The 230,686-nt window shown below is 72.8% G+C and carries 176 protein-coding genes, 7 pseudogenes and 2 riboswitches (1 of these 185 cut by a window edge); of the genes and pseudogenes, 108 read left to right on the forward strand and 75 right to left on the reverse strand.

Annotated elements, in window-relative coordinates; genetic code table 11:
• The 10 genes and pseudogenes from IO20_RS36475 to IO20_RS0113365 all read right to left on the reverse strand — a co-directional run.
• Positions 1-8,661, reverse strand: an 8,661-nt coding sequence (locus IO20_RS36475) for a non-ribosomal peptide synthetase (RefSeq protein ID WP_037635379.1), incomplete at its 3' end; no start/stop codon positions are given.
• Entirely contained in the window at positions 8,661-15,059 is a 6,399-nt protein-coding gene (locus IO20_RS36480) for a non-ribosomal peptide synthetase (RefSeq protein ID WP_051874969.1), read from the reverse strand. The genes IO20_RS36480 and IO20_RS36475, both read right to left, overlap by 1 nt.
• Positions 15,056-33,916 carry a non-ribosomal peptide synthetase gene (locus IO20_RS0113330; protein WP_078946255.1) on the reverse strand — a complete coding sequence of 6,287 codons (18,861 nt, stop codon included), beginning with the start codon at positions 33,914-33,916 and terminating at the stop codon, positions 15,056-15,058. Before IO20_RS0113330 ends, IO20_RS36480 begins: the two co-directional genes overlap by 4 nt.
• 115 nt (positions 33,917-34,031) lie before the next feature.
• The gene (locus IO20_RS36485) at positions 34,032-34,322 is read right to left on the reverse strand and encodes an acyl carrier protein (RefSeq protein ID WP_037635382.1); all 291 of its coding nucleotides are present in this window, start codon (positions 34,320-34,322) and stop codon (positions 34,032-34,034) included.
• 193 nt (positions 34,323-34,515) lie between these two features.
• Complete coding sequence (locus IO20_RS0113340) at positions 34,516-36,312, reverse strand: fatty acyl-AMP ligase (RefSeq protein ID WP_051874571.1); 1,797 nt, start codon at positions 36,310-36,312, stop codon at positions 34,516-34,518.
• Positions 36,313-37,765: 1,453 nt separating this feature from the next.
• Positions 37,766-38,109: pseudogene (locus IO20_RS41345) on the reverse strand (hypothetical protein); the annotation flags it as partial.
• Positions 38,110-38,447: 338 nt separating this feature from the next.
• Positions 38,448-38,795 (reverse strand): sensor domain-containing protein, encoded by a 348-nt coding sequence (locus IO20_RS40280; RefSeq protein WP_030552437.1) that lies wholly within the window; start codon positions 38,793-38,795, stop codon positions 38,448-38,450.
• Positions 38,796-38,880: 85 nt separating this feature from the next.
• Complete coding sequence (gene ppnP, locus IO20_RS0113355; protein ID WP_030552435.1) at positions 38,881-39,165, reverse strand: pyrimidine/purine nucleoside phosphorylase; 285 nt, start codon at positions 39,163-39,165, stop codon at positions 38,881-38,883.
• Positions 39,166-39,240: 75 nt separating this feature from the next.
• The gene (locus IO20_RS40285; protein WP_157850767.1) at positions 39,241-39,645 is read right to left on the reverse strand and encodes a hypothetical protein; all 405 of its coding nucleotides are present in this window, start codon (positions 39,643-39,645) and stop codon (positions 39,241-39,243) included.
• Between the two features lie 236 nt (positions 39,646-39,881).
• Entirely contained in the window at positions 39,882-40,571 is a 690-nt protein-coding gene (locus IO20_RS0113365; protein WP_030552433.1) for a DUF6882 domain-containing protein, read from the reverse strand.
• Positions 40,572-40,734: 163 nt separating this feature from the next.
• Between IO20_RS0113365 and IO20_RS41355 the strand changes: the two are divergent.
• A pseudogene (locus IO20_RS41355) lies at positions 40,735-40,998 on the forward strand (IS110 family transposase); the annotation flags it as partial.
• 94 nt (positions 40,999-41,092) lie between these two features.
• On the opposite strand, the gene IO20_RS0113370 reads toward IO20_RS41355, so the two are convergent.
• Positions 41,093-41,998, reverse strand: a complete 906-nt coding sequence (locus IO20_RS0113370; RefSeq protein ID WP_030552431.1) for a S41 family peptidase — start codon at positions 41,996-41,998, stop codon at positions 41,093-41,095.
• 57 nt (positions 41,999-42,055) lie between these two features.
• On the opposite strand from IO20_RS0113370, the gene IO20_RS0113375 reads away from it, so the two are divergent.
• From IO20_RS0113375 to IO20_RS0113405, 6 genes are all read left to right on the forward strand, one after another.
• On the forward strand, positions 42,056-42,598 hold the full coding sequence (locus IO20_RS0113375; RefSeq protein ID WP_030552429.1) for an ArsR/SmtB family transcription factor: 543 nt from the start codon (positions 42,056-42,058) through the stop codon (positions 42,596-42,598).
• Between the two features lie 1,431 nt (positions 42,599-44,029).
• Complete coding sequence (locus IO20_RS41360) at positions 44,030-44,602, forward strand: hypothetical protein (protein WP_063761415.1); 573 nt, start codon at positions 44,030-44,032, stop codon at positions 44,600-44,602.
• A 1,426-nt stretch (positions 44,603-46,028) separates the two neighbouring features.
• A complete protein-coding gene (locus tag IO20_RS0113390) occupies positions 46,029-46,511 on the forward strand; it encodes a DedA family protein (RefSeq protein WP_030552423.1) in 483 nt (160 codons plus the stop codon).
• Positions 46,486-46,782: a hypothetical protein gene (locus IO20_RS0113395; RefSeq protein WP_030552421.1), complete on the forward strand. Its 297-nt coding sequence runs from the start codon at positions 46,486-46,488 to the stop codon at positions 46,780-46,782. Before IO20_RS0113390 ends, IO20_RS0113395 begins: the two co-directional genes overlap by 26 nt.
• Before the next feature lie 97 nt (positions 46,783-46,879).
• On the forward strand, positions 46,880-47,347 hold the full coding sequence (locus tag IO20_RS0113400; protein WP_245684937.1) for a DUF5959 family protein: 468 nt from the start codon (positions 46,880-46,882) through the stop codon (positions 47,345-47,347).
• 631 nt (positions 47,348-47,978) lie between these two features.
• Positions 47,979-48,365 carry a nuclear transport factor 2 family protein gene (locus IO20_RS0113405; protein ID WP_030552413.1) on the forward strand — a complete coding sequence of 129 codons (387 nt, stop codon included), beginning with the start codon at positions 47,979-47,981 and terminating at the stop codon, positions 48,363-48,365.
• A 152-nt stretch (positions 48,366-48,517) separates the two neighbouring features.
• On the opposite strand, the pseudogene IO20_RS38035 reads toward IO20_RS0113405, so the two are convergent.
• A pseudogene (locus IO20_RS38035) lies at positions 48,518-49,224 on the reverse strand (transposase); the annotation flags it as partial.
• Positions 49,225-49,341: 117 nt separating this feature from the next.
• Here IO20_RS38035 and IO20_RS0113415 point away from each other — a divergent pair.
• The 7 genes from IO20_RS0113415 (at position 49,342) to IO20_RS0113445 (ending at position 57,772) form a co-directional block, all read left to right on the forward strand.
• On the forward strand, positions 49,342-50,379 hold the full coding sequence (locus IO20_RS0113415; RefSeq protein ID WP_030552411.1) for a hypothetical protein: 1,038 nt from the start codon (positions 49,342-49,344) through the stop codon (positions 50,377-50,379).
• A 158-nt stretch (positions 50,380-50,537) separates the two neighbouring features.
• Positions 50,538-51,941 (forward strand): S1 RNA-binding domain-containing protein, encoded by a 1,404-nt coding sequence (locus IO20_RS0113420; protein WP_030552409.1) that lies wholly within the window; start codon positions 50,538-50,540, stop codon positions 51,939-51,941.
• 195 nt (positions 51,942-52,136) lie between these two features.
• Positions 52,137-52,871 carry a DUF4839 domain-containing protein gene (locus tag IO20_RS0113425; RefSeq protein ID WP_030552407.1) on the forward strand — a complete coding sequence of 245 codons (735 nt, stop codon included), beginning with the start codon at positions 52,137-52,139 and terminating at the stop codon, positions 52,869-52,871.
• Between the two features lie 161 nt (positions 52,872-53,032).
• Positions 53,033-54,550 (forward strand): hypothetical protein, encoded by a 1,518-nt coding sequence (locus IO20_RS0113430; RefSeq protein ID WP_030552404.1) that lies wholly within the window; start codon positions 53,033-53,035, stop codon positions 54,548-54,550.
• Between the two features lie 420 nt (positions 54,551-54,970).
• The gene (locus IO20_RS0113435; protein WP_030552400.1) at positions 54,971-55,252 is read left to right on the forward strand and encodes a DUF427 domain-containing protein; all 282 of its coding nucleotides are present in this window, start codon (positions 54,971-54,973) and stop codon (positions 55,250-55,252) included.
• 537 nt (positions 55,253-55,789) lie between these two features.
• Entirely contained in the window at positions 55,790-56,992 is a 1,203-nt protein-coding gene (locus IO20_RS0113440) for a cytochrome P450 (protein ID WP_030552398.1), read from the forward strand.
• A 174-nt stretch (positions 56,993-57,166) separates the two neighbouring features.
• Positions 57,167-57,772 carry a GOLPH3/VPS74 family protein gene (locus tag IO20_RS0113445; protein ID WP_030552395.1) on the forward strand — a complete coding sequence of 202 codons (606 nt, stop codon included), beginning with the start codon at positions 57,167-57,169 and terminating at the stop codon, positions 57,770-57,772.
• 165 nt (positions 57,773-57,937) lie between these two features.
• Here IO20_RS0113445 and IO20_RS0113450 read toward each other — a convergent pair whose 3' ends face one another.
• A complete protein-coding gene (locus tag IO20_RS0113450) occupies positions 57,938-58,933 on the reverse strand; it encodes a hypothetical protein (protein ID WP_030552393.1) in 996 nt (331 codons plus the stop codon).
• A 135-nt stretch (positions 58,934-59,068) separates the two neighbouring features.
• Positions 59,069-61,168: an NAD-dependent DNA ligase LigA gene (ligA, locus tag IO20_RS0113460; RefSeq protein WP_211270367.1), complete on the reverse strand. Its 2,100-nt coding sequence runs from the start codon at positions 61,166-61,168 to the stop codon at positions 59,069-59,071.
• A 366-nt stretch (positions 61,169-61,534) separates the two neighbouring features.
• Between ligA and IO20_RS0113465 the strand changes: the two genes are divergently transcribed.
• From IO20_RS0113465 to IO20_RS0113475, 3 genes are read left to right on the forward strand one after another with little or no spacing between them, the layout of a single operon-like run.
• Positions 61,535-62,185 carry a helix-turn-helix transcriptional regulator gene (locus IO20_RS0113465; protein WP_030552391.1) on the forward strand — a complete coding sequence of 217 codons (651 nt, stop codon included), beginning with the start codon at positions 61,535-61,537 and terminating at the stop codon, positions 62,183-62,185.
• Positions 62,185-62,844 (forward strand): Pvc16 family protein, encoded by a 660-nt coding sequence (locus IO20_RS0113470; protein ID WP_037635395.1) that lies wholly within the window; start codon positions 62,185-62,187, stop codon positions 62,842-62,844. The genes IO20_RS0113465 and IO20_RS0113470 overlap by 1 nt, the downstream gene beginning before the upstream one ends.
• Entirely contained in the window at positions 62,841-64,835 is a 1,995-nt protein-coding gene (locus tag IO20_RS0113475) for an ATP-binding protein (RefSeq protein WP_030552389.1), read from the forward strand. Before IO20_RS0113470 ends, IO20_RS0113475 begins: the two co-directional genes overlap by 4 nt.
• A gap of 111 nt (positions 64,836-64,946) precedes the next feature.
• On the opposite strand, the gene IO20_RS0113480 is transcribed toward IO20_RS0113475, so the two are convergent.
• Positions 64,947-66,572 (reverse strand): peptidoglycan-binding domain-containing protein, encoded by a 1,626-nt coding sequence (locus IO20_RS0113480; RefSeq protein WP_030552388.1) that lies wholly within the window; start codon positions 66,570-66,572, stop codon positions 64,947-64,949.
• Positions 66,573-67,205: 633 nt separating this feature from the next.
• Here IO20_RS0113480 and IO20_RS0113490 point away from each other — a divergent pair.
• The 4 genes from IO20_RS0113490 to IO20_RS40715 all read left to right on the forward strand — a co-directional run bounded on the left by IO20_RS0113490 (position 67,206) and on the right by IO20_RS40715 (position 69,890).
• The gene (locus tag IO20_RS0113490) at positions 67,206-68,792 is read left to right on the forward strand and encodes a phage tail sheath family protein (protein ID WP_030552387.1); all 1,587 of its coding nucleotides are present in this window, start codon (positions 67,206-67,208) and stop codon (positions 68,790-68,792) included.
• Between the two features lie 83 nt (positions 68,793-68,875).
• The gene (locus tag IO20_RS0113495) at positions 68,876-69,319 is read left to right on the forward strand and encodes a phage tail protein (RefSeq protein ID WP_030212267.1); all 444 of its coding nucleotides are present in this window, start codon (positions 68,876-68,878) and stop codon (positions 69,317-69,319) included.
• On the forward strand, positions 69,319-69,741 hold the full coding sequence (locus IO20_RS0113500; RefSeq protein ID WP_051874569.1) for a hypothetical protein: 423 nt from the start codon (positions 69,319-69,321) through the stop codon (positions 69,739-69,741). The genes IO20_RS0113495 and IO20_RS0113500 overlap by 1 nt, the downstream gene beginning before the upstream one ends.
• The gene (locus IO20_RS40715) at positions 69,738-69,890 is read left to right on the forward strand and encodes a DUF6760 family protein (RefSeq protein WP_169749528.1); all 153 of its coding nucleotides are present in this window, start codon (positions 69,738-69,740) and stop codon (positions 69,888-69,890) included. Before IO20_RS0113500 ends, IO20_RS40715 begins: the two co-directional genes overlap by 4 nt.
• Positions 69,891-71,128: 1,238 nt before the next feature.
• Here the strand turns inward: IO20_RS40715 and IO20_RS40295 are convergent.
• Positions 71,129-72,007 carry a hypothetical protein gene (locus tag IO20_RS40295; RefSeq protein ID WP_157850769.1) on the reverse strand — a complete coding sequence of 293 codons (879 nt, stop codon included), beginning with the start codon at positions 72,005-72,007 and terminating at the stop codon, positions 71,129-71,131.
• Positions 72,008-72,161: 154 nt separating this feature from the next.
• Between IO20_RS40295 and IO20_RS39670 the strand changes: the two genes are divergently transcribed.
• Genes IO20_RS39670 through IO20_RS0113550 form a run of 8 tightly spaced genes read left to right on the forward strand, consistent with a single transcriptional unit; the run spans position 72,162 to position 80,119 of the window.
• Positions 72,162-72,848 (forward strand): hypothetical protein, encoded by a 687-nt coding sequence (locus IO20_RS39670; protein WP_106978623.1) that lies wholly within the window; start codon positions 72,162-72,164, stop codon positions 72,846-72,848.
• A gap of 39 nt (positions 72,849-72,887) precedes the next feature.
• Positions 72,888-73,325 (forward strand): phage tail protein, encoded by a 438-nt coding sequence (locus tag IO20_RS0113520; protein ID WP_030212278.1) that lies wholly within the window; start codon positions 72,888-72,890, stop codon positions 73,323-73,325.
• A gap of 1 nt (position 73,326) precedes the next feature.
• The gene (locus tag IO20_RS0113525) at positions 73,327-74,067 is read left to right on the forward strand and encodes a CIS tube protein (RefSeq protein ID WP_030552384.1); all 741 of its coding nucleotides are present in this window, start codon (positions 73,327-73,329) and stop codon (positions 74,065-74,067) included.
• A complete protein-coding gene (locus IO20_RS0113530; RefSeq protein ID WP_030552383.1) occupies positions 74,064-75,878 on the forward strand; it encodes a VgrG-related protein in 1,815 nt (604 codons plus the stop codon). The genes IO20_RS0113525 and IO20_RS0113530 overlap by 4 nt, the downstream gene beginning before the upstream one ends.
• Before the next feature lie 39 nt (positions 75,879-75,917).
• Positions 75,918-76,316, forward strand: a complete 399-nt coding sequence (locus tag IO20_RS0113535) for a GPW/gp25 family protein (RefSeq protein WP_030552382.1) — start codon at positions 75,918-75,920, stop codon at positions 76,314-76,316.
• Between the two features lie 10 nt (positions 76,317-76,326).
• Complete coding sequence (locus IO20_RS0113540; RefSeq protein ID WP_030552380.1) at positions 76,327-78,315, forward strand: putative baseplate assembly protein; 1,989 nt, start codon at positions 76,327-76,329, stop codon at positions 78,313-78,315.
• On the forward strand, positions 78,312-78,905 hold the full coding sequence (locus tag IO20_RS0113545; protein WP_030552378.1) for a phage tail protein: 594 nt from the start codon (positions 78,312-78,314) through the stop codon (positions 78,903-78,905). The genes IO20_RS0113540 and IO20_RS0113545 overlap by 4 nt, the downstream gene beginning before the upstream one ends.
• A gap of 5 nt (positions 78,906-78,910) precedes the next feature.
• A complete protein-coding gene (locus IO20_RS0113550; protein WP_051874567.1) occupies positions 78,911-80,119 on the forward strand; it encodes an NADase-type glycan-binding domain-containing protein in 1,209 nt (402 codons plus the stop codon).
• Between the two features lie 11 nt (positions 80,120-80,130).
• Here IO20_RS0113550 and IO20_RS39675 read toward each other — a convergent pair whose 3' ends face one another.
• Positions 80,131-80,307: a DUF3459 domain-containing protein gene (locus tag IO20_RS39675; protein WP_106978622.1), complete on the reverse strand. Its 177-nt coding sequence runs from the start codon at positions 80,305-80,307 to the stop codon at positions 80,131-80,133.
• A gap of 217 nt (positions 80,308-80,524) precedes the next feature.
• Between IO20_RS39675 and IO20_RS0113560 the strand changes: the two genes are divergently transcribed.
• The 4 genes from IO20_RS0113560 to IO20_RS37595 all read left to right on the forward strand — a co-directional run bounded on the left by IO20_RS0113560 (position 80,525) and on the right by IO20_RS37595 (position 86,600).
• Positions 80,525-82,426 carry a lectin gene (locus IO20_RS0113560; RefSeq protein WP_051874566.1) on the forward strand — a complete coding sequence of 634 codons (1,902 nt, stop codon included), beginning with the start codon at positions 80,525-80,527 and terminating at the stop codon, positions 82,424-82,426.
• Between the two features lie 68 nt (positions 82,427-82,494).
• Positions 82,495-85,569, forward strand: coding sequence for a glycoside hydrolase family 3 protein (locus IO20_RS0113565; protein ID WP_030552372.1), 3,075 nt, complete (start codon positions 82,495-82,497; stop codon positions 85,567-85,569).
• Between the two features lie 105 nt (positions 85,570-85,674).
• Positions 85,675-86,046 carry a PadR family transcriptional regulator gene (locus tag IO20_RS0113570; RefSeq protein WP_030552370.1) on the forward strand — a complete coding sequence of 124 codons (372 nt, stop codon included), beginning with the start codon at positions 85,675-85,677 and terminating at the stop codon, positions 86,044-86,046.
• Entirely contained in the window at positions 86,043-86,600 is a 558-nt protein-coding gene (locus tag IO20_RS37595; protein WP_051874565.1) for an HAAS signaling domain-containing protein, read from the forward strand. The genes IO20_RS0113570 and IO20_RS37595 overlap by 4 nt, the downstream gene beginning before the upstream one ends.
• A 73-nt stretch (positions 86,601-86,673) precedes the next feature.
• Here the strand turns inward: IO20_RS37595 and IO20_RS0113580 are convergent, their stop codons facing one another.
• From IO20_RS0113580 to IO20_RS0113590, 3 genes are all read right to left on the reverse strand, one after another.
• Positions 86,674-87,549, reverse strand: coding sequence for a poly(ethylene terephthalate) hydrolase family protein (locus tag IO20_RS0113580; RefSeq protein ID WP_030552364.1), 876 nt, complete (start codon positions 87,547-87,549; stop codon positions 86,674-86,676).
• 232 nt (positions 87,550-87,781) lie between these two features.
• Positions 87,782-88,777 (reverse strand): type I glyceraldehyde-3-phosphate dehydrogenase, encoded by a 996-nt coding sequence (gene gap / locus IO20_RS0113585; protein WP_030212318.1) that lies wholly within the window; start codon positions 88,775-88,777, stop codon positions 87,782-87,784.
• A 121-nt stretch (positions 88,778-88,898) separates the two neighbouring features.
• Positions 88,899-89,858, reverse strand: coding sequence for a GlxA family transcriptional regulator (locus IO20_RS0113590; protein WP_030212321.1), 960 nt, complete (start codon positions 89,856-89,858; stop codon positions 88,899-88,901).
• Positions 89,859-90,122: 264 nt separating this feature from the next.
• On the opposite strand from IO20_RS0113590, the gene tpx reads away from it, so the two are divergent.
• Positions 90,123-90,623 (forward strand): thiol peroxidase, encoded by a 501-nt coding sequence (gene tpx / locus IO20_RS0113595; protein WP_030552361.1) that lies wholly within the window; start codon positions 90,123-90,125, stop codon positions 90,621-90,623.
• 187 nt (positions 90,624-90,810) lie between these two features.
• Here the strand turns inward: tpx and IO20_RS0113600 are convergent, their stop codons facing one another.
• Entirely contained in the window at positions 90,811-91,221 is a 411-nt protein-coding gene (locus IO20_RS0113600) for a Fur family transcriptional regulator (protein WP_030212330.1), read from the reverse strand.
• A gap of 168 nt (positions 91,222-91,389) precedes the next feature.
• On the opposite strand from IO20_RS0113600, the gene katG reads away from it, so the two are divergent.
• Both katG and IO20_RS0113610 read left to right on the forward strand, forming a co-directional pair.
• Entirely contained in the window at positions 91,390-93,609 is a 2,220-nt protein-coding gene (katG, locus tag IO20_RS0113605) for a catalase/peroxidase HPI (protein ID WP_030552359.1), read from the forward strand.
• A gap of 276 nt (positions 93,610-93,885) precedes the next feature.
• A complete protein-coding gene (locus tag IO20_RS0113610; RefSeq protein ID WP_030552356.1) occupies positions 93,886-95,169 on the forward strand; it encodes a serine hydrolase domain-containing protein in 1,284 nt (427 codons plus the stop codon).
• A gap of 30 nt (positions 95,170-95,199) precedes the next feature.
• Here IO20_RS0113610 and IO20_RS0113615 read toward each other — a convergent pair whose 3' ends face one another.
• A complete protein-coding gene (locus IO20_RS0113615) occupies positions 95,200-95,733 on the reverse strand; it encodes a GNAT family N-acetyltransferase (protein WP_030212337.1) in 534 nt (177 codons plus the stop codon).
• Between the two features lie 76 nt (positions 95,734-95,809).
• The gene (locus tag IO20_RS0113620; RefSeq protein ID WP_030552354.1) at positions 95,810-96,595 is read right to left on the reverse strand and encodes an alpha/beta fold hydrolase; all 786 of its coding nucleotides are present in this window, start codon (positions 96,593-96,595) and stop codon (positions 95,810-95,812) included.
• A gap of 161 nt (positions 96,596-96,756) precedes the next feature.
• On the opposite strand from IO20_RS0113620, the gene IO20_RS0113625 reads away from it, so the two are divergent.
• On the forward strand, positions 96,757-97,194 hold the full coding sequence (locus tag IO20_RS0113625) for a nitroreductase family deazaflavin-dependent oxidoreductase (RefSeq protein WP_030552352.1): 438 nt from the start codon (positions 96,757-96,759) through the stop codon (positions 97,192-97,194).
• On the opposite strand, the gene IO20_RS0113630 is transcribed toward IO20_RS0113625, so the two are convergent.
• Complete coding sequence (locus IO20_RS0113630; protein WP_031127254.1) at positions 97,137-98,087, reverse strand: DMT family transporter; 951 nt, start codon at positions 98,085-98,087, stop codon at positions 97,137-97,139. The two genes, IO20_RS0113625 and IO20_RS0113630, sit on opposite strands and share 58 nt — an antisense overlap.
• A gap of 72 nt (positions 98,088-98,159) precedes the next feature.
• On the opposite strand from IO20_RS0113630, the gene IO20_RS0113635 reads away from it, so the two are divergent.
• Together IO20_RS0113635 and IO20_RS0113640 are read left to right on the forward strand one after the other, a co-directional pair.
• Entirely contained in the window at positions 98,160-99,038 is an 879-nt protein-coding gene (locus tag IO20_RS0113635) for a LysR family transcriptional regulator (protein WP_030552349.1), read from the forward strand.
• Between the two features lie 184 nt (positions 99,039-99,222).
• Positions 99,223-101,247, forward strand: coding sequence for a phosphocholine-specific phospholipase C (locus tag IO20_RS0113640; RefSeq protein ID WP_030552348.1), 2,025 nt, complete (start codon positions 99,223-99,225; stop codon positions 101,245-101,247).
• Positions 101,248-101,306: 59 nt separating this feature from the next.
• On the opposite strand, the gene IO20_RS0113645 is transcribed toward IO20_RS0113640, so the two are convergent.
• Positions 101,307-101,930 (reverse strand): DUF6197 family protein, encoded by a 624-nt coding sequence (locus IO20_RS0113645; protein WP_030552346.1) that lies wholly within the window; start codon positions 101,928-101,930, stop codon positions 101,307-101,309.
• Between the two features lie 340 nt (positions 101,931-102,270).
• A riboswitch (cyclic di-AMP (ydaO/yuaA leader) is annotated at positions 102,271-102,456 on the forward strand.
• 5 nt (positions 102,457-102,461) lie between these two features.
• Between IO20_RS0113645 and IO20_RS0113650 the strand changes: the two genes are divergently transcribed.
• The gene (locus IO20_RS0113650) at positions 102,462-103,328 is read left to right on the forward strand and encodes a LysM peptidoglycan-binding domain-containing protein (RefSeq protein ID WP_030552344.1); all 867 of its coding nucleotides are present in this window, start codon (positions 102,462-102,464) and stop codon (positions 103,326-103,328) included.
• Here IO20_RS0113650 and IO20_RS0113655 read toward each other — a convergent pair.
• Positions 103,322-104,608 carry a phosphoribosyltransferase family protein gene (locus tag IO20_RS0113655; RefSeq protein WP_030552342.1) on the reverse strand — a complete coding sequence of 429 codons (1,287 nt, stop codon included), beginning with the start codon at positions 104,606-104,608 and terminating at the stop codon, positions 103,322-103,324. The two genes, IO20_RS0113650 and IO20_RS0113655, sit on opposite strands and share 7 nt — an antisense overlap.
• 111 nt (positions 104,609-104,719) lie before the next feature.
• Positions 104,720-105,484, reverse strand: a complete 765-nt coding sequence (locus IO20_RS0113660; protein WP_030552340.1) for an alpha/beta fold hydrolase — start codon at positions 105,482-105,484, stop codon at positions 104,720-104,722.
• 161 nt (positions 105,485-105,645) lie between these two features.
• Between IO20_RS0113660 and IO20_RS0113665 the strand changes: the two genes are divergently transcribed.
• From IO20_RS0113665 to IO20_RS0113675, 3 genes are all read left to right on the forward strand, one after another.
• Positions 105,646-108,264, forward strand: a complete 2,619-nt coding sequence (locus IO20_RS0113665; RefSeq protein ID WP_030552338.1) for a SpoIIE family protein phosphatase — start codon at positions 105,646-105,648, stop codon at positions 108,262-108,264.
• A 319-nt stretch (positions 108,265-108,583) separates the two neighbouring features.
• Positions 108,584-108,832, forward strand: a complete 249-nt coding sequence (locus IO20_RS0113670; protein ID WP_030212369.1) for a type B 50S ribosomal protein L31 — start codon at positions 108,584-108,586, stop codon at positions 108,830-108,832.
• A gap of 135 nt (positions 108,833-108,967) precedes the next feature.
• Positions 108,968-109,804, forward strand: a complete 837-nt coding sequence (locus IO20_RS0113675) for an SDR family oxidoreductase (protein ID WP_030552336.1) — start codon at positions 108,968-108,970, stop codon at positions 109,802-109,804.
• A gap of 143 nt (positions 109,805-109,947) precedes the next feature.
• Here IO20_RS0113675 and IO20_RS0113680 read toward each other — a convergent pair whose 3' ends face one another.
• The 3 genes from IO20_RS0113680 to IO20_RS0113690 form a co-directional block, all read right to left on the reverse strand.
• Positions 109,948-110,445, reverse strand: a complete 498-nt coding sequence (locus IO20_RS0113680) for a peptidylprolyl isomerase (RefSeq protein WP_030552335.1) — start codon at positions 110,443-110,445, stop codon at positions 109,948-109,950.
• A gap of 127 nt (positions 110,446-110,572) precedes the next feature.
• A complete protein-coding gene (locus tag IO20_RS0113685; RefSeq protein ID WP_245684939.1) occupies positions 110,573-110,791 on the reverse strand; it encodes a hypothetical protein in 219 nt (72 codons plus the stop codon).
• A gap of 7 nt (positions 110,792-110,798) precedes the next feature.
• Positions 110,799-111,434, reverse strand: a complete 636-nt coding sequence (locus IO20_RS0113690) for a DUF6629 family protein (protein WP_031127256.1) — start codon at positions 111,432-111,434, stop codon at positions 110,799-110,801.
• 99 nt (positions 111,435-111,533) lie between these two features.
• On the opposite strand from IO20_RS0113690, the gene IO20_RS0113695 reads away from it, so the two are divergent.
• A complete protein-coding gene (locus IO20_RS0113695) occupies positions 111,534-112,055 on the forward strand; it encodes an AMIN-like domain-containing (lipo)protein (RefSeq protein ID WP_030552329.1) in 522 nt (173 codons plus the stop codon).
• A 72-nt stretch (positions 112,056-112,127) separates the two neighbouring features.
• Here IO20_RS0113695 and IO20_RS0113700 read toward each other — a convergent pair whose 3' ends face one another.
• The 3 genes from IO20_RS0113700 to IO20_RS0113710 all read right to left on the reverse strand — a co-directional run bounded on the left by IO20_RS0113700 (position 112,128) and on the right by IO20_RS0113710 (position 114,656).
• Entirely contained in the window at positions 112,128-112,622 is a 495-nt protein-coding gene (locus IO20_RS0113700) for an NUDIX domain-containing protein (RefSeq protein ID WP_030552327.1), read from the reverse strand.
• A gap of 112 nt (positions 112,623-112,734) precedes the next feature.
• On the reverse strand, positions 112,735-113,418 hold the full coding sequence (locus IO20_RS0113705) for a response regulator (protein WP_030552325.1): 684 nt from the start codon (positions 113,416-113,418) through the stop codon (positions 112,735-112,737).
• Positions 113,415-114,656 carry a sensor histidine kinase gene (locus tag IO20_RS0113710; protein ID WP_037635406.1) on the reverse strand — a complete coding sequence of 414 codons (1,242 nt, stop codon included), beginning with the start codon at positions 114,654-114,656 and terminating at the stop codon, positions 113,415-113,417. Before IO20_RS0113710 ends, IO20_RS0113705 begins: the two co-directional genes overlap by 4 nt.
• Before the next feature lie 134 nt (positions 114,657-114,790).
• Between IO20_RS0113710 and IO20_RS0113715 the strand changes: the two genes are divergently transcribed.
• Together IO20_RS0113715 and IO20_RS0113720 are read left to right on the forward strand one after the other, a co-directional pair.
• The gene (locus IO20_RS0113715) at positions 114,791-115,699 is read left to right on the forward strand and encodes an ATP-binding cassette domain-containing protein (protein ID WP_030552321.1); all 909 of its coding nucleotides are present in this window, start codon (positions 114,791-114,793) and stop codon (positions 115,697-115,699) included.
• Entirely contained in the window at positions 115,696-116,520 is an 825-nt protein-coding gene (locus tag IO20_RS0113720) for an ABC transporter permease (RefSeq protein WP_030552319.1), read from the forward strand. Before IO20_RS0113715 ends, IO20_RS0113720 begins: the two co-directional genes overlap by 4 nt.
• Positions 116,521-116,522: 2 nt before the next feature.
• Here IO20_RS0113720 and IO20_RS0113725 read toward each other — a convergent pair whose 3' ends face one another.
• The gene (locus IO20_RS0113725; protein WP_030552317.1) at positions 116,523-117,395 is read right to left on the reverse strand and encodes a YhjD/YihY/BrkB family envelope integrity protein; all 873 of its coding nucleotides are present in this window, start codon (positions 117,393-117,395) and stop codon (positions 116,523-116,525) included.
• A gap of 88 nt (positions 117,396-117,483) precedes the next feature.
• Positions 117,484-117,951, reverse strand: coding sequence for a winged helix-turn-helix transcriptional regulator (locus IO20_RS0113730; RefSeq protein ID WP_030552315.1), 468 nt, complete (start codon positions 117,949-117,951; stop codon positions 117,484-117,486).
• A gap of 112 nt (positions 117,952-118,063) precedes the next feature.
• On the opposite strand from IO20_RS0113730, the gene IO20_RS0113735 reads away from it, so the two are divergent.
• Positions 118,064-118,579, forward strand: a complete 516-nt coding sequence (locus IO20_RS0113735; RefSeq protein WP_030552312.1) for a PaaI family thioesterase — start codon at positions 118,064-118,066, stop codon at positions 118,577-118,579.
• Positions 118,580-118,696: 117 nt separating this feature from the next.
• On the opposite strand, the gene IO20_RS0113740 is transcribed toward IO20_RS0113735, so the two are convergent.
• The gene (locus IO20_RS0113740; protein ID WP_030212422.1) at positions 118,697-119,062 is read right to left on the reverse strand and encodes a luciferase domain-containing protein; all 366 of its coding nucleotides are present in this window, start codon (positions 119,060-119,062) and stop codon (positions 118,697-118,699) included.
• Between the two features lie 136 nt (positions 119,063-119,198).
• Complete coding sequence (locus tag IO20_RS0113745) at positions 119,199-120,377, reverse strand: PP2C family protein-serine/threonine phosphatase (protein WP_245684940.1); 1,179 nt, start codon at positions 120,375-120,377, stop codon at positions 119,199-119,201.
• Between the two features lie 179 nt (positions 120,378-120,556).
• On the opposite strand from IO20_RS0113745, the gene IO20_RS0113750 reads away from it, so the two are divergent.
• Genes IO20_RS0113750 through IO20_RS0113760 form a run of 4 tightly spaced genes read left to right on the forward strand, consistent with a single transcriptional unit; the run spans position 120,557 to position 123,647 of the window.
• Positions 120,557-121,426 (forward strand): AAA family ATPase, encoded by an 870-nt coding sequence (locus IO20_RS0113750; RefSeq protein WP_030552308.1) that lies wholly within the window; start codon positions 120,557-120,559, stop codon positions 121,424-121,426.
• Positions 121,423-122,811 (forward strand): VWA domain-containing protein, encoded by a 1,389-nt coding sequence (locus tag IO20_RS0113755; RefSeq protein WP_030552307.1) that lies wholly within the window; start codon positions 121,423-121,425, stop codon positions 122,809-122,811. The genes IO20_RS0113750 and IO20_RS0113755 overlap by 4 nt, the downstream gene beginning before the upstream one ends.
• Before the next feature lie 40 nt (positions 122,812-122,851).
• A complete protein-coding gene (locus IO20_RS38520) occupies positions 122,852-123,052 on the forward strand; it encodes a hypothetical protein (RefSeq protein WP_078946072.1) in 201 nt (66 codons plus the stop codon).
• A 10-nt stretch (positions 123,053-123,062) separates the two neighbouring features.
• Positions 123,063-123,647, forward strand: coding sequence for a nucleosidase (locus tag IO20_RS0113760; RefSeq protein WP_245684941.1), 585 nt, complete (start codon positions 123,063-123,065; stop codon positions 123,645-123,647).
• A gap of 16 nt (positions 123,648-123,663) precedes the next feature.
• Here the strand turns inward: IO20_RS0113760 and IO20_RS0113765 are convergent, their stop codons facing one another.
• The 5 genes from IO20_RS0113765 to IO20_RS0113785 form a co-directional block, all read right to left on the reverse strand.
• Entirely contained in the window at positions 123,664-124,836 is a 1,173-nt protein-coding gene (locus IO20_RS0113765) for an alpha/beta hydrolase family protein (protein ID WP_030552303.1), read from the reverse strand.
• Between the two features lie 166 nt (positions 124,837-125,002).
• Positions 125,003-126,976 (reverse strand): CocE/NonD family hydrolase, encoded by a 1,974-nt coding sequence (locus tag IO20_RS0113770; RefSeq protein WP_245684942.1) that lies wholly within the window; start codon positions 126,974-126,976, stop codon positions 125,003-125,005.
• A 109-nt stretch (positions 126,977-127,085) separates the two neighbouring features.
• Complete coding sequence (locus IO20_RS0113775; RefSeq protein WP_030552299.1) at positions 127,086-128,195, reverse strand: PP2C family protein-serine/threonine phosphatase; 1,110 nt, start codon at positions 128,193-128,195, stop codon at positions 127,086-127,088.
• A gap of 1 nt (position 128,196) precedes the next feature.
• Complete coding sequence (locus IO20_RS0113780; RefSeq protein WP_030552297.1) at positions 128,197-129,708, reverse strand: MFS transporter; 1,512 nt, start codon at positions 129,706-129,708, stop codon at positions 128,197-128,199.
• A complete protein-coding gene (locus tag IO20_RS0113785) occupies positions 129,705-130,340 on the reverse strand; it encodes a TetR/AcrR family transcriptional regulator (protein ID WP_030552295.1) in 636 nt (211 codons plus the stop codon). Before IO20_RS0113785 ends, IO20_RS0113780 begins: the two co-directional genes overlap by 4 nt.
• A 298-nt stretch (positions 130,341-130,638) precedes the next feature.
• Here IO20_RS0113785 and IO20_RS0113790 point away from each other — a divergent pair, with 298 nt between their 5' ends.
• From IO20_RS0113790 to IO20_RS0113815, 6 genes are all read left to right on the forward strand, one after another.
• Entirely contained in the window at positions 130,639-131,223 is a 585-nt protein-coding gene (locus tag IO20_RS0113790) for a TMEM165/GDT1 family protein (RefSeq protein ID WP_030552293.1), read from the forward strand.
• A 114-nt stretch (positions 131,224-131,337) separates the two neighbouring features.
• Positions 131,338-131,955 carry a TetR/AcrR family transcriptional regulator gene (locus tag IO20_RS0113795; protein ID WP_030552291.1) on the forward strand — a complete coding sequence of 206 codons (618 nt, stop codon included), beginning with the start codon at positions 131,338-131,340 and terminating at the stop codon, positions 131,953-131,955.
• Complete coding sequence (locus IO20_RS0113800; protein WP_030552289.1) at positions 131,939-133,588, forward strand: acyl-CoA dehydrogenase family protein; 1,650 nt, start codon at positions 131,939-131,941, stop codon at positions 133,586-133,588. Before IO20_RS0113795 ends, IO20_RS0113800 begins: the two co-directional genes overlap by 17 nt.
• A gap of 85 nt (positions 133,589-133,673) precedes the next feature.
• Positions 133,674-135,005: a M20 metallopeptidase family protein gene (locus tag IO20_RS0113805; protein WP_245684943.1), complete on the forward strand. Its 1,332-nt coding sequence runs from the start codon at positions 133,674-133,676 to the stop codon at positions 135,003-135,005.
• Positions 135,006-135,079: 74 nt separating this feature from the next.
• Positions 135,080-135,400 carry a cupin domain-containing protein gene (locus IO20_RS0113810; protein ID WP_030552287.1) on the forward strand — a complete coding sequence of 107 codons (321 nt, stop codon included), beginning with the start codon at positions 135,080-135,082 and terminating at the stop codon, positions 135,398-135,400.
• Between the two features lie 170 nt (positions 135,401-135,570).
• On the forward strand, positions 135,571-137,214 hold the full coding sequence (locus tag IO20_RS0113815; protein ID WP_030552286.1) for an extracellular catalytic domain type 2 short-chain-length polyhydroxyalkanoate depolymerase: 1,644 nt from the start codon (positions 135,571-135,573) through the stop codon (positions 137,212-137,214).
• Between the two features lie 45 nt (positions 137,215-137,259).
• Here the strand turns inward: IO20_RS0113815 and IO20_RS41365 are convergent, their stop codons facing one another.
• On the reverse strand, positions 137,260-137,760 hold the full coding sequence (locus IO20_RS41365) for a cache domain-containing protein (RefSeq protein ID WP_245684944.1): 501 nt from the start codon (positions 137,758-137,760) through the stop codon (positions 137,260-137,262).
• Positions 137,761-137,911: 151 nt separating this feature from the next.
• On the opposite strand from IO20_RS41365, the gene IO20_RS0113825 reads away from it, so the two are divergent.
• The gene (locus IO20_RS0113825; protein WP_245684945.1) at positions 137,912-138,805 is read left to right on the forward strand and encodes an ABC transporter permease; all 894 of its coding nucleotides are present in this window, start codon (positions 137,912-137,914) and stop codon (positions 138,803-138,805) included.
• A 15-nt stretch (positions 138,806-138,820) separates the two neighbouring features.
• Here IO20_RS0113825 and IO20_RS37600 read toward each other — a convergent pair whose 3' ends face one another.
• The 3 genes from IO20_RS37600 to IO20_RS0113840 all read right to left on the reverse strand — a co-directional run bounded on the left by IO20_RS37600 (position 138,821) and on the right by IO20_RS0113840 (position 141,274).
• Positions 138,821-139,156, reverse strand: a complete 336-nt coding sequence (locus IO20_RS37600; RefSeq protein WP_051874563.1) for a CU044_2847 family protein — start codon at positions 139,154-139,156, stop codon at positions 138,821-138,823.
• 122 nt (positions 139,157-139,278) lie between these two features.
• Positions 139,279-140,652, reverse strand: coding sequence for a L,D-transpeptidase (locus IO20_RS0113835; protein WP_030552283.1), 1,374 nt, complete (start codon positions 140,650-140,652; stop codon positions 139,279-139,281).
• A 136-nt stretch (positions 140,653-140,788) separates the two neighbouring features.
• Positions 140,789-141,274, reverse strand: a complete 486-nt coding sequence (locus tag IO20_RS0113840) for an SRPBCC family protein (RefSeq protein ID WP_030552281.1) — start codon at positions 141,272-141,274, stop codon at positions 140,789-140,791.
• Between the two features lie 118 nt (positions 141,275-141,392).
• Between IO20_RS0113840 and IO20_RS0113845 the strand changes: the two genes are divergently transcribed.
• From IO20_RS0113845 to IO20_RS0113870, 6 genes are all read left to right on the forward strand, one after another.
• Complete coding sequence (locus IO20_RS0113845) at positions 141,393-141,983, forward strand: PadR family transcriptional regulator (RefSeq protein ID WP_030552279.1); 591 nt, start codon at positions 141,393-141,395, stop codon at positions 141,981-141,983.
• A gap of 202 nt (positions 141,984-142,185) precedes the next feature.
• Positions 142,186-142,635: a peroxiredoxin gene (locus IO20_RS0113850; protein ID WP_030552277.1), complete on the forward strand. Its 450-nt coding sequence runs from the start codon at positions 142,186-142,188 to the stop codon at positions 142,633-142,635.
• A gap of 143 nt (positions 142,636-142,778) precedes the next feature.
• Positions 142,779-143,180, forward strand: a complete 402-nt coding sequence (locus IO20_RS0113855; protein WP_030552275.1) for an SHOCT domain-containing protein — start codon at positions 142,779-142,781, stop codon at positions 143,178-143,180.
• A gap of 37 nt (positions 143,181-143,217) precedes the next feature.
• On the forward strand, positions 143,218-144,162 hold the full coding sequence (locus tag IO20_RS36525; RefSeq protein ID WP_051874562.1) for a hypothetical protein: 945 nt from the start codon (positions 143,218-143,220) through the stop codon (positions 144,160-144,162).
• Between the two features lie 23 nt (positions 144,163-144,185).
• Positions 144,186-144,629 (forward strand): RrF2 family transcriptional regulator, encoded by a 444-nt coding sequence (locus IO20_RS0113865; RefSeq protein WP_030552272.1) that lies wholly within the window; start codon positions 144,186-144,188, stop codon positions 144,627-144,629.
• 70 nt (positions 144,630-144,699) lie between these two features.
• Positions 144,700-145,887 carry a globin domain-containing protein gene (locus IO20_RS0113870; RefSeq protein ID WP_030552270.1) on the forward strand — a complete coding sequence of 396 codons (1,188 nt, stop codon included), beginning with the start codon at positions 144,700-144,702 and terminating at the stop codon, positions 145,885-145,887.
• Between the two features lie 65 nt (positions 145,888-145,952).
• On the opposite strand, the gene IO20_RS0113875 is transcribed toward IO20_RS0113870, so the two are convergent.
• The 7 genes from IO20_RS0113875 to IO20_RS0113905 form a co-directional block, all read right to left on the reverse strand.
• On the reverse strand, positions 145,953-146,324 hold the full coding sequence (locus IO20_RS0113875) for a peptidase inhibitor family I36 protein (protein WP_030552268.1): 372 nt from the start codon (positions 146,322-146,324) through the stop codon (positions 145,953-145,955).
• A complete protein-coding gene (locus IO20_RS36530) occupies positions 146,321-147,034 on the reverse strand; it encodes a hypothetical protein (protein WP_063761414.1) in 714 nt (237 codons plus the stop codon). Before IO20_RS36530 ends, IO20_RS0113875 begins: the two co-directional genes overlap by 4 nt.
• Positions 147,035-147,444: 410 nt before the next feature.
• Positions 147,445-148,230: a polysaccharide deacetylase family protein gene (locus IO20_RS0113885; protein ID WP_030552265.1), complete on the reverse strand. Its 786-nt coding sequence runs from the start codon at positions 148,228-148,230 to the stop codon at positions 147,445-147,447.
• A gap of 195 nt (positions 148,231-148,425) precedes the next feature.
• Positions 148,426-148,878: a hypothetical protein gene (locus IO20_RS0113890; RefSeq protein ID WP_245684946.1), complete on the reverse strand. Its 453-nt coding sequence runs from the start codon at positions 148,876-148,878 to the stop codon at positions 148,426-148,428.
• Between the two features lie 58 nt (positions 148,879-148,936).
• Complete coding sequence (locus IO20_RS0113895; RefSeq protein WP_030552261.1) at positions 148,937-150,484, reverse strand: ATP-dependent DNA ligase; 1,548 nt, start codon at positions 150,482-150,484, stop codon at positions 148,937-148,939.
• Positions 150,485-150,589: 105 nt separating this feature from the next.
• The gene (locus tag IO20_RS0113900; protein WP_245684947.1) at positions 150,590-151,651 is read right to left on the reverse strand and encodes a DUF6397 family protein; all 1,062 of its coding nucleotides are present in this window, start codon (positions 151,649-151,651) and stop codon (positions 150,590-150,592) included.
• A gap of 210 nt (positions 151,652-151,861) precedes the next feature.
• Positions 151,862-152,275: a roadblock/LC7 domain-containing protein gene (locus IO20_RS0113905; RefSeq protein ID WP_030552257.1), complete on the reverse strand. Its 414-nt coding sequence runs from the start codon at positions 152,273-152,275 to the stop codon at positions 151,862-151,864.
• A 166-nt stretch (positions 152,276-152,441) separates the two neighbouring features.
• Between IO20_RS0113905 and IO20_RS0113910 the strand changes: the two genes are divergently transcribed.
• On the forward strand, positions 152,442-152,867 hold the full coding sequence (locus IO20_RS0113910) for a PPOX class F420-dependent oxidoreductase (protein ID WP_030552255.1): 426 nt from the start codon (positions 152,442-152,444) through the stop codon (positions 152,865-152,867).
• A gap of 97 nt (positions 152,868-152,964) precedes the next feature.
• Here IO20_RS0113910 and IO20_RS0113915 read toward each other — a convergent pair whose 3' ends face one another.
• Genes IO20_RS0113915 through IO20_RS0113935 form a run of 5 tightly spaced genes read right to left on the reverse strand, consistent with a single transcriptional unit; the run spans position 152,965 to position 158,523 of the window.
• Positions 152,965-153,582: a GTP-binding protein gene (locus IO20_RS0113915; protein ID WP_030552253.1), complete on the reverse strand. Its 618-nt coding sequence runs from the start codon at positions 153,580-153,582 to the stop codon at positions 152,965-152,967.
• Entirely contained in the window at positions 153,563-153,979 is a 417-nt protein-coding gene (locus IO20_RS0113920; RefSeq protein WP_030552251.1) for a DUF742 domain-containing protein, read from the reverse strand. The genes IO20_RS0113915 and IO20_RS0113920 overlap by 20 nt, the downstream gene beginning before the upstream one ends.
• Before the next feature lie 13 nt (positions 153,980-153,992).
• The gene (locus IO20_RS0113925; RefSeq protein ID WP_030552249.1) at positions 153,993-154,427 is read right to left on the reverse strand and encodes a roadblock/LC7 domain-containing protein; all 435 of its coding nucleotides are present in this window, start codon (positions 154,425-154,427) and stop codon (positions 153,993-153,995) included.
• On the reverse strand, positions 154,424-157,627 hold the full coding sequence (locus IO20_RS0113930; protein WP_063761413.1) for a sensor histidine kinase: 3,204 nt from the start codon (positions 157,625-157,627) through the stop codon (positions 154,424-154,426). The genes IO20_RS0113925 and IO20_RS0113930 overlap by 4 nt, the downstream gene beginning before the upstream one ends.
• A gap of 59 nt (positions 157,628-157,686) precedes the next feature.
• Positions 157,687-158,523 carry an MHYT domain-containing protein gene (locus IO20_RS0113935; protein WP_030552246.1) on the reverse strand — a complete coding sequence of 279 codons (837 nt, stop codon included), beginning with the start codon at positions 158,521-158,523 and terminating at the stop codon, positions 157,687-157,689.
• Positions 158,524-158,674: 151 nt separating this feature from the next.
• Between IO20_RS0113935 and IO20_RS0113940 the strand changes: the two genes are divergently transcribed.
• From IO20_RS0113940 to IO20_RS0113960, 5 genes and pseudogenes are all read left to right on the forward strand, one after another.
• A complete protein-coding gene (locus tag IO20_RS0113940) occupies positions 158,675-159,319 on the forward strand; it encodes a class I SAM-dependent methyltransferase (RefSeq protein WP_030552244.1) in 645 nt (214 codons plus the stop codon).
• 27 nt (positions 159,320-159,346) lie between these two features.
• Positions 159,347-159,523: pseudogene (locus tag IO20_RS40300) on the forward strand (InlB B-repeat-containing protein); the annotation flags it as partial.
• 115 nt (positions 159,524-159,638) lie between these two features.
• The gene (locus IO20_RS0113950) at positions 159,639-159,998 is read left to right on the forward strand and encodes a hypothetical protein (protein ID WP_030552242.1); all 360 of its coding nucleotides are present in this window, start codon (positions 159,639-159,641) and stop codon (positions 159,996-159,998) included.
• A gap of 176 nt (positions 159,999-160,174) precedes the next feature.
• Positions 160,175-161,038 carry a hypothetical protein gene (locus tag IO20_RS0113955; RefSeq protein WP_030552241.1) on the forward strand — a complete coding sequence of 288 codons (864 nt, stop codon included), beginning with the start codon at positions 160,175-160,177 and terminating at the stop codon, positions 161,036-161,038.
• Positions 161,039-161,181: 143 nt separating this feature from the next.
• A complete protein-coding gene (locus tag IO20_RS0113960; protein ID WP_030552239.1) occupies positions 161,182-162,558 on the forward strand; it encodes a tannase/feruloyl esterase family alpha/beta hydrolase in 1,377 nt (458 codons plus the stop codon).
• 30 nt (positions 162,559-162,588) lie between these two features.
• On the opposite strand, the gene IO20_RS0113965 is transcribed toward IO20_RS0113960, so the two are convergent.
• Positions 162,589-163,134, reverse strand: a complete 546-nt coding sequence (locus tag IO20_RS0113965) for an MOSC domain-containing protein (RefSeq protein ID WP_030552237.1) — start codon at positions 163,132-163,134, stop codon at positions 162,589-162,591.
• Between the two features lie 87 nt (positions 163,135-163,221).
• Complete coding sequence (locus tag IO20_RS0113970; RefSeq protein WP_030552235.1) at positions 163,222-164,310, reverse strand: fatty acid desaturase family protein; 1,089 nt, start codon at positions 164,308-164,310, stop codon at positions 163,222-163,224.
• A gap of 260 nt (positions 164,311-164,570) precedes the next feature.
• On the opposite strand from IO20_RS0113970, the gene IO20_RS0113975 reads away from it, so the two are divergent.
• Both IO20_RS0113975 and IO20_RS0113980 read left to right on the forward strand, forming a co-directional pair.
• Positions 164,571-167,675 (forward strand): DEAD/DEAH box helicase, encoded by a 3,105-nt coding sequence (locus tag IO20_RS0113975; RefSeq protein WP_425423719.1) that lies wholly within the window; start codon positions 164,571-164,573, stop codon positions 167,673-167,675.
• Positions 167,672-169,063 carry an SWIM zinc finger family protein gene (locus IO20_RS0113980; protein WP_051874561.1) on the forward strand — a complete coding sequence of 464 codons (1,392 nt, stop codon included), beginning with the start codon at positions 167,672-167,674 and terminating at the stop codon, positions 169,061-169,063. Before IO20_RS0113975 ends, IO20_RS0113980 begins: the two co-directional genes overlap by 4 nt.
• Here IO20_RS0113980 and IO20_RS37605 read toward each other — a convergent pair.
• On the reverse strand, positions 169,044-169,763 hold the full coding sequence (locus IO20_RS37605) for a hypothetical protein (RefSeq protein WP_051874560.1): 720 nt from the start codon (positions 169,761-169,763) through the stop codon (positions 169,044-169,046). The genes IO20_RS0113980 and IO20_RS37605 overlap by 20 nt on opposite strands.
• 443 nt (positions 169,764-170,206) lie before the next feature.
• Positions 170,207-171,061: a bifunctional 5,10-methylenetetrahydrofolate dehydrogenase/5,10-methenyltetrahydrofolate cyclohydrolase gene (locus IO20_RS0113990; protein WP_030552227.1), complete on the reverse strand. Its 855-nt coding sequence runs from the start codon at positions 171,059-171,061 to the stop codon at positions 170,207-170,209.
• A gap of 28 nt (positions 171,062-171,089) precedes the next feature.
• Positions 171,090-171,197: riboswitch (ZMP/ZTP riboswitch) on the reverse strand.
• A 91-nt stretch (positions 171,198-171,288) separates the two neighbouring features.
• On the opposite strand from IO20_RS0113990, the gene IO20_RS0113995 reads away from it, so the two are divergent.
• The 6 genes and pseudogenes from IO20_RS0113995 (at position 171,289) to IO20_RS0114020 (ending at position 178,338) form a co-directional block, all read left to right on the forward strand.
• On the forward strand, positions 171,289-172,593 hold the full coding sequence (locus tag IO20_RS0113995; RefSeq protein WP_078946070.1) for a helix-turn-helix domain-containing protein: 1,305 nt from the start codon (positions 171,289-171,291) through the stop codon (positions 172,591-172,593).
• 43 nt (positions 172,594-172,636) lie between these two features.
• Positions 172,637-174,160 (forward strand): acetaldehyde dehydrogenase ExaC, encoded by a 1,524-nt coding sequence (exaC, locus tag IO20_RS0114000; protein ID WP_030552223.1) that lies wholly within the window; start codon positions 172,637-172,639, stop codon positions 174,158-174,160.
• Between the two features lie 725 nt (positions 174,161-174,885).
• Positions 174,886-174,963: pseudogene (locus IO20_RS39680) on the forward strand (IS5/IS1182 family transposase); the annotation flags it as partial.
• 339 nt (positions 174,964-175,302) lie between these two features.
• Complete coding sequence (locus IO20_RS0114010; protein WP_030218450.1) at positions 175,303-175,527, forward strand: hypothetical protein; 225 nt, start codon at positions 175,303-175,305, stop codon at positions 175,525-175,527.
• 59 nt (positions 175,528-175,586) lie between these two features.
• Positions 175,587-177,149 (forward strand): class III lanthionine synthetase LanKC N-terminal domain-containing protein, encoded by a 1,563-nt coding sequence (locus IO20_RS0114015; protein WP_030552218.1) that lies wholly within the window; start codon positions 175,587-175,589, stop codon positions 177,147-177,149.
• 4 nt (positions 177,150-177,153) lie between these two features.
• Positions 177,154-178,338, forward strand: coding sequence for a lanthionine synthetase C family protein (locus IO20_RS0114020; RefSeq protein WP_030552217.1), 1,185 nt, complete (start codon positions 177,154-177,156; stop codon positions 178,336-178,338).
• Positions 178,339-178,845: 507 nt separating this feature from the next.
• On the opposite strand, the gene IO20_RS40970 is transcribed toward IO20_RS0114020, so the two are convergent.
• Positions 178,846-179,166 carry an ATP-binding protein gene (locus IO20_RS40970; RefSeq protein ID WP_211270368.1) on the reverse strand — a complete coding sequence of 107 codons (321 nt, stop codon included), beginning with the start codon at positions 179,164-179,166 and terminating at the stop codon, positions 178,846-178,848.
• 324 nt (positions 179,167-179,490) lie between these two features.
• Here IO20_RS40970 and IO20_RS0114035 point away from each other — a divergent pair, with 324 nt between their 5' ends.
• Positions 179,491-179,706 (forward strand): hypothetical protein, encoded by a 216-nt coding sequence (locus IO20_RS0114035; RefSeq protein WP_157850771.1) that lies wholly within the window; start codon positions 179,491-179,493, stop codon positions 179,704-179,706.
• 81 nt (positions 179,707-179,787) lie between these two features.
• A pseudogene (locus IO20_RS36540) lies at positions 179,788-181,365 on the forward strand (ABC transporter ATP-binding protein); the annotation flags it as partial.
• A 34-nt stretch (positions 181,366-181,399) separates the two neighbouring features.
• On the opposite strand, the gene IO20_RS0114045 reads toward IO20_RS36540, so the two are convergent.
• The 3 genes from IO20_RS0114045 to IO20_RS0114055 are packed head-to-tail and all read right to left on the reverse strand — an operon-like array spanning position 181,400 to position 185,068.
• Positions 181,400-182,446, reverse strand: coding sequence for an ABC transporter ATP-binding protein (locus IO20_RS0114045; protein ID WP_030552211.1), 1,047 nt, complete (start codon positions 182,444-182,446; stop codon positions 181,400-181,402).
• Between the two features lie 11 nt (positions 182,447-182,457).
• The gene (locus IO20_RS0114050; protein ID WP_030552209.1) at positions 182,458-184,047 is read right to left on the reverse strand and encodes an ABC transporter permease; all 1,590 of its coding nucleotides are present in this window, start codon (positions 184,045-184,047) and stop codon (positions 182,458-182,460) included.
• A 1-nt stretch (position 184,048) separates the two neighbouring features.
• On the reverse strand, positions 184,049-185,068 hold the full coding sequence (locus tag IO20_RS0114055) for an iron ABC transporter substrate-binding protein (RefSeq protein WP_030552207.1): 1,020 nt from the start codon (positions 185,066-185,068) through the stop codon (positions 184,049-184,051).
• Positions 185,069-185,241: 173 nt separating this feature from the next.
• Between IO20_RS0114055 and IO20_RS0114060 the strand changes: the two genes are divergently transcribed.
• A complete protein-coding gene (locus tag IO20_RS0114060; protein WP_078946068.1) occupies positions 185,242-187,953 on the forward strand; it encodes an AMP-binding protein in 2,712 nt (903 codons plus the stop codon).
• 17 nt (positions 187,954-187,970) lie between these two features.
• A complete protein-coding gene (locus tag IO20_RS38530; RefSeq protein ID WP_425423720.1) occupies positions 187,971-188,246 on the forward strand; it encodes a sigma factor in 276 nt (91 codons plus the stop codon).
• 483 nt (positions 188,247-188,729) lie between these two features.
• Here IO20_RS38530 and IO20_RS0114070 read toward each other — a convergent pair whose 3' ends face one another.
• From IO20_RS0114070 to IO20_RS42330, 4 genes are read right to left on the reverse strand one after another with little or no spacing between them, the layout of a single operon-like run.
• Complete coding sequence (locus IO20_RS0114070) at positions 188,730-188,996, reverse strand: DUF4235 domain-containing protein (protein WP_030552203.1); 267 nt, start codon at positions 188,994-188,996, stop codon at positions 188,730-188,732.
• Positions 188,993-189,454 (reverse strand): DUF3618 domain-containing protein, encoded by a 462-nt coding sequence (locus tag IO20_RS0114075; protein ID WP_030552201.1) that lies wholly within the window; start codon positions 189,452-189,454, stop codon positions 188,993-188,995. The genes IO20_RS0114070 and IO20_RS0114075 overlap by 4 nt, the downstream gene beginning before the upstream one ends.
• Positions 189,451-189,873, reverse strand: a complete 423-nt coding sequence (locus tag IO20_RS0114080) for a phage holin family protein (RefSeq protein WP_030552200.1) — start codon at positions 189,871-189,873, stop codon at positions 189,451-189,453. Before IO20_RS0114080 ends, IO20_RS0114075 begins: the two co-directional genes overlap by 4 nt.
• Positions 189,874-190,131: a YegP family protein gene (locus IO20_RS42330; RefSeq protein ID WP_078946066.1), complete on the reverse strand. Its 258-nt coding sequence runs from the start codon at positions 190,129-190,131 to the stop codon at positions 189,874-189,876.
• 309 nt (positions 190,132-190,440) lie between these two features.
• Between IO20_RS42330 and IO20_RS0114090 the strand changes: the two genes are divergently transcribed.
• The 16 genes and pseudogenes from IO20_RS0114090 (at position 190,441) to IO20_RS0114160 (ending at position 209,670) form a co-directional block, all read left to right on the forward strand.
• Complete coding sequence (locus IO20_RS0114090; RefSeq protein ID WP_030552198.1) at positions 190,441-191,259, forward strand: SDR family NAD(P)-dependent oxidoreductase; 819 nt, start codon at positions 190,441-190,443, stop codon at positions 191,257-191,259.
• A 199-nt stretch (positions 191,260-191,458) separates the two neighbouring features.
• Positions 191,459-193,147, forward strand: coding sequence for a GMC oxidoreductase (locus IO20_RS0114095; protein WP_211270370.1), 1,689 nt, complete (start codon positions 191,459-191,461; stop codon positions 193,145-193,147).
• Positions 193,144-194,691: a patatin-like phospholipase family protein gene (locus IO20_RS0114100; RefSeq protein ID WP_030552195.1), complete on the forward strand. Its 1,548-nt coding sequence runs from the start codon at positions 193,144-193,146 to the stop codon at positions 194,689-194,691. The genes IO20_RS0114095 and IO20_RS0114100 overlap by 4 nt, the downstream gene beginning before the upstream one ends.
• Positions 194,692-194,707: 16 nt before the next feature.
• Positions 194,708-196,546: a hypothetical protein gene (locus IO20_RS40305; protein WP_051874559.1), complete on the forward strand. Its 1,839-nt coding sequence runs from the start codon at positions 194,708-194,710 to the stop codon at positions 196,544-196,546.
• A 137-nt stretch (positions 196,547-196,683) separates the two neighbouring features.
• The gene (locus IO20_RS40310; protein ID WP_030552192.1) at positions 196,684-197,310 is read left to right on the forward strand and encodes a 2OG-Fe(II) oxygenase; all 627 of its coding nucleotides are present in this window, start codon (positions 196,684-196,686) and stop codon (positions 197,308-197,310) included.
• Positions 197,307-198,047, forward strand: coding sequence for a hypothetical protein (locus tag IO20_RS0114115; protein WP_030552190.1), 741 nt, complete (start codon positions 197,307-197,309; stop codon positions 198,045-198,047). Before IO20_RS40310 ends, IO20_RS0114115 begins: the two co-directional genes overlap by 4 nt.
• Positions 198,048-198,091: 44 nt before the next feature.
• On the forward strand, positions 198,092-198,964 hold the full coding sequence (locus tag IO20_RS0114120; protein WP_051874558.1) for a glycosyltransferase family 2 protein: 873 nt from the start codon (positions 198,092-198,094) through the stop codon (positions 198,962-198,964).
• Positions 198,965-199,108: 144 nt separating this feature from the next.
• A complete protein-coding gene (locus tag IO20_RS0114125; protein ID WP_030552187.1) occupies positions 199,109-199,486 on the forward strand; it encodes an FKBP-type peptidyl-prolyl cis-trans isomerase in 378 nt (125 codons plus the stop codon).
• Between the two features lie 7 nt (positions 199,487-199,493).
• Positions 199,494-199,661 (forward strand): annotated as a pseudogene (locus IO20_RS42335) (STAS domain-containing protein); the annotation flags it as partial.
• Positions 199,662-199,925: 264 nt separating this feature from the next.
• Positions 199,926-201,674, forward strand: coding sequence for an Hsp70 family protein (locus tag IO20_RS0114130; protein ID WP_031127266.1), 1,749 nt, complete (start codon positions 199,926-199,928; stop codon positions 201,672-201,674).
• A 63-nt stretch (positions 201,675-201,737) separates the two neighbouring features.
• Positions 201,738-202,691, forward strand: coding sequence for an NmrA/HSCARG family protein (locus tag IO20_RS0114135; protein WP_030552184.1), 954 nt, complete (start codon positions 201,738-201,740; stop codon positions 202,689-202,691).
• Positions 202,692-203,059: 368 nt separating this feature from the next.
• Positions 203,060-203,662 (forward strand): TetR/AcrR family transcriptional regulator, encoded by a 603-nt coding sequence (locus IO20_RS0114140; RefSeq protein WP_030552182.1) that lies wholly within the window; start codon positions 203,060-203,062, stop codon positions 203,660-203,662.
• Between the two features lie 160 nt (positions 203,663-203,822).
• Positions 203,823-204,746 carry a TauD/TfdA dioxygenase family protein gene (locus IO20_RS0114145; RefSeq protein ID WP_030552180.1) on the forward strand — a complete coding sequence of 308 codons (924 nt, stop codon included), beginning with the start codon at positions 203,823-203,825 and terminating at the stop codon, positions 204,744-204,746.
• 209 nt (positions 204,747-204,955) lie between these two features.
• Positions 204,956-206,290 (forward strand): MFS transporter, encoded by a 1,335-nt coding sequence (locus IO20_RS0114150; RefSeq protein ID WP_030552178.1) that lies wholly within the window; start codon positions 204,956-204,958, stop codon positions 206,288-206,290.
• Between the two features lie 92 nt (positions 206,291-206,382).
• Positions 206,383-208,134 carry an aldehyde dehydrogenase family protein gene (locus IO20_RS0114155; protein WP_030552176.1) on the forward strand — a complete coding sequence of 584 codons (1,752 nt, stop codon included), beginning with the start codon at positions 206,383-206,385 and terminating at the stop codon, positions 208,132-208,134.
• A 51-nt stretch (positions 208,135-208,185) separates the two neighbouring features.
• Positions 208,186-209,670 carry a long-chain-fatty-acid--CoA ligase gene (locus tag IO20_RS0114160; RefSeq protein ID WP_030552174.1) on the forward strand — a complete coding sequence of 495 codons (1,485 nt, stop codon included), beginning with the start codon at positions 208,186-208,188 and terminating at the stop codon, positions 209,668-209,670.
• A 379-nt stretch (positions 209,671-210,049) separates the two neighbouring features.
• On the opposite strand, the gene IO20_RS0114165 is transcribed toward IO20_RS0114160, so the two are convergent.
• Entirely contained in the window at positions 210,050-211,048 is a 999-nt protein-coding gene (locus IO20_RS0114165; RefSeq protein WP_030552172.1) for a TrmB family transcriptional regulator, read from the reverse strand.
• Between the two features lie 137 nt (positions 211,049-211,185).
• On the reverse strand, positions 211,186-214,920 hold the full coding sequence (locus IO20_RS0114170; RefSeq protein WP_030552170.1) for a S8 family serine peptidase: 3,735 nt from the start codon (positions 214,918-214,920) through the stop codon (positions 211,186-211,188).
• 286 nt (positions 214,921-215,206) lie between these two features.
• Here IO20_RS0114170 and IO20_RS0114175 point away from each other — a divergent pair, with 286 nt between their 5' ends.
• From IO20_RS0114175 to IO20_RS0114210, 8 genes are all read left to right on the forward strand, one after another.
• Positions 215,207-215,620 carry a DUF7144 family membrane protein gene (locus tag IO20_RS0114175; RefSeq protein WP_030552168.1) on the forward strand — a complete coding sequence of 138 codons (414 nt, stop codon included), beginning with the start codon at positions 215,207-215,209 and terminating at the stop codon, positions 215,618-215,620.
• A gap of 19 nt (positions 215,621-215,639) precedes the next feature.
• Complete coding sequence (locus IO20_RS36555; RefSeq protein ID WP_157850772.1) at positions 215,640-216,164, forward strand: aldose epimerase family protein; 525 nt, start codon at positions 215,640-215,642, stop codon at positions 216,162-216,164.
• 32 nt (positions 216,165-216,196) lie between these two features.
• A complete protein-coding gene (locus IO20_RS0114185; RefSeq protein ID WP_030552165.1) occupies positions 216,197-217,111 on the forward strand; it encodes a cyclase family protein in 915 nt (304 codons plus the stop codon).
• A gap of 128 nt (positions 217,112-217,239) precedes the next feature.
• Positions 217,240-218,844, forward strand: coding sequence for a GMC oxidoreductase (locus IO20_RS0114190; RefSeq protein WP_245684949.1), 1,605 nt, complete (start codon positions 217,240-217,242; stop codon positions 218,842-218,844).
• Positions 218,845-219,005: 161 nt separating this feature from the next.
• Positions 219,006-219,845 (forward strand): SDR family oxidoreductase, encoded by an 840-nt coding sequence (locus IO20_RS0114195; protein WP_030552163.1) that lies wholly within the window; start codon positions 219,006-219,008, stop codon positions 219,843-219,845.
• Positions 219,846-219,887: 42 nt separating this feature from the next.
• Positions 219,888-221,369: a cytochrome ubiquinol oxidase subunit I gene (locus IO20_RS0114200; protein ID WP_030552162.1), complete on the forward strand. Its 1,482-nt coding sequence runs from the start codon at positions 219,888-219,890 to the stop codon at positions 221,367-221,369.
• A complete protein-coding gene (locus tag IO20_RS0114205; RefSeq protein WP_030552161.1) occupies positions 221,366-222,427 on the forward strand; it encodes a cytochrome d ubiquinol oxidase subunit II in 1,062 nt (353 codons plus the stop codon). The genes IO20_RS0114200 and IO20_RS0114205 overlap by 4 nt, the downstream gene beginning before the upstream one ends.
• Positions 222,428-222,492: 65 nt before the next feature.
• Positions 222,493-224,268, forward strand: coding sequence for a cation:proton antiporter (locus tag IO20_RS0114210; RefSeq protein WP_030552160.1), 1,776 nt, complete (start codon positions 222,493-222,495; stop codon positions 224,266-224,268).
• Between the two features lie 45 nt (positions 224,269-224,313).
• On the opposite strand, the gene IO20_RS0114215 is transcribed toward IO20_RS0114210, so the two are convergent.
• Positions 224,314-226,167 (reverse strand): glycoside hydrolase family 15 protein, encoded by a 1,854-nt coding sequence (locus tag IO20_RS0114215; RefSeq protein ID WP_030552159.1) that lies wholly within the window; start codon positions 226,165-226,167, stop codon positions 224,314-224,316.
• A gap of 240 nt (positions 226,168-226,407) precedes the next feature.
• Here IO20_RS0114215 and IO20_RS0114220 point away from each other — a divergent pair, with 240 nt between their 5' ends.
• Both IO20_RS0114220 and IO20_RS0114225 read left to right on the forward strand, forming a co-directional pair.
• The gene (locus tag IO20_RS0114220; protein WP_030552158.1) at positions 226,408-227,694 is read left to right on the forward strand and encodes a DUF2254 domain-containing protein; all 1,287 of its coding nucleotides are present in this window, start codon (positions 226,408-226,410) and stop codon (positions 227,692-227,694) included.
• Positions 227,695-227,869: 175 nt separating this feature from the next.
• Positions 227,870-228,445, forward strand: a complete 576-nt coding sequence (locus tag IO20_RS0114225) for a potassium channel family protein (protein ID WP_031127268.1) — start codon at positions 227,870-227,872, stop codon at positions 228,443-228,445.
• A gap of 96 nt (positions 228,446-228,541) precedes the next feature.
• Here IO20_RS0114225 and IO20_RS0114230 read toward each other — a convergent pair whose 3' ends face one another.
• Both IO20_RS0114230 and IO20_RS0114235 read right to left on the reverse strand, forming a co-directional pair.
• Complete coding sequence (locus IO20_RS0114230) at positions 228,542-229,708, reverse strand: aldose epimerase family protein (RefSeq protein ID WP_030552156.1); 1,167 nt, start codon at positions 229,706-229,708, stop codon at positions 228,542-228,544.
• A gap of 240 nt (positions 229,709-229,948) precedes the next feature.
• A protein-coding gene (locus tag IO20_RS0114235) for a non-reducing end alpha-L-arabinofuranosidase family hydrolase (RefSeq protein ID WP_030552155.1) crosses the window boundary here: on the reverse strand, positions 229,949-230,686 show its final stretch. 744 nt of this gene lie beyond the right edge of the window; the window shows 738 of its 1,482 coding nt (coding positions 745-1,482); its start codon lies beyond the right edge, outside the window — the gene reads right to left on this strand; its stop codon occupies positions 229,949-229,951.

A 230,686-nucleotide genomic window follows, 5' to 3' on the forward strand; every position in this document is an offset into this window, starting at 1 on the left:
CCGCGTCAGCAACGCCGCCAACGCCGCGTGCACCACCATGAAGGGCGTCGCCCGGAACTCCCGCGCCAACTCCACCACCCGCCCGTGCACCCACGGCGGAACGGTGAAGGCGACGCGGCCGCCCCGGTGGGAGGGGGTGGCGGGGCGGGGCCGGTCGGCGGCCGGCGCCGCCTCCTGCGGCAGTCCGTCCAGGGTCCGGCGCCAGTAGCGCAGTTGCGCGGCGATCGGGCTGTCCGGGTCGTCCTCTGAGCCCAGTTCCTCGTGCTGCCACAGGGTGTAGTCGGCGTACTGCACGGGCAGTTCGGGCAGGTCCGGGGAGGTGCCGCGGCGCCGGGCCGCGTAGGCGGACGCCAGGTCGCGCACCAGGGGGCGGACCGACCAGCCGTCCATCGCGATGTGGTGGACGGCCAGCAGCAGGACGTGGGTGCGTTCGTCGAGGACGAAGAGGCGGGCGTGGAGCGGCGGCGCCTGGGCGAGGTCGAAGGGGCGGGCGGCCTCGGCCTCCAGGTCGGCCCGCAGGCGGTCCTCGGTGGTGGGGACCGCCTTCAGACCGGGCTCGGCGGCCCGGGGTGCGAGGACGATCTGGTGCGGGCCGTGCTCGTCCTCGGCGAAGACGGTGCGCAGGCTCTCGTGCCGGGCGACCACGTCCCCCAGCGCGGCCCGCAGCGCCGCCGCGTCCAGCGGACCGGTCAGCCGCAACGCCAGCGGGATGGTGTAGGTGGCGCTCGGCCCCTCGATCTGGTGGAGGAACCACAGGCGGCGCTGGGCGTACGAGAGCGGCAGCCGCTCGGGGCGCGGCACTGCGGGGCGCACCGCGCCGGGACCGCGTCCCGGGCCGTCGAGGTGGTCGGCCAACCGGGCCACCGTGGGGGCCTCGAAGAGCGCGTCGATGGCCACGTCCACGTCGAGCAGGGCCCTGATCCGGCTGATCACGACGATGGCCAGCAGGGAGTGGCCGCCCAGGGCGAAGAAGTCGTCGTCCACGCCGACCGCGGGCACGCCCAGCACGTCGGCGAAGAGCCCGCACAGGATCTCCTCGCGCGGGCTGCGCGGCAGCCGGCCCGCGGTGCGGGCCGGCTTGGCCTCCGGCGCCGGCAGCGCGCTCCGGTCGACCTTGCCGTTCACCGTCAGCGGCAGCCCGCCCTCCAGCACCACCAGTGCCGAGGGGACCATGTACTCGGGCAGCACCGCCCGCACCGCGTCCGACACCGCCTCCTCGTCGAGCGCGCCGTTTCCAGCGGCCGGTACGAGGTAGCCGACCAGGCGCTGGTCGCCCGGCTGGTCCTCGCGCAGCACCACCACCGCGCTGCCGACGGAGGGGCAGCCCTCCAGGGCGCGGGCGACCTCCGCGGTCTCGACGCGGAACCCGCGCAGTTTGACCTGGTCGTCGCTTCGGCCGACGTACTCCAGTTGGCCGTCGGACCGCCAGCGGACGAGGTCGCCGGTACGGTACATCCGCTCCCCCGGCCCCCCGAACGGGCAGGCCACGAACCGCTCGGCGGTCAGCCCCGGCCGGCCCAGATAGCCGCGGGCCACCCCCGTGCCGGAGACGTACAGTTCGCCGACCGCGCCCCCGGCGGGGACCGGGCACAGGCCGGGGCCGAGCACGTGGACCCGCACCCCGGCGAACGGGCGGCCGATGGGCACCGGTCCGTCGCCGACCGGTTCTCCCTTGGGCAGCCGGTACTCGGTGCAGTTGACCGTGAGTTCCGTCGGCCCGTAGGCGTTGACGACCTGGGCGGCGGGGTGGAGTTCGAGCCAGGGACGCAGCCGTCCACCGGTCAGCGCCTCGCCGCCGAGGATCAGGGTGCCCCCGTCCGTCAGGACTCCGGGCAGCTCGCTCAGCAGGGGCAGGTGGGAGGGCGTCGCCTTGACCAGGGTGGCCCCGGCGGCTCGGGCGGACTCGTCGAGTTCGCCCAGGCGCACGGCGCCGCCGGCGGCGAGCGGGGTGAGCAGGGTGGTGACGGTGAGGTCGAAGGCGAGCGAGGTGTGGGCCAGCGAGGTACCGGCCGCGTCAGGGTAGCGGCGGCGCGCGCCGCCGACGTACGCGCCCAGGGCGCCGTGGTCGATCACCACGCCCTTGGGGCGGCCGGTGGATCCGGAGGTGTAGAGGGCGTACGCGGCTCCGCCGGGCGCAAGGGGGCGTATCCGCTCGGCGTCGCTCAAGGCCTGGGCCCCGCGTGCGGCGAGGGCGGCCGGGTCCACGGGCAGCACCGCCGCCCCGATCTCCCGCGCGGCCCCGCTCCGGGCGCCCGTCGGGGCCACCACGAGCGCGGGACGGCAGTCCTCCAGGACCGTGCGGAGGCGTTCGGTCGGCCACTGCTCGTCCAGGGGGACGTAGGCGGTGCCCGACTTGAGGACGCCGAGCAGGACGGTGAGCACCTCGGGGCGGCGGGGGGCCAGCACGCCGACGTAGACGTCGGCGCCGCCGAGGGCTTCGGCGCCCTCGGCCAGCCACCGGGCGACGCCGTTCGCCTGCCGGTCCAGCTCGGCGTAGGTGAGGGTGCCGTCGGGCGAGATGACCGCCGGGGCGTCGGGGGTGCGGGCCGCCTGCTCCTCGAACAGCTCGACGTAGGTGCGCGGGGCGTCCTCCGGTGCGGCGCCGGTGCCCCACTCAAGGAGGCGGGCGCGCTCCTCGGCCCCGAGCAGGTCGAGCGTGCCGGCGGGGGCGAAGGGGCGGTCGACGGCCTCGGTCAGGGCGGCGATCACCCTCTCGCCCAGGGAGTGGGCCCAGTCCTCGCCGAAGAGGTCGGGGCGGTAGTCGATGCGGACGGTCAGCTCGGTCCCGCGCATGGCCCCGACCAGGGTGAGCGGGTAGTGGTTGCGGCTGTAACTGGCCGTGCCCGACGCGCGGAAGGGCGCCTGCCGGGCGGTGATCTCCGCCGGGTAGTTCTCGAACACCATGGTGGTGTCGAAGAGTTCGCTCAGCCCGCTCCAGCGGTGCAGGGTGGTGAGCGGGACGTGCTGGTGCTCCAGGAGTTCGAGCTGTTCCTTCTCCAGTCGCCGGACCAGTTCCATGAGGGGTTCGGCCGGGCGGAGGCGGACGCGCAGCGGGATCTTGTTCACCAGCATGCCGACCAGGTCCTCGGCGCCGGGAAGTTCCGCCGGGCGGCCGGAGACGGTGATGCCGAAGGTGACGTCCGAGCGGCCGGTCTCCTGGGCGAGGACGAGCGCCCAGACGGCCTGGACGACGGAGTTGAGGGTGACCCCGGCCTCGCGGGCGCGGGTCCGCAGTCGTGCGGAGACCTCCTCGGGCAGGTTCAGCCGCACCGACTCGGGGACTTCTCCGACGCGCGGCGCGCCGGGGGCGAGCAGGGTCGGCCCTTCCGTGTCCGCCAGCGCCCGCGTCCACGCCTCGCGCGCCGCCGCGAGGTCGCGTCCGGCCAGCCAGTCGGCGTGGAGGCGGTGACCGGGGGCCGGGGGCAGCGGGGCGCCTTCGTAGAGCGCGAGCAGTTCGCGCAGCAGGATGGGGATGGACCAGCCGTCCACGATCGTGTGGTGGGTGGTGATCACGAACTGGTACTGCTCGGGGGCGGTGCGGGCCAGGAGGAAGCGGACGAGCGGCGGGCGGGTGAGGTCGAACCGCTCGGTGCGTTCGGCCGCGGCCAGCTCCTCCAGCCGCCGCTGCGCGGAGCCGGCGTCCGCGGGCCCGCCGTGCGGGTCGAGCAGGTCGTGGAAGCGCCACGGCAGCTCCACCGAGCGGGCCACGGCCTGCACCCACGCGCCCGATTCCCGTTGGTGGAAGCCCGTCCGCAGGCTGGTGTGGCGGGCGAGCAGCGCGGCCGCGGCCGTCCGCAGGGCGTCCTGGTCGATCTCGCCGTCCAGGCGGAAGGCGAGCTGCCCGACGTAGACGTCCAGGGTGCGCCGGTCGTACACGCTGTGGAAGAGCAGGCCCTCCTGGAGGGGGGCGACCGGCAGGACGTCCTCGAGGGCGGTGCCGCAGCGGCGTTCGAGCTGTTCGATCTCCGCCTGGCCGAGGCCGGGGACGGCCACGTCGGAGGGGGTGAGGCCGCCCGCTCCGACGGCGGTGGCGTGGCCGACGACGGCGTGCAGCGCCAGCGACCAGGACCTCGTGAGGCGGCGCACTTCCTCCTCGGTGAGCAGGCCGGTGGCGTAGGTCCACCGGGTGATCAGCCGGGGCCCGTCCGGGCCCTCGGCCGTGACGACGTTGACCTCGATCTCGTGGTCGAGCGGGGTGTCCGGGTGGTGGCCCGCGGGGCCGCTGCCGAGCAGCGGCCAACCGTCCTCGCCCGCGCCCTGCTCGGCGGCGAATCGGCCGAGGTAGTTGAAGCCGAAGCGCGCTCGGGCGAGGCCGCGGAGGCGGGGGGCGGTGTCGGGGTTCAGGTGGCGCAGCAGGCCGTATCCCAGCCCTCCGTCGGGGACGGCGCGCAGTTGCTCCTTGATCCGCTTGATCGCGTCGCCGATGGCCGGGGCGCGCCCTGCGAGGTCGGCGGCGGTGACCTTCCCTGCGGCGAGCCGCACCGGGTGGACGGTGGTGAACCAGCCGACGGTGCGGGACAGGTCGGCCCCCGGAACGAGCTCCTCGGTCCGGCCGTGGCCCTCGAGGTCCACCAGGACCGGTTCGTTCTCCTCGCCCCGCCAGTGGGCGACGGCGAGGGCGAAGGCGGTCAGCAGCAGGTCGTTCACCCCGGCGCGGAAGGCCGCCGGGGCGGGGCCCAGCAGGGCGGTGGTGAGGGGTGCGGGCAGTTCGCCGCTGAGGACGGCGGAGGTGGCCGCGGTGTCCCGGGCCGCGTCAAGGGGGCGGCTGCCCGGTGCGGGGCCGTCGTGGGCGAGCGTGGCCGTCCAGTGGTCCAGTTGGGCGGTGACGGCCGGGTCGGTGGCCCGTTCGGTGAGCCGGGTGGCCCAGGTGCGCAGCGAGGTGCCCGTACGGGGGAGTTCGGGGCGGCGGCCGGCGCGCAGGGCCCGCCACGCCTCGCGGAGGTCGCCGAGCAGGATGCGCCAGGAGACGCCGTCGACGGCGAGGTGGTGGATCACCAGCACGAGCCGGCCCGGCTCGTCGCCCCGGTCGAACCAGACGGCGGCGACGAGGGCGCCGGCGAGGGGGTCGAGGGACGCGCGCGCGGTGACGGCCTCGGCGGCCTGGGCCGACGCCAGTTCCTCGTCGGACATCCCCGTCGCGTCGATCCGGCGCAGGCACCGCTCGGCCGCGACCGTGCCGGCCTTCTCCACCCGCAGGTCCCACAGGCGGCCGGGGTCGGCCGCCGGGGCGGCGTGGACGCGCAGCGCGTCGTGCCGGTCAAGGAGGGCCTGCAGCGCGTCGCGTACGTCGTCGGGTGCGGCGTCCGGCGGGGAGGCGAGGACGACCGACTGGTTGTATTCGTGGACCGGCCCGCCGGCCGCGAGGGTCTCGACGACCACAGGGAGCGGCGGCAGCGGTCCGACGGCGAGGGCGGGGTCCTCGTCGCGTGCGGCGTCGGTCCGGCGGGCGGCGGTGGCCAGGGCCGCGGGGGTCCGCAGCTCGAAGACCTGCCGCACGGTGAACTCCAGGCCGGCCCGGCGGGCGCTGCCGACCAGCTGGATGGAGAGGATGCTGTCGCCGCCCCGGCCGAAGAAGTCGTCGTCGATGCCGACGCTCCCGGCGCCGAGGACGTCCGCGAACAGCGCGCACAGCTCCCGTTCCAGGGCGGTGCGCGGTCGCCGGCCGGCGGGGAAGTCCGCGGGGTCGGGGGCCGGGAGCGCGGCCCGGTCCAGTTTGCCGCTGGCGTTGACGGGCAGTTCGCCGACGCGTACCAACGCGGACGGCACCAGGTGGTCGGGCAGCCGGTCGCGCAGGCGTGCCAGCGCCTCGGCGGGCCGGAGCAGGTCGTCGTCGGCGTCGGGCGCCCCGACGACGTACCCCACCAGTCTGCGGGTTCCGGGGGTGTCCTCGCGGACGGTCACGGCGGCGCTCGCGACGCCCTCCAGCTCCCGCAGGGCGGCCTCCACCTCGCCGGGCTCGATGCGGAACCCGCGGATCTTGACCTGTTCGTCGCCGCGGCCGACGCAGACCAGGTGGCCGTCGGGGAGCCACCGGGCCAGGTCGCCGGTGCGGTACATCCGCGCCCCCGGCCCGCCGAACGGGCAGGCCACGAACCGCTCGGCGGTCAGGGCGTGCTGCCCCAGATAGCCGCGGGCGACTCCGGGCCCGGCGATGTACAGCTCGCCCAGCACGCCGGGCGGGACCGGCTGCAGACCGGCGTCGAGGACGTGGGCCCGCCAGCGGGGCACGGGTCGGCCGATCGTGCCCGGCGGCAGGTCGCCCAGTGCGGTCACCACGGCGTCGACGGCGGTCTCGGTGGGGCCGTAGGTGTTCATCGCGGTCACGCGGGGGGCGGCCGCCCGCAGCCGCTCCCACAGCTCGCCGTCCATCGCCTCGCCGCCCAGGGCGATCAGCGAAGGGCAGGGGGAGCCCTCCTCCAGCAGCCCGGCGTCGAGCAGGCTGCGGAAGTAGGTGGGGGTGAGGTCGACGTAGTCGATGCGGCGTTCGCGGAAGTAGGCCACCACTCCCGGCGGGTCGAACCGCAGGTCCTCGTCGATCATGTGCAGTTCGTGGCCGGCGACCATCGCGAGCAGCGGGTCCCACGAGGCGTCGAAGGAGAAGGAGGAGACGTGGGCGGCGCGGCCGGGGCCGCCGGCGTCGGGGCGGATGCGGGAGAAGGTGACCCGGCGGTGTGCCTGAAGAAGCCTCGTCAGGGCCCGGTGGTCCACCACGACCCCCTTGGGCCTGCCGGTGGAGCCCGAGGTGTGGATGACGTATGCCGCGTGGCCGGGCAGGAGGGGCGCGGTGCGGTCGGCGTCGGTGACCGGGACCGGTTCCTGGGCGTCGATCGCGGCCCGGGTGTCCGGGTCGTCGAGGACGAGGACGGGGGCGGCGAGTTCGGCGACCGCGGCCTCGGTGGCGTGCTCTGCGAGGACGAGGAGGGGGGCGACGTCGCGTTCGACGGCGGCCAGGCGTTCGTGCGGGGAGCGCGGGTCCAGCGGTACGTAGGTCGCGCCGCTGCGCAGCACCGCCAGCACGGTCGTCGGCCACAGGGCGCCGCGGTCCAGGCAGACGGCGACGCGGACCTCGGGGCCGGCGCCTCGGGAGATCAGCAGCCGGGCCAGCCGGGAGACGCGGGCGTCGGCCTCGGCGAAGGTGAGCGCGACCGGGCCGCCGACGACGGCCAGCGCCTCGGGGGTGGCGGCCGCCTGGCGGGCGAAGGTGTCGCAGACCGGCTCCAGGCCCTCGTCGACCGCGTCGGACGGGAGTTCGGCGGCGGCGTCGGCCGGGGGCTCGACGGCCGGGGGCTCGACGGCGAACTCCTCCAGCACGCGCCGCCGTTCGTCGGCGGAGAGCAGGTCGATCGAGAGCAGCCGCGCCGCGGGGTCGGCCGTCCCGGCCTCCAGGAGGCGGACGAGGCGTTCCCCCAAACCGCGGACGGTGGCGGCGTCCAAGACGTCGGTGGAGTACTCGACGGTGCCGGCGATGCCGTCCGGGCGGCCGTCGGGGCCGCGCTTCTCCAGGAGGTCCAAGGACAGGTCGAACTTGGCCGCCCGCCACCCCGTGTCCAGGGGGGCGATCTCCAGACCGTCCAGGAGGGCCGTGTGATCGGTGGCGTGCTGGAGGCTCAGGCTCACCTGGAAGAGCGGGTGGCGGGCCAGGGAGCGCTCGGGGGCGAGCACCTCCACCAGCCGCTCGAACGGCACGTCCTGGTGGGCGTAGGCGTCCAGGGCGCATGCGCGGGCCCGTTCGACCAGTTCGTCGAAGGTCGGGTTCCCCGAGGTGTCGGTGCGCAGCACCAGGGTGTTGACGAAGAAGCCGATCAGCCCCTCCAGCGCCTCGTCGGTGCGTCCGGCCACCGGGGTGCCGAGGGGGATGTCCGTGCCCGCGCCGAGCCGGGACAGCAGGCCGGCCAGGGCCGCCTGCACCACCATGAAGGTGCTCGCGCCATGACGGGCGGCGAGCGCGGCGATCCGCTCGTGGGTCCGGGGCGGCAGGGCGAAGGGCACGGTGTCGCCGCGGTGGCCGGCGATCGGCGGGCGGGGACGGTCCAGTGGCAGCTCGATGGCGTCCGGCAGGCCCGCGAGCCGCTGCTTCCAGTACGCCGTCTGGCGGCTGAGCAGGCTCTCGGGGTCGTCCTCCGAGCCGAGGAGTTCACGCTGCCAGAGGGTGTAGTCGCCGTACTGGACGGGGAGTTCCTCCCAGCGCGGGGCGTGCCCGGCGCCGCGGGCTGCGTAGGCGGTGGCGAGGTCGCGTGCGAGCGGGGTGCGCGACCAGCCGTCGCTGGCGATGTGGTGGATCACCAGGCAGAGCACGTGCTCCCGCTCGCCGAGCACGAACAGCTTCGCCCTGATCGGGACTTCGCGGGCCAGGTCGAAGGCGTGGCCGGCCTCGTGGGCCAGGGCGGCGGGCAGCTCGTCCTCGGTGGACCGGGTGACGGCCAGCTCGACGGCGGTCTCGGCGGCGGGCAGGACGTGCTGCCGGGCGCCGTCGCCGGTGTCGGGAAAGACGGTGCGGAGCGTCTCGTGGCGCCGTACGACGTCGCGCAGGGCTTCGCGCAGCGCGGGGACGTCCAGCGCGCCGGTCATCCGCAGCGCCGTGGGGATGTTGTACGTGGAGCTGGGGCCGTCCATCGTGTGGAGGAACCACAGCCGCTGCTGGGCCAGGGAGAGGGGAAGCATCACAAGTCCTCCGACCGCGACATCCGTCGCAACGCGGGGCGGGTGTCAGGGCGGCCGGTCCGCAGCCGGGCCGCCAGCGCGGCGACCGTTCGCGCTTCGAACACGGTCCGTACGTCCAGTTCTTCGGCGAGTTCGGCCCGGATGCGGTTGACCAGCCGGGTGGCGAGCAGGGAGTGGCCGCCGAGTGCGAAGAAGTCGTCCTCGGCGCCGACCTCGGGCAGGCCCAGGACGTCGGCGTAGATCCGGCACAGGGTCCGCTCGCGCTCGTCGCGCGGCGGGCGGCCGCCCGTCGAGCGGTGGGCGGGGGCGGGGAGTGCGCGCCGGTCGAGCTTGCCGTGGGGCGTGGTGGGCAGTTCGTCGAGGACCACGACGGCGGAGGGCACCATGTAGTCGGGCAGGGTGCGGGCCACCGCGCCGCGCAGTTCGTCCTCGTGCGGGCGGGCTCCCGCCGCCGGGACCACGTAGCCGGTCAGCCGCCGGTCGCCCGGACGGTCCTCCCGGACGACGGCGACCGCGCGGGCGACCGACTCTTCGGCGGCCAGGGCGCGCGCCACCTCGGGGAGTTCTATCCGGAAGCCACGCAGCTTCACCTGCTCGTCCGTTCGGCCCACGTACTCCAGTTCGCCACCGGGCAGGCGGCGGACGAGGTCGCCTGTGCGGTACATCCGCTCCCCCGGCTCCCCGAACGGGCAGGCCACGAACCGCTCGGCGGTCAGGGCGTGCTGCCCCAGGTAGCCGCGGGCCACTCCGGGCCCGGCGACGTACAGCTCCCCGGCCACGCCCGGCGGCACGGGGGCCAGCCCCGTGTCGAGCACCATCGCGCGGACGCCGGCGAACGGGCGGCCGATCGGCACCGGCCCGTCCGGCACCGGGTCGCCGGGGGCGATGCGGTGCTCGGCGCAGTTGACCGTCAGCTCCGTGGGGCCGTAGGCGTTGACGACCTCGGCGTGCGGGTGGGCGGCCCGCCAGTCGCGCAGGGCCCGCCCGTCGAGCGCTTCACCGCCTAGTACCAGGGTGCCCTTCTCCCCCAGCAGTCCGGGACGCCGGTCCAGCAGCGGCAGGTGGGACGGCGTCGCCTTGACGAAGCCCACCGGGTGGGTGTCCGCCGCCCGGTCCACCTCCCCCAGCACGACGCAGCCGCCCGAGGCGAGAGGGGTGAACAGGGCGGTGGCGCTGAGGTCGAAGGTCAGCGGCGAGTGGAGCAGGGCCGTTGCCGCCGCGTCCGGGTAGCGGTGGACGGCCCCTTCCACGTAGTGCGCCAGTGCCCGCCGCTCCACGCCCACGCCCTTGGGGCGCCCGGTGGAGCCGGAGGTGTAGATGACGTACGCGAGCGAGCGCGGGTGGCTCCGCCCGGCCGGAAGGGCGGGGCCGCCGGTGGCGCGGAAGGCCGGGTCCGCGAGGCCGAGGACTTCGGTGTCCGGTCCGCAGGAGGGTCCGAAGGCGGTCCGGGCGGCGCCGGTGTCCCCTGCCGCCAGGAGCAGGCGCGCCCCGGCGTCGGCGGTCACCCGCCGCCGCCGTTCGAGCGGCCACGTCTCGTCGATCGGGAGGTAGGCGGCGCCGGACTTGAGCACCCCGAGGAGTGCGGCCACCACGTCGGGGTCGCGCGGGGCGACGACCGCGACCACGTCATCGGGCCCGATGGAGCGCCCGAGGAGCACACGGGCCACCGCGTCCGCCTTCCGGTCCAGCTCGGCGTAGGTCAGCCGGCCGCCGTCCCACCGCAGGGCGGGGGCGTCGGGGGCGGTCGCCGCCCACCTCTCGAAGCGGGCCAGGGGTTCGTCCGCGCCTCCCGCCGTGCCCGGTCCGCGGCTGTGCTCCAGCTCGCGCCGCGCCTCGCCGGGCAGGAGCACGTCCACCCGCCCCACGGGGGTGGCGGGGGCGGCGAGCACCTGGTCCAGCACCCGCAGCAGCCGGTCCACGAGCCGCTGCGCGGTCGCGCGGTCGAAGAGGTCGGCGCTGTAGGTGAGGACTCCGGGCATGTCGCCGCCCTCCGGTCCGCTCGGGGCAAGCACGAAGGACAGGTCGACCTTCGCGCCGTCGCGCCGGGTGCGGACCGCTTCGGCGCGCAGTCCGGGCAGTCCGTCCACCGACGCCGCCGCCTCGTCGAGGTTCTGCAGGACGAGGGAGACCTGGAAGAGGGGGTGGCGGGCCAGGGAGCGCTCGGGGGCGAGCACCTCCACCAGCCGCTCGAAGGGCACGTCCTGGTGGGCGTAGGCGTCAAGCGCGGTGGCGCGGACCCGGCCCAGGAGTTGGGCGAAGGTGGGCGAGCCGCTCAGGTCCGTGCGCAGGACCAGGGTGTTGACGAAGAGTCCGACGACCCCCTCCACCGCGCTGTCGGTGCGCCCGGCGACCGGGGTGCCGAGGGGGATGTCCGCACCCGCCCCCAGGCGGTGCAGCAGGACCGCCAGCGCGGCCTGGAGGACCATGAAGGGCGTGGCGCCGGTGGTTCCCGCCAGCTCCCTGATCCGTGCGGTCGCGGCGGCGGGGACGGTGAAGTCCACGTCCCCGCCCCGGTGGGAGGAGGCGGCCGGGCGCGGCCGGTCGGCCGGCAGGGCGATCTCCTGCGGCAGGCCGGCCAACTGCCGCTGCCAGTGGGCGAGCTGGTCGTCGAGCGGGCCGCCGTCCGCGTCGGGGCCGCCGAGCACCCGGTGCTGCCAGAGGGTGTGGTCGACGTAGTCGACGGGGATCGGGGCAGGCACGAAGTCCTCGCCGCGCACGCGGGCGGCGTAGGCGGCGGCCACGTCCCGCGCGATGATCCGCAGCGACCATCCGTCGGCCGCGATGTGGTGCACCACCAGCAGGAACAGGTGCTCTTCCGGCTCGTGGCCCGCGCGGGGGTCCGCCGGGTCCGCGGACCGGGTGAACAGCCTGCACCGCAGGGGCGGTCCGGCCGTCAGGTCGAAGGGCTCGGCCACCGCCTCCTCCGCCGCCCGCAGCGGGTCCTCGACCGGCTCCGGGGCCAGGGTGATCAGCCGGGCGGCCGTCGAGGCGTCCTGGACGACCTGGCGGGGGCCCTCGGCGTCCTCGTCGAAGACGGTGCGCAGGCTTCCGTGCCGGACGACCGCGTCGGTGATGGCGCCGCGCAGCGCGGCCGTGTCGAGGGGTCCGGTGAGGCGGAGCGCGAGCGGGACGTGGTAGGCGGCGCTGTGGCCCTGGAGGCGGTGGAGGAACCACAGCCGCCGCTGGGCGAACGAGAGGGGGATGCGGTCGGGCCGCTCGTGGACGCGGGAGACCGGCGGCCGGGCCGCCCCGGCACGGGCGATTCTGGCGTACAGGGCGGCCACCGTGGGGTGTTCGAAGAGGTCCCGCACCGCCAGTTCGGCTCCGAGGGTGGTGCGCACCCTGCTGACCAGGCGGGTGGCGAGCAGCGAGTGGCCGCCCAGTGCGAAGAAGTCGTCGTCGATGCCGGCCGGGCGTACGCCGAGCACGTCGGCGAACAGGCCGAGCAGGATCGTCTCGTGCGGGCCTCGGGGGGCGCGCGCCCGCGTGGCGTCGCTCCGGTCCGGCGGGGGCGGCAGCGCGGCGCGGTCACGTTTGCCGTTGGCGGTCAGCGGCAGCTCGTCAAGCACCACCAGCGCCGAGGGCACCATGTAGGAGGGCGCCTTGCGTCGTACGTGGTCCAGCACCGCGGCCGTGTCGGGCGTCGTTCCGCGGGGAACGACGTAGCCCACCAGGCGCGGTCCCGCGGGCCCGCCGTCGTGCACGGCGGCGGCCGCCTGTCCGACGTCCGGGTGGGAGGCCAGCACGGCCTCCACCTCCCCCAGCTCGACCCGGTGGCCGCGCACCTTCACCTGGCCGTCGGCCCGGCCGACCAGGTCGATCTCCCCGTCGGGGCGGAACCGCCCGAGGTCGCCGCTGCGGTACATGCGGGCGCCCGGTGCGCCGAAGGGGTCGGCGACGTAGCGTTCGGCGGTCGTGTCCGGGCGCTGCCAGTAGCCGCGGGTGACGTGGTCCCCGGCGATGTACAGCTCCCCCACGACTCCGTCCGGCACGGGGCGGAGCCAGGGGTCGAGGATGTGGATGCGCACGCCGGGCAGCGGGCGGCCGATGGGTGGCGCGCCGTCCTCGGTCTCGTCCAGGAACCGGGCGGTGACGAAGACGGTCGTCTCGGTCGGGCCGTAGAGGTTGGCCACGCGGGCGCGCGGGAACGCGGCGCGCAGGGCTTGGGCCAGCGAGGCGGGGAGGGGTTCGCCGGCGCAGAGGAAGGTGTCGACGGCGAGCGGCTCGCCGCGCTCAAGGAGTGCCTGCAGGGCCGAGGGGACGGCGTTCAGGAGCGAGGGTTCGCCGCCGGTCCTGTCGGCGACGGCCAGGGTGTTCTCCACGATCTCGATGCGGCCGCCGGTGAGCAGCGGGACGAGGGTGTCGAAGACCGACACGTCGAAGCTCTCCGAGGTGGCGGCCACGGTCCGGTGCAGCCGGTCGGCGCCGAGTCCGGTGGCGGCCCAGGACAGCAGGGCGCTCACCTGGGCGTGTTCGACCGCGACCCCCTTGGGCCGGCCGCTGGAGCCGGAGGTGTGGAGGATGTAGGCGAGGTGACCGGGCAGCAGCGGCCCGGCCCGTTCGGCGTCGGTCGGTGCGGCCGGGTCGTACGGGGCCAGGAGTGCTTCGGTCAGGACGACGCGCTCGACACCGCCCGGCGTGGTATCGGGTCGGTCGTGCGCCTCGGGGTCGGTGCGCCGGGTCCGGGCGGCCTCGGCGTCGGGGTCGGTGAGCAGGCAGACCGGCGCGGTCTCGCGGAGGATGTGGGCGGCGCGCTCCTGCGGCAGCGCGGCGCCCACGGGGACGTAGCAGCCGCCCGCCTTGAGGATGCCGAGGACGGCGACGGGCAGCCAGGCGTTCCGGGAGACGGTGAGGGCCACCCGGCTCTCGGGTCCGACCCCTCGCTCCAGAAGCAGGCGCGCCAGCTGGTTCGCGCGGGCGTCGAGTTCGGCGTAGGTCAGCTCCTGGCCGCCGGCGAGGACGGCGGGGGCCGCGGGAGTCGCGCGCGCCCGCGCCTGGAACGCGTCCACGATCGTGGTCGGGGGGCTCTGTGGTGCGGCGCGGTGTGCGGGCGGGCGCACCGCCCGTTCCGTCGCGGGGGTGCCGGCGAGCGCGGCGGTCGGGGTGGCGGGGGCGCTGTGGATGGCGGTCAAGGCGCGTTCCATCAGGTCCGCCGCGTGGCGTGCGGTGACGCGGTCCACGGCGTCGGGGCGGTGGTCCAGGCGCAGGCGGAGCGCCGGGCCGGGGAGCGCGTAGAGGGAGAGGGGGAAGTGTGTGGTGGTGCGGCCGGAGCCTCCCTCGACGCGCAGGCCCGCGTGGTCGGAGGAGCTGACGGCGGCGAGGTCGTCGGCGGGGTAGTTCTCGAACGCGGTGGAGGTGTCGAAGAGCACGGTCCGGTCGGACCAGCGCTGGATGTCGGAGAGCCTGACGTGCTGGTGCTCCATGAGGGCGGTCTGCTCGCGCTGGAGCCGGACGACGAGGTCGCCGACCGGCTCGCCCGGCCGCATCCGCACGCGCGTCGGCACGGTGTTGATGAAGAAGCCGACCATCTCCTCGGCGCCGGGCAGTTCCGGCGGCCGCCCCGAGACGGTCGTCCCGAAGACGACGTCGTCGCGGCCGGTGAGGCGGCCGATCACGGTCGCCCAGGCGGCCTGCACCGCCGAGTTCACCGTCACGCCGCGGGCCCGCGCCCACGCGCTGAGGGCGCGGGTGTCCCGCTCGCCGAGCCGGGTCCACACCGACCTGGGCAGCGGGCCGTTGCGGTCGGCGTCCGGGGCGATCAGGGTGGGGCCGGGCAGCCCCGCCAGCGCCTGCCGCCAGGCGCGGGCGCTCTGCTCTGGCGGGCGGCGGGCCAGCCAGTCGAGGTGGTCGCGGTGCGGTCGGACGGGCGGGAGCGCGGAGGGGTCGCCGCCGCTGCCGTACAGCGCGACCAGTTCGCGCATCAGGATGGGCATGGACCAGCCGTCGAGGATGAGGTGGTGGTAGGTCACGGCCAACTGGTGGCGGTCCTCGCCGGTCCTGGCCAGCAGGAAGCGCAGCAGGGGCGGTCGGCCGAGGTCGAACCCGGTGCGGTGGTGCTCGTCCAGAAGCGCCTCCAGGTGCTTGTCCGCCTCCGCCGGGCTCCCCACGGGCCGCAGGTCCAGCTCCTGCCAGGGCACCGCGGGACGGGTGGCGACCAGTTGGAACCACTCCCCCGAGCGCCGCTGGCGGAAGGCCGAGCGCAGCGCCGGGTGGCGTGCCACCAGCGCCTGGGCGGCCCGTCGCAGCCGGTCGGCGTCCAGCTCTCCGGAGAGGGTCAGGACCAGTCGGCTGACGTAGGCGTCGGGGACGTTCTCGTCGAAGACCGCGTGGAAGAGCAGCCCCTCCTGGAGCGGGGTGACCGCGAGGACCTCCTCGACCATGCGCTGCGGACCGCTCACTGCATCTCCTCCCAGTCCGCGCCGAGCTCGTCCTCCAGCTCGGCGAGTTCATCGACGCTGATGGGCCGCGGGGCGGTGGCGCCGGGATCCGGCAGGTCGCCGGTCGGTCCGCGCTCCGGTTCCCTGCCTTCCAGGGCCGCCGCGAGCGCGGCCGCGGTGTGGTGCTCGAAGACGTCGCGGGTGGTCAGCGCCAGCCCGTGTTCGCGGGCGCGGCTGACGAGCCGGACGGACAGGACGCTGTCGCCGCCCAGGCCGAAGAAGCTGTCCTGGACTCCGACCCGGCCCAGGCCCAGCAGGTCGGCGAAGAGCGTGCACAGCAGCTTCTCCCGGGGCGTGCGCGGCGGCCGGCTGCCGGCCGTGCCCGCCGGGTCGGGGTCGGGCAGCGCGGTCCGGTCCACCTTCCCGTTGGCGGTCAGCGGGAGGGCGTCGAGGACGACGACGGCCGAGGGGACCATGTAGTCCGGGAGCCGTTCGGCCAGGTGGGAGCGGAGTGCGGCGGCCAGTTCGCGGTGGTGGGACCCGGCGGACGGGTCGTTCGTTTCCGGCCGGTCCGCGTCCGGCTCGCCGGGCCACAGCTCGGCCGGTGGCGCCACCGGGGCCGCGCCGTTCCCGTCCGCCGGGGCCAGCACCAGGTCCACGGTGTCCGGCGGGCCCTCGGCCGACCAGGTCACCCAGGCGGTGCGTCCGGCCGCGGCCGCGGCGTCGTATAGGTCCTCCGGATCCGCTCCGTCGGCGGGGCCTTCCAGCAGCCGCCGCACGGCGGTGACCGGTCGCCCGTCCTCCAGGGCGGCGAGGGCGGCGGTCTCGCGCCGCACGCGGGCGTTGGGGATCGCGGTGACGCGCAGCGCGTCGGGGTGCGCCGCGCAGATCTCGGCCAGCCGCGTCAGGTCGCCGACCTCCGGCGCCCAGCGCAGCTCGGTGGCCGGGGGCGCGGCGGGGGGCGCGGTTCCGGCCTCCGGTTTGGCCAGCAGGACGTCGTAGCGGTAGCGCGTCAGCTCGTTGTACGGCTTTCCGCGCCGGACGCGTACGTCCAGGAGGAGCGGTTCGCCGACCTCCCGCCGCAGCCGCGCGAAGTAGTCGGGGGCGATGACGAGTTCGTTCTCCGCGGCGGTCCTGCGGCCCGTGGCGGCCAGCACCGCGGCGGGGGTTTCGGAGACGGCGGCGTTGGCGGTCTCCACCGAGGCGCGGAAGGCTCGCAGGAGCGCCAGGTTGCGGACGTCGCCGACGAAGAGCCGCCCGCCGGGGGCGAGCAGGTCGAGCGCGCCGCGCAGCACGCGGGTGAGGTAGTCGGCGTCGGGGAAGTACTGCACGACGGAGTTGAGCACGACGGTGTCGTAGAAGCCCCGGCGCAGACCGCTGAAGTCGTGTGCCGGGCGGACGTGCAGCTCGACCTTCTCCTTCAGCGCGGGTTCCGCGCCGACCTGCTCGCGCAGCGTCTCGATCGCCCGTGCGGACAGATCGGTCCCGTGGTACGCGGTGCAGTCCTCCGCCAGTTCCGACAGCAGCAGCCCGGTGCCGACCCCGATCTCCAGCAGCCGCGCGGGCCGCAGCGCCCGGATGCGGTCCACCGTGGCCGCCCGCCACTGGAGCATCTCGTCCAGGGGGATGGGCTGCCCGTCGTAGCTGCTCCGCCAGATCCCGAAGTCGTGGCCGAGGGGGGCGGGCGCCGAGCCGCCGTAGAGGGTGTCGTACGCCTCCCGCCACTCGTCGAGCCGGTTCTGCTCCCGGCTGTCGTCGGGGGCGGCGCGGTGGGGCTCGGGGACCACGTAGGCCACAAGTCGCCGCGGGGCCGGGTCGCCCGCGCGGTCGCCCGGCACGGGGGCCGCGCCGGGGGCGGCGCGGGCGACCACGACCGCCCCGGCGACGTGCGGGTGCGCACCGAGGGCCGTCTCGATCTCGCCCAGCTCGATGCGGAAGCCCCGCACCTTGACCTGGTGGTCGGTGCGTCCGAGGAATTCCAGCTCCCCGTCCGCGCGGCGGCGGACCAGGTCGCCCGTGCGGTACATCCGGCTGCCCGGCGCACCGAAGGGGTCGGCGGTGAAGCGCTCCGCGGTCAGGCCGCCGCGCCCCAGGTAGCCGCGGGCCACGCCGGCGCCGGCCAGGTACAGCTCGCCGGGTACGCCTTCGGGGCGCGGGTTCAGCCACTCGTCCAGCACGTAGGCGCGGGTGGCGCGCAGCGCCCGGCCGATGGGCGGGGCGCTCCCGGTGACCCCGTCGAGGTGGGCGGCGGTGGACCAGATGGTGGTCTCGGTGGGCCCGTAGACGTTGACGAGTTCGCCGCCCAGGTCGCGCAGTCGGGAGGCCAGGGAGGCGGGGAGGGCTTCGCCGCCCACCAGCTTGCGCAGCCCGCGCAGGGCGTCGGGGGCGGTCTCGGCCAGCAACTGCCAGGTGGTCGGGGTTGCCTGGAGGATCGTGGCACCGCTCGCGGTGAGCAGCGCGGCCAGCGCCTCGGGGTCCCGTGCGGCATCGCGGTCGGCCAGGACCAGTCCGGCGCCGCTGACCAGCGGGAGGAAGAGTTCCAGTGCGGCGATGTCGAAGCTGACCGTGGTGACCGCCACCAGCCGGTCGTCGGCGGTGGGGCGCAGCCGGTCCCGCATGTCGGCCAGGAGGTTGGCGAGGTTGCCCCGGCTGACGACGACGCCCTTGGGGCGTCCGGTGGAGCCCGAGGTGTGCAGGACGTACGCGGCCTGGTCGGGCAGCGCGGCGAAGGCCTCGGGCATGGTTCCGGCGCCGTGTGCGGCGTCGGCCGCGAGGAGGACGGCGCCGCCGGTGGCGGTCGCGGCCCCGGTGATCGCGGGGCGGCAGTCCGCCGTGGTGAGCAACGCGGCCGGGCGGGTGTCGGCCAGGATCGCGGCGATGCGCTCGTCCGGGTACTCCGGGTCCAGCGGTACGTAGGCGGCGCCGGCCCGCAGGACGCCGAGCAGGGCGACCACCAGGTCGGCGGTGCGCGGCAGGCACACCGCGACCCGGCTCTCGGGGCCGGCGCCGTGCCCGGCGAGAGCGGCCGCGACCCGGCAGGACCGCTCGTCGAGCTGGGCGTAGGTGAGGCTGTCCCCGCCGCAGCGGACCGCCACCGCGTCCGGCATCTCGGCGGCGCGGGCGCGGAAGAGACCGACCAGGTCCTCGGCCGGGCCCGCGGCGGCGGCGTCCCATTCGGCCGCGAGTCCGCCGCGTTCGGCCGCGTTGAGCACGGGCATCCGGCTGAGCCGTGTCGTGGGCTCCTCGACGGCGGCCAGAAGCAGGTCGTGGTAGCGCTCGGTCAGTCGGGCGACGGTGCGGGCGTCGAAGAGGTCGGTGGCGTACTCGACCGCGCCCTCGACGGCGGTCGCGCCGTCGTCCTCGTTCCGGGACTCGACGAGGTTGACGAAGAGGTCGTACTTGGCCGCCGCCTGGGTGGGGCGTTCGACGGTGACCTCCAAGCCGGGCATGACGGCTTCGCCGCGCTCGTTGTTCTGGAGGGCCAGCAGCACCTGGAACACGGGGTGCCGGGCGAGGGAGCGGGTGGGGTTGAGCGCCTCCACCAGTTGCTCGAACGGAATGTCCTGGTGGGCGAAGGCGGACAGGTCGGCGTCCCTGACGCGGTCGAGCAGTTCCTCGAAGGTGGGGTCGCCGCCGAGGTCGGTGCGGAGCGCCAGGGTGTTGACGAAGAAGCCGACGAGGTCGTCGGCCGCCTCGTCGCCGCGGCCGGCGACCGGGGTGCCGAGGACGATGTCCCGTCCGGCCCCCAGTGTGGCGAACAGGGCGGCGAGACCCGCCTGCAGGGCCATGAAGAGGGTCGCCTGCCGGGAGTGCGCCAGGGCGCGCAGCCGGTCGCGCAGCGGGGCGGGCAGGGTGAAGCGGTGGATCGCGCCGCGGTGGCTCTCCATCGCGGGGCGCGGCCGGTCGGTGGGCAGCTCGATCTGTTCCGGCGCGCCGTCCAGCGCGTCGCGCCAGAAGGCGAGCTGGCGGGCGAAGAGGCTGTCGGGGTCGTCCGCCGCGCCGAGCAGCTCCTGCTTCCAGAGGGTGTAGTCGGCGTACTGCACCGGCAGGGGCCGCCACTGGGGGGCGCGGCCCTCCCGCCGTGCGCTGTAGGCGGTGCTCAGGTCGCGGGCGAGCGGGGCCAGCGACCAGCCGTCGCCGGCGATGTGGTGGAGGACGAGGGAGAGTACGTGGTCGGCGGGCCCGGTGCGCAGCAGTACGGCCCGCAGCGGAAGGTCCTCGGTGAGCGTGAACGCGTGTCCGCGGGCCTCGGCGAGGGCGGCGGGCAGCTCCTCCTCGGTGACGTCCACGACGTCGAGGGCGGGCGCGGCCCGTTCGGGCGCGACCACGTGCTGGTGGGGGGCGCCGTTCTCGGCCGGGAAGACGGTCCGCAGCGCCTCGTGCCGGCCCACCACGTCGGCCAGGGCGGTGCGCAGGGCGCCGACATCGAGGGGGCCGCGCAGCCGGAGGGCGAGCGGGATGTTGTAGGTGGCGCTCGGTCCTTCCAGTTCTCCGAGGAACCACAGCCTGCGCTGGGCGGAGGAGAGCGGGAGGCGGTCCGGCCGCCGTCGCGGGAGGAGGCGTGGCCGTCCGGTCCCGGCCGTGTCCAGCCGCCGGGACAGCGCGGCGGGCGTGGGCGCCTCGAAGAGCGTGCGGATGCCGATCTCCACGCCGAGCGCCGTCCTGATCCGGCTGATGAGCCGGACCGCCGACAGGGAGTGGCCGCCCAGGGCGAAGAAGTCGGCGTCGCGGCTGACCTCCTGGACGCCGAGGACGGCGGCGAAGGCGGCGCAGAGCGCTTCCTCGCGCGGTCCGGCCGGGGCTCCGCCGGTGGCCCACGCCGCCCGGTCGGGGGCGGGCAGCGCCGCTCGGTCCAGCTTGCCGTTGGGGGTCAGCGGCAGGGCGGGCAGCAGCACCACGGCGGCGGGGACCATGTAGCCGGGCAGGGCGTCGGCCAGGTGCGCGCGCACCTCGTGCGGGTCGGGGTCGGCGTCGGCCGCCGGCACCGCGTAGCAGACCAGGTACCGGTCGTCCGGTCCTTCGCCGTGCACGGCGGCCGCCGCCTGGGCGATGCCCGGGTGACGGCGGGCGGCGGCCTCGATCTCGCCGGGCTCGATGCGGTAGCCGCGCAGTTTGACCTGGGAGTCGGACCGGCCGACGTAGTGGAGGCCGCCGTCCTGCGTGCGCCGGACGAGGTCGCCGGTCCGGTACATCCGGCCGCCGGCGTCGAACGGGTCGGCGACGAAGCGGGTGGCGCTCAGGCCGGGGCGGCGACGGTATCCGCGGGCCAGGCCGGGGCCGGCGACGTACAGCTCGCCGACGACGCCCGTCGGCACGGGGAGCAGCCCTTGGTCGAGCACATATGCGCGCAGGTCGTCGAGGGGCGTGCCGATCGGGCTGCCGCCGCGCTCCACGGCGGCGTCGTCCAGCTCCAGGTGGGTGACGTGGACGGTCGTCTCGGTGATCCCGTACATGTTGACCAGGCGGACCGGGCGGCCCCGCCAGGGGGCGAGTTGGGCGGTGTCCAGCGCTTCCCCGCCGAAGACGACGTACCGCAGCGCGGCGGTGGTCCGCGGGGGGACGTCGAGGTCGGACTCCGCCCGCAGGAGCTGGAGGAAGGCGGAGGGCGTCTGGCTGAGCACCGTGACGCGCTCGCGGCCCAGCAGCTCCAGGAGGTCGCCGGGGGATCTGGCCACGTCGTGCGGGACGACGACCAGCCGGCCGCCGTGCGCCAGGGGCCCCCACATCTCCCACACCGAGAAGTCGAAGGCGCTGGAGTGGAAGAGCGTCCAGACGTCGTCGGGCCCGAAGTCCACCGCCGCGCGGCAGGCGGCCAGCAGCCGTGAGACGTTGGCGTGGCTGACGACCACGCCCTTGGGCCGCCCGGTCGAGCCGGAGGTGTAGATGGTGTAGGCCGGGTGGTCGGGGAGCAGGGGTGCCCGTCGGTCGGCGTCGGTGACCGGCGCGGCCGAGACGTCGACCCCCGCGCCGCCGGTCGGGAACGCGTCGAGCAGCAGCCACGGGACCTCGCCGACCGCCTCGCCCACCGTGCCGTGCAGGGCCTCGCGGACAGCGGTCGTGGACAGCACGGCGACCGGCCGGCAGTCGTGGAGGATGTACGAGGTGCGCTCGGCCGGGTGGTCGGGGTCGACGGCGAGGTAGGCGGCGCCCGACTTCAGCACGGCGAGCACGGCCACCACCAGGTCCGCCGAGCGGGGCACCGCCAGGGCGACGAAGTCCTCCGGTCCCACACCGAGTCCGATCAGGGCGCGGGCCAGGCGGTTGGACCGGGCGTCGAGTTCCGCGTAGTCCAGGGTCGCCCCGCCGTCGGTGAGGGCGGGGGCGGAGGGCGCGCGACCGGCGGAGGCGGCGAACAGGGCGGGCAGGTCGGCGACAGCGGTGGCGGCCCGCGCCCGTGCGGCGGCGTCGGCCTCGGCAAGGCGTCGGCGCTCCTCGGCGGTGGTGACGTCGAGCTGTCCGAGCCGTAGGCCGGGCTCGCGCGTCACGGTGCGCAGCAGCGCCACGAACCGCTCCGCCAGGGCCCGCGCGGTCGTGCGGTCGAACAGGTCGGGGCGGTAGCGCAGGGACGCGTCGAGCCCGGTCCCTTCCGCGGCGGCCGTGCTTTCGGTGAAGGTCAGTTCGACGTCGGTGTGGGCGGTGCCCTCGGCGGTCGGCAGCAGCTCCGCGCGCACACCCGGCAGGTCCAGGAGGTGGTCGAGCGCCCCCTCGGCCGCGTTGTCGAAGGTGAGCATCGTCTGCACGAGCGGGTGCCTGCTGGGCGAGCGGGCGGGGTTGACCGCCTCCACCAGCCGCTCGAAGGGCACGTCCTGATGGGTGTAGGCCCGCAGGTCGGTCTCGCGCACCCGGTCAAGCAACTCGGCGAAGGCCGGGTCCCCGGAGGTGTCCGTGCGCAGGACCAGGGTGTTGACCAGGAAACCGACGAGGTCGGCGGTCTCGGGCCGGTCGCGGCCGGCCGACGGGGTGCCCACGGGGATGTCGGGGCCGGCGCCGAGCCGGTGCCACAGGGCGGCCAGGGCGGCGTGGAGGACCATGAACGGGGTGGCCCGGTGACGGGCCGCCAGCGCCCGCACGTCCCGGTACAGTCCGGCGTCGACGCGGAAGTCGACCCGCTCGGCGTAGGAGGGGGGCGTCGTCGGGCGCGGCCGGTCGTAGGGCAGTGCGAGTTCGTCGGGCAGTCCGCGCAGCTCCTCGGCCCAGTGGGCGACGCGGCGGTCCACCGGATCGCCCGCGTCGTCCCCGGCGTCGTGGTGCCGTCCGAGCAGGTGGGCGGCGGGGCTGGGGGCCGGGGTCGGCCAGCGGGGCGCGCGGCCGGCGGCGCGGGCGCGGTAGGCGGCGGCCAGGTCCCGTGCCAGGGGCCCCATCGACCAGCCGTCTGCGGCGATGTGGTGGATGACCAGGAGCAGGACGTGCTCGCCTTCCGGGAGCGTGAACAGGGTGTGGCGCAGCGGGGTGTCGTCGGCCAGGTCGAAGGGGCGGCGGACGGCTTCGCGCACCAGGGCGTCGAGTCGGTGGGCGGCGGCGGGGACGATGGCCGGGGCGGACGGGATCCCTGCGGCCAGGACGACCTGGTGCGGCCCCTGCTCGTCCTCGCGGAAGACGGTGCGCAGGCTCTCGTGCCGGGCGGTCAGATCGCCCAGTGCCGCGTGCAGGGCGTCGACGTCGAGGTCGCCGGTGAGCCGGAGCGCGACGCTGATGTGGTAGCCGCCGGCCTCCCTGTCGTAGCGGTTGAGGAACCACAGCCTGCGCTGGGCGGGCGAAAGCGGCAGCCGCTCGGGCCGCGCCTGCGGGTCGCGGTTTGGCGCGGGCTGCGCCGGGACTCGCGTGCCGGGGGTCTCCCCGCGGGTGAGCTGGGCGGCGATCTGCGGATCGGCGAGGAGGTCCGCGACGGTGCGGTGGTCGAAGATCGTCCGGATGTCGAGCCGCAGTCCGAGTTCGGCCCGGATGCGGCCGGCGAGCCGGACGGCGAGCAGGGAGTGGCCGCCCAAGGCGAAGAAGTCGTCGTCCAGGGTGGTCTCGGGCACGCCGAGCACTTCGGCGAACAGGGCGCACAGGGCGGTCTCGGCGGCGGTGCGCGGCGCCCGCCCCGCAGAGGCGGTGCCGTACTCGGGCGCGGGCAGCGCCCTGCGGTCGAGCTTGCCGTTCTCGGTACGCGGCAGCTCGGGCAGGACCACGATCGCGGCCGGGACCATGTACGGCGGCAGGGTCGCGGCGAGGTCGCGCAGGGCGGCCGCCGGGTCGAAGCCCGCGTCCGGTCCGCCTTCGGGGACCACGTAGCCCGTCAGTCGCCTGTCCCCCGGCTCGTCCTCGCGTACGACGACGGTGGCGCGGGCGACGTCGGCGCGGGTGGCGAGGGCGGCTTCCACCTCGCCCAGCTCCACCCGGAAGCCGCGCACCTTGACCTGGTCGTCGGTGCGGCCCAGGCACTCCATGATCCCGTCGGGCCGCCAGCGCCCCAGGTCCCCTGTGCGGTACATCCGGGCGCCCGGCGCGTCGAACGGACAGGGTAGGAAGCGCTCGGCGGTCAGGCCGGGCCGCCCGTGGTAGCCGCGGGCCACGCCGACACCGGAGACGTAGATCTCCCCGACGACGCCGACCGGCACGGGCTGGAGCAGGTGGTCGAGGACGAACATGTGGTTGCCGGGCAGCGGGCGACCGATCGGCAGCAGACCGTCCGGCACCTCGTCACCGGGTTCGAAGAGCAGGTCGGAGCAGTTGACGCTGGTCTCCGACGGCCCGTAGTCGTTGAAGACCCTGGCCCTCGGGTGGCGTGCGCGCCAGCGCTCCAGCATCTCTCCGGTGAGCGGTTCGCCGCCGAGCACGAGCGTGCCGGGGCGCTCGCCGGTGGCGTCGAGGACGCCGGGCAGCTCGTCCAGGAGGGCGACGTGGGAGGGCGTGCCCTTGACGAAGGTGACGCCGGAGCCCTGGGCGTGTTCGTCCAGCTCGGCGAGGAGGAGGGTTCCGCCGGAGATCAGCGTGGTGAACAGGGCGGTCACCGTCAGGTCGAACGCGACCGGGGAGTGCAGCAGTGACACCCCGGCCGCGTCCGGGTAGCGGTCGCGGGAGCGGACGGCGTGCGCGGCCAGCGAACCCCGGCTGACAGCCACGCCCTTGGGGCGGCCGGTGGAGCCGGAGGTGTAGAGGACGTAGGCGAGGGTGTCGGCTCCGACCGGGCGCGGCCGCTCCCGGTCGGCCACCCTCCCCTCCGCGGCGCGGGCGAGTTCGTCCGCGGGGCCGGGCAGGTCGACGCAGAGGATCTGCCGCCCCGGCGCCTCGGGCACCAGGTGGGCGTGGGCGGAGGTGGTCAGGACGAGGGCGGGGTTCCCGTCGCCGAGGAGCAGCCCGATCCGTTCGGCCGGGTAGTCCACGTCCACCGGCAGGTAGGCCGCACCGGCCTTGAGCGCCCCCCACAGTCCGGTGAGCAGGTCGGCGCCGCGCGGGAAGACCAGGCCGACCAGGTCCTCGGCCCCGAGCCCGCGGGCGATGAGGAAGCGCGCCATGCGGTTGGCGCGGGCGTCGAACTCGGCGTAGCTCAGGCCGGCTCCGCCGTCACCGCCCTCGACGAGCGCGAGGGCGTCGGGGGTGCGGTCGACCTGCTCCTCAAGGAGAGCGACGGGACATTCCCGTGCGCTCGCGGCCTCACCGCGCGCCCAGTCGCCCAGCAGCGTGTCGTGTTCGCGCGGCAGCAGGACGTCCAGTCGGCCCGCCGGGGTGTCGCCGGACGTCGCCATGGCGTCGAGCACCTGCTCGAACCGCGCCGCCAGGTCCTCCACCCACTGGGGTGTGAAGAGGTCGGGGCGGTGGATGAAGCGGAGTTGGAGGTCGGGGGCGGGGCCGACGGTGACGCTGAGGGGGTAGTGGTTGCCGTCGTGGCCGCGCGCCCCGCGCAGTCGGAGCCCGTCGCCGCCGCCGAGGCCGTCGGCGGGGTCCAGCGGGTAGTTCTCGAAGACGAGCGTGGTGTCGAAGAGGTCGCCCGCCCCGAGGCGCTGCTGCACCTGTGCCAGGGGGAGGAACTGGTGGTCCAGGAGGGCGGCCTGCTCCCGCTGCACGCGCCGGACGAGTGCTTCCAGCGGTTCTGCGGGGTCCAGGACGACGCGCACCGGCACGGTGTTCATCAGCAGGCCGACGATCTCCCCCGCGCCGGACAGGTCGGTGGGGCGGCCGGAGGCGGCGATGCCGAAACTCACGTCGTCCCGGCCGGTGAGCCGGCCCAGGAGGAGCCCCCACGCGGTCTCGATCACCGAGTTGAGCGTGACGCCCAGGCGGCGGGCCCAGGCGGTGAGGCGGGAGACGACGTCGGGGTCCATGGTGCGGTAGTGCGGGAGCGGGGCCGCGCCGTCGCGGGGGGCGTCCGGGGCGATCAGTGAGGGCTGGAGCCCGGCGAGCGTCTGTTCCCACGCGGCGAGGGCCGCGTCGGTGTCCTGCCCGGCGAGCCAGGCGAGGTAGTCGCGGTACGGCCGTGCGGCGGGCAGGGCGGCGCCGTCCGCCCCGTACAGGGCCATGAGGTCGCGCACCACCAGCGGCAACGACCAGCCGTCCAGTACCAGGTGGTGGTTGGTCAGGGCCAGCACGTGCCGGTCCGCCGCCGTCCGTACGAGCAGGAAGCGCATCAGCGGCGGCCGTGCGAGGTCGAACCGGCGGGTGCGCTGCCCGGCCAGCAGCGCGTCCAGCCGCCGCTGCCGCTCCTCCCCGGTCAGGGCGGACAGGTCGTGCTCCTCCCAGGGCACCGGCGTCCGGGCGGCGATCGCCTGGCTCCACTCGCCGGAGCGGCGCTGGAGGAAGGCCGCGCGCAGCACGTCGTGCCGGTCGAGGACGTGTTGGGCGGCCTCCCGCATACGGGCGCTCGACAGCTCGCCGTGGAACTCCAGCGCCAACTGGCCGACGTAGACGTCCTCCGCCGCGTCGTCGAACGTGCTGTGGAAGAGCAGCCCCTCCTGGGCGGGCGCGAGTGCGAGCAGGTCGGCGATCTCGAAGTCCGCCGCCGCCTCGCACTCCTCGATACCGTCCTGGTCCAGGTCGCCCGCGCCGGTCTCCGAGGGGATCAGGCCGGCGCTCCCGGCGGCGCCGGCCAGGGCGGTCAGCTCGTGCAGCGCCTTCTCCCACTCCTGGGCCAGCGCCGTCAGCCGCGCCTCGGACAGGCAGCGGCCGGCGGCGTTCCAGCGCGCCGCGAGGACCGGTCCCCGCGGGCCGTCCTCCAGGACGACGGTCAGCTCCACCTCGTGCGCGAGCGGCAGTTCGGGCGGTTGCGGGACGACGCTGTGGCCCGCGAACGCCCAGGCCCCGGCGGGCTCCGTTCCCCCGGCGGGCTCCGTGCTCCCGTCCGGCTCCGTGCTCCCGTCGGTGAGGGCTTCGGCCACGGCGACCCGGCCGAGGTAGTTGAAGCCGAACTGCGGGCGGGGCAGCTCCCGACCGCCCTCCCCCAGGGAGGACGCCGCTCCGCCGCGGCGGAGCAGGTCGTGGCCGAGACCGGCCTCCGGCACGGTGCGCAGTCGCTCCTTGGTCTCCTTCAGCAGCCGTGCGGCCCCGGCTCCGGGCCGCAGACGCACGGGGTGGACCGAGGTGAACCAGCCCACGGTGCGGGACAGGTCGATGCCGGGCAGGAGCGCGTCCTGGCGGCCGTGGCCCTCGGTCTCCACCACGAACACGGGCCGGTCGCCCAGGACCCGCGACGCGGCCAGCGCGTAGGCGGCCAGCAGCAGTTCGCCGGGGTCCGCGCGGAGCGCCGCGGGCGCGGTGCGGACGAGCGCGTCGGTCAGGTCGGGCGGCAGGCTGTGCGCGCGCTCGCGTGCCGTGCCGTGGGTGTCGGCGTCGGGGTCGAGCCGCGTCTCCAGGGCGACCACGTCGCCGTCCGGGTCGGCCAGCCCCGCCAGGGTCGCGCGCCAGTGGGGGAGCCGGCCGGTCACCGCGGTCTCGGTGGCGCGTCGGGCGATCCGGGTGGCCCACTCCCGCAGGGAGGCGCCCTCCGGCGGCAGGGGCGCCATCGCAGCGGGGGCGGCGGCCGCGGTCCAGGCCTGGCGGAGGTCGTCCGCCAGGATGCGCCAGGAGACGCCGTCCACGCTGAGGTGGTGGGCCACCAGGACCAGCAGGCCGCCCCGGTCCGTCCCCCGGTCCAGCCAGGCCGCGCGCAGCACGGTTCCGGTGCTCGGGTGGAGGGCGTCGCGTGCGTGCTCGGCCTCCCGCTCCACCGCCTCCCGCAGCGCCGCGCCTTCGAGTCCAACGGCGTCGCGGCAGCGCAGCAGGTCGGCGGCGGCGACCGTCCCCGGTTCGGCCACCACCAGGCCGTCCGGCGATCCGTCCTGGTCCGCGGCGGCCCGCAGGCGCAGCGCCCCGTGGTGGTCGATCAGTGTCTGGAGCACGCGCCGGATGTCGTCGGCTGCCGCGTTCGCGGGGGTGGTGAGGACCACCGACTGGTGGAAGCGGTCGGCGCCGCGGGCACGCATCGACCCGGTCCGGGCGACGAGCCGCGCCGCGGCCGGGACGTAGGGCAGCGGCCCGCTCGGGGCGAGCGCCTCCGGCGCGGGCCGGTCCGCGTCCTCGTCCGGTCCGGCGGACCGGGCGGCGGCGGCCAGCCCGGCGGCCGTGGGGTGCTCGAAGACGTCGCGCACGGTGAGGTGCAGTCCGGCCCTGCGGGCGCGGCCGACGAGCTGGATGCTGACGATGCTGTCGCCCCCGAGCGTGAAGAAGCCGTCGTCCGCGCCGACTTCGGGGACTCCCAGCACCTCGGCGAAGAGCGCGCAGAGCAGTTCTTCCTTCGGCCCGTTCGGGGCGCGGCGGCCCGCGTGGCGGCCGAAGTCGGGCGCGGGCAGGGCGCGGCGGTCGAGCTTGCCGTTCGGGGTGAGCGGCAGGGCGTCCAGTTCCACGAGGGCGGCGGGCACCATGTGGTCGGGCAACCGGACGCGGAGCCGCTCGAGGAGGGCGGCCGGGTCGGCGGTGGCGCCGACGACGTAGCCGATCAGGCGGGCGGGGGCGGCCGCCCGCTCGGGCGTCCCGTCCGGCCCTTCGACGAGCGTGACGGCCGCCTCCCGGACGCCGGGGAGGTCCAGCAGCGCGGCCTCCACCTCGCCGGGCTCGACCCGGAAGCCGCGCACCTTCACCTGGGCGTCGGCCCGGCCCTCGTAGACCAGGTCGCCGTCGGCGGTCCAGCGCATCAGGTCGCCGGTGCGGTACATCCGCTCTCCCGGGCGCCCTTGCGGGCAGGCGACGAACCGTTCGGCGGTGGCGGCCGGCCTGTCGCGGTATCCGCGGGCGACGCCGGGCCCGCAGACGTACAGTTCGCCCGTCACGCCCGGAGCGACCGGGCGCAGGCGGGCGTCGAGGAGCAACACCCGTACGCCCGTCACCGGTCGGCCCACGGGCACGGGTCCCGAGGGCGCGTCGGCGTCCGGGGTGATCCTGTGTTCCAGGCAGTTGACGGTGGTCTCGGTGGGCCCGTAGCTGTTGAAGACGGTGGTGGCGCCGTGGCGGGCCCGCCAGCGGTCCAGCCGTGCGCCGATGAGTTGCTCGCCCGCCAGGACGACCGTTCCGGGGGCCGTGGCGCCGCCGAACTCCTCCAGCAGCGCGAGGTGGGAGGGCGTGGCCTTGACGAAGGCCGGACGCTCCCGCTCCCACTGGGCGATCCCGGACTCGTCGAGGTCCCCGACCTGGATACGCCCGCCCGCGGCCAGCGGCCCGAAGAGGGAGACGACCGTGAGGTCGAAGGCGATCGGGGAGTGCAGCAGGACCGCGCCGCTCAGCGCGTCGCCGTAGGTGTCCAGGGCACGTTCGACGAACGCGTCCAGCGCATCCCTCGTCACGACGACGGCCTTGGGGCGGCCCGTCGAACCGGAGGTGTAGATCGTGTACGCGGCGTTGTCCCCGGCCACCGGGCGTGCGAGGCCGGCGCCGTCCTTCGGGAGGGGGGCGCGGTCCTTCGAGAGGGGGGAGCGGTCCGCCAGTTCCCTCTCGGCGTCCTCCTCGCCCAGAACCAGCGTGGCGCACCTGGCCGCTCCGGGAAGCGTACGCAGCCGCTCGGCGTCGGTCACCAGCAGAGCCGGGGCGGAGTCCGCGAGGGCCCAGCGGTTGCGGTCGGCGGGGTGTCCGGCGTCGAGCGGGAGGTAGGCGGCGCCTGCCCGCAGGATCCCCAGCAAGGTGGCGACCAGTTCCGCGCCGCGGGGCAGGAGCACGGCGACGAGGTCCTCGGCGCCGACGCCGCGTGCGGCCAGGGCCGCGGCCACCCGGTCGGCGCGGGCGTCGAGTTCCGCGTAGCTCCAGACCCGCCCGGGCTCGACCACCGCGGGCGCGTCCGGTGTGCGGGCGGCTTGGCCGGCGATCCTCGCGGCGACCGGTTCGGGGCGGCTGCCACGGGTGCGGGGCGTGCCGGTCCCCCACGCGCGCACGAGGCGGTGCTCTGCGGCGCTGAGGACGTCGAGGGTCCCGACGGGCCGGGCGGGGTCGTCGACCATCGCGGTCAGGACGTCGAGCAGGCGTTCGGTGAGCCGGTGCGCGGTGGCGGCGTCGAACAGGTCGGCGGCGTGGACGAGGGCCCCCTCCAGCGCCCGGTCCGGCCCGTCGCGGTGGGTGAAGTGCCAGGAGAGGTCGAACTTGGTCTCCCCCGACTCCACCGCCTCGACGCGGTCGACCAGTCGGGGGAACCGCACCCGGCCCCGGTCCTGCTCGGGGCCGTTGAGGATCAGCATGACCTGGAAGAGGGGGTGCCGTGCGGTGGACCGGACGGGGTTCACCGCGTCCACGACCCGGTCGAAGGGCACGTCCTGATGGGCGAAGGCCTCCAGGTCGCCGTCACGCGTCCGGGCCAGCAGTTCGGTCGTGGTCGGGTCGCCCGAGACGTCGGTGCGCAGGACGACGGTGTTGACGAAGCAGCCGACGAGTCCGTCGAGCGCCTCGTCCGGGCGGCCGGCGACCGGCGTGCCCAGCGGGATGTCCGATCCGGCCCCCATCCGGCTCAGCAGGACGGCTATCGCGGTCTGGAGCACCATGAACGGGGTGGCGCCGACGCTCCCGGCCAGCTCCGCCATCCTGGCGTACAGGGCGGGCGGCACCTCGAACCGAGCGACCCCGCCCCGGCGGACCGGGTCCTGCGAACGGGGGCGGTCGGCAGGGAGCCGGATGTGGTCCGGCAGCCCGGCCAGGGCCCGGCGCCAGTAGTCGATCCCCTCGGCCTGCGCGGCGGCGCGCTCCCGGCTCCCCCGCTCCCACAGGGCGAAGTCGGCGTACGTCACCTCGGGCGGCGGGAGGACGGGGGCGCGTCCCGCGAGCCGGGCTGTGTAGGCGGTGGCGAGGTCGCCGATCAGGGGTCCCATCGACGCGCCGTCGGCGGCGACGTGGTGGACAAGCAGCAGCAGTGCGTGCTCCTGCTCGCGGGTGCGGTAGAGCGTGGCGCGCACCGGAAGGTCCCGCGCGAGGTCGAAGACGTGGCCCGCGGCGGCGCGAAGTTCCCCGGCGAGCGCTTCGGGGGCGACATCGAGCACCGGCAGCGGGAGCCGCTGGCCGCCGGGGGGCGCGATGTGCTGCTCGGGTGCGGCCGCCGCTGCGGCGTCGTCCGCCGCGGGCCGCAGGGTGGTGCGGAGCGTCTCGTGCCGGTCCACCACGTCGCCCAGCGCGGCGTGCAGCGCGGGGACGTCCAGCGGTCCGTCCAGGCGGAGGACGGTCGGGATGTTGTAGGCGGCCGACGCGCCGTTGAGTTCGTCGAGGAACCACAGCCGGCGCTGCGCGGAGGAGAGCGGCACCCGCTCCGGGCGGGGGCGGACCGGGCGGACGCGGTCGTCCGTCACCACCCCGTCGCCCAGCTCCTCCGCGAGGCGGGCGACGGTCGGGGACCGGAAGATCTCCCGTACGGTGACCGCCTTGCCCAACCGGCCGCGGATGCGGCTCGCAAGCCGGGCGGCCAGCAGGGAATCGCCGCCTCGGGCGAAGAAGTCGTCGTCGGCGCCCACCTCTTCGACGCCCAGCACCTCGGCGTAGAGCGCGCACAGGGCCTCCTCACGGGCGTCGCGCGGCGCCCGCCCGGCGGTCGGGGGCCGGGTGACGGGGGCCGGCAGCGCCGCGCGGTCCACCTTGCCGTTCGCGGTGCGCGGGATCTCCGCCAGCTCCACGAAGGCGGAGGGGACGAGGTGGGCGGGGAGCCGTTCGGCGAGAGCCTTGCGCAGGCGCTCGACGTCCAGTCCTCCCTGGTGTGCCGGGTCGGGCGTCAGGTAGCCGACGAGCCTGCGGTCGCCCGGCCGTTCCTCGTGCACAGTCACCAGGGCCTGGGCGACGCCGTCGAGTTCGGCGAGGGCCGCCTCGACCTCGCCCGGCTCCACCCGGAAGCCCCGGATCTTCACCTGGTCGTCCGCCCGTCCGACGAACCTCAGCACGGTGCGGCCGTCGCCGGGCACCCGGCGCACCAGGTCCCCGGTCCGGTACATCCGCTCGCCCGTCCCGGTGTGCGGGTCGGCGACGAACCGGGCGGCGGTGAGGCCGGGGCGGCCCAGGTAGCCGCGAGCCAGGCCCCTGCCGCGCAGGTAGAGCTCCCCCGTCACCCCGTCGGGCACGGGCCGCAGCGCGGCGTCCAGAACGTACGCGTCCACCCCGGCCTCGGGGTTCCCGATGTCCGGCGACCGGTCGCCGCCGGCCGCGCACCGCCCCGAGGTGGCCTGGACGGTCGCCTCGGTCGGCCCGTAGACGTTGAACATCCGCCGACCGGGCGCCCAGCGGGCGATCAGCGAGGGCGGGGGCTGCTCGCCGCCGGTGACCAGGTCGGTCAGGTCGGGGAGGCCCCCGAGCGGCAGGGTGGCCAGCACGGCGGCCGGGGCGAGGGCCGTGGTGACGCGCCGGTCGCGCAGGAACGCGGCCAGCTCGTCGCCGGCGAGGCCGTGCGGCGGGATGACGAGGCAGCTCCCCGACGTCAGCGCCATCACGAGTTCGGCGACCGCGACGTCGAACCCGAGGGCCGCGAGCTGCGCCACCCTGGAGCCGGGGCCCAGTCGGTAGCGTGCGATCTGCTCGGCCGCCAGGGCGGCGATGCCCGCGTGGGTGACCACGACCCCCTTGGGCCGCCCGGTCGAGCCGGAGGTGTGGACGACGTACGCCGGGAGGTCCACCGGGAGGGTTCCGGGCGCGGGCACGTCGGCCTCGGCGCACCGCGTCCCGGCGTCGAGGAGTTCCTCGGCCGACACGCGGGGGCAGTCGGCGGAGGGGGGCTCGGTCCCGGCCCCGCCGACCAGCAGGTCGGGGCGGGCGTCGCGCAGCAGGAAACCGATGCGTTCCGCCGGGTACTCCGGGTCGATGGGAAGGTAGGCCCCTCCGGCCCGCTGGATCCCGAGGATCAGCGCCGCCTGCTCGACGCCCCGCGGCACCGCGAGGGCCACGATGCTCTCCGGCCCCACGCCCCGCGCCGCCAGGCGCCGGGCCACCCTCTCGGCGTGGGCGTCGAGTTGGGCGTACGTCCAGGTGGCACGGTCCGAGGAGACGGCCGGGGCGTCGGGGGTGCGGGAGACCTGCCGGGCGAAGAGTTCGGGCAGGGTCCGGGCGCGCAGGTCGCGTCGGGGGCTCCGCCCGGAGGCCGACGCCGCGGCCTCCTCCTCCGCGCCGAGCAGGCGGGTCCGACCTATGGGGGCGTCGGGGTCCTGCCCTATGCGCGTCAGGAACTCCGCGAGCCGCGCGGCCAGCGAGGCCACCGCGTCCGCCGAGTGGAGCAGGGGGTTGGCGGCGAGGGTGATCTCCAGCTCGCGGCCGTCCCCCGGAGTGCCGAGCAGGTTGACGACCAGGTCCTCGACCGGTCCGGCCGAGAGCTGGTGCACCGGCGCCCGGCAGTCGCCGAAGTCGAGCACCGGGGCGAACGCCATGACGTTGACGAGCGTGGTGGCCGGCGGCGCGCCGTGGAGTCCGAGCGCCCGGCCGATGTCCTCGGTGCGGTGGCGCTGGTGGCGCAGTGTGGTGCTGATCTCGGCAGCGGTCAGCTCCAGCAGCGCGTCCATCGACATGCCCTGTCGCACGGGCAGGCGCAGCGGTACGACGTTGGCGAGCATCCCCGGTGTGCGCACCGCGGCGGGGGTCATCCTGGCGGTGACGGGGAGGCCGACGACGACCTCCTCCCCCGGCGCGAGACGGCTCAGGAAGGCGGCCACCGCGGCCGTGGCGTACACGGGCCAGGGGCGTCCGCTCCGATCGGCCCTGCGGCGCAGCGCGGCGGACTCGGCGGCTGGCAGGCGCACCGTGCGGCGCAGTTCGTCGGGCGGGGCCGGCGCGGTGGCGTCCGCGAGGCTGGTGGGGCGCGGGAGGTCCGCGAAGCGGTCGCGCCAGTGGTCGGCGTCCGCGCGGTGGCGGGCGGAGCTCCGGTAGGCGTGGTCCTCCTCGACGAGACGGGCCAGCGGCGCGAACGCGCAGGGGGGCGGTTGCTGGCCGGTGCGCAGCGCGCGGTGGACCGCCGCGAGCCGGTCCAGGTAGAGCGCGGCGCCGTACCCGTCCAGAGCGAGGTGGTGGTAGCGCAGGTGAAGGAGGGCGCGGCCGCCGCCGAGCGGGATCAGGGTGTGGCGGCAGGTGTCGCCCGCGGCGAGGTCCCAGGGTTGCGCCCGCTGCCGGTCCATCCAGTCCAGGGCCGCGGAGCGGGAGGGGGCACCGCCGCTCGGGTCGGCGTGGAAGAGGCGGGTCTGGGTGCTCGGCGGCCGGGCGAGGACGTGCTGCTCCAGTGCGCCGTCCGCGTCCTCCTGGAAGGCGGTGCGCAGCGCCTCGGTGTCGTCGACGGCGCGGCGGATCGCCTCGCTCAGCACCTCCTCCACCACGTGGTCGAGTTCGAGGTAGAGGCCGCAGGCGTAGAGCCTGTCGTCCGAGCGCAGACGCTGTGCCGTCCAGATCCCGGACTGGGCCGCGGTGGCGGCCACACGGTGTGCCGGGGACTCCAACATGCTTCTCCCGCTCTCGGACTGAAGGGGTGGCGGCACGCCCGGACGCGCGGCGGCGTCCGCACGCACGAGTGCCTGGGCACGTGCGTCTGTGGTGGGGGCCGGGGACCGGCGGCCGTCAGCGCACGGTGCGCGAGGCCAGCCGGACGGTGAGCCCGTCGATCGTCGGCTCCTGCCAGAGCAGTCCCAGGTCGCATTCGACGCCCAGGTACTCCTCCACGACGCCGCACAGGGCGGTGCCGGTGACGGAGGTCATCCCGTAGTCGGTGAGGGGGACGTCGGTGGCGAGGGAGGCCGCGGGGACGCCGAGGCAGTCGGCGCACTGCTCGCGCAGCCACTGCCGCAGGGCGTCGGGGTCGCCGGGAGCGAGTGGGGAGGGAGGCGGGGAGGAGGGCGGGGACAGGGACATGCGGGTAGGACCTCTGTCTTCGGTGGGCGCGCGGTCGGTCTTCGGTGGGCGCACGGTCGGTCCTCGGGACGGCGTCCCGGCCGGCCCTCGTCCGGGCGGGCCGGGGCCTCGGGGACCGCGTTGCCACGGGGACCGCGTTGCCACGGGTCGGGGAGCGGCCCGCCGCCGGGAGGGGATCAGAGCGGGGGCACGGTCATGTCACGGGCGGGAGGACGCCGTCGCGGTCGTCCGCCTCCCGGAGCGCCGCCAGGAGGCGGTGGGCGCCGGGGTCGGCGTGGACCTGGGCGAGTTCCCCGGTGGTGAAGAGGCGGGCGGTCAGGCGGCGTTGTACCTTGCCGCTGCTGGTGCGTGGGATGCGGCCGCGTCTCACCAGCACCACTCCGGCCGGGGCGAGGCCGAATTCCCGCGCGAGCGTCGCCCGCAGGGCCGTCACCAGTTCGGGGCCCCGCTCGGGCCGGACGGACGGGCCCACCTCGTGGGTGACGACCACGGCCTCGCCCTCCTCGGTGGGGAGGGAGAAGGCGGCCCCGATCGTCCCGAGTTCGGGGTGGCGGGCGCGCAGTTCGTGCTCGATGTCGTGGGGGTAGAGGTTGCGGCCGTGCACGATGAGGAGTTCCTTGATGCGGCCGGTGACGTACAGCTCGCCGTCGTGCAGGGCGCCGAGGTCGCCGGTGCGCAGCCAGGGCCCGGAGCCGTCCGCGTCCATGACGAACGTCTCGGCGGTCGCCTCCGGTTTCTGCCAGTAGCCCCTGGCGGTGCTCGCGCCGCGCACTCTGATCTCGCCCACCCCGTCGCCGGTGACGGGCTTTCCGGTCGCGGGGTCGACGACGCGGATCTCCAGGGCCGTCGGCCTGCCGCAGGAGACGACCTCGCGAGAGGGGCGTCCCGCGGCGGCCTCGACGAAGCGGTGGTTCTCCAGTTCCGCGACGTCCACCCGCCGGGTGCGCAGCTCCCCGGCGGACAGGGACACCAGCAGGGTCGCCTCGGCCAGTCCGTAGCAGGGGGCTGTGGCGTTCGGGTGGAGTCCGGCCGGGGCGAACTCCTTGGCGAAGGCGCGCAGCGTCTCGGCCCGGACGGGCTCGGAGCCGTTGCCCGCCCAGCGCCAGCGCGACAGGTCGAGCCGATCCATCTCCTCGGGCTTCACCCGCCGTACGCAGTAGTCGTACGCGAAGTCGGGCGCCGCGGAGAAGGCGAGGTCGAAGCGGTCGATCAGCGTCAGCCACAGGGCCGGTCGGCGCAGGAAGGCGCTGCCGCTCATCAGCACGGCGGCTCCGCCGCTGAACAGTGCCGGGCTCAGCAGTCCGAACAGACCCATGTCGTGGTACATCGGCAGCCAGCCGCCCAGCCGGGAGCCGGCTCCCAGCTCGAAGCCGGTGAGCAGGCTGCGGACGTTGTCGGCGAGCGCGCCGTGGGTGACGACGACTCCCTTGGGGCTGCCGGTGGAGCCGGAGGTGTACTGGAGGACCGCCACGGTGTCGGCCCGGATCTCCGGTTCCCGCCACGTGTCGGGGTCGGCGTCGCCGGGCAGTTCGTCGACGGAGTAGAGGGGCAGTGCGCCCAGGCCGGTGCGGGCCGCCCAGTGCCGGACGTCCGCTTCCGTCTCGGAGACGGTGAGGACGGCGCCCGCCTCGGCGTCCTTCGCGATGCCGACGACGCGTGCGGCCTCCAGGGAGGTCCCGGTGGGCAGGGGTGCGGGGACGGCGACCATGCCCGCGTAGAGGCACCCGGCGTAGGCCGCAGCGAACTCCGCGGACTGCGGGAAGAGCAGCAGCACGCGTGCACCCGTACCGAGCCCGGCCGCGCGGAGGAGGACGGCGACGCGGCGGGCGGTGGCGTCGAGCCAGGCGTAGCTGCGCAGCGCCTCCTCGCCTTCGTGCTCCGGGTGCCGGACGAAGCCGACGGCCTTGCGCTCGGGGTCGGCCTCGGCCGTCGCGGAGATCGCGGCCACCAGGTGGGGGCCGGCCAGCGGGTCTACGGGAGGACTGCTCACAGCAGCGGCCCTCGTCTCCCGCCGGGGCGCGGCCTCATGCCCGCGGCCGACTGGTACGGCGTGCTCCCGTGCCCTCGGGCCGCCGGGCCGGCGGGGGCGCCGCTGCGGACGACCCGGGTCGCCGGCGGCGTGGACTGCGGTTTCCGGCACACCTGCCGGACGGCTAAGTAGTGCGGATCTTCGTGTTCGTACACCCTCTGCTGACCTCCCCCGTAAAGCGGCGGATTTTACAGGTCGTGCGCACGTGCTGATCCCGATGGAAAACCATTCGACCCGAGTCGCCCACGCGGAGAATCGGATCGCTCGACACACCATACAGGGCTGATCCTCTTTTGAGAAAGGATCGCTCTCTTTTACTCGAAGTCCTCTGTGAAACGAATGGAAAAGCCATCCCGCCATACAAAACCGCACACCACATACGTGCGATACGGCGACGGCTGCACCGTAGACAACGGTAACAGCCCCTTTGTCCGCTTTCCCTCTTCGTGTCGCCCCGGGGGACGCACCGAGAAACCGTATACATAGCTTCGATCTCGCCACAAGAGCCTGCCGGAGAAAGGCCCTCTTGACAGAAGGCCCACCCTCCTTCACCGGTACAGTGCGGCGATTTCGCTGGGCATCGGGGTATTCGGGACATGATGGAGCAAGTCTTACGGAGCGACCGCCTCGATTCTTCGCCAGGGGCCGGGAAGCGCACCCGGAGCACATTCGACGCGCGCGGGCTTCCGGATTACTTCACCGGCAGGAAATGTTCAGTTCAACCCGGACCAGCGACGGAAAAGGGATGATGCCTCCCACTGCGGACCATGCGGTGGTGAAGTCCGAAGACGGTCCGCGCCACGGCGGCTCCACGTCGGAGCTGTCGGGACGGCCGCAGGCCCGCGGGGCGACCACGGCCCGCGCGCCCGCGACGGTAATTGTGGCGCGGCGGCTGTCATAGCGGTGATTTTTCGCTCGGACCAGCAATCCGGAGCCGGGGCGGATTCCCTCACCGAAATGTTCGGCGAAGCAGAGGACGGATCGCGGCCGGCCGCTTCACGCCCGGTCCGGGGCGCGGGAAAGGGCGAGGCCGCCGGGGACCTGCTGCCAGACCGCCAACAGGACGAGACCGACGGTCCCCCGACCTGGAGCGGTTCGATCCTCTTGAGGGCCTGAGCTACACGGTCACCGGCTCCACCAGCGGCGACCTCGACGTGTTGCACGAGACGTTCCAGGAGCACTGGGTCGCCGCCACGACGCCAGCCGGCGTCGCCGCCTTCGCCTACGTCGACAAGGACGGCAAAGCGGCCAACATGTCCGTCGCCGCCGTCTCCTGGACGTCCCCGCGTTGGCCATTCGAGGCCTGCGTGGCCGTCGACTACCTGAACGGGCTCTCACCCACAGGTACGGCGAGACCTCCGTCTCGGAACACCACCTCCCCGACGCCTACGACCACGCCCTCAGGGCCCTCCGGAGCGGCCACGCCGTCCGCAGGTTCGAACACGGCGTGGACCTCCGCCTGTACGGCGGCCGCGTCCTGCTGCACGTCGACGCCGATCGGCAGCGGGCGACCGGTCGCCGAGGTGACGGGGGGAGGCGTGAGGGGCGCCGGACGCGGTCAGCAGCAGGGCCCGCGACCGCAGGTCAGCCCAGCGGCGCACCGGGAACTGCTCCGGCGTCGCGCCAGGGCAGGAGGCGGCGAGCGGGTTCGCCGCGAGCTCCGGCGCGGCGGGGGCGTGACCGCGTCCGCCCCTCTGCGCGTGTACGCCCGGCCGCCTCGTCGATCCGGGCCGTCAGCGTGTCGTGCACCGAGCCGAGTCCGCCGACTACTGGCTGATGCCGGCGCGCTGTTACCGGGCACGTGTGACGTGGTTACGGCTCACTCCCTGCGGACGGCGGCGTTCGCAGGGCGGGCGGCGCTCGCGGGCGGCGGCCTCTGCGCGCTGACGCTCACCCGAGTGTCGGCGTTGAGCACCGGCGAGGGCGAAGAGCCGCGCCGCGGACGCGACCACATCCTCGGCAGTGGGTCAACGGCGAAGGGTCGGAAAGACTGGCCGTGCGCAGGCGTGCCCACGGCGATCGTCACCGGATGGCGCGCCGCTTGTCACCAGCAGCACGCGAACGCAGGCATGGAGCAGGGCCTGACGGGCCCATGGCTACGCGGCCCGGTCGGTCAGCAGGGCGATGGCGAATCGGGTCTGCCATGCGGCCAGTCGGCGGACCACCGGGACCGCGGTGACCAGCAGGAACACCCCGATGGCGGTGTTGAAGCCGATGTCGGCGGCCTGCGAAGAGGTGTCGAATACCAGCTCGACCAGGCCCTGGTTGTCCTGCCCCCGAGGCAGGGACCACGACCACGTGGCGTAGAGCAGCTCGCCGATGCCGCCGAGGGTCCAGAGGCGAACGTGGTCCCGGGCCTCCAGCGCGCGGTCCCGGCGCTGGTCAACGGGCTGGGCATCGCGGCCGGCATGAGCGGTGCGGTGCGGGATGAATCCTACGATCACCACGCGCTCCCCCGGCCGGCGCCGGCTCGACGGGCTCGGACGCAGCCGCCCACTGACCACCCGTCACCGGCCGAGACAGGTCGGATCAGTCGCGGTACTCACAGAGGTAGGCGGTCTCCACGGCCACCTTGAGCTGGAACTTGCTGTCGGCCGGGACGTCGAACCGGCTGCCGGCGCCGAACTTCTCCCACACGTCGGAGCCAGGGAGCTTGACGGTCAGCGCGCCGGAGACCACGTGCATGATCTCCCGCTTCGCGGTACCGAACTCGTACTCACCGGCGGCCATGACTCCGACCGTAGCGGGACCCTCGCTGCCCTCGAACGCGATCGACTTGACCGTGCCGTCGAAGTACTCGTTGACCTTGAACATGCGTGTCCTCCTTGAAGCCGAGCAGAGACAGGGCCGGCGAATCGACACCGCGGACGGCGGCCCTGGAAGGCAAGGCTACGTCTCGGCCGCGCCATGTCCGCCGCCCGAAGGAGGCGAGACGGAGGCCCGGGGCGTCGACCGGGGCGCTGGTACGAGCGAGGGCGGCGAGCAGCGCGGCGCGGGCGCGCACCGGGACGGGCAGCGAGCCGACGGCGACCGCACGGGCGGGAGGCTGGCTGGCTGGTCGGTGGAGTGGCCCGACTGGTCGGCCCGGGCGCGCGCGAGCCAGGCGTCGACCACCCCGACGCGGTCGTCACCGCGGTCGGCCAGGAGCTCGCCGGCGGCTTCGGCCCCGGCCCGGCTCGCCACGCTGCGATCGAGTCGGCCAGCCCTGGCCAGCCGTGCGAGTTCATCGGGCCAGTCCATGCGGGCGTGGAGGTCGCCTTGTCCGAGCGCCTCCACGGGGTCGCCCGGCGTCATGCCGTGGACACGACGCGAACCGAGGACCGGCCGACCTGCGAGACGTCGACCGGGGCCGGACGTCCAGCCCGGGGTCTCGGGGACACGACGCGGCGCCACCCAGCGGAAGGCAACACTCGGGAACTGTATGCCAGGGCCCTGCGTGCGCGACCGCGTATCCGGCAAGGACGTCCCCGTCTCCCCGGTCGAGCACGTCCTCACCCAGGAACTCACCCCGCCCTGACGGACGGGTCAGGTCAGCCGGTGACCGTGAGCCGGATGTTGCCGATCCGCCCCATCCGGTCGAAGGAGACGACGACGGCGTTCCCGGTCGGCAGATCGGCGATCAGCCGGTCGCCTTCCACCCGCTGCGGGACCCCGTGGTGCTCGAAGTACCCCGTGACCGCCTGTCGCGGCGAACGCCCGATGAGCGAGACCCCGGCCATGAGCACGCGCGGCAGGGCGACCGGATCGAGCTGGGCGCTCGGCACCTTCGGGTCGTCCGGCAGGAAGTACACCTGGGTGCCGGGCCCAGCGGGCTGCCCGATGTACCCGGGCGCGTCGGCTACCCCCATCCCCGCGAAGGCCAGCATCTCGGCGGCCCGCCGAGGATCGTCGAACCCGGACAGATCGAGTTCCTCAGCGGTGAACTCCGGAATCTCGTGCGCCTGCCCGTACCGTGCCACGGCAGCGGACAACGCCACGACCTCACTCCCGCCGAGCCCCGGATTCGCCCAGCCCCAGAGCCAGGAACCCCCCTCCATGTCGTACGTCCCAAGGACACCGACCCGCAGCTGCACGTCCCCCTGCTGGTACGAACACGTCGGCAGGTCCGCGCTCCACGGCGCCTCGGGCAGGAACTCCATGAGCGCCTCGAGCTGAGCGGCGCCCCAGACGGAGTGCCGTTCCGCCTCGAGCAGGAACTGGTCGCTGAATCCCTTTGTCATGATCCCGAGCGTAGGGGGCAAGGCCCAACGACGGGTGGCCGGGGCGTCCTTCCCCGTCTCTGTCCTCACCGGCTCCGCGATGGGGCCTCCGGCCGTCGGGGTCGTCGCCATGACGTCCCCTCTTGTCGGTGTTGATCCGAGGAGTGACACCAGGTCCGAAGGCATCGGCGGACCGCTGACGAAGGGCCACGCCACCGCTGTCACCCCGGCCGGGAAGAAGGAGTTCGACAAGCGGCTGCCCCACACCGAGCCCAAGCCCGCAAGCGGTTCGCGAAGCTCCAGGCCGAGCACCAAACGGTGCTGGTCGTGGTCGATCAGCCGGCCTCGATCGGGGCCGGCCCTGCCGCTGGCGGTCGCCGGCGACATGGGCTGTCCGACCACCTACCCATCGGGGCTGACGACGCGGCAGATCGACCTCTATTCCGGCAGCCGAAGCCCCTGTCCGTCACCTGCTCGGAGCGATAGCACCCGCGCTCGGGCGAACCCAGCGGGTGAGCACGCTGTCGATGGGCTGGACTGGGTCAGCCTGCCAGTCGGGCGAGGGCCAGCGCGTGAGCGTGCTCGAGGGAGTCAGCGGCAGCGCAGAGAATGTCCGGCTGCACGCCGGTGCCCTCCCAGTTCGTGCCGGAGACGGGGTTGACGGCGCGGCCGACGGGGATGGTGGCTTCGAGGTGTGGGTGCACGGTCCAGCCCTGGCACGGGTGTGCGCCTCCACGGGTGGGCTCGCCGACGACCACTGCGCGACCGAGCTGCTGGAGGTCGTACGCCAGCTCCTCGGCGGCGGAGAACGTGCTGTCGCTGGACAGCACGTACAACGGTTTGCTGCCGCCGAAGCGCGCGCCTGGAACAAGCGGCAGGCTCCAGGACTGCTCGGTGCGCTCGCCGCCGCGCCAGGACATGGTGTTGAGGTGGGTGCGCTCATCCAGTAGATAGCTGCAGACAAAGGCGACCGTGTCCGGATCGCCGCCCCGGTTGGCACGGAGGTCCACGATCAGCGCCTGGGCGCGTGCGGCCAGGGTGAGCGCGGCGCCCAGCGGTTCGGCGGCCCACTCCAGTGGGAACAGCATCGGTGCCAGCTCCACCACGGCGACCCCACCGTCGAGCAACTGCACCCGGGGCGCACCACCCAGTGAGGTGTCGAAGTCCCGGCGCATGGCGTCCAGGGTGGCCGCCCCCCGCTTGGGGGACACCGGGTCGGCGTGGTGCTTCAGTCTCAGGTGTCGGTCGCCGTTGACGGACTGCAGGTCGGCGGTGACCAGACGGGCGAGTTCCTCGGCGTCGTCGACGTCGTAGGCGCCCTCGGCGAGGTGTCGTTGCAGCAGGCCTGCGAGCTGTTCGGCTATCTCGGGGAAAACGTAGTTCTCGGTCAGGAGCCGGGCTGTCTCGTCGATGACAGGGGCCGTTGGAAGCTTCGTCGGAGTCGTCATGGCAGGGAGTAGAGCACTGCCCTTGCGGAAGCGTCAAAGAGTTTAGACACTTTCGGCATGCGCGATCAGCCTTCCTACCTGCCGCCTCCTGAGGACGTCCTGGAGATCGGTGCGCCTGAGCAGTTCGCGGCGCTCGCTCATCCATTGCGTCAGCGGTTGCTCTTCTCCCTGGGCCACCGGCCCGCCACCACCAGCCAGCTCGCGGCGCAGCTCGACGCGAAGAAGGGCAACGTGGCCCACCACCTCAAAGTGCTCCGTGAAGCCGGGCTGGTCCATGTCGCCGAGACCCGCCAGGTCCGCGGCGGCACCGAGCAGTACTACCAGCGCACGGCCCGCCACATGGTCGTCGCCGAGCCTCAGGCGGCAGGCACCGCCGCGATGCTCGCCGCGATCGCCCAGGAGCTGGACCGCTCCCCCGCCGAGACCCACCTGACACTGCGCCACCTGCGTCTCAGCCCCGCGAAGGCAAGAGAACTCGGCGAGGCCCTCGGCGAACTGGTCGACGAGGCCGAGGAAGCTGCAGAGGACCAGCCCCTGCACGGCGTGCTGGTGGCGCTCTACCAGCACGCTGTGCCGACCAGCCCCACCGGCTCCGCCTAGGCGTTTCCTCCGGATCGCCTCGCGGGTCGGCCGACTTGCTCATGGCAGGATCCGATGGGCCGGGCCCGTGCCGGGGTCGCACGGTCCTCTCACTGCCCTGACCACTGAGAGGACCCGCGAAGAGCTTGACGGTAACCAGTACCGCATGGAATGAGTCCGGCCGACCGAGGACGTACGGACACGCCCTTGCCCACGCGCCGGGTGGGTCATGTCGACAGCGAGGGCCCCACAGCACTCGATAGCGCTCGATGGGGCTCGATGGCCTCCAGGTCCGCTCCACCGTCGCCGATCCGGTCGCCGTCGCCCGCCAGGCGTCCTTGACTCCGGGGATGCGAGCGAGGCGCTGGCCCGGCGTCGCGGTGGGCCTGCGTACATGAGTGAGCCGTGACATTCAGCGTCTGCGACGCTACGAGTGGACCCCTGCGGCGGGACGCCCCGAGGCCGGCGGTCGGCTGACGTTCCGCGAGGGCAGCGACGAGGAGTCCCCGGAACGGTCGACAGCCTTCCCCAGGCCACCCGTGACGGAGCCCCGCACAAAAACGCCAGGTAGCCGGCCGAAGAGGACATGACGTTCTCCCTCGACTGCCCGGGCGAGTGCTCCCAGCGGAGGCTTGCGGAGCTGCCCGACGGCACTCTCGTCGGCCTGGCCGTGCCGGCAGCGACCCCGTCCAACCGCAACGTCGGGCATCTCTGCGTCGCACCCGAGCAGCGCGGCGAGAGAATGATCCACGAGATCCTCGCCGAGACTGCTCCCACGCGACCGAACGCGGCGAACGCATCACCGCGGCCACGGACACCACGAACATCCCGACGGCCGCCGTCTTCTGGAGGCCTCTGGGCCGCATGACCCGCCGCAAGGACCGGCAGTTCGTTACCCCGGTCAGCCCGCTCCCGGTGTGACTCACCCGGGAGGCTCGATTGCGAGGCCCTGCAGACGGGTCCGACCCGCCAGCGCCGCGGGGCGCAGTGGACTGTCCTGGCCCCACCGCCGGAAAGCCCACCGCAGGTTTGGGGCGGGCAGCAGGTCCGGGTGGTGCGGTGCCTCTGGCAGCGTGAGGTGGGTGTCGAGCGCCCGCGAGCGCTCGCCGCGGCGGCGCGTAGAGTTCGCCGCGCCCGCAGAACGGGGCCTGGAAGACGGCTTGAGTCATCTGCTCATCGCGTTCGAATCGGACGCCGACGTCGACGCCATGCGCGACAGGGCGGACACTCCGCCGGGCCACCGTGGCTCCAGATCCGTCTCCGCGCCGACGGCTGTGCCGATGCTCCTGGGGCAGCACATGTGACCGGGCCCGGGCTCGGGGCGTTCTGGAGCCGTGAGTGCCTGGGTGGGGAAGGCCCGGCGGGCTGGGACGAATGGAGCGAAGTGGCAACCGGCATCCATGAACTGCTGCCACGATGGGTAGGGGCATCAGACAGTACGAGGAGGTTCCGTTGAACGAGCCGACGGAGAACAAGGGCCCGAAGGTCCCACCGAGTTATCCGCCTCGGACCCCGCCTCCGCAGAAGAAGCCGGTCGAGCTCCCCCGGCCCGAGCCGAAGAAGAAGTCCGTCCACGCGGCGCTCCCCCTCCCGGGGCCGCGCCAGGCCCGCGTCGAGACCCGGCGCCCGCGCATGGCCGTCAGGAACCGGCGAGTCAGTAACTGGGTCTTCCCCACGGACTCCTGGGCAGCCGGCAAGGCGGTCCGCAACGTGACGCAAACCGTGCGTGGCTGGAAGTACAGCCACCCCCGGGACAGCCTGCTGGAGGAGTGCGTACGGCTTCTCGTCGACACGGCCGTGAAGGACGCGGGCAAGCGTGTCAGCGTTCACCTGGCCGACCAGGACGGCATGGTCCTCGTCGTGGTCCTCAGCCATACCGAGGCTGAACCCGACCAGACCATGCTGGCCTCCCTCGCCTCCGTCGCCGGCACCGTCAGCTGTGGCACTGATGCCTCCGATGAAGGCCGCAGGATCTGGGCACTGCTTTCCACCGAACCTCCGCGGAGCCGGACGCCGGCCGCGTGACCGGTCGGCCCGTTCGGGGCACTGCCGGCTCCACCGTTCTGCGGGCTCCCCGCCGGCGACGACGGCCTGGTGCGCTCGCACAGCGAAGAAGGTGGGCGGCGGCGGCCCCGCGCCCCGTTCACCGCCTTGCACGGTCAGGCCTGCGCGGGTGTGGTGTTGAGGTCGGCCACGTCGGCATCGTGGTGTGAGCTGCCGCGGCGTGTGACAACGATGAGCGAAGGACCCCCGACGGCCGCCGACGCGCAGATCCCCCGGCGGGCCCGGGAGCGTTCCGCCCTACTGCCGTGTCACGTACTCCTCACGCAACGCGTCCAGGAAATCGGCGACCGCCTCGCCGGCACCCGAGCACGCGCCGAGTTCGCTGCAGCAAGCTGACACCGGAGCTCCTGCTGGTCCGCCGCCGCCCCGAAGGGCAGCGGACCAGCCAAGCCTCTGACCTGCTTCATTCTCCGAGTGCGAACGACGCCCTCTCTTGCCAACCGGCCGCCATCCGGCGGTGCCTCGGGCCAACGATCAGCGATCGCCTCCGTGAGCCGCCGCAACTGCGTGTCAGGCTCGGGAACGAGATACCGCACTTCAGGGAGCCGTCCACACCCCGCGCACCGCAGATCAAAGAGCGGCGTAGACGAGCGCATCTATTCGGCTCTCGCCGAGAAACGGGTGGAATCCAGGCGATGAGCCCCGTCTGGCCCGCCTGAAACGTACTGGTGCTGTCATCTGCCATGACACCGCCTGGCGTCACCTCTGCCGCAGACCGCACGGCTCCTTCCGGCGAACGATCACGACCGATCCCCGAACCGGTCGCCGGGCGGGATCACCAAGGTGCTGCCGCTCGGGGGAACGACAACGCGCACCGCGCCTTGAGACGGCACGTGGAGCAGCTACGAGGTGTCGCGGAAGGCGTCCCGTTCATCAAACCCGACGAAATGAACGAACCCTCACGCTCCAGCAGAGGGGAGTAGACGGCGTCATCCCAAGTCCTGCTGAGGACAGCCGAGCAACCCCTGTCACCTACCCTGCCCCGTCCAGCCGAACCGCACGCCTGGGACAGCGCCCCCATAGCGTGCCTCGGGCGCGCCCCTGCCTGCCGGTCATCACCGCCGCGCTCTCATGGCATGGCATTCCGGGGCCATGCCGTCCCGCTCCCACTTTTCGCCTCCAGGCCCGTACGGCTAGGCAGCGCCGCGGCGGAGGCACGCTGGTGCCGCCCTGTACCTCCGGTAACCAAATGCCCGCATCCGCCGCATGCACGTTCGGTTAGGCTGGCCTTGCCTGGAGGGTGGACCAGCCGACAGAACAGCCAGAGGCAAGGCGCAGGTGAGACACGGCGACCGGACTCGTTCGTGTCGTGCGCCCGACGGGAAGGGAACGCCCATGCGCGTGACAGGGGACTCGGGGTGTGGCCCGGCGCTCGGGACGAGGCGTCGTGGATAAGGTCGCACTCACGGCCGGAGCTTTGTATGTCATTGTCCTGCTTCGCGCCGGAGGGACGTTCGCCGTCGGGTGGCTCGCCGGCACTGGTGCCCGGCGCAGCAGGTTCGCCGGGCGGATCTCTTCGGCGAAGTTCCTGCGCGCCGAACGGGCGATCCAGCGGTGGGGCGCGCCAGTGGTGGCCGTCTCCTTCCTGACTATCGGTTTCCAGACCGCCGCCAATTTTCTGGCGGGCAGCATGCGCATGCCGTTGCCGCGCTACCTCCCTGCTCTGTTCGTGGGCGGAGCGGCTTGGGCGCTGATCTACGCGACCGTGGGGCTCGGCGCGCTCGAAGTGCTGGGAAGGCTCTTCGCCGAGCGGACGGCCCTCGGGGCGGCCGCAGTGGCCGTCCTCCTCCTCACGGTGTGCGGGGTGGTGGTGTACCGCAGAAGAAGGCCGGTCCCGTCGTCTGGTGACACCGTGGCCGACGAAGCGTGAACCCGTCCCCGCAGGCTGCACACCACCGGTCGGCGAGGACGTCGCCCCAGTCGCCGTCCTCGCCCCGGAGTCCGGGCCGGCCAACGGGGAGACGCTCCGGCTGTCGGCCGGGATGCTGACGCTTCCGACGGTCCAGGGCCAGCAGCGGCTCGGCCGCAACACCCGGCGCCGCAGGAAGATCTCCATCGACGGCGGGCACGAGCAGGCCTGGGCGACCAGGAACGGCACGCCGTACGAGCTCCGCGTCCGCGTGACGCGGCAGCCGCACTGATCGCCGTCACCACGGTGTCCAACCGGCCCCAGGCAGGCATAACCCCACTTCATCTGCCTGGCCCCATCGGGACCGGGTGACAGTGGAGTAGTTTTCCGTGGTCGTGAACCCGAGGGCGGGAGTTGGCATGGAAGCGCACGGCCCGATGGACTTGATCCACTTGGGGGGCATCGGGGGCAACAGCGTTGTTGTTCGCGTAACAGGCCGAGAAATCGGTGCACTTGACCCGCACCCTGATGTCCTGGTCGGCGAGATCAGTATCGAAACCCCCTTCGTCAGGGGAAGCATCAAGACTTGGATCTTCCCGCAGGACCTCACTGACTGGGAGACGGCACTCAACAACCTGGCCGTTGGGGAAAGCATCGCCTGGAGGGAGAACAAGAGAGCGACTGAACTGCACATTGACCTCGAAGAGGGTCTCGAACGCGCCACGGTCTCGGTTGCCGACCGCTCGATGTCCCTGGCGACGGTTCAGGTCACCATCGATTTGACCGACGGCTGGCTCGAAGATCATCTCTGCCGACTGGACGGAGTCCGGCAGGCGTGGCCCATGCGCCGCATCTGAGGAAGCCTTCTTCGCCGCTTTCCCTGCAAGCGTTCACGCCGCAGTGTCGCGCCGCCACAGGGCGAGCGAAACGTCGACTGGGCGTTTCGTTTGGATCAAGGTCGGGGTGGGCGCCGTGCGGTATGCCGGGCTCGTGGTCCGGCCACATGCAAGGGTCTCAAGAAGTTCCGGCGGGCTGTGAGAGGTCCGGTCGGTCCTACGGGGGTCGCTTGGCACCCGGTCACGGTTCCGGCCGCAGGCGGCGGTGCCTTCGAGCGGGGCGGCCAGCCTCTGGTCGGCTTCCTCCAGGACGACGTCGGCGGGGCCCCGGCAGGTTGTCGCCCGGCAGCCGCCCTGCCTGGTGCTGGAAGTCGGCGACCACGGCGCGGGCGTGGCCCGTCAGCTGGAGGGCGATCTGCTCGTAGCTGGGCTGGTGTCGGGGTACACGTGGACGCGCCGGTCGGGTACGGGAGGGGAGACCGTGCCCGGCGCCGAACCCTCAGCGGGTCCACCGGGAAGGCAGTCCCGCTTTTTCACGCCAGCAGTCTGCGTCGTGAGGATCGGATAGTGCTGTGACCGGGATGGTTCACCGTGGTCGGAGGACGGCTCACGGGACGAGCGCGTTCCGCGAGGCGACTGGTATTACTGGTGCATGCAGGAAGAGCAGGAAGAGACCGCGCGGTCCGCGATCGACACGTTCATCTCCGCGTTCAACGCCTCGGACGACAGCTATGTGACTGCGCTGCTCTCCCAGGCCCTCACCTCGGACGTGGTCTTCTGGGGACCGTTGGGCCGCAGTGAGGGGATCGAGGCGGTCGAGCGGTTCGTGCTGGACATCCGGCGGCACCCCGCGGGGACCGGCACGATGGTGCGCTGTTCGGCGGTGGACATGCCGGACGAGTGGGCCCGGTACCAGTGGGTCTTCACGACGCCGGATGGAGGCCCCCGCCTGGCGGGGACGGACGTCGTCCATCTGCGGCGGAGCCTCATCGACCAGGTCATCGTCTTCGCGGGGGAGATCGAGCCGTCCGCCTCCTGAGTCAATCTCCTCTGGCGCCGTCCTTCTCCTGAACCGGCCCCGTTCGGGCTCCGGGTCTGCCCAGCCGAGATCATCTTCACAACGCTTCGGTCGTCCGCGCTTGGCCACGAGCAGACCGATGATGCGCTGTGGCTGTGTAAGTTCGCGGTTGGTCAGGCTGCGGTGTTGAGGCGGCGTCCGCCCCAACGGATGCCCTTCTCGCTTCGGATGCGGGCGCGTTCCTTGCGTTCGGCGGCCAGGGCATCGCGGTGGCGGGCGTTGGCGTTGCGCCAGCCTAGAGGGGCGTGCAGGGTTCGTGTCTGCACGGTGTGGTTGGGGTGGTGGGAGTTGGCGATGGTGAACTGCCTCCGCGGTCCGAAGTGGGCCTCGACGCAGTTGGCCCAAGAGGCGTAGGTCGGGGTGAAGCACAGCTCGACCTTGTGCTTTGTAGCCCAGCGGCGGATGTCGGTGCCTTTGTGGGCGGGCAGGTTGTCCAGGTTCACATAGATGGGGCGCCGTCGGGCCGTGCGGCGCGGATCGACTTGAGCGCGGCCAGCGTGTTCGCGGCACCCTCCTTGCGGCGGTTGACGCCCCACAACGTGTCGTCGCCGACCGAGTGGCAGCCGTGGAAGTACCGGACTCCATGGGTGCGGTGGTAGGTGGCCGGCACGCGGTCGGAGTGTTTCCGTTCGGCCCAGCCCGAGCCTGCGCTCGGCCGGATCCCGAGTGGGCCGAACTCGTCGGACGCGAAGACCCGGTCGGGGAAACGGTCCAGGTCGTGCTCGATCCGGTCCAGCTTCGCCTCGCGGTCGGGGTCGGTGGATTCCTTCCAGGTCTTGGTGCGCTGGGCAGCTTGTCGGCGTACGCGTGAAAGCACACAGGGCGGTACGTGGCAACGTGCGCACCCGGGCTGCGCGCCACAAGGCCCCCGTGTCCGTCCGCTAGCTGAACCATCCACCTGCGGACGGCTCGTCGAAGGGCCGTAGACTCGCGCGCCATGGAAGAGATGTTCGAGCTGGGGACCGTCAGTTGCCCGTCCGGCACCCTGGTGCTCATCGACGGTGGTCACCTGGGGCTGTGGAGCGGGAACCGGTCGCCGGCGGACATCGATCCGGCTGCCTTGGGTGTAGAAGACGCTGCGATGGCTGCCGACGTCGCGGGCGCCATTGACTTCGTGGTCACCGGCCCGGACGCATCCGAAGCCGTGCTGACCTTTGACCGGCAGCCGGGCTCCAGGCTCCATGACATCCCCGCCTCGAAAACCGCCGAGTTCGAGGCGGCCTTCGCTGAGCACTGCCGATCCGTCGGCCTTGACGCCCGACTGGAGGCTTTGCCTGTTCGGGAAGCGCATGCCCTCAGGGCCATCCGGACAGGCGAAGAGGGCGGTGGCAGCTTTTCCATGTTCGGGGTTCCCGTCGTGGCAGTAGGTGGCGTACCTCGGGATCGGCCCTTGCCCGTGCTGGCTACTCGGGTCGACTACGGCGACGGTGTCGGGGAATGCTGGTCCGAGATCTCGATCCGCATGAGTGAGGGCCAGGTGGCGTCGTCAGTGTCCCTGGGTGACATAGGGGTGGACTGGGCACGTGTGCTTTTCGGCGATGTCGACGCCCTGAACCTCTGGCAGCACGATGAGCCGGTGGACGGCTTGGCCGATGTGGCGTTCTGGGGTGCTGCGGCGGACGAAGCGGCCACGACGTTCACCGCACCCGAACTGGGCGAGCCCGGCGAGGATGGTGTGCGCGGATGGACTGGCCTGCCTGTCTCGGAGGCAATGGACAGAGCACTCGCTCTGTCGAGATGGAAGGACGAGAGCGGACGGCGCATGGCCGTGGACTTCCGACCGCACTCCCACCACTGGCAGATCATGCGCGAGGTACGTGCCTCGCCGGTCGAGGCCGGATCCGTGGAGCTCGGTGATGCCCGAGTGCTGTGCGCGATGACGAGCTGGGGCGACGGGTTCTTCCCTGTGACCGCCGAACTGGACCCGTCGGGTGACCTCCTCGCCGTGCGAGTGCGCTTCGCCGACGCTCCCTGAACAGCCGCCCCGAACGCGCGTGACGGATACGTGGCGCAGCAGGTGATCCCGCTGGCCATCCTCGCAGGCGGCGATTCGCCGGCCCATCCCGCCCTACGCTCCCGATCGCAAGGCCGCCCACCGAGCAAGCGTCGTCGACAACCAGGTTTCGGAGCACCGTGCCGCGTTTCGTCTATCGGATCACCAAGTACGACCCTGCCGACCGCGACGAACCCGGCCACTACATCGGCGCTGAGGACACGACCAGCGACCACGGACCGGTAGAGGCTGCCCATCTTCAAACGATTGCCGCCTTCGCCGAGGACACCGGCATCGACCGTCTGGTCATCCGTGAGCCGGGGATCGCCGGCCTTGCCCACTTCGGCCTGGAGCCGGCGGTCGACGGCCACGGTCTTGCCGGACTCTTCCCACCCGACCTCAGCGGGTTCCACGACGGTGCAGAGGTGCCCGTCTCGCTCGGTCTGGAGCTGGTGAGGGTCATGCTCCGCGAGGGCGCTGTTGCCCGCGCCCGGGCTCTCGGTCTCTTCCCGGAGCGGCTGGAAGCCTCGCCCTACGACGCGGACTTCGACGAACCCGGCGTGCAGCGGCCCGCCGACGAGGACTTCTGGGCCCGTCTGCGCTGGTCCATCGCCATGCGGCAAGCAGCGATCTTGGAGGAGGGGTACCTCCGCAATGCCTCCCGCTGGCACCGCCTCACCGAAGACACACTCGATGCGGTGCGCGCCCGCCTCACCCCGCGTGCCCAGTTGACCGTCTGGCCTGACCTGTCCACCGATGTCGAGGCGGTCCTCGCCTCTCTTCCCGACGAAGGTCCGGTGGAGTTCGTGTGGGAGGACCAGTACGGGGCTCTCTCCAGCACGATGGCCGACGAGTCCGACTACAAGGAGCTGGCCGCCCGGGTGGCAGGCGCCCGTGCTGCCACGGTCCTGCCCCTGGCCCTCGACGAACGTCACCCGCTGTTCACCGCGGTGCTCCCCGACAGCGACGGCGTCCTGCGCGCCCGGTGGAGGACCGAGCCGACGCCGAGTGACCGGAACTGGGCCTTTCTGAAGACTCTCCACCGCAGGCAGATCTGCACCGGCACGGTCACGGAGATCGCCGGCTTCGGTGTGACCTTCGTGGACATCGGCGGCTTCACCGCGATGATCAACATTCCCGAACTGTCCTGGCGCCGTTTCGATCACCCCTCCGACGTCGTCACCGTCGGCCAGAAGATCTCGGCCGAAATCCTCGATGTCGACCTGATCCGCGAGTGTGTGCCGCTGTCCCTGAAGGCATTGCAGGAGGACCCGATGCCGCAGCTCATCGAGCAGGTCGGCCAGATCACGAACGGCCTCGTGACCAAACTCGTCCCGTTCGGCGCCTTCGTCCGTATCGAGGACAGAGAGGACGGCCTCGAAGGCCTGGTGCATCTCTCCGAGCTGGCAGAAGGACCCCTGGACCGGCCCGAGGACGTAGTACAGGTCGGAGACATCCTCACCGTGAAGATCGTGAACGTAGACCCTCCACGGCGCCGCATCACTCTCTCCCACCTACAGGCGCTCGCGCCGGGAGAGCGCTGACCGGTGCGGTCAGCGCTCTCCGGGTTGGCCTTCTCGTGAGGCGGAACGAGGTCGAGTTGCTGTCCGGAGTGCCTCACGGGCCGAATCGCGAGCCCCGGGCCGAGGGTGGCGTCGGTGGTGCTGAGTTCTTCGCTGGGTCCCCTATGCTCGCGAGCCAGTTGGTACGAACAGTTCATTCAGGGGGCGCGGAGCCACATGGCCGACGAGATCACGTACGAGTACAAGACCGTGCAGACGGTTCGCGGCACCGACGGCCTGGTGATCTCGAAGATGCAGAAGGACGGCTGGGAGCTTGTGGAACAGGCCCATGGCATGCTGCGCTCCACCCTCGGCTTCCGCCGGCCGAAGAAGCCCCTGCCGCTTCTCTTGATCGGAACCGCGGTCGGCGGCCTCGTGATCCTGGCCATCGTCATCGGCGTAGCCGCGGCCCTCGAGAACGGGGGCGAGAAGAAGGACGAGTCGAACAAGCCGACGGCGGCCCCTGCGTCGAGCGCAGAACACTCCGCTACGCCGACTCCGACCGCGGCCAGGCCGGCTGCCGCCGTGGTGATCACGCCTCAGATCAACCCGGAGTTCGCGGCGCTGCTGAAGACGCCGGACTCCTGCGACAGCGCGAACCCCGACTTCGCGACCAAGTACAAGGGCAAGACGGTCGCCTTCGACGGCTCGATCGTGCACATGGCACCCCACGGTGACGACGACACCCGCTACGACTTCCTCCTGGGCCCGGGCGACCAGGGGCCGAGGACAGAGATCGGCCCGGCCTTCACGTACAAGGACGTCAACGTCGTCGACCTGAGGCTGACCGGCCGGAACACCCCTGCCACCGTCCGTGCGGGAGACACGTTCCGCTTCGTCGCCGAGGTGGGCGAGTTCAACGCGAACCAGTGCCTCTTCTTCCTCGACCCCGTGTCGACGGAAACCCGGTAGCCAAGATGGGCAGCTGTCACACCGCGGACCCGAGCAGGCCGCCGTCGGCCTTGACCCCTGGAACCTGACAGGCCACCTCGGGCTTGACGCTGCGCCGGCTCGCTGACACCTGTGCCGAAAACCGCGAGCCGATCGGTCCCAGCCTCGGCAGGATGCCCTCTGTGAACCACGTCCTGTGCGGGCTGTCCGCCAATGCCGCTCTGCCGCCCGAGCTGATCGACCGACTGATCGCGGTCGCGGACGCTGACCTCGCCGCGGGCCTCGCCGATCGCGCGGACCTCACTCATGCGCAGGCGGTCGCGCTGGCGTCGCGCGTCAAGGAGAGCGCTACACAGCTCGCGTACGCGGGCCGGCTGACCGCCGCCGACGTCGATCCCTCCGAACAGCCGGACGCCGCCCTCGCCCTGCTCGACGAGGGTGCAGGCAGCCCGGAATGGGCGTTTCTCCTCGCGACAGATCCAGTACTCGAGCGCCGGGAGAAGCTTGCCGCCTGTCCTGATCTCCCGTCCGATGTGAGGGAGACGCTCGGCGCTGACGCGGACGTACGGGTCGTAGCGGAGCTCGCGCTGGGGGCCACGCCGACACTCGCCGCCAGACTGGCACGGCATCCGCATGCCGAAGTCCGGCGCGCGGTGGCGGCCAACGAGGCGACGCCACCGGTCGTGCTGGCGGCGCTGCTCACCGGCGAGGGCCTGCCTCCCGCACAACGGTGTCTGATCTGCGAGCGCGAGGAGACGCCGTTCGTACACGAGCCGCAGTGCCCGCGGCCGGAATGCGATCTGCTGCCGGGCGCCTCGTGTGACGGCTCCCACGAGTCCACCGTGCACAACACGCAGCAGACGGCACTGAGGAACCCGGCCACCCCCGCCGATGCCGCGTTCCGCTTCGCCGACCATCCTTCAGCGCTGCTGCGCTCGGCGCTCGCCGCTCGTCCCGGCCTGCCCTCAGAGGTGTACCGACGGCTCGCCGTGGACCCCGTTCCCGGTGTCCGGGCCGACCTCGCCGAGAATCCCGCGATCGGCGCCGACCTGATCCGCTCGCTGGCCGACGACCGCGGCCACGACGTGCAACGCAGGCTCGCCTACAACCCGCGCGTGCCGCTCGACGTGCTCATCCGCCTGGCAGCCGTTACCAAGCTCGGCGCCATCCTGCTGCCGCGAATCGCCGCCGCCAGTCCGGCCGAGGTTGAGGAGTTGGCCCAGTCCCCCAACCCGGCCGCGCGCATGCTGGTGGCCGAGCGGCGCGATCTGCCGACTGGAATCCGTGACGCGCTCGCCACCGACACCGACGCGAAGGTGGTGAAGTCCATCGCTTCACGCCCAGGCCTTTCCGAAGCACAGCTGCGCGCCATGGTCGACAGGCACGGGACCCGCGTCATAGCCAAGGTGGCGGCCAACCCTGACGCGAGCCCGGCGCTGCTGGAGTACCTGACCCGGCACGAACCCCCGGTACGAAGGACCTTCCGCGAGGTCGCCCGGCACCGCAACGCGACGGGTGCGGCACTGCGCAACTGCTTGGCGGACGCGCAGGCACGGCCCCTGGCCGCCGGCCACCCGGCCCTTCTGCCGCAAGTCATCGTGGAACTGCTCACCGACACCGACTGGCAGGTGGTGCAAGCCGCAGCCGCCAACCCGTCGCTGCCGCTGGCCGTGATGTCGGATCTGGTGCCCCAGCTGTAATCGATCTGCCCGCCAAACGCCAACGCAACGCCCTCGTGTCTGATGTCGTCGTCCGCCTCGCGGCGATCAGGAAGCGGTCAGCTTGGCCAGGGGCTGTCCCGTACCTGCAAGAAGGAGTGAAAACCTGGCTCAGGATGCGTCGCGGTGTGCTGCGGCGCCCCAGCGACGGATGTGGAGGTCGGGTTCGGATCGGGCGGACTCGATGGTGATTTCGAGCAGTTCGCGCGGATGAGGCGGGTATGCCGGGCGGGGGGGTAGGACGGCCCAGCAAGACACGCTGGCCCATCTGCAGCTCGGTCGGTGGCCTCGGCGAGCACCCGCATCGAGGCCTCCAGCCACGCGTCGCCTTCCGGGACCTCCAGGGCCGGAATTTGGTGTATCCGCGGGACGTTGCTGCCTCGCGTCGATGACCATGGGGCCATGCGAGCAATCTGGAACAACATGACCATCGCCGAGAGCGAAGACACTGTCGTTGTCGAGGGCAACCACTACTTCCCCCGGTCAGCGCTGCGCGAGGACGTGCTACGTGATTCGGACACGCATACGACCTGTTCATGGAAGGGGCTTGCGTCCTATTACGCCCTGGAAATAGACGGCGTTCGTAGTGAGGACGCCGTCTGGTACTACCCCGACCCTCAGAGGGGTGCCGAGATGGTCCGCGATCGGGTCGCCTTCTGGAAAGACGTCCAGGTTGTGGATTGAGCAGTTGTTGAACGACCCGGGAGCGGTTCGGCCGTCCAGGCGCCCGGCGACGGCCCGCTCGGTGGCCGTCATCACCCCGAGCACGGGCGGCCGGCTCGACCGTAGTCCGGGCGGTGATGCCGGGGTGGTAGGTGCCGCACCGGCCCGTCGGTCAGTATCGGCGGCTGGGCTTGGCGCTGCGGCGGCGGTCAGGTGAGCCGATCACCGCCAGAGCGCCTTCCCCGTCCCGCCGGATCTCGCGGACGGTCAGCCGGATGAGGAGTGGAGCGCCTCGCCCTCGAGGCAAAGCTCGTGCGGTAGCTGGCCGACAGCATCACCGGGCCCACCATTCCGAGGGCGTCACAGAGGGTTCTGGACGTGGTCGTCGGCGGCGGAGGGAAGCGACGTGGCGGCGGCTTCGGTTGCTCCCTTGGCGCTCGGTCTCCCCAGTCGGTGGTCTCACCCGTATGGGTATGGACGGGTCATACCGTCCGGCAAAGGGCATCCTCAGGGCGTACCCGGGTGGCCTTGGCGTCGCCCTTACCCGGAAAGGCACCTGTGAACAGCGAGCCCGCCACCCTTTATCACGTCGATGATCTCCCCGCGCTGGACTTCGACCCGTTCCTGCGCACCTCACTCCGTGAGGCTCCCGTCCGGCGCATCCGGCTGCCTCACGGTGAGGGCGAGTGCTGGCTCGTGACGAGTTACGACCTCGTGCGGTTCGTCACGTCGGACCGGCGGTTCAGCCGGGACATCACCGGCCGTCCCGTTCCCAAGATGACCCGGCACGCCATTCCGCTGGACCGGGCGGTCAGCTTCGTCGACCCGCCCGGCCACGCTCGCATCCGGGCCGCTGTCGCCCCCGCCTTCAGCAGCACGGCGATGGACCGTCTGCGACCGCGCGTGCAGGAGCTGCTGGATGCCATGGTCGGCCGGCTCCTGCACAGGCAGCAGCCGGCCGATCTCGTCCGCGACATCACCTCACCCTTCCCCCTCGCCGTGATCGGCCTGGTCATGGGCATGCCGGAGTCCGACCAGGCCCAGGTGCGCGAGTGGGCCGACACCCTGTTGAGCAGAGCGTCCGACGAACAGGACGCCCAACGTGCCGAGCGCGTCAAGCAGGACAGTCGCGCCTACTTTCTGCGTCTTGCCCTGCTGCGGCGCGACGACCCTCGCGACGACACCATGACGACGCTGGTGCGGGCCATGGACCGCGGGACCATCGACGAGGAGGAACTGCTCGCGCTGGCCACGCTCATCGGTCTGAACGGGTGGCACGCGGTGTGCAACAACGCCTCCAACATGCTGTACGCCCTGCTGACCACCGAGGGCCTGTGGGACAGGCTGTGCGCCGAGCCGCACACCGTGCCCCAGGCCGTGGACGAACTCCTGCGCTGGGTGCCGCACAAGCACGGCGTGGGCCAGCCCCGCATCGCCACCGAGAACGTCCGGGTCGGAGAAGCGCTGGTCCGCGAAGGCGAGTACGTATACGTCTCCTATGTGGCCGCCAACTGGGACGAACGCGTCTACCCGCAGGCAGGGGACATCGACTTCGACCGCGAGGGCCCGCGGCACCTGGCCTTCGGCAACGGCCCCCATTTCTGTGTCGGCCCGCTGCTGGCTCGGATGGAAGCGGAGGTACTGCTGTCGACCCTCACCGCCCGCCTGCCCACCCTGCGTCTGTCGGTCCCCCGCGACCGAATCCCCTGGCAGACCGACATCCTCATCCGCGGGCCCAGGACACTCCCCGTGACCTGGTAGAACCGTCGCTCCTCCTGCGGCAGCGGCGGATCGATCCGCTCCCCCAAGTCGTCCCGCACGGACCACGGTTACTCTGTGGCGTGCGCGAGTGCAGGCCTTTCGCCGCCGCCAGTTCCTGGTGCGGGAAAGCCGGTGGGGACGCACCTTTGTCGATGTCTTCGAGGGGAGCCGTTCATGACCACGGCGAAAGACCTGTTCATCATCGCCATCGGCCCGACGCCGCAGCATGCGGTGGGACAGGGTGACCTCTCGCTCGCACTCGCCGGAGCGGAGCTGGTCGATCTCATCGGTGCCGGTGTGGTCAGCGTGGACGAGGACCACATCGTGGCGGGCGGGGCGTCGGCGCCGGACGATCGACTTCTCGCCGAGGCCGCGGCGCAGCTCGTTCGGCAGCCGCCCCACGAGCTGGTCGAGGACTGGCTGTGGCGCCGGGGACGGGACCTCGCGGCCGCCTACCAGGCCGACCTCGAGGGGAACGGTGACCTGGCGTCGAAGCGAAGCGGCCGGCTGCCTTTCAGCCCGCAGCGCGTGGTGCCGGCCGATACGCCCGTCCACCGCCGGGCGGCCGACCGCTGGCAGCGGAAGGAGCCCGTCCTGACCGCCCTCGCCTCGGTTCTGGGCATCTCGCACGAGGGATCCGACGACGAGCCCCGCCTCGATGACGACGCGGTGACGGCCGTGGTGGCCGCCGCGCACGACGCGGTGATGGAACTCGAGGCCGCCCGTCAGCGACGAACCATCGAGAACGCGACCTTCGCCAACATCTGGCGCGGACCCTGAGCCACACCGGCACCGACGTGCCGCGTGCCGGCGTGCCGCCTGCGGCCGTGTGAGTCGCCGGGGCGACGGCGACCTGCGCCGCAAGGGCGCGGGCGGCGCGCAGAACGTGCGCGCCGCCCGTGCCGTCGTGTGTCTGCCTGCTCGGCGTCCTCGGTGGTGCCCCTTCTACAGGCCTTCCTCAGGGAGACCGCTCTCGCCGAACTCCGCGTCCTGCATCATGACGCCGGCGAAGCCGCTCATGATCTCGTCGAGGTTCAGCTCGGTGGCTCCCGCCGGGGCCGTCGGCTTGGTGCCCGCGCTCATCTTCAGCACCAGGCCGAGCTTCTTGACCTTCGCGCTCTCGGCGAGCTTGGCGAGGTCGACGTACACCTCGGTCAGCTCACCGTTCCTGAGCGTGAAGTCAGCCGTGACCTTGGTGTCGGGGGCGTCCTTCAGATCCTCGTCCGACGGCAGGACCATGCCGGGCGGAAGGTCCGCGGTGAGCGGTCGGATCTCGCCGATCAGCTCCGTGATCAGGGTGCGGAACGGGGCCGTCGCGGTGATGTGCTCGGTGCCGTCCTCGCCGCCGGCCGTCTTGAAGTCGACCTCACGGGCGATGACCTCGCGGAGGGCGTCCAGGAGCTTCTTCTGGGTCTTGGCGTCCAGCGAGGGCTCCGGCGCCGGCTCGGATCCGGGCTCCTGGCCCATCTCCTCGCCGATCTTCTCCATCTCCTTGGTGTTGAACTTGACCCACTCGCCCTCCAGCACCTTCTTGAGACCCCCGGCCTCCGGGGGCAGCTCGTCGGCGGGCGGCATGGGGGTGTCCATCGCCTTGCCGAGTGCTTCGACGTCGGACCGGATGTAGGTGTGGTCGCCGACGACCCGGTACTCGACCAGGTCGCCGTCGGGGTTGCTGAGCTTCATCGCCATGCCGACGAAGTCCTTCTCCTCGGACTCGTCGATCGGCTTCTTCGACTCCACCGTGACGCTGATCTTCGCGCCGCTCATCAGTTCGGCGGCCTCGTCGGGGAGCTCGTCGCCCGGCTCCGGCTCCGACTCGGCGTCCAGCTGCTTCAGGGTCGCGGCGTCGACGTCCAGGTCCAGCTCGAAGGAGATCGACTTCTCCTTGCCCAGCTTCTCGAAGGCCTGGTCCAGCTTCTTCCCGGCGGACAGCTGCTCCACCGTGCCACAGGCGGCCGAACCCGCCAGGACGGCGCAGACGACTGCGGTGGCGCTCAGGGTCTTGCGTATCGCGGTGATGATGATCTCCTCGTAGGTCCGATCACTGTGTGACCGATCAGGAGACTCACGACGCCCCTACAAGGTTGCCCCCGCTTCCCGGTGAGATCCCTCGGCGACCAGTTCGGCGAAGGCATCCGGCGTCATGACCTCGACCCCGAGTTCGGCGGCCTTGACCGCCTTCGAGCTCGGCTTGCCGTTCGCGGACGGCGCCGCCACGAGGATGGACGTCCTGGCACTGACACCGCTGCCCGCGCGGCCACCGGCCTTCTCGATCAGCGCGTTCATCTCGGACCGGCCGAAACCCTCCAGCGGCCCCGTCATCTTGCCGGTGACCACGACGACCTTGCCCTCCAGCGGTCCACCGGGGGCTCCCGCCGGGTCCGCGGGCTCGGTCATGTTGACTCCCGCGGCGATCAACTTGTCGATGACGGGGGCCAGTGCGGCGATCTGCTCGACGACGACCGGGGCCTTCTCCGGGCCGATCCCCTCCACATCCTGCATCCCGAGTGCGTCGGCCTCGCGAATCGCGTCCATGGTGCCGAAGTGCCGGGCGATACGGCGGGACATGCTGCGTCCTGTGCCGAGCACGCCCAGAGCGCAGAAGACACGGCTGAGGGGACGGGCCTTGGCGGCCTCGAGCTGTTCGGCGAGCTTGGCGGCGCGCTTGGAGCTGCCCGACGCGGCCGTCAGTCGGTCGATCGTCAGGGTGAAGAGGTCGGCGACGTCGCGGACGTCTCCTGACTCGACCAGAGCCGCCACGTACGTCTTGCCCAGGCCGTCGATGTCGAGCATCTCGCGCCCTGCGGCGTACTCGATGAGCGCCGGGAGGGCGCAGGAGGTGCCCTGCGCGCACCGCCACCGCTCCTGGGCCGTGTTGATCTCGCCGCCGCAGCGCGGGCACGCCTCGGGCAGCGGTACGGGCGTCGCCCCGGCCGGGCGGAGGTGGACCACGGCCGCCTGGACGCGCGGGATGATGTCGCCGGCCTTGTACACCGTCACGGTGTCGCCGAGGTGCAGGTCGCGGCGGCGGATGTCCGCCGGGTTGTGCAGGGTGGCCCTGGTGACGGTGGATCCGTCGATCTCCACCGGGGCGAGGATGGCGGTGGGAGCGAGGACCCCGGTCCTGCCGACCTCCCAGACGACGTCCTGGAGCACCGTCTGCCGTTCGACCGCGGGCAGCTTCACCGCTATGGCCCAGTACGGGAACCGGGAGCCGAAGCCGATCTCCGCCTGCTCGGCGGAGTCGTTCAACTTGACGACCACGCCGTCGATCCCGACGGGCAGCTCCGCGCGCATCGCGGCGATCGCGTCGACCCTGGCCTGAGCCTCGGCGAGGCCGGGGACGACGAGGAGCCCCGCCGCGGAGGCCGCGGTCGTCTGAACGCCGGCCGCGGCCACGGCGACCAGCGCGTCGTGGTGCGTCGACCCGGCGGGGAGGAAGGCGACGCCGTCCAGTTCGACGACACCGTAGGCCCAGAACGTCATCCGGAGCCGGTACGGGCGGTCCTTCGCCCTCAGCGTCCCCGCCGTGCCGTTGCGGGGATTGACGAAGGCCGGGGCGCCGTGGGCCGTCCGGACCGCGTTCGCCGCCTCGAACTGCTCCTGGGTGAAGGCGACCTCGCCACGGACCTCGACGGTGACCGCCTCGGCGAGCCGCTCGGGCAGGCCGTCGATCTGGCCGATGACGTGGCTGACGTCCTCGCCGTGGCTGCCGTCGCCTCGGGTGATGACCTGCACCAGACGGCCCTCCCGGTACCTGGCCGCCACGGCCGCGCCGTCGATCTTGGGTTCGACGGTGAACCCACCGGCCGGAGCGCGGCCCAGGCGACGCTGGACGGAGGCGCCCCAGGCCACCAACCCCTCGGCGTCGAAGACGTTGTCCAGGCTCAGCAGCCGGGAGGTGTGCTCGACGTCGCCGACCGGCGCCGCGCCGTCGGCGACCAGTCCGGTCGGCGAGTCGGGGGCGACCTCGGCGGGGTTCGCTTCCTCCCAGGCCAGGACGGCCAGCCGGAGCCGGTCGTAGGCGGTGTCGTCCAGGACGCTGTCGCCGTCTCCGTAATAGGACCGCGAGGCGTCGTGCAGGCGCTTCAGCGCGGCCTCGTACTCGGCACGGCTGGACGGGGCGGGGAAGGTGGGCAGGGTGGACAGCGCCTCATCGGCGTGGGAGGTCGTCATGAGGTGATCCTCTCGCGAGGGTCTGACATCGAGGGGCGGAGCCGATTCCGTGCGGTCCTGGCTCGCGTTCCCGCCGTCCGGATTCCCGTGCGTGACGCGCACCACAGGGTGAACGGTTGGTGCAGCGGGGGCAACGAGGTTTCGCCGAGCGGCAGTAGAACGTTAGTGGGACGTGAGCGCGTCGAGGGATGCTCGACGGGACCCAGAGTGGCCGGTGCTGTCGGCCACGGAGCAGTAGACCTCGGGGGCTCACCCTGTGCGCCGATCATCCGGCGGGGGACACCGGTGCGACCGTCTCGGCGGTCGCGTGCGGGCGCCCTGCGCGCCCGGGCCGCCGAGGCGAGTGAGAAAGAGCAGGTAGGGGAAGTGCTCACCACGCGGGTGACGGTTTCCGTCCACGCATCCGATCCGCTGAGCCGGGCCGGGCTCATCAGCCACTTGCGGCACCAGCCGACCGTCGACGTCGTCCCCGACCAGGACGACGCGAACCGGGACGCTCCCGCGGTGGCCGTGATGCTGGCCGAGCGGATCGACGAGTCCACCACCGCCGAGTTGCGGCGCCTGCTGCGCGGCCGGGACCAGCGGGTCGTGCTCGTCGCGCGCGAGCTGCGCGAGCCCGACCTGCTCGCGGTGGTCGAGTACGGGGTGCGGGCCATCATCTGGCGCCATCAGGCCACCGAGCAGCGGCTGTTGAGCGCCGTGCACAGCGCGGCGCGTGGCGAGGGCGAGCTGCCGCCGGATCTGGTGTGCCGTCTGCTGAACCAGGTGGGGCGCCTGCAGCGGGCGACGACGACGGGCGCGGCCACCGGCGGGGCGGTGCCGCTCTTCGGGATGGCTCCGCGCGAGGTCGACGTGCTGCGGCTGCTCGCCGAGGGGCTCGACACCCGGCAGATCAGCGAGAAGCTCGCCTACTCCGAACGCACCGTCAAGAACATCCTGCACGCGTTGATGACGCGTCTTCAGCTCACCAATCGGGCGCATGCCGTCGCGTACGCGCTCCGCGAAGGCTACATCTGATGATCCATGAGATCGACGAGTCCCTGCGCCGTCTGCTCGCGCCCGCCGTCACCGGCGACGTCGCCTTCGACGCCCCGACCCGTGACTGGGCGGCCCGTCGCAACGCGCCCACCCTGAACGCCTACTTGTACGACCTCCGGGAGGACGTGGCCCGGCGGGAACGCGGCCCCTACGCCGAGCGGGACACCGACGGGGTCGTGACGCGCAGACGTCAGCCGCCGCGGTGGTTCCGGCTCTCGTACCTGGTGACGGCCTGGACCGCGCGGCCGGAGGACGAGCACCGGCTGCTCGCCGGCGCGATGGCGCTGCTGCTGCCCCACGAGGTGCTGTCCGGCGACGCCGTGCCGGAGTCGGTGCGGCCGATCACCACCTCCCTTCCGATCACCGTGGCCGTGCCGCCCGCCGAGTCCCGGTCCCTCGCGGACATCTGGTCGGCGCTCGGCGGTGAGCTCAAGCCCTCACTGGACGTCGTGATCACCACGCCGTTTCCGGTCACGCCTGTGTACGAGGTGGCTCCGCCGGTCACCGAGGCGGAGATCGTCGTGCGCGGGATCGAGGGTGTGCCCGCCGCGACCAGGCCCCGGATGGTCCGGCGGCCCACGGCTGCCCGAGGGACTCCTGGTGCCGGCTCCCGCCCGAAGGGCGTGACCGGGGCATGAGCGATCCTCGAAGCCTGCTCGATCTGCTCGGCACGCTGCGCGCGCGGGTCGCCGCGCTCGTGGAGGCCCGCAGCGCCTCGGATCCCACGGCGGGCGATCCCCTGCGCGGGCTCTACGTCACCGAGGACGCGGCCCGCCGGATCGCGGCGGAGCCCGTCCCCACGGCGGCCTACGACGCCGACGACCCGCTGCCGCAGCCCGGCCGGACTGATCGGCTCGGCGCCCTGACGGGGTCCTTCGGACTGTCGCCGCTCGACACGCGCATCCTCCTGGCGGCGCTCGCGCCCGAAGTGGACCGGGGCTTCGAGGCGCTGTACGGGTACCTCAACGACGATGTCGGGCGGCGGCGCGCCACCGTGGCCCTCGCCCTTGACCTCGCCGGCACGGGCACCTTCGACCCCGCCGCACGCGACCGCTTCCACCCGGCGGCACCGCTGCGCTCCGGCGGCCTGCTGGACGTCGACGACGAGGACCGGCCGCTGCCCGGGCGTGCGCTGCGCGTGCCGGAGCGGGTGGTGGCACATCTGTTGGGCGACGACACCCGTCTTGACGGCCAACTCAGCGAGTGCGGAGTCGAGTTGTTGACTCCGGCCGATGCGGGCGCGGTCGGGGCGCCCACGGCGCTCGGTGCGCGTGTCGCCGCGGCGGGGGCCGTCACCGTACATCTGCGCGAGCGGGTCCCCGGGGCCGCCACCGGGGCGGTGGTGGCAGCGCTGCTTGCCGCCGGACGGCCCGTACTGCGCTACCGGCCGGAGTCCGCCGATGCGACGGCGGCGCGGACGCTGTTGCGGGAGGCCCGGCTGCGCGGTGCGGCCGTGGTCGTCGAGCCGCTGCCGCCGAAGCCCGGTCCCCTGGTGCGCGCCCTGGCCTCCTCCGGTGCGACGGTGGTCCTCGCCGGGGCGGACGCGCCCGATCCCGGGTGGGCCCCGGACGCGGAGCTGCTGGCGCTCGACGCGCCGGCGGACGCCACGCATGCCGGTGACGTGTGGCGCCTCGAACTCGAGGGGCTCGCCGAGGACTTCGATCTGGACGAGGCCACCGCACCGTACCGTCTCAGTGGGGACCAGGTCCGTCGGGCGGCCCGTGCGGCGCGGGCGCTCGCCGCGTTCGAGGGAACCGCGCTCACGACGGCGCAGGTGCAGCACAGTGCACGGCTGGTCTCCGCGCCGCTGCTCGACAGTCATGCGCGGCGGATCCGGCCGGCCGTCGGCTTCGCCGACATCGTCCTTCCCGAGGAGCCGTCGGGGCTGCTGCGCGAGCTGGCGGGCCGGGCCCGTCATCGGGACCGGGTGCTCGGGGAGTGGAGGCTGCGCACCGGCGGTGGGCGGGGGCGGGGTGTCGTGGCGCTGTTCGCCGGTGAGTCCGGGACCGGCAAGACGCTCGGTGCCGAGGTCGTCGCCGGTGAGCTGGGCCTGGATCTGTATGTGGTCGACCTGTCCTCGGTCGTCGACAAGTACGTCGGCGAGACCGAGAAGAACCTGGAGAGGATCTTCGTCGAGGTGGACCGCACGGACTGCGTGCTGCTCTTCGACGAGGCCGACGCGGTCTTCGGCAAGCGGTCGGAGGTGAAGAGTTCGCACGACCGGTACGCCAATCTGGAGAGCGCGTATCTGCTGCAGCGCCTCGAGGCGTTCGACGGAATCGCGGTGCTCACCACCAACCTCCGGGCCAACATCGACGAGGCGTTCACGCGCCGGCTCGACCTGGTCGTGGACTTTCCCTTCCCCGACGCGGAGCAGCGGGTCTCGCTCTGGCAGACGTGCCTCGCGGGCGTGCCGAAGGAGGCTGACGTGGACGAGGAGATCGCGTGCTGCGCCAAGGAGTTCGAACTCGCGGGCGGCTCGATCCGGTCGGCCGCGGTGACGGCCGGATACCTGGCGGCGGCCCGCGGTTCGGCGGTGACCGGTGCGGACCTACGGGCCGGGGCGCGGCGCGAGTACCAGAAGGCGGGGCGGCTGGTCCCGGACGCGGGGGTGCCCTGGTCTCCGTGACGGTACGGACGGCAGGGTCGTGATTCCGCGGACGGCAGGAGCTTGACGGCAAGGAGGGGCCACCCCGCACGGGGTGGCCCCTCCTTACGTGTCGAGTCGACCGCTCACGGCTCACATGACGCTGCCGCCGACCAGCTTCTTGATCGTCGCCGCGTCGACCGTGCCGGTCGCCGGAAGGCCGACGGCCGCCTGATAGGCGCGGATCTTGTCCTCGACCTGGCTGCTGTAGCGGCTGGTCATGTCCTTGTCCAGGCGGAAGTGGTCGATGCCGTACTGGGCGTTGGTGCGTGCCCGCTGGAAGTCGGTGGGGCTGTAATCACGGTTGTACGCCGCCCAGAACGCGGCCGTCAGCTGGGTGGTCTCCCAACTCGTGCCACCCACCCGCACCCTGTCGACCGTGATGCCCTGGGCCCACAGCGAGGTGAGTGTGGCCCGTCCGAGCGTGCCTCTGTCATCCGTCTCGAAGATCGCGGCGGAGTTCTTCTGGTTCTCGACACCGTCCTTGTACACGGCGTCCTGGTAGCAGGCCAGGGCGTTGCGGGTGGGGGTGTCGATCACGCCCGGGGACCAACCCGGCTGGAGCCGGCAGGGGTTGCTGGACGACATGTTCGCCAGGCGTTCCTGGGCGAACTCGACGATGACGTCCTTCGGGGAGCCGGGGACCCACGGGGGCGGAGTCGGGGTGTCGGCGGGCGGCGCGGGGGGCTGCTCGTTCCCGCCGTCGCCGGGTTCCGGCGCTTCCTCGGTCGGTGCGCCGCCGCCGTCCTGTCCGCCCTCCGTCGGGGCCCCTCCGGGGTCGCCCCCCTGTCCGCCACCCCCGCCGGGCGGCGGTGGCCCACCGTCCGTGAGGGGCGGAGGGCCTCCGGGTGCCTTTCCGCCGGGCTTGGGCGCTCCGGTCCCGCCCGGTGGTGGCGGTGCTTCGGGCAGCGCCTCACCGTCGCCCTGGGGCGCCGGCCTCGGCGCGCCGGTCGCCCGGATCTCCTTCGCCGCGCTGACGATCTTCGGGGAGAAGTTGAACCAGAGCACGACGAAGGCGATCACGGCGGTCAGCAGGAGTCCGCCCACCACCACGAGCCAGTTCCCGAAGACGGGGCGCTGGTCGAAGGTGCCGTCGAGGTCGAGGGCGGTGTCGTCGCCCGCCCGTCGCACGGCCACGGTGAACCGGTGCGACTCCTCGGTGCCGGTCCACCGCACGGCCTGCGGGCGTACGACGAGCTCGCCGAAGGCGGCGCGGCCCGGGGCGATCTGCACGGCGTTCGGACGTACGTCGAAGGTGAGCCGGTTGGCCTCGTCACGCGCCACGAGGGACGCGGTCAGCGGCGTGTTGCCGAGGTTGTCCACGGCGATGCGGGCCCGGCCGCGGAAGCGGCCCAGGAGCGCGGGCGGCAGGAGTTCGGCGCGGGTCTCGGTGAAGGGCGTGATGGTCAGCCTGCCCTCCACCACGTCGCGGGCGGCGGCGTTCTCCCGGGGGTCGACACGGATGCCGTACGCGACGGGGCCGGCCTCCACGTCGGAGGAGCGGGGCGGGGCGAACGAGATCTCGGCGGTCCCCTCGCTGCCCGGGTAGAGGCGGAGTACGTCCGGCTCCACCCGGGACCAGCCCGAGGGTTTGCCGACGAGGGAGAGCCGGTACTCCTCGACGGTGTCGCCGGTGTTCCGCACCCGCAGTCGGGCGCCGGCCCGGGCCCCGGGCTCGACGGTCACCTCGGTCGGGTCCAGAGAGGTCCACATGGTCATGGGCGAACGCTAAGGGGGCGGGGGTGGTGCCCGGCTGCCCGAAAGTCCCTGCTCGGGGGCAGCGCACGGTGCCCCTGTGTCCCTTCGCGGCACGGACCGGGGTTCCGCTCGGTGCGGAAGGGTGCCGCTGCGCCGCGCAGGGGTGTCGAAGCAGTCGCCGGCCGTCCCGCAGCGCCTGTCCGGGCCACGGGTGGACCCGTACCCCCGCCGTACCTTCGCATGCGCGGGTTCCGTCGCCAAGGGCCGGAGACCCGGTCGTTCGTCCGCCCATGCGCGGCGTTCGTCTTCTGGAGCGACTGACCGGCGGCAGCGGCCGTCTCGCCGACGGGCAGTGCCGGTGTCCGCGAGGGCAACGCCTGTTGCCCTCGCGAGCGCCCCTTCTTCCCTGGTCGGGGGCGGCGGACTCGGCGAGAGTCGGAAGCGTACGACCGCTGTCTACGGCCAAGGGGAGGGCGAGCGGAATGAAGTCGACGCACCACCGCGAACCGGAGGCCGCCCGGGGCGACCGCCCGGCGGCCGATGCCGGGACGGCGATGCCGCCCCCGTCGAACCGCTAGCCGCCGGCCGCCCCGCACAGACCTCGGTTCACCGACCGCCCGTCCCATCCCGCCCCGTCCAAGGAGAGCACGCCCCATGCCCACGTACCTGTCCCCCGGCGTCTACGTCGAGGAAGTCGCCAGCGGCTCCCGTCCCATCGAGGGGATGGGGACCTCGGTCGCCGCCTTCGTCGGACTCTCGCCCGTCGGGCCGCTCAACGAGCCGGTGCTCGTCACCAACTGGTCGCAGTACGTCGCGTCGTTCGGTGACTTCACGGACGGGTACTACCTCGCGCACTCCGTGTACGGGTTCTTCAACAACGGAGGCACCGCCGCGTACGTCGTGCGGGTGGGCGGCGGGGACGCCCTCGGCGCCACCCAGGCCGTCGGATCCGCCACCGCCGCCGGTGCCGCACCTCAGCTCGTCGCCGGTGAGTCCGTCGCACTCGGCGCCTTCCGGGTCGCCGCGATCACCGCGGGGTCCGAGGCCGGTGGGGCGCTCACCGTCGAGGTCCAGGACGTCGAGGGCGAGGCCGAGCGCTTCAAGCTGGTCGTCAAGGACGGCGAGAAGGTCGTCGAGAGCTTCGACGCCTCCGCGAAGAAGAGCGCGCGCAACTACGTCGTCGCCCAGGTCAAGCAGCGGTCCAAGACCATCGTGATCGAGGAGGCCGCGGCCGGCGGGCAGCTCGCCAGGCCCGACGCCCAGGCCGTCACCCTCGCACCGCCCGCGCAGGTTCCCGCGCCCGTCGCGACACGGACCGAGGTGGCCGCCGCGCTGGAGTCCAAGCAGTTCATCGGCGACTCCGCCGACCGTACGGGCTTCGGCGGCCTGGAGGCGTACGACGAGATCAACATGGTCGCCGTGCCCGACCTGATGGCCGCCTACCAGCAGGGGCTCATCGACCTGGAGCAGGTCAAGGCCGTCCAGCTCGGTCTCGTCGCGCACTGCGAGCTGATGGGCGACCGGATGGCGATCCTCGACCCGCCGCCCTCGCTCAACGCCCGTGACATCCGCAAGTGGCGCCAGGACGTGGCCGGTTACGACTCCCCGTACGCGGCCCTCTACTACCCCTGGATCAAGTCCTTCGACCCGGCGAGCGGTCAGACGCGTACGGTGCCGCCGTCCGGGCACATGGCCGGCGTCTGGGCCCGCAACGACGCCGAGCGCGGCGTCCACAAGGCCCCCGCCAACGAGATCGTGCGCGGCGCCGTCGACCTGGAGCTGCAGATCACGCGCGGTGAGCAGGACCTGCTCAACCCGATCGGCGTGAACTGCATCCGCGCCTTCCCGGGCCGCGGCATCCGGGTGTGGGGCGCGCGGACGCTGGCCTCCGACCCGGCGTGGCGCTACCTGAACGTCCGCCGCTACTTCAACTACCTGGAGGAGTCGATCCTCGTCGGCACCCAGTGGGTCGTCTTCGAGCCGAACGACCAGTCGCTGTGGGCCCGGATCCGCCGCAACGTCTCGGCCTTCCTCGTCAACGAGTGGCGGCAGGGCGCCCTGTTCGGCCAGCGGGCCGAGGACGCGTTCTACGTGAAGTGCGACGCCGAGACGAACCCGCCGGAGTCCGTCGACCTCGGTCGCGTGGTCTGCGAGATCGGCATCGCCCCGGTGAAGCCCGCCGAGTTCGTGGTCTTCCGCCTCGCGCAGTTCCAGGGTGGCGGGGGCGAACTGGAGGAGTAGTCCTCCTCTTTCTCGTCCCTCTCCCAGCTCCTTCCCTCCTTCTCCGCCCAGCCGGACCCCTTACATGAACAGGAGTGACCCGTATGTCCCTCGACACCGGTGACGCCCTCACTACCCACAATTTCGGCCTGCAGATCGACGGCGTCATGGTCGAGACCCTGCAGGAGATCAGCGGCCTCTCCATGGAGCAGGACGTGATCGAGTTCCAGCAGGTCTCGGCGGACGGCAAGCCGATCATCAAGAAGCTTCCCGGCGTGAAGAAGGCCGGCGAGTGCACGGTGACCCGTGGTGCCACCCAGTCCGCCGCCTTCACCGAGTGGATCGCGTCCTCCATCGCCGGCGACATGGGTTCGGCCCGCAAGGACGCGTCCATCATCTTCCTGGACTACCAGCTCACCGAGGTGAAGCGGTACAACCTGCGCAACGCCTGGTGCACCAAGGTGGAGCTGAGCGCGACCAAGGCCGGCGACGCCGCCGCCCTCACCGAGCAGGTCACCATCACCTTCGAAGAGCTGACGCTCGGCTGATGCGACGCGAAGGAGGAGCGGCGGAAGCGCAGCGGGGACGTCAACACGAGCCGTTGCGGACGGAGTTCGAGTTCGAGCTGCCGCGCGGGTTCGTCGACGAGGCCGGCACCGTGCACCGCCACGGGGCGATGCGGCTCGCCACGGCCAGGGACGAGCTGCTCCCGCTGCGGGACATCCGGGTCCGTGAGAACCCGGCGTACCTGTCCGTGGTGCTGCTCGGCCGGGTGATCACCCGGCTGGGCACGCTCCCGTCGGTCCACGACGGGACGGTGGAGAACATGTTCGCCTCCGACCTGGCGTTCCTCCAGGACTTCTACCGGCAGATCAACGCGGAGGGCCACACCAGGGCCGCCGTCGCGTGCCCGCACTGCGAGGAGTCCTTCGAGGTCGAGCTGGCCGGGAGCCGCCTGGGGGAATCGTGACGTACGCGGCCGACCGGATCGAGGAGGAGACCGCGTACCTCGCCTTCCACTTCCACTGGGGCATGGACGACATCCTCGATCTGGAGCACGCGGACCGACGGAGGTACGTGGGCCAGGTGGCCTCGCTGGTGGAGCGGTCGCAGGCGTAACGGCAGGGCAGGGAAGGGAGGTCGGAGGAGACGGTGGGGATGTTCGAGAGATGGCGGACGGGGCGGTCGTCGCGCGGTGACGCGCGGGCCGGGGCCGCGGCGGAGAGCGTGGCACCGGTCGCGCGTCCGGCGGCGGCTCCCGGCGACGCGTGGCGGGCGCTGCCGCCCGTCCAGCGGATGGTCGGTGCTCCGCTCACCATCGCGGAGCACGGTTTCGCCGCGTCCCTCGCGACCCACTGGAACCCCTCCTTCCAGAGCGACCTCGGCCATGGGGCGGTGCCGGACGCGCCCGGCGGCGTCCTGCTCGACGCGATGCGGCCCGTGCAGCGGGCGGCGGGCGACCCCGCGCAGGCGGAGCCCCATGAGCTGCCGGGGCTGCGGCTGCCGGTGGCCGGGGCGGCTTCGGAGGGCGGCGGCGCCGGCGGGTCGGCGACCACGGAAGCCGGGGGCGGAGGCGGGGGCGGGGGCGTCGTGCCGTCGGCCGTTCAGCGGCGGGTCGCGCCGACGCCGGACGGAGGGAGCGCAAGGAAGGTTCCTCCGGCACGGGGTGAGGTGGCCGCACCCGCACGCGGTGCGGCTGCCGCTCCTTCGGTACGGGGGGACACCTCGCCGCGCGCGAAGGCGTCGGGCACGAAGGCGTCGGGCAAGGACCGGCCCGCGCCGTCCGCCCGGGCCGTCCCGTCCGCCGGTGGGACGGTGCAGCGCGCCGCTGCGCCCGCGAGCGGTCCCGACCTGAGCACTCGGGCTTCCGGCTTCGCGTCCGAGGCCGGAGGAGATGTGACCGGGACACCGCTCACGGCGGCGCCGTCCACCGCCAGCCCACCCCGTCGGCCCGTACGGCCCGCACCCGTTCGCCGTTCACCGCTGGTCACCGCCCGGCCCGTGCAGCCGCCACGTCGGCTGGATCCGGCCGGAGCCGAGGCGCCGTCCGGTCGCATGGACGGGTCCAGCACGCCTTCCGTCCAGCGGGCGTCGGCCCCGGACCGTACGACCGCGCCCATCAGCGCCGCACCGGAGCCGTCGGCGGCCGGGCGGCCCCAGAACGTCCCGGGCCCCCCTTCCCCCGAGGGGCCCGGGACTCCCTCCGGAACGCCCGTCGCTCCGGTGCAGCGGCGGCCTGCCGTACGCCGCTCACGGCGCGCGGCGGGTGCCGACTGGAGCACGAATGCGCCTGCCTCCACGCCCTCGGCGGCCCCGGCGGTCCCGGTCGGGCCGGTGGCTCCGGTGGGTCCGGCACCTCAGCCGGCTCCGACGAGCCCGACGAGCCCGACGAGCCCGACGAGTCCGACGAGTCCGACGAGTCCGACGAGTCCGACAGCATCGACCGGCCCGGTGAACCCGGCCGGTCCGGCTCGGCCTCCGAGCCCGACCCACCCTGCGAGTGCCGCCCCGGTCACCGTTCCCCCGCGACCGGCGGCTCCGACGCCTCGCTCCGGTCCGGCCGCCTCCTCAGGTAGCACGGCTCCGGCCTCGCCGGGGTCCCCGACATCACCGGCTGCCCAGGCCATGCCCGTCTCCCCGGCCACCCCGCGTGCGGCCGCATCCACCGGGTCACCGGCCCCCCTGATCGCGCGCGCTCCCGCCACCACGCCCGCGCCCCCGGCAGCCCCGGCGGCTCCCGTGCGTCCCACAGGGCCCGCGACCTCCGCCCCCCCGGCGTCCTCCGCCGTCCAGCCGCGACCTTCCGCCGACGCGCCCACGCCGCAGCCCGGGCTCGGCGCCCCCGTGCGGCGCTCCGCCGCCGACGCGCCCGCGCCGCAACCGGGCCGTGCGCCGCGACGGTCCCCGATCGGGGCGCCCCTCCCCCGTGCTTCCGCCGACCGCGAGACGTCGGCGCCGGCCAAGGCGTCGCCCACGCCCGGCTCCATCGGCTCGCCCGCACCTCGGGCGGCGGCACCGGCCCCGAGTGCCACCGATTCGGCGCCCATCCAACGGGCGACCGCGACCGCTTCCACGTCCACGTCCACGTCCACGTCCACGTCCAGGGTTCCGGGAACGCCTTCGGCGCCCGCGGCGCACGTTCCGGCCACCCCGGCCACCCCGGCCACCCCAATAACGCCGGTGGCACCGACCCCGGTCGCCCCCGCCCGCACCCCCTCCGCCCCGGTACCGCTCACCCCCTCCGCCTCCGCGCCCCCGCTTCCCGACCTCCAGCGGGCCCCGGCGGCTCCCCGGCCCCGGAGTTCCGACCTCTCCCCCGCTCCTCCACCCGTCGGCGTACCCGCTCCCGTCCCCTCACCGATGCCCGCGCCCGGGCCCAGGCCCACGTTCGTGCCCGCGCCCACGCCCGTGCCCGTGGTCGTCGTGCCCGACCTGCCCCGGGCCACGACGCACCCCGTACAGCGGCGGGCCACGCTTCCGCTCGCCTCCACGCGGTCGCTCACCCCGAGCCTGCCGGGAGCCGAAGGCACGTCCGCCCCGGCCCGTACCTCCACCGCCCCGAGCCCCGCTCCCCTCTTCACGCCCACGCCCACGCCCGCGCCCGCGCCCGCGCCCACCGTCCAGCGCTCCTCCGCCGGGCCGGCCGCCGGCGGCACCACGGCGCCCCTCGGGTCCCCGCGCCCCGTCGTTCCCCTCGCCCCGCCCTCCGCGGCGCGGCCGGTCACCCGCCCTGTGGTGGTCCAGCGCCAGAGCGCCCCCGCGCCCGCCCCCGAAGCAGCCCCGGTCCCGACCGTCTCAAAGCCCCCCGTCGTCACTCCGGCCCCACTCCAACGAGCCACCTCACCCACAGCACCCGCCCCGCGTGCCACCACGGTCACCCGGACCGCTCCCGCCCCGGCGGCCGTACAGCGCACCGCCGGTCCTGCTCCCACCGGGCCGGCCGTCGGTGATGCCGAATCGCCCAGCCATCTCGACGAGTTGGCCCGGCGTCTCGTCACCCCGCTCTCGCGGCTGCTGCGCGCCGAGCTCCGCGCCGACCGGGAGCGGGTGGGCCGCCTCCGCGATCACGGCCGCTGACCGACCCTCCCACCACCGCCTATCCGAGAGATCCGCACCATGCCCCAGCAGCAGGACCCCGCATCCACCGTCTTCTTCAAGCTCGCCATCGACGGCCAGGACCTCGGCCTGTTCAACGGCTGTGACGGTCTCTCCTCCGAGGTGGAGGTGGAGCAGCGTCAGGAGGGCGGCAACAACGGCTTCGTCTGGCAGCTCCCGACCCGCGTCACGTTCTCCACCATCCGCCTGACCCGTCCCCTCACCCCGGACACGGCCAAGGTCGCCGCCTGGATCTCGTCGCTCGCCACCGGCATCACCCGCCCCACGGCGCAGATCGCGGCGCTTCGCGCCGACGGGTCGGTCGTCGCCCAGTGGGGCCTGGTCGAGGTGCTGCCGGTCCGCTGGACGGGCCCGACCCTCGACCCGGCGAGCCCGGCCGTCGCGACCGAGACCCTGGAGATCGCGCACCACGGCTTCACCGACGCGGGAGGAGCCTGAGATGGCCCCGTCCTTCGGAGGACTGGCTGCCAGCGGACTGTCGCGCGCCTCGCTCGCCATCCACCAGCCGCCGACCGATCTGTCGAGCAGCTACGGCGGCAAGCTGGGCGAGGTGAAGTTCGAGTTCAACCCCAATCAGCTGCAACTCAGCCGGTCCGCGAGCTGGTTCACGGAGCAGGCCGTCGCGTACGACCGCGGCGCGCCGCCGAAGTTCACCGGCAGCCGGCCCGCCGAGCTGCAGCTGGAGGTCTTCCTCGACCGCTCCGGCGACCCGTCGTCCAACGACGTGAAGCAGCAGGTGGAACTGCTGCTCTCGTGTTGCGAGGTGACCCAGCAGAGCATCGCCGCGAAGGCGCCTTCGCCGCCGTGGGTGCAGTTCTCCTGGGGCTCGTTCTCGACCGTGCAGTTCGTCGCGTACGTCACGTCCGTCTCGGCGACGTACACCCTGTTCAGCCCCAGTGGCATGCCGATCCGCGCCACCTGCTCGCTGTCGCTGACGGAGATCTCCAGCGCGACGAAGAAGCAGAACCCGACGTCCGGCGCCCTGTCGGCCCGCCGGGTGCACCGCACAGTCGCCGGCGACTCCCTGGCGTCCCTCGCCTGGCGGGAGTACGGCGACGCGACCCGCTGGCGTGTCATCGCCGAGGCGAACCGCATCGACGACCCGATGCGGCTGCGGCCCGGTACCGAACTGCTGCTCCCGTCCACCACCGAAACGCCGGAGACCGAGGGCGCCTCATGAGCGAGAAGACCTTCACCACCGTCCTCCACGTGCAGCTCGACGGCACGCCGCTGCCGGACCCGCTCGCGGTCCGCCTCACCGAGGGCTGGGTGGACGCCAGTGTCAACGTCCCGTCCGCCTTCCAGCTGACCTTCGGCGACAAGGACGGCACCCTCACCGGGAAGTTCCCGTTCCTGAAGGTCGGCGCCATGGCGGTGCTGTCCCCGTTCACCGACGGGAAGCTCGGGGAGCCCATGCTGACCGGCGAGGTCACCGCCGTCGAGGTGGACGCGTCGCCCGGCCACGGCCGGTATCTGATCGTGCGCGGCTACGACCCGGGGCACCGGTTGCTGCGCAGTCGGCGCGTCGAGGGCTATCCGAACATGACGGCATCGGACATCGTCAGGAAGCTCGCCGCTCTCAACCGCGTCCCGCTCGGCCGGGTCGACGCGACGCCGACCGTGTACGAGCTGGCCACCCAGCCCAACATCACCGACTGGGACTTCCTCTCGCGGCTGGCGCGGGAGAACGACGTACGGCTGTCCCTCGACCCGGCGGGTCGGCTCGTCTTCGCCGCGCTGCCCCCGGCCTCCTCCGCTCCCGCCGACACCACTCCCGCGGCGGTCAGCCCGTACGTCCTGGACTTCGGGAGCAACACGCTGCACAGCCGGGTGTCCGTCACCGCGGCCGGGCAGGTCGGGAAGGTCGATGTGCGGGGGTGGGATCCCCGCACCAAGCAGGCGTTGTCCTCGCCGACTCCCGCCGTCGCGAGCAGGGAGATCGTCTCGGACATCACCCCCGCGCAGCTCTCCGCGCCCTTCGGCCCTGCCGAACTGGCCTTCACGGGCACGCCGTTCACCACACAGTCGGAGGTGACGCAGGCGGCCGCGGCGCTCGCCGACGACGTCACGGGCTCGTTCGCGGAGCTCGAGGTGGCGGTCACCGGCAATCCGTCCCTGAAGCCGGGGCAGCCGGTTGCCGTGAAGGGCGCGGGCTTCCCCTTCGAGGGGCGGTACACCGCCACCGGGGTGCGCCATGTCTTCGCGTCGGGACGGCAGTTCGCGACGTGGCTGACGGTGTCGGGACGGCAGTTCCGTTCGCTGTACGGGACGGCTTCGGGCGGCGGGGAGCCCGCGCCGCCGATGCCGGGCGTGGCGGTCGCCCTTGTCACCAACACGAAGGATCCGCTCTCGCTCGGCCGGGTCAGGCTGCGTTTCCCGTGGCTGTCGGCGACGTACGAGAGCGGCTGGTGCCGGGTGGCCCAGCTCGGCGGGCGGGGTGGCGGCGGTCTGATGCTCCCCGAGGTCGACGACGAGGTGCTGTGCGCCTTCGACCGGGGGTCCCTCGAGCATCCGTACGTGCTGGCGGGGCTCTACAACGGGGTCGACAAGCACACCCCGGCCACCGACCGGGTGCCGCCCGTCGATCCGACGAGCGGGCGGGTGCAGTGGCGCGCGCTGACCTCGCGTACCGGTCACACCGTGGAGCTGCGGGAGGAGGGCGGCCGGACCCGTGCCTCGCACGGCATCCGGCTGCGTACGTCGAAGGGGGGACTGAGCGTCGAGCTGAACGAGGCCCGCACCACGCTGACCATCGACAGCGACGGCACGGTCACCATCTCGGGGGCGCGGGGGGTGACGGTGGAGTCCGGGACCGATCTGACGTTGTCGGCCAAGGGGCGGATCAAGCTCGACGCGGGGCTCGGCGTGGACATCAAGGCCGGCATGAAGTTCAAGGTCTCCGCGCTCACGCAGGCCGTCGTCAACGCCCCGACGTTCGTGACCTCGACCGTTCCGATGCCCAACCCCGTCGTGGCGAACCTGCCGTTCTGACGGCCGGCGCCCTTTCCGAGTCCGGAGGAGGACCTTCCCTTGAGTGAGCACTTCGTCGGCGCCGGCTGGGCCTTTCCCCTGCGGACCGGCCCCAGCGGTTCCATCGCGCTCGTCCGGCGCGACCGCGAGATCGAGGAGTCGATGCGGCTCGTCCTCGCGACGGCTCCGGGCGAGCGGCCGATGCGCCCCGAATTCGGCTGCGCGGTGCATGAGTTGGTGTTCGCCCCGGTCAACGACGCGACGATGGGGCGGGTCCGGTACGAGGTGATGTCCTCGCTCGACCGCTGGGAGCCGCGCATCGACGTGGAGGACGTCACGGTCGCCCCGGCGCCCGACGAGCCGACCACGCTGCACATCGACGTCCGCTACCGGGTACGCGGGGCCAACAACCCGCGCAATCTCGTCTTCCCCTTCTACGTCATCCCCTCCGAGGACTGAAAGAGCCGCCATGGCCCTGCCCGCACCCCATCTCGACGACCGGCGCTTCCAGCAGTTCGTCGACGACGCCAAGCGCTACATCCAGCAGGCGTGCCCCGAGTGGACCGACCACAACGTCTCGGACCCTGGGGTCACCCTGGTCGAGGCCGTCGCGCACATGGCGGACCAGCTCGTCTACCGTCTCAACCGGGTTCCGGAGAAGAACCATCTGGCCTTCCTCGACCTGCTCGGGGTGACGCTGTTCCCGCCCGCCGCCGCCCGTGCCGAGATCACGTTCCGGCTCTCGGCGCCGCAGCCGGAGCCGGTGGTGCTGCCCACCGGCACGGAGGTGTCGACGGGGCGGACGGAGACGGAGGAGGCGGTGGTCTTCGCGACCAGCGCCGATCTGACGGTCGTGCCCTGCGCGTTGACCCACCTCGTACGCCAGGAGGCCGGGGGCACGCCCGAGGACCGTTCCCAGGACCTGCTCGGCGGCGAGGACGTGCCCGCGTTCTCGGCGGCGCCCCGGATCGGCGATCTGCTGCTGCTCGGTCTCTCGGCGGCCGTGCCGGACTGTCTGCTCGTGCTGGACCTGGACAGCCGGGTGGACGGTGTCGGTGTGGACCCGCGCAGGCCGCCCCTGGTGTGGGAGGCGTGGACGGCGGCCGAGGGCTGGGTGGTCTGCGAGGTGGACGAGGACACCACGGGCGGCCTGAACCGCCCGGGTGAGGTGCTGCTCCACATGCCGTCCGGGCACGTGGTGTCGCGGCTCGCCGGGCATGAGGCGGGCTGGGTGCGCTGCCGGGTCGTGGAGGCCGCCGAGGGGCTGCCCTCGTACAGCGAGTCCCCGACCGTACGGGCCGCGGGGGCGTTCACCATCGGCGGGACGGTGCGCGCGGCGCACGCGGAGACGGTGCGGGACGAACCCCTCGGCGAGTCCGAGGGTGTCGCGGGGCAGCGGGTCCGGCTCGCGCACGCGCCGGTGGTGGACCGTCCTCCGCTGCTGCTCCAGGTCGCCGGGCGGGCGGACGGCGGTGGGGACGAGGAGGATCCCGAGGCCGGCTGGCAGGAGTGGAGCGTGGTCCGCGACTTCGCCTCCTCGCGCCCGGGTGACCGCCACTTCACGCTGGACGCGACCACGGGCGAGATCGCCTTCGGGCCGTGTGTGCGACAGCCGGACGGCACGCTGCGGCAGTTCGGGGCGGTGCCGCCGAAGGGTGCGGCGATCCGCGCGGTCCGTTACGGCACCGGGGGCGGCCGGGCGGGCAACGTGGCCCGCTCCACGATCACGGTCCTGCGCAGTTCCATCCCGTACATCGCGCGGGTGGAGAACCGTGAGGCGGCACGCGGCGGCGTCGACGGGGAGACCGTCGAGGAGGCCAAGTCCCGTGCGCCCGTCACGCTGCGGGCGCAGGAGCGGGCGGTCACCGCCCGGGACTACGAGGAGCTGGCGCGCCGGGCGGCGCCCGAGGCCGCGCGGATCTCGTGTCTGGCGGCGGACGCGGCCGAGGCCGGCGAGAACGCCGTGCGGGTCCTGGTCGTGCCGCAGGCGGTACCGGACCGGGGTGGCCGGCTGCGGTTCGAGCAGCTCGTGCCGGGCGAGGAACTCCTGTCCCGGGTGACGGGCTTCCTGGACGAGCGGCGTCCGCTGGGGACCCGGCTCGCCGTCGGGCCGCCGTTCTACCAGGGAGTGACGGTGGTGGCGACGCTGCACTCCTTCCGGGCCGCCGAGGCGGAGCGGGTGCGCGCGGAGGCGCTGGACACGCTGTACGCGTACCTGGACCCGCTGACGGGCGGGGCGCACGGCGAGGGGTGGCCGTTCGGTCGCCCGCTGCGGGCCGGGGAGGTCTTCGCGGCGCTCCAGCGGGTGCCGGGCGTGGAGCTGGTGGACGAGGTCCTGCTGCACCCGGCGGATCCGCTGACCGGTCGCAGGGGTGAGACGACGGACCGGATCGAGCTGGCGCCGTCCGCGCTGCTCTTCCCGTTCGACCATCGTGTCCGTGTGATCGAGGCGCGGTGAGCGGGTCCGCGCGGGGGACGGTCCCGGGCCTTGCGACGCCGTACCCGCTGGGGGCGGCGCTGCCCGCCGTCTACGCGGAGGACGACTTCGGCCAGCGGTTCGTGGCCGGTCTCGACGTCGTCCTCGCTCCGCTCTTCAACGTCCTGGACTCCCTTGAGGCGTACTTCTCGCCCGCGCTGGCCCCTGCCGACTTCGTGGACTACCTCGCGACCTGGGTCGGCGCGGAGCTGGACGGCGGGGAGCCGATCGCGCTGCGCCGGCACGCGGTCGCCTCCGCCGTGGCGCTGCACCGGGTGCGCGGCACCCGTCAAGGGCTCGCGGCTGCGGTCCGGCTGGCCTTCGGGGTTGCCCCGGAGATCTCCGAGAGCGGGGGTGCGAGCTGGTCCGCCGCGCCGCTCGGCCCGTTCCCCGGGACGCCCGTGTCCGGGCTGCACGTGGTTCTCCGGGTCGCCGACCCGGCTGCCGTGGATCCGCACCGACTGCGCGCGGTGGTGGCCGCGGCCCGTCCCGCGCACCTGCCGTTCACGGTGGCGGTGACCGCGTCCGGTCCGTCCTCCGCGACCTCTTCCCGTACATCCGAAGGAGCTTGACCCTGATGAGTGACGCGCCCCAGACCCGTCCGTGCCCGGACTGCGCGAGCCCGGTGCGGACGTCGGACCAGTCGTTCTGCGACAGTTGCGGAGCCTTCCTGCGCTGGGACACCCCGGCGGACGCCGCCGCGGCCGGGGGGACTCCGCCCGGTGCCGAGGCGACGGTCCGGGAGGAGCCGGCCGGCGAGGCGGGGAGCGGAGACGGGCCGTCGGTGCCGGCGGCCCGGCCGGAGCCGAGCCGAGTTTCGGCATCCGCACCGACGCCGTCGGGTCCCGAGGAGGTGACCGCCCCGCTGCCCGCCGTGGACCCGGCCTCCCCGGCTCCCGCGCCCACCCCCGTACCGGAGGAGGCGAGGACCGTGTCCGACGGGCCCTCGGACACGCTCGTACGCTCCCTCCTCGTCCCCGTCCCCGGGGACCGGCCCCGGGAACCGGCCGTGGCCGCGCCGGTGCTTCCCGCGCGTCCGGAGGCGGCGCGTCCGGCGGTCCGGGCGGCCGGGGCGCCCGCGCCCGTCCAGGGCGGCACGCCGTGCCCTGCCTGCTCGCTCGCCAACACCCCGGGTCGTCACTTCTGCCGCTTCTGCGCGACGCCCATGGTCCCCGAGCGGCTCTCGACGGCCGAGGGGCCTTACGCGGGCCGTCGCCCCGGGCTCAACCGCGACCGGAGCCGCTGGATCGTCCGTGCCCTGATCGCCACGGCGGTCGTGGCGGTCGTGGTCGGCGGTGTCGTCGGCGGCCCGCCCGCCGCGCGCGCGGTCCAGGACCACTTCGCCACCCGTGTCCCGGTGCATCCGGTGGCCTGGGCGGCCTCGCACTCCGCGCCGAAGCAGGACGCGAAGCTGGCGGGCGACGGGTACTCCAACACCTGGTGGGGCACGGGGTACGCGGGTGACTCGGCCGGCCAGTACCTGGAGGCCCGCTTCGCCGAGCCGACGGATCTGCTGAGCGTCCTGATCACCCCGGGCAGCGCGAAGAACACCACCCAGGCCGACGGTCAGGCGACCCCGCGCACCTTCGACCTCGTGGTCAGGGACTCCTCGGGCGAGACGCGCGTCTCACACCACCGCATCAACGACGGTGGCACCCAGCGCGTCGACGTCCGGGTCCGCGACGCGCTGTCGGTGCAGCTGGTGCTGCGGACGGCCTGGCGGGCCGACTCCCGCCGGCAGGTGGCCGTCGCGGAGCTGGAGTTCTTCGGCCGTTCCGTCTCCTGACGCTCCGCCGGTCAGGTGCGCAGCCACACCGCCGTGTCGGTGGGGAGCCCGCCGTCGGCGTCCAGCGGACCGCTCGACAGGAGCAGCCGCTCGTACGGCGGGAGGGCGGCCGGGGCCGGGAAGAGGTTGACCACGCACACCAGGCCGCCGGTGCGGGAGAGGGCGAGGGCTCCTTCCCGCGCGGGCACCGCCTGTTGGTGCGGAGGCCGGACATCACGCCAGTCGCGTCATTGCCGACTCCTTGCCCCACGCGAACGCGACCCGCGTGGGGCCGACATCACGCCTGGGCGCCCGAAGGGTTGACGGCCCCACAGACGCCCCATAACTTCATGCCTTGATAAAAGTCTTGCTGTTGGGGGTTCTCCATGAGGCACGAAACGGCGAAAGGGTTGTCAGGTGCATTACATGCTTAACCGAGGGCTCAGATACCTCCGAGGACTGCGCCCCCTCACCGTGCTCACCGCCGGCGCCCTCGTCGCCGGCAGCCTGGTCCTCACCGGGCCCGGCACCGCGCAGGCCGCCGGCGAGCGGGTCGACGTCTGGCTCACCACCACCTCCGACTCCGGCGGCCGTACCGTCATCCGGGGACTCGCCCCGCAGGCACCCCTCGCGTTCGGGCCGGCCGGCGGCGCCGCGAGCCACACCCTCACCGTCGACGAGGGCACCACGTACCAGCAGTTCGAGGGTGGCGGTGCGTCGATCACCGACACGACCGCCCATCTCCTGCGCGGGGGCGCGGTCAGTGCCGCCACCCGCGACGAGGTGATGCGCAGGCTGTTCTCGCCCACCGAGGGCATCGGCCTCTCCTTCGTCCGCAACCCCATCGGAGCCTCGGACCTCTCCCGTCCCGGGAACGTCTCCCTCGACGACACGTGCTGCGACCTGAACGACTTCGGGTCCAACGGCTACGACACGAACGTCCGGCTGCTGACCGCGCAGGCCAAGCAGCTCAACCCGGCACTCCGGGTCAAGGGCGTGCCGTGGAGCGCGCCCGGCTGGATGAAGGACAACGGCCGGATGGACCAGATGGGCTGGCTCAAGGCGGAGTACTACCCGCTGTACGCCCAGTACCTGGTCAAGTACGTGCAGAGCTACCAGGCCGCCGGGGTGAAGGTCGACTACGTCTCCGTGCAGAACGAGCCGAACTGCTGTCAGGCCGGCAACCCGACCGCCATGAACTACCCCGGCATGAGCTGGAACCCGGCCGGGCTCGTCGAGTTCACCAAGAACCACGTCTACCCGGCCTTCCGGGCCGCGGGCCTCACCACCAAGGTCCTCGTCCACGACTGGAACTACGGCGACTACGCCGGCTTCGGCGCCGGGATCCTCGGCGACGCGGGCGTGCGCGACGATCCGCTGTTCGGGGGCATCGCCTGGCACGGCTACTTCGGAGACCCGGCCGTGGGCACACAGGTGCACCAGCAGTACCCGACGGTCAAGCAGTTCAGCACCGAGCACTCCGGCGGCACCTGGATCGCCGACCAGCACGACGAGGACCTCAGGGACATCGTCGACTACGCCCGCAACTGGAGCGGCAGCCTGGTCAAGTGGAGCCTGGCCCTCAACCAGAACATGGGCCCGCACAACGGCGGCTGCGGCACCTGCACCGGTCTCGTCACCGTGCAGGAGGGCGGCGCCCGCGCCGGGCAGGTCGACTACACGATCGAGTACTACACGACGGGTCACCTGACCAAGTTCGTCAGGCCCGGTGCGTACCGCATCGCCTCCACCGCCAACAGCACCGTGAAGAACGTGGCCTGGCGCAACCCCGACGGCTCCAAGGCGCTGATCGCCCACAACGGCGGCGGCTCCGCCCAGTCCGTCCGGGTCGACTGGGGCGGCCAGTCCTTCACGTACACGCTGCCCGCCCGCACCACCGCGACCTTCACCTGGGCGGGGACGCCCGCCGGCGGAGGCGGAGCCGGCCCGCTGACCGGTCTGGCCGGGAAGTGCCTGGACGTGGCCGGCGGGGCCACCGTCGACGGCACGCCCGTCCAGCTGTACGGCTGCAACGGCACCGCGGCGCAGCGCTGGACGCTCGCCGCCGACGGCAGCGTGCGGGCGCTCGGCAAGTGTCTCGACGTCACCGGCGGTTCGACGGCCGACGGCGCGCGGGTCCAGTTGTACAACTGCAACGGCACCGCCGCGCAGCGCTGGACCTACGACGCCGCCACGCACGACGTGGTGAACACGGGCGCGAACAAGTGTCTGGACGTCACGGGCAACTCGTCGGCCGACGGGACCCGGGCGCAGATCTGGACCTGCACCGGCGGGGCCAACCAGAAGTGGACCCACGATCCGGCCTGATCCACGGCCCACACAGCCCTTCTCCGTCCCCCACCCCACAGGCCCCGCGCCTGTTCGAAGGAGCCCGCATGCCACCCGTACGTCCCCGGCGGACGCTGAGCGCGGCGGTGGTCGCCGCGACCGCCGTGCTCACCGGTCTGCTCACCGGCGGTCCGCCGAATGCCGCCGCCCAGGAACCCGTCCCCCGGGTCGTCGACCGGTTCGAGGGTGAGGTCCCGTTCGCGGGGCCGCCGGCGGAGGGACTGTTCACCTGGGGCGACGCCACCGGGTCGCACCCCCGGCTCGAACTGACGGAGCGCGCCGACGCCCCCGAGGGCGGCAAGGTCCTCGAGGGCCGCTACGACATCGGCGGCTGGGGAGGCTTCACCCACGACTTCGCCTTCGACCGGCCGGCCCACGACTGGACCGCGTACAAGGGCATCCGGCTGTGGTGGTACGGCCAGAACACCGCGCCGCTGCCGCCCGGCTCGGGCCGCCGGATCGCGCTGGAGATCAAGGACGGCGGCGCGAACGGGGAGGCGTCCGAACTGTGGACGACGTCCTTCACGGACGACTGGGAGGGCTGGCACCTCGTCGAGATCCCGTTCTCCGCGTTCGTCTACCGGACCGACTACCAGCCCGTCGGGGGCATCGACCAGGTCCTCGGGCTCGACCGGATGTGGGGGTACGCCGTCACGCTCCCCACCGGCGGGCCGGGGGCGTTCGCCCTCGACGGCGTGGAGCTGTACGGCACGGCGGAACCCGCCCTCACCACCAGGGTGGTCACGAAGTCCGTGGTGCACCCGGTCGAGGAGGGCGGCAGCGCCCGGGTGGACGTCTCGGTGGCCACCACCGGCTCCGGACCGACCGGCGAGCCCGTCACCGTCACGTACGGGACGGGGGACGGCGGCAGCGCCGAGCCGGGGAAGGACTACCGGCCTGTCACGGGGAGCGTCGTGTTCCCCGCCGGGACGCCGTCCGGTACGACCCGTTCGATCACCGTGCCGACGATGAGGGACGGTGCGGCCGAGTCCGCGGAGACCGTTCCGCTCCGGCTGACGGTCGAAGGCGCCAAGGCTCCCGCGGAGGACCCACTGGTCGTGGTGAACGCGCACGGGCTGCCGTACCTCGACACCCGGCTGCCGGTGCGCAGGCGGGTGGCCGACCTGGTCTCCCGGATGTCCCTGGCGGAGAAGGCCGGGCAGATGACGCAGGCCGAGCGCAACGCGCTCAAGGCGCCGGGTGACATCGCCGGGTACGGCCTCGGGTCCCTGCTCTCCGGCGGCGGTTCGGTCCCGACGCCCAACACGCCCGAGGCCTGGGCCGCGATGGTCGACGCGTACCAGCTGCGCACCCGGGCGACCCGCTTCCAGATCCCGCTGATCTACGGCGTGGACGCGGTGCACGGGCACAACAACGTCATCGGGGCGACGATCATGCCGCACAACATCGGCATCGGCGCGGGCCGCGATCCGGAACTGGCCGCGAGGACCGGGGCCGTGACCGCGAAGGAGGTGCGGGCCACCGGCGTCCCCTGGGACTTCGCGCCGTGCGTGTGCGTGACCCGCGACGAACGCTGGGGCCGGTCGTACGAGGCCTTCGGGGAGGACCCGGCGCTGGTCACCGCCATGGAGACCGTCATCAACGGCATGCAGGGCGCGCGCAACGGCAAGGACCTCGACCGCAACGACAAGGTGCTCACCAGCGCCAAGCACTTCGTCGGCGACGGCGGCACCGCCTTCGGCTCCTCGACCACCGGCTCGTACACGACCGACCAGGGCGTCACCCGGGTCAGCCGCGCGGAGCTCGAAGCGGTGCACCTCGCTCCGTTCGCCGAGGCGGTTAAGCGGGGCACCGGCACGGTCATGCCCTCGTACTCCTCCCTCGACGTCCTCGGCGACGACCGGGGGCCCGTGAAGATGCACGCGAACGCCGAGATGATCAACGGGGTCCTCAAGGACCGGATGGGCTTCGAGGGCTTCGTCATCAGCGACTGGCAGGCCATCGACCAGATCCCCGGCGACTATCCCGGCGACGTGCGGACCTCGGTCAACGCCGGGCTCGACATGATCATGGTACCGACGAACTACCAGGAGTTCATCCGGACCCTCACCGCCGAGGTGGAGGCCGGCCGGATCTCCACCGCGCGGATCGACGACGCCGTGGCCCGCGTCCTGACGCAGAAGTTCCGCCTCGGTCTGTTCGAGAAGCCGTACGCGGACACCACGCACCTGCCGTCGATCGGATCGCCCGCGCACCGCGCGGTGGCACGCGAGGCCGTGGCGAAGTCCCAGGTGCTCCTGAAGAACGAGGGCGCGGTGCTGCCGCTGAAGCCCACGCAGAAGGTGTACGTGGCCGGGTCGAATGCCGACGACCTGGGCAACCAGGCCGGTGGCTGGACCATCAGCTGGCAGGGCGCGTCCGGACGGACGACGACCGGTACGACGATCCTCGAAGGGATGCGCAAGGCCGCGCCGGATGCGGACATCGCCTGGTCGAAGGACGCCTCGGCGCCGACCGACGGCTACGACATCGGCGTGGTGGTGGTCGGCGAGACCCCGTACGCCGAGGGGTTCGGCGATGTCGGGAACGGCCACGACCTCGAACTGAGCCCCGCCGACAAGGCGGCGGTGGACAAGGTCTGCGCGGCGATGCCCTGCGCGGTTCTGGTGGTGTCCGGGCGGCCCCAGCTGATCGGCGACCGACTGCCGGCCGTCGACGCGCTCGTCGCGTCCTGGCTGCCCGGCACGGAGGGCGACGGTGTCGCCGACGTCCTCTACGGCACGCGGCCGTTCACCGGTCGACTGCCGGTGACGTGGCCGAGGTCGGAGGCGCAACTGCCCGTCAACGTGGGCGACAGCAGCTACGACCCGCAGTTCCCCTACGGCTGGGGATTGACCACCCTCACGGCCCGGTCCGGAGGGGAGCCCGCTCTGCGGGCCGTGCGCGCCGCGGCCGAGGTGCTCCGGGCGGCCGGTCGGGGCGGCTCCGCCGAGGGCCGGAGGCTCGTCGAGACAGCGCGGCTGATCGTGCAGGACAAGATCGGTCAGGACATCACGGAGGCCGTGGCCAAGCCGTTCGCCGAGGCGGACCACCTGCTGCTCACGGGCGATCCGGTGGGCGCGATCGGCAGACTGACGGAGGCGTACCGGGCCGCCGGCTGACGGAGGCGGACGGGACCGCGAGCTGACGGTTCGATCCCCGGGGCGAGAGGCTCGCCCCGGGGATCACGCTTGTCCCGGGCCCCCCTCCCAGCTATCTTGCATTACATGGTTCCTGGTAACGCAATGAACGAGGCGGGGGGCAGAGTCCCCAGCCAGCTCCGCAAGGGGCTGCTGGAGTACTGCGTCCTCGCGCTGCTCAGGGACGAGCCGAAGTACGGCGTCGAACTCGTCGCCGAGCTCTCCGCGGTGAGCGTCATGACCACCAGTCAGGGCACGATCTACCCGCTGCTGTCGAGGCTGCGCCGCGAGGGACTCGTCGACACCGAGCTGCGCGACTCCCCCAGCGGACCGCCGCGCCGCTACTACACGCTCACGGCCGTCGGGCTCGCCTCTCTCACCGAGTTCGCCCGCGCGTGGCCGCTGTTCCGGGACGCCGTCGACCACTTCCTCACCGACCCACAGGGGGATCCCGCATGAACGCCATCGACCACCCGCTCGTCACCGCCTACCTCGACGCCGTCGCGCGCGAGACGGCCGAGCTGCCCGCCGAACGCAGGGCCGAGCTCCTCGCGGACCTCCGCGAACACGTCGAGGCCAGCGACGCGCGGGACGACGACCAGGTCCGCGAGGTCCTGACCGGGCTCGGGGAGCCCCGTACGGTCGCCGCGTCCGCCCTCTCCGAGGAGACGCCCGCCGGCCACATCCACCCGGCTCCGGTCGCACCCGGCCGCGCCAAGCTGACCGTGATCCTGCTCGGCTGCTCGGGACCTCTGCTCCTGGCCAGCTCCGTCGTGGGGACGATCGCCCTGATCGCCGGCCTGGCCCTGCTGTGGGGCGCACCCCGGTGGGAGACGCGGCACAAGGTGATCGGGACCGCGACCGCCGTGGCCGTCCCGGTCCTGGTGTTCGTGGGCGCCCTGCTCGGGGCCGCGTCCCGGATCGGTCCGATCGAACTCCTGCTGCTGCTCGCGTTCTCCCTGGGCGTCCCGGCGGTCGGCGCCACCGTCCTGCTGCGCGCCGTACGCCGCTGAGGCAGGGACGCGGTACGGCTCCGGGGCGCCCCCTCCGCTGGAGGGGACGCCCCGGAGCCGTTCGTGCGTGCCGTCAGGCGGCGGGGCCGGGGATCTGGAGAGCACGGGAGTTGCGCTCCCAGCCCGACCACAGATCGCCGTCGGCGCAGTAGCCGCACCCGGGACCGAAGAACATCCCCCGGGCGTTCTCGTCGCCGAGCAGCCAGAAGCGCAGCCAGGCGGTGGTCGGGGCGCGGAAGTCACCGCCGTCGCCGATGGAGTCCAGGTGCCCGGCGCCCCTGACCTCGCCGTAGACGGCGGGCACGTGGTCCGAGTCCCGGTACAGGGCCTTCACCAGGGCCGGCCACACGGTCAGGTCGCGCTGGCCGGCCAGGTAGAAGACGGGTTCGTCCATCAGGTCCGGATCGGTCAGCGGCCCAGGCTGGATGGGCAGGGCCGCGTCCACCCGCGGGTCGACGGCGGCGTTGACGGCGGCCGCGCCGCCCTGGGAGTGACCGGCGGAGGCGATGTGGTCGAGGTCCACCTTGCCGTGGAATCGGCTCGCGCTGTCCGCGTCGCGGTGCTCCAGGACGTCGATTCCCGCGCGCATGCTGAGCGCGAAGTTCGACGTGGGGGTGTTGGCGGCGACGACGATGAGGCCGTGGCTCGCCCAGTGCCGCAGCAGCGAGCTGTAGAAGCCGGGCACGGCCCCCGTACCGTTCCCCCAGATGACGACCGGATGCCGCTCCCCCGACCGCCCCATGTCCCGCGGGTAGTAGAAGGTGTGCACCGCCTCGATGTCGACGTCCACCTCGTACGGTCCCGGCTGCCCCCAGGCGGTGCCGACGGAGGGAACACTCCCTGCGGTGATCCCGTCGGCGACGGCGCCGGCGGTGCCCGGCGTGGTGCACACCGCCATCAGGGCGGCGAGCAGAAGGCCGCTGAAGACGCGGCCCGTTCTCCCTGGCATACGAACTCCTCTACGGATCCGGCACGTTGCGCGTCCTCGCAAGCGTGGCCAGGGCCATGATCGAGCGGTGCCGGGGCGGCTGTCTGTCGGCAGGGGCCCAGATCTGAGGAGGCCGGCTTGGGCAACTGCCCACAGCACGCCGCCGCCCCCGCCGAATCCGTGGTTCGGTGGGGGCGGCGCGCGGTGACGGCCGTCCGGGTCGGCGGACGGCCGGCGGGTGGTGGCGTCCGGGTCAGCGGGCCAGCAGCTGGAGCGTGTCGATCACGCGGTTCGAGAAGCCCCACTCGTTGTCGTACCAGGCGACGACCTTGATGTGGCGGCCCTCGACGCGGGTGAGCTCCGAGTCGAAGATCGACGAGGCCGGGTTGCCCGTGATGTCGGAGGAGACGAGGGCGTCCTCCGAGTACTCCAGGACACCGGCGAGCGGGCCCTCCGCCGCCGTGCGGTACGCCGCGAGGACGTCCTCGCGGGTCACGTCGCGGGCGACGGTGGTGTTGAGCTCGACGATCGAGCCGACCGGGACCGGCACGCGGATCGAGTCGCCCGACAGCTTGCCGTCGAGGTTCGGCAGCACGTGGCCGATCGCCTTGGCGGCGCCCGTCGAGGTCGGCACGATGTTGACCCCGGCGGCGCGGGCGCGGCGCGGGTCGCGGTGCGGGCCGTCCTGCAGGTTCTGCTCCTGCGTGTAGGCGTGGACCGTCGTCATGAAGCCGTGCTCGATGCCGGCCAGGTCGTCGAGGACCTTGGCGAGGGGCGCGAGCGCGTTGGTCGTGCACGAGGCGTTCGAGACGATCGTGTGCAGGTCCGCGTCGTACGCGTCGGTGTTGACGCCGTAGGCGAGGGTGACGTCGGCACCGTCGGCGGGCGCGCTGACGAGGACGCGCTTGGCGCCGGCGTCGATGTGGCCGCGGGCGGCCTTCGCGGACGTGAAACGGCCGGTCGCCTCAAGGACGATCTCGACGCCGAGCTCGGCCCACGGCAGCTGCGCCGGCTCGCGCTCGGCGAGCACCTTGATGCGGCGGCCGTCGACGACGAGGGTGTCCCCGTCGACGGTCACCGGGCGGCCGAGGCGGCCCGAGGTCGAGTCGAAGGCGAGGAGCCGTGCGAGTGCCTTCGGCTCCGTCAGGTCGTTGACGGCCACGACCTCCAGGTCGGTGTCGCGCTCCAGCAGTGCGCGCAGCACGTTGCGTCCGATGCGGCCGAAACCATTGATGGCGATGCGAGTCATGAGGTGTGTCCCTTCTGCGTCGCCACCAGGTTCGCTCGCCGGGACCGGCCGTGACAGAGGCGGGATCGCCACGGTCCGCAAGGATCACGCCAACGCCACTACGGACCCCTCGCCCTCTCGGCTACTCGCCCTTGGCGAAGGTGCGCCGGTACTCGCTGGGTGTGGTGCCGAGGATGCGCTGGAAGTGAAGCCGCAGGTTGGCGCCGGTGCCGAGCCCGACGTCGGCCGCGATCTGCTCGACGCTGCGCTCCGAGCGCTCCAGGAGTTCCCGGGCGAGGTCGAGGCGGGCGCGCATCACCCACTGCATGGGGGTGTAGCCGGTGTCCTCGACGAAGCGCCGCGAGAACGTGCGCGGCGAGACGGCCGCGTGCTGGGCCAGTGCGTCGAGGGTGAGCGGTTCGTCGAGCCGGTGCAGGGCCCACTCGCGGGTGGCGGCGAACCGTTCGCCGAGCGGCTCGGGCAGGCTGCGCGGTACGTACTGGGCCTGGCCGCCGCTGCGGTAGGGGGCGGCGACCAGGCGGCGGGCCGCGTGGTTGGCGGCGGCGACCCCGAGGTCGCCGCGCAGGATGTGCAGACACAGGTCGATGCCGGAGGCGGCGCCGGCCGAGGTGAGCACGCTGCCCTCGTCGACGAAGAGGACGTTCTCGTCGACCTGGACGAGGGGGCGCTTCGCGGCGAGCGCCTGGGCGTAGTGCCAGTGGGTGGTGGCGCGCCTGCCGTCGAGCAGGCCCGTCGCGGCGAGCGCGAAGGCGCCCGTCGAGATCGCGGCGAGGCGCGCGCCCCGGTCGTGGGCCGCGATCAGCGCCTCAAGGACGGGGCGGGGCGGGTCCTCCCGGTCGGGGAAGCGGTAGCCGGGGACGAAGACGATGTCGGCCCAGGCCAGGGCGTCGAGGCCGTGGGCGACGACGTACGAGAGACCGTCGCCGCCGGTGACGGGACCGGGTTCCGCGCCGCAGACCCGTACCTCGTACGGCATGCTCGCGCGGGTCGTGAAGACCTGCGCGGGGATGCCGACGTCGAGCGGCTTCGCCCCTTCCAGTACGAGGACGGCGACGCGGTGGAGGCGGAGGGTGGGCGGCACGGGGTCGAGCGTACGCGGCGGGGCGGGACGCGGAGCCGCGGCCACGACGGTCCCGGTCCGCGCCCGTCACGCGGCTGGGGCCTGATCCGCCGGACAGGCCCTCAGTCGGTTCGGCCGGTCCGAGAGGTGCTCAGGGGCGTTCGGGCCATGAACGACTTTCGGCCGGTCCCGCCCGGGCCCATGAGGAGGCGGTGTCCGGCGCGCGGGTCGGCACGCCGTACGATTCCTGCGTTGTCACCTATACATCGCCCGAAGGAGATTCCCATGGCCCAGGTCACGCTGAAGGGCAGCCCGGTACAGGTCAACGGCAGCCTGCCGACCCCGGGGAGCCAGGCTCCTGACTTCACGCTCGTCGCCGAGGGTCTCGCCGACAAGACGCTGAAGGACTACGCCGGCCAGCGCAAGGTCCTCAACATCTTCCCGAGCGTCGACACCCCGACGTGCGCGTCCTCCGTGCGCGCCTTCAACGAGAAGGTCGGCGAGCTGGAGAACACGGTGGTGCTCTGCATCTCCGCCGACCTGCCCTTCGCCCAGGCGCGCTTCTGCGGCGCCGAGGGCCTGGAGAACGTCAAGAGCCTCTCGACGCTCCGCGGCCGGGAGTTCCACACCAACTACGGCGTGGAGATCGCCGACGGTCCGCTGGCCGGTCTGACCGCGCGCGCCGTCGTCGTCCTCGACGAGAACGACACCGTTCTGCACGCGCAGCTCGTGGGCGAGATCGCCGAGGAGCCCAGCTACGACGAGGCGCTCGCCGCCCTGAAGTAGTCGGTCTCGAAGCAGTCCGGCATGAGGCAGTCGGCCATGAGCGCCCGGCCCTGAAGCCGTCCGTCTTGAGGTCGGCTTGAAGCCGGCTTGAGGCCGCCTTGAAGCACCCCCCGGGATTTGTCCCGCGCGAAGGGCCCCTCCACCGCCACGGTGGAGGGGCCCTTCGCGTACCCGCGCCACACGGAGGTCAGGCGCAGGAAGGGCAGAGCCCGCGATACGTCACGTCCGCCGTGGCCACGGTGAAGCCGAACCGCTCCGCCGGCGGCAGGGCGCCCAGCGGGTCGCCCGTCGGATGGACGTCGCGGATGATGCCACAGTTCGAGCAGACGAGATGCTGATGGGGGTGGTGCGCGTTCGGGTCGTAGCGCTTCGCGCGGCCGTCCGTGGAGAGCTCCACCACCTCTCCCAGGGCGACCAGTTCACCCAGGGTGTTGTAGACCGTCGCCCGCGCGATCTCCGGCAGGTGCGCCACGGCGCGCGCGTGGACCTCGTCCGCCGTGAGGTGGACGTGGTCACCGGCGAGGACCTCCGCGACGACACGCCGCTGGGACGTCATCCGCCAACCGCGCGCACGCAGTCGCTCCAGCAGGTCACTCATTCGGGCTCACCCTCCGGATGATTGGCGGCGTTCTTGACTTGGACAAGGTCCATTGTAGGATCACATCCGGCAATAGCCAAGGGAGACACAGGCTCCGGTCGGGCGAGACACCCGGCCGGTGCCCGCCCAGGCCGAGCACCGTGATCCGCCCCGTCCGGAAGGATTTGCATGTCCGAGAACCACGACGCCATCGTCACCGACCCCGTGCCGGAGGAGGCGGGCGGCTGCCCGGTCGCGCACGGCCGTGCCGCGCACCCGACCCAGGGCGGTGGCAACCGCCAGTGGTGGCCGGAGCGGCTCAACCTGAAGATCCTCGCCAAGAACCCGGCGGTGGCGAACCCCCTCGGTGAGGACTTCGACTACGCCGAGGCCTTCGCCGCCCTCGACCTCGCGGCCGTGAAGCGGGACATCGCCGAGGTGCTCACCACCTCGCAGGACTGGTGGCCCGCGGACTTCGGCCACTACGGCCCGCTCATGATCCGGATGGCCTGGCACAGCGCCGGCACCTACCGCATCAGCGACGGCCGCGGCGGCGCCGGCGCCGGCCAGCAGCGCTTCGCGCCGCTCAACAGCTGGCCGGACAACGGCAACCTGGACAAGGCCCGCCGGCTGCTGTGGCCGGTGAAGAAGAAGTACGGCCAGAACATCTCCTGGGCCGACCTCATGATCCTCACCGGCAACGTGGCCCTGGAGACGATGGGCTTCGAGACCTTCGGCTTCGCCGGCGGCCGCGCCGACGTGTGGGAGCCCGACGAGGACGTCTACTGGGGCCCCGAGACCACCTGGCTCGGCGACGAACGCTACACCGGTGACCGTGAGCTGGAGAGCCCGCTCGGCGCGGTGCAGATGGGCCTCATCTACGTCAACCCCGAGGGCCCCAACGGCAACCCGGACCCGGTCGCCGCGGCCCGCGACATCCGCGAGACGTTCCGCCGCATGGCGATGAACGACGAGGAGACCGTCGCCCTCATCGCCGGTGGCCACACCTTCGGCAAGGCGCACGGCGCCGGCCCCGCGGAGAACGTCGGGGCCGACCCCGAGGCCGCGCCGCTCGAGGCGCAGGGCTTCGGCTGGGCGAACACGTACGGCACCGGCAAGGGCGCCGACGCGATCACCAGTGGTCTCGAGGTCACGTGGACCACCACGCCCGCGCAGTGGGGCCACGACTTCTTCAAGCACCTCTTCGAGTACGAGTACGAGCTGAGCAAGAGCCCGGCCGGTGCGCACCAGTGGGTCGCGAAGAACGCCGAGGCGATCATCCCCGACGCCCACGACCCGTCGAAGAAGCACCTCCCGACGATGCTCACCACCGACCTGTCGCTGCGCTTCGACCCGGCGTACGAGCAGATCTCGCGGCGCTTCTACGAGCACCCGGAGCAGTTCGCGGACGCCTTCGCCCGCGCCTGGTACAAGCTGACCCACCGTGACCTCGGTCCGGTCGTCCGCTACCTCGGCCCGGAGGTTCCCTCCGAGGTCCTGCTGTGGCAGGACCCGCTGCCGGCGCGCGAGGGCGAGCTGATCGACGCCGCGGACGTCGCCTCCCTCAAGGAGCGGATCCTCGCCTCCGACCTGACGGTCTCGCAGCTGGTCTCCGCGGCCTGGGCCGCGGCCTCCTCCTTCCGCGGCAGCGACAAGCGAGGCGGCGCCAACGGCGGCCGCATCCGCCTGGAGCCGCAGCGCAACTGGGAGGTCAACAACCCGGACGAGCTGGCGCAGGTGCTGCGCGTGCTGGAGGGCGTCAAGGCGTCCTTCGACTCCGCGGGCGCCAAGAAGGTCTCGATCGCCGACCTGGTCGTGCTCGCGGGTTCCGCGGCCGTCGAGAAGGCGGCCAAGGACGCCGGCTTCGACGTCGAGGTGCCGTTCACGCCGGGCCGTGTGGACGCCTCGCAGGAGCAGACGGACGTCGAGTCCTTCGCCGCCCTCGAACCGCAGGCGGACGGCTTCCGCAACTACCTCGGGAAGGGCAACCGGCTCCCGGCCGAGTACCTGCTCGTCGACCGCGCGAACCTGCTGACCCTGAGCGCGCCGGAGCTGACGGTCCTCGTCGGCGGTCTGCGCGTCCTGGGCGCGAACCACCAGCAGTCCTCGCACGGTGTCCTCACCACGTCCCCGGGCACCCTGACGAACGACTTCTTCGTCAACCTGCTCGACAGGGGCACGGTCTGGAAGGCGACGTCCGGGGACGCGACCCTCTTCGAGGGCCGCGACGCCGCCACGGGCGAGGTCCGGTGGACGGGCACCCGTGCCGACCTGGTCTTCGGATCGAACTCCGAGCTGCGCGCGGTGGCCGAGGTCTACGCGAGCGACGACGCGAAGGAGAAGTTCGTGAACGACTTCGTCTCCGCGTGGGCCCGTGTCATGGACCTGGACCGGTTCGACACCGTCTGATCTCCCGTCTGATCCCCTGTCTGACCCTTTGTGTTCCGGGCCCGGCCGACGTCATGTCGGCCGGGCCCGGCTCATGTGCGGCGGCGGGGATCCGGGGCCCGGGTGGGAATCGTCCGCTCCATAACCCGTGTCCCGTGTCAGGAACCGATCCCGGACGTTGGCACTCATGATCCATGGGTGCGGGGGCCGGACCTCACGGTGCGGTGTTCCCCCGCCCCACGGCGCACCTCCGCCGTGCGCCGTGCCGAACGATCCGGAAGAAGCCGAGGAACCACCGTGCCCCTGCCGTCCCACCGCCGTCTGACCGTGAGCGCCACCCTGATCGCCGCGCTCGCCGCGGGCGTCGTTCCCGCCACCAGCGCCGTCGCCGCCCCCGGCGCGCCCGTCGCCACCCCCGTCACCCCGGCCACCCCGGCGCCCTCCGTTCCCGCGCCCGACATGGACGGTGTGGTCGCGGCGCTGAACTCGGCCATGGCCAACGGGGCACCGGGCGCGATGGCCCGGTTCACCGGTCCCGACGGCGTCCGGAGCCGGACCGTCGGCGTACAGGACCGTGTCGCGGGGACGCCGATGGACATCCACTCGCGCTTCCGCATCGGAAGCGTCAGCAAGACGTTCTCCACGGTCGTGCTCCTGCAGCTGGTGCAGGAGGGCAAGCTGGCGCTGGACTCTCCGGTGAACACCTACCTGCCCGGTCTGCTCCCCGACGACCGCATCACGGTCCGTCATCTGCTGACGCACCGCAGCGGCCTGGCCGACTACACCAACGCGATGTTCGAGCACACCGTGCCGGGCTTCGAGGCCGTACGGAACCGGGTGTTCAGCTACCAGGAGCTCGTCGACCTCTCCCTGAGCGAGCCGCGCACCACCGAGCCGGGCGTGTCCTACAAGTACTCGAACGCCAACTTCGTGGTGGTCGGCATGCTCATCGAGAAGGCCACGGGCCGGCCCGTGTCCGAGGCGTACCAGAGCCGCATCTTCAAGCCGCTGAAGCTGCGCAAGACCTCGTACGTGCACCCCGACACCCGCATCAAGGGCACGCACGTGCGCGGCTACCTGCACCCCGACGAGGCCGGCGGCGCGCTCGTGGACTCCACGGAGCAGACCGTGTCCTGGGCACAGTCCGCCGGTGCCGTCATCTCCAGCCCCGCCGATCTGAACACCTTCACCACCGCCCTGATGCGCGGCCGGCTGCTGTCCCCGGCGATGATGGAGGCCATGACGACGGTCACGCCGACCGACGCCACCAACACCCGCTTCTACGGGCTCGGCCTGCGCCGTTACGACCTGTCGTGCGGTACGCGGGTGTACGGGCACACCGGCACCGTGCAGGGCTTCTACACGTACGCATTCTCGACCCGGGACGGCCGACGCAGCCTCTCCGCCCTGGCGAACACCTCGAACCACGGCGCCGCCAACACGGCGCTGGGTGGGACCCTCGAGGCGGCCTTCTGCGGGAAGAAGCCCGCCGCCTCGGCGTCCGCGCGGGCCGCGGCCCCGTCCACGGCCCGCGACCTCACGTCGCTGCCGGCGGAGCGGGACCTGCCCGAGCGGCACTGAGCACTCCCCTGACGGAACAGCCCCTGCGGCTCAGGCCTCGTACTCGGTGAGGTCGATGGCGTAGACGCGCAGGGGAACGTCGAACTCCGGGTGGTTCGTCTCGCGCTCCGCGGTCATGCCCAGCTTGCCGATCACGTTCTCGGAGGCCTGGTTGCTGATGTGGGTGATGGCGACGACCCGGTCGAGCCCGCGGTCCTGGAGGGCGAACTCCAGGACCGCGTGGGCGGCCTCGGAGGCGTATCCCTGGCCCCAGAAGGGCCTGCCGAGGCGCCAGCCGATCTCCACGTCGGGCATGACCTCGGGCAGGAACTCCGGCACGGACAGGCCGGCGAAGCCGATCAGCTCGCCCGAGGCGATGAGCTCGACGGCGAAGAGCCCGAAGCCCTCCTCGTCCCACTCCTCCTCGTAGCGCTCGATGTCCTCGGCGGTCTGCTCCAGATCCCGGACGGAGCCGTCCCCGATCCAGCGCATGACCTCGGGGTCGGCGTTGATCTCGGCCAGCGGGACGAGGTCGTCGTCGCTCCAGCGGCGGAGGATGAGACGGGGGGTGCGAATTTCGGTCATGCCCCCATCCTGACGCACGGAACGAGCCACCCGTGCCACCGGCCCCGAGGGGCCGGGTGACGGGTGACGTGGCCGGTCAGCCGCCCGCGGGGCCGGAAAGCGGGGCGTCCGCGAGGGCGTGGGCGAGCGCCGAGGCGAACCCGTCCGCGTTGTCCAGCATCAGGTTGTGTCCCGCGCGGGGGATCTCGACCACGGGGACGCCGAAGGCGGCCACCTTCTCCGCGTCGGCGTCCGGCAGGCTCCACTCCCCCACCAGGAACGTCCGGGGCATCGTGAGCGCGGCCAGGAGGTCGCCGGGCGCGGGGACGCTCCCCTCGACGAGGGCGACCGCGCTCCGGTGCACGGCCAGCGGGTCGGCGAGTCTGAGGCGGGCCGCGTAGTCGGCGCGGTCCACGGTGGCCAGCATCCGGGCGTACCCCTCCGCGACGAAAGCGGCTTCGTCCTGCGCGGCCACCGGGGAGCTGAACGTCCCTCCGCCCGCGTACAGGTTGGGCTCCGCCACGACGAGTCTCGCCACCAGGTCCGGGCGGTCCGCCGCCAGCCGGATCGTCACGGCGCCCCCCATCGAGTGCCCGACGAGGTCGACGCCCGCGAGACCGAGGTGGTCCAGGACCGCGGCCACCGCCGCGGCCTGGGACTCCATGCGGTAGTCGAAGCCCAACGGCCGGTCGCTCAGCCCGTAGCCGAGCAGATCCACGAGCAACGCCCGCCCGCCGGTGAGGGCGGGATGGCTCGCGATGTGGGCGAAGTCCGAGGCCGCGGTGCATCCGAGGCCGTGGACGAACACCCGGACGGGCCCGTCCCCCGGCAGGTCGATCCATCGGATGTACGCCTGCTGGTCCGTGAGGAACAACTCCCGCATGCCGTTTGCTCTCCCCTGTGTCGTCACCGTCGTACCGTTCGGCGCCACCCTACGAGTCGGCACTGACAACGCGCGGGAGAGCCTGCCGACGGGCGGGACGTCGACTAGCGTCTGCGGGAGGCGGCCGGCCGGCGCCGCCGCATACCCCGGAAAGGACCCTCATGCCCCTCCAAGGCGAGTACGAGCCCAGCCCGACAGCGTGGGTGCGCAAGCAGGTCGAGCTGTACGAGTCGTCCGGCGGGACGAAGGGCACGACCCTGCGCGGCCTGCCCGTCGTCCTGGTCACCAATGTCGGCGTGAAGAGCGGCAAGCTCCGCAAGACCCCGCTCATGCGGGTCGAGCACGAGGGCGCCTACGCACTCGTCGCGTCGAACGGCGGCGCGGTGGAGCACCCCGTCTGGTACCACAATCTCGTCGCCTCGCCGCTGGTGGAACTGCGCGACGGCACGCGCGCGTGGGACATGAAGTCCCGGCTGGTCACCGGTGAGGAGCGGCGGATCTGGTGGGAGCGGGCGGTCGAGGCCTTCCCCGACTACGCCGACTACCAGCTCCGGGCCGACCGGGAGATCCCCGTCTTCGTGGCCGAACGGATCGGCTGAGCGGGCCCGCCGGGAGCCGGGGGCCGGTCCGTACGCACCCCCGCCCGCGTCAGGCCCACTCCCACCAGGACCACCGCCATGCCCGCCACGACCCGTGGGGTCAGCGGCTCGTCGAGGACGACGGCGCCAAGGGTCACGGACACCACCGGCAGCAGGTATCCGACGGTGGCGGCCGCGGTCGGGCCCTCGTCAGCGATCATCCGGTAGTTCAGGTGGAAGGTGAGCCCGGTGGCGAAGATGCCGAGGACGACGACCGCGACCACGCCCGCCCAGGTCACCGCCGCGGGTCCTCCGGCCGCCAGGGCGGGTGTGCTCAGGCCGGTCGCCGTCAGGAGTTGCGCGGCGGAGAGCGCCAGCGGCGCGGTGCCCCGGCCGGTGAGCCGGCGGGCCATGTACGCGAAGGCCAGGGCGTAGCTCGCCGAGGCGCCGAGGAGCACGAGGGCGCCCCAGCTCATCAGTCCTGAGCCGTGGCTCCAGGGCGCGAAGATCAGCAGGACTCCGGCGAAGCCGAGCGCGAGGCCTGCCGACCGGGTGACGCGCAGGGGGCGTTCCGAGCCCAGGGCCAGGCCGATGAGGAGGGACCAGAGCGGGGTGGTGGCGTTGAGTACGCCCGCCACCCCGCTGTCGACGGTCTGCTCGCCGATCGAGAAGAGCAGGAACGGCAGCGCATTGCAGAGGAACGCGGCGACGACGAGGCGCCCCCACGTCGACCGGTCCCGCGGCAGCCGCTGTCCCGCCCCGTACGCGAGCGTGAGAAGCACCGCGGCGCCGAGCAGGCACCGTACGAAGGTGATCATGCCCGGGGTGAGGCCTTCGTTGAGGCAGATCTTGATCCAGAGGAAGCCGGAGCCCCAGAGCAGGGCGAGGACCCCCATGCGTGTCGCCGATCTCATGTCCTCACGGTCCCCCGGGCCCATCCGACAGGACAAGCGATGATTCATGGAGCCGGCGTTAAGCTCTGCTACATGCTGGATGTGAGACGCATGCAGGTGCTCCGGGCCGTCGTCACCAGTGGCTCCGTCACCGCCGCCGCCGCGAACCTCGGGTACACACCCTCCGCCGTCAGTCAGCAGATCGGCGTCCTGGAGAAGGAGGCCGGCATCGCGCTGCTCGAACGGTTCGGGCGGGGCGTGCGGCCGACCGCCGCCGGGCGGCTGCTCACGGAGCACGCCGCCGTCATCGGCCGGCAGGTCGCCGAGGCCGAGACCGCCCTCGCCGATCTGCGGGCGGGCCGCACCGGGCAGATCTCGGTCCGCTACTTCGCCACCGCGGGCGCCGATCTCGTGGCTCCCGCCCTGGCGCGTTTCCGCGCCGAACACCCGGGCGTCCGCGTCGATCTGAGGATCGCCGACGGCGCTCCCGACCCGGAGACCGACCTCACCCTGGTCGTACGGCCCCGGGGCGGCGGCCCGGCCGTACCGGGCGAGGGGCTCAGGCTGGTCCATCTGCTCGACGATCCCTACCGCGCCGTGCTGCCCAAGGGCCATCCGCTCGCCGACCGCCGCACCACCGTCGAGCTGGCCGAACTCGCCGCCGAACCATGGGTCGGCAGCGAGCGTCCCGGCCCGTGCCTGGACGCGGTGACGGATGCCTGCGCGGCCGCGGGGTTCACCCCGGACATCGCGGTGGAGTGCGAGGAGTACGCCACCGCGCAGGGCTTCGTCGCGGCCGGTCTCGGCGTCAGTCTCATCCCGCTGACGGGCCTGGGCAGCCGCCACCCGAACGTGGTCGTCCGTAAGGTCCGCGGTCCGGAGCCGGTGCGTTCGATCCATGCGGCGGTACGGGAGTCCTCGCTGGCCCTGCCGGCCGTGCGCGGTCTCCTGACGGCGCTCCAGGAAGCGTAGGAGCGACAGCGAAGGACGGACCTTTGCATCATTGGTCTCCGGTCAGACCAATTTTCTTCCCTGTGTCCCGTGGCCCTTGGGTGTTAATCCAGTAATTACCGCACGGCTGTATACCTTTAAGGTCGCCTCCCTCATCATGTCTCCGATGTGCCGCCCGGGCACACCGCGACAGGAGAGGCGGAGCATGATTCCCATCAGCCGCAGAGGATTCGTCGGCATCGGCGCGGGGCTCGTGGCCGGCGCGACGCTGCCGACCACCCATGCGTCCGCCGCCGCGAGGGCGGCCACCGGCACCCTCGCCGACGTCCGGCACGTGGTGATCCTCATGCAGGAGAACCGCAGTTTCGACCACTACTTCGGCACCCTGCGCGGTGTCCGGGGCTTCGGCGACCGCGCCGCGGGGAACCTGCCCGGCGGCTGGGGCATGTTCAACCAGCCGAACTGGGGCGGCCGTCAGTACCCCTGGAAGCTCAGCGACACCCCGCCCGCCGGCGGGGTGGACGGCGACACCCTCGCCCAGTGCACCGGCGACCTGCCGCACAGCTGGACGTCGCAGCACGCCGCCTGGAACAAGGGCCGGATGGACAACTGGGTCACGGGCGTGGGCAACACCCGGACGCTCGGCCACCTCGACCGCGAGGACATCCCCTTCCACCACGCGCTCGCCGACCACTACACGGTCTGCGACGCGTACTTCTGCTCGGCGCTCAGTGCCACCGGCCCGAACCGGACGTTCCTGTGGAGCGGCAAGATCGACGCCTCGAGCAAGGACGGCGGCGACGAATCGGGGCTGACCTGGGAGACGTACGCCGAGGCGCTCCAGCGGGCCGGGGTGAGCTGGAAGGTCTACCAGAACGCCCAGGACAACTACGGCGACAACGGCCTCGCGTACTTCAAGAGGTTCACCGACGCGCGCCCCGGCGACCCGCTGTACGACCGGGGCATGGGCTCGGTTCCCAAGGTGACCGGCTCGACGCCCGACGACATCGCCGCCGCGATCCGCGCCGACGTCGTGGCGGGCACGCTGCCGCAGGTGTCGTGGGTGGTGGCGAGCGAGGCGTTCTCCGAGCACCCGTACGCCCCGCCGGGGGACGGCGCGCACTTCGTCGACCTCGTCCACCGCGCACTGGCCGCCGACGCCGAGGTCTTCGACTCCACCGTGCTGTTCCTCAACTACGACGAGAACGACGGCTTCTTCGACCACGTCCCGCCGCCCGTCGCTCCTCCTGGAACCCCGGGCGAGTACCTCGACGGCGTACCGATCGGCCTGGGCTTCCGCGTCCCCATGGTCGTCATGTCCCCGTGGACCCGGGGCGGCTGGGTGAGCTCCGAGGTCTTCGACCACACCTCCGTGCTGCGCTTCATGGAGAGCTGGACGACGGCCCTCGGCACACCGGCCACGTGCCCGAACATCAGCGCCTGGCGGCGGAAGGTGACGGGTGATCTGACCGGGGTCTTCGACTTCGCCCACCCGGTGTACGGAGTCCCGGCCGGCCTTCCCTCCACGGCGAAGGTGATCGGCCAGTCCACCTGCGCCCCGCTGCCGAACCCCGCCCCGCAGAACAACGCCCTGCCCGCGCAGGAGCCCGGCACCCGGCCGGCGCGCGCCCTGCCGTACCAGGTCAACGGCAACCTGGACCGGTTCGAGTTCGGGGCCGCCGGCAAGATCCTGGCCTGGTTCTCGATGACGAACCAGGGGGCGGAGGCCAAGCGTGCGGCGCACTTCACGATCCACCCGCACCAGCACCGCGACACGGCGGCCTGGCAGTACACCGTCGACCCGGGCGGCACGGCCTCCGACTACTTCAACATCGGGCTCGGGTCGGGGGCCGGGAAGTACGACATATCGATGATGGGCCCCAACCGCTTCCTGCGGCGCTTCACCGGTGACGCCTCCAAGGCGGGCAAGGCCGTGGAGGTCGCGGCCCGGTTCGCGCCCGAGGCGGGGACCGGCCGCACGGCCCTGTGGTTCAGGATGAGCAACGCCTCGGCCGGCCCCGTGACCTTCACGATCCGCTCGAACGCCTATCGCGCGGACGGCCCGTGGACGTACACGGTGCCGGCGAACTCCACGCGCGAGGACTTCTTCAACGCGGTGGCCTACCAGCACGGCTGGTACGACTTCACGATCGTCGCGGACATCGACGGGACCTGGTCGCGCCGGTACACGGGCCACATCGAGACCGGGAGCGCGAGCGTCACCGGCTGAGCCCGGGGCCGGGGGCCGGGCGGCGGGCCTTCCGGCCGCCCGGCCCGTACGGGGTGCGGTCAGCGGCCGGCGTGCGCGGCGCGGTGGATCGTGGCGTCGAGGAGCGCCACGGCGTCGGCGGCCGTGCGGCCCGGGGCCCGGTTCCACGGCCCGATCAGGTCCTGCCAGCCCCGCGATCTGAGTTCGGCCATGATCCAGGCGGCCGACTCGTTCATCGTCGTCGCGCTGCCGTAGCCGAGACGGTGAGCGGCGAGGAGCGCGCCGCAGACGCATCGGGCCCCCCGGGCGTCGCGCAGCTTGTACGGGGCGTTCTGCCAGCCCCACTCCGTCAGGACGAGGCGCGCGTAGCCGAGGTGGACAGAGGGGCGCAGCTCGGACCGGCCGACCCGCCGCCAGGCGTACAGCAGGTCGGGCAGTACGGCTCCGAGCCGGCCCGGGAGGCGGCGCTCGGCGGGAGGGGGCGGCGGCAGCGCGTGGAGGGCGTCGGCGACGAGGCGGTCCACCGGAACGGTGAGCAGGTCGCGCCAGCTCTCCGTTCCCGGCGGGGGTTCGTCGGGGGGCGCCGGGAGGGGTTCCCGGGTGGTCCAGTCCGTGACGATCCGCTGCCAGGTCGCGCTCTCGTAGAGGGCGGCGGCCTCGCGGTCGAGGGTTTCGGGGTCGAGCAGGGAGACGGCAGGCGGCATCCGGGGGCTCCTCGGTCGGGTTTCTCCATCCTTCACAAGGAATGTCGGCTTTGCGACTTTTGCCCTTGAGTGCCCACTCGGACGACAGCGCCCTTATCGCCCACTTCCCCATAATCAGAATTACGGCGCATATTCGGACATTGAACGCCTGGTGATGCGACTCACTTTCCCCGAAAGGCAGCGGCGCCCCTGGGGCCCGCGGACCGTACCGGACAAGGAAGTTCGACCGGCAGGGGACGGGTCCGATCTTGAATTCCGTGAATTCCGTGATCCATTTATCTGGTCCCGACTTCCACTCCCCTTGTTCTCCGTCGCATTACTGGCCTACGGTCACCTCCATTCGAGCGGATCGCCGAATCCTGCCACCGCTCGTCACACCTCCCTTTTCACCCGACGGCAGGAGCGGGGGACCCACGAATACGCCGGTCCGGACCTCCGGAGCGGCTCGGGGTGAAGCCGCGTGCGCGCGGCCGGACACCTCCAGTCCGAACCCGACAGCTCACCCCGCAGGCGCCGGAGAGGAAACCCGTCATGCCCGCACACGGTAAGCACCGCCGCCCCCGACGCCACCCCGTCTCCCGGGGGCTCGCCCTGGTCGGTACGGGTGGGGCCGCTCTCGCCCTCCCCCTGATCGCCCCCGCCGCGGCCGGTGCCGCGCCCGTTTCCGGAGCCCCGGAAATCAGCCGGCCCGCCGTCGCTCCCGCCGCGGCTCTCGCCCCTGCGGCCGCGCCCAAGGCGCCCGCCGCAGCACGCACCTACACCGTCGTCAGCGGTGACTCGCTTTCCCTGATCGCCCAGAAGAAGGGAATTCAGGGCGGCTGGAAGGGCCTTTACAAGGCCAACAGGAGCGCGGTGGGTGACAACCCGTCACTTATTCACCCGGGTCTTGAACTGACACTCGTTCGGGATTCCGCGAAGGCGGCTCCCACCAAGGCGAAGGCCGCCCCCGCCACGACGAAGAAGGCCGGTACGGCCGAACGGGCGAGCCGCTCCGAGCACAGGGCTGCCGCCCCGGCCGCCGTGGCCGCTCCCGCCGCCGCTCCCGTCCAGGCGGCCCCGGCCGCCGCCACCCAGTACGCGAACAACCTCGACGGCTGGATCCGGGAGTCGCTGGACATCATGGCCCGGCACGGTATCCCCGGTTCCTACGACGGAATCCTCCGCAACGTCATGCGCGAGTCGTCCGGCAACCCGCTGGCCATCAACAACTGGGACTCCAACGCGGCCAAGGGCACCCCCTCGAAGGGTCTGCTCCAGGTGATCCAGCCGACCTTCGACGCCTACCACGTGCCGGGCACGTCTACGGACCTGTACGACCCGGTCGCCAACATCACCGCGGCCTGCAACTACGCGGCCGACCGCTACGGCTCCATCGACAACGTCAACGGCGCCTACTGATCCCGGAAGTGCCCGGTGAACCAGGAGGTGGCGAGCTCCGCCACCTCCTCGAGGGCACCCGGTTCCTCGAAGAGGTGGGTGGCGCCATCCACGACGGCCAGCCGGTTCTCGCAGCGCAGCAGGGAGCCGGCCCGCCGGTTGAGGTCCAGGACCAGGGCGTCCCTGCCTCCCACCACCAGGAGCGTGGGCGCGCGCACCCCGGCGAGACGGTCGCCCGCGAGGTCGGGCCGGCCACCGCGTGAGACGACGGCGGCCACGGGCGACCCGGGGTCGCCCGCCGCCCACAGCGCGGCGGCCGCCCCCGTGCTCGCGCCGAAGTAGCCGAGCGGGAGGCCGTCGCTCTCGGGCCGCCCGGCGAGCCAGTCCGTGGCTCCGGTGAGCCGCCCCGCGAGCAGCGGGGTGTCGAAGACGTGTGCCCGGTCGGCCGCCTCGGTCTCGGTGAGCAGGTCGAAGAGCAGGGTGCCGAGACCCGCCCGGTTGAGCTCCGTCGCGACCGCCCGGTTGCGGGGGCTGTGCCGGCTGCTGCCGCTGCCATGGGCGAACAGGACGATGCCGATGGCCCCCTCGGGCACCGCGAGCCGCCCGGCCAGGACGGCCCCGGTGGCGGGGATCCGCACGTCCGACTCGTGGACGACCGGGCCGTGGGCCGCGCGGTTGCGGTCCAGGCAGGCGACCACCTCGGCGTCGGGGGTCTGGGCGAAGTCCCGGTAGAACTGCCCGATCGCGTAGAACAGCTCCGGTGTGTGGACGCTCACGGTCTCGTCGGCCTCGCCGCCGAGCCGGTCGGTCCAGCCCTGCGGGGCGACGGGTACCGCGAGGACGATCCGGGCCGCGCCCTTGGCCCGTACCACCCGGCAGGCGGCCAGGGCGGTGGCGCCGGTGGCGAGACCGTCGTCGACGACGAGGACCGTCCGGCCTTCGAGGGGGATGGACGGTCTGCTGCCCCGGTAGCGCCCGGCCCGCTGGTCGAGCTCGGCATGCTCCCGCACCTCTGCGGCGGCGATGTCCCGCTCGTCCGCCCCGGTCCGGCGCAGCACGCGCTCGTTGAGCACCCGTACCCCGCCCTCGCCGAGGGCGCCCATGGCGAGTTCCGGCTGCCCCGGGGTCCCCAGCTTCCGTACGAGACAGATGTCGAGCGGGGCGCCGAGGGCGTCGGCGACCTCCGCCGCCACCGGCACGCCTCCACGCGGGAGACCGAGGACCACGACGTCCTGGTCCTTGAGGTGGCCGAGGCGGGCGGCGAGCTGCCGGCCCGCGTCGGTGCGATCGCTGAAGTACATGATCCGCCGCCCTTCCGCATGCGCGGCTCCGGGCACGGGGCGCGACCGTGTGCGCCCGCCTCCTTGCCCGTACCTCCAGGGTAGGCACATGCGGGCCGGGAGGTGGTCCCGTCAGGCGGCGAGGAAGGCCTCGATGGCCTCGGCGAGGGCCTGCGGGGTCTCCTCGGGCGCGTAGTGGCCGGCGTCCTTGATGACTTCCAGGCGTGCGTTGGGATACCAGCGCAGCCAGGTGGCCTCCATCGCGTCCGCGCCGAGCGCCGGGTCGTGGGCGCCGACGACCAGCAGGACCGGGGTGGGGTTGTCGCGGACGCGCTCGTGGAAGTCGGTGCGGGACCAGGAGTCCAGGTAGGCGCGGAAGGCGGTCGCGGAGGAGCGCCCGACCGAGCGCTCGACGAGGGCGCCGAGCCAGGCGTCGTCGTATCGGCCCCCGGTGGTGTTGTCGATGATCGCGCGCCGGTTCGCCGGTTCCTCGGCGGCTCCGGCGAAGAGTTCCCAGGTCTCGCCGTCGAGGGGGAAACCGGCCGCGGAGACGGGCGAGATGCCGATGATCGAGCGGACCCGGTCGGGGGCGTCGAGGAGCATCAGCTGGGCCGCCTTGCCGCCCATCGAGTGCCCGATGACGGAGAAGGAGTCCCAGCCGAGGTCGTCGGCGACCGCGAGGGCGTCGGCCGCGACCTCCTCCATCGTGTAGGCGCCCGTACGGTCGAGCGCCTCGCCGTAGCCGCGGCAGTCGACGAAGGCGTAGGAGCCGTCGGTGTCGTTCAGATGGGCGCGCAGCGGGGCGAAGCTGGTGCGGTCACCGAACCAGTTGTGCAGCACGAGGGCCCGCCGGGGGCCGCCGCCCTGTACGTCGTACGGAAGAACGCGGTCCGTCATCGTGCCCCCTGAGCGCGAGGTGGTGGTGGCGCCGCGTCCGCGACGCCGGTCGACGACCGAGTGTGACGGCGCGAGCGCGCCCGGTCAACACCGACGGGCCGGGGAGGGGGCGCTCGGGTCCGGGGATGCGGTGCCCTTCGTCCCGGGCGCATCCTTGCTGTGTGACCCCGCACGGCACGTCCGGACCCGGCCCGGTCGGCGGCACCGGACGTCTGTCCGGGAAGGGAACCGCCGACGGGCCCGGATCCAACACGCTGACCATGACGCTCGCGGAGGCGGCGCTTCGTACCGTCGAGGAGGTCGGCGGGTGCGCGGGCGGGGTGTATCTGCGCTCCGGCACGACGGGGCTGCTGCGGCTCGCGGTTCTGGTCGGGCTGCCGGGACCTTTGTTCCGCCCGTGGTGGCGGATGCATGAGAACAGGCCCTTCCCGGTGGCGGAGGCGCATCGCTCGGGCCAGCCGGTGTATCTCGCCGACGTCGAGGACGCGATGCGACAGTTCCCCCAACTGGTGGCGAGCCTGCCGTTCCCCTTCGGTTCGCTCTACGCGCCGGTCGTCGCGGGTCGTGAGCGCTTCGGGGTGCTGGTGGTGCTGCGGGCGCCGACGCCCGGGGTGGCGGTGAGCGGTCCTGACCGGAACCGGATGACACGGGAGGCACTGCGCCTGGGCGAGTCCCTGGCCGGCCTGTCGCGGCTGGGCACGGTGGTCGAGTGGCCCGGTGATCCGGTGTGCGTGCAGTTGTCCACGGCGGGCGCGCCGCCGGTCCGGTTCGGCACCCTCGACTGGGACCTGGACACCGGCACGGTGACGATGGACGCCGGGCTCCTGGAGATCCTCGGCGCGGAGGTGACCTCGCCGTGCTCGATCGAGACGCTGACGTCCCTCCTGGAACCTGAGGACGGGTACGCGCTGTGGGCGGCGGCCCGTCAGGCGACGGGTGCGGACGGGCGGCCGTCGGTGCGGAGGTTCCGGCTGAAGGGGCCGGACGGCGGACTGCACCTCCTGGAGGCCTCCACGCGCGCCCGTGTCCTCCCGCCGGGCCCGGACGGCGGGACCGGTCCGGCGGCGCCGGCTCCCGACTCGCCCGAAGGAGGCGGCGGGGCCGGTGGCATGCGGCTCTTGTGCACCCTCGTCGACCTCGGTACCGGACTGATCGGTTCCGACGCCACGGACCGACTGCCGCGGGCCATCCTGGCGATCGACCGCCTGGGACGCGTCACCTACGTCAACGAGCGCACCGAACGGCTGCTCGGCAGGCCCCGCGGGGCCCTGGCGGGGCGGCCGTTGTGGGAGGCGCTCCCCTGGTTCGGCCTCCCCTACCACGAGGAGCAGCTGCGCGCCGCCCTCGTCTCCGGCCAGGCGGTCCGCTTCGTGGCCCGGCCGGAGCCCGGCCGGTGGCTGTCCGTCTCGCTGCATCCGGGGCGGGACGGGTTGACGATGGTCCTGGTCCCCGAGGAGGACCATGCTGAGCCCGCCCGGGGAACGGGCGGCGACACGGGAACGGACGGCGAGAAGGTCCCGGACGGGGAGAAGGGCCCGGCGGACTCGCTCTCCGTGCGCGGTGACCGGATGCCGTCGCCGTACCGGCCGGTCGCCCTGGCCATCGCGCTCTCCGAGGCGGTGACGGCGCGCCAGGTGTCGGCGGTGGTGACGGAGGAGCTGCTTCCGGCGTTCGGCGGGCGCCAGTTGGCCATCTACCTGCTCAGCGACCGGCGCCTGTACCTGGCCTGGGAGACGGGTTTCCCGCCGGGCTTCCTCGAACCCTTCGACGGTGTGGGTCTGGAGGCCCGGGTGCCGGGGGTGGAGACGCTGACGACGGGCAGGCCGCTGTTCTTCGAGTCCATGGAGCAGCTGGGCCAGGCCTATCCGGACCTTCCGCTGGACGCGCATTCGGGGGCACGGGCGTTCCTCCCGCTGATCGCCTCGGGCCGGCTGGTGGGCACCTGCATCCTGGGCTTCGACCGGCCGCGGGGATTCAGCGCGGAGGATCGGACCGTGCTCACCGCGCTCGCGGGTCTCATCGCGCAGGCCTTGGAGCGGGCGCGGCGGTACGACTCGGAGTCGGCGGTCGCCCGGGGGCTGCAGGACGCGCTGCTCCCGCACCGGTTGCCGGTGCGGGAGGGGGTGGACACGGTGGGCCGCTATCTGCCGGGTACGGAGGGCATGGACGTGGGCGGCGACTGGTACGACGTGATCGAGGCCGGGCAGGGGCGCCTCGCACTCGTGATCGGCGACGTGCAGGGGCACGGGGTGGCCGCCGCGGCCACGATGGGGCAGCTGCGCAGCGCGGTACGGGCGTTCGCGCTGGGCGGTCACCGGCCGCAGGACGTCATGCGGGGGACCAACCGGCTGCTCATCGACCTTGATCCGGGGCAGTTCGCGAGCTGTTGCTACGTACTCCTCGACCCGGACACCGGTGAGATGCGGGCGGTACGGGCCGGGCATCCGCAGCCGCTGCTGCGGCGGCCGGACGGGTCGACCGAGGTGCTGGAGCTGGCGGGCGGGGTGGTGCTCGGGGTCGACGACCGGGCCTCGTACCCGGTGACACGGCTGCGGCTCGCCGCGGGTGCGGTGCTCGCGCTCTTCACGGACGGGCTGGTGGAGCGTCCCGGCCGGGACATCGACGAGGGGATCGAGCGGCTGCGCAGGGCTCTCGCCGCGACCGGTTCGCTGCCGCTCACGGAGGCCGCCGACCGGCTGATCCGGGAGGCGCGGCAGGCCACGGCCCGCCCGGACGACATCGCGCTCCTACTCGCGTCACGCGTGCCGGAGCACGGCTAGGGCCTCTCGTTTGGATCATGCCGGGCTCGCGGGGTCCGGCACCGCACCTCGCCGCGTTGTCGTCGGTTCCCGTGGCTCCGCCATGGCGCCCTCCTCCGCCTTGCGAAGCACGGCACCAGACCCCGCTCCCTGATCCGGCCTGATCCAAACGAAAGACCCTAGGGCCTCTCGGCCCTGTCCGGCGGCTCAGGGCCGGACAGGCCCTGAGCGTCACCCGGTCGGGCCCGTGGCGCTGGTCGGCCGCCGTACGCGCGGGGAGGCTGGGGGTGCCGTGCCGATCAGGCCGGTCCATGTCAGGGCGGTAGCCCGAGGAGGACACGTGCAGCAGGACAAGCAGCCCGAGTACGGCCCGGTGGTCTTCCGCGACCGCACGGCCGGTTACGCCTTTCTGACCCGGTCCACCGCGACCAGCGACCGGACCATCGAGTGGGACGACGGCGAGACGTACCCGGTGATCGACGTCGAGATCTCCTCGGAGAGCCACCCGTTCTACACGGGCAAGGCCCGGACGGTGGACACCGAGGGAAGGATCGCCAAGTTCGAGCGGCGTTTCGGCGAGACCGGCTGAGCGTCCGGGTCCGGTCGCTCGCAGAAGGTCGCCGGTGAAACTGGCCAGAAGATGGCCAGTTCACCTTCCAGGATGAGGTCACGAAGACGGCGGAGCGCCCCCGCTCCGCCGAGGACTCCCTGGAGGGGAACTGCTGTGATCGTGGTGACCGGAGCGACCGGAAACGTCGGACGACCGCTGGTGGAGCTGCTGGCCTCGGCCGGTGAGACCGTGACGGCGGTGAGCCGCCGCCCGGCCGCGGGGCTGCCCGCGGGGGTGACGCACCGGCAGGGTGACCTGGCCGATGTGGCGGGCCTCAAGGGGCTCTTCGAGGGCGCGGAGGCGGTGTATCTGCTCGTCGCGGGCCTCGGGGACGAGCTGAGCCCGGACGAGATCGTGGCGGCGGCGGTGGCGGCCGGCGTGCGGCGGATCGTGTTCCAGTCCTCGCAGCTGGTGGGAACGCGGACCGATTCCGTGTCGCACGAGATCCTGCGCCGGTTCGAGACCGCGGTACGGGGATCGGGGCTCGACTGGACGGTCCTGCGGCCCGGCGGATTCGCCTCGAACGCCTTCCTCTGGGCCGAACAGGTGCGTTCCGCCCGTACGGTGGCCGCCCCGTTCGCCGATGTGGCGCTGCCGGTCGTGGACCCGCTGGACATCGCTGAGGTGGCGGCGCGGGCGCTGCGCGACCCGGCGCACACCGGGCGGACCTATGTGCTGACGGGGCCGGTGGCGGTGTCGCCGCGTGAGCAGGTGGCGGCCCTCGCGGGGGCGGTGGGCGATTCCGTCGGCTTCGTGGCGCAGAGCGCGGCAGAGGCCCGGTCGCGGCTGGTGCGGTTCCTGCCGGCGGACGCCGTGGACGGGATGCTGTCCGTGATGGGCGCGCCGCGTGCGGAGGAGCGGCGGGTGAGCCCGGATGTGGAGCGCGTTCTCGGCCGGGCGCCGCGCCCGTTCTCCGCGTGGGCGGAGCGCCACGCGCCCGCCTTCAGTTGAGAGGCGGTCACCTTCGGGTGAGGTCGGCGCGCCCGGGAACCGCCGACGGGGCGGGTCGCACGTCACGTGGACGGCGTTCCCCGCCCCGGCCGGGGTGGTCGAGTGAGGGCGCGGGGCGCCCTCCGCTCAGCTCGGGAAGGCGATCAGGCCTTCACGACGCCGGACTCGGAGACCTTGATGGTGGCGCTGGTGGCGCCGGAACGGGAGCCGAGGCCCTCGATCTGCTTGACCAGGTCCTGGCCCTCGACGACCTCGCCGAAGACGACGTGCTTGCCGTCGAGCCAGTCGGTGACGATCGTGGTGATGAAGAACTGCGAGCCGTTGCTGTTCGGGCCGGCGTTGGCCATCGAGAGCAGGAACGGGCGGTCGTGCTTCAGCTTGAAGTTCTCGTCGGCGAACTTCTCGCCGTAGATGCTCTTGCCGCCGGTGCCGTTGCCGCGGGTGAAGTCGCCACCCTGCAGCATGAACTGCGGGATGACGCGGTGGAACGGGGAGCCGGCGTAGCCGAAGCCGTGCTCACCGGTGCAGAGCTCACGGAAGTTCTGCGCCGTCTTCGGGACGACGTCGTCGAACAGCTTGAACGTGATCCGCCCGGCGGGCTCGTCGTTGATGGTGATGTCGAAGTAAACGTTGTCGCTCATGGGGACATCCTTTCATTAGTCGCACTCGATGCGCGCACGGGCCGCCTCCTCCCGTGTCACGGCATGCCGGTGCCCCGCCGCCCGTCGGGGGCGCGGGGCACTGGTCGTGGCGGGTCGGGACGGTGGGTCAGAGCAGTCCGCCGGCCGCCGGAGCCGCCGGGAGGGTGCCCTCGGCGCCCTGGACGGTGTCCTGGAGGACGGCCCCGACGCCCTGGTCCTCCTGGAGGAGGCCGGTGGCGCCGCCCAGCGGGCTCTCGGCGGCGCTCGCCTGCGGCGGCGGGGTGATGAGGGCGGTGACGACGCCTGCGGCGAGGGAGGCGATGGCGAGCATGCTGCGCTTCTTCATGCCCTGGTCAACTGCTGAGCGGCCCGGGGGTTACGGCCGGCCGGCGCCGGATCCAGACGAGGAGGGTCAGGGAGGCGACGGCGGCGAGGGCGCACCAGGTCGAGAGGAACTCGGTGCGCCACAGGAGCGCGCAGACGGCCGCTCCTGCCCCGGTGAGGAGGCCCAGGAGCCGGAGGAGCCGGTCGCGGGCGAGGAGCAGCGCGCCGACCGTGGCGAGGAGGTACAGGGCGAGGAGGAGGGGCGCGTACGGCAGGTCGACGGCGTAGCCGAGGGTGTGACCGCGGACCTCGGCCGAGACGGGGCGGACGGCGAGGTGGTACGCGAGGAAACCGGCGGTCGCGGTTCCGGCCGCGAGCGGGGCGAGCAGGCGCGGCCGGTCGGCGGGGCGGGCCGCGGTGAGGACGCCGGCCGGCACCCAGAGCGGCAGCAGGGGCAGGGCGATCACGGCCCAGGCGAGGGTGGCTGATCCGGTCCCGCCGTCGGCGCGCCAGACGGCGGCTTCGACGATCTGGTGGGCGCCGAGGAGCAGGGGCAGGGCGGCGAGCGGGGCATCCCCCGGGCGGCGTACGGAGGCGAGGGAGGCCACGCCGACGGCGGCGATCCCGAGGCCCGCCCAGAGGTCGGCCGTCGCACTCCAGCACATAACGCCCTTTTATCCCATACCAGGTGCAACCATATGGTTGTGGTGGATGTCTCTGCCAATGACACCACTGTCCCCGAAGCAGGAGAAATGGGGGACGTCATGCATCACCGTCACACCCTCGCGGCCTTCGCCGCGGGAATCCTCTTGACCGCCGGGATCGGCGCCACGATCCCGGCGGGCGCCGCGAACGCCCCGTCCCGCACCTCGTCGACCCAGGCCACGGCCCTGGTCGTCAACGCCCGCTGGGGCGGCCACGCCGCCTTCGACCGGCTGGTCATCGACGTACGGGGCGCCATGCCCCCGGTCACCGTGCATCAGGTCGGCGCGCTGCACTACGACGGCTCGGGACAGAAGGTCCCGCTGGCGGGGAAGTACTTCCTGGAGATCCGGCTCTCCCCCGCGGCCGCCCACGACGACGCCGGCAGGTCCGTGTACCAGGGACCCCGGCTGCTGAAGATCCATCTGCCCGCGCTCAAGGAAGTCGCCTTGACCGGCGACTTCGAGGGGGTGGTCACCATCGGAGCCGCCTTCGACACCAAGCCCGCCTACAAGACCTTCCGGCTGCACTCCCCGGAGCGCTTCGTGATCGACATCGCCCACCCGGTGGGCTGCCGGGCCTGACGTCCCCGGCCGGGGCGGGGTCGTCCGCACGCGACGGCCCCGCCTTCTCGTGCTCCCCCGTACGTCAGTTCGTCACGCGCCGGTCTCCAGGTACACCGGGACACCGGTCCTGCGGGCCCGGTCGACGGCCGCGAGGCGGCTGAACTCCGCCGGGTCCATCTCCCGCTCCCACTCCTCCAGGGTCCGCAGGCTGTACTCGCTGTGCTCCTCGGGGTCGAGGACGACGGCGGCGATCTGCTCGTCCGTGAGCTCGCCGCCGTCGAAGACGAAGCCGATGTGGTTGGCGGGCCACTCCTCGCCCCGGTCGGTGACGAAGTGCGTGCCGAGGAGCCGCGGTTCACCGGCGAAGGTCAGGCCGGTCTCCTCGCGGCACTCGCGTACCGCCGTCTCCCAGGGCGTCTCCCCGGGGTCCATGTTGCCGCCTGGCCACTGCCACAGCTCGGTGCGGTAGGTGGCACGCAGCTGGAAGGGGCGGCCTGCGGTGTCGGTGAAGTAGAGGCAGGCGTACGCCGTCGCTCTCGGCAGGGTCGCGACGTACTCGACGGGCGGCAGCCAGATGTTCGCCATGGGCGGTTCTCTCTCGACGGACCGATGGGTCGCCTTCATCCAAGCGGTCCGGGCGCCGCCGCCCGGCCGCTCGGGAGTCGATCACCGGATCGTGTGAGGGCGCGGGTCCCGGTCAGGCCGCGGAGACCAGGCCCGTCTCGTACGCGATGATCACCAGCTGCACCCGGTCACGGGCGGCCAGCTTGGCCAGGAGCCGGGTCACATAGGTCTTGGCCGTGGCGACGCTGATGTGGAGTTCGGCGGCGACCTCCGTGTTGGAGAGGCCGCGCCCGACGAGGGTGAGCACCTCGCGCTCGCGGTCGGTGATGCCCTCGGCCCGGCGCCGGGGTGCCGTGGCGGACGCGGTCCTCGGGCGGTCGGTGAACTCCTTGATGAGGCGCCGGGTGACGCTGGGGGCGATGAGGGCGTCACCGGAGGCCACGACGCGGACGGCGGCCAGGATGTCGTCCAGGGCCATGTCCTTCACGAGGAACCCGGACGCGCCGGCGTGCAGCGCCCCGTACACGTGGTCGTCGTCGTCGAAGGTGGTGAGCACGACCACCCGGGCGCCGCTGGGTCCTTCGGTGATGAGCCGCGTCGCCTCGATGCCGTCCGTACCGGGCATGCGCAGGTCCATGACGACGACGTCGGCGCCGGTCTCCTCGACGAGGCGGACGGCCTCGGCGCCGTTCGCCGCCTCGCCCGCGACGAGGAGGTCGGGGGTGTCGGCGATGACCATCCGGAGCGCGGTGCGCACCAGGGGCTGGTCGTCGGCGAGGACGACCCGGACGGGGCGCTCGGTGGTGGTCTCGCTCATCGGGTGGTGACTCCTGTGGGGAGGGGAAGGCGGGCGGTGACGCGGAAGCCGCCGCCCTGGCGGGGTCCGGCGGTGAAGTCGCCGTGGAGCAGGGTGACGCGCTCGCGCATCCCGGTGAGGCCGTGGCCCGACCCGCCCGCGGCGCGGTTCCGGTCCCGGCCGGGGACGGCGCCCCGGTCCTCGACGGTGACGACGAGGGCCTCGGGGTCCCGCTGGTCGACGGTGACCGTGCAGGCGTCGGCGCCCGAGTGCCGTACGACGTTGGTGACGGACTCCTGGACGACGCGGAAGGCGGAGAGGTCGATGTCCGGCGGCAGGGGGCGCGGCGCCCCCACCCGGTGGACGGCGACGCGGACTCCGGCGGACGCGGTGACCTCCGCGAGCCGGTCGAGCGCGCCGAGGCCGGGCATCTCGGGGAGAGCGGCCTCGTCGGCGGCCCGCGGTCCGGGGTCGCCTGGCCCGTCCGTGCGGAGTGCGCCGAGCATCCGGCGCAGCCCCGCCAGGGTCTCGCGGCTCGCCGTCTCGATCTCGGTGAGGGCCTGTCGGACCTGCTCCGGCTGGGTGTCCATGACGCGCCGGGCGGCGCCGGCCTGAAGGGCGACGATGCCGATGGTGTGGGCGACGGTGTCGTGCATCTCCCGGGCGATGCGGAGCCGTTCGGCGGTGACCGCCTGCTCGGCGACCTGGGCGCGACTCCGTTCCGCGTACGTCCGGCTCTGGTGCTCCGACCGGCCCAGGAGCCAGACGACTGCGGCGGTGAGGCCCACCGCGAGCGCGCCGGTGGTGCCCACGCTCCACCCCGCGAGCAGGCGTACCGCCAGATGGATGACGAGGACTCCGAGGGCGGCGAGCAGCGCCCGGCGGGCCTCGCGCGGTGGCCGGGCGGCGGCGATGACGTACAGGGCGACGTCGACGGCGAGGTACTGGGCGAAGGGGATGGCGGTGACGCCGAGCGGGGTGGAGCCGACGACCGCGGCGGAGAGGAGGAACCACAGGGCGGCGGTCGGACGGCGGGTCAGGAGCAGGCAGCCGCGCAGGGCGAGGGCGGTGGCGACGGCCAGCATGGTGAGGCCGTCCCAGCGGAGGAAGACGACGCCGACCATGACGTCCGCCTCCTCCTGGCCGGGCAGCCGGACGCGCAGGAGCGCCGTGAAGAGCAGGCCCGCGGTCCAGGCGAGCGCGGCCCAGCCGCCCGGATTGACCCTCTTGAGGAACGGCGCTGACGGGGTGGCGGACATGCCGTGATCGTAGGGCGCGGCACGAGGGCGGGTCATCGGACCAGGGTTGTACGACCTGGGGTGACAGCCCCCGGCGCCAATTGTCCGTCCTGGTCCGATGCCCGGCGCCTGGTCGGGGCGGCACGGTGGTGCACATGATCGAAGCAAGGGAACTCACCAGGCGATACGGCTCCAAGACGGCCGTCGACTCGCTCAGCTTCACGGTCCGGCCGGGCGTCGTGACCGGCTTCCTGGGGCCGAACGGGGCGGGCAAGAGCACGACGTTGCGGATGATCCTCGGGCTGCACACGCCGACGAGCGGATCCGTCACGGTCGACGGCCGGCGGTTCCGGGACCGGCCACGCGGCCTGCGGCATGTCGGCGCGCTGCTCGACGCGGGCGACGTACAGGGCGGGCGCACCGCCCGGGCGCATCTCGCCGTCCTGGCCCGCGGCAACCGCATCCCCCTCCCCCGGGTCGACGAGGTCCTGGCGGAGGTCGGCCTCACGGCGGCGGCCGGGCGGCGGATCGGCGGGTACTCGCTGGGCATGCGGCAGCGGCTCGGGATCGCGGGCGCGCTGCTCGGCGACCCGCCCGTGCTCCTGTTCGACGAGCCTCTCAACGGTCTCGATCCGGAGGGGGTGAAGTGGGTGCGGGGGCTGTTCCGGCGCCTGGCGGCCGAGGGCCGCACGGTGTTCGTCTCCAGTCATCTGATGAGCGAGATGGAGCACACCGCCGACGAACTCGTCGTCATCGGCCGCGGCGCGCTGATCGCGGCGGAGAGCCTCACGGACTTCGCGGCGCGCGGGGCCCGGCTGAGCGTGACCGTCGGCACGCCCGACCGGTCGCTTCTCACGGCGCTGCTGCTCTCGGAGGGCGCGGAGGTCCGGGAGGAGTCCGGTCTGCTGACGGTGACGGGCCTGCCGGCCGCCCGGATCGGTGCACTCGCCCTGGAGCACCGGCTGCCGCTCGACCAGCTGACCACGCGGACCGCCTCGTTGGAGGAGGCGTTCATGGAACTGACCGCCGACAGTGTCGAATACCCGGCAGGAGACGCCCGATGACCACCCTCACCGTGCGGGAGCCCCGCGCCCGCTTCCTCGACCTGATCGCGTCGGAGTGGCTGAAGCTGTGGTCGCTGCGCTCGACGGGCTGGTCGCTGCTGGTCGGCACCCTGGCCGTGGTCGCCTTCAACCTCGGCACCGCCTGGGACCACTATCGCTACTGGTTCCAGTACGACGCGGAGGGCCGGGCCGGGTTCGTGCGGAACGGGATGGCGCTGGGGGACGCGTTCACGGGGAACGCGTCGATGGTGCTGATCCTCTGCTCCGCCGCGATGGGGGCGGTGGCGGTGGTCGGCGAGTACGGCAGCGGTCTCGTCCGCACGACCTTCGCGGCGGTGCCGGCGCGGGGCTCGCTGATGGCGGCGAAGCTGCTGGTCGTGGCGGGCGTGCAGAGCGGGTTCGGGGCGGTCGTCGCGGGACTCTCCTTCTGGTCGACGCAGGCGGTGCTCGCCGAGCGGGGCGTGGGGCTGCCGCTCACGCACCCCGGGGCGCTGCGGATCGTCGTGGCGTCCGCGCTGCTCGCGCCGGTCTGCGCGCTGACCGGAGCGGCACTCGGCGCGCTGCTGCGGCACGGCGCGGTCTCGGTCGTCGGTTCGGTCGTACTGCTCCTGCTGCTGCCGTCGGTCCTCGGCGACCGCCGTCACCTCACCGCGGTCCTCGCCCACGCGACACCGCTGCACGCGTGGCAGCGCCTGGTGGCCGTGGGGCCGGTCGAGGGGCCGTACCCGTGGACGGCGGGCGGCGCCTGGCTGGTGTACGCGCTGTGGGCGTCGGGCGCGGGGGCCGTGACGGTACTGGCGGTGCGGCGCCGGGACCAGTGATCTCAGGAGGCACCGCCGACTCCGCTGCGGGCGAGGCGGCGGGCGAGGAGGTGCTCGTGGACGAGGCGCCCGACGAGGGCGCTGCCGTACACGACGAAGCCGACGCCGACGAGCCAGGACTGCAGGACGAGGACGGTGCCGAACTGGCCGTAGGTCACCGCGTTCGAGGCGATGAGCGGGGAGAACACGAACTGGGAGAAGATCCGCAGCCCCAGCAGGCCGAGCGCGGTGAGGGCGGCCCCGGGTGCGAGAGCGCGCCAGCGGATGCGGCCGCAGAGCAGGAAGCGCTGGGACCACCAGAAGAAGAAGAAGGTGCCGACGAGGTCGACGAGGGCGACGAAGGCGGTCATCACGACCGGGGCGTCGGCGGGTGCGGGGTTGGCGACGAAGAGGAGGAGGGCGGTGACGAGGACCGCGAGCCAGACGACGTGCCGCCACATGGTGTGCCAGCGGGCGGTGGGGAGGTCCCAGACCCGCTCGTACCCGGTCTGTACGGCGGATCCGAAGGTGACGCCGAACGCGGCGAGGGCGGCGAGGCCGAAGGCGGTGGTGCGTTGCAGCGCCTGTCCCGGCTGGCCGAAGAGCCGCTCGACCTCCTCCTGCGAGACCTCGGAGACGCCGAGGCCCTGGACGAGCCAGCGCGCGAAGCCTTGGCCGCTCGCGAGGTCGGCCGCGGCGACGACGATGAGGAGCGGGACGAGGGTGAGCAGGCTGAGCGCCGCGAAGCCCATGGCGCGGTGCATCAGTTCCATGGCCCGGCCGCGGTTCCAGGCGAGCCCGACGGGCGAGGCGGCGGCGCGGGCGTGGAACCGCTGGATCCAGTGGCCGTGTTCGGTCGGGGCACCGTCGTGCGGAGGACCGGGTGTGGAGGGCATGTCTCGTGACGTACCCGGCGGGACGGCGGGACACCTCAGGGGTGCGGCCGAACGGGTGCCGGACGGTCGGGGCGGTCGGAGCGGACGGTCAGAGCGGTCGGGCCCCCGGGCCGGGGCGGGCGGTGACGTCGCGGGCCGTGAGGGTGGCCCGTTCGTCGCCCTCGCACTGGACGACGACCCGGACGGGGGCTCCGCAGTCGGTGTGCCGGACGTCGAGGACCGGGCCCTCGGGCACTCCGGCGTGGGTGTCGCCCCACTGCTTGAGGGCGAGGAGTACGGGCCACAGCTCTACGCCCTTGGGGGTGAGCCGGTACTCGTACCGGGTCCTGGCACCGGGTTCGCGGTACGGCTCGGCGCGCAGGACCCCGGCCGCGACCAGTTTGCGGAGGCGGTCGGCGAGCACCGCCTCGGAGAGCCCGAGGTGCCTGCGGAACTCGTCGTAGCGGCGGACGCCGTTGAAGGCGTCCCGCACGATCAGCAGGGTCCACTTCTCGCCCACGAGGTCGAGGGTGCGGCGGACCGAGCAGTTCTCCGTGTCCGTCTCCAGCCACTTCATCGTCACACTCTAGCCACCTGACTGCGTCGTTGACAGTCAGCTGACGCGGAAGCTAGCTTCACCACACAGAGCCAGCTGGGAGTCAGCCGGCCACAGCGGGCGGAGAGTGGTCATGGGGCGGTCACGCACGGTCGAGTGGGAGGACGCCGGGGCCACCGCGCGCGCCGCCGCGACGATGGCGGGTCTCGACTTCCTGCGGGAGATGGTGGCCGGACGTCTGCCCGGTCCGCCGATCGCCGCGCTCCTCGGGTTCGGCCTGGAGGAGGTCGAGGACGGGCGGGCGGTGTTCGTCTTCGAACCGGGCGAGGAGCACTACAACCCGATCGGCAGCGTGCACGGCGGGGTGTTCGCGACCCTGCTCGACTCGGCGGCCGGCTGCGCGGTCCACTCGACGCTCCCGCTGGGCACGGCGTACACCTCGCTCGACCTGTCGACCCGCTTCCTCCGGCCGCTCACCGCAGGCACGGGCAAGGTACGGGCGATCGGCACCGTGCTGTCGCGGGGGCGCAGGACCGCGCTCGCGGAGGCGGGTCTGTACGACGCCGAGGACCGGCTGCTCGCCCACGCGACCAGCACCTGCATGCTGTTCCCCGTCCCGGCGGAGCGTTCCGGGGGCACGCGCGCGTAGGAACCAGGAACGGGGAGTCCGGGAGTACGCGCGCGTGGACTCGGCATGTGCGCGCGGAGGCCGGTGCGGGTCCGGCGCCAGGCTCGTGTCCGCGCCCGGCTCGTGTCCGGACCCGGCTCAGCGGATCCCGGAGACCGGGCGGGTGCGGGTGCAGCCGTCGGGGGCCACGTCGGGCACCCCGTTGGCCTGGAGGGCGGCGCTCACCAGGGTGGCCAGCAGGTCGATGTCCGACCCGATGTCGAGTCGGACCGTCACCCAGCCCGAACCGGCCCGGAGCCGGACCGCGGTCGACCCCAGGAGGGCCGGGCGCAGTTTCGCGATCATGGCGCGGGTGAGATGGACGTCGGCCTCGTGCTCGCCGTGGAAGTGGACGATCTCCTGCGTCGCGGTGCCCAGTCCGAGCTCGGCGCCGCAATGGGCGCGGCCGGGGGTCAGCGAGGGCCAGCTCATCAGACGTTCACTGGCATGCCTGGCCGTGTTCATACGAGGAGCGTGCCGGGCCCCGGGGCCGCGCACAAGCGTCCTGCGGGAAGAATCCCGCTCAGGCGTGAAACACGGCCCTGCCAGGGGTGATGTGACCGCACGTCACGGCGGTCCGTGGGGCGGACGTGACTCGGTGTCACTGCGGTGCGCGGGCGCGGATGCGGGCCGCGAGGACGGCCACGTCGTCCTCGGCCCCGTGCGCGTCGAGGCGTCGGAGGACCTCGTCGACGACCTGGCCGGGACCGGAGTCCGGGGGGAGCCGGAGGGCCGCGAGACGGCCGAGGGACACGTCGATGTCCTCGCCGCGCCGCTCGACGAGGCCGTCGGTGAAGATCAGCAGGGTGTCGCCCGGGTGGAGCGGGCGGGTGGTCGGTTCGTAGCCACCGACGCCGGTGCCGAGCGGCGGACCCACCGGGAGGTCGACGAGCTCCGCCGAGCCGTCCGCGCCGAACACGACGGGCGGCAGGTGCCCGGCGCTGGCGAAGGTCGCGGCGGCGCGGGCGGGGTCGACCCGGACGAGCAGGCAGGTGGCGGGGCGGCGGGCGTCGTCCTCGGCGACCACGGAGTCGAGGTGGCGCAGCACCCGGTGCGGTGGCAGGTCGGTGGCGGCGACCTCGCGGAGGGCGGTGCGGTAGGCGTTCATGTCGACGGCCGCATCCAGGCCGTGCCCCATGACGTCGCCGACGACGAGGAGGCTGCGGCCGAAGTGGAGCCGTACCGTCTCGAACCAGTCGCCGCCCACGAGGGCGCGGGGCCCTGCCGGGAGGTAGCCGCCGGCGATCTCCAGGTTGGGGTGCGGGCGGCCCGGCTCGGCGACGAGGGCGCGCTGGAGGTGGAGCGCGGTGTCCTCGGTGGCCGCGAGGCGCCGGGCGTGGGCCAGGTGCCGGGCGGCGAGCCGTGCGGCGTGCCGGAGCAGGGCCGCCTCGTCGCCGGAGAAGGGCTCGCCGTCGGTGCGGCTGACGGTGACCGACCCGAGGGGTGTCTCGTCGTGGACGGCGAGAGACACGGAGAGCCGGTGGGCGGCGGCCGCGGAAGCGGGCAGGGGGTGACCGTGAGCGGCGGGTCCGCCGCCCGTCGGGACCGGCTCGGGACCGGAGGTCGTCGGTTCCGCGTGCGCGGCGCGGCGGAGCGGGGCGCCGGGCTCGGTCGCCACGTCGACGGCCGCGGCGGCGCGCAGGTGGCGGGCGGCGAAGGCCGCGAGTTCACGGCAGGTGTTCGTCTCGTCGAGCGTGGTGCCTATCTCGCCGATCGCCTGCTCCAGGGCGCGCACCCTGGTCAGGAGGGCCTCGGCCCGTTCCACGTCCTGTTCCGCCACGACACCTCCACCGCCGCGCGGTCCCCGGGTGGCGTACCCGGTTCCCCCATTGCACCAGCGGGTGGCGACCCGCGCGCGGTACGGAGCTCGCGCGGGCGGTTGTGCGGCGGCGCCGGGTCTGATCAAGTACAGCAGAGGCTACTGGCCAGTACGAGATCTCGCTCCCCGGGGGGACCGCCATGACGACCGGATTCTTCAGCTCCGTCGACGATGTCGCCGAACGGCTCGCCGCGACCGGCTATCTGGCGTCGCCCGCCGTCGCCACCACCGTCTTCCTCGCCGACCGCCTCGGCAAGCCGCTGCTGGTGGAGGGCCCTGCCGGCGTCGGCAAGACGGAGCTCGCCAAGGCCGTGACCGAGGTGACGGGCGCGAGCCTGGTGCGGCTGCAGTGCTACGAGGGCGTCGACGAGTCCCGGGCGCTGTACGAGTGGAACCACGCCAAGCAGCTGCTGCGGATCACGGCGGGGCGGGGCGAGTCCTGGGACGAGACCCGGACGGACATCTTCGGCGAGGAGTTCCTGCTCCCCCGGCCCCTGCTCACCGCGATCCGGTCCGAGCAGCCGACGGTGCTCCTCATCGACGAGACGGACAAGGCCGACGTCGAGGTGGAGGGCCTGCTCCTGGAGGTCCTCGGCGACTTCCAGATCACGGTCCCCGAACTCGGCACGATCACGGCGACGCGGCGCCCGTTCACCGTCCTCACCTCGAACGCGAGCCGTGAGCTCTCCGAAGCGCTGCGCCGCCGCTGTCTCTTCCTGCACATCGGCTTCCCCGAGGAGGAGCTGGAGCGCCGGATCGTCAACCTGAAGGTCCCCGGGCTCGACGCCGCGCTCGCCGCGTCCGTGGTGCGGGTCGTGGGCGCGCTGCGAGCGATGGACCTGCGGAAGGTGCCGTCCGTCTCGGAGACGATCGACTGGGCCAGGACCCTGCTCGCGCTCGGCGCCGAGCGCCTGGACGAGCGGGTCGTACGGGAGACCCTGGGCGTCCTCCTGAAGCACCAGGAGGACATCGTGAAGGCCGCCGCCAAGCTCGACCTGGACGCGGTGTGAGCCCGGCGCAGCCGACCGGGGCGGGGGCGGTCGCACGGCTCACTGGTCTGGTGGGGGCGCTGCGCGACCACGGGTTCGGGATCGGGACGGGCGAGAGCGTCGACGCGGGGCACGCGCTCGAAGCGGTCGGATTCACGGACCGCGAGCGGGTACGGGAGGCGCTGGCGGCGACCCTGCTGCACGGGGAGGCACAGCGGCCGGTCTTCGACCGGGTCTTCGACCTGTACTTCCCGCTCGGGCACTCCGGACCCGCGGAGACGTACGGACACACCCCGGCTGATCTCGCCGCGCTGCGCGAGCGGCTCACCCAGGCCCTGACCGCCGGTGACGACGCCGCCCTCGACCTGCTGGCCGCCGAGGCGGTGGGCGGTTTCGGCGGCTACGGCTCCGGCCCCGGGTCGGACGGCTGGTCCTCGTACCAGGCGCTCTCCCGGCTGCGCCCCGAGACGCTGCTCGCCCGGGTGCGCGAGCTCCACCGGGCGGCGTCCGCGCCGGAGGACCCGGAGTTCACCGACCGGCTCCTCGACGACGAGATCCGGCGGCGGATCGAGGCCTTCCGCGAGCGGGTGCGGACCGAGGCCCGGCGGCGCGTCGCGGAGCGACAGGGCCGCGACCGGGTCGCACGCCGTGCGGTCGCGGGGACGGCGGACACCGTGGACTTCCTGCTCGCCGGGCGCGCGCAACTGGACGAGCTGAGGCGGACGGTACGGCCGCTGGCGCGGAAGCTGGCCACCCGGCTCGCGGCACGGCGGCGTCGGGCGGCACGCGGGGAGATCGATCTCCGGCGGACGCTGCGGCGATCGTTGTCGACCGGGGGCGTTCCGGTGCGTCCGGTCTTTCGGCGGCGTCCTCCGCGGCGGCCCGAGCTGGTCCTGCTGTGTGACGTGTCCGGGTCGGTGGCCGGGTTCGCGCAGTTCACGATGTTGCTGGTGCAGGCCTTGCACGACCAGTTCAGCCGGGTGCGGGTGTTCGCCTTCGTCAATCGGGTGGACGAGGTGACCGGCCTGATCGCCCGGGGCTCGGCGGACGCGGCGGGTCTCGGCGACCGCATCCTCGCGGAGGCGGAGCTGACCGGATGGCACGGGCAGAGCGACTACGGGACGGCGCTGGGCGAGTTCGCCGAGCGGTACGCGGAGGCCGTCGGCCCGCGCACGGTCGTCTTCGTCCTCGGGGACGCCCGCACCAACGGCTCGGACCCGAACCTCGCGGCCCTTGAACGGATCGCGGCGCGGGCGCGGCGGGTCCACTGGCTCAACCCCGAACAGCCCTCGCTGTGGGGCACGGGCGACTCGGTGGCCCCGGCGTACGCCGGTCTCGTCGACATGCGCCCCTGCCGGAACGCCCGCCAGCTGGGGGCGCTGGTCGGCCGTCTGCTGCCGGTCTGACGGCGGGCGGGTCCATACGCCGCCGTGACGCGATCGTTCCATGGCCACCGGATCCGATCGTCCGGAGACCGACTTCCCGCGCGCGATCGGCGCGCCCGCGACGCGCGCCCTGGCCTCGGCCGGGTACACCCGGCTCGACCAGCGTGCCCCGGCCTGCCGCCCCGAGGCCAGGCGTGCTGACCTGGGGCTCGGGCATGCCTCCTCGCGTCTCGGTTGTACGGCGGGCGGGCGCTCGAACTAGCGTGGCCCCCATGGAACTCTTGGGAGACATCTCGTCCGACCGTCCGCTGCTCGTCCTCGCCGTCAAGGAGGAGGCGCAGTTCCTGGACACGGACCTGCCCGTGCTGCTGACGGGCATGGGCAAGGTGAACGCGGCGACCGCGCTCGCGTCCGTCCTCGGCCGGGGCCCGCGGCCGGCCGGGATCGTGAACCTGGGGACGGCCGGGGCGCTGCGGCCCGGCTGGACCGGGACGCACGTGGTCGGAACCGTGCTGCAGCACGACCTCGACGGCGAGCTCCTCGCGACGCTGACCGGCGAGACGTACGGGGCTCCCCTCGCCCTGCCGGACGGCGGCGAGGTGGTCCTGGCCACCGGGGACGCGTTCATCTCGGACGAGGCCGCCCGCGCCCGGCTCGCGGAGCGGGCACCGCTCGTCGACATGGAGGGCTACGCGCTCGCGGCGGCCGCGGAGCTCGCCGGGGTGCCCCTGCGCATCGTGAAGCACGTCAGCGACGAGGCCGGCGACGGTGCCGCGCGCACCTGGCGTGAATCGGTCGCCGAGTGCGCGCGGGCGCTCGCCGACTGGGCCGAGGCGAACACCCCGTACCGCTCCTGAGGGGCTTCGGTTCCGGTCAGCGATGCTGGAAGTGGACCTCGGGGTTCGCCGGTGACGGGCCGTCGAGGACGGGGCGCGGGAGCCTTCGCAGGTGCTGGTCGAAGAAGGCGGCGACGTACGTCCGGGTGATGGCGACGGCCCTCTCGGTGGGCAGCTCGGGCTGCGGCAGGCCGAAGTGACGTGTGATCACGGGGGCGTCGGAGAAGGTGAAGTGCTCGGCTCCGGACACCGTGATCCAGCGCTTCCACCCGTCGAGGCCCGGCCACGTGCGGTCCCAGGTGGCGTCGGTCCCGCCGGGCAGATGCGTGGCGTCGTGGGTCCCGAGCATCATGAACGGGCGACCCCGCAGGCCTTCCGTCGGGAGGTCCTCCCAGAAGGCCCCGTCCATGTTGACTCCGGCGTCGACGCGCGGATCGGCCGCCATCGCGGTGGCCGCGCTCGCCCCGCCGATGGAGTGACCCGCCATGCCGATCCGGTCCGCGTCGATCATGTCGGCGTACCGCCGGACGGGACGGGGACCGGTGAGCCGGTCCAGGACGTGGCGGACGTCGGCGGCACGGGTCGTGGTGACCACGCCGGGGTGCACACCGCCCTCGTCGAGGGCGGTACAGGCGACACAGGTGAGGGTCCGGCCGCCGGGAACGCTGATCCCGTACGACTCGTAGGCGTGGTCGACGGAGGCGACGACGTAGCCGCGGGACGCGAGGTCCTCGGCGAGGTGGGTGAGCGTCCAGCGGGAGACCCCGAATCCCGGCGAGAGCAGCACCAGGGGGTGACGGCCCGGCGCCGGGCGGGCGTCGGGCCTGCTGTGCGTGCGCGTCCGGGCCAGCACGTCACCGGAGACGCCGGGCCCGAGCTGCTCGGCGAGCAGCCGCGCCTCCTCGGCCGTGGCGTACGGCGCGGGGCGTCCGCCGCCGCGCCGCGCGGCCGGGTAGTGGAGGGTGACCATCAGTTCGCGGCCGTCCGCACTCGGGACCCAGGGGTCGGCGCGGGAGCGGTCGACGAGCGGCAGGACGGTCCGGCCGAGGGCGTACGGCCCGGTGGGCGCGGGCAGCACCACGCGGGTGACGGCCGGGACGGCGGCCGGGGCAGGGTCCGCGGCGGCGGGGCCCGCCGTGGCGAGGGTGGCGGGTAACGCGAGGGAGCAGGCGAGGAGGGCGGCCGCTGCCGCCCCGCTGAGTCGGTTCATGGGGGCACGCTAGGCAGCGCGGCAGGGAGAGCGCGTCCTGCTGGGGGCTCATGTCGCGTCAGACCAGCGACGGATGCGGCGCGGTGTGCCCGCACGCGAGGGCCTGCGACGGGCGGGTGCGCGCCCGAACGAACCGCGCACCCGCCCGCCGTACCGCTTCCGGCGGTCAGCCGAGCGGCAGTTCCAGGAAGGAGGGGTCGCCCTCCGGGGAGCCGATGCCGGTCTGCGTCCAGGTGACCGAGGCGTCTCCGTACAGCGGGTCCTTGCTGTCGACGACGAGCATCAGCCGGTGGCCGGAGGCGATGTCGTACGCCGCCGCCTGGAGCCTCCAGGTGACGGTGGTGTCCTGATCGGGGATCAGGCCGTACACGTTGAGAGGCTCGTGGCTGATGATCCGGGCCGTGTCGTCCTCGGCGACGTCCAGCAGATGGGCGTACAGGCTCGCGGAGGTGGCGGTGGAGCGGACCGTGAGGCGCAGCCGGGGGATGCCGCGGACCCGGCGGCCGGCGGCCTCCTCGCCTTCGGGCGAGACCAGCGGTTCGGTCGTCCACGCGACCGCGTGCCGCCGGTCGATCTTGCGGGTGTCGTAGATCTTGGGGTTGCCCGCCCACTCCGCCTGGCCGGTCTTCATGATCGCGTCCATGGCGGTGGCCTCGGTGTCGACGCCCGCGAGGAACGCGCGCCGCCAGCCGGTCTCCTCCGCCCCCGGCGCTCCGCCGGCCGCCGGGAGGAGGCGGCCGTCGGCGCCGCCCGCGCCGTCGCCGGTGAGGCCGAACACCTCGACGCCGCGGGTGACCTCGCTCCAGCCGGGGCTGGTCTCCCGGAAAGCGGGCGTGACGATCCGGTTCTCACCGGTCGGATCGCCGGTCACGGGGTCCAGGACCGGTTCCGTCACGTACGTGAACATCACCTGGTTGCAGACCTGCGGCCAGTCCTCCACCCCGTTGCTCTCGCCCTTGAGGTGGTGGTCGAGCCAGGCGTACGCCTCCGCCATCGGGATGTTGACCTCGCCGGGTGTGGCGGGCGGGCCGATGAGCGCGGGGCCCTCGGGCGCGGCGTGGTCGCCGATCCAGAGGTTGAGCCGCTTGGGCACGTCCAGGCCGTTGAACGTCTCCAGGGTCTGGTTGACCGCGAAGAGGCTCTCGTGCCAGGTGTTGGAGAAGAAGGTGGGTGTGCCCTTGGCGTTGGTCAGGTCGAGGTACGACTCGGGGGCGCGCAGCCGGCCCCACGCGACGACGCCGTCCAGGTTCCGGTCGGCCTGGAAGTCGGCGAGGATCCGCTGGTTGTCCTCGTCGAACTTGGTCTCGACCGTCCCGCCGGTGAGGGCGAGGAGGGCCTTCACGGCCGCGAGGTGGCGGGTGTTGTTGTCGTAGAGGCTGGTCGCGAGGTTGCCCCAGGTGCTGAGGGCGACGACGGCGGCGACCCGTTCGTCGTGGGCGGCGACGAGCTGGCTGATGCCGGAGCCGTAGGACTCCCCCATGAAGCCGATGACGGTCGTGTCGAAGTGGTCCTCGGCGAAGTCGATGACGGCGGAGCCGTCGGCCCAGTCGTGGGGCCCGGCGACATCGACGAAGCCACTGGAGGTGGACGGCAGGCCGGGGATGCCGAGACCCCGGGGAGTGTAGGCGAGGACGTCGTAGCCCTTGTGGGCGAGGACGAGGTAGGACCAGAGGAACAGGGGCCAGCCGAAGGGCGTCCAGCCGGCCGGGACGACGACGAGCGGGTGCGGGCCCGGGGCGAGCTGCCGGAGGCTGAAGGCGGAGAGCCGGACGTCCGGCGCGGCCCCTTCGATGCGGTGGTACGCGGGCAGGGCCAGGCCCCGTACCTCCTGGACGAACGCGGCGAGTTCGGCGGGGAGCAGCGCCTCGGCGATGTCGGTGTCGTCGGACGTGGCGAGGAGGGCGTTGGCGAGCGTCTGGCCGAGCCTGACGGCGCCGGGGTCCACCGTTCCGTCGGCGGCCCAGAGGCCGCGTCCGGTGATCCGGGAGGTCTCGGCGGCGGTCAGGCCCGCCGTGACGTCATGGAAGCCGGGGAAGTGTTCCGACGAGCCGGTGGTGTAGGGGTTCTCCTGGGGCACGTGCACCCGTTCCTCTCGACTGGACTGGTGGCTGTCCGCGTCGCGGACGGTCGCAAGCCTCACGTATGCGGGGGTGAGCGAACAGAGCGCACGAACGGCGCACGTGTCGCTCAACCGGTCGGGAACGACACAAGCCGCCCTGAAGTCGATGTTTGGGGACGACCGGGACGGGTCAGTGGGCCTCGGGCGGAAAGACCACGAGCAGGGCGGCGACGTCGTCGTCGAGGCCGCCGGCGCCGTAGTCGGCGAGGTCCTTGTGCAGGAGCGTCGGCAGTTCCTCGGCCGGCCGCTGCGCCCACCCCCGCAGTCGCGGTTCGAGCGGGTAGAAGGTGCCGGCCCTGTCGCGTGTCTCGCTGACGCCGTCGGTGTAGAGGAGGAGCCGGTCCCCCGGACCGAAGGGGACCTGCTCGATGCGGTGCCTCGAGTCGGCGAGGCCCGCGAGGTTGACGGGAAGCGAGGGGTCGGCGAAGTGGACGGGGCCGACCTCGCCGTCGTGCTGGAGGAGCGGGGCGGGATGGCCGCAGCTGAGGAACCGTGCGACGTCCTCGCCGTCGGGGAGCTCCACGAGGACGACGGTGGCGAAGCGTTCGGCGGCGTCGGAGTCGGGGTCCCAGGCGCCGTAGCGGGCGAGCCCCTCTTCGAGCCGGTCGGCGAGGGCGGCCAGACCGGGGGCGTCGTTGACGGCGGCGCGGAAGGAGCCGAGGAGGACGGAGGCCGTCTCGACGGCGCCGAGGCCCTTGCCCTGCACGTCGCCGAGCATGATCCGCACCGCGCCGGGGACCCGTACCGCCTCGTAGAAGTCGCCGCCGATCCTGGCCTTGGCGGCCGCCGCCACGTACAGCAGGTGCAGGTCGAAGCGGCCGAGTCGGGCGGGGAGCGGGCGCAGCACGACGCGCTGCACGACTTCGGCGACGGCGGTGAGTTCCCGCAGGTCCTGTTCGTAACGGGTGCGGACCCGGCTGACCCAGGCCGCCGCCGCGGTGACGGTCGCGATCACGATCTCGCTCTCGAGGAACGCGGACGCGTGCGGCTCGCTGCGATTGAGGGTGAGCAGGACGCGCGCGGCCATGGCGAGCAGCCCGATGCCGATCGTCCCGCGCACGCTCCAGGTGACGGCGGCGAGCGCGGGTGCGGCGACGAGGAGCCGGTCGAAGCGCTCCTGGTCGGGGGTGAGCAGATCGGCGAGGAGCGTCAGGGCCAGGACCAGGAGGGGCAGCGCGCGACCGATGTTGAACTGCGTGCGTGTCGCTGTGCCGGGACGGCCCCGGTGACCGTCGGGCATCTCATGATCGTACGCAGGCCCGGCGTCCGGACGGTGGTGACGTCGCCCCCCGGCGTGTCCTCCTTCGGTCCGCGTCGGCGCCCGGCAGGGCGAGGGCGGCCGGGAGGGCGAGGGCCGAGATCATGGCGAGCGCGGGGAGGGCGGCGCCCTCGGCCGGGACGAATCCGCCGCGCGGGACGAGGGCGAGCAGGAGGGTCGCGACGGCGACGCCGAGCGCGGGCCCGATGTTCATCGCGGTCTGCTGGAGGCCGCCGGCGACTCCGGCGTGGACCTCGGGGGCGCGGTGGACGACGACCGAGGTCGCCGTGACCATCAGGACGACGAAGCCGGCGCCGAGCAGGGCGGCCGCGGCTCCGACGGGGACCGTGCCGGCCGTCGCGTCGAGCCGGGCGAGCAGCAGCACCCCGAGGGTGAGCAGGGCGGCGCCCGCGGTCGCCGTGCGCCGGGGGCCGAACCGCCGCTGGAGCGGCGGGCAGAGGGGCGCGCCGAGCACCATCAGGACCGCGAGCGGCAGAACGCGCAGCGCGCAGTCCAGTGGGTCGAGCCCCTGGACGTCCTGGAGGAAGTACGTCGCCACGAAGAGCGTGCCGAAGAGCGCCGCCGAGGCGGCGAGGAGGACGGCGAGGCCCGCGACGACGGGCACGCTCCGGAGCAGCTCCGGCGGCAGCAGCGGTCGCACGGCCCGGCGCTCGTGTCGGGCGAGGGCGGCCCCGGCGACGGTGGCCCCGGCGACGGCGAGCACGCCGGCCGTCGCGCCTCCGGGCCGGGCCGCTCCGACGAGCCCGTGGACGAGCAGGCCGAGCGCGACGGCGAGGAGCAGGGCACCGACGGGGTCGAGCGCGGCGAGGCCGGAGCCGGAGGGCCGGGGCGTGGCCGGCGGGTGCGCGGCTCGTCGCACGGTGCGCTCCCCGGCCGGTCGCGCGGTTCGTTCCGCGGTTCGTTCCACGGTTCGTTCCGCGGTTCGTTCCGCGGTGACGAGGGCGAGGAGGCCGATGGCGAGGGTCGGGGGTACGCCCAGGAGGAAGACCGCGCGCCAGCCGTACGCGGAGACCAGCGCGCCGCCGACGAGTGGTCCGGCCGCCGCCGCGAGGCCGATGGCGGCGGTGCGTACGGCGATCGGGGTCCCGAGCCGGTCCGGCGGGAATGCCGTACGGAGCATGCCGAGGGTGGCGGGCTGGAGGAGCGCGCCGCACACCCCCTGGAGCACGCGCAGCGCGATGACCGCGCCGATGCCGGGGGCCAGGGCGATGCCGGTGGAGGCGGCGGCGAAGCCGAGGGCGCCGATCGCGAAGACCCGGCGGTGGCCGTAGCGGTCGCCGAGCCGGCCGGCGAAGACCAGAAGGCTCGCGACGGCCACGAGATAGCCGGTGCTGGTCCACTGGACCTGGTCGATTCCGGCGTGAAGATCGCGCTGGAGGGCGGGCTGCGCGACGGTGAGGACGGTGCCGTCCAGGGCGACGACGGCGGCGCCGACGACGCTGCACGCGAGGACGGGAGCGCGGCGCGCGGTCACCGGGCCGGTTCCACGGGGCCGAGGTGGGCGTCGAGGGCGGCGGCGAGCAGCGGGGCGGGATCGTCGCCGCCGGTGGCGAGCCGGAGGCTGCCCCAGTGCCACAGCTGGGCGATGCCGTGGAGGTTGGCCCAGAGCGCGCCCGCGACGAGAACGGGGTCGGCGCCAGGGCGGACGAGGGCGACGAGACCGGTGAGGCGGGCGAAGAGGGGCAGGCTCGTCTCGCGCAGCCCCAGGCGGCCGCTCTCCAGCAGGTCGTGGCGGAACATCAGCTCGTACATGCCGCGCCGGGACCCGGCGTGGTCGAGGTAGACGCGGGCGAGGATCGCGATCCGTTCGCGCGGCGCGGCGGTCTCCGGGTCCTCGGCGGCGACGCGGGCGGCCAGTTCGGCGAAGCCCTGGCGGGCGATGGCCGACAGGAGGTCGAGGTGGGTCGGGAAGTGACGGCGGGGTGCTCCGTGGGAGACACCGGCGCGGCGGGCGATCTCGCGCAGGGAGAGCGCCTGGGCTCCTTCGGTGTCCACGAGTTCGACGCCGGCGCGGACGAGACGACCGCGCAGCCCGCTGTCCCTGCCGTCGACGCCGCCATCGGGGTCATGGTGTTCCGCTCGGGGTTCTTCGGTTTCGTCTGGCATGGACCCTGTCTACCAAGAGGAAGTAGACAGTGTCTACCTGTGCTCGCGCCCTGGTCAGGTACACTGAGGGACAGCGAAGGGGAGTAGCCCCGCAAACCGGTCGTCGACATACTGGAGCCCTCGGGTTCCCGGTGACCGGGTCCGCGTGTGACGCGGACGGGCGAGACCTTCGGCCAGGCATCAGCCGCGTCCGCGCCTCCGTGGGCGTGGTCCGTCATGCCGGGCCGAGTGGTCCTCCCGTCGCCCACCGAGGCGCCGTGCCGAGTCCACGGGCCCGGACCGAGCAGAGAGCCCCGGTATGCACCTCGACCCCTTGGCGATCCTCACCGCCTTCGGGCTGATCTTCCTCGCCGAGCTTCCCGACAAGACGATGTTCGCGTCCCTCGCCATGGGCACGCGCATGCGTCCTCTCTACGTCTGGATCGGCACCTCGACCGCCTTCCTCGCCCATGTCGCCATCGCCGTGGGAGCCGGCAGCCTGCTCGGGCTGCTCCCCGGCTGGTCCGTGAAGCTGGTCTCGGCCCTCCTGTTCGGCTTCGGCGCCTTCATGCTGCTGCGCGGCGGGGGCGACGACGACGAGGCCGACGCGGGCGGCAGGACGGTCACCGGCTTCTGGCCCGTCTTCTCGACCGCCTTCATGGCCGTCTTCATCAGCGAGTGGGGTGATCTCACCCAGATCACCACCGCCAACCTGGCCGCCACGAACGGCACCTGGTCGACGGCGATCGGCTCCCTCGCCGCCCTGATGAGCGTCTCCGCGCTCGCCCTGGTCGCGGGCCGCTTCATCGCCAAGCGCGTACCGCTCAAGACCGTGCAGCGCATCGGCGGTGTCTGCATGGCGGGCCTCGCCGTCTGGTCACTGACCGAGGTCTTCACCGGCTGACACCGGTCGCTCGTCCCGAACGGCGGACGCCCCCACCTCTCGGGTGGGGGCGTCCGCCGTTCGGGCACCGTCACCCCTCTTGATGAAGAAGTGAATCACTGCTTCACTCCTTCCATGCCCTACCGACGCACCCCTGCCGTCCAGGCCCGGCTCGACGCCCAGCGCGCCTCCGTCGTCGACGCGGCACGCGAACTCCTCGCCGAACAGGGCTACGCGGGCTGCACGGTGGCGGCCGTCGCTGCCCGTGCCGGCATCGCCACCGGCAGCGTGTACCGCCACTTCCCCAGCAAGGCCGAGCTCTCCGTGGAACTGTTCAGGACCGTGGTGAGCCGAGAGGTCGCGGCCGTCTCCGAGGCGGCCGGGCACCCCGGGCACCGTTCGGCCGCCGAGCGGGTCGTCGCCGTCATCGAGACCTTCGCGCAACGGGCCCTGAAGTCGCCGCGCCTCGCCTACGCGCTGCTCGCGGAACCGGTCGACCCGGCCGTGGACGCCGAGCGGCTCGTCTTCAGGCGCGCGTTCCGCGACGTGTTCGCCACACGCGTCGAGGAAGGCGTGCGCTCCGGCGAGCTACCGCCCCAGGACCCGGTCCTGACGGCCTCGGCGCTCGTCGGCGCGGGCGCCGAGGCGCTCGTCGGCCCGCTGGCGGAGGGGTCCGTCGGGCCCGGCACCGTACCCGCACTCGTCACCTTCACCCTGCGAGCACTGGGAGTCCCCGATGCCGACCACGCATGAGGTCACCAACCAGGTACCGCCCCTGACCGGTTACGACGTCTCCGCCGACCCCGCCCTCCTGGAGGCGCTGCGCCGCGAGGGCGCCGGCTGGGCCGAGAGCGAGGTCCGCGCCCTGGGCGTACGGGCCGGCGGCGCGGAGGCGCAGGAGTGGGGGCGGCTCGCCGAGCGCCACTCCCCCGTCCTGCACACCCACGACCGGTACGGGCACCGGATCGACGAGGTCGAGTTCCACCCCCACTGGCACGCGCTGATGGACGTGGCCGTCCGCCATGGGCTCCACGGCGCGCCGTGGCGCGACGAGCGGCCGGGCGCACACGTGGCGCGCGCGGCGAAGGTGTTCGTCTGGGGACAGGCCGACGCGGGGCACCTGTGCCCGGTCTCCATGACGTACGCGGCGGTGCCGGCGCTGCGCGCCCAGCCGGAGCTGGCCGAGGTGTACGAGCCGCTGCTGGCCTCCTCCTCGTACGACTTCGGTCTGCGGGTGCCGACGGAGAAGCGCGGGATCATCGCCGGGATGTCGATGACCGAGAAGCAGGGCGGCTCCGACGTCCGGGCCAACACCACCAGGGCGGTCCCGGCGGGCGAGCCCGGTCTGTACGCGCTGACCGGCCACAAGTGGTTCACCTCGGCGCCGATGTCGGACGTGTTCCTGACCCTCGCCCAGGCGCCGGGGGGCCTTTCCTGCTTCCTGGTGCCCCGGGTGCTCCCGGACGGCAGCCGCAACGCGATCCGCCTCCAGCGGCTCAAGGACAAGCTGGGCAACCGGTCCAACGCCTCCTCCGAGATCGAGTACGAGGGTGCCCTCGGCCGGCTGGTCGGCGAGGAGGGGCGCGGGGTCGCCACCATCATCCGGATGGTCAACATGACGCGGCTCGACTGCGCGATCAGCTCGGCGTCCGGAATGCGGCTCGGGCTCGTCCAGGCGGTGCACCACGCCACCCACCGCGAGGCGTTCGGGGCGCGGCTCGTCGACCAGCCGCTGATGCGCAACGTGCTCGCCGACCTGGCCGTGGAGGCGGAGGCCGCCACCGTCGCGGCGCTGCGGCTCGCCGGTGCGGTGGACCGCGCGACGCGCGGCGACGCGGAGGAGGAGCAGCTGCGGCGGCTCGGACTCGCGGTCACCAAGTACTGGGTGTGCAAGCGGGCGCCCGCGCACGCGGCCGAGGCCCTGGAGTGCCTGGGCGGCAACGGCTACGTCGAGGACTCGGGCATGCCGAGGCTCTACCGGGAGTCCCCGCTGCCCTCGATCTGGGAGGGCTCGGGGAACGTCGCCGCCCTGGACGTGCTGCGGGCCATGGCACGTCAGCCGCAGGCGGTGGAGGCGTACTTCGCGGAGGTCGACCGGGGCGCGGGCGCCGACCGGCGCCTGGACGCGGCGGTCGCGGGCCTCCGCAAGGACCTCGCGGGGCTCGGGGACCCGGACTCGGTGGCGTACGGGGCGCGGCGGCTCGTCGAGCGGCTCGCCCTCGTGCTGCAGGGTTCGCTGCTCGTACGGCACGGGCACCCCGCCGTCGCGGACGCGTTCTGCGCCTCGCGTCTCGACGGCGACCGGGGCCTCGCCTTCGGCACACTGCCGGCGGGGGTGGACACGGTGGCGATCATCGAACGGAGCGGGCCCGGGCTTGTGGGCTAGGCGATGTCCCTCGGCCGGCTTCAGGGGCACCTCGCCGAGTGACGGATTCCGGCTCCGGATGCGAGCCTGAGGGAGCACGTGTTCCGTGAGCACGGCTCCGGCCGGGACGAAGGGGAATCCGTTGGGCGGCGAGGCGATGCACGACGAACTGGACCGGCGGGCTGCCGGGGTGGCGGATCAGGTGGTGGCCTGGCGCCGGCATCTGCACCGCCACCCGGAGCTGTCCAACCGTGAGGTCAACACCGCGCGCTTGGTGGCGGACCGGCTGCGGGCCCTGGGTCTCGACGAGGTCCGTACGGGCATCGCCGGGCACGGCGTCGTGGGGGTCCTGCGCGGGGCGCGGGCGGGCGAGCGGGTCGTGGCGCTGCGGGCGGACATGGACGCACTGCCGGTGAAGGACCTGTGCGGGACGGAGTTCGCGGCCGAGACGGTCGACTCGGACTATCCGGGCGGCCCGTTCCCCGTCTCTCACGCCTGCGGCCACGACTGCCACACGGCGGCGCTGCTCGGAGCGGCGACGGTGCTCGCGGGCGTCCGCGACCGGCTGCCGGGCACGGTGCTCTTCGTCTTCCAGCCGGCCGAGGAGGGCCCTCCGGTGACCGAGGAGGGCGGGGCCCGGGCGATGGTCGAGGCGGGCGCCTTCGCCGACCCCGTGCCGACGATGGCCTTCGGGCTGCACGTGACACCCCATCCCAAGGGCTACGTGGGATACAGGGTCGGCAACCAGTACGGTGCCTCCGCCCTCGTCCGTATCGTCGTCACCGGCAAGCAGACCCACGGCTCCACTCCGTGGGAGGGAGTCGACCCGATGCCCGCGGTGGGCGCGGTCCTGACGGGCATCGGCCAGCTGTACCGGCAGGTCTCGGCCTTCGATCCGATCACGGTGTCGATCGGGCACGTCGAGGACGTCGGCCGCTTCAACATCGTGGGGCAGACGGTGACGCTGTGGGGCACCGTCCGCTGTGCCGTGGAGTCCGACATGGCGCGGGTCAAGGACCACCTGACGACGCTCGCGGAGCACTCGGCGGCGGCGTACGGGGCGACCGCCACGGTGGAGTACCTGCAGTCGGTCCCTCCCGTGCACAACAGCGGGCCGTGGGTCGAGGCGGGGCTCCCCACCTTCCGCCGGGTGGTGGGCGAGGAGCGGGTGGTGGAGACGGGCGGGACGCTCGGGTACGACGACGTCTCCGAGTTCGTGAGCAGGTTCGGCGGCCTGTACGTGATGCTCGGCGTCCAGGACGCGACCCTGGACGCGTCCGGACGGCCGGTGCCCGTGCCGGGCGGCCGCGGCCTGGTGACCAACCACAATCCGCACTTCTACGCGGACGACGACACCCTCGTCACGGGTGTCCGGCTGCACGCGCACGTGGCGTACGACCATCTGGCGGGGACCCTGGTGCCCCGGGCCGCCGGCTGACCGGCCTCCGAGTTGCGCGCCGGACGCCACACGGGAGGCTGGTGGTATCCGCCCGCGCACCCGCAGGGAGAGACATGCAGCTCGATCTCACCGCCCTCGCCGACGAGCACCTGGCCGCGGCCCGTACGGCGCCGCACGGGCGCAGCGCCCATCTCGTGGTGCACGACGGGGTGCTCCGGCAGACCGTCATCGCCATGACCTCCGGCACGTCCCTCGACGAGCACAACGCACCCCCCGCCGCGAGCCTCCAGGTGCTGCGGGGCCGGGTGAACCTGACGGCGGCCGGATGGGCGGAGGAGCTCTCGTCGGGCACGCTGCGGATGATCCCCAAGGAGCGGCACGGGCTCAGCGCCCTGGAGGACGCGGTGGTGCTCCTGACGGCGGTGAACGACTGACGCGCGGGTCCTCGCGGCTCGCCGCCGGTGGCCCGAGCGCGCCTGCCAGGTGACGGGCCGCCATACCGGGCGGGCCTGTTTGTGGCGTCCTCGCCCATGGAGCACGGTCCCGTACCACCCGTAGCGTCCCGGCCGACCCTCCGTCAGGAACGAGCCGCCCGGGAGCCCCCATGCGTGCACCCAGTCCATCCCGTCCATCCCGCCTGCCCCGTCCCGCCCGCCTCCGCGGGCCGCGCCGGTTCGCGACGGTGCTGCTGTGCGCCGCCGCGGCCCTGCTCCCGACCGCGGTCCCGGCCGCGGCCGCCGCTCCCCCGCCCGTGCCGGGCACGCTCCAGGCGTACGACGTCGACTCCGTGTTCAGTGCGGGCGTGTCGTCCGGCGGCTACATGGCCACCCAGCTGCACGTGGCGTACTCGGGCACGTTCGACGGATCCGCCGTGTTCGCCTCCGGGCCGTACGACTGCGCCCGCGGGCAGCTCGCCACGGCGCTCAACGCCTGTATGGACACGACACAGAACCTCCAGCTCGCCGCCCTGGAACAGACGACCCGCGACCGGTCGGCGCAGGGGCAGGTCGACCCGGTGGCGAACCTGGCCGGTGACCCGGTGTACGTCTTCAGCGGCGCGGGCGACGCGACGGTGAAGCGGCCCGTGGTGGACGCGCTCGCCGACTACTACGGCCGTTTCGGAGCCCGCGTCCGGTACGACCGGTCGACGGCGGCGGGGCACGCGTGGATCACCCCGCTCGGCCCCAACTCGTGCACGGTGACGCAGAGTCCGTATCTGAACAACTGCGGGATCGACGCGGAGGGAGCGCTTCTCGGCCACCTCTTCGGATCGGTCGCGGCGCCCGGGTCCGGCACGGGCGGCTCGCTGATCCGCTTCGACCAGAACCTGTACGCGCCGGATGGTTCGGCGGCGGCGCTCTCGATGGGCGGGGAGGGCTTCGCGTACGTGCCGTCGTCCTGCGCCGAGGGGGCGCGCTGCCGGCTGCTCGTGGCACTGCACGGCTGCAAGCAGGGGTACGCGTACCAGGGGTTCGGGACCCGGTTCGTCGAGAACGCGTACCTCAACGAGTACGCCGACACGAACGACATGATCGTGCTCTATCCGCAGGCGGCACCGACCGCGACCCTGGAGAACCCGAACGGCTGCTGGAACTGGTGGGGCTACCTCGGTGACACGGCGTACGCGCGGCACGGCGGGAAGCAGATCGAAGCGGTCATGGGTATGGTGCGGGCCTTGGGAGGCGGCGGCACCGGGACGCCGCCTCCCACGTCCGGTCGTACGGTCCTGTCCAGTACGGACGCCCAGGACGGGTACGTGAAGGCGGCGGCGGACGGCTCGGGGGCGGCCGTCGGCACCCTGGAGGACCTGTCCGGGCTCGCGCTCGGCAGGGGCACGGACGGCAAGGTGAACCGGTCCCTCGTCTCCTTCGACACCTCGGGGATCCCGGTCGGCAAGGTGATCACCCGGGCCTGGCTGACGGTGACCCGGTCGAGCGGCTCGGGCGATCCCTGGGCGTCCCCCGCGGGCAACCGGCTCCTGGTGGACGTGCGCACGGGCTGCTTCGGGGGATGCGCGGTGGAGCCCGCGGACTGGTCGGCGGCGGCCTCGGTGGCGGGCGCGGCACGGATCGACGCGTTCTCGTCGGGGAGCGCGGTGTCGACCGATCTCTCGGCGGAGGCGCTCGCGGCGCTGAACCGGGGCGGGGTCACGCAGTTCAGGCTCGGTTTCGCGTCGGCGCCCGCCGCGACGGCGTACCTGTTCGTGAACCGGGACACGCCGGTGACCCTGACGGTCGAGTACCGGTAGGGGCGGGGTCGGGGCGGGGCCCGCGACGGGCCCCGCCCCGCTCTCTCAGCTCTCGGCGGTGACCAGGACGAGCGGGGTGCCCGCGCAGGGCAGCAGGCGCAGCCCGTCGGCGTGCCGCCCGTCCGGCGGCCCCGCGAGGACGGCGCCGAAGTCGGGCCCTTTGGTGAGGGATCCGACGAGGTGGGCCGTGTCGGTGGAGGCGGCGACCCGACCGCGCGCGTTGACGAGCCGGGCCGGTGCGGGCAGTCGCTGGAGCGCGGGGAGCACGGCCGCCTCGAAGTGGCGGAGGTAGACGTCGGCGGCGGCCACTCCCACGAAACGGCCGTCGAGGGTGACCGGCTCGGAGAGCGTGAGGCCGTACTCGTCGGAGCAGAGGTAGTCGACGTACGGCCCGGCGACGGCGCGGCTGCCGGTCTCGCGGGGCAGGGTGTACCAGTCCCAGTGGGTGTAGTCGGAGTACGCGGAGTGCTCGGGATCCAGGTCGAGCAGGAGTGGCCTGACGGCTCCTCCGGGTCCGCGCTGCCACCACTCCAACCAGCCCGGCACATCGCCGAGGAGGCCGGGCGCGGCGACGAAGCCGAGGCCGGGGACCAGCGGGTGGGCGGCGAGCCTGGCCCGCAGCCCGGGCCTCAGGGCCGCCAGGTCGGAGACGAGCGGCTCCCGCCCGGAGCGGGGCTCGTCGGCCCGGGACAGGACGGTGTGGGAGCGGCCGGCGGGACCGGTCGGGGCGGGACCCGCCCGAGCGGGACAGGTCCGCGAGGAGCGCGCTGGTGTCGGCGCCGGTCGCGGCGACGGCGGCGAAGACCTCGTCGAGCGTGCCCCGTACACGCTCGACGACGTCGCCCAGCACCTCGCTCCCGCCCCGTGCCGCCTCCGAGGGGGTCCTGGCCCCCGTGCGCCCGACGGTGCGCGGGGTGTCAGCGGTGTCGCCGCGCGGCCCGCGGGCCGGGCCCGTGCGGCGCTGTGGACCTCGGTCAAGGCCGGGCTCGCCGCGACCGCGATCGCCCTCGTCCTCGTCCTCGGCACCCTCATCGCCTTCGCGGTGCAGCGGTACGCCTTCTTCGGGCGCGAGACGGTCTCCTTCGCCGTGGTGTTGCCGATCGCGCTGCCCGGCATCGTCACCGGCATCGCGCTGAACTCCGCCTTCGGCACGGTCCTCGAACCGCTCGGCGTGGGCCTCGGCATGTTCACCGTGGTCGTGGGTCACGCGACCTTCCGCATCGTGGTCGTCTTCAACAACGTGGTGGCCCGGCTCCGGAGGCTGCCCGGCTCCTACGAGGAGGCGGCGATGGACCTGGGTGCGCACACCTTCCGCACCTTCTGGGACATCGCCTTCCCGCTGCTGCGGTCGGCGCTCCTCGCGGGCGGACTGCTCGCGTTCGCTCTGTCCTTCGACGAGATCGTGGTGACGACGTTCACGGCGGGCCCCGGTGTGCAGACCCTGCCCGTGTGGATCTGCAACAACATGACCCGCCCTCAGCAGGCCCCGGTCGTCAACGTGGTGGCCGCGGCGCTCGTGCTGCTCTCGGTGGTGCCGATCCACGCCGCTCAGCGGCTGTCCTCGGACACGACGGGCGGCGGGCGGGTGTGACGGTGCCCGTCCCGCTCAGCCGGACCGCTTCTCCCATTCGAGGGTGACGCGCAGGCTCGCGTGCGCGCTCCCCTGGACGACCAGCGCGGTGAGCTTGCCGGCGTCCAGGCCGAGCTGGCAGCCGAACTCGACGGTCGCACGGTCCGGGGCCGCGCGGTGGAGGGCGTCCCCGATCTGTCCGGCGAAGGAGGCGAGCGCCTCGGTCACCGCGGACAGGTCGGGCAGGCGCCCGCCGAGCCCTTCAAGCCCTTCGAGCCCGCCGGGTCCTTCGAGGTCCGTGTCGGGGTCCAGGCGCCGCGCCTCCACGAAGAGGGTCGCGTCCCCGACGTCGACCCGGGTGATGTCCGTCATCGAAAGCTCCCGACGGTCGGTGTGGGGGGCGGACAGGCCGTCAGTATCACCGAGCGGTACGGCCCTGGGCCGCACGCCGCGCCCGGGGCGGCGCGGGCCGCGTGCAGAGGTGTGGTGCCCCCTCAGAACGCGGGCCTCAGGACGGCCGCGGCGGGGCTCGGGAGGTGTCCGTCGGTGGCGCGCGCGGAGAGAGCGCTGCCGCGCAGCCATGCGGACCAGCTGAGGTTCCAGTCGCCGAAGCCGTTGCCGAAGGTGGGCATGGGCTCGCCGTACCCGTTGACCACACGGACGAGGTCCCCCTCGCGGACGGTGCGGAACAGCCAGGCGGCGTCCTCCGTGCTCATGCCGGTGCAGCCGTGGCTGACGTCCGCGCTGCCCTGCGCGTCGAGCGACCAGGGGGCGGCGTGCAGGTACTCACCGCTCCACGTCACCCGGGTGGCCCAGCGCACCTTCAGGTCGTAGTGGTCGCGGCTGCCGCGGGCGATGCCGATGGAGTCGCCGCGCATGCGGACGAGCGCCTCCTTGCCGAGGACGACCTTGGTGCCGCCCCGGGTGCGGAAGCCGGCCTTGCCGGTGGTGACCGGCAGGGTGCGCAGGACGCGCCCGTCCCGGAGCACCGTCATCTGGTGGGCGGAGACGTCGGTCACCGCCTCGATCCGGGACCCGGTGGTGAAGGTGAGCGGCCGGGAGCGGCCGCCGTGGAGGGCGTCGGTGATCCGTGCCCCTTCGAGGGCACTGCGGACGCGGACGGTGGTGCGGGCGGGCCAGTAGTGGCGCGGCCGGTAGTGGAGGGTGTCGGAGTCGACCCAGTACCAGGCCCCCTCGACCTGGGGTTCCGTCCGCACGACGAGGCCGTGCTCGACGGCGCGGCGGGCCTCGGAGGCGCCCGCCGGCACGGCGTGGCTGAGCTCCGCGGTGACCGGGCGGCCGACGCCGTAGGTACCGCCGCCCTCAGGCCCGAAGGCGACGGTGAGCCGTTCGCCGGCGGGGGCCGCTTCGGTACGGAACTCGACGCGGGCGAGGAGGTGCCCCGACCCCTCGGTCCCGGTCCGCTCGACGACGAGGCGGGCCGTGTATCGGGCTCCCGCCGGCAGCGGCGCGGCGCTGGTCCACCGGGTGCCGTCGGCGCTCGGCGCGCCGGCGAGGCGGCGGCCGCGCTGGTCGGTGACGGTCACGTCGGCCAGTACTCCGGGAGTCCGCAGCGCGAGTTCGACCGGGCCCGAGGCCTCGGGGCCGAGCGTGACCGGCTGCCCGGTGAGGACGGTTCCGCCGGTGAGCACGAGGGTGCGGCGGGGTGCGGAGCACAGGCCGCCGACGGCGCCGCAGCCGTCCACCGAGACGACGGCGGTGGACTCCAGGGCCGCGGCGCCGGCGCGCCGGTCGGAGCCGGCGGCCGACTCGGCCGAATGGGCCGAATGGGCCGCCGTACTGACGAGAACGGCTCCGACGGCCAGGGACAGCGCCCTCCAGCCCCGTGCGGATCTGCGTGACGACACGTCGGACAGCCTCCCCTTCCGGACGACGACGCCGGCGGGGGATGCCGACCGCAGCATCAAAACGGATGAAAGGAGGAAAAGATGATCAAGGCGGTGGGCGTGGCGGAGGAGTGGCGGGCGAGACGACTCGAATGGGTCAGCGGGGCGGTTCGGGAAGCTCCTCGCCCGTCTCCAGCAGGGACTTCAGGCTGGAGATGAGCGCGGGCCAGCCTTCGCCGATCAGCCCCTTCATCATGCCGTCGGCTTCGAGCTCGCCGTGCGTGACGGTGAGTTTGACCGTGTCGCCGGAGGGTTCGATCGCGAACGTCACCACGGACCGGGGCTCCCGGACCAGGCGCTGGTAGACGTCCTCGTCGAGATGGACGGCGTCCGCCCAGGCCGGGGTGAAGGTGTGCCACGTGTACGAGAGGAGGCGGCCGGGCTCGGCGGCGAGGACGACCTGCTCGGGGTCGGCGGTCCTGCGCCCGCCCTCGTCCCAGACCATGGGCGCGCCCGGGGTCCACTCCGTCTCGAAGGCCACGCCCCAGTACCGGCGGGTGAACACCGGGTCGGTGAGCGCCTTCCAGAGATCGTCGGGGGTGGTCCGGATGTAGGTGGTGTAGACGAACGTGTCACTGTCCATCGCGCTGCCCCTCGGGTCTGCCGTCCCCTTTCTCCAGCTTAGGGCCTCCGTCCGACCGGGGGGTCGCTGGTTGATTAGGTGCGGAAGAAACTAATCAACGTGCTGCTAGCGTGTCCGGATGTCGCTGAAGCACGCCGTCCTCGCGGCTCTCCTGGAGGGCGAGGCATCCGGATACGACCTTGCCAAGATCTTCGACGTGTCCGTCGCCAATTTCTGGGCCGCCACCCCGCAGCAGCTCTACCGCGAGCTGGACCGGCTCGCGGAGGCCGGCCTCATCACCGCGCGTGTGGTGGAGCAGGAACGGCGCCCCAACAAGCGGATGTTCAGCCTCACGGAGCCCGGGCTCCGGGACCTGACCGCCTACACGGCGTCGCCGCCGCGCCCCAGCGCCGTCCGTGACGAGCTGATGGTCCAGGTACAGGCCTGCGACGAGGGGGACACGGCGGCCGTACGCGGCTTCGTGGCCCAGCGGATGGAGACGGCCCGGGCGAAGCTGGCCCGCTACGACCGGCTGCGGGAGTGGATGCTCGCCGGCCGGGACGAGGCGAGCTACCTCGACGAGGCCGAGCGCGTCGGCCCGTATCTCACGCTGATGCGCGGCCGGTTCTTCGAGGAGGAGAACCTGCGCTGGGGCGAGCGGACCCTCGCCGTGCTCGACCGCCGCGCCCTGGCCCGGAGCCGGGCCACGGAGGAGTCGGCGGTGGGATGAGGACGGAGCAGGGTCAGGGGGCCGTGGCCGGCCTGGCCGGAGGACCCGCCGGGGAGTGACAGGGCGGGGCGGGACGGCCCGGGAGTGACGGGGCGAGGAGCGCCGGGGCGGGAGTGACGGCGCGCCTACCGTGCGGTAACGTCACCGGTCCGCCATCGGACCCGCCGGTCGCGGATCTTGGACGGATCGGGGACGGACCTCTATGAACGTCGGTGACCTCGTCGAGGACTTCAGCCTGCCGGACGAGACGGGCACCCCCAGGTCCCTGACCGGCCTGCTCACCGAGGGACCGGTCGTCCTCTTCTTCTACCCGGCGGCCCTCACGCCCGGCTGCACCGCCGAGGCCTGCCACTTCCGGGATCTCGCGGCCGAGTTCCGCGCCGTCGGCGCGCTCCCCGTCGGGATCAGCACGGACGCCGTGGAGCGGCAGCAGGAGTTCGCCGAGCGGCACTCGCTCGGCTACCCGCTGCTCTCCGACCCGGACGGCGCCGTGCGCGACCGGTTCGGGGTGAAGCGCGGGTTCTCCCTCGCGCCGACGAAGCGGGTGACGTTCGTGATCGGCCAGGACCGGCGGATACGCGAGGTCGTCCGCAGCGAACTGCGCATGAGCGCCCACGCCGACCGCGCCCTCGCCGCCCTGCGCACCGCCTGAGCCGCTCGGCGCACTTCCAGCCCACCACGGGGACGGACGGCCCGCACGTGGGGGGCTCACGACGTGCGGGGACGGGCCGGTCGGGTGAGACTCGCTGCAACGCCCGGCCTCTCCCGGCCTGCGCGGGAACGGAGTGTGCAGGAATGGACGACTACCCCCTCCTCAACGTCTTCTGGACGATGCTGTGGTTCTTCCTCTGGATCATGTGGCTGTTCCTGCTGTTCAAGGTGGTCACCGACATCTTCCGGGACCACTCCCTCAACGGGTGGGCCAAGGCCGGTTGGCTGATCTTCTGCATCGTGCTGCCGTACCTCGGCGTGCTGGTCTACGTCATCGCCCGGGGCAAGAGCATGGGCGAGCGTGATGTGAAGCGGGCCAGGGAGAGCGAGGCCGCGTTCCAGGAGTACATCCGCAAGACCGCCGGACCCCAGGGCGGCGGCTCCGGCGGCTCCGCCGACGAACTGGCCCGGCTCGCGGACCTGAAGGAGAAGGGCGCCCTCACGCCCGAGGAGTTCGAGAAGGCGAAGGCCAGGGTCCTGGCCTGAGACACCGGAGGCTCAGGGGAAGGAAGCACACGCGGTCGTGCGGAAGAAGGCGCGGGTGGCACCGGCCTCCGGGCTCGCGGGCTCCCTGTGGCGGGAGGTCCTGGCGGAGCCCGGCAGACTTCCGGAGTCGCTCGCGTCCTTCGCGCTGCGCCATCTGGGTCCGGGCGCCGGAGCCGCCGTCGCCCGTCTGCGGGCGGCTCACCCCGAGGCCGACGCGGCCGACCTGAGAGCCCTGGTCGTGGTCCGTGGACGCAGAGCGGTGGTGTCCGAAGGGGCCTTCGTCGGCGGCCCGTTCCTCTTCCTCATCCCGTTCGCCTTCTGCGGCGCACTCCTCTCCCAGGCACGCACCGTGCTCGAACTCGCCGCCGCCGAAGGGCGGGACACCACGGACCCGGAGCGGGCAGCCGAACTGCTCTTCCTGCAAGGCGTGTACGGGGACACCACGGCGGCCCGCGCAGCGCTGGAGGCGCACGGAGGCCGGCCACGAGCCCCGAACGGATCGGGCCACCTGGCCGTGCTGCGGGACCTGATCTCGCGGATGGCGCGCCTCCTCGGACTGATCACGGCCGATGACGGTGCCGGCCTGCTGGTCCGCGTCGGCCGGTGGGGGCTCCTCCTCGTGGTGTTCCTGGTCGGTCTGGTGGCACCGCACGTGTGGCTGCCCTACATGGCCGTCTCGTACCGGCGTGCCACGACAGAGCTGACCGACCGGGCCACCGTCTTCTACGTCGGATCCCCCGACCCGCGCTCCCCGCGCGGTGTCCGGATCGACCCCGCCACCGCGATGGCGGGGCTGCGTGCGCTCGGCTCCCTCCTCGTGCCCTTGGTGGCCGTGTTCCTGGTGATCGTCACGGACACCCGGATCGCGGGCGGGCGGTGGCCGCTCGTGGGGATCCTCCTGACGGCCGGCTGCCTGGTCACGGGCGGCGCATGGCTGTGGCGGCACTGGAGACGACACCGGACCCCTAATAGGTATCTCTGATACCGGTTTGATACGGTCACGGGGTGAGGCTGACGAAGTTCACCGACCTGGCGCTCCGTGCCGTGATGCGCCTGGCGGTCACCGCTCCGGAGGAGTCCGTCACCACCCGCGAGGTGGCGGAGTCGATGGACGTGCCCTACGCCCATATGGCGAAGGTGGTCACCCGACTCCAGCACCTCGGCGTGATCGAGGCTCGGCGCGGCCGTGGCGGCGGGCTGGTCCTGACGGAGCGGGGCAGGCGTTCCTCCGTGGGCTGGCTGGCCCGCACCCTGGAGGGCGAGGAGGAGGTCGTCGCCTGTGAGGGCGATCCGCCGTGCCCGCTGCGCACCGCCTGCCGGTTGCGCAGAGCGCTGCGCGAGGCGCAGGAGGCGTTCTACCGCGCACTCGACCCCCTGACGGTGGCCGATCTCGTGGACTCCCCGACCGGCCCCCTGCTGCTTTCGCTCAGCCCGCGCCCGACCGCTTGAGCCGTACCGCACTCCAGCGGTGCATACACACCTTTAAATAGGTAGATCATCTACCAGATTGCGAGTCGTCATGCTGTCCGAGCAGGCCGTCCCGGTCGTCCGCGCCACTCTGCCCGCCGTCGGCGGCGCGCTCGACGAGATCACCGAGCGGTTCTACGGGCGCCTCTTCGCCGCCCATCCCGAGCTGCTGCGCGACCTGTTCAACCGGGGCAACCAGGCCAACGGCGAGCAGCGTCAGGCGCTCGCGGGTTCCATGGCCGCCTTCGCCTCCGCCCTGCTCGAGAGGCCGGACGCCCGTCCGGACGTGATGCTGTCCCGGATCGCGCACAAGCACGCCTCGCTCGGTGTGACGGCCGCACAGTACAAGACCGTGCACGAACACCTCTTCGCCGCGATCGTCGAGGTCCTCGGCGACGCGGTGACCGCCGAGGTCGCACAGGCCTGGGACGAGGTGTACTGGCTCATGGCCAACGCGCTGATCGCCGTCGAGGCCCGCCTCTACCAGGAGGCCGGCGTCGCCGAGGGGCAGGTCTGGCGGTCGATGGAGATCGCCGAGCGGCACGAGGAGACGACCGACACGGTCTCCTTCGTACTGCGTCACGCCGACGGGACCCCCACGGGCGCGTTCCGGCCGGGCCAGTACGTGAGCGTCCAGGTCACCCTGCCCGACGGCGCCCGGCAGATCCGCCAGTACAGCCTGTCCGCCGCTCCCGCACGCCACGCGTGGCGGATCAGCGTGAAGCGGATGGACGGCGACCCGGCCGGCGAGGTCTCCTCCTGGCTGCACGCCCACGCGCGCCCGGGGGACACGGTGGAGGTCTCCGCCCCCTTCGGAGACCTGATGCTCCCCGAGGGCGAGAGCCCCCTGCTGCTCGCTTCCGCCGGGATCGGCTGCACCCCGATGCTCGCGATGCTCGACCACCTCGTGGCGACCGGCTCCACCCGGCCGGTCGTGGTCGTGCACGCCGACCGCTCCCCCGCGTCCCACGCGCACGCCGCCGAACTGCGACGCCTCGTGGACACGCTGCCGCAGGGATCCCTGCACCTCTGGTACGAGGAGCCGGGCGATGCGTCCGCCCGCCCCGGCCGTGCGGACGTCACCGCGCTCGACCTGCCGGACGCCGTGACCGCGTACCTGTGCGGGCCTCTGCCCTTCCTGCGCTCGGTCCGCGGTGACCTCATCGGCCGGGGCGTCGCCGCCGCCGGCATCCACTACGAGGTGTTCGGTCCCGACCTGTGGCTGGGCGCCGAGAGCTGAGCCGGAACGCCCGGTCGGCAGGCCTCCCCCGCCCCTTCGCGTCGCAGACGGGGCGGGGGAGCCGGTCAGCAGCCGGTCGACCAGACGTGGGAGTCACCGCGGTCGTTGGCGGCGCCGTTGTAGCCGACCTCCTGTCCCGGGGCGAGACAGATGGTCACGCCGCCGCCCTGCCATGCGCTCTCGTATACCTTGACGTGGTCCTTGATGCCGGGGCCCGAGATGCCGTGGTTGGCCCAGGAGGAGTCGGTGTCGGAGATCCAGCTCTCCCACCAGCCGTCGTCTCCGCTCCAGTTGGCACGCTGACCGCCGAAGTTGGAGTCCTGCCAGACGCAGAACTCGCCGCTGGGGCATTCGGCGGCCCCGGCGGAGGTGGCGAGCGCGAGTCCTGCGGTGGCGGCGAACAGCGCCGCGGCGGTGGTGACGAGAAGTCGCTTCACGAGAGTGTGGGGCCTTTCTGCGGGTGGGTGGGCGCGGGCAGTTCGGCTGCCCGCCGCAGCGCGCGGTCGCGCAGCTGCCGGTATGCGGTGAGCTCGTCGCGCCGCAGGGTGCGTACGGCGGCCAGCTCGGCGGCCTCGAGCCGGGCGCGGACCTCGTCGAGTCCGCTCTCCCGGCCGCAGCGGGTCGCGACGGCCGGATCGGGACGGTCGGGGCGGGGACGGCCGGATGGGGTCACGCACCGGGTCCAGCGGTCGAGTGCCGCACGGTGGGCGGGGTCGGCGCGCACGCGGGCCTGGGCCTCGGCGCGGAGGTTGTCGACGATGACCTGGACCCGGAACCAGCGGCGCTGATCGCCGTAGAGCCGGTGGCGGGCGGTGGCGAGGCAGCCGTCCTGGTGGGCGGTGACGGTGGCGCCCGTGGCGAGGGTGACGGAGAGTTCCCGGGGACCGGCGCCGAACAGCGCCGCCCGGAAGGTCCGGTCCTCATCCGGGGCGCGGGGCCTGGAAGCCGGCGAGAGGCCCTGGTCGCGCAGGCAGTCGACGACGAGCCGGTGCTCGGCGCCTTTGAGCAGCGCGTCCTGGGCTGCCGCGCCGGACGGGACTCCGGGGGTTCCGGGTGCTCCCGGTCCGACGGCGGTGCAACCCGCGAGCAGTAGTGCGGCGGCGGCCGCCAGGACGGTGTGACGGATGTGCGCGGCGCTGCACAGCATGGCGGTCCCCCTTGGATCGTTCCTGGTCGGAGCTTCGGCGAGTGATCGACTCGGCGGCTCGGAATGATCACTGCCCGAGGGGAGCGCCGCCATGCCGGAGGTCACTCGAACGGGTCGAACGCGCCGGGGCACGCGCCCCTCATGCGCCGTCGACGTGCCGCGCGGAGCGGGACCGGGAGCCCCTGGGAACGGAAAACGGGAACGGGAACGGGAACGACAAAGCCCCGGTTGGACGGGGGATTCCAACCGGGGCCGATCGCCGTGACGCGAAGGGCGGTCACCTCTGGCGGGGGACCAGGGGACCGGGCCCCTTCGCAGTCACATACGTATGAACGATAAACCTTTCCCGAATGTTCCGAGCGTTCCCCCATAGGCGATGTGAGGCACATCACCCGATTTCGTCAGGTCGGTCAGTCCTTCTCGGGGCGATAGACGGAGCCGGCTTCGGCCTGGCCCGGGGCGAGGAGCTCCGGCACCGTCACGAAGGTGAAGCCCCGCCGCTTCAGCTCGTCGATGATCGACGGGACGGCCGGGACGGTCCCGTCGTAGATGTCGTGGAGCAGGATGATCCCGTCGCCGTGCGCCTGCTCGAGCACTCGCTGGCGTATGAGGGCCGAGTCGGTGGTGGAGTAGTCCTTGGCGGTGACGCTCCACAGGATCTGGGCGAGCCCCAGCTCCCTGCTGACGTCGGACACCATGTCGTCGGTGCGCCCCTGCGGCGGGCGCATGAGGGTGGGTTTCCGGCCGGTGATCTTCTCGATGGCCTCCTGGGTGCGGGACAGCTCGTCACGGACCTCCGCCTCGTCTAGATCGGTCAGGATCCGGTGCGTCCAGGTGTGGTTGGCGACCTCGTGCCCCTCGGCGGCTATGCGCGCGACCACCTGCGGGTAGCGGTCGACGTGCTTCCTGCCGAGCAGGAAGAAGGTCGCGGGGACCCGCTTCTCCTTCAGGATGTCGAGAAGCCGGGGAGTGTCCTTGCCCGGTCCCGCGTCGAAGGTCAGCGCGATGCACTTGACCTTGGCGCAGTCGACGCGGCGGGCCGCGGCGCCCGCCTTGTCGTCCGTTCCGGCCTCTTCCCGCGCGTCCTGCGGTGTCACGGTGTCGACTCCGCAGCCGCCGAGCGTCAGCATCAGCGACGCGGCGGCGAGCAGGACGGCGGCCGTCCCCCTGCGTCGGCCCGGCCTGGATCGGAACATGGTGGAACCTGCCTTCCCCGGTGGTGTCTTCGGTCCGGCCGGGTTCCGTCTGGTCAGGACGGTGTTCACGGCCGATCGAGCACTCTACACACGGTGTATACCGGGGGTGTCGGTAGGGTCCTCCCTCGTGCGGGCACACGTCGACCCCGGACGGCGCCCGTCCGCTCCGTCCGGGGAGAGTCCGCCGCCCGCCGCTCAGCGGGGGGCGAGCAGCAGCCTGGCCTCCGTCTCCTGGTCACCGGAGACGGCCTGCAGGGACTGGATGTCGAAGCCGGCGGCGAGCACCTTCTCGACCTCGTCGACGGCGTGGTAGCCGCCGGTGAGCGTGACGCCGACCGGGGACGTCAGGCTGGGAGGACGCACCTCCTGGCGCCGTCCGCCCGCCGTGTCGAAGGTGGCCGTCCAGACGGTGGGAGAAGGCCCGGTGGCCGCCTGCGGGCTCGGGGCCTGGTCCTCCAGCTGATAGACGACGTCGAGGACGTCGAAAACGGCCTGGGCATCCTCCCGGCAGCAGTCGCTCAGCTGCACGGTGACGTCGGTGTCGATGTGCAAGTCGTACACGTCGCTCATCTCCTCGCGGCCCGCCCGTCGCTCGTGGCGCCTGTCGTCGAGGCGCCCGCGCTCGTCGCGCCGGCGCCGCCGTGCCACCTCTCCAGCATCCCTCGCCGGACGGCGTCGCGCGAGACCCCTCCCGCCCCTCCCGCCCTCACCGACGGCCGATGATCTCCTCCACCGTGTCGGCCTCCGAGGCCGGCTTGTCGGGTCGGTGGCGCACGACGCGGGCGAAGCGGAGGGTGACACCGGCCGGGTAGCGCGTCGAGGCCTGGAGGCCGTCGTAGGCGATCTCGACGACCAGCTCGGGCCGTACCCGTACGGTGAAGCCGTCGTCCTCCACGGCGAGTTCCGCCAGCCGCTCGGTCTGCCAGCGCAGCATCTCGTCGGTCAGCCCTTTGAAGGTCTTGCCGAGCATGACGAACCCGCCGTCCGTCGTGCGGGCGCCGAGGTGCAGGTTGGAGAGGAGTCCGGTCCTGCGCCCGTGGCCCCGTTCGACGGCGAGGACGACGAGGTCGACGGTGTGGACGGGTTTCACCTTGAGCCAGGTACGTCCTCTGCGGCCCGCGACGTAGGGCGCGTCCAGCGCCTTCACCAGTACGCCTTCGTGTCCACGGACCAGGGTGTCCGTGAAGAACCGCTCGGCCTCCCCGGTCTGCGCCGGGTCCGCGGGGTCGGTGACGACGAACCGGCGGACCCGCTGGGTCGCCGGAAGCAGCCGGGAGAGGACCTCGTGCCGTTCGCGGCCGGGGCGGTCGATCAGGCCCTCTCCGTCGACCGCGAGGACGTCGAAGAAGACGGGCGTGAGGGGCAGGGTGGCCCGCGCCCCGGCCACGTCGGTGCGGGAACCGACCCGGGCCGCGATGGTCTGGAAGGACACGGGACGCCCGGTCCCGGGGTCGATGGCGATCACCTCGCCGTCCAGGATGAACGCGTCGGCGGGCACGGCGAGGGCGGTCGCGACGACTTCGGGGAGACGGTCGGTGATGTCGTCCAGGGAGCGGGTGTGGACACGGACGTCGTGCCCGCGCCGATGGACCTGCACGCGGATGCCGTCGAGCTTCTCCTCGACGACGCAGGGCCCGAGAGCGCCGATCGCCTCGCCGACGGAGGCGGCGGTGTGCGCCAGCATGGGCTGCACGGGCGTGCCGACCCGCAGGGTGAACCGGTGCAGGGCGGTGGCGCCCTCGGCGAGCACCGCCTGGGCGACCGGGGGCAGCGCGCCTTCGAGCATCACGGCACGCCGCAGCTCGGCGGCGGGCACGGTGGCGGCCTGGGCCACGCCCTCCAGGGCGATGGCGTCCAGGGCTCCCTGCCGTACCTCCCCGGTGAGCAGCCGCAGCAGGAGCTGTTGCTCGTCGTGCGTGGCGGCCGCGAACAGGGCGTGGACGAGGCGGGTTCGTTCCGCGCGGGAGCCGACTCCGGACACCGCGGCCATCTCCGTCATCAGCTCGTCGACGTGCCGGAGCGTGAGCCCCGGTGACTCCACGGGTGGCACGGCGGGCGGAACCACACCCTTCAGGACGCTCCACCCGACGCCGATCCGTCCCTGCGGGAGTCTCCCGGACAGATAGGCGATGACAAGGGGGCTCTCCTCCGGCGCGGCCTCCGCGAACAGTTCGGCCAGCAGGCGGATCTTGCGCGAGCGCGCGGAGGCGGCGGAGACCTGTCGGGACACCTCCGCGACACGGGCGAGCAGCATGAGCTCATCCTCCCCACACCCCGCCGCCCCCGCACCCCGACACCCCTCCTTCCGCCGCGACGCCCCCTCGCCCCGACCGGACCGGGCAGCCCCTGGACATCTACGTCAGGGCCAGGACACCGGGCGCCTCCGTCCCTTGGCGCGTCCGGTGTCCGCCGCCCGCCGACGCCGGAACCGGTCGAGCAGCCGGGTGCGGGCCGGACGGCCCGGTGGACGGTCGGGCGCCGCCGGACGCCCGACGGGTGCCGGTACGGACGGAACGGGCACCATGGCCGGTGCGGGCACCGCGGTCGGTGCGGGCATCATGACCGGTGCGGGCACCACGGCCGGTCCGGGCACCACGGCCGGTGCGGGCGATCGCGGCTCCACGGGGATCCTGGCGCCGGCCCACCCCTCCGCCGCGACGCCGGGCGAGACCGCACCGGACTCGCCGGGATACGGAGCCGACTCCTCGGCGCGCGCCTCGTCCACGGCCAGGGCCAGGCTCATCCGGTGCCAGAGGATCTCGTCCGGGTCGTCGGCCCGCGTAAGCCGCTCGGCGACCTCCCGCGCCGCCGACCGCGCCGGCATCCCCTGAGGTCGCGGCGGACGCAAGCGGTCGAGGTGGGAACGCTCGTAGGGGTCGTCGACCACCTCGGCCACCTGGACCGGATCCAGGAGCGAGGCGATGGCCGCCGCCCGCGCCCAAGGGCCGGCCGCGGCGCGGAGCAACAGGCTCAGCCGCCGGGACCGCCAGTTTCTCGGCCGAAGGTCCTCGTGCGCGGCGATGCGCTCCCGCACGTCGAGGGGCAGCCGTCCGGTGAGCAGGGAAGGGCAGGTGAGGCCGAACTCGGCGACCTCCTCCGCGAGATACATCCACACCACCGCCCGGTAGCGGTTCACGGAGAACCGCACCGGACTGACGTGGCCCGTCCGAGCCAGCTTGGTGAACCGGTCCGGCGTGATCTCCAGGAGTGCGGCGGCCTCCCCGGTGCCGACCGCGCGCACCCGGTCGCGCAGACCGTCGGGGAAGTCCGGCCCTGCCCTGAGGCGGTCGAGTTCGCGCCGCTCGACCCGCCGCCGGTCGCTCTCTCCCACCGGCACCGTCCTCACCAGACCGAGCTGAACCGCGAGCCGGAACTCCTCACGCCCCAGCTCCAGCTCCTGCGCGGCCCGAGCCGGCGTCACCGTGCGCGCTCCTTCGTCCACCGTCATCCCGTGGCCCTCCCCCGTACGTCCGTGTCTCTCGTGTCGCGGGTCCGTCCGACCCACCACCGAGAACGTAACGCAGAGTGACGAAACTCGCACGACCTGTGGACAACTTCCTGTGGACAACGCCTGCGGCGCATCCCGGAGCGGATGCCCCGTGGCGTTCGCCGAGGACGACGACCGCAGGGCTCAGAGCAGGCCGCCCCCCGGATGTCCCGGCTGGCGCGCCGCCACTCCCAGGTGCTCGCCCACCCGGTTGACGAGCAGCGTCATCTCGTACGCGACCTGGCCGACGTCCGCCTCCGCCGCGCTCAGGACGCACAGGCAGCTCCCCTCGCCCGCCGCCGTCACGAAGAGCAGCGCCTCGTCGAACTCCACCATCGTCTGTCGCGCCCTGCCCGCCCGGAAGTGCCGGCCCGAGCCCCGGGCGAGGCTGTGCAGGCCTGACGAGACGGCGGCCAGGTGCTCGGCGTCCTCACGGACGAGGCCGCTGCTCGCGCCGGTCACCAGCCCGTCGTTCGACAGCACCAGCGCGTGCCGTATGAATCCGACCCGCTGGGTCAGGTCGTCGAGCAGCCAGTCAAGTCCCTTGTCCAATGCCATCAGTGGTCCTCCCCCTGGTCGGTGCGTCCCTTCGGCGCCGGATGGCCGTGGTCCGGATGGCCGTGATCCCGGTGCCGCGTGGTCCGCCGTATCGCCGCAAGCCTTACGCACTGTCGTGAACAGGGCAAGCACTGCGCCACGCCCGCGCGTGCCGCAGGATGGGGCCATGACGAGGATGACCGATGACCAGTGGCGGACGTTCGTGTCCGCGGGAACCCGGACCGGCAAGCTGGCGACCGTACGCGACGACGGCAGTGCGCACGTCGTACCGGTCTGGTTCCTGATGGACGGCGACGATTTCGTGTTCACCACCGGCAAGGACACGGTGAAGGGCCGCAACCTGGTCCGCGACGGTCGGGTGTCCCTCTGCGTCGACGACGACACCCCTCCCTTCGCCTTCGTCTCCCTGACCGGCCGCGCCGAACTCAGCGAGGACCCTGTCGAGTTGCGCCTCTGGGCCGGCCGCATCGGCGCCCGCTACATGGGCGAGGACCGGGCCGACGAGTTCGGGGCGCGGAACGCGGTCCCGGGCGAACTCCTCGTCCGGGTACGCGTCCACAAGGTGTTCGCCGAGGCGGGGGTCGCCGACTAGAGCCGGGACCCGGTCCGGCACGGACACCAGGGTCGGTGCGGCCGACGGACCGGCCTGCGTGCCGGTCAGCCGGTCAGCCGGTCAGCCGGTCAGCCGGTCAGCCCACGGTGTCCAGGAGACGGGCGGTGTGCATGCGCCCCGCGTACTCGACCAGACGGATCAGGACCTCCTTCCCCGAGTCGCGGTCGCGCGCGTCGCAGAGGACGACAGGGGTGCCGCGGTCAAGGTCGAGCGCGCGGGAGACCTCGGCCGCGCCGTACGCGCGCGCGCCCGTGAAGCAGTTCACGGCGACGACGAAGGGGATCTTCCGGTGCTCGAAGTAGTCGACCGCCGGGAAGCAGTCCTCCAGGCGCCGCGTGTCGGCGAGGACGACGGCTCCCAGCGCGCCCTGTGACAACTCGTCCCACAGGAACCAGAACCGGTCCTGGCCGGGCGTCCCGAAGAGGTAGAGGGAGAGCCCGGAGCGGATCGTGATGCGGCCGAAGTCCATGGCGACGGTCGTGGTGGTCTTCTGGTCGACTCCCCCGGTGTCGTCGACGAACTCACCGGCGCGGCTGAGCTGTTCCTCGGTGCGCAGCGGCCGGATCTCGCTGACCGCGCCGACGAGGGTGGTCTTGCCCACGCCGAATCCACCGGCGACCAGTATCTTCAGGGCGAGGGCGGTGCTGTCCGCGCTGTCGTCCGCGCCGCTGCTCTCAGAGCGCTCGTAGGCCATCGATTACTTCCCTCAGGATTCTTTCGTCAGGGAGCTGTGCGGGCGGTACGGGCCGGCTGACGCGCACGAAGCCCGATTCGAGGAGGTCACCGAGGAGCACCCGGACGACGCCGACGGGCAGGTCGGCGTCGGCGGAGAGTTCGGCCACCGACTGGGTCACGGCCCGGCACAGGGCGAGCAGGGAGCGGTGCTCGGGGCCGAGGAGGGACTCCTCGGCCGGCCCGGGCGGATCGTCGTCGACGACGACGAGGGCGATGAGGTCGAACCTGACGTTGCTGGGCCCCGGCTTGGTCCGTCCGCCGGTCATCGCGTACGGGCGTACGAGCGGTCCGGCGTCGGCGTCGTACCACTGACTGCCCGGCACGGACGGGCCCACGCCGGTGCTGTCCTCGTTCATGGGTCTCTCCGGGTCAGCCGACGGCCGGCGGGGTCACCGTGAGCCGCGGCGGGGTGTGCAGGTGCTCGCCGACGCGCTTGACGAGTCGGGCCATCTCGTAGGCGATCAGGCCGATGTCGGCGCTGACGGAGCTGAGGACCGCGAGACAGGATCCGTCGCCCGCCGCGGCGACGAAGAGGAAGCCGTCGTCCATCTCGACCATGGTCTGGCGGACGCCCCCGGTGTGGAACTGGCGTCCCGCGCCCTTGGCGAGGCTGTTGAAGCCGGAGGCGATGGCGGCCAGGTGCTCGGCGTCCTCCCGGCTGAGTCCGCTGGAGGACCCGACGGCCAGGCCGTCGTTGGAGAGCACCACGGTGTGGCGGACCTCCCGGACCCGCGTGACGAGGTCGTCGAGGAGCCAGTCGAGCTCGCCGGACCGGCGGTGGGAGATCCTCTCGTGGTCGATCATGCGTGGTCTCCTTCGGTACGGGGGTCGTCGAGGGGGGTCGTGCCGTGGCCGGGGTGGTGTCCCGCGCCCCGGCCGGCTTCCGTACGCGGGTCTGTACGCGGGTCCGTACGCGGCTCCGTACGCGGGTCCGTACGCGGATCCGTACGGGGCCGGGTGGCGGGTTCCGCGCCCGGGTCGACTTCGAAGCCGGCGCCGAGCGGGCGCCTGCTGCCGGGGGCGGCGCCTCCGCCCCGCTGCCAGCCGTCCCGGTAGGCCGCCATGCGGTCCCGTACCTGCTCCGGGGTACGGGACCCCGTGCCGGGCGCGGCCGGTACGAACGCCGGCGCCGGGGCGGGTGCCTCGCGCAGCTGCGGCACGAGGCTCGCCTGCCGTACGCGCCGGGGCAGTTCCGTCTCGTGGTCGCCGTGTCCGGCGGGACCGTCGGCCGTGCCGGCAGGCTTCTCGCGCGTCGGCGACGGTACGGAGGGGCCTCGGCGGCGCAGTTCGGTGACTCCTGCGGGCGGCGGCCCGGACTCCGGTGGGGCGGGGAGCGAGGGGACGGCGGTCGGACGCGGCAACGGCTGCGGGCGGGAGGAGTGCGGGGCGGCCGGCGGTACCGGAGGCCGTGCGCCACCCGCTCCCTCGGACAGGGGGACGGGCCGCTCCCCTGGCGCCGGCCGCGGGGCGGTCCCGCAGGGCTCCGGAACGGATCCGGCGGGCGGGCCGCCGGTGAACGCCGGGGCGGCGGGCGCGGGCGGGCCGGCCTGTCCCTGGGGGCGGGGCGGCTGGGGACGGCCGAAGCGGCGGGCCTCCGCGCGGTGCGCCTCCTCGTGTTCGCGTGCGGCCCGCGCGTCGTCCGTACGGCGCTCGTCGGCGACGGGGGCGCCGGCACCGGCGATGGCCACGCGAGGATCGCGCACGCGCGGAGTTCCGGCGGGCGGGGTGTCGGGGCCGTGCCCCATGGCCGGTGCGCCGCGTCCTGTCGGCAGCGCCCCCTGGAGCAGGTCGGTGGGGAGGAGGACGACGGCCGTCGTGCCGCCGTACGGGGAAGTCCGCAGCTGGACCTTGACGTCGTGGCGGGAGGAGAGCCTGCTGACCACGAAGAGGCCGAGCCGGTCGCTGTCGAAGAGGTCGAGGGCCTCGGACTGGGCGATGCGGGCGTTGGCCTCGGCGAGGGTCTCCTTGCCCATGCCGAGTCCCCGGTCCTCGATCTCCAGGGCGTATCCGTTGCCGACGGGTTCTCCGCTCACACGGACCTTCGTGTGGGGCGGGGAGAACTGGGCGGCGTTCTCGATGAGTTCCGCCAGGAGGTGGGTGAGGTCGGCGACGGCGCCGCCGACCACGGCCGTCTCGGGGAGCCTGCGCACCTCCACGCGCGCGTAGTCCTCGATCTCGGAGACGGCGGCGCGGACGACGTTGGTGAGGGGGACGGGCATGCGCCAGGCGCGGCCGGGGGCGGCGCCCGAGAGGATGATGAGGCTCTCGGCGTGACGGCGCATCCGGGTGGTGAGGTGGTCGAGTCGGAAGAGGTCGCCGAGCTCGTTGGGGTCGTCGGCGCGCCGCTCCATGCTGTCGAGGAGGTTGAGCTGGCGGTGGACGAGGACCTGGCTGCGGCGGGCGAGGTTGACGAACACGCCGGAGATGCCGCTGGCGAGTTCGGCGCGTTCGACGGCGGCGGAGAGGGCCGCGCGGTGGACGGTCGTGAGGGCTTCGCCGACCTGTCCGACCTCGTCCTGGGACACGGGTCCCGGCGGGGCCTCGGCCTCGACGTCGATCTCCTCGCCGGCGCGCAGCCGGCGCATGGCGGCGGGGAGTTTGCCGCGCGCGATGCCGAGGGCGGTGTTGCGCAGGCTGACCAGCTCGACGACGAGCCCGCGGCCGATCCGGACGGAGATGACGAGGGAGGCCGCGACGGCCGCGAGGCCGAGGACGACCGCCGCGCCGCCCGCGCTGAGCACTCCCCCGGCGAAGGGGTCGGCGCGGTCGGCCGCCGCGGTGCGCGCGTCGGTCTCGATCGCGCCGAGTCCGTTCCGTACGGCGGCGAGCGTGTCGTCCCAGTCCGCGGAGGTGACGGCCTGTGCGGCGGCTCGGCCCGGACTCGCGGCACGGATCCGGTCCTCCGCCCGGGTGAGCCGCGTGTGGTCCCCGCCGGCGGCGAGCCGGGTCCACGCCGCGCGCGCGGCGGCGGGCAGGTCGGCGGTCGCCGAAGCGGTGAGGGTACGGCGGGTCTCGACGGCGCCGGAGAAGGCGCGGAGCCGGCTCTCGGTGAACCGGCCGTCGAGGTGGGCGGAGGTGAGGAGGGCGTCCTCGCGGGCCAGCATCTCGCCGGCCCGGCCGAGTTCCAGCAGTACGCGCGCGTCGGATCCCTGCTGGGCGTCCTGGATGCCGGTGAGCGCACCGGCGACGGCGAAGGCCGCGGAGACCGCGGCGGTGTATTCCTCGTACACCTGGTCCCAGTCGGCCCGCCCCTCGGTGGCGGCGGTACGGAGCCGGGTGAGGCCCTCGACCTTGCCGACGAGCGTGCCCACCCGTGCGCCGACGTCTCCGGGCAGGTCACCGGTGTCGCCGACGGTGTGCGTGTCGTCCAGGCGGAGGCGGTCGACGGCCTCGTCCGTGCCGCGTACGCGGTCCTTGAGTTCGGCGGCCCGGGTGGCACCCGGGGCGGCGACCTGCCGTACGGCGGCGCGCCGTTCGGCCTGCAGGGCGGCGAGGACCGCCGTCACGGGCTCACGGATCTCGGCGTCGACGCGCTGCAGCTGGCGCAGCCGGGCGACGTCCTGGGCGGTGGTGACGGTGGCGAAACCCCACAGCGCGAGGAGGGAGACGACCGGGACCATCAGGAGCGAGACGATCTTGGCGCGGACGGTACGGGGCCGCAGCCCGTGGAGCCCGGTGCGCCCGGGACGGCCGCGACCGGCGGCGGTGTCGCGGGGCGGGGGCGGCGCCTCGGCGGCGGCCGGTGGTCGGACGGGCGGTCCCACCGCCTGTCCGGGGGATTGTCCTGCCGACTGCCCTGCCGTCTGCCCAGAGGGCTGCCCGGCGGTCTGCCCTGCCGGTTGTCCGGAGGTCCGTCCTGACGACTGGCCGGCGGTCGTTCCGGTGGTGGGGCAGGGCTCCCCCTGTTCCTCGGCGGGCGGCCCTGCGTGGGCGCGCCTGCCGCGCGCACCGGCCGACGGCGGCGCCGTCGCCTCGGCGTCCTTGGTCTTGCGGGGAGTTCGCATGGCCTCCTCGTTCCGGCTGCGACTGGCTCTTGTGCGGTGGATCAAGCGGGTGAAGAGGGTCAGTTCGAATGCGTACGGACGGTCGTCCGCGCAGCGCGGAAGCCCGGGGGCGCGACGTCCACCGCGCGTTCGTCCGGCTCGGTGAGGCGGCCCGCGTGGGCGTACGCGGCCCGCTCCTTGGCCGTCGGGGAGAGGGCGACGAAGGCCGAGGTGATGAAGAGGTAGGAGCCGAGGCCGACGGCGAGGGGGAAGATGAACTGCATGACCGTGGCGCCCGGAAGGGGCGCTGCCGAGGGGACCACCTCCACGCGCACCGCGAACATGCCCGTGTAGTGCATGCTGCTGACGGCCGCCCCCATCACGAGCGAGGCGACGGCCACGGCCACGGGTGAGTGGATGTTGAGGGCCGCCCACAGGGCGGCGGTGGCCGCGACGACGGCGATCAGGACCGACAGGCCGACGAGTACGGGGTCGTAACGGACCTCGCCGTGGAGCCGGAGGGCGGCCATGCCCATGTAGTGCATGCTCGCCACGCCGACGCCCGTGGTCAGCCCGCCGATCAGGAGCGAGCGGAGTCGGTCGCGCCCGTAGCCGACGGCGAACACGCCGACGCCCACGACGGCCATGGCGATGACGAGGCTGAGGATGGTGAGCGGTACGTCGTAGCGGATGTCGGTGCCGGTGACTCCGAAGCCGAGCATCGCCACGAAGTGCATCGTCCAGATGCCGGTGCCGATCGCGGAGGCCGCGGTGAGCAGCCAGTTCCGCCGTGAGCGACCGGTCGCGTCGAGCGCGCGCACCGTGCAGCGCAGCCCAAGAGCGGCGCCGACGCAGGCCATCGCGTACGACAGTGCAGGTGTCAGCCAGCCGAAGGTGGCGTGGTCCAGGTGTCCCATGGCTCAGGGACGCTAGTGCGCATCGGGGGGCGCACTAGGGGCGCATTTCGAAAGCTGATGGAATATGACAGAGAGATGGTCCCGAACGATCGGGCCGGGCTCGAACGTGCACACAGAACGTTCACCCCTCCGGGTACGGAATCATGAGCTCATGAGCGATGACCCCACACACGTCCGAGAGTTCTTCGGTTCCCGCGCCGCCGACTGGGACACCAGGTTCCCTGATGACGGCCCCGCGTACGCGGCGGCCGTGGGCGAGCTGGGACTGCGGCCGGGCGACGCCGTCCTCGACGCGGGCTGCGGGACCGGGCGGGCCCTCCCGCCGCTCCGGGCCGCCGTCGGCCCCTCCGGCGCCGTACTCGGCGTCGACCTCACCCCTGAGATGCTCGAACAGGCTGTCCGCGCCGGGCGCGGCGGCCCGGACGGCCCTGCCTCATCCGGTGACGCGAAGGCCGCCGACCGCACCGCGACGCTGCTGCTCGCCGATGTCGGCCGGCTGCCGGTGCGGGACGGCGTGCTCGACGCCGTCTTCGGGGCGGGGCTGATCTCGCACCTCGCGGACCCCGTCGCCGGCCTGCGTGAACTCGCCCGTGTCGTACGCCCCGGGGGCCGGCTCGCACTGTTCCACCCGATCGGCCGGGCCGCCCTCGCGGCCCGCCACGGGCGACAGCTCACGCCGGACGATCTGCGCGCAGAGCCCCGGCTCGGCCCCGTACTCGCCGAAGCGGGCTGGCGGCTCGTCCGTTACGTCGACGAGGACACGCGTTTCCTGGCCCTGGCCGTCCGGACGATCTGAGGGCGCGACCGCGCGCAGGACGGCCCGTACTCGGACGGCGACACCGTCGTGGCCACGGCGGTGCCCGACCCCGGGTACGTCTTCGTGGACTGGCTCCTGGACGGGGAACCGTACGGAGGCGACGAGGAACTCCGCAGCGGCGAGACGGCGGTGACGTTCGACGAGGAGGCGCACACGTTGACGGCGGTCTTCGCCAGGGCCTGATCGGCGTGCCGTGCGCGCCTTCTTGACGATCGGCGCCAACGAGCCCTTCTGTCAGGGGACTTCACTGTCTACGGTGGATGTACCGGGTAGTCGTACCCGGGAAAGGCGGTGCGGCGTGGCACGGGCACGGGTACGGGACAGACTGCGCAGGCTCCTCCCCTCCGCCCGGCGGGCGCCCGCGGCGGCAGCGCCGGCGCCACCGCGCCCCCGGCAGGGGCACAACCTCTTCGAGGCGGCGGCGGAGTACGTGGCCGCGTGCGCCGAGGACGACCCGGCCAGGGCGGAGGAGGCGGCGGGCCGGGTCTCCCCCGGAATGCTGTCGTTCGGCGTCAACGAGCTGGCCTGCCGGGCCCTCCTCACCCTCGCCCGGGAACGCGGCGAGTCGCCGGGCGCCGTGGCGCGGTCCCTCCTCGGCCTGCGGGAGGAGCGCACGGGACGACCGGCGGACGACACCCGGAACGCGCAGGACGCGTAAGCCCGGCGGGCGCGCAGACCCACGGCCGGCGGGGCTGCGCACGCTTCAGCCGCAGGTAGGGCGGGGGTATCCGGCTGTGTTTCTCCCCACGGCGATGCAGGTCACGGCTCCCGGCTCTGGACAGGCGCGGCTGCTCACTGGTTAAGGTGCGCCGACGACCAGATGGGGAGGCCTGCGTGGCTGGGACGGACCCGATCGCCGCGGCCGAGGCCGCCGGCGACGCCGACGCGCTGTTCGTGCTGACCGCGGCACTGCTGACGCCCGCGCGCTTCCCCAGCGTGCTCGGTGACGACTATCCGGCGGCCTGCGCGGCTCTCGGTCTTCAGGCGTACGCCGAGGGGTACGGGCTCGTGTTCGGCCAGGACGGGCTCGGGGCCCGCTGGACGGTCGTCGTCGACGACGTGTCGCTCGTCGCGGTGGCGATCTCCTCCTGGGACTGCGGCATGGCCTATGACCTCTCGCCCCACGAGAGCACCGTGGTGGCGGGGCTGCCGGGCTGGCCACTGGACGTGGCGACGCGCGCCCCCGGCGTGCCGGCACCACACGATCCGGAGCCGGAGGAGGGCGACCCCGCCCCGTTGGCCCCGCCCTCGGGCGATGACTGGGGGCCGGCACAGCGTCGGCTCGGCGCCGACGAGGTGGCACTTCAGTGGGCGGCCTGGCGCGAGCAGGTGAGCGACGGTTCCACGGCCGCACCGGCCGGGACGGCGGCCACCCCGGCGGCCGGCGACGCCGACGGGCCGACCGCGGCCCGGGGCGCCGCCGACCCGTACGACGGCGTACGCAGGGCGCTCGACGAGCTCCACGGCTACCTGGAGGAGCCGCCGCCGGTCGGGCGGGTGCGGTCGGTGGTCGCCGCCGAAGGAGGCGTACGGACGCTCCGCGCGGACGGTCCCGGCTGGTCGCTGGTGGCGAGGGCGGACGACATGGCCTTCGTACTCCTCGACGAGCTGCCGCGGGAGGTGCTGCCGGTGGCCCGCGGGGCGCGGCTGCCCGCGCTCCTCGAAGCGCTCGACGCGATGGCGGTACGGCCTTCCTGAGCCCCTGCCCCGCCCCGGAAGCCGGGACGGGGTCCCCATGGGGCGGGGGCCCGAGGTGTGGTCCGGAGATATGGCCCGGTGGTGAGGTGCGCCGCAGGATGTGGCGCCACACCCCTTTCCGCCGTCCCTTTCGGAGGCCCACCATGCGCCTGTTCCCAGGCGTCTCCCTGTTCGCCGCGCTCCTGACGGGAGTCGCCCTCCTCGCCCCGGCGAGCCCCGCCGGGGCGGAGGAGCGGTTCGCCCCGCACTGCGCACGGCAGGACCGGCTCCACGTACCCGGCGCCGAGCACCAGCGGTCCGCCTGCCTGGAGGATCTGACGACCGCCGGTCTCGCCGGTACGCCGTACACGGACATGGCGGACCAGGCCGGTCTCGCCGCCAAGGGGACCCGTAACCCCTCCGGGGTCCCCGGTGTCCAGATCGACGGCTACTTCCCCGACGACTCGCGCCTCAACGCCACCCACGGCTGGGCGCACGACGCGCAGTTCGTCATCCGGCTGCCCGACCGCTGGAACGGCGGTCTCGTCGTCACCGGCGCGCCGGGCACCCGCCGCCAGTACGCCACGGACGCGCTGATCTCCGACGAGGTCCTGTCCCGCGGTTTCGCCTACGCCGCCACCGACAAGGGCAACACCGGCCCGGACTTCTTCACCGACGGACGCGGGCCGGGCGACGCGGTCGCCGAATGGAACCGCCGGGTGACCGAGCTGACGCGCGCGGCCAGGAAGACCGTGCGGCAGCGGTACGGCCGGGCTCCGGAGCACACCTACATGACCGGGATCTCCAACGGCGGCTATCTGACGCGCTGGCAGCTGGAGAACCGGCCCGAGCTGTACGACGGCGGGGTCGACTGGGAAGGCGTGCTGTGGACCGCCGGCGGCCCCAACCTCCTGACGAGCCTGCCGGTCACGGTGGCCAGGTCACTCGGGCGGGCCACCGACGAGGACCTGGTCGGGGCTGGTTTCGCGCCGGAATCGCGCTTCCTGTGGCCGTACCACGAGAAGGCGTACTGGGGGCTGACGCAGAAGATCTTCCGGGCCGAGTTCGATCCCTCGTACGATCCGGCCTGCCCCGGCACGACGACCGGCGGGACGGTGGAACAGATCTTCGCGCCCTGCGTGTCGGACGCCTCCTACGACTACGCCGCCCGGCCGGCGTCCGTCCACCGCGCGGTCGCGAAGGTGGCGCTCACCGGACGCATCGGCAAGCCTCTTCTGACGCTCCACGGCGACCTGGACACCCTGCTGCCCCTCTCCACCGGCTCCGACGTGTACGCGCGGATGATCGACGGGAGGGGCCGGGGCGCCCTGCACCGGTACTACACGGTGCAGGACGGGACGCACACCGACGGCCTGTACGACACGTATCCGGACCGGCTGCGTCCGATCCTGCCGTGCTACCGCTCCGCGTTCGAGGCGCTGACGCGCTGGGTCGAGGAGGGGACGCCGCCGCCCGCCGACCGTATGATCACGCGGCCCGCGGCCGGTGACGTGGTCAACTCCTGCGCTCTGGAGAAGTGACCACCCACGGAGCGGAAGAGGCTTCGCGGCTCAGACCATTTCCAGCGGGTGGTGCGGCCCCTCGGGCAGCTCGACGCGGACCGGGTCGCCGGGGCGCACCTCCCCGCCGGTGACGACGATGCTCATGATCCCGGCCTTGCGCACGATCCCGCCGTTCTCGTCGCGGCCGAGGACCTGCTTGAGCAGTCCGTGCCGGAAGTCGTCGATCTGGGCGCAGGGGTTGCGCAGCCCGGTGACCTCCACGACGGCTTCGGAGCCGAGGTGGAGGCGGGTGCCGGTGGGCAGGCCGAGGAGGTCGATCCCCCGGGTCGTGACGTTCTCGCCGAGGTCACCGGGGGCGACCTCGAAGCCGGCGTCGGCGACGTCGTCGAAGAGTTCGGCGTGGATGAGGTGGACCTGACGCAGGTTCGGCTGGTTCGGGTCGCGGGCGACACGGGAGCGGTGCTTGACCGTGACGCCCGCGTGGACGTCGCCCTCCACGCCGAGCCCGGCGAGGAGGGTGATGCCCTCCCGGTTGGGCTTGGTGAACGAGTACGTGCCGTTGCTGCTGACGGTGGTGACCGTGCCGTCGCTCATGGCGAGGAGCTCCCCTTCTCCGCTTCCCGGCGGCCGCATCCCCGACCGCCGGACCGATGATCACAACGCGTGTGATCACCTTCGAGATTACTCGGCCCACTCGGAGCGCAGCGGCGCGCCCACCTCGTGCAGGTGGCCGAGGGCCTGCCGGTACGAGTCCACGAAGCCGGTCTCCGTGTACGGCACGCCCAGGGCGGCGCAGTGGGCGCGTACGGCGGGCTGGGCGAGGCGCAGGTTCGGTCGCGGCATGCTCGGGAAGAGGTGGTGCTCGACCTGGTAGTTGAGGCCGCCGAGGAACCAGTCGGTCAGGGTGCCGCCGCGGATGTTGCGCGAGGTGAGGACCTGGCGCCGCAGATGCCCCCAGGTGTCGCCGTCCGCGTGCTCGTCCGGCCGCTCCATGCCCTTGTGGTTCGGGGCGAAGGCCATGCCGAGGTGCACGCCGAACAGCATCTGGTGGACGAGTGCGAAGACGAGGGCCTGGGCGGGGCTGAGGAGGGTGAGCAGCAGCGCCGTGTAGCCGGCGAAGTGGGCGAGGAGAAGCGCGCCTTCGACGAGCCGCTCGCGCCGGGTGCGGCAGGGGCCGTCCTTCGCGAGGAGCGCCTGGACGCCGTACACCTTGAGGGCGATGCCCTCCAGGGTCGTCAGCGGGAAGAACAGCCAGGCCTGGTGACGGGTGAGGAACCCGCGAAGGCCCTTGCGGCCTGCGGTCTGGTGCTCGGCGAAGACGAGGATGTCGGCCGCCACGTCCGGGTCCTTGTCGAGGTGGTTGGGGTGGGCGTGGTGGCGGTTGTGCTTGTCGTTCCACCACTCCCGGCTCATGCCGAGGAGGAGGTTGGCGTGGACGAGCTGGACGATCCGGCTGATCTTCTGGTCGGCGGTGATCTGGGCATGGCCGGCGTCGTGGCCGACGAAGGCGACCCGGGCGGAGAGCAGCGCGAGGGGTAGGGCGAGGGGCAGCGCCCACCAGGAGGGTCCGATCAGGGCGATCCCGGTCACGACGGCGGCGATGCCGAGGAGGTTGACGAGGATGCCGCGGGCGTACCAGCCGGGGCGGTGTTCGAGGAGGCCCTGATCCCTCACCGTCCGCAGGAGCGGGGTGAACTCGCTACCGCCCCTGGCACGGGCGGGCGCCGCGTCGGGGGCGGCGGCCGGGGGCAGGACGGTGGCCTGGGACATGGCGGGCTCCGGTTTCTGTCGGTCGGGATTCCGTGGTGTTCGATCGGTGAGCGCCTGTGGAGAACGTACGGATTCGTGATCGTCCGGGGCCATGGCGTCACCACCCGTCCCTGGCGGGGGGTGCGCCGGGGGCCGGGGGTGGGGCAGCCCCCACCCCCGGCGGCTGTGGCGCGGATCACGTGGGAGGGATGCGCCTTCGGGCTGTTCGTCGAGGTATCCTCGGCCGCTCAGTCGCCAGGTAGTCAAATTTGAGGAATGCGTTGTCGCCGTCGTACGGACCTGATGATTCCGCTCGCGAAACCGCTCACGAACTCGTCCGCCACTCCGCAGTCTTCCTCCCCGCCGATCCCCCGCGCGCGAGCCGGATCGCCTTCTGGTCGCCGGACGGCGAGCCTCTCCCTGCCGGCGAGCCCCTCCCGGACCGCGAGCCTTCCCCGGACGACGAGCTCGGCCGACCGCTGCGGGACGCGCGGAATGGCCGGGACACCGACAGCTCCTCGAACCTCGTTGCGGGCTCTCCTCCCGGCCTCCGCCCGACCGGTGCCGAGATCACGGTCGTGGACGGCGCCGACCTCCGCCCCGTGACCGTCCCCGCCCTCACCCTCTCCGTACGGGACGCCCTGCCCCTGCTCGCCCGGGCCCGCTGCTCCGACACCGCGTCCCCCTCGACCGCCTTCTGGGGTGCCGCCTCGCTCCTCGCCCTCGACCTCGTCGCGCGGGGGCTGCTGCTGCCCGGGCTCACCCCCGGCGACCTCGACGCGTGGCGAGCAGGCCCGCTCGGCCCCGGAGAGCTGGCGGAACTGCGTACGCTCGCCGCCTCGATGCCTCCCACCGCCCACGCCGTACCGCTCTCGCAGGACCGGCCGCTGCTGCTCCCGCGGCCCGAGTCGCTGCTCCGCGCCTTCGTCGACGCCGTCGCGGACACCCTGCCCCGTACGCCGGCGGCGCCACTCGCCGCCGACGGGCGCGCCTTCTCGGCCGACGAACCGCAGAGGATCCCAGCGGCGCGGCCGTGGGCCGCCGACGTGGCCGCCGTGCACGACGCGGGGATCCGGCTGTCGCTCCGGCTCGAACTCCCCGGCTTCCGTGCCGAGGCGCAGGAGGCGCCCGCGTTCCGCGCGGTGCTGCAGCTTCACGCCGTCGCCGACCCCACGCTGGTCGCGGACGCGGCGGAGGTGTGGGCGGGCTCCGGCCGGACCGGGGACGCCTTCGGTCCCCGGGCCCGGATGGACGCCCTGCTCGCCCTGCGGCGCGGGGCCCGTGCCTGGCCCCCGCTGGCCCCGCTCCTGACCGCGGCGGTGCCCGACACCGTCGAACTCGCCGACGAGGAAGTCGCGGAGCTCCTCGGCACGGCGGGCCGGGCCCTCGCCTCGGCGGGCGTCCAGGTCCACTGGCCGCGCGAACTCGCCGACCGTCTCACCGCCCAGGCCGTGATCGGCCCGGCGGACGGAGAGACCGGCGGCGGGATGGCCGGCACCGGTGGCGGCCGATCCGCTCACGGACCGACGGGAACCCGGCCCACCGACGGTCCCGCGGACGCTGAGGACTCCGTGGGCCCCGCGGACACCGAGGCCGGGGGTTCCGCCTCCGGCCTGCCCTCGTTCCTCTCCGCCGACGCCCTGCTCGGCTTCAACTGGCGCTTCGCCGTGGGCGATCAGGAACTGACCAGGTCCGAACTCGACCGGCTCGCCGAAGCAGGGCGGCCTCTCGTACGTCTGCGGGACCGTTGGGTACTCGTCGACCCGGCCGAGGTACGCCGGGCCCGCTCCCAGCAGGACCGCAAGATCACCCCGGTGGACGCCCTCTCCGCCGTCCTCACCGGCACCACCGAGGTCGACGGCCGACTCGTCGAGGTGGCGGCGTCCGGTTGGCTCGAGCGTCTGCGGGAACGCCTGGCCGAACCCGAGGGAAGCCGGCCGGAGGTGTCCCAGCCCGCCGCGCTCGCGGCGACCCTGCGCGACTACCAGCTGCGCGGACTCGACTGGCTGCACCGGATGACCTCCCTCGGTCTCGGTGGCTGCCTCGCCGACGACATGGGGCTCGGCAAGACGATCACGCTCATCGCCCTGCACCTGCACCGGCAGTCCGACCCGGCGTCCGCGGGTCCGACCCTCGTGGTCTGCCCGACCTCCCTCATGGGCAACTGGCAGCGCGAGATCGAGAAGTTCGCCCCGGGTACGCCGGTGCGCCGCTACCACGGCGCCACCCGGGACCTGGAGGACACGCCCGACGGCGGTTTCGTCCTCACCACGTACGGCACGATGCGACTGGACGCGGCCCGACTCGCCGCACGGACCTGGGGACTCGTCGTCGCGGACGAGGCGCAGCACGTCAAGAACCCGTACTCGGCGACGGCCCGGCAGCTGCGGACCATCGGGGCACGCGCGCGCGTGGCACTGTCCGGCACGCCGGTGGAGAACAACCTCTCCGAACTGTGGGCGATCCTCGACTGGACCACTCCGGGTCTCCTCGGCAGCCTGGGCGCGTTCCGGACCCGGTTCGCCGCCGCCGTGGAGGGCGGCAGGGACCCGGCCGCCGCCGCGCGGCTCGCCGCGCTCGTCCGCCCGTTCCTGCTGCGCCGCCGCAAGTCGGACCCCGGCATCGCGCCCGAGCTGCCGCCGAAGACGGAGACGGACAGGACTGTCTCCCTCACTCCGGAACAGGCCGGCCTGTACGAGGCGGTGGTACGGGAGACGCTGGCGGCGATCGCCGAGGCCGACGGCATGGCGCGGCGCGGCCTGGTCGTGAAGCTGCTGACGGGCCTCAAGCAGATCTGCAACCACCCGGCCCAGTACCTCAAGGAGGAGGCGCCGAGGATCGAGGGCCGTTCGGGGAAGCTGGAGCTGCTCGACGAGTTGCTCGACACGATCCTCGCCGAGGGCGCCGCCACCCTGGTCTTCACCCAGTACGTCGGGATGGCCAGGATCCTGGAGACGCATCTCGCGGCGAGGGGCGTACGGACGCAGTTCCTGCACGGAGGGACGCCGGTCGCCCAGCGCGAGGCGATGGTGGCCCGCTTCCAGAACGGTGAGGTGCCGGTCTTCCTGCTCTCCCTCAAGGCGGCCGGCACGGGTCTCAACCTCACCCGGGCGGAACACGTCGTGCACTACGACCGCTGGTGGAACCCGGCCGTGGAGGCCCAGGCCACCGACCGCGCGTACCGGATCGGGCAGGACCGGCCGGTGCAGGTTCACCGGCTGATCGCCGAGGGGACGATCGAGGACCGGATCGCGAGCATGCTCGACCGCAAGCGGGAGCTGGCGGACACGGTGCTCGGGACCGGCGGGGACACCCCGCCGGAGCTGACCGAACTGACCGATGCCGAGCTGGCGGAGCTGGTACGACTGCGAGGGGACGGCCGATGAGCGGGTACGGATACGGGGACGACGAGCGGACGTTCGCGGCGCTGCCGCCCGCGCAGGGCGGGGCCTTCACCCGGACCTGGTGGGGCCGGGCCTGGCTGAAGGCCCTGGAGGACACCGCGCTCGACGGCCAGCAACTGAAGGCGGGACGCCGGCACGCGCGGGCGGGGGCGGTCGGTGCCGTGTCGGTACGGCCCGGCCGCATCACGGCGGTGGTCAAGGACCGCGACGGCACGTCTCACCGCAGCGACGTGCTGGTACGGGAGTTCTCCGAGGAGGAGTGGGAGCGGCTGCTCGACCTCGCCGTGGACAGCGCCGGGCACATCGCGGCGCTCCTCGACCGCGAGATGCCGCCGCACCTGGTGGAGGACGCGGCGGCGGCCGGGCTCGACCTGCTGCCGGGGATCGGCGACCTCGATCCGGAGTGCGGCTGCGAGGCGTGGGACCACTGTCCGCACACGGCGGCGCTCTGCTACCAGGTGGCGCGGCTGATCGACGAGGACCCCTTCGTCCTGCTGCTCATGCGGGGGCGCGGCGAACGCACCCTCCTCGACCAGCTGCAGTCGCGCAGCGTCTCACGCGCCGCGCGCGTCGACCGGGCAGCCGACGACCCGTCCGGCGTCGACGTCCCCGAGGGTGACGACGGCATGGCCGGCGTGTCGGCCGAGGAGGCGTACGCGGAGGGTTTCCTGCTGCCGCCGCTGCCCGCGCCTCCGGCCGTCCCGGACGGTCCCGGCCGCTCGCCGTCCCTGGACACGGAGACGGAACCGGCTCCGGGCATCGACCCGGTGGCGCTGGAGTTCCTCGCGTCGGACGCGGCGGCCCGCGCGCACCGGATGCTCGTCGTCGCCCTCGGGGCGAGCGGTGAAGGGCTGCCGGGACCGCAGGCGTCCCAGGAATCGCACGAATCGCATGAATCGCCGCTGACGCCCGCTCAGGATGCCGTGCGGCTCGCGGCGGGCTCCCCCGTGCCCTGGATCGCGGCGCGGCTCGCCTCCGGTTCCGGCCGGACGCGGGCGGAGATGGACCTGGCCGCGCGCGCGTGGCGGTTCGGAGGTGCCGCCGCCCTCGCCGTACTGGAGGAGGAATGGGCGCCGGACGCCGAGGCGCTCGCCCGGGCGTCGGCCCGGCTCCTGGAGGCCTGGGAGGACGACGAGCGGCCGACGCTGCGGCGGGCCGGCGGCGCGCGGTGGACGGCGGTGGGCGCGGAGGCGCAACTGCGGCTCGGGAAGGACGGGCACTGGTGGCCCTACCTGAAGTCCGGCGCCCGCTGGTCTCCCGCAGGCCCGGCGGACCGTGATCCGGCGACGGCCCTCGCCACGGCCCTCGCGGGCGATACGGCGGGGACGGGTGGTACCGGTGAAGGCGGTTCTACTGGAGACGGTGACTGATCTCGCCGCCGGTGGCGGAGGAGGCGGCCAGGCTGCAGGCGACGGTGTCCGAGCCGAAGAGGTAGCTGGTCCGGTACGGGTACTGGACGAAGGTGGTCCAGCGTGTCCCGGCCGGTTGCCGGGCGGCCTTGCGGCGCAGCGGTTCGCGGCACAGGAGCGTGGCCGCGTCGAGGATCGCCCCGTCCGTGGCGTAGACGCCGGTCAGGCGGAGGCGGGCGACGAGTTCGGCGTTGTGCGGCACGTCGCAGCGGAGCGGGAGTGCGGTTCCCGGCGCGTCGCGGTCGATGTCGAAGCAGTCGCCGACACGCAGCGACTCGAAGGTGACGGGCCGCGTGGAGTCCCCGTCGCCGGTCGCGGGGGCGGACGACCGCGGCGAGGGGGCGCTGGTACCGGGGCGGGGATCGGTCGGGGACACGCTTCCGTCGGGCCCTGCGGAGGGATACGGCGCCTGGGTACGCGTCGGCGTGTCGCCGTCCTTGGTCGCGCCGGGTGCGGGCGTGTCGTCCCCGCCGGGGGCGGCTGTCCCGCTCTCGCCTCCGCGCGGCTCGGCTGACGTGGCGTCCGCCGACGGGATGCCGACGGGCGACGGCGCGCCGGCCTGGCCGCCGCCGGGGCGGCCGTCGGAGGAAGGGCTGCCGCCGCCCGCGACCAGGAAGGCGGTCGCCGCGAGGGCGGCCACGAGCGGCGGGACGAGCGGCACGCCGAACCAGCGGGCGCGCCGTGGTTCGACGGATCCGGGTCGCGGCGCGCCGAGCCGGAAGAGACGCGGCGACGACCCGGGCTCGGAACCGGAACCGGAGCCGGAATCGAAGCCGGAACCGGAGCTGGAGCCGGAGCTGAAGCCGGACTCAGAACCGGCACCGGCATCAGCACCGGCGTCGGCACCGGATTCATACCGGGAGTCGGCATCGGAGCCGCCCGGAGCAGGGGCGGCCGATTCACCGTGCGGGCCGGGTGCGTCCGGCCGGCGGGCCGGCGGCGGGGTGGAGGTCGGCGGATGTGGCGGCACGGGGTCCAGGTTCGCCCGTCGGCGGGTCGGGGACCACCCATTTTCGAAGGTTGCGCGCGGCCTGTACAGAACCGTGACCATCTCAGGCCGCGCCCTCTCCCGCCCCGTGGACCGCCACCACGCCACCGGCCGGCCTACAGACCGAGCTGACGCTCCGCGCCCTGGACCGTCTGGGCCAGGAGCACGGCGATGGTCATGGGGCCGACGCCACCGGGCACCGGGGTGATGAGCGAGGCGCGCTCGGCGGCCGAGGCGAAGTCGACGTCACCGATGTTGCCCGGGTTGTAGCCGGCGTCGACGACGACCGCGCCCGGCTTGACGTCCGCGCCCTTGATGAACGCGGGCTTGCCGACGGCGGCCACGAGGATGTCGGCCTCGCGTATGACGGAGGAGAGGTCCTCGGTGCGGGAGTGGCAGTAGGTGACGGTGGCGTCGCGTCCGAGGAGGAGCAGTCCGGCGGGCTTGCCGAGGATCGCGCTGCGGCCGACGACGACGGCGCGCTTGCCGCGGAGTTCGACGTCGTACGCGTCGAGGAGGCGCATGATGCCGCCGGGGGTGCAGGAGACGAAGCCGGGCAGGCCGAAGCCCATGGCGGCGAAGGAGGCCATGGTGACGCCGTCGACGTCCTTCTCGGGAGCGATGGCCTCGAAGGCGGCGCGCTCGTCGATGTGCGGGCCGACCGGGTGCTGGAGGAGGATGCCGTGGACCTCGGGGTCCTCGGAGAGGGCCGTGAGGGCCGCGACGAGCTCCTCGGTCGTCGTGGCCGAGGGCAGCTCGACGTGCCTGGAGCGGATTCCGGCCTTGGCGCAGCGGTTCCGCTTCATCTTCACGTACGTCACGGAGGCCGGGTCCGCGCCGACCAGGACGGTCGCGAGACACGGGGTGACGCCGGTGCGGCGGGTGATCTCGGCGGCGCGGGCGGCGGTCTCCTCGACCGTGCGGCGGGCGAGGGCCGTGCCGTCCATGAGGGCGGCGGTGCTGGTGGACATGGCGACTCCTGGGCATCGTCTCTGACGGATGGTTCGCCCAGGCGCACGGCATCGGTGCGGTCGCGCCGGTGAGGACGCTCCCGCCGGGCCGCTCCCCGGTGGTGATCCACCTCGAGCGCCAGTCACGGCCCGGGCCCACTGTACGTGAGGGGTGGGGGGCCGGTCTCGGACAGGGTGCGGGTCCCCTGGCGTCGGGGCGCTTGTCGGCGGCCCGCGGGCGCATGACGATGAGCGCGCAGGATGCGAAGGACCGGGACGACCTCGACGGGGAGGCCGAGTTGAGCGACGCGTGGGTGACCGGGCGGCCGGAGGCGGCGACGGAGCCGGGTCCCGGTGGTTCGGGGAGGGTCCGGCCGCTGGTCGCCGCCTCGTGGCGGCGTTCCGCACGCGCGCGCGTGAGCCCGGACGGGGCGGCGCGCGTCGAGCTGGACGAGGACGACCTCGCCGCGTACCGGGACGGCCATCCGCTGGCGGAGGCGATGCCGGTGATCAGGGAGCTGATGGGGGCCTACGCGACGGACGGGGAGCATCTCCTCGCGGTGTGCGACGCCGCCGGGCGGATGCTGTGGGTCGAGGGCCACCCGGCCACGCTGCGCAAGGCGCGGCGGATGAACTTCGTGGCCGGGGCGCGCTGGTCGGAGGCGGCGGCCGGGACCAACGCTCCCGGGACCGCCCTCGCCGTCGACCGGCCGGTGCAGGTCGTCGCCTCCGAACACTTCCTGCACCCGGTACGCGCGTGGACCTGCGCCGCCGCCCCCGTGCACGATCCGCGCACCGGGCGGGTGCTCGGCGCGGTCGACATCACGGGCGGGCGCGGGCTCGCGCACCCGCACAGCCTGGGGTTCGTCCAGGCGGTCGCGCGGGCCGCCGAGTCCCAGCTGGCACTTCTGGGGCCCGCCCCCGAGCCGGACCGGCTCGGCCTCTCGGCGCTCGGCAGGGACGAGGCGGTGCTGTCGACGGGAGGGCGGCGGATCCGGCTGAGCCGCCGGCACAGCGAGATCCTGGTGCTGCTCGCGCACCGCCCCGAAGGGGTGGGCGGCCAGGAACTCCTCACGCTCCTGTACGAGGACGAGTCGGTCACTCCGGTGACGCTGCGGGCGGAGCTGTCCCGGCTCCGGGCGTTGCTCGGTCCCGACCTGCTGCGTTCGCGACCGTACCGGCTGACGGGTGTGGTGGAGGCGGACTTCTCGGCGGTCGACCGTCGGGTGGCCTCCGGGGCCGTCTCGGCCGCGGTCGGCGCCTACGCGGGCCCGCTGCTCCCGGCGTCGCTCGCGCCCGGGGTCGTACGGCTCAGGGAACGCCTGGCGGGCCGGCTGCGGGCGGCACTGGTGGACCGGGGCGATCCGGGGCTGCTCGCCGATTGGGCGTACAGCACGTGGGGCGAGGACGACGTGGTGGTCTGGCGGGCGCTGTGCGCGGCGGTACCGGCGTCCGGCCGCCCGCCCGTACGCGCACGGCTCGACTCGTTGGAGGCGGAACTGTGCGCCGGTGCAACGGTCTTGCAACGTCCGGGGCCGCACACTCGCCGGTGAGCGCCGGCCAGGGACGGCCGGCGTGCTCCAGGGAGGCCATGCCATGACCCGTTACGCCGCACCCGGCACCGAGGGCGCGCTCATGTCGTACGAGGGCCGCTACGACCACTGGATCGGGGGCGAGTACGTCGCGCCGGCGGGCGGGCGGTACTTCGAGAACCCCAGTCCGGTCGACGGCCGCCCCTTCACGGAGGTCGCCCGCGGCACCGCCGAGGACGTGGAGCGCGCCCTGGACGCGGCGCACGCGGCGGCCCCGGCGTGGGGACGGACGGCGCCGGCCGAGCGGGCGGCCGTCCTGCTGAGGATCGCGGACCGGATGGAGAGCAACCTGGAGGCGCTGGCGGTCGCGGAGAGCTGGGACAACGGCAAGCCCGTCCGGGAGACGCTCGCCGCGGACATCCCGCTGGCGATCGACCACTTCCGCTACTTCGCGGGGGCGCTGCGGGCCCAGGAGGGCTCCCTGAGCGAGATCGACGACGACACCGTCGCGTACCACTTCCACGAACCGCTCGGCGTCGTCGCGCAGATCATCCCGTGGAACTTCCCGATCCTGATGGCGGTGTGGAAGCTGGCGCCGGCGCTCGCGGCCGGCAACGCCGTCATCCTCAAGCCGGCCGAACAGACCCCGGCGTCCGTGCACTTCTGGTTGAGCCTGGTCGCGGACCTGCTGCCGGCGGGCGTCCTGAACGTCGTCAACGGCTTCGGCGAGGAGGCCGGCAAGCCCCTCGCCTCCTCCCCGCGGGTCGCGAAGATCGCCTTCACCGGTGAGACGGCGACGGGACGGCTGATCATGGGGTACGCCTCGGAGAACCTCAAGCCGGTCACCCTGGAGCTCGGCGGCAAGTCGCCGAACATCTTCTTCGACGACGTGTGGGCGGCGGACGACGACTTCCGCGACAAGGCCCTGGAGGGCTTCACCATGTTCGCCCTGAACCAGGGCGAGGTCTGCACCTGTCCTTCGCGGGCCCTCGTCCAGCGCGGCCATTACGGCGAGTTCCTGGAGGCCGCGGTCGCGCGTACGGAACTGATCGTCCCCGGCCACCCCCTGGACACCGACACGATGATCGGCGCCCAGGCCTCCGCCGACCAGCTCCGGAAGATCGCCTCCTACTTGGAGATCGGGCAGAAGGAGGGCGCGAAGATCCTGACGGGTGGCCAGGTCGTCGAGCACGGCGGGGAACTGGCGGGAGGCTATTACGTGCAGCCCACCGTCTTCGAGGGAGACAACCGGATGCGGATCTTCCAGGAGGAGATCTTCGGCCCGGTGGTGGCGGTCACCTCGTTCACGGACTTCGACGACGCGATCCGCACGGCCAACGACACCCTCTACGGCCTGGGCGCCGGCGTCTGGACCCGCGACACGAACACCGCGTACCGCGCCGGCCGCGCCATCCAGGCGGGCCGCGTCTGGACCAACTGCTACCACGCGTACCCGGCTCACGCGGCCTTCGGCGGCTACAAGCAGTCGGGCATCGGCCGCGAGACCCACCGGATGATGCTGGACCACTACCAGCAGACGAAGAACATCTTGCAGAGTTACAGCCCCAAGAAGCTCGGGTTCTTCTGAGCAGCGACCTCGGCGCGAGGCCGCTCCGTGAGGTGCTCAGCGGCTGCTTTCCCGTAGGACGCGACCGCGGGATCCAGGACCGGCCCGCCGCAGCGGGCCGGTCGATCGTGTGGGGCACGCGGCCCGGGCTGTGCATCGTCGGCCTACGCCGCCGTCACCACCGCGGACCGGGGCGAGAAACTCGACCGATGCCTACCGGGTCCCGCTCTGCCGAACGCATGGTCAGTTCGCCCTGCGACCGCCAACGGCGCCCAACCGCAAGCGCCCGCCACTCTTGCCGACCTCGGAAGCCGAGCTCCTCATCGCCACGGGAGGGATTGCCCGCTATCGCACCCGCCTGAGGCCTTGGAACGGTGGATGCGGGGCAACGAGAGAAGCAGCGGACCCCGCTCAGCAGACCGGTCACCGGGCGACACTCGCTCTGCCCGTGCGTACCCGGCACACGGCCGGGACGCAGCCCGCGACCGGCTGCCCCGGTCGTCCGGCCGCACCGGTCCTTGTGCTCGCCCCCCTGCCCGTCGCGGCGTCAGGTATAGGGCTCGGCAGCCGAATCGGTGCGATGCGGGCGGGCGGCTGGGGTGGTGGACGCGGAGTTCGGCACGGTGCGCCGCAGCCCCGGCTGGGGAAGCGGCGTGCCGCGGTGCGCGGTGGTGTCGCTGCGCGGCAGGTAGGCGTAGCCGGCGCGGTGGTGGACGGTGCGGGCGCCGGCGGCGGTGTGCAGGTTCGGCCACCTGCTGTGGGCCTCGCCCGCACTGCCCGGCTCCACACACGACCTGACCACCACCCGTACCCACGGCATCGTCCCACCGACGCCCTGGCCGGCCGGCGCGGTCTCCCGTGTCTTCGCCGGTCCCCTGGCCGCACAGCTCCGGTCGACGGCGCGAGGAGCGTCCCAGGGCGCGGTGCCTGTGGCTGCACGGCTGGGTCCGGGGCAGGCGTGTGGGGTCTCCCTCGAGCGGCGAAGAGCTCGGACCGATAACCCGTTCGGACCAGGTCCGCTGGGGGGCCGTACAGCGGAGTTCCCGCAGGTCGGACCCGGTGGAGAAGCCGTCAGGAAGGGCTGGTGGAGGCCTTGCGGGCTGGCAGCGCACGATGGCCGGCCGTTTCCTGGCAGCACGTCCGCCTAGAGACAGGAGGAACTCATGGCCAAGCAGGGCAAGGCGAGGTCCGCCTCGCTGAACGAGGTCAAGGCGAGCCTTGAACGGGCCTCCGCCGACGTCGACCGTGTGCTGGGGCTGCAGGGGATGCAACCCGAAGGGGGTGCTGCCACCCCCGCCGTCGCCGGTTTCCACAGCACCCAGTCGATCGGCTGCAGCACGTACAGCGTGGCATGCGGCGGTGGCGGCGGCGGAACGGTGCAGATGTGACCGCGGAAGGATCACGAGCCCGCCGGGGCCCCTCGCGGGGCCCCGGCGGATGAGCGGCCGTGGACCGCCAGGCGGCCCTGGCTGCCCACCACCTCTTCGGCCTCGCCGATCCCCGGCATTACGAGCCGCTGTCCCGCAGGGCCATCACCTCTGAGTACCGCGACCCGCTGCGCCGGCTGCTGCCGGACGCCTGGGTTCTGGAGCGCGGGGACGTCTGGCTGCACGCGCGGAGGGCGCCGGGCTCTACGGGGCGGTCGGCTCCGCCGCCCACCCAGGGCTTCAAGATCCATGTCTCCTCCGCCCCCGTGCACGCCGTCCGCCTGTTCGAACTCGTGGTCCCTGTGTGCGTGTCGTACCGCGTCGAATTCAAGGCCGCCGCCGACCCGATGATGCTGGCCATACTCAACTCGAAGACACAGCAACGTGGTTTCTCCGGCAAGTTCATGACGCTGTACCCGCCCGACGAGCACGTCTTCGCCGAGCTGATCGAGACCCTGTACCAGTGCACGGCCGACGAGGCTGTCGAGGGGCCGTACATCCTCTCCGACCGGCGCTATCGGGACAGCAGGGTGCTGTTCTATCGTTACGGTGGCTTCCGGCCGCCACGGCGACTCAACATCGACGGCACGCAGAGCACGTTTCTGGTGGCGCCTGACGGCTCGTACGTGGCCGACGAACGGCTGCCCCTCTTCCGGCTGCCGCCCTGGGTCCGCGACCCCTTCGCCGAGGAGTCGGCGGAGCGACCGGCGTCCGAGGCCGCGGCGCGGTCCGGCGCGGAGTCCGACGGCACACTCCTCCACGATCGCTATCTCGTCGAGGGCGCCCTCGCCTTCTCCAACGTCGGCGGCGTCTATCACGGCACCGACCGACTCACCGGGGATCCGGTCGTCGTGAAGGAGGCCCGGCGGCTCACCAACTGCTGGACGAGCGGAGACCGCACGCTCGACGCAGTCGACATGCTGCGCCACGAGTACGAGGTACTGCGCCGACTGGAGGGCTTGGACTCCGTCCCCCGGGCGGTGGACCTGTTCCGGGAATGGGAGCACACGTTCCTGGTGGAGGAACGGCTGGAGGGTGTAGCGTTCCACGACTTCTGGGCACGCGACGAGGTCATCCTCGCCCCGTACATCCGACGGGAGGGAAGGGTGGACCGGTTCGTCCCCCTGTTCCGGGAGGTCGCCGGCCGCCTGGTCCCCATGATCGAAGAGGTGCACGCCCGCGGTGTGGTCCTCGGCGACCTCTCGCCGAACAACGTCCTGATCAACGCCGACACGCTTCGGATGCGGTTCATCGACTTCGAGAGCGCTGTCCACGAGGACGACGAGGCGGCGATGCTGTCCTACGGGACCCGCTGGGGCACGCCCGGCTTCCTTCACCCGGACCGCTCCTCGCGCAGCCGGCTCCTCCCCTGCGACGACTGGTACGCCGCGGCCATGCTGCTCTACAGCACCGTCGTGCCCGCCACCGCCTTCTTCGGCCTCAACCCCGCGGCGAAGGACCTCTTCCTCGACGAGCTCGTCGCCCTCGGCGTCCCCACCCAGGTGAGGTCCGTCGTGTCGTGCCTGGCCGCCGCCCGGGTCGACGAGGCGAAGAGAGTCCTGGCCGACTGGAAGGACGGATGACGCCATGACGCCCCAGGTGACCGAAAGGCGCAGGTCCGGGGACGGGGTCCCGGCCTGTCCTGAAGCGGAGGTCCGGCGCACCGTCGACGGGATCGCCGGCCTGCTGCTCCGTACCTTCGACGAGCGGCGCACCGACCGCCTCTGGCCCGCCGACTACACGGTCTTCGCGACCAACCCCCTGAGCGTGGCCTACGGCGCCTGCGGGCCTGCGCTACTGCTCGGTTCGAGGACGCGCGGCCGGGCGGCGCCGGCGGCCGGGCTGCCGACCGAAGTGGCCGCCTGGATGCAGGGGCGACTGCTGGACAACGACACCTATCCGCCAGGGTTGTACGTCGGCTTGGCCGGCATCGCATGGGCCTTCCACGACCTGGGCTGGGAGGAGCGGGGCGAGGCCGTGATGACCCTGATGCGCTCCTCTTCCCTGCTGTACGACGATCCGGGTGTGTTCCTCGGCGTCGCCGGATGGGGACTCGCCTCGCTGCGCTTCCACGCGCGGACCGGGCGGCAGCTCCATCTCGACCGTGCCGTGCAGGCGGGCGATCACCTCCTCAGAACGGCCGAGCACGAGGGCGACACCTGCTCGTGGCGGTCCTCTCTCGACGGTCTCGTCCATTACGGGTACGGCTACGGGGCGAGCGGCATCGCCCTCTTCCTCCTCCACCTGCACCTGGCGACCGGCGAAGAGCGCTTCCGTTCGTACGCCGTACGGGGTCTGGAGTTCGACCTGGGCCGTGCGACCGAGAGCGGCCTCGGCCTGCAGTGGCAGCGGGTCGAGGGCGACCCCGTGGTGTACCCGTACTGGATCCACGGAGGCGCGGGGGTCGGCAGTGTGCTGGTCAGGTTCCACCGGCTGCTCGGCGACGAGCGGTACGGCGAGCTCGCACGGCGGGTGGCTGACGACACCTTCGTCACGTACTCCTATGCGCCCGGTCTGTTCGAAGGCCTGGCGGGGATCGGCGAGTTCATGCTGGACATGTACCGCTGCACCAGCGATGAGGAGTACCGGGACAGGGCCTACGCCGTCGCCAGGACCATCCTGTGGTTCCGGGTCGAGGAGGAGGGCGGGATCGCGTTCCCTGGCCGTTGGCTGAACCGAATCGCCCACGACTACGCGACCGGCTCGGCGGGCATCGGCATGTTCCTGTCCCGGCTGGTCGCCCCCGGCGAACGTGCCTTCGTGGATCTGTGAGGGCTCGGCGGGTGCCCGGAGGCCCCGCCCGTGGCACGCCTCGGCAGCCTCGGTGAGCAGCAGGAGAAACTCCTCTCTGGCCCGACCGCTGCCGGGCCGCGTGCCCCGGTCGGCCAGAGACCGCGGTGCGATCCGTCCTGAACCCCGTGTCGAGGTGTCCCACGACTTCGCGGGCGATGTTGCGGGCTTCCCGGTACACGTGGGCGAAGAGGTCGGTGACGGTGAGGTTCCGCGTTGTGGCTTTGCCGTCGCTGCGTGAGGGGAATGTCTCGCGAGGGAATTCGAGGCCAGCCAGAACGTAGTCCGACAGGAGTGGCAGGCTGCCGTCCGTTTGCACGGCGCAGGTGTTGAGCGGGGCCAGGGTCACTGGGTCGAGGACCTCGACCTGGCCGGAGCGGACGTCGTTGACGGTCCTCTTGAAGATCACGTGCTGCTCGCCGATGACTACATCGGCGTGGGCGGATAGAACGTGATCGCGGACGGCCGGAGTCAGCACGGCATTGCCACTCACCACATCTTGAGCAGCATCAGAAGTCTGGACTTGCCGGTGCCACTGGGACCGCTGACGACGGTGGCCGGCCCGTCGAAGCGGCAAGTCCTCTCAGCATCGGCGGTCGAACTCGAACTCGAACTCATCAAGAAGTTCCACAAGCCAGCGATCTGACCCGCCCGCGCTGCTGAGCAACTGCCCGCGAGGAGCCGCGCAACCTGTGCCGGATCGGGAACGGCAGCCGGGTCGACCTCCTCGTTGACCGCCGGAGCGTTACACCGGAGGCCGTTGAGGGGGATCTCCGCGAAGTATCCCTTATCCACTGCCGTGTTGAGCACTTCATTGAAGGCAGCCCTCTTGCGCCGTGCCGTCGCGCTCGGATGCGCGAGACGTTCAACGGGCCGTGATCGAGTACGGAGGCAACTTCGTGGCCTCCACCGACGACGGCCCCGGTGTGCGCTACCGACACCAACGGCGAGGACATCAACGGCTCATCGTACAGACGGACCGGAACGCGGTGCTGTACGCCGTGGACGCAAACCACTGTGCGCCTGAGATACCAGCGGTCACAGTGTGTGTGCCGGGGGGCCAGCCACTTGGCGGGGGTGTGGCCGACGATCGTCGGATGGCCGACGGAAGGCATGGGCTTCCAGGCTGGTGGCATGACAGAGCGTGCGCAGGAGCTGGAGCCCCACACTTCCCGTCGGCACCCGGCCGGAGCAGGGGGCCGTAGGGACATCGGGCGGCGCAGGAGCGCGTTCTGGGAGTTCGGCATGGCGCTCGTGGCGAGCGGCCTCTGTCTGGCGGTCGTCAGCCCTGGCCTCCGCGCTGCCGCTCTGCACACGATCGCCGCGACGGCCGTAGAGCTGGACCCCTGAGTCGAGCGCCACGGCCCCGTTCGGAACGATGCCCGCCGCTGCTGACGCGCTGCGCGGGAGACCACGTACGAAAGGAATCTTGTGAACACCGCATCCGCCCCGGAGACGACGGGTGCCGAGTCCCTGCGCGTCCGCGAGACGCTGAAGGCGATGCACGGGTACGTCCGCCCGCACCGGTGGGCCGTCGCACTCGGTCTGCTGCTTGCGCTGGTGGGCGCCGCCGGCGGGCTGCTGCAGCCGCTGGCCACGAAGGCGCTGGTCGAACGGCTCTCGTCCGGCGGCACGCTCGCCGCCGTCCTGCTGGCACTGACCGTGCTGGTGCTGCTGAGCACGGTGGCCGAGGCGTTCGGCGCCTATGTGCTGGAGCGGACGGCCGAGTCGGTGGTCCTGGCCGCCCGCCGCAGCCTGATCGGCCGCCTGCTGCGACTGCGGCTCACGGCTGTGGACCGGATGCAGCCGGGCGATCTGATGTCGAGGGTGACCTCCGACACCACGCTGCTGCGGGCGGTCAGCACCCAGGCGGTGGTCAACGCCGCGACCGGGGCGCTGACGCTGATCGCGGCGGTCGTGGTGACGGCCTTCCTCGATGTCGTCCTGCTCGGCGTCACGCTCGGTGTGGTCGCGGTCGTCGGCGCGGGCGCCGCCCTGGTGATGCCGAGGATCGGGCAGGCCGCGGAGCGCGCGCAGGAGGCTGTCGGGGAGATGTCCACCGGCCTGGAGCGGGTCTTCGGCGCGTTCCGCACGCTGAAGGCGTCCGGCGCCGAGGAGCGGGAGACCGCCCGCGTCGAGGCTTCCGCCCGGCGGGCCTGGCGCCACGGCGTCCGCGGCGCGAAGTAGGAGGCCCTGCTGGGAACGGCGGACAACCTCGCCGTCGAGCTGGCGTTCCTCGCGGTGCTCGCCGTCGGCGGGGCGCGGGTGGCCTCCGGGGACATCCCCGTCTCCACGCTCATCGCCTTCCTGCTGTACCTGTTCTACCTGATGGAGCCGGTGTACAAGCTGGTCGAGGCCGCCTCCCAATACCAGGAGGGTGCGGCCGCGATCTCCCGGATCAAGGAGGTGGACCGCCTGGCGGCGGAGCCGCCGGCCACGTACAAGCCGGTGCGGACCGAGGTGCGTCCGGCGTCGGTCCGCTTCGAGGACGTGTCCTTCCGCTACGGGCCCGGGCTGCCGTACATCCACCAGCGGGTGGACTTCGAGGTGCCGGGCGCAGGGATGACGGCCTTCATCGGCCCCTCGGGTGCGGGCAAGTCGACGGTCTTCTCGCTCATCGAGCGGTTCTACGAGACGACCGGCGGGCGCATCCTGGTCGACGGCCGGGACATAAGGCAGTGGCCGCTGTCCGAGCTGCGGTCCGTCATCGGGTACGTCGAACAGGACGCTCCGGTCCTGGCCGGCACGCTGCGGGAGAACCTGGTCTTCAGCGCGCCCGGCGCGACGGACGACGACATCCGCGCCGTCCTCGCCCGTACCAGGCTCGACACCCTCGTCGACCGTCTCCCGCACGGCCTGGACACCCTGGTCGGACACCGCGGCTCGAAGCTGTCCGGCGGCGAACGCCAGCGCGTCACGATCGCCCGCGCACTGCTGCGCAGGCCCCGGCTGCTGCTCCTGGACGAGGCGACCTCACAGCTCGACGCGTTCAACGAGGCGGCACTGCGCCCCCAGCCGGTATGGGGCGCGTTGTCGGACTCGTTCAGGCCGTGCGGGGGTGCAAGGTGGCCTCGCCGGTGAGGCGGACGCCGACCGTCTGCCCCTGCTCCACCCGCAGCGGAGTGGTGGTGCGGATGTCGACCGGCTCGTCCAGGCCGACGACGGTGACCGTGACCAGGGCGTCGTGGCCGAAGAAGCGGACGTCGGTCACGACGCCTTCGGCGTCGGCGGCTTCCGGCTCCGCGAGCCGGAGCTGCTCGGGCCTCAGGAGGACCAGGCCCTCGCGCCGGCCCGCCGGAGCGGCAGCCAGCGGGATGCGCCCCAGCACGGTCGTGGCCACGTCCTTGTCGGCGGTGCCGGGCACGAGGACGGCGTCTCCGACGAACGAGGCCAGCCACGGGTCCACCGGCCGGTGGTAGAGCTCCTCCGGAGTGGCGCACTGGGCCACACGCCCGTCACGCAGGACGGCGACGACATCGGCGGTGGAGAGCGCTTCCTGCTGATCGTGCGTCACGAGCAGTCCGGTCGCGCCGCTCTCCCGGAGCGCCGCACGGACCTCGGCCCGTACGGCACCGCGCAGTCCGCTGTCGAGCGCGCTGAACGGTTCGTCGAGCAGCACGAGATGGGGCCGGGGGGCGAGCGCGCGGGCGAGAGCCACGCGCTGCTGCTGACCGCCGGAGAGTTCGTGCGGCATGCGGTCGCCATAGCCGGGCAGACCCACCAGGTCGAGCATCTCCCCCACGCGCACCCGCCGGGCGGAACGGTCGAGGTCGCTCAGTCCGAAGGCGACGTTCCGGGCCACGCTCAGGTGGGGGAAGAGCGCGCCTTCCTGGGGCACGATCCCGATGCGGCGCCGCTCGGGCGGCAGGTGGACGCCGGGGCCGCCGAGGAGCCTGCCGGCGACGGTCACGGTGCCGGCGTCGGCCTTCAGGAAGCCGGCGATCACCCGCAGCAGGGTGGTCTTGCCGCAGCCGGAGGGGCCGAGCACGGCGGCGAGGGCGCCCCCGGGGACGGCGAAGTCCAGGCCGTCGAGGACCGGCGCCCCCGACCCGTACGCCTTGACGACCCGGCGCACCTCGAGCTCGTTCATGTCTCGGTCGTTCATGTGCGATGCCTTCCGAGGAGGTACGAGGGGACGGCGGCCAGCAGGATGAGCGCGGCGGCGTAGGGGGCGGCTGCGGCGAAGGAGCCCGTCCCGGTCTCGGTCCACAGCCGGGTCGCCAAGGTGTCCATGCCCGTGGGGCGCAGCAGCAGTGTGGCGGGGAGTTCCTTCATGCAGACGACGAAGGTGAGGGCGGCGCCGGCCGCGACGCCGGGTGCGGCGAGCGGCAGCGTGACCTCTCGCAGCACGCCGAGGGGCGTGCGGCCGAGGGAGCGGGCGACGTCGTCGAGCACGGGCGGGGCCTGGAGGACGGCCGCCCGGGTGGCGGCCACCGCGACGGGCAGGAAGAGCACCGCGTAGGCGCAGATCAGCAGCGGCGTCTCCTGGTAGAGCGGGCGGGCGTAGCGGACGGCGAAGAAGACGAGTGCGAGGGCGACGGTGATGCCGGGAACGGCGTGGCCCGCGTACGCGGCCTGTTCGAGGAGGTGGGCGAGGCCGCCCCGGTGGCGGGCCGCGATGACGCCGACCGGCAGCGCGAGCAGAGCGGTGAGCGCGGCACCCGCGGCGGCCACTCCGAGGGTGGTGAGTGCGGTGGTGGTCAGCGTGGCCGGGTCCCAGGTGGCGGAGGTGCCGGCGGCGAGCCAGTACCCGAGCGTGGCGAGCGGGAAGCCGACGGCCAGGGCGACGACGGCGCCGCACCAGGCGAGCGCGAGGGGCTTCAGGCGTCCGAGGGCGGCGGGGACGGCCCGCCGGGCGGTACCCGTGCCGGTGCGGGCGTAGCCGCCGCGTCCGCGGGTGCGGGTCTCGGCGGCGACGAGCAGCACCGTCATGACGACCAGGACGGCGCTGAGCGCGGCGGCCGGGGTGCGGTCGAAGCTGGCCCGGTAGGAGGTGTAGATGCCCCGGGTGAAGGTGTCGTACCGCATGAGGGAGACGGCGCCGAAGTCGGAGAGCACGTACAGCGCGACGAGGAGTCCGCCACCGGCGGCGGCGGGGCGCAGCTGAGGCAGGGTGACGCGCAGGAAGGTGCGCAGCGGGCCGTGGCCGAGGGAGCGCGCCACCTCCTCGTGTCCGGGGTCGGTGCCGCGCAGCGCGGCGGCGACCGGAAGGTACACGTAGGGAAAGCTTGCCAGGGTCAGTGCGGTCGCCGAGCCGGTGAAACCGGCGAGGGACGGCACGGCGGACAGCCACGTGAACGCGGTGACGTAACTGGGCACCGCCAGCGGCAGCGTGACCAGGACCGACCAGGCGCGGGCGCCGGGCAGCGCGGTGCGGACCGTGAGCCAGGCGAGCGAGATGCCGATGAGCAGGCAGGCGGCGACGACCACGGCGGTCAGGCCGAGGCTGCGCAGAAGGAGTTCGCCGGTGCGGGAGTCGGCGATGACGTCCCAGGCGAAGGCGGGGCCGTGTTCGAGGGCGCGCACGCCGAGGTAGCCGAGCGGCAGTACCGCGAGGGCGGCCGCGAGCACGGCGGGCGCGATGAGGATCAGGGACGGCCGGCCGACGGCGCGCCCCCGCCCGGCGGGTGCCTGGGCACCCGCCGGGCGGGGGTCGCGACGGGCCGGGGCGGAGCGCTCCGGTGCGGTCACGTCAGACCAGTCCGACGTCCTGGAGCAAGGCCAGCGTCTCCTTGAGGGAGGCCAGCCGGCCGAGGTCGATCTTCGGCGGCTGGAGGGTCTCCAGCGGCGGCACGCCTTCGGCGGTCTTCACTCCGGCGGCCAGCGGGTACTCCTTGGTCTCCTGGGCGAAGTAGGTCTGGGCCTCCGCGGAGAGGAAGTAGTCGACGGCCTTCTGCGCGAACGCGGCCTGCTTCTTGTCCGCGCCCTTGAGGATGCCGACGCCGGCGACGTTGACCAGGCCGCCCGGGTCGCCCTTGGGCAGGTAGTGGACCTTGGCCTTGAGCTTGTCCGCGCCCTTCTCGGCGGCCTGCTCGTACCAGTAGTAGTGGTTGATCAGGCCGAGCGAGACCTCGCCCTTGTCGACCGCCTCCAGCACCTTGAGGTTGTTCTCGTACGCCTTGGGCTCGTTGGCCTTGAGGCCCTTGAGCCAGGTGCGGGTGGCGTCGTCGCCCTCCAGGACGCGCATGCCGGTGACGAACGCCTGGAAGGAGGCGTTGGTCGGGACGAATCCGATCTTGCCCTTCCACTCCGGCTTCACCAGCTCGTGCACGCTGTTCGGGGGCGTCGGCACCTGGTCGGGGTTGTAGCCGAGGACGCGGACGCGGCCGCTGACGCCGGCCCAGTCGCCCGCGGAACCGCGGTAAGCGGCGTCGACCTTGTCGAGGGTGGCCCGGGGCAGCGGAGCGAGGCGCTGTTCCTTGGAGAGCGCGCCGAGCGCGCCCGCGTCCTGGGAGAGGAAGAGGCCGGCCTCGGTCTTGTCGCCCTCCTCCAGGAGCTGCGCGGAGAGTTCGGCGCTGTCGCCGTAGCGGACCTCGACGTTGGCGCCGAGGTGCTTCTCCAGCTTCTCGATGAGCGGCTTCACGAGGTTCTCGTTGCGGCCGGAGTAGATGACGAGGTCGGCCGGCTCGTCGCTGCCGCAGGCGGCGAGGAGAGGGGTGAGCAGGACGGCCGCGGTGAGCGCGGTCAGCGTGCGGGCCAGGGGGCGGCGCATACGGGAGGGGCCTTCCTGCTGTTCTCTGTAGAGGAAACCTGCGAATAGGGTATTGATAAGGTAAAGCTAACCTAAGGGTCAAGTCAGGTTTTGATAACGGCCCGGTCGCGAATCGGCATCCGGAGCAACCTCCCCCTCTTCTCCCTAAGGAAAGCCTTACCTACGATGCGTCCGTGACGCTCCTCCCCGCCCCGCCCGTCGGCCACGCCCTCCGTCTCGCCCGCGACCTCGCACGCCACGGCGACCGCACCGCCCTCCTGACCGCCGACGGCGAAATCTCCTACCGTGAGCTGGCCACGCGGGTCGAGGAGACGGCCCGACGCCTCGGCCCGGAGCGGCGACTGGTCCTGCTGCCGGGCGCCAACACCATCGGGGCGCTCGTCGTCCATCTGGCCGCGCTGTCGGCCGGCCACACCGTGCTGCTCGTGCCCGGCGACCACCCCGACGCGGTCGCCGCGCTCACCTCCGCGTACGACCCGGACATCGTGATCCATCCGGAGGACGGCGACGCCTGGCGCGTCGAGGAGCGGCACGCCACCTCCGCGCACACGCTCCACCCCGACCTCGCACTGCTGCTGAGCACCTCCGGCTCCACGGGCTCCCCCAAGCTGGTGCGGCTTTCGTACGAGAACCTCCAGGCCAACGCCGAGTCGATCGCCACGTACCTCGACATCCGTGACACCGACCGGGCCGCGACCACTCTGCCGATGCACTACTGCTACGGCCTGTCCGTGATCCACAGCCATCTGCTGCGCGGCGCCGGACTCGTCCTCACCGGCCTCTCGGTCGCCGACGCCTGCTTCTGGGACCTCTTCCGGACGGCCGGCGGCACCGCGCTCGCGGGCGTCCCGTACACCTTCGACCTTCTCGACCGGGTCGGCTTCGCTGACATGGAGCTCCCGCGCCTGCGGTACGTCACCCAGGCGGGCGGCCGTCTCGCGCCCGAACGGGTCGCGCACTACGCCGAACTGGGCCAGCGACGCGGCTGGGACCTGTTCGTCATGTACGGCCAGACGGAGGCGACGGCCCGCATGGCGTACCTGCCTCCCGCGATGGCCGCCGAGCACCCGACGGCCATCGGCGTCCCCGTGCCCGGCGGTTCGTTCCGCCTGGAGCCGGTCGAGGAGGCATCCCACGGCGTGGGCGAACTCGTCTACACCGGCCCGAACGTCATGCTCGGCTACGCCCACACCCCCGAAGACCTCGCCCTCGGCCGCACGGTCGACGCCCTGCGCACCGGCGACCTCGCCCGTCGCACCGAGGACGGCCTGTACGAGATCGTGGGGCGGCGCAGCCGCTTCCTGAAGATCCTCGGCCTGCGCGTCGACCCCCAGCAGATCGAGGCCCTGCTCGAACGCCACGGCCTGAACGCCCTGTGCACGGGCGACGACGAGCGGGTCGCCCTCGCCGTCGTCCCCCTGCCCGGGTGGGACGAGAGACGGATCCGAAGACGGGTGGCGGACGAGTGCGGTCTTCCCGCCCGCGCCGTCCGCGTCCACCTGCTGCCCGAACTCCCCCGGCTGGCCACGGGCAAGCCCGACTACCAGGCCGTACGCGCCCTGGACCGGCCGGCCGAACAGCCCCCGGCCGACGGAGACGGAACGCCGGACGATCTCTGCGCGCTCTACGCACGGATCCTGGACCGCCCCGACGTCACGCCCGACAGCTCGTTCGTCTCCCTCGGCGGCGACTCCCTGTCGTACGTCGAGATGTCCCTGCACCTCGAAGCGCGCCTCGGCCGACTGCCCACGAACTGGCACACGACACCCCTCCGCGAGCTGGAGCAGGGTGCAAGGGCCTGGCACAGCGGCAGGTCCCGGCGGCGGAGCGTGGAGACCAGTGTCGTCCTGCGTGCGGTGGCGATCGTGTGTGTCGTCGGCTCCCACATCCGTCTCTTCGAGATCCGCGGCGGAGCCCATCTGCTGCTCGCCGTCGCCGGGTTCAACTTCGCCCGATTCCTGCTCTCCTCGGACGAGCGCCGCGAACGAACACGTCGCTCGGTCCGCAGCATCGGGCGGATCGCCGTCCCCACCATGGCCTGGACCGCCTTCGCCCTCCTCATCAGCGACGACTACGACCTGTCCAACCTGTTCCTCCTCCACAACGCGCTCTGGCCGGAGGTCATGGGGACCGGTATCCATCTCTGGTTCGTCGAGGCCCTCGTCTACATCCTGCTGGCCCTCACGGCGCTGCTCGCCGTCCCCGCGGTCCACCGCCTGGAACGCCGGTTCCCGTACGGACTGCCGGTCGCCCTGGCCGGTGTGGGTCTGCTCACCCGCTACGAACTGGTGGGCCTGCCGGCCCGCGCCCAGATCACCGACGCGGTCACCGTGTTCTGGCTCTTCGCCCTCGGCTGGGCGGCGGCGCGGTCCCGCACCGTGCCGCACAGGCTGCTGGTGACGGCCACCGCCCTGGCCACCGTCCCGGGCTTCTTCTCCGGCGAGCCTCGCCGGGAGCTGTTCGTCATGGTGGGCTTCTGCCTGCTGGTGTGGTTTCCCACGCTGCCGAGCGTGCACCGCGTCAACCAGGTGGCCGGTCTGCTCGCGGGCAGTTCCCTCGCCATCTACCTGACGCACTGGCAGGTCTTTCCGCTCTTCGACGGAGTGTCGGAACCCCTGGCCCTCGTCGTCTCCCTGCTCTTCGGCATCGGATACGCCTCTGGCGTCAACCGGCTCGTCCAACGCGTGTCGGCTCTCCGGACCGCCGGGCGCCGCGCCGCGGGCAACGCCGGAGGGCTGTGCCGCATACCTCGGCCCCGGCCCGGCCGTACGGTGCAGCGGCGGGTCAGCGACCTGACGATGACCCGTCGACAGGGTGCGGCATGGGGGATACCAGGACGGTCGGCACTGCGGCGGCTGGGCTTGAGGAGTACCGGCGGGAGCTGACCGGTCACTGCTCCCGGATGCCGGGGTCGTATGCCGAGACCGAGGACGTGGCGCAGGAGACGCTGGTCCGCACGTGGCGGAACGTCGACCGCTTCGAGGGCCGGTCGGCACTGCGGTCGTCGGTGTACCGGATCGCCACCGACGTCTGCCTGGACGCTCTCGCCTCCGGCGGCGGCCAGGCGCTGCCGATGGACCTGTCCGGTCCGAGACCGCACTCGCGGCGAGCAGCGCACCGGCAAGCAGGAAGTCCGCCGTCTGGACCCATCCGACCTCGCCGAGCGCAAGCCGGCTGAGCGCGTTCCGGCGGAAGCCGGCCCCAGGGCGGCGCGCAGGCCGCCCATGGCCAACGGCAGGGCTCCGGCAGCCAGTCCGGTGCCGCGCGGGTCGTCGGTCGGCAGCAGGACGAGGCCACGGGGGCGGCGGCCCCGGTGCCGGTTCCGGTTCCCTTTGCCTGGCCAAGCCCGGTCGCGATGCTGTTCAGGAGTCGCCGCTTCCAGTGGTCGCGCCGGTCAGCCCTGCCAGATCACGGACGCGGCAGCAGCCGCTGATGAATGCCTTCCGACACGAGCCGTCAGCACGCCGACGGCTACCCCGACGCCGCCGACGCCTGGTCCTCGGCCATCTCCGTGGCCTGCTGCCCGAGTCGGCTTCGAGCCTCGTCAGCTCGGAGTGACGACACAGGTGGAGTCGGCAGGTGCGCGGCCACGACTTCCTCCACGGTTTCTGGTCTGACGGCGCCGGTCCTCCACGCGAGGTCGACGCCGCCCTCGGACGGTTCAGCCGGGCCAGGTGCCGGTCAGGCGACGCGTGGTGGCGGCGCCGGCCCGGTCGACGGCGGCCTTGACGACCGCGAAGATCGCGCCTTGCAGGGCGGCGGCGATCAGGACTTCCTGCCAGGTGCGGTGCTCGTCGGTGGCGTCGGGGGCATCGTCGTCGTGGCCGATCATCTTCCACGCCTTCTTGAACGCCGCACCGGCGATCATGCCGCTCGTGGCGCCTAGCGCCAGGCCGACCGGCTTGTAGGCGATCTTGGATGCTTTCACCGGCACCTCCGGCTGCGGCGCAGGAGCAGGAAGACGACGAAGGCGACGGCCGCGGCGATCAGGGGGGTGCGGTTGGCCTTCGCCATGGTGGCGGCCGACTCGGCCTTCTCGCGGACCGGGTCCGGGGTCTTCTCGGCGGCGAGTTGTCCGGCGCGGGTCGCGGTGTCGCGTACCTGGGCCGTGGCGTGGGCGGCCGTGTCCAGGACCGGATCGGGGGTCTTGTCCTTGACCAGCTGAGCGGCGTGCGCCGCCCTCTCCCGGAGCTGGCCGCCGACCAGGGTGGCCTTCTGGGCGGCTTGCTCCTTGAGCTCGGTCGCCTTCTCCTTGGCCTGCGCCCTGACGTCGGCCTTGGCCGCAAGCGCCTCCACGGTCCGGCCGAGCTCGTCGCGGGTGTGCTCGACCTGCTCGCGCAGCTCCTCGGGAGTGAGTGCGGTTTCCTTGCCGTTCTTGGTGCTCATCGGTGTGCTGCCTCCTTGATCTCGGCCACGTCGGCCTTGACGCTGTCGATGGCCTGCTCGGGTGCGGGGGTGCCGCCCTCGGCGATCTGCTTCTTCCCCGCCGCGGCCATCACGGCGGCGACGGCTGCCAGCAGGGCGGCGATGATCAGAGCCGAGGCCCAGACCGGCAGGAGCAGGGCGAGGGCTGCGATCATGGCGCCGACCAGCGCCTGCGCGGCCAGGAAGCCGACCAGGCCGGCCCCGCCGAACAGGCCGCCGCCCACACCGAAGCGTTTACCTTTCTGGGTCATCTCCGCCCGGGCCAGCTGCATCTCTTCACGGACCAGCTCCGAAATCTGCTGCGACGCCCGTGATACGAGGGCGCCCAACGATTCCTCGGTACTGCTGCCGGGGTTCGGGTGCCGTCCTACGGCGCTCATCTACATTTCACCTTCTCCGCATGCTTGGTGCGTTTGGCGCGATGGCTGCACGATGGCCGCCGTTCGTGTCGCCTGGGCGGGGCCGCGCCGGTCAGCGGTCCGAATTGCTACCGGTGGTGTCCTGGATGGGGGCGTTTTTTCGGCGTCGCGCTTGACGGAGTCGATGCCCTCCAGGCAGGAGCGATGGCTCTCGTAGTGCTCGCTCGTCGCGATCACCTGCCCGTTCGTTGCAGACCCCTCCCTGCTTGAAACGTGCACGCCGCTGTCACGGCGCGCCTACCCCGCGAGCGGCCGGTCACGCGACCACGACTCAGGTCATCCCCAGGCGCGGATGAGCAGGCGGGGCGTCGCCCGTACGAGGGTGGCCGCGGCCAGGCCGATGGCGGCGCCGGCTGCGACGTCGGAGGGGTAGTGCGCGCCGCTGTGGACCCGCTCGCGTCTGGGACGGAGCGTGGTCGTGCTGCTGAAGCCGTCGCACCGGGTGCGTGTGCTCGCCCGTTCACCGGGATCGGATCCTAAGATCACCGGGACGGGCACGGCGGGCGAGGCACGGGAGAGGCGGCGGACGTGGCGGACGAGCGCGTGTACCTGGTGACCGGGGGCGGAACGGGGATCGGGGCCGCGACCGCGCGGTCGTTGGCCCGGGCGGGACACAAGGTGGCGGTGTCCGGGCGCCGCCCCGAGCCCCTGCGCCTGGTCGCCGAGGAGACCGGCGCCCTGCCCGTACCGTCGGACATCGGGGACCCCGTCGCCGTGGCCTCGCTCGTCGAGACGGTCGTCGGCACGTACGGGAGGCTCGACGGTCTGGTGCTCAACGCGGGCATCGGGCGGGGCGGCGGGGTGGGCGAGGTGACCCTGGAGGACTGGGACGAGGTCATGCGGACCAACCTCACCGGCCCGTTCCTGCTGCTGCGCGCCGCGCTCCCGCATCTGCTCGACGCCCGCGGCGCGGTGGTCGCCGTGGCCTCGGTGTCCGCCCTGCGCAACGGCGTCGGGAACGCCGCCTACGCCACCTCCAAGGCGGCGCTGCTCCAGCTGTGCCGCTCGCTCGCGGTCGACTACGGCGGCGCGGGGCTGCGCGCCAACACCGTGTGCCCGAGCTGGGTGCGCACCGACATGGCCGACCGCCGGATGAACCGGTTCGTCGAGGAGGCGGGCCTGGGCGGGGACGGTCTGGAAGCGGCGTACGAGGAGGTGACCCGGGTCCTGCCCGCCGGGCGGCCCGGTGAGCCCCACGAGGTCGCGGAGGCCATCGCCTGGCTGCTGTCGCCCGCCGCCTCGTTCGTGAACGGTGCGACGCTCACCGTCGACGGCGGCGCGACCGTCCTCGACCCGGGCACTCTCGGTTTCGAGTTCCGGCTGGAGCCACGCGCCCCGCGGGCCTGACCGGCAGTCACGGCCGGGGGGACCGAGCACATTCGCCCACCGTGTCGGCGCACGCGCGTCCTGACCGGTGAGGACCGACGCTTCGACATGCGCTTCACCACACGCGGGTGAACCATGGAGAGAGGTCGCGCGTGCGGCAGCCGCAGACGAGGGGGAAGTCAGGCAGCTGTTCCGGCTCCGATCTCCAGAGGTGGCGAGCGTGGACGTTTTCGATGCCGTCGTCGTCGGTTCGGGTTTCGGCGGGTCCGTGACGGCGTTTCGCCTGGCCGACGCCGGCCTGAGCGTATGCGTCCTCGAACGAGGGAAGCGGTTCCCGCCCGGGTCCTTTCCCCGCAGTCCCCACGAGGCGGCCAAGAACTTCTGGGACCCGGATTCCCGGTTGTACGGGCTGTACGACATGTGGAGCTTCTCGAAGATGGACGCGCTCGTGTCCAGCGGTCTCGGCGGGGGGTCGTTGATCTACGCGAACGTGCTGATCCGCAAGCCGGAGAGCTGGTTCGTGCACGAGTCGTTCGACGGCGGCTACGAGAACTGGCCCGTCACCTATGAGGACCTCGAGTCGCACTACCACTCCGTCGAGACCACGCTGGGCGCGCAGGAATACCCTTTCGACGTGGAGCCCTACCGGAGCACACCGAAGACGCTCGCCATGCGTCAGGCGGCCGAGCGGCTGGGTCTTCCGTGGGAACTTCCGCGGCTGGCCGTCTCCTTCGGGGACCCCCCGGTGCCCGGCGCCCCTCTCGACGGCGGCGAGGACAATCTGCACCACAGCCCCCGCTATGCGTGCAGGCTCGTCGGCGAATGCGACCTGGGCTGCAACTTCGGCAGCAAGAACAGCATGGACTTCACCTACCTCAGCGCCGCGGACCGGCTCGGGGCCGACATCCGGACCCTCTGCGAGGTCCGCTCGTTCGAACCGGTCCGAGAGGGCTTCCAGGTCTCGTACATCGAGCACCGCGCGGCCGACGACGAGGATCCGTCGGCTCCTCCCGTACGGCGGACCGTCAGGGCGAGGCGGCTGGTCCTCTCCGCCGGCACGCTCGGCACGACCTATCTGCTGTTGCGGAACCGCAGCGCCTTCCCCGCGCTCAGTCCGGCGCTCGGCACCCGTTTCTCCGGGAACGGGGACTTCCTCGGGCTGGCGATCAAGGCCCGGAAGAGGCGTCACGACCGGCCCGGGGAAACCGAGCCGCACCTGATGGAGCCGAGTTTCGGACCGGTCATCACGAGTGCGATGCGGGTGGACCGCAAGGGAACCGGCGAGAGGGACCGGGGGTTCTACATCGAGGACGCCGGGTACCCGGAATTCCTCAACTGGCTCATCGAGCACAACGTCCTCACGATGTCCGACCGGGTCGCGCGATTCCTGCTGCGCCGAGGATGGTCGCAGCTGACCGGGACCGCACGCAGCCGGGTGGGACGACAGCTCGGTGACGCCATGGGCAAGGGGCTGTTCACCGCGACGTCCCTGCCACTGCTCGGCATGGGAAGGGACGTCCCCAACGGCCGGATGTTCCTCCGGGACGGGCATCTGGACCTCGACTGGAAACTGGCCGCGTCCGATCAGTACTTCGACCAGATGAATTCGACCATGGAGCGCGTGTCCCACAGTCTCGGCGCACGCTACGCGGCGAATCCCCTGTGGTTGCTCAACCGCCTCATCACCGTGCATCCCGTGGGCGGCGCGCCGATGGGGCAGAACGCGAGGGACGGCGTGGTGGACTCCTACGGCCGCGTGTACGGCTACCCGGGACTGTCGATCGCCGACGGCTCGGTGCTGCCCGGCCCCGTCGGCCCGAACCCCTCGCTCACCATCGCCGCGCTGGCCGACCGGTCGGCCCTTCGCATCGTCGAGGACCGCCGGCACGACTCTGAGAGCTCCTCATGACGACCGGACAGGGCACCACGCCCCGCAGCGGGCCCCCGCGCAGGTCTCTCCTCCTCGCCGGCGGCGGGCTGAAGGTGGCCTACCAGGCCGGCGTCCTCCAGGTCCTGCTCGACGAGACCGAGTTGACGTTCGACCACGCCGACGGCGCCAGTGGAGGCGTGTTCAACCTCGCGATGTACTGCCAGGGGATGTCCGGGCGCGAGATCGCGGACAACTGGCGCACGCTCTCGCCACTGAAAGGCGTCACCCCGAACTGGCGCGAGCTGCCGAAGGGGCCCTACGCCCGTTCCCTCTTCACCCTGGACGGCTATCGGCGTCGCGTCTTCCCGGCCTGGGGGCTGGACTGGGAGCGGATACGGGCCACCGACCGTGAAGCCACCTTCACCCTCTACAACTTCAGCGCCAACGAAGTGGAGCCGGTGACCGCCGACCGCATGGACGAGGACCGGTTCTGTGCCGGGGTGGCCCTGCCCATGTGGTTCCCTCCGGTCGTCATCGACGGGCAGACGTACATCGACCCGGTGTATCTGACCGACGCGAACGTCGAGGAGGCGATCCGGCGGGGCTGCGACGAACTGTGGATCATCTGGACGGTCAGCCGAAGGCACCGCTGGCGCGACGGCTTCGTGGCCAACTACTTCCACATCATCGAAACGACGGCCAACGGCCGGCTGCAACACTGGCTGCGCCGGATCGAGGCCAGCAACGCCGCCCTCCGCAACGGGGATGAGGGAGAGTTCGGGCGCCCGATCGAGGTCCGGCTGCTGAGCGGCGAAGTCCCCCTGAACTACCTCGTCAACTTCAGCCGGGACCGCTTCGCGCAGGCCGTGGAACTCGGAGTCCGGCATGCGCGCCGCTGGTGCACGGACCAGGGCATCCCTTGGAAGCCCGGAGCACCTCCCGGCCGCCCAGACGACCCGACCCGCATGCGATTCACCGAACGCATGGTCGGCCGTGTCGTCTTCGGGGAGGACGACGCCCGGCGGGCGGCCTCGTCGACGGGCGGCGCCGCCGCTGACATCGCCCTGCACCTGACCGTCGACATCGGGGGAATGGACCGCTTCCTCTCCGATCCCGAGCACGAGGCCGAGTTGCGCGGAGAGATCCTCTGCCAAGAGCTGGGCGGGCGCCTTCCGGTCGAGCGCGGAACCTTCCAGCTGTTCGTGGAGCACGACGACCCGCAGCACCTGCGGATGCGCTACCGCCTGTTCTTCGGCGACCGGGCCGGTCACCGGCTCACCCTCAGCGGGTACAAGGATGTCAGCGAGGACTCGCGTAGGGGGATCTGGAAGGACACGTCCGTCCTCTACACGCACATCTACCGTGGTCACGTCGAGGCCGACGAGGAGTCCGGAGCCCAGTCGGTGGCCGCGGGAAGCGTGCACATCCGCCCCGCCGACTTCGTGAAGCAACTCACCACCTTCCGGTTCGAGGCGCCGACGCTGCGCGGCAGGGTGACCACCATGGGACGGTTCGGGCAGTTCTTCGTCGGCAAGCTGTGGGACGTGTACGCGCAGAACGTCCTGCCCTGGTCCCCGCTGTGACCGAGGAGGAGCCGACGTGGACTTCCATGAGCTGCGCAGACGCGCGGACGAGCTCCGCTTCGTTCCGCAGGAACCGGTGCGCTGGCTCGCGCCGAAGGAGCTGGCGCGCACGGCGGTCAAGGTCTGCCTGGCCGCCGTCTTCGCCGACTACTCGGACAAGCGAGAGATCCAGGGCGCGCTGGAGGCCGGTCTCCTGCGGGCGCCGTTGGCCGATCCCGACGCCGAGGAGATCTGGATCGACTTCGTCGCGGACCTCGGCGACGGATTCGAGGCGACGGCCTCGGTGGCCTCCGCCCTGGGGGCGGACCGACTCGCCGTCCACGGACCCGGCTCGCTCCCCCGTGGCTCGCTGCTCGTCCTCGGCGGGGACCAGGTGTACCCGGTGGCGTCGGCGACCGCCTACGAGGACCGGATGAAGGGGCCCTACCGCGCGGCGCTCCCATCGGCGCCGGACAAGCCGCTCATGGTCGCGCTGCCGGGCAACCACGACTGGTACGACGGACTCACCGCGTTCCTGCGGATGTTCGCCCAGGAAAGCGAGATCGGCGGCTGGCAGACCCGGCAGACCCGGAGCTACTTCGCCGTGGAACTGCCGCAGCGCTGGTGGCTCGTCGGGCTGGACAGCCAGCTCGGCTCCTACTTCGACGATCCGCAGCGGCGCTACTTCGAGACCCACCTCTCACCGCGGCTGCGTCCGGGTGACAGCGTCATCGTGTGCTCGGCCGAGCCCACCTGGGTGCGGAGCGGCGAGAGGCCCGACGCCTTCAACTCGCTGCACTGGTTCGACCGCAACATCGTGCGGTCCCGCTTCGACCGGACGACCCGGGAGCGCGAGGAGACGGGCGCCTCGATCCGGTTGTGGCTGACCGGCGACAAGCACCACTACGCCCGCTACGCGGAGCGGCTGCCCGTTGACGGGGCCGGGGCCGACGACGTGCTGCCCCCGGACCCCCGGCGCCGCCAGATGGTGACGTGCGGCCTGGGCGGCGCTTTCCTCTCGTCCACCCACAGGCTCCCGAAGGCCCTGCCCCTGCCGCCGGCCACCTCACGCATGTGGAGGAAGGACCATCCGCCGACGGCGTTCGCCCTCGCCCAGCACACGTACCCGGACGCGGCGGAGTCCCGCTCGCTCGCCCGCGCGATCGCCACACCCTGGTCGCGGTACTGGCTCCCGCGGCGCAACCCCGGATTCGCCGTCCTGGCCGGGGCGGTGCAGATGGTGATCGTCCTGATCATGAGCGGCGCGTTCGCGCTGGCCGAGGGCCGCCGCCATCCCGTCGGGGCCCTGCGGAGCGCCGACGCCGACGACCTGCTCGGCCTGCTCTGCACGAGCGCCGCCCTCTTCGTCCTGCCCTTCGTGATCGGCTGCTGGAGGGGGCTGCTGCGCGAACGGCGCCCCAGGGCGCCGTCCGGTCCGGTCGTGGCCGCGCTGTTCCAGACGGCGGTCGCCGCCGCGGCCCTGACCATCACCGCCGCCATCGCCCGGTCGATCCCGTCCTCCTGGAACGGCCTCGTGCTCCTGGCGATCCTGCTGGTCGTCGCCGCCGTGATGGGCGCCTCCCTCGGCTCCCAGCTCTTCGCCCTATGGGTGCTGTGGACGAACCGGGGCCTGGTCGCCGAATGGCAGATGTCCGGGCAGTCCCTCGACGACCACAAGGGCTTCCTCCGGATGCACCTCGCGCGGGACGGCACGCTCACCCTCTACCCGCTGGCACTCGACGGGACCTGCCGCAACTGGGGGTTGGCCGAGGTCGTGGACAAGGAGGGCGTGTGGAAGCGTCCGGTGCCCGAGCCTGCTCCCACCGTGCGGCTCATCGAGGATCCCGTCGTGATCGCGCGGCACGGTCAGGGGTGACCGCGCGATCGGCGTACACGGGTGTCGGCGTACCCGTCGGTCGGGCTAGTCCGGCGTGCGGGTCGCGGTGGCCGGGGCTTGTCTGGAGGAGTCTCCTGCCACCCCATGAGACGTACGCGACCGGGAGGCGCCACGCCATGCAGCCCCAGTTCAGGACGCGGAACATCGCGTCGACCGGTGGATTCCTCTCGGTCGCCGAATGCGCCGACGTCATCCAGGCCATGGCGCAGGCGCCGCGTGAGCCGGCCCAGATCGTGCGCGCGGGCGAATCGATCCTGGACGAGTCGCTGCGCCTGTGCTTCGACCACCACTTCCCGGAGGACTTCAAGCGCCGCATCGGCGAACGCATGGCGTCCTATTTCGTGGACCACCGCGCCGAGTTCGACTCGGACGCGGACCATCTGTACGGCCCGTACTTCATGTCGTACGAGAAGGGCAGCTACTTCCGCGCGCACCGGGACGTGGCCAATCACAAGGACGATCCGCCCCGGCTGGCCGCCCACCGGTGGTCGCTGCTGCTCTATCTCAACGGGCGCGACGGCAGGCAGACCCTGCCGACGTTCGACGGCGGCGCGCTCACGGTCTACGAGACCGACCCGGACCTGCGCGACCGCCGGGTGGTCGTGGTGCCCGAGCCCGGCATGCTGCTGTTGTTCCGGTCCTCCCTGATGCACGAGGTGGCGACCGTGCGCGACGGCACGCGGTACGCGGTCGCGGGGTGGATGTCCAGTGCAGACTCCCCCGCCCTCGGAGGCCCCCGATGACCCACCACTCCCCCGCGAACGAGTCGGTCCGGATGACGGTGACGAAGGAGACCGACGTCGAAACGCGGACCGCGCTCGCCGCGTTCTGCCGCCGCAACGGGTTTCCGCACCTCTATTCCGAGATCCTCGAACCGCTGTTGTCCCGGGACGGCCTGGTGCTCGCGCTGGCCACCACGGAGCGGCCGTGGCCGCCCAAGGGCATCGGGTCGCAGACCGTCGAGGCCGTGGGCATCGCCATGATCGGCAGCGAGAACCGGGCCCATCTCACCCCCGTCCTGACGGACCGGCGCAACGCAACCAACATCGGCCTCGTCGGTGCCCTGACGAAGCAGCTCCTTGAGCATCTGCGCGAGGCGAACGTGCCGTCGGCCGGATATCTGGTCCGCCAGGACGACCGAGCCCTTGAGCGCGCGCTCGAGCAGGCCGGTTTCGCCGAGGCCGACTTCCAGTCGTCCACCGACTTCGCCGACTACCTGGAATTCTCCGCGGAACCGCAGAAGGTGCTCGACGCGCTGAGCCTGGGCCGGCTGAGGCTCGGCGACCTGCTGGCACTCGGCCTGGACGGCGGCGAGCTCGACCGGCTGAGCTCCTACCACTTCGCGCTGAGCGCCGGCCTCACGGCCTACCTGCAGGACTCGATCCGGTACGCGGCCGTACTGCCGGGCCTGATCGACCTGATCGCCACGTCTCCGCCCGGGGGAGTCCCGCCCGGCACGCCCGGCCCCCCGCTGGAATGACCCGCACGGCGTCCGGGGCGGGGCGGGGACCTCTGGAGCGGTCGGTGACCGTCTCGCTGGTGATCGCGAGCCTGGACGAGGGCGCGGAACTGCACGAGACCCTGAGGTCCGTGTTCGCCGGGTCGGACGTCCCCGACGAGACCATCGTCGTCGACGACGGCGGCACCGACGGCAGTTGTGCCGCCCTGGAGCGGGAGGAGTGGCGCGCGCGAGGGGTCGTGGTACGCCGCATCCCGCGCAGCGGCGTCGCGGCGGCCCGCAACGCGGGCGCCCGGCTCGCCCGGGGCACGCACCTGCTGTTCCTGGACGCGCACTGCCGCCTGGAGCGGGACTGCCTCGGCCGGCTGCGGGCCGCGCCGGCCGCCGGAACCGATGCCGTCCTCGCACCCGCTCTGCGCGACTTCGGGGGCACAGCCCTGGGCTGCGGCGCCCGGCTGATCGACGCCGGCCTGCGGGTGCGCTGGCTGCCGCCGGGGCCGGACGGCGCCCCCTACCCGGTGCCCATCGCGCCGGGAGGCTGTCTGGCGGTGCGGCGGGCGGTGTTCGAGCGGCTGGGCGGCTTCGGGGCCTTTCGCGAGCTGGGGCTCGAGGACGTCGACTTCAGCCTGCGGGCGTGGCGTGCCGGGATCGACGTGCTGGCCGTCCCGTCGGCACGCCTGGAGCACCGGTTCCGCCCGTACCCGCCCTACCGTCTGAGCTCCGCGAGCCGCGCGTACAACGTGGCACGGGTGGCCCTCGTCCATTTCGACGGCTCGCGCCGCGAGGAGTGCCTGCGCAAGGTCATCGGTACGCCCAGGGCCGCGGAAGTGCTGGTCGAGGCGTTCGCCGGTGACTGGGAGGCGCAACGGGACGCCGTCGAGGCGGCGAGTGTGCGCTCCGCGGAGGCGTTCTTCGAGAGGTTCGGCGACTGGAGGTGAGGCCTGCCCGGCGTTCGGCTCAGCGACCTCGGCTCATGGCCTCGCCCTGGCGGCGTTCTCGGTAGCCTGATCGTCCATGCGTGGAGTGACCACGCGCCCGGCTGGTCCGTACGAAGGATTCCGGCGGAGAGTGATGAGGCTGCCATGAGCGAACTGACGAAGCCCGAGATCGAACGGCCGAGGGGTGACGCTCCCCAGGAGCTGACGATCCGGGACCTCGTCGTCGGGGACGGACCCGAGGCGAAGCCGGGCAGGGTCATCCGGGTTCATTACGTCGGGGTCACCTTCGAATCCGGAAGGGAGTTCGACGCCTCATGGGAACGGGGCGAGCCGTTCAAGTTCGCCGTGGGTGGCGGCAGGGTCATCAAGGGCTGGGACCGGGGGATCAGGGGGATGAGGGTCGGCGGTCGGCGCGAGATCATCGTTCCCCCGCGCCTCGGCTACGGCAGCCAGTCCCCCTCGCCGTTGATCCCTGCGGGTTCCACCCTCGTCTTCGTGGTGGACCTGCTCTCGGTGGTCTGAACGGTGGATGAGCGGCGTGGAGTTCTGTGACGCGGCCGGCCTCAACGTCCTCGTCACCGCGGGCCGCGAAGCCGGGCAGCGCTCCGGTGAGCTTCGCCTGGTGAGCCGGAACGAGTCCTTCCGGCGGCTGCTGGAGAGCACCCTGCTGGACGCCGGCCTCCGCGTGTACGACAGCCTCGCCCATGCCGTACTCGCTCCACCAGCGCGGGTGAGCCCGCGCAGGACGGCACCGACACGCCGGTGCCCCAGCGCGCGCAGGCGGCGGTCCCGGGGCTGTAGCCGGACGCCGGCCCGGTGCCGACTCGGACCGCACCGACCCAGGGCGGACAGGCGGCCGACCCCGCCGGCGGCGGCCGTCGCGCATGCCCGCTCTCCAGCGGGGAAGGCGCCGGGCGGTGCGCGGGGTGCGGTGCGCCCCGGCGGATGTTGGGAGGCCAGCATGGCTCGGTCGGTCGGTATCGACCTGGGAACGACGAACTCCGTGGTGTCCGTCCTGGAGGGCGGCGAGCCGAGCGTCATCGCGAACGCGGAGGGTGCGCGGACGACACCCTCCGTGGTCGCCTTCGCCAAGGGGGGTGACGTGCTCGTCGGCGAGCTGGCCAAGCGGCAGGCGGTGACGAATGTGGACCGCACGGTGCGGTCGGTGAAGCGGCACATGGGCGAGGCGGACTGGCGGTTCCCCGCGAGCGGTGATGTGGACGGCCGGCGCTTCACGGCGCAGGAGATCTCCGCGCGGGTCCTGCAGAAGCTGAAGCGCGACGCCGAGGCGTACCTGGGCGAGGACGTCACGGACGCGGTGGTCACCGTTCCCGCCTACTTCAACGACAGCCAGCGCACGGCCACGAAAGAGGCGGGCGAGATCGCCGGCCTGAAGGTGCTCCGCATCGTGAACGAGCCGACCGCCGCCGCCCTGGCGTACGGCCTCGACAAGGGGAACGACCAGACGATTCTGGTCTTCGACCTCGGCGGCGGCACCTTCGACGTGTCCCTGCTGGAGATCGGCGAGGGGGTCGTGGAGGTGAAGGCCACCAACGGGGACACCCACCTCGGCGGTGACGACTGGGACCAGCGCGTCGTGGACCACCTGGTGACCCGGTTCAAGAACGGGTACGGCGTCGATCTGTCCAAGGACAGGATGGCGGTGCAGCGTCTGCGCGAGGCGGCCGAGAAGGCGAAGATCGAGCTGTCCTCGGCCACGGAGACCACGATCAACCTCCCCTACGTCACGGCTTCCGCCGAAGGCCCACTGCACCTGGAGGAGAAGCTCACCCGGGCGCAGTTCGAGAAGATGACGGAGGACCTCCTCGAGCGCTGCAAGGCCCCCTTCCGGCAAGCGGTGTCCGACGCGGGGATCAAGGTCGCCGACATCGACCACGTCATCCTGGTCGGCGGATCCACCCGGATGCCTGCGGTGACGGACCTGGTCAGGTCCCTCACCGGGAAGGACCCGCACAAGGGGGTCAACCCGGACGAGGTCGTCGCCATCGGCGCCGCGCTCCAGGCCGGTGTCCTCAAGGGTGAGGTCAAGGACGTCCTGCTCCTCGACGTGACCCCGCTGTACCAGGGCGAGCGCGAGATCGCCGCGTACAACAAGAAGCTCGGCATGTTCGAGCTGACCGGCCTTCCGCCGGCTCCGCGTGCCGTCCCGCAGATCGAGGTCGCGTTCGACATCGACGCCAACGGCATCATGCACGTGACCGCGAAGGACCTCGGCACGGGCAAGGAGCAGAGGATGACCGTCACCGGCGGCTCCTCGCTGCCGAAGGACGACATCGAACGGATGGTCCGCGAGGCGGAGCGGTACGCCGAGGAGGACCACCGCCGACGCGAGGCCGCCGAGACCCGCAACCAGGGCGAGCAGCTCGCCTACCGGACGGAGAAGCTGCTGCGGGACAGCGGCGACCAGGTCCCTGGCGAGGTGAAGTCCGAGGTCGAGACGGCACTCGCCGACCTGAAGGAGAAGCTCGAGGGCGGCGACACCGCCGGGATCCGCACCGCCGTCGAGCGGCTGAACACCGCCGCGCAGAAGATCGGCACGGCGATGTACGCCCGCGCGCAGGGGTCCGAGGCGGGGGCCGGGCCTGCGGCGGGAGCCGGGCCCGCGGCCGGCGGCGGAGCGGGCGATGAGGAGGGCGTCGTCGACGCGGAGCTCGTCGACGAGGACAAGCGGGAAGGCGGAAGCAAGTAGGACGAACGGCAGGCAAGGTGCGAGCAGTTCGGCGATGAGTCCTGGGTGCGAGGCGATTCAGCGATGACCGGCAAGAAGATCATCACGGTGTTCGGGGCCACCGGCCGCCAGGGTGGCGGCCTCGTCAGAGCGGCCCTGGCCGATCGGGATCCGACCTTCTCGATCCGGGCCGTCACCCGGCATCCGGACTCCGACAGTGCGCAGGAGCTGAGGCGACTGGGCGCCGATGTCGTCCGGGCGGACATGGACGACGAGGCGAGCCTCGCGCCGGCCTTCGAGCACGCGTACGGCGCCTTCCTCGTCACCAACTTCTGGGAGCACGTGTCCGCGGAGCGGGAGAAGACCCAGGCCCGGGCCCTCGCGCGGGCAGCCTCCCACGCGGGAGTGCAGCACGCGATCTGGTCCACGCTGGAGGACACGCGGGAGTGCGTGCCCCTCGACGACGACCGGATGCCGACCCTCCAGGAGCACTACAAGGTGCCGCACTTCGACGGCAAGGCGGAAGCGGACCACTACTTCGCCGAAGAGGCGGTGCCGACCACGTTCCTGCGCACCACGTACTTCTGGGAGAACCTTCTCGACCTCTTCGCCCCGCAGCGCGGCCCGGACGGCGCCCTCCACCTCGCCTACCCCATGGGCGACAGCAGGCTCTCCGGCATGGCGGCGGACGACATCGGCAAGACCGCCCTGGCGATCTTCCGCCGTGGCGCCGACCTCATCGCCGCCACGATCAGCATCGCCGGCGAACACCTGAAGGTCGCGGACATGGCCGCGGCGCTCACGTCGGCGATCGGCGAGCCGGTGCACTACCGGCCTCTCACCGCGGACGAATGGCGCGCACAGCGGTTCCCGCACGCGGACGAGTCGGGGAACATGTTCCAGTACTACGCGGACTGCGAGCACCGCTTCACCGCGGCACGGGACCTCGTGGCCGTACGCGACCTCAACCCCGCCCTCCAGGACTTCGACACGTGGCTCGCCGCCCACCGCGACCGGCTCCGCGCCGCGTGGGCGTGACCGAGCGCACGGGGCTCGGTTCTGACGCGGCGGCGCGGGCCGGTCCGGCTCAGCCGGTGGCGCCCGACGCGCGGGCGATGACGCCCGCGATGCCGAGGCCGGCCGGGAGCGTACCGAAGGCCAGGCCGTGGCCGGTTCGCTGCGCGGCGGCGTGGTGGTGGTGTCGGCGGGTGCGGTCATCGGGCCCTTTGGGCTCGGCGCTCGGCGCTGGTGGACGCGAGCGGGGTGACGTCCCTGGATCGGGGGCAGGGGGATGGCGGTACGGCCGGCGGTACACGGGGCCGGCTGAGTACAGGGCCGTCGCGGTCACGCCAGAGCCGGGCTCCCCTGCCCGGCCGGGGCGGAGGACGTGCCCGTAGGCTCGACGCATGGCTGGAAAGCGGGTGCGGGACGAGGGGCGGGGGCCTGGGCGGCCGCGCGAGGAGCGGGTCGACCACGCGGTACTGGACGCGGTGATCGCCCTGGTGACGGAGAAGGGCCTGGGCGCCGTCACCATGGACGCGGTGGCCCAGCGGGCGGCGGTCAGCAAGCCGGCCATCTACCGGCGCTGGCCGACGAAACAGGACCTGCTGATCGCGGCGGCCGAGTCCCGTATCGGCCCGCTGTCCGTCCCGGACCTCGGGGACTTCCGCACCGAGCTGAGGGTCGTGCTCTCGACCCGGCTGGAGGCGTACCTGGCACCCGGGGTCGACCGGCTGATGGCCGGCGTCATCGGGGCGGCGGCCGAGGCCGGCGCCGTGCGCAGCGCGTACGGGGACTACTCCGCCCGCGTCATGAGCGAGACCCGGCACATCCTGGAGCGGGGGATCGCCCGCGGCGACGTGCGGCCGGACATCGACGTCCGCGCGGTGGCCACGATGGTGGCGGCTCCGCTCGTGTTCCGCCTCGTCGGAGAGTTGGAACCGCCCGACACCGCCCTGGTGGACACGGTGGTCGACCTCGTCTCGCGCGCCGTGTCCGCGCAGGACTGACCGAAAGCGGTCTCCCTCAAGGGGCACTGAAATCGAGGGGCGCGAACCCCTTGCCCTCGCGCGCCCCTATATCGATACTCCCGGTATCGAATTCTCGGTCGTCACCGAACCGAATGCTCGGTCGTCACCGACGTCATCGTCGTCACCGCGGAGGTACTCCATGACCACGCCCGCCACCACCCCCCAGCCCGTTCTCGACAAGCCCCTGCTGCACTACGGGCGGCGCGTGCTGGAGCGCACGGCTCCGGACATGCCGCCGGTCGCGTACCGGCTCCTCGACGTCTCCCCGCTCACCCCGCACATCGGCGCCGAGATCAGCGGGGTGGACCTCACAGGGCGGATGGGCGAGGAGCTCGCCGCCGAACTCCGCCAGGCCCTGCTGGAGTGGAAGGTGCTCTTCTTCCGCGACCAGCGCGACTTCACCCCCGAGCACCACCTCGCCCTCGCGGGCGTCTGGGGCGTGCCCGAGGCGAACCCCTTCTTCCCCGAGAGCGAGACCGCCGGTGTCTCCCGGCTGGCCAAGGACGCCATGGCCGTCGGCCAGGAGAACATCTGGCACAGCGACCACTCCTTCATGGCCGCCCCCGCCCTGGGCTCCGTCCTGCGCGCGGTCGAGGTGCCCCCCTCGGGCGGCGACACGATGTGGGCGGACATGGGAGCCGCGTACGACAACCTCTCCGAGGAGATGAAGGCCCGTGTCGAGGGCCTCACCGCCGTCCACGACTGGGTGCCCAGCTGGGGCTCCGTCATGACCGAGGAACAGATCGCCCACTTCCGGCAGTCCCTGCCGCCCGTCGAGCACCCGGTCGTCGTCCGCCACCCGCAGACCGGCCGCAAGCTGCTCTACGTCAACGAGCCCTTCACCACGCGCATCGTCGGCCTGTCGGACGAGGAGAACCGCGAACTGCTCGACGCGCTCGTGCTCCAGGCCCGCATCCCCGAGTACCAGGTGCGCTTCCGGTGGCAGCCGGACTCCATCGCGATCTGGGACAACATCGCCGTCCAGCACTACGCGATCAACGACTACTACCCGCGGCGCCGTGTCATGGAGCGCATCGCCGTCGCCGGGGTGCCGCTCTCCTGAGCCGTCGTCCTGCCCCTCGGAGCGCCGGCGGGGCCTCCGTCCCGGTCGGGTCCGGCCGGGCGTCCCCTTCGGCACCGGCCGGGCGTCCCGGCCGGTGTCCGCCCGCGCCCGCCGGTCCCCCTCCCCACTCCCCCACTCCCCCTCCTCCATTCCCTCTCGGCGCGGCACCGCACCTCCGCATGCGCCGTCCCTCTTCTCCGGAGGTTCCCGTGACCGCCGCCGACACCTCGGCCGTACCACCACTCGCAGGGGCCACGCAGGCAGCGGACGACCCCGGCGTCCGCGCCTGGATCGTCACCGGCATGCTCGTCGTCTTCATGATGATCAACTTCGCCGACAAGGCCGTGTTCGGTCTCGCGGCCGACGAGATCCGGGCCGATCTGGGTCTGTCCGCGACCGACTTCGGGCTGGCGAACAGCGCGTTCTTCCTGCTGTTCTCCGTGGCCGCGGTCGTGGTGGGCCTGCTGGCCGACCGCGTGTCCCTGAAGCGGCTTCTGCTGGTCATGGCGCTGCTCTGGTCGGTGGCCCAGGTGCCCGCCGCCCTCGGTGGCGGGCTCGCCGTCCTGATCGGCACCCGGGTCGTGCTCGGGGCCGCCGAGGGACCCGCGTTCCCCGTCGCCCAGCAGGCCGCCCTGTCCTGGTTCCCGAACGACCGGCGCAACCTGCCCGGCGCCCTGGTCACCCTCGGCGTCACCCTGGGGGTGATCACCGCCGCCCCCGGTCTCACCTGGGTCATCCAGAACCACGGCTGGCGCTCGGCCCTCTGGGTGGTCGCGGGCGTGGGTCTCGTGTGGGCCGCGGCCTGGTTCGTGTGCGGCGCGGACGGCAGGTACCGCGACACCGAGGCCGGGACCGCCCCCGACGCCGCGTCCGCCCCCGCGCCCGGCCCCGCGCCCGCCAAGTCCCGGGCCTGGCCCGCGTACCGGCGCGTCTTCGCCAGCCGTACCTGGATCGGCACCACCCTGGCGTACTTCACCAGCTACTGGTGCGTGGCCCTCATGCTGGTGTGGCTGCCGTCCTACCTGAAGAACGGCCTCGGCCACTCCCCCGCGACCGCCGGCACCCTGGTGGCCCTGCCCTGGGCACTCGGTGCCGTGGTGCTGCTCGGTCAGGCCGCGCTGACCGGGTGGCTGATGCGCCGCGGCGTGGCCAGCCGCTGGGCGCGCGGCCGCGTCGGCGCGGGTCTGCTGTTCCTCGGCGCGCTGTGCTTCCTCGCCGTTCCCGCGGCCGACGGCACCGCAGCGAAGACGGCGCTGCTCATCGCCGGCTGCGGGCTCGGCGGTTCCTTCGCGACCGTCGCGATCACCACCGTCGCCGAACTCGCCCCGGCCGCACGGCGTGGCGGCGCCCTCGGCACGATGAACGCCGTGGTGACGACCGGCGGCCTGATCGCCCCGACCCTCGTGGGCCGCATGGTCGACAGCCAGGGCACCTCCGGCTACCAGAACGCCGTCGTACTGTCCGCCGTCCTGCTCCTGCTCGGCGCCGTCGTCGCCTTCGCCCTGATCGACCCGGCGCGCGACGCGGCACGCACCAGCGCCTGACACCCCCGGCCGCCCGCCCCCGCCCCCGTAGATCAGCCCCGTACTCCCACCGATCCACGCCGACCGACGCCCGCCGTCCAAGGAGCCCGACCATGACCTCCCCCATCCTCGACATCGAGGCGCTGAACCGCGCCGTCGCCGAACTGCGCGAGGGCGCCGGCACCTGGACGGCCACGCCGCTCCCCGAGCGCGTCCGGCTCCTGGAGCGACTGCTGCCGCGGATAGCCGACGGGGCCGAGGACATGGTCACCGCCTGCGCCCGCGCCAAGGGCTACGGCCCCGACTCCCCCTGGGCGGCGGAGGACTGGGCAGGGGCGCCGTGGGCCCTGGCCCAGACCACGAGCGCCTATCTCCGGGTGCTGCGCCGGATCGCGGCCGGCAAGGAGCCGGTCGACGCCCGCGCCGTACGGGAGCGGGACGGCCGGACGGTCGTCGACGTCTTCCCCGCCACCGGCTGGGACGGCCTGCTGCTCAACGGGTTCACGGCCCGGGTGTGGACCCGGCCCGGCACGACGGCTGACGGGGTACGGAGGCGGGCGGCGGCCGCGTACCGTGGCCGGCCCGTCGCCTCCGGCGTCGCCCTCGTCCTGGGCGCCGGCAACGTCGCGGCCATCACCGCGCTCGACATCCTGCACAAGCTGTACGTGGACGGCCAGGTCGTCCTCGCGAAGATGAACCCGGTCAACGCCTACCTCCGCCCCCATTTCGAGCGGGTCTTCGGCGAGTTCGTCACGCGGGGCTGGGTGCGGTTCGTCGACGGCGGAGCGGCGGAGGGCGCTCATCTCACCACGCACGAGGGCGTGGACAGCATCCACGTCACCGGCAGCGAGCGCACCCACGACGCCATCGTCTGGGGCACGGACGAGAAGGCCGAGGAACGCCGCCGCGCGGACACCCCGCTGAACACGAAGCCGTTCAGCAGCGAGCTCGGCGGCGTCAGCCCCTGCGTCGTCGTGCCCGGCCCGTGGAGCGCCGCGGACCTCCGCTTCCAGGCCGAGCACATCGTCACCAGCAAGATGAACAACTCCGGCCACAACTGCGTCGCCAGCCAGATCCTCGTACTCCCCCGCGACTGGGACGGCACCGAGCCGCTGCTGACCGAGATCCGGCAGGTCCTGCGCGAACTGCCCGCACGCACCGACTACTACCCGGGTGCGGACCGGCGGCTTGCGGCCGTGCGGGCGGCGCACCCGAAGGCCGAGGTCCACGGGGAGGGCGACTGCCGGCTCCTGGTCCCCGACGTCCCGACCGCCACCGATGCCTCCCACGTCCCCGACGTCGACGGTCAGGCCGACATGTTGCTGACCGACGAGGTGTTCGGCAGCGCGCTGGGCGTCGTACGCCTCCCGGGCGCCACCCCGGAGTCCTTCCTCGGCGAGGCCGTCGCCTTCGCCAACGACCGCCTCCCCGGCACCCTCGGCGCGACGCTCCTCGTCCACCCGAGAACGGAGAAGGACCACCGCGCCGCGGTCGACACGGCCTTGGCGGGCCTGCGGTACGGCACGATCGGGGTCAACTGCTGGTCCGCGATCGGGTTCCTCCTCGGCTACACCCCGTGGGGAGCCCATCCCGGTCACACCCGCCAGTCCATCGGAAGCGGGGTCGGCTTCGTCCACAATGCCTTCATGCTGGCCGACGACGACATCGAGAAGACCGTGCTGCGCGCGCCCTTCGCGCCCGCTCCCCGTGGCCTGTTCACCGGTTCGCCCTCGCTGTCGCCGCGGCCTCCCTACTTCGTCACGCATCGCACCGGCGCCACCACCCTGCAGCGGGTCACCCGCTTCACCGCGGCCCCTGACATCGCGAAACTGCCCGGCATCTTCGCCTCCGCGCTGCGCGGCTGAAGCGCGTCGGCCGCCCCTTCCCTCCGCCCCACCCCTCAGAAGGACACCCTCATGAACCTCTCCGACCTCCTCGGCAGCAGTGCGGCCCAGCACGGCCCCAGCATCGCCGTCGAACTCGGCGACACGTCGCTGACGTACGCGGCACTTGACGAACTCGCGGGCAGGACGGCCGCGTTGCTCGCCGCGCGCGGCGTCGTGCCCGGCGACCGGATCGGTCTCATGCTGCCCAACCTGCTGGAGTTCCCGGCCCTCTTCTACGGCGCGCTGCGCGCCGGCGCCGTCGTCGTCCCTATGAACCCGCTGCTGAAGGCCCGCGAGATCGCCCACTACCTCAGGGACTCGGGCCCGGTGCTGTTGTTCGCCCACGAGTCCCTCGTCGAGGAGGTGGACGCGGGCCGCAGCGCCGCGGACTCGCAGGTCGCGGTGGTCCCGATCGGGGCCGGCTCGCTCACCGGGCTGCTCGCCGGCCACACCGAGCCCGTCACCACCTCGGTCGGCGCCGGCGAGGACACCGCCGTCATCCTTTACACCTCCGGCACCACCGGCCTGCCCAAGGGCGCCGAGCTCACCCACACCAACCTCGGCCGCAACTCCGAGATAGCCGCCCGGTCGCTGTTCGGCCTCGCCCCTGCGGACAACATCCTGGGCTGCCTGCCGCTGTTCCACACCTTCGGCCTGGTCGTGACGATGAACACCGCCGTCACCGTCGGCGCCCGCCTCACCCTGCTCCCCCGCTTCGAGCCCGCGCACGCGCTGCGGATCATCCAGGAGCGCCGGGTCACCCTGCTCGCGGGCGTGCCGACGATGTACGCGGCCCTGCTCGGCACCCACGCCCAGGAGCCCGACGCCTACGACGTCTCCACCCTGCGCATGTGCGTCTCCGGCGGTGCCTCGTTGCCCGTCGAGGTCCTGCACGGCTTCGAGAAGGCCTTCGACTGTCTGCTGCTTGAGGGCTTCGGCATGTCCGAGACCTCTCCCGTCGCCTCCTTCAACCACCCGGACCGGCCGCGCAAGGCCGGGACGGTCGGCACGCCGATCGAAGGCGTCGAGCTGCGTCTTGCGGACGTCGTCGACGGGGTCGGCGAGCTGTGCGTGCGCGGACACAACGTCATGAAGGGGTACTGGGGCCGGCCGGAGGCCACCGCCGAGACGGTGAAGGACGGCTGGCTGCACACGGGCGACCTGGCCCGCGTCGACGAGGAGGGCTACTACTCCATCGTCGACCGCAAGAAGGACCTCGTGATCCGCGGCGGCTACAACGTCTACCCCCGGGAGATCGAGGAGGTCCTGTACGAGCACCCGGCCGTCGCCGAGGCCGCCGTGATCGGACTGCCCGACGACGCGCTCGGCGAAGAGGTCGCCGCCGCCGTCGCGCTGCGTCCCGGCGCCGAGGCGACCCCCGAGGAGCTGCGGGAGTTCGTGCGCGCCCAGGTCGCCGCGTACAAGTACCCCCGGGTGGTCTGGATCGTCGACACGCTGCCCAAGGGCGCCACCGGCAAGATCCTCAAGCGGGAGATCGCGGCCACCCGTCCCTGACCTCAGGGCCTTCACCCCGCAGGGCCTCCGCGGTCAGCTCCACGGCCCGTCGTCCGCAGGGACGCCGGGCCGCCAGGTGTCGGCGGGAACAACCCGCCCGCGGGGGCCGTCAGTGTGGGCACCCGCTCTTCGGCGGCCAGCGGCCAGGCGCGTCCCCGCCGGCCCCATCACTACGTCCCGCCGCCGGCGGGGCGTCGGCCGCGGGACTGGTCCGAGGCCGAGGCCCGTCTGGGCGTCGCAGGGACCCGGGCCGGATCGACCGGCGGTCGACCGTCCTGCGTACCCCGGGGTGGCCGACGCCGGCCGGCGGCCCCGCTCCGTCGACCACCTCTCCCTCGGCCTCACCGACGCCCCCGCCTTCAGCCCCACCGGAAGCCGGTCACGTGCGCAGGGGTTCCGCCCAGCCGTTGCGCACGGCGTGGGCGCCCAGCTGCATCCGGGTCCGGACCCCGGCCATGTCCATGAGGTGGCGCAGGCGCCGGTGCAGGGTGCGCGGTGACAGACCGAGCTGGGTCGCCGCCGTCAGGTCCGTGAGGCCGGCCAGGAGCAGCGCGAGGATCTTGCGGTCCAGCTCGGTCGGACCTTCGGGAGCGACCTCGACGGTCGCTTCCGATCCGCCTTCTGTCTCGGACAAGCTGAGCGGGTGGGCCGTGCGCCACACCGCTTCGAACAGCGCGTCCAGCGCGTCCAGCAGGCCACTGCGGTGCAGCAGCACGGCACCGTGTTCTCCGGCCGGTGTGACGGCGAGCGGTACCAGTCCGAGATGGGCGTCGGCCAGTACGAGTTTCATCGGGACGTGGTCCGCGACCCGCAGCTGTACGCCGTTGCGCAGGGAGTCGATGGCGTCGCGGACGATGCCCGGCTCGGCCAGCACCTCGCGGTCCAGTACGGCCCGGAAGCGCACTCCGCGGTCGAGGGCCACGGGCTCGGCCGTGTTCTCGTCGGGCGGGAGGGCGACGAACGGTGCGGTGATGAAGGAGCGGACCTGTGTCCTGGCAGCCTGCTGCACCTGGAGGAACCGGTGACGGATGGCGTCGACGCCCGTGACGACCTCGATCAGGTCGGTGATGCTGCTGCCGGTCATCGCGGCCCGGTGTTCCTCCGCGAAGGTCACCAGCGCCTGCTCGGCCGTACGCAGTTCGTCCCGGCGCCGGCCGATGAGAGCGCCGAGTGCCACGGCCGGCGGCGCGGCGGTGAACAGGGCGTCCGCCGACCGGGTCGCCAGCCCCCACTCGACCAGGCGCGAGAGAGCCTTGTCGACGTGGGCGTGGGACAGTGCGAGCAGGTCCGCGAGAAGGGCCGTGGTGGTCCTGGGCCGTCCGACCAACGCCCTGTAGACGCGCTCGTCATCGGGTTCGAGACCCAGAGCATCAAGCATCGGCGATCGACTCTCTTCCGCTTGCCGCAGCGGAGTGAGTATGCGCCATGGCGGCAGACCGTGAAAAGCCCCTGCTGGGAGGGGGTACGGGGAGAAGGGCCCCGGGAAGTCGCCTTCCCGGGGCCCGGCCGTGCGGCTCATCGCAGGCCGTACGCCCGGATGATCTCGTTCGTGACGCCGTAGCCGCCGTCCGTCCCGGCGCTCGCGCGGAGGGAGACGAAGCCGCCGGGCTTCCTGGCCGTCCGGAACGAACCCGTCCAGGAGCCGCCGGTGCCCTTGGTCAGGGTCACCTTCTGCCAGGTGGCGCCGTCGTCGTACGACACGTCCAGCGTCACCGTGGTGACCCTGCCGGGCACGGTGCCGCCGTCCATGGACACCGGCTCGAGCGCGATCCGCTGGACGGCGTTGGCCTTGACGTCGCCGTGCAGGTCCGTCTCCAGCTCGTAGTCCAGGTTCAGCACCGAGAACGGCTCGAAGAAGTCCGAGTCGACGGTGCCGGACATGAAGGTCCACTCGGTGTGGGTGCGCGTCGACAGCCGGAAGAGGTCGCCGGGCCGCTCGACGTCGAGGACGGCGCGGTACGGCAGGTTGCCGGCCGGCACCTCCACCCACTGCATGTCGCCGCTGACCGGGTTGTCGTGGATCAGCGTGTCGCCCTGGAAGACCCGCAGGTGGGACGGCGTCTCACCCCACGGCAGGTAGCCGCCGAGACGCATGGTGTCGCTGGCGGAGGCCCAGGCCTGCACGTTCCAGGTCATGTAGTTCTGCCAGCGGGAGTTGTACACACCGAAGGACTCGCTCTGGCCGGGCCGGGTCGCCGGGGCGAACCAGTCGAGCCGGGTGGTGCTGCCCTTGGCGTACGTGTTGTCGCCCGACACCATCGCCCACGGCAGCGGTCCGTCGACGCCCTGCGTGTGGAACTCCCTCCAGACCTGGCCCGGGGTCACCCACTCGGTGCGGGTGCCGGGGTGCCATTCGAGTTCGGGAAGGTTGAACGACGGGCTGAGGGTGAAGTCGGACCGGTAGCCCTCGGCCAGGCGACCGCCCGCCGCCGCGTAGTAGCGGGCGTCGATCCGTGCGAGGTCGGCCTGGGTGGGCTTGTAGACCAGAGCCCGGTCCGGCACCTGGCCGGGGTAGTCCCGGGTCAGGTCGTAGACGAACGGCGTGTACTCGGTCTGCTTCACCGTCAGCATGGCCCTGCCGGCCTCGGCCATCGCGAGGAGTGCCCGGCCGGCGTCGCGGTGCACGGCGGCGACCGGGATCGCCGACTCGCCGACGTACTCCACCAGGGCACCGACACCGTCGTTGACCACGATCAGCGCCTTCGCTCCGGCCGCGGCCGCGGCCTCGGCGCGCTCCTGCGGCGAGACCTCGTCGCCGCGCTCGACGACGACGACCCTGCCCTTGGCGTCGACCTTCTCGTACGCGGCCGCCGCGCCGTCACCGGCGTGTACGACGCGCAGCGTGTCCGTGGCCGTGCCCAGGGCGCTGCCCGCCTGTACCCGTGTCTCGAACCGAAGCCGGCCGTCCGGCGTGCTCAGGCCGAGCTGCGGCTCGCCCTTGCGCCAGCGGGTGACCAGGGTGAAGTCGCCCCGCGTCATCCGCTCCGTCGGGGCGACGTAGACGTCGTCGTACGTCGGCGGCAGCACGTACGCGCTGCGGTAGTCCATGTACGGGTCGAAGCCCTCGTAGTGGACGTTGAAGTCGACCTTGCGCTGGCGGTCCTCGGTGCGCTGCGGCGCCTCGGTCTGCAGCAGGCGCGCCTTGCTCGCGTCGAGCACGACGTCCGCGGAGCCGCCCTCGAGCACGGTCTCCGGGTCGACGAGCACGGCCACGCCCGAGCGGTCGGCCTTCTCGCCCGGCACGTCGATGTACCCCGCGACGGTGTACAGGCCGGGTGCCATGCGCATCGTGGTCGAGCCCTCGACGTGGACGTTCCACGGCCAGGGGTCGCCGGCCAGGTTGATGCCGACCCAGCCGGAGGCGGGCTTGCCGTCCTTGCCGACGAGCTTGATGTTCAGGTTGTGGCGCTCCTCCTCCTTGAGCAGCGCCACGGACGTGCGGGTCACCGGCCGGCCGGTGGCCGCGTCGGTGGCGATCACGTGGCCGGCGTGCCGACCTGCCGAGGCGGTCCGCGGGTCACCGGTGACGGGGACCGCGGCGGTGCCGCCCGCGGGGACGGTCACCTCGGTGGCTCCCAGCGTGAACGGCCCGTCGGCGTCGGTCAGCGCCAGGTTCAGCGTGACGTCGGCGGAACCGGTGTTGGTGAGGTTCAGCTCCTTCGTGACGGCGACGTCGCCCGGCTCGTGCGGCCACGTGTAGCTGCCGAAGAAGAGCGATCCGGTGGCGCGGACCTCGGTGCGCACGGCCGCGGCCACGTCGAGACGGCCGGTGCCGACCTCGTACGGCGAGAAGTCGTCGCCGAGGCCCTTCGCGGTGCTCGTGAGGTGTTCCTTCAGCTGCGCGCCGGTCCAGTCCGGGTGCCGCTGGGCCAGGAGCGCCGCCGCGCCCGCCACGTGCGGGGTGGCCATCGAGGTCCCGCTGATGGTGCGGTAGAGACCTTCACCGCCGTCGGTCATCGCCTGCGAGCGGGCCGCGGTGATGTCCACGCCCGGCGCAGCGATGTCCGGCTTCATGCCACCGGAGTGGGCCAGCGGACCGGTGCTGGAGAAGGACGCGAGCCGGTCCTGCTTGTCCGTGGCCGCCACGGTCAGCGCCGCGGCGGCCGCGCCCGGCGCGGAGATGCTCTCCGGGCCCGCGTTGCCGGCGGCTATGACGAACAGCGTGCCGTACTGCGCGGAGAGCGCGTCGACCATCTGCGACATCGGGTCGCTGCCGTCCGTGGGGTAGGAGTCTCCGAGGCTCATGTTGACGATGTCGGCACCGGATTCGGCGGCCCACTGCATGCCGGCCATGACCCACGAGTCCTGACCGGACCCTTCCGCGCCGCCGAGCACCTTGCCGACGTAGAGGTCGGCGCCGGGCGCGACGCCCTTGTTCTCTCCCCCGGAGGCGGCGCCCGAGCCGACGATCGTGCCGGCCACGTGCGTGCCGTGCCCGTTGACGTCGGTGACGCCCTCCCCCGGCACGAAGCTGGTGGTGCCGTCGATCAGGCCGGCGAAGTCGGGGTGGCCGACGTCGATGCCGGTGTCGAGCACCGCGACCTTGACGCCCTGGCCGGTGTAGCCGGCTTCCCACGCCTCGGACGCGCCGATCAGCGGCACACTGTCCTTCAGGTCTGCCTTCACCCGGCCGTCGAGCCAGAGCTTCGCCACGCCCGCGCTCAACTTCGCGCCGCCTCGCGGCACGACGGTCTTCCAGAAGGTGCGGATCTGCCGCTTCTCGCTGCTGAGCGCGGCACCGCCGATGCCGCGGAGCTTGCGGGTCAGCTTGCTGCCCCGGGGGGCCGTCGGCTCGACGGCCGCGCGGGACGTCGGCTGGGTGTAGGTCGCGATCAGCGGGACGGCGGGCGACTTCGCGTCGTCGTAGCCCATGTCGATCAGGTCGGTGACGTTGAACAGCCGCCGGTCCAGCTTGTCCGTTCCGAGCAGCGGCTCCGCTTCGTCGGGGATGACGAACAGGTCACCCTTGATCTCCTGCAGTTTCACACCGCCGACGGCGCCGTCCGGTCTGCGAACGTCGGCTGTCTGCTTGCCGTCGGCCGCCGTGGTGACCGTGACGACGTCGCCGGTGACCAGGGTGACCTCGTGGGTCGCCGAGGGCTTGGCGAGGGCGGCGGGCTTGTCCGGAGCGGCATGGGCCGGTGGCTGCGCGAGGACGAGGCCCGATGCCAGCAGGGGCACCGCGGTGAGCGCGGAGACCAGCCGTCGGCGCCCGCGCCGGGAGGCGGAAAATCGAGAGGGGAAGTACATGTCATGGGTCTATCGACCGGTGAACACGGTCGTGAAGACCTCATGACGGCAAGTCCTCGCCATGGCAAAGGTCTGCCAGCCGTGAACGTCGCGATTCCGGACGGAAGGGCGCCGACGGGCGCGGGTCCGGCGCCCCGTTCGCCTCGGGAGGCAACGCGCCGCAGGCGGGGGCGACACCCGGTCCCCTCGTCCTGCCGACGTGCGCCGGCGGACGAGGGGCGTCAGATTGGAGGTGTCCGGTCCACCGGACGAAGACGCCTCGGGGCAGACGACGGAGGAACCTGTCATGACGACCCCCACGAGCGCACCCGGTCGACGAGAGTCCACACACAGCAGCGGTTGGCTGGTGTTCGCCGCCGTCATCATGATCTTCAGCGGTGTCATGACGATGCTCGGAGGCATTTCGGCCATCGCCGAGGACGACGTGTTCCTGGCCACGCGCAACTACGTCTACGAGCTCGACCTCACCGGCTGGGGCTGGATCCATCTCGTCCTGGGCCTCGTGATCGCGCTCACCGGCGCCGCCCTGTTCAGCGGTGCCACCTGGGCCCGGGCCGTGGGCGTGGGGCTGGCCGGTCTCAGCATGATCGCCAACTTCATGTGGCTTCCCTATACGCCGTGGTGGGCGCTGTTGCTCATCGCCATCGACGCGCTCATCATCTGGGGGCTGTGCGTCGCTCCGCGGCCCGCGAGGGACTGACCTGACGGAACCCGTACCCGTGGTGATCGAGACAGCGGCGGGGGAACCACTGCGGATGGCGCTCGTCGTCGGCGTGGCCGGATCGGGCAAGTCGACGGTGGGCCGGCTTCTCGCCGAGCGGCTGGGCTGGGAGTACCAGGACGCGGACGCGTTCCACTCCGAGGCCGGCCGCGCCAGGATGCCCCTCGGCCGGGGGTCCGTCGACGGCACTCCGTACGACTTCCGCACCGCCCGTCCCCTCGGCGATCTGAGACTGGACACCGCCTTCACCGGGCTCGACCGCACCGCCGACGGCCGCGCGACCGTGCGGCTGGCGCATCCCTCCGGCCGTCATGGCGTCGATCTCTGGCTCGGCGAGGGCACCCGGTACGTGCAGGTGTTCACGGGTGACACCCTGGCCGGGCCCGAACGGCGGCGGGGCGTCGCCGTGGAGCCGATGTCCTGTCCGCCGGACGCCTTCCGCAGCGGCACGGACCTCACCGTCCTGGAACCGGGTGCGACCCATGTGCTCCGGTGGGGCCTGAGTCCCTGGGGGGACGCGTGACACCGTCCGTGGAGCCGTCGGCGGCGAGCGCCATGACCGGGCGCGATTTCCGGGAGCTCTACGAGCGCCTGCGGAGACGGACGCCGCCGGCGGTGGACGGCCGGTGCGGGGCGCTGCGCCATCTGACTCCCGAGCGGGTGGCAGCGGCCGCAGGCGAGGTCCGCATCGGGCAGACGGTGTCGCTGGCTGCTCCCATCGACACCGTACGGGGTCCCGACGACCCCGAGCCGGCGGTGCACCGGATGACCGGGCCCCGCCCGAGCGAGATCGGCTCGGACGCGCTGCACTTCGCCACGGACCGCTTCGCCATGAACGTGCACGGCGACGCGGACAGCCACCTCGACGCCCTCTGCCATGTCGTGTTCGACGACGAGCTCTACGGAGGCGTGCCCGCGAGCACCGTGACGCCCGAGGGCGCCCGACGGCTCTCCGTGGACCTGCTCGCCGACGGCATCGTCGGCCGGGGCGTCCTGCTGGACGTCCCGGGGCTGCGCGGCGTGCCCTGGCTGGAACCGGGCGACCATGTGACCCCGGACGACCTGACGGCCGCCGAGGCCGCCCAGGGGGTCCGGGTGGGGGCGGGCGACCTGCTGTTCGTCAGGGTGGGGCATCGTCTCCGGCGCACCGTGCTCGGGCCGTGGAACACGGCCGGGGCACGAGCGGGCCTCCACCCGAGCGCCGTGGAGTTCCTGGCCGAACGGGAGGTCGCGGCCCTGGGCGGGGACGGCAACAACGACACCGCGCCCAGTGCGGTGCGGGACGTCGCCTTCCCCGTGCACGTCCTGGCCATCCACGCCCTGGGCGTCCATCTCATGGACTACCTGCGGTTCGAGGACCTCGTGCCGGCCTGTGCCCGGGCCGGTCGATGGAGCTTCCTGTGCGTGGTGGCTCCCCTGCGCCTGACCGGAGGCACCGGCTCTCCGGTGAACCCGATCGCGGTGCTGTGAACCGGCCCCGTCCCCTGGACGCCGACCGGATCGCCGTCCGGGGAGAAGACGGCTACTTTCGATGAGGGGGTGGGACCGCTGGACCCTCGCCCCGGGGGGCGCCGGGCGCCTGACAGCAGGTCGGGGCCATGATCCCAAGGACGGTGGTCGCCGTGGGCGACGCCCCTCACTACGACGTCATCATCATCGGCACCGGCGCCGGCGGAGGGACCCTCGCCCATCGCCTCGCCCCTTCGGGGAAACGCGTCCTCCTCATCGAGCGCGGCGGTTTCCTGCCGCGGGAGCGGGACAACTGGGACTCGACGGCCGTGTTCGTCAAGGGAAAGTACCGGGCCCCGGAGTTCTGGCTCGACAAGCACGGCACCGAGTTCCCGCCCGAGGTCAACTACTACGTCGGCGGAAACACCAAGTTCTACGGGGCCGCCCTCTTCCGCCTGCGTCCCGAGGACTTCGGCGAGCTCCGTCATCACGGCGGCATCTCTCCCGCCTGGCCGCTCCGGTACGAGGATCTGGAGCCGTACTACACCCAGGCCGAGCACCTCTACCTCGTCCACGGACGGCATGGCGAGGATCCCGGCGAGGGGCCCGTCAGCGCCCAGTACGCCCATCCGCCCGTGGAACACGAGCCGCGGATCCAGCGGTTGAGCGACGACCTGGAGAAGCGTGGCCTGCACCCGTTCCACCTGCCGATCGGCGTCAACCTGAGCCAGGAGGACGGAGGACGGCCCACCCACGCCAGCGTCTGCATCCGGTGCAACAGGGTCGACGGCTTTCCCTGTCTGGTTCGCGGCAAGTCCGACGCCCAGGTGATCTGTGTCGAGCCTGCCCTGGAACACCCCGGCGTCGAGATGGTCACCCACACGCGGGTGGTGCGTCTGGAGACCGACGACGGCGGGCGCCGTGTCAGCGCGGTCGTCGGCCGGCTCCCCGACGGCTCGGAGGTCCGGTTCACCGCCGACGTGGTCGTCGTCTCCTGCGGGGCGGTCAACTCCGCCGCGCTGCTCCTGGCCTCGGCGAACGACCGTCATCCGCGGGGTCTCGCGAACAGCTCCGACGTGGTCGGCAGGTTCTACATGCGGCACAACAACCTGGCCCTGATGGCGGTTTCCAAGGAACCCAACGACACCCAGTTCCAGAAGACCCTGGCCCTGCACGACTGGTACCTCGGCGCGGAGGACTGGGACTTCCCGCTGGGCGGCATCCAGATGCTGGGCAAGTCGGACGCCGAGCAGATCCACGGCGAGGCGCCGCGGTGGGCCGGCGCGGTGGCGCCCGACGTGCCGTTCGAGGTACTGGCCCATCACGCCGTCGACTTCTGGCTGTGCGGTGAGGACCTGCCGCTGGCGGAGAACCGGGTCACCCTCGACGGCGACGCGCGCATCCGGCTCGCCCTCGACGAGAAGAACAACGTCGAGGGCCTGAAGCGCCTGAGGCACAAGCTCCAGGGAATGCTGGGCCACTTGGGCATGCACGAGCACCACCTGCTGTCCCACAGCATCTACCTGCACAAGGGCATGCCGATCGGGGCGACGGCGCACCAGGCGGGCACCGTCCGCTTCGGCACCGATCCCGCCGACTCGGCGCTGGACGTGAACTGCAAGGCGCACGATCTCGACAACCTGTACGTCGTCGACACGAGCTTCTTCCCGAGCATCGGCGCGGTCAACCCGTCCCTGACGGCCATCGCCAACGCGCTCCGGGTCGGCGACCACCTCCTGGCCCGACTGGGCTGAGGCCGGGCCGGCACTGGTCCGTCCGGACGAAATGCCGGACCCCACGGCCCAACGGCGATCCGCAGGGGATGCCGGGCCCCTCGTGTGGTGATTGCGTGACGCTGCCCGGTCGAGCGGGCACCGGGTTCGGCGCGCCCGCGCAGCGAGGAGGACGGAACGGCATGGATTCCACGGTGGGAGCACCGCAGGGTGTGATCCCGGCGCGATTGCTGCACGGTCAGAAGGCGCTGGTGACCGGTGCCAATTCGGGCATCGGCAAGGCCACGGCGATCGCCCTGGGCCGGGCCGGCGCCGACGTGGTCGTGAACTACGTGGCGGGTCGCGAGGCCGCCGAGGAGGTGGCCGCGGAGATCGCCTCGTTCGGGGTGCGCTCGGCGGCGTACGAGGCGGACGTGTCCCAGGAGGACCAGGTCGTCGCCATGACGGACCGGATGGTCCAGGAGTTCGGCACCGTCGACATCCTCGTGGCCAACGCGGGACTGCAGCGTGACGCCTCGTTCACGGAGATGACGCTCGCCCAGTGGCAGAAGGTCATCGACGTCAATCTCACCGGGCAGTTCCTGTGCGCGCGGGAGGCGACCAAGGAGTTCCGGCGTCGGGGTGTGGTCCCCGAGGTCTCCCGCTCCGCGGGGAAGATCATCTGCATGAGCTCGGTGCACCAGGTCATTCCCTGGGCGGGTCACGTGAACTACGCGTCGTCCAAGGGCGGCGTGCAGATGATGATGCAGACCCTGGCCCAGGAGCTCGCGCCGGAGAGGATCCGCGTGAACGCGGTCGCCCCGGGGGCGATCAAGACGCCGATCAACCGCTCGGCCTGGGAGACGCCCGAGGCGCAGAAGGACCTTCTGCGGCTCATCCCGTACGACCGGGTCGGGGAACCCGACGACATCGCCCACGCCGTCGTCGCGCTCGCGTCCGACCTCATGGACTACGTGGTGGGAACCACCCTGTACGTCGACGGCGGCATGACTCTCTTCCCCGGCTTCGCCACGGGCGGATGACGCCTTCCCGGCCCTTCACCCACCCGCACGACGAAGGCGCGCATGTCCACTTCGTTCCACCTGCTGGCGGATGCGCCGGCCCAGCTCCTGCCCGCCCGGGAGCTCATGGCCTTCACGCTGGCCTCCCACATCATCCTGGTGCCCCTCGGCGTGGCGTTGCCCTTCATCACCCTGGTGATGCACTACCGCGGGCTGCGCCGGAAGGACGCCACGGCACTGCTCCTGGCGCGGCGCTGGTCCGCCGTCATGGCGGTGCAGTTCGCCCTCGGGATCGTCACCGGCACGGTGCTGTCGTTCGAGTTCGGTCTGCTGTGGCCCGGTCTGATGGGACGGTGGGGTGATGTCTTCGGCATCGGATTCGGCGTCGAGGCCTGGGCGTTCTTCCTGGAGGCCGTGCTCATCGCCATCTACCTGTACGGGTGGCGGAGGCTGAAGCCGCGGACGCACTTCCTCCTCGGTCTGCCCCTGCCGTTCGCCGCGCTGCTGGGAGCGTTCGGCATCCTGGCCGCCAACTCCTGGATGAACACCCCCCGGGGCTTCTCCCTCGACTCCGAGGGCAACCCGGTCGACGTGGACGTCTGGAAGGCGATCTTCACGCCGATGTTCGGTCCGCAGTACTGGCACTTCGTCGTGGCGATGATCATCACCGCGGGCTTCATGGTGGCGGGTGTCTACGCCACGGGCTGGCTGCGCGGCCGTCGGGACCGCTACCACCGGCTGGGCTTCGCCGTGCCGTTCACCATCGCCGCCGTCGCCACACCGGTGCAGTTCGTCCTCGGCGATTCCATCGCCCGGTCGGTGTTCCACGAACAGCCGGTGAAGTTCGCCGCGATGGAGATCGTCTGGAAGACCGACACCCGGGTTCCGGAGTACCTCTTCGGAAGGCTGAACGAGGACGGCACCGTCTCGGGCGGCATCAAGATCCCGCTGCTCGACTCGGTGCTTGCCGGGTTCAGCCCGGACACCCAAGTGGTGGGTCTGACCTCCGTCCCGGCGGACCAGCGTCCCACGGCGACACAGGCGACGATCGCCCACTGGGCCTTCGACATCATGGTCCTCATCGGGTCCGCGCTGGTCCTGCTCGCCCTCTGGTACGGATTCGTCTGGCTGCGGCACCGTCGCCTGCCCGTCTCGCCGTGGTTCTACCGATCCGCGGCGTGCGCCGGTGTGGGTTCCGTCGTGGCCGTCGAGTGCGGCTGGATCGCCACCGAGGTCGGACGCCAGCCCTGGATCGTCTACCAGAACATGCGGGTCGCCGAGGCCGTCACCTCGACCCGCTCCACCACCCTGTGGATCATGCTCGGTGTGGTGATGGTGGTGTACGTGTTCCTCTTCGGCTCGTTCCTCGTCGTCCTGCTGAAGATGCGCACGCGCTGGCGGCTCGCCGACGAGCAGCGGGCCACGGGGGAAGGTGTCCACGCCCCGGAGGCCGACATCCCCTACGGGCCCAGGACCTCACTGACCGCGGGCGACGTGCCCGTCACCGGTCCCGGTTCCGGCCGGCCCGGAGGTGACGGCCCATGACCGCCGCCGGCCTCATCGCCGTGGTGCTCCTCCTGGCCGTGACGGCGTACGCCTGCGCGGGGGGCACGGACTACGGCGCCGGCTTCTGGGATCTGACGGCCGGAGGGACCGAGCGCGGCCGGCGGCCCCGGTGGCTCATCGACCACGCCATGGGGCCCGTCTGGGAGGTCAACAACGTCTGGCTGGTCTTCGTCCTCGTCATCATGTGGACCGGCTTCCCCGTGCTGTTCCAGACCGTGTTCACCGCGATGTGGCTCCCTCTCGCCCTGGCCGCCGTGGGAATGGTCCTGCGGGGCGCCGGCTTCGCGCTGCGCAGACCCACCCGGAAGCTCGCCGGCCGGCGCCTGTACGGTGCCGTGTTCGCCTCGGCCTCGGTCGTCACACCGTTCCTGCTCGGCGTCGCCGTCGGCGGAGTCGCCTCGGAACGCGTGGCTCCCGGCACCGAGGCGTCGGCGGACGTCTGGACCGGTCCTACCTCGCTCGTCTTCGGACTGGTCGCCCTCGCGACCACGGCGTTCCTCGGGGCGGTGTTCCTCACCGGGGACGCCCGCAGGTTCGACGCGCCCGATCTCGTCGGTCACTTCAGACGGCGGGCGCTGGGCAGTCTCGGCGCCCTGACCGTCCTGGCGGTGGTCACCGGGTTCGTCACCCACGAGGACTCCCCCTACGTCTGGCGCGGACTCACCCAGGGTCTGGGACTGCTCTTCGTCGTCGTGGCCGGAGCATGCGCCCTCGCGACCGTCTGGCTGCTCCTGCGGACGCCCGGGACGTGGGTGCGCGTCACCGCGGTCGGAGTCGTCGCGTCCGCCGTCATCGCCTGGGGCATGGCGCAACGCCCCTACCTGCTCCCCACCTCGCTGACCGTGGCCGACGCCGCCGGCGCACCGTCCACGCTCACGTGGCTGGCGATCGTCACCCTGGTGGCCCTGGTGGTCGTCGTGCCGGCCGTCGTCCTCCTCTACTGGCTGGACACCCACGGTGAGTTGGAGGAGCTCACCGACGCGGAGCTGCGGAGGGGAAGCGGCACCGCGGGTGAGGGATCGCTACGCGACGACTGACCGTCCCCTCGTGTCCGCCCGACATCCATCCCCCCTGGCCCCGGCACCCGACGGAGGAAGCCGCTGTGACCGATGACGAGATCCTTCTCGGCCTCGCCCTGACGGTGGTGCTCGCCACCGGCTCGCAGGTCCTGGCGGCCAAGCTGCGGGTCCCGGCCCTGATCATCCTGCTGCCGGTGGGGTTCGCCGCCGGCGCGGCGACGGACGTCATCCACCCGGACAAGCTGCTGGGGCCGGACTTCTCGGCCCTGGTGTCGCTGTCCGTCGCGGTGATCCTCTACGACGCCGGTCTGGGACTCGACCTGCGCAAGCTCGCGCATCACACCCGGGGCGTCGTGAGCAGGCTGCTCGTGTACGGAGTGGTGCTGACGTTTCTCGTCACCGGAGCGGTGGCACCGGTGATGTTCGACATGCCGCTGCGCGTCGCCGCGATGCTCGGCATGATCCTCGTCGTCTCGGGGCCCACGGTCGTGGGGCCGATCCTCGACTTCGTGCGGCCGAGCGACAAGGTGCGGCGGATCCTCATCTGGGAGGGGACGCTGGTCGACCCGATCGGCGCCATCCTCGGCGCGCTCACCTTCCACGCGGTGGCCTCGTCGCACCAGATCGACATCGGCAGGGGGTACCAGCTGGGTCAGTTCGCCCTCAGCCTTGCCTTCGGGCTGGTGGGAGGGGCCGTGGCGACCGCGCTGCTGTGGTTCGCCCTGCGGACGCTGCGACTCGGCGAGACCCTGGGAACACTGGCACAACTCGCCGTCGTGATCGGTGTGTCGGCCGGCTGCGACATCGTGCGGGACGACACGGGTCTCATCGCCGCGATCGTGGCCGGCCTGGCCGTCTCCAACATCCGCGGCTTCGACATGCCCGCGCGCCGGCCGTTCCTGGAGACCCTGGTCCAGCTGATCATCGGACTGCTGTTCATCTCCATCTCCGCCACCGTCACCCCGGCGTCCTTGGTTCCGGTGCTCCTCCCCGCGCTCGGCCTGATCGCGATCCTCGTCCTGGTGGTCCGACCGCTCGTGGCCTTCGCCGCCGCGGCGCGCACGGAGCTCTCGCGCGGAGAACGCGCCTTCCTCGGGTGGATGGATCCCCGCGGCATCGTCGCGGCGGCGACGGCCTCGGCCTTCTCGGCCGGCCTGGTGGAACGGGGCGTGACGGGGGCGGCGAAGGTCCTTCCCGTCACCTTCCTGGTGATCGTGGGAACCGTCCTGGTGTACGCGCTGACGGCGGCGCCGGTGGCCAGACGGCTGGGCGTCGTCAAGGCGGAGGGCACGCGCGTCCTCCTGGTGGGGGGCGAGCCGTGGGTGGTCGACCTGGGACGGGCCCTGCGGTCCGCCGGCCTCGACGTGCTGATGTGGGCGGGACGCGACGAGGAGCGGGAGCAGATCAGGCGGACGGGCCTCGAGCTGGCCCAGGGCGATCTGCTGGCCACGGCGATCAACCCGGGGGCCCGCCTGGAGGGCGTGACGGCCGTCTTCCTGGCGACCGACGACGACGACTTCAACGCGCTCGCCTCGATCGTGATGGAGGACAACGTCGAGGGTCCGGTCTACCGGGTGGGGCCGCCGCACGACAGCCACGGTGTGGTCGCTCCGTACACCGGCGGCGACATCCTCTTCGGCCGGTCGCTCGTCCGTCACGCCCTGGCGGACCGCTACGAGCGGGGGGCCCGGTTCCTGGTCCGGCCGGCCGGTGCCCCCCTGCCGTCGGAGCACGACACGCTCTTCGTGGTGCGGGCCGACCACCGGCTGGACCCCGTCACGGAACGGCGCGGAGCCGTGCCGGAGGACGGCGACACGGTCGTCCTCCTCGGGCCCGTCCCGACCGCCGCGCCGCGCTGAGGACGGTCGCGGCGGCCGGCGGCGGCCGGCGGGCCGTCGCGCGGGCTACGCCTTGCCCCTCCACCCGTCCTGGAGCATCGAGTCCAGGGTGATCGCCGCGTCGATCAGGGCCAGGTGGGTGAAGGCCTGCGGGAAGTTGCCCAGCTGGCGGCCCGTCAGGTCGATCTCCTCGGAGTACAGGCCCAGATGGTTGGCGTACGTGAGCATCTTCTCCAGCACCAGCCTGGCCATGTCGACGCGTCCGGCCCTCGCCAGCGCGTCGACGTACATGAACGTGCACAGGGAGAAGGTCCCCTCCGAGCCGCGCAGCCCGTCGGGAGAGGCCTCGGGGTTGTAGCGGTAGACGAGACTGTCGCTGACCAGCTCGTCCTCCATCGCGTCCAAGGTGGACCGCCACATCGGGTCGTCCGGTGTGATGAAGCCGACCGTCGGCATGCGCAGCAGCGACGAGTCGAGGACGTCGTCACCGTAGTGCTGCACGAAGGCCTGCTTCTTGGCGTCCCACCCCCGGTCGAGCACCTGCGCGTAGATCTCGTCGCGCGCGGCCGCCCAGCGTCCGCCGGCCGCGGGGCGGCCGTCGTCGTAGGCGATCCGCAGGGCCCGGTCGAAGGCCACCCAGGACATCACGCGACCGTAGGTGAAGTCCTTGCGGCCTCCACGGGTCTCCCAGAGCCCTTCGCCGGGCTGGTCCCAGTGGTCGACCAGCCAGTCGAGCAGCGTGTGCAGGGCCTTCCAGCCGCGGTGGTCGAGATGCATGCCGTGCTCGTGGGCGAAGTAGATGCTGTCGAGCGCCTCGCCGTAGATGTCCAGCTGGAGCTGGCTCGCCGCCCCGTTGCCGATGCGGACGGGAGCGGAGCCCCGGTACCCCTCCCAGTGGTCGAGGGTCTCCTCGACCAGGTCGGCGGAGCCGTCGACCCGGTACATGATGTTCAGCGGCCCGGAGCCGTCGGCTTCCTGGCCGGCCTCCTGCTTCACCCGGTCGTGCAGCCAGCTGATGAACGCGGCCGCCTCCTCCTTGAACCCCATGCCGAGGAGGGCGTAGACGGAGAACGACGCGTCACGGATCCAGGTGAACCGGTAGTCCCAGTTGCGCTCTCCGCCCAGTTGTTCGGGAAGCCCCGCCGTGGGGGCGGCGACCAGGGCTCCGGTCGGCGCGTACGTCATGAGCTTCAGCGTCACGGCCGAACGTTCCACCGCCTCCCGCCAGCGGCCGGAGTAGGTGGACTGGCCGAGCCAGGAGCGCCAGAAGTGGACCGTCTGGTCGAAGAGCCGCTCGAACTCCTCGACGCGGACCTCGTGCGGAGGTCCTCCGGGGGACGACTCCATGACCAGGCCTCGCTGCTCGCCCGCCCGCAGGCGCAGCGAGAAGCGCAGGTCGTTGCTGTCGACCGAGAGGATGCTCAGCAGGCGCTCGTCCTGCGGCTCGCGGACGAGGTGGACGGCGAGTTCCAGGTCCTCCGAGGCGAACACGGCCCCGTGCTCGGTGAGGTGCAGCTCGTGCGGCTTGCGGCCGTAGTCGAAGCGGGGTGCGATCTCCCCCTCGAACGTCATGCTGCCGCGGACGCAGCGCAGCATGCGGACGATACGGTGCCGGTCCGTGGCGCTCGTGCCCGTCACCGGCATGAAGTCGACGACCTCGCCCGCCCCGGACTCGGTCATGAAGCGTGTGACCAGGACGGCGGTGTCCGGGTGGTAGAGCTGTTTGGTCGTGTACGTCTCCGCGGCGGGTCGCACGGTGAAGTGGCCGCCCCTGCTCCGGTCGAGCAGTGCGCCGAAGACGCTGGGCGAGTCGAACCGCGGACAGCAGAACCAGTCGATCGTCGCATCGGTCGTCACGAGGGCCGCGGTCTGCAGATCACCGATCAGCCCGTGGTCCTCGATCAGGGGGTAGTCGTCCATCGTGGCCCCTTTCAGCCCCGGTCGACCACGCGGCGCCGCCGTCACGCGGCGGCCCCGGCGGCCCGATCAGCTTAGGACGACGAGTCCCTTCCGTCCTGTCGGGACCGTCGCACGGGAGAGCCGACCGGTCGGCTGCCGCTGCGCGGGTCCCGCGATCCCCCTACCGTGGGATCGCGGCGGTTCCGAGCCGTTCCGTGTGCCCGCCGAGCACCCGGCTCCTCCAGGCGAAGGGGGCCTGACGTGGGTGTCCCGACGTCCTGGGCGGCCCGATTCAGGCTGCGGCAGTACGTGAAGGCGAGCCTGTGGATCGTGCCGATGCTCGGTCTCGTCCTGGGCGCTCTTCTCGCCGAGCTGGCCCTGGCGGCCGACAGCACCGGCCGGCCGCCGAGCGGCTGGCACTACTCCGCGACGACGGCGAGCGACGTCCTCACCGCCATCGTGGGGGCGATGGTCGCCCTGCTCGGATTCGTCGTCACCATCGGCGTCCTGGTGGTGCAGCAGGCCACGGGTACCCTCTCCCCCCGCTACATGCGCCTGTGGTACCGGGACCGGCTGCAGAAGGCGGTTCTGGCGACGTTCACCGGCACGTTCGCGTTCGCCTTCTCCCTGCTGCGCAGCATCGAGTCCGACTCCGTCCCCGATCTCGGAGTCACCCTGGCCGGGATGGCGGTGGCCGTGAGCCTCGTGCTCCTGCTCATCTACCTCAACCGCTTCACCCACAGCCTCCGTCCCGTGGCCATCGCCGAGCTGGTCACGCGCATGGGAGAGGGCGTCTTCACCTCCGGGGCCGAGGTGATCCGGGGCGCAGCCCCCCGCGGCGACGGCGCCGTGCCGTCCGACGGTCCGGTGATGCGCATCCGTACCGAGAGTGGTGGAGCCGTCCAGGCGTTCGACGTGCCGGGGCTCCTCGCGGAGGCGACCCGCCACGACTGCGTCTTCGTCCTGACCCGGCTGGTCGGTGACTTCCTGCCGCCCGGCGCGGTACTGGTGGAGGTCCACGGGGGCAGGTCGAGACCCGACCCGGAACGAGTGACCGGTCTCGTCGCCCTGGGGGCCGAGCGCACCATCGAACAGGACCCGGCCTTCGCGCTGAGGGTCCTCGTGGACATCGCCATCAGGGCCCTGTCCCCGGCGGTGAACGACCCCACCACAGCGGTGCAGGTGATCAATTACATCGAACGGTTCCTGCACATGGTCGGCAGCGTCCGCCTCCCCGGCCGCTACGTCCTGGCCGATCCGAGCGGGACCGCCCGGCTCGTGCTTCCGGGGCGGGACTGGGACAACTATCTCCAGCTCGCCGTCTGCGAGATCCGCGACTACGGCAGTTCCTCCGTGCAGATCTGCCGAAGGCTCCACGCGATGCTCGACGGTCTGCTGGAGGCCCTGCCGGCCGGGCAGCACCCCTCCGTACGGACCCAGATGGCCCTGCTGCGGGAGTCGGTCGAGAGGGAGTTCCCCGACCCGGCCCGCCGAAGCATCGCGCAGCAGGCCGACCACCAGGGCATCGGCGGGCAGTACCTCCCCTAGCCTCCCTCTCGGCCAAAGGAGGGACCGGGGCGTCGCTCCGGTCGCGGGAGCGGGGAGGAGCGCCTTTGCTGGACTGACGGCGGGTGGTCCGCCGCTCGACGTCACATCCGCGAAGCGTCCTGCAGGAGACCTCTATGGCACCCGAGCCCAGCCGGCCGGTGGAACCGCTGCCCTCATGAGCGACACGCCGCCGGAGGGTGGAACGCGGCGGCGGCCCCACCGGCGCCGTCTGCGTTTCCTCTTCCCGCTCCTGCGCTCCGCCGTCGTGGTGGCGGCGGTCACCGCCCTGTACTTCCTGCTCCCCCTCGACCGTGATCTCGACCAGCACACGGCCTGGGTGCTCGCCCTGGGCCTGCTGGGGATCGGCGCGCTCCTCGCGCTGCAGACGGTCGCCGTCGTCGCCTCGCCCTACCCCCGGCTGCGGGCCGTCGAAGCGCTCACCACGGCCGTCCCGCTCTTTCTGCTGCTGTTCTCTGCGACCTACTTCCTGTACGCGCGCGAGCAGGGACCCCACACCTTCTCCGAACCGCTCAGCCGGATCGATGCCCTGTACTTCTCGGTGACCGTGTTCGCGACCGTCGGCTTCGGTGACATCGTGCCCGTCTCGCAGACGGCGCGGGTGCTGACCACCGTTCAGATGGTGGCCGACCTCCTTCTCGTGGGTCTGATCGCCAAGGTCATGGTCGGAGCGGTACGGCTCGGGCTGTCACGACGCGAGTCGACGACGTCGCCCGATCGGCCCGAACCGTGACGGAATCCCCGGCGGGGCGCTCGCGCGCCGTGCCGACGCCACGACGCGGCCCGGCCGGGGGAGCCACCTCCGATCCGGGTTCGCGTCACTTCCGTGTCAGCGGGCGGCGAAGGAGTGCACGGTCGTCGAGCGGTACGTCTGGCCTGGGCGGAGCACCGTCGACGGGAAGTTCGGTTGGTTGGGCGAGTCGGGGAAGTGCTGGGTCTCCAGGCAGAAGCCGTCACCCTGGCGGTAGACCTTCCCGGAGGTGCCCGCGAGCGTGGCGTCGAGGAAGTTGCCGCTGTAGAACTGCACGCCCGGCTCGGTGGTCGCGATCTTCATCACGCGGCCGTGGACGGGCTCCGTGACGGTCGCGACGTGCCGCGGGGTGTCGGTGAGTCCCTTGTCGAGCGCGAAGTTGTGGTCGTATCCACGGCCGAAGAGGACCTGCGGGTGCGCGTCGCGGATGTCCCGGCCGATGGGCTTGCCGCTGCGGAAGTCGAAGGGCGTGTGGGCGACCTTGGCGAGTTCGCCGGTCGGGATGAGGGTGGCGTCGACGGGGGTGTAGCGGGACGCGGCGATCCTCAGGGTGTGGTCGAGGATGCTGCCGCGGCCCTCTCCCGCGAGGTTGAAGTACGTGTGGTTGGTGAGGTTCACGACGGTGGCTCTGTCGGTCGTGGCCTCGTAGTCGATGCGGAAGTCGCCGCGGGGCGTGAGGACGTAGTCGACCCGGACGCGCAGGGTGCCGGGGTAGCCCATCTCGCCGTCCGCGCTGACGTAGCGCAGGGTGAGGCCGGTGTCCGGTCCTTGCGCGTACGGCTCGACGTCCCACACCCGCTTGTCGAAGCCCTTGTCCCCGCCGTGCAGGCTGTTCGGGTCGTCGTTGACGGGGATCCGGTACGTACGGCCGTCGAGGGTGAAGGCGCCGCGTGCGATGCGGTTGCCGAAGCGGCCGATGATCGCCCCGAAGTACGGGCTGCCCGCCACGTAGTCCTCGAGGTTGTCGAAGCCCAGCGACACGTTCGCGTACCGCCCGCGCCGGTCCGGGATCTCGAGGGCCTGGACGATGCCGCCGTACGACAGCACGCTCAGCCGGGTGCCTCCCGCGGCCACCGTCCAGCGGTGGACGCGTGTGCCGTCGGGCAGGGTCCCGAAAAGCTCCTTCGCCGGCCTTCCGGCCGGGCGCTCCGTGCCGCCCGCGGCGAACGCCGGGGCCGTTCCCGCGGCGGCTGCCGCCACTCCGGCGGCGCCCGCCGCCATCACCGTACGCCTGTTGATGGTCATGTCGATGGAGCTCCTTGACGTAGGACGTTCGATATTTCGTCACCCGTTCGAAATCGTGGCGTGACCGTAATGACGTCGCGAGGGGTGTGTCAACGGTCCGCGCATCGCGCCCTCCAACCATCTTCCCTGTGGGCAGCGGGAGTTGACCGAGGCACGACGAGCGCATGACGAGGGCGGGCTCGGCCTTTCGCCGAGCCCGCCGTGCCGGCTCCACTCCGGGGCCGGCCCCGTGTCACGCCGTCAGCGCTGCAGCGTCAGCAGACCCGGCCGGTAGGGCCACTGACCGTATTCGCCGCCGGAGTTGGGGTCACGCCCCTGGTAGAGGAACTGCAGGTTGCAGGGATCGACGGTGAAGGTCTGATCGGCGCTGGTACGGATCAGCTCGCCGTGGCTGATGTCGTTGGTCCAGGTGGCGCCGCTGTTCGCCTTGCCCGCGAAGGGGTTGCCCTCGGTCGCGGCCTGGGGCGTCCACGTGCCGTTCAGGCTGGTGGCCGTGAACGAGCGGAAGTACCGGCCCTGCGAGCCGATCGCCTCGACGATCATGAGGTAGCGGTCCTGGCCCTGGAGCTTGTAGACCTGCGGGGCCTCGAACAGGTTGTTCGTCGTGTCGCTCATGATCGTCGTGTAGGTCGAGCCGAAACTGCCCGGGAAGTTCCCGATCGGCATGCTCGCCCGGTAGATCTTGCCGTTGTCACCGGCGAAGAACAGGTACATGTTCGTGCCGTCGGCGATGAGCGTCTGGTCGATGGGGCCTGTCGTGGAGCCGGTGATGCTTCCGGAGAAGAGCACCTGCTGCGCCGACCAGCCGTTGGGGTTGGTCGGGTCGCTCGACGTCCGGTAGGAGAAGGCGCTCCCACCTCCCCACTGGTAGGCGAGCACCCAGATGTTCTTCGGCGCGAAGTAGAAGAGCGTGGGCGCGACGACGGAGTTCGACATGGTGTTCTGGCCGGCCGAGGCCATCTCCGACCAGTTGCCGAA

This window comes from Streptomyces exfoliatus (assembly GCF_000725545.1).
In the GTDB taxonomy this organism is placed as follows: domain Bacteria; phylum Actinomycetota; class Actinomycetes; order Streptomycetales; family Streptomycetaceae; genus Streptomyces; species Streptomyces exfoliatus.

Excerpts from the sequence above, each read along its gene's own strand:
- IO20_RS0113800 (WP_030552289.1), top strand. The coding sequence starts at position 131,939 with ATGCCGACCACGCATGAGGTCACCAACCAGGTACCGCCCCTGACCGGT.
- IO20_RS40310 (WP_030552192.1), top strand. The coding sequence starts at position 196,684 with ATGCAGCCCCAGTTCAGGACGCGGAACATCGCGTCGACCGGTGGATTC.
- katG (WP_030552359.1), top strand. The coding sequence starts at position 91,390 with ATGTCCGAGAACCACGACGCCATCGTCACCGACCCCGTGCCGGAGGAG.
- IO20_RS0113630 (WP_031127254.1), bottom strand. The coding sequence starts at position 98,087 with ATGAGATCGGCGACACGCATGGGGGTCCTCGCCCTGCTCTGGGGCTCC.
- IO20_RS0114135 (WP_030552184.1), top strand. The coding sequence starts at position 201,738 with ATGACCGGCAAGAAGATCATCACGGTGTTCGGGGCCACCGGCCGCCAG.
- IO20_RS0113530 (WP_030552383.1), top strand. The coding sequence starts at position 74,064 with ATGAGCGAGAAGACCTTCACCACCGTCCTCCACGTGCAGCTCGACGGC.
- IO20_RS0113870 (WP_030552270.1), top strand. The coding sequence starts at position 144,700 with ATGCTGTCCGAGCAGGCCGTCCCGGTCGTCCGCGCCACTCTGCCCGCC.
- IO20_RS0113660 (WP_030552340.1), bottom strand. The coding sequence starts at position 105,484 with ATGACGGACCGCGTTCTTCCGTACGACGTACAGGGCGGCGGCCCCCGG.
- IO20_RS0114225 (WP_031127268.1), top strand. The coding sequence starts at position 227,870 with ATGAGCGACACGCCGCCGGAGGGTGGAACGCGGCGGCGGCCCCACCGG.
- IO20_RS36530 (WP_063761414.1), bottom strand. The coding sequence starts at position 147,034 with ATGCTGTGCAGCGCCGCGCACATCCGTCACACCGTCCTGGCGGCCGCC.
- IO20_RS0113910 (WP_030552255.1), top strand. The coding sequence starts at position 152,442 with ATGACGAGGATGACCGATGACCAGTGGCGGACGTTCGTGTCCGCGGGA.
- IO20_RS0114055 (WP_030552207.1), bottom strand. The coding sequence starts at position 185,068 with ATGCGCCGCCCCCTGGCCCGCACGCTGACCGCGCTCACCGCGGCCGTC.
- IO20_RS0113840 (WP_030552281.1), bottom strand. The coding sequence starts at position 141,274 with ATGGACAGTGACACGTTCGTCTACACCACCTACATCCGGACCACCCCC.
- IO20_RS0113930 (WP_063761413.1), bottom strand. The coding sequence starts at position 157,627 with ATGCGAACTCCCCGCAAGACCAAGGACGCCGAGGCGACGGCGCCGCCG.
- IO20_RS0113990 (WP_030552227.1), bottom strand. The coding sequence starts at position 171,061 with ATGTCCACCAGCACCGCCGCCCTCATGGACGGCACGGCCCTCGCCCGC.
- IO20_RS0113885 (WP_030552265.1), bottom strand. The coding sequence starts at position 148,230 with ATGTTCCGATCCAGGCCGGGCCGACGCAGGGGGACGGCCGCCGTCCTG.
- IO20_RS0113795 (WP_030552291.1), top strand. The coding sequence starts at position 131,338 with ATGCCCTACCGACGCACCCCTGCCGTCCAGGCCCGGCTCGACGCCCAG.
- IO20_RS0114100 (WP_030552195.1), top strand. The coding sequence starts at position 193,144 with ATGACGACCGGACAGGGCACCACGCCCCGCAGCGGGCCCCCGCGCAGG.
- IO20_RS0113620 (WP_030552354.1), bottom strand. The coding sequence starts at position 96,595 with ATGCGGGAGTTGTTCCTCACGGACCAGCAGGCGTACATCCGATGGATC.
- IO20_RS0113695 (WP_030552329.1), top strand. The coding sequence starts at position 111,534 with ATGCATCACCGTCACACCCTCGCGGCCTTCGCCGCGGGAATCCTCTTG.
- IO20_RS0113625 (WP_030552352.1), top strand. The coding sequence starts at position 96,757 with ATGCCCCTCCAAGGCGAGTACGAGCCCAGCCCGACAGCGTGGGTGCGC.
- IO20_RS40285 (WP_157850767.1), bottom strand. The coding sequence starts at position 39,645 with ATGACGCCGGGCGACCCCGTGGAGGCGCTCGGACAAGGCGACCTCCAC.
- IO20_RS0113705 (WP_030552325.1), bottom strand. The coding sequence starts at position 113,418 with ATGAGCGAGACCACCACCGAGCGCCCCGTCCGGGTCGTCCTCGCCGAC.
- IO20_RS0113640 (WP_030552348.1), top strand. The coding sequence starts at position 99,223 with ATGATTCCCATCAGCCGCAGAGGATTCGTCGGCATCGGCGCGGGGCTC.
- IO20_RS0113810 (WP_030552287.1), top strand. The coding sequence starts at position 135,080 with ATGCAGCTCGATCTCACCGCCCTCGCCGACGAGCACCTGGCCGCGGCC.
- IO20_RS0114125 (WP_030552187.1), top strand. The coding sequence starts at position 199,109 with ATGAGCGAACTGACGAAGCCCGAGATCGAACGGCCGAGGGGTGACGCT.
- IO20_RS0113550 (WP_051874567.1), top strand. The coding sequence starts at position 78,911 with ATGAGTGACGCGCCCCAGACCCGTCCGTGCCCGGACTGCGCGAGCCCG.
- IO20_RS0114035 (WP_157850771.1), top strand. The coding sequence starts at position 179,491 with ATGACAGAGCGTGCGCAGGAGCTGGAGCCCCACACTTCCCGTCGGCAC.
- ppnP (WP_030552435.1), bottom strand. The coding sequence starts at position 39,165 with ATGTTCAAGGTCAACGAGTACTTCGACGGCACGGTCAAGTCGATCGCG.
- IO20_RS0113710 (WP_037635406.1), bottom strand. The coding sequence starts at position 114,656 with ATGTCCGCCACCCCGTCAGCGCCGTTCCTCAAGAGGGTCAATCCGGGC.
- IO20_RS0113425 (WP_030552407.1), top strand. The coding sequence starts at position 52,137 with ATGGCCGACGAGATCACGTACGAGTACAAGACCGTGCAGACGGTTCGC.
- IO20_RS0113365 (WP_030552433.1), bottom strand. The coding sequence starts at position 40,571 with ATGACAAAGGGATTCAGCGACCAGTTCCTGCTCGAGGCGGAACGGCAC.
- IO20_RS0114185 (WP_030552165.1), top strand. The coding sequence starts at position 216,197 with ATGACCGGGCGCGATTTCCGGGAGCTCTACGAGCGCCTGCGGAGACGG.
- IO20_RS0114205 (WP_030552161.1), top strand. The coding sequence starts at position 221,366 with ATGACCGCCGCCGGCCTCATCGCCGTGGTGCTCCTCCTGGCCGTGACG.
- IO20_RS0114165 (WP_030552172.1), bottom strand. The coding sequence starts at position 211,048 with ATGCTTGATGCTCTGGGTCTCGAACCCGATGACGAGCGCGTCTACAGG.
- IO20_RS0113725 (WP_030552317.1), bottom strand. The coding sequence starts at position 117,395 with ATGCCCTCCACACCCGGTCCTCCGCACGACGGTGCCCCGACCGAACAC.
- IO20_RS0113845 (WP_030552279.1), top strand. The coding sequence starts at position 141,393 with ATGTCGCTGAAGCACGCCGTCCTCGCGGCTCTCCTGGAGGGCGAGGCA.
- IO20_RS0113920 (WP_030552251.1), bottom strand. The coding sequence starts at position 153,979 with ATGAACGAGGACAGCACCGGCGTGGGCCCGTCCGTGCCGGGCAGTCAG.
- IO20_RS0113370 (WP_030552431.1), bottom strand. The coding sequence starts at position 41,998 with ATGACGACTCCGACGAAGCTTCCAACGGCCCCTGTCATCGACGAGACA.
- IO20_RS0113415 (WP_030552411.1), top strand. The coding sequence starts at position 49,342 with ATGGAAGAGATGTTCGAGCTGGGGACCGTCAGTTGCCCGTCCGGCACC.
- IO20_RS0113765 (WP_030552303.1), bottom strand. The coding sequence starts at position 124,836 with ATGAACCGACTCAGCGGGGCGGCAGCGGCCGCCCTCCTCGCCTGCTCC.
- IO20_RS0113935 (WP_030552246.1), bottom strand. The coding sequence starts at position 158,523 with ATGGGACACCTGGACCACGCCACCTTCGGCTGGCTGACACCTGCACTG.
- IO20_RS0113405 (WP_030552413.1), top strand. The coding sequence starts at position 47,979 with ATGCAGGAAGAGCAGGAAGAGACCGCGCGGTCCGCGATCGACACGTTC.
- gap (WP_030212318.1), bottom strand. The coding sequence starts at position 88,777 with ATGACTCGCATCGCCATCAATGGTTTCGGCCGCATCGGACGCAACGTG.
- IO20_RS0113730 (WP_030552315.1), bottom strand. The coding sequence starts at position 117,951 with ATGAAGTGGCTGGAGACGGACACGGAGAACTGCTCGGTCCGCCGCACC.
- IO20_RS0113960 (WP_030552239.1), top strand. The coding sequence starts at position 161,182 with ATGCGCCTGTTCCCAGGCGTCTCCCTGTTCGCCGCGCTCCTGACGGGA.
- IO20_RS0114045 (WP_030552211.1), bottom strand. The coding sequence starts at position 182,446 with ATGAACGAGCTCGAGGTGCGCCGGGTCGTCAAGGCGTACGGGTCGGGG.
- IO20_RS0114020 (WP_030552217.1), top strand. The coding sequence starts at position 177,154 with ATGACGCCCCAGGTGACCGAAAGGCGCAGGTCCGGGGACGGGGTCCCG.
- IO20_RS0114170 (WP_030552170.1), bottom strand. The coding sequence starts at position 214,920 with ATGTACTTCCCCTCTCGATTTTCCGCCTCCCGGCGCGGGCGCCGACGG.
- IO20_RS0114190 (WP_245684949.1), top strand. The coding sequence starts at position 217,240 with ATGATCCCAAGGACGGTGGTCGCCGTGGGCGACGCCCCTCACTACGAC.
- IO20_RS0113940 (WP_030552244.1), top strand. The coding sequence starts at position 158,675 with ATGAGCGATGACCCCACACACGTCCGAGAGTTCTTCGGTTCCCGCGCC.
- IO20_RS0114195 (WP_030552163.1), top strand. The coding sequence starts at position 219,006 with ATGGATTCCACGGTGGGAGCACCGCAGGGTGTGATCCCGGCGCGATTG.
- IO20_RS36485 (WP_037635382.1), bottom strand. The coding sequence starts at position 34,322 with ATGTCCCTGTCCCCGCCCTCCTCCCCGCCTCCCTCCCCACTCGCTCCC.
- exaC (WP_030552223.1), top strand. The coding sequence starts at position 172,637 with ATGACCCGTTACGCCGCACCCGGCACCGAGGGCGCGCTCATGTCGTAC.
- IO20_RS0113720 (WP_030552319.1), top strand. The coding sequence starts at position 115,696 with ATGACCACCCTCACCGTGCGGGAGCCCCGCGCCCGCTTCCTCGACCTG.
- IO20_RS0114200 (WP_030552162.1), top strand. The coding sequence starts at position 219,888 with ATGTCCACTTCGTTCCACCTGCTGGCGGATGCGCCGGCCCAGCTCCTG.
- IO20_RS0113445 (WP_030552395.1), top strand. The coding sequence starts at position 57,167 with ATGACCACGGCGAAAGACCTGTTCATCATCGCCATCGGCCCGACGCCG.
- IO20_RS0113480 (WP_030552388.1), bottom strand. The coding sequence starts at position 66,572 with ATGACCATGTGGACCTCTCTGGACCCGACCGAGGTGACCGTCGAGCCC.
- IO20_RS0113815 (WP_030552286.1), top strand. The coding sequence starts at position 135,571 with ATGCGTGCACCCAGTCCATCCCGTCCATCCCGCCTGCCCCGTCCCGCC.
- IO20_RS0113690 (WP_031127256.1), bottom strand. The coding sequence starts at position 111,434 with ATGTGCTGGAGTGCGACGGCCGACCTCTGGGCGGGCCTCGGGATCGCC.
- IO20_RS0114140 (WP_030552182.1), top strand. The coding sequence starts at position 203,060 with ATGGCTGGAAAGCGGGTGCGGGACGAGGGGCGGGGGCCTGGGCGGCCG.
- IO20_RS0113750 (WP_030552308.1), top strand. The coding sequence starts at position 120,557 with ATGACGACCGGATTCTTCAGCTCCGTCGACGATGTCGCCGAACGGCTC.
- IO20_RS0114075 (WP_030552201.1), bottom strand. The coding sequence starts at position 189,454 with ATGAGCACCAAGAACGGCAAGGAAACCGCACTCACTCCCGAGGAGCTG.
- IO20_RS0114130 (WP_031127266.1), top strand. The coding sequence starts at position 199,926 with ATGGCTCGGTCGGTCGGTATCGACCTGGGAACGACGAACTCCGTGGTG.
- IO20_RS0113375 (WP_030552429.1), top strand. The coding sequence starts at position 42,056 with ATGCGCGATCAGCCTTCCTACCTGCCGCCTCCTGAGGACGTCCTGGAG.
- IO20_RS0113500 (WP_051874569.1), top strand. The coding sequence starts at position 69,319 with ATGCGACGCGAAGGAGGAGCGGCGGAAGCGCAGCGGGGACGTCAACAC.
- IO20_RS0113330 (WP_078946255.1), bottom strand. The coding sequence starts at position 33,916 with ATGTTGGAGTCCCCGGCACACCGTGTGGCCGCCACCGCGGCCCAGTCC.
- IO20_RS37595 (WP_051874565.1), top strand. The coding sequence starts at position 86,043 with ATGAACGCCATCGACCACCCGCTCGTCACCGCCTACCTCGACGCCGTC.
- IO20_RS0113970 (WP_030552235.1), bottom strand. The coding sequence starts at position 164,310 with ATGTCCCAGGCCACCGTCCTGCCCCCGGCCGCCGCCCCCGACGCGGCG.
- IO20_RS0113775 (WP_030552299.1), bottom strand. The coding sequence starts at position 128,195 with ATGCCCGACGGTCACCGGGGCCGTCCCGGCACAGCGACACGCACGCAG.
- IO20_RS0113520 (WP_030212278.1), top strand. The coding sequence starts at position 72,888 with ATGCCCCAGCAGCAGGACCCCGCATCCACCGTCTTCTTCAAGCTCGCC.
- IO20_RS0113540 (WP_030552380.1), top strand. The coding sequence starts at position 76,327 with ATGGCCCTGCCCGCACCCCATCTCGACGACCGGCGCTTCCAGCAGTTC.
- IO20_RS0113565 (WP_030552372.1), top strand. The coding sequence starts at position 82,495 with ATGCCACCCGTACGTCCCCGGCGGACGCTGAGCGCGGCGGTGGTCGCC.
- IO20_RS0113905 (WP_030552257.1), bottom strand. The coding sequence starts at position 152,275 with ATGGCATTGGACAAGGGACTTGACTGGCTGCTCGACGACCTGACCCAG.
- tpx (WP_030552361.1), top strand. The coding sequence starts at position 90,123 with ATGGCCCAGGTCACGCTGAAGGGCAGCCCGGTACAGGTCAACGGCAGC.
- IO20_RS0113635 (WP_030552349.1), top strand. The coding sequence starts at position 98,160 with ATGCTGGATGTGAGACGCATGCAGGTGCTCCGGGCCGTCGTCACCAGT.
- IO20_RS0113850 (WP_030552277.1), top strand. The coding sequence starts at position 142,186 with ATGAACGTCGGTGACCTCGTCGAGGACTTCAGCCTGCCGGACGAGACG.
- IO20_RS38520 (WP_078946072.1), top strand. The coding sequence starts at position 122,852 with ATGGCCACCGGATCCGATCGTCCGGAGACCGACTTCCCGCGCGCGATC.
- IO20_RS0113685 (WP_245684939.1), bottom strand. The coding sequence starts at position 110,791 with ATGAAGAAGCGCAGCATGCTCGCCATCGCCTCCCTCGCCGCAGGCGTC.
- IO20_RS38530 (WP_425423720.1), top strand. The coding sequence starts at position 187,971 with ATGCCGGGGTCGTATGCCGAGACCGAGGACGTGGCGCAGGAGACGCTG.
- IO20_RS0113645 (WP_030552346.1), bottom strand. The coding sequence starts at position 101,930 with ATGCCGCCTGCCGTCTCCCTGCTCGACCCCGAAACCCTCGACCGCGAG.
- IO20_RS0113560 (WP_051874566.1), top strand. The coding sequence starts at position 80,525 with ATGCTTAACCGAGGGCTCAGATACCTCCGAGGACTGCGCCCCCTCACC.
- IO20_RS0114230 (WP_030552156.1), bottom strand. The coding sequence starts at position 229,708 with ATGACCATCAACAGGCGTACGGTGATGGCGGCGGGCGCCGCCGGAGTG.
- IO20_RS0113435 (WP_030552400.1), top strand. The coding sequence starts at position 54,971 with ATGCGAGCAATCTGGAACAACATGACCATCGCCGAGAGCGAAGACACT.
- IO20_RS0113525 (WP_030552384.1), top strand. The coding sequence starts at position 73,327 with ATGGCCCCGTCCTTCGGAGGACTGGCTGCCAGCGGACTGTCGCGCGCC.
- IO20_RS0114080 (WP_030552200.1), bottom strand. The coding sequence starts at position 189,873 with ATGAGCGCCGTAGGACGGCACCCGAACCCCGGCAGCAGTACCGAGGAA.
- ligA (WP_211270367.1), bottom strand. The coding sequence starts at position 61,168 with ATGACGACCTCCCACGCCGATGAGGCGCTGTCCACCCTGCCCACCTTC.
- IO20_RS0113650 (WP_030552344.1), top strand. The coding sequence starts at position 102,462 with ATGCCCGCACACGGTAAGCACCGCCGCCCCCGACGCCACCCCGTCTCC.
- IO20_RS0113735 (WP_030552312.1), top strand. The coding sequence starts at position 118,064 with ATGGGGCGGTCACGCACGGTCGAGTGGGAGGACGCCGGGGCCACCGCG.
- IO20_RS0113965 (WP_030552237.1), bottom strand. The coding sequence starts at position 163,134 with ATGAGCGACGGCACGGTCACCACCGTCAGCAGCAACGGCACGTACTCG.
- IO20_RS0113570 (WP_030552370.1), top strand. The coding sequence starts at position 85,675 with ATGGTTCCTGGTAACGCAATGAACGAGGCGGGGGGCAGAGTCCCCAGC.
- IO20_RS0114145 (WP_030552180.1), top strand. The coding sequence starts at position 203,823 with ATGACCACGCCCGCCACCACCCCCCAGCCCGTTCTCGACAAGCCCCTG.
- IO20_RS0114115 (WP_030552190.1), top strand. The coding sequence starts at position 197,307 with ATGACCCACCACTCCCCCGCGAACGAGTCGGTCCGGATGACGGTGACG.
- IO20_RS0113760 (WP_245684941.1), top strand. The coding sequence starts at position 123,063 with ATGGAACTCTTGGGAGACATCTCGTCCGACCGTCCGCTGCTCGTCCTC.
- IO20_RS0113855 (WP_030552275.1), top strand. The coding sequence starts at position 142,779 with ATGGACGACTACCCCCTCCTCAACGTCTTCTGGACGATGCTGTGGTTC.
- IO20_RS0113615 (WP_030212337.1), bottom strand. The coding sequence starts at position 95,733 with ATGACCGAAATTCGCACCCCCCGTCTCATCCTCCGCCGCTGGAGCGAC.
- IO20_RS0113790 (WP_030552293.1), top strand. The coding sequence starts at position 130,639 with ATGCACCTCGACCCCTTGGCGATCCTCACCGCCTTCGGGCTGATCTTC.
- IO20_RS0113700 (WP_030552327.1), bottom strand. The coding sequence starts at position 112,622 with ATGGCGAACATCTGGCTGCCGCCCGTCGAGTACGTCGCGACCCTGCCG.
- IO20_RS0114160 (WP_030552174.1), top strand. The coding sequence starts at position 208,186 with ATGAACCTCTCCGACCTCCTCGGCAGCAGTGCGGCCCAGCACGGCCCC.
- IO20_RS0113715 (WP_030552321.1), top strand. The coding sequence starts at position 114,791 with ATGATCGAAGCAAGGGAACTCACCAGGCGATACGGCTCCAAGACGGCC.
- IO20_RS0114010 (WP_030218450.1), top strand. The coding sequence starts at position 175,303 with ATGGCCAAGCAGGGCAAGGCGAGGTCCGCCTCGCTGAACGAGGTCAAG.
- IO20_RS0113895 (WP_030552261.1), bottom strand. The coding sequence starts at position 150,484 with ATGCTGCTCGCCCGTGTCGCGGAGGTGTCCCGACAGGTCTCCGCCGCC.
- IO20_RS0113740 (WP_030212422.1), bottom strand. The coding sequence starts at position 119,062 with ATGAACACGGCCAGGCATGCCAGTGAACGTCTGATGAGCTGGCCCTCG.
- IO20_RS0114155 (WP_030552176.1), top strand. The coding sequence starts at position 206,383 with ATGACCTCCCCCATCCTCGACATCGAGGCGCTGAACCGCGCCGTCGCC.
- IO20_RS0113490 (WP_030552387.1), top strand. The coding sequence starts at position 67,206 with ATGCCCACGTACCTGTCCCCCGGCGTCTACGTCGAGGAAGTCGCCAGC.
- IO20_RS0114215 (WP_030552159.1), bottom strand. The coding sequence starts at position 226,167 with ATGGACGACTACCCCCTGATCGAGGACCACGGGCTGATCGGTGATCTG.
- IO20_RS0114175 (WP_030552168.1), top strand. The coding sequence starts at position 215,207 with ATGACGACCCCCACGAGCGCACCCGGTCGACGAGAGTCCACACACAGC.
- IO20_RS0113915 (WP_030552253.1), bottom strand. The coding sequence starts at position 153,582 with ATGGCCTACGAGCGCTCTGAGAGCAGCGGCGCGGACGACAGCGCGGAC.
- IO20_RS0113470 (WP_037635395.1), top strand. The coding sequence starts at position 62,185 with ATGATCCATGAGATCGACGAGTCCCTGCGCCGTCTGCTCGCGCCCGCC.
- IO20_RS0113785 (WP_030552295.1), bottom strand. The coding sequence starts at position 130,340 with ATGCCAGACGAAACCGAAGAACCCCGAGCGGAACACCATGACCCCGAT.
- IO20_RS37600 (WP_051874563.1), bottom strand. The coding sequence starts at position 139,156 with ATGACGGACATCACCCGGGTCGACGTCGGGGACGCGACCCTCTTCGTG.
- IO20_RS0113600 (WP_030212330.1), bottom strand. The coding sequence starts at position 91,221 with ATGAGTGACCTGCTGGAGCGACTGCGTGCGCGCGGTTGGCGGATGACG.
- IO20_RS0113680 (WP_030552335.1), bottom strand. The coding sequence starts at position 110,445 with ATGAGCGACAACGTTTACTTCGACATCACCATCAACGACGAGCCCGCC.
- IO20_RS0113980 (WP_051874561.1), top strand. The coding sequence starts at position 167,672 with ATGAGCGGGTACGGATACGGGGACGACGAGCGGACGTTCGCGGCGCTG.
- IO20_RS0113925 (WP_030552249.1), bottom strand. The coding sequence starts at position 154,427 with ATGATCGACCACGAGAGGATCTCCCACCGCCGGTCCGGCGAGCTCGAC.
- IO20_RS0113580 (WP_030552364.1), bottom strand. The coding sequence starts at position 87,549 with ATGCCAGGGAGAACGGGCCGCGTCTTCAGCGGCCTTCTGCTCGCCGCC.
- IO20_RS0113475 (WP_030552389.1), top strand. The coding sequence starts at position 62,841 with ATGAGCGATCCTCGAAGCCTGCTCGATCTGCTCGGCACGCTGCGCGCG.
- IO20_RS0113655 (WP_030552342.1), bottom strand. The coding sequence starts at position 104,608 with ATGTACTTCAGCGATCGCACCGACGCGGGCCGGCAGCTCGCCGCCCGC.
- IO20_RS0113995 (WP_078946070.1), top strand. The coding sequence starts at position 171,289 with ATGAGCGCGCAGGATGCGAAGGACCGGGACGACCTCGACGGGGAGGCC.
- IO20_RS0113495 (WP_030212267.1), top strand. The coding sequence starts at position 68,876 with ATGTCCCTCGACACCGGTGACGCCCTCACTACCCACAATTTCGGCCTG.